Source organism: Pedobacter sp. GW821-FHT01D05, assembly GCF_059422505.1.
This window is the reverse complement of sequence record NZ_JBWKXA010000001.1, coordinates 1,724,118-1,954,803: the sequence shown is the minus strand read 5'-3', so window position 1 is coordinate 1,954,803 and position 230,686 is coordinate 1,724,118. Positions and strand designations below refer to the sequence as shown.

Here is a 230,686-nt window from a genome sequence, read left to right as displayed (position 1 = left end):
ATATCGGGAAGTAACTTTACCAAAACTACTCATGTATCTATAGCGGGTGTGTCTGCGGTGTCGTTTATGGTTAAGTCTGATACACAGATCGCAGCAACCTTTTTGGGAATAAGCGGAATGTTATCGGTAACTAATATAGCAGGTACTTCAACCTTTACTGAACGGGTTACCGTTTTGCCTATGCCAATCATCACGGCTTCAGGACCGCTTGAATTTTATCCAGGGGGTAGTGTATTGTTATCGGCAAATTCGGAAGCAGGCTATACCTACCAATGGATGAAGGATGGGGTTAACATTGTAGGGGCAACTTCGGGTACTTATACAGCTAGCCAAAGCGGAGCATACACTGTTACTATAACGTTGGCCGGAGTGAGTAAAACATCGGCGGCTACGGTAGTTACCTCAACATTTGCATTGCCCGCTTCTAACTTTACGATAACGGCTAATAGTGCTACTTGTCACGGATCAGCCAATGGTACAATTATGATTAATGCTGCGCAAAGTTTGAATTATACTGCCACAATAACTGGAGGAAGTGTAAATGCTACCTATCCTTTTACCAGCACAACCAGTATTAACAATCTGGCATCGGGCACTTATAATGTTTGCTTTACCATTGGCGGCCAAAGCAGTTACCGGCAGTGTTTTAATGTAGTAATAACCGAACCTAAAAGTTTGGCTGTATACGCCGCTGTTAATAATACTGCACAGAGCTTAAACCTTACCTTAAATGGTAGCAGTACTTATTATGTTACGCTGAATGGGGTAACCACTACAACTACAGCAAGTAATATCACACTTAGCCTGAGAAATGGTGCAAACGATGTAACCGTTGCTACAGATAAATCTTGTCAGGGCATTTATCAAAAACGTTTCGATCTGTCAACCGGAATTCTGGCCTATCCAAATCCGTTTACATCAATATTTAATGTAAATCTGGGCAATGAAGAGGTTCCTTTGGCAACCATTGAATTATTTAAAATTACCGGTGGAAAGGTTTATAGCAAACAATTTACCAATACTTCTGGGACGGTGCCAATCGAACCTCAGAATCTTACTCCTGGAGTTTATCTGCTTAAGGTGAAAACCGGTAAAAGTGAAAAAACACTTAAAGTTGTGAAATTATGAGAAAGTACATCGCCATTATATTAATAACTGCTGCCTTATTTACTAGTTGTAGCAAAAAAGACACTACAGATATTAAACCTGACCCCCAACCTGCAGTACTTACCTATCCTGCTCAAAACTCAGTATGTACGTCCGGAACTGTTATATCAACCACTCAAAGCACCATAACCTTTACCTGGAACAGCGCAAGCAATACTGATAATTATGAGATAAACATCAAAAACCTGCTGACAAATGTTGTTACTACAGTAACGACTTCTACCAATCAGTTATCGGTAAACCTTGATCGGGATATGCCTTATTCTTGGTATGTTTTGTCAAAAGCTAGTGCATTATCAACAACGGCTAAGAGTGAGGTGTGGAAGTTTTATAATGCAGGTACAGGTATTGTATCTCATCCTCCATTTCCCGCCGACAATCTTTCTAATATTTTCGGGCAAGGCACTGCATCTGGCACGGTTAACCTAACTTGGACAGCAAGCGATCCGGATAATGACATTTCGGGCTACGATGTATATTTTGGTACAAGCAGTACACCGCCATTCTATAAAACCAGTATTACCGATAAATTTTTGAACAGTATAGCAGTAACTTCAGGTACAACTTACTATTGGAAGGTGATCACGAAAGATGTAGCAGGTAATACCTCAGATTCTGGAATATTCCAGTTTAAGGCAAATTAGGAGCAGTAAAGAAGTAACAAATGCCGGATGTTTATCCAGGGTCATATCCAACAAACAACAAGGGAAGAGAAAAAGCTGGAGTAAGCACTAGCTTCTGAATTTCACTGGGAATTAAACGGCACTTAAGGTATTTTAATAAGACAGCAAGCCCCTGCAAGCTTAGATTGACAGGGGCTTTCAATTTTGAAGATCCTAACTTTGAACATCGGCAATATGAAACTTTATTGGGCTACGGAAAATCGAAAACGGCCAATAACCTTTTTGCAGTCGAACTCGATGCCCGAGGTGCGAAATCTGGTATAAGGGCTTATGCCGTACATCCTAGCTCGGTTAACCATACCGATTTAGGAAGAGAAGCACCTATGGAACTTTACCAGCAAATGGGTACTCATGATGCTGATGGTCATATTTTTCCGGATGTAGAAAAGAAACTGAAACAACTTACACAAGGTGCTGCTACAACGGTTTGGTGCGCTACAAGCCCGTTACTTAATGAGATTGGGGGTGTATATTGTGAGGATGCTGATGTAGCGGAACTGGATTTGGGTCATATTGAACACTTAATGTCTGAACCATTAACCTTGCGTGGCGTAAGGCCTTATTCGGTTGATGAAATAAATGCAAAACGGTTATGGCGTTTGAGTGAGGAAATGCTTAATATAACCTTCAACGCCGATTAATTAAAATCAATTATTTGTATTTTAGCAACAATGGAGTTTCAAACAAAATATATCACTTCAGAGATTAAACTCTCTTGTTATGAAGACAAGTTGTTTAAAACTGAAGTGGTTTTCGACAACCACATGCTGATATGGTTTATTTCAGGAGAAACTAAAATTATTGAGGCCAATAAAGAACATGTGTTTAATGCGGGAGATATTTTTTTGATCCCCCGAAATCAACTGGCCACAATCATCAATTACCCAAAAGATGGGCTGCCGCATAAAACAGTGGTAATGCACTTATCGGCAAAAAGGTTAAGAGATTTTTACGCAGATATAGAGGTGAAGCATAAAGTACAGGTATCACAGCAAATATTGAGTTTTAGCCATCATCCATTACTAAAAAGCTGCCTGGCATCTTTGATCCCTTATTTTGATCTTCAGGAAACTTTTCCAGAACATATTGCTGCATTAAAAATAAATGAAGCCATTAATATTCTTCGGTTTATCGATCCTGAAATTGATAACGTGCTGTCTGACTTTCGGGAGCCTGGTAAAATTGATCTGGTAGACTTTATGGAAAAAAACTATATGTTTAATATGCCTCTAGAGAAATTTGGATACCTCATGGGCCGGAGTTTGTCGACTTTTAACCGGGATTTTAGAAAAGCATTTAACCGTTCTCCACAAAGATGGCTAACTCAAAAAAGATTAGAATTGGCCCATTATCAACTTGTAGAAAAGCATAAAAAACCTGTTGAGGTATATATGGAGTCGGGTTTTGAAGATTTGTCGCATTTCTCTTTCGCCTTTAAAAAAGAATTTGGATATGCACCTTCTACCTTAGTAAAGTGAAATATAGATCATCAGACAACATGAAAATGTTATCTGATTTTGTTGAAATTGCCGGAAGGGATGAACAGATAACCTTAATCTTCCTTTTTAAGCCAGGCAACCTGTTGATGGCTTTCATGCGGCTGACCCAGTATATCTTTGTACAGATCAGGTTTCCTCGCCTGGATATATCGGTATCCTCCAGCATTGGTAAGTCGGTTGGGGTTTAGTTCTGCTATAACAAATTCATTATCCAAAGACCTGCATTCGGCCACTATATCACCAAAAGGATCGATAATCATCGAACATCCATTTTTAAGCTGATCGTCATCCATTCCAATCGGATTGGCAAAAACGGCATATATTCCATTGTCATAAGCTCGGGCAGGTAACCATTTCATTAGCCATTCTCGGCCCTTTAATCCATCAAATTCAATACGTAATAAATCGCTATTCTGCTCTTTGTTCTCCCAAAGTTTAGCTTCTACAAAACCCGCTCCAGGTCGGGTAGAGGGTGTACACATGGTTACATGTGGCATAAAGATGATTTGTGCACCTAGCAGTGTAGTTGCCCGTACATTTTCGATAATGTTATTATCGTAACAAATCAATATGCCGCATTTCCATCCATATAAATCAAATACTGTAAAGGCATTGCCAGGTAAAAGATGAGGGTTTATAAACGGATGCAGCTTTCGGTGTTTGGCAATCAGGCCTGTTCCATCAACACAAACATAAACTTTAAACAGATTGTCGTTTTCATCTTTTTCAAATAATCCGGCAAGAATAGCGATGTTAAATTCTTTGGCGAATTCAATTAACTGCGTAACGCTTGGGCCTTGGGGTACAAATTCTGCGAGCTCAAGCATCTGTGGTTTAGAAAGGTGCCGGGCAAAGGTGTAACCTGTTATTGAGCATTCGTGGAAAGCAATTGCTTGTGCACCCTGGCTTGCGGCTTCCATGGTTAACTGTCTAATCACCGAAAGGTTATACGCTTTATCGCCGCTTTTATTTTCGAACTGTGCTGTGGCTATTTTAAAATTTTTCATTTTTAAGGTGTTTTTGCTAACTGTTCAAAGCTAACGAGTGCGATTCTGAAAAATTTGTATAAAACCGACAAAGATATTAGTGAAGGGGCATGAGGTTTATCGCCAGCATCTGGGTAGTATCTTTATAATGGCTAGGCGTAAATCCGGTCATTTTTCTGAAATTGCGGTTAAGGTGGGCATGATCATAATAGCCAGATTCGTAAATTAACGCTGCTATTTTCTTTTTATGGGGCTGTTTTTGAAGCAACTTAAGGAAGTGCTGAAACTTAATGGTATTTGCAAACCTTTTAGGGGAGGTACCGATATGTTCACGGAATTTACGTTCTAACTGTCTTTCGGTTGTAGGAAGTGCTTTAAGTAAATCTTCTATACTAATCATACCTTGATGCTGATAGATTAGCTTCATTGCCATCATAAAATCGGCGGTCAAGTGCCTTTGCGAAGGCATGTGCTTTAATAAGAAATTTTCAATAATGCCAATAGCGGTATCTGTTGTTAAAGCTGAAAGAATTTGTTCTTGTAAATTGCGGGCTTCCTGTCCAAACAAATCTTCAAGCGGTATGGCATGATCATTTAATTCATAAGCCGCGGTACGAAAATGGGTAAATAAGGCATAAGGTTCTAAAACCACAACGATCATATTTAAATTGCCAGTAGCAACTATGGTATTGTGGTGAGTGAGTTGCCCATAAATAAAACTTTGCGGCTGAAGTTGCGCAGTTAGATTTTTTTCATTCCATTGCAAAAATGGATCTTTTAAATGAAAAACTATGCCTGGATTACCATCCGAAAACATCCGGTAATACTGCTGTGAACTGGTTTTTTGATCTATAATTAAATAGTGTTTCACCAATCCCTGAAGTAAAGGCTGAGGAGGTAATTGCATATTAACAAATGTAGCAGAATCGTAGCAATTTGTCCAGTTCTACCCGATATAATGTCCGCTACACATCCTATCAATTATTTGTCAGTATGTTAACTTTGATATATAATATTATTCTCATTTTTTTAAAACAGGCAGAACCATGGGAAAGCAAGATTTTACAGCTACCATTCTGGTAGATCAAAGTCAGAATGAAGTATTTAATGCAATCACCAATGTTAGGGGATGGTGGTCGGAAGCTATTGAAGGCGCTACCGATATTATTAATGCCGAATCCGTTTATCATTATAGAGATATTCATTACTGTAAAATGAAACTGGTAGAACTGATTCCAGATCAAAAAGTAGTTTGGCTGATACTGGATAACTACTTTAAGTTTACAACCGATAAAAGCGAATGGATTGGTACAAAGTTGGTTTTCGATATTACTAAAAAAGGAGAACAAACCGCTGTAACATTTACCCATGAGGGCTTGGTACCGCAGTACGAATGTTATGAAATTTGCAGGGAAGCCTGGACTAACTATATTAAAGAAAGCTTGTATAAGTTGATTACCACAGGAAAAGGGGAGCCAAATCCGAAAGAAAACGATGGATTTAATACCGAATTGGCAAAAAAGTAGAAACTGGAAGCCTGATCATAACTGCAGAGGCCGATTAAAAAGTTAAATTCGATCCGCATTGTCATTGTCCAAAGGACTCCTACGGAGAGCTTGTCGAAACGCTCTGTTAAGGCTATTTAACCTAGTCCTTCGACAGGCTCAGGATGACAGTCTATATTATGGGGTGGCCACTGCAGTTAATATATACATTAAATTTATTGTTAGTGTTTCCGAAGATTTTCCAGTGTGCCAATAATCTTCTTTTGGCTTTTAATGGTTTCTTCGTAAAGTTCGAGCAATTTATTTTTTTCTTTGATTAAATTTTTAAGCTCATTAAGCTCCTCATCACTTTGGGCAAGGATATCGATCTCAAATTGAGCCAGGTCTTCATCTTTACGGTAGTATTCGAAAAAATTAATACCAAGTACTATAGAGATTTTTGTTAATAAATTGGTATCTACCGAGGCCGATTTAAGTAAAGTATCTACCCGGTGTTTGCTAACGCTTATTTTCTCGGCAAGTTGATTCCTACTCATCGATTTTGCCTTCATCTCTTTCCAGATCAGTAACCCGATATTTATGCTCATGGTTAAATTTATTAGGGTTTCTTTTTAGACTCAAAACCATACAAACCATTTTGGTAGAGGTACGATGCCATCTGGTAATTGGATATAGCCTCATTAATCAATTTCTGATCTGCTGGTATGGCTACAGCATTTCCGTTAGTAAAATCAGGTTTGTAAGTGCTTGCTTTTTTATTCGGATCGAGAATAACCAGCTTATTGTTTTTAATATAGCCTAAGCTCTGGTAGGTGCTGATAAATGCCCTTTCTTCGTTATCTTTCATTTTAAATACATCCTGACCGAAAAACTTACTGTCGTAACTGAAATTCAGGTAACCTAAAATGGTGGGACCGATATCAATCTGTGCGGTAAGTTTCCCGAATTTGCCTGGTGCAATATGCCTCGGACTATAAAAAATCATGGGAATATGATATTTATCTACCGGTAACTGTACTTTACCCGCACTCGAAGCACAATGATCAGCAACAATAACGAATAAGGTATTTGAAAACCAGGGTTTTTGTTTTGCTTCGCGTATAAATTTACCAATAGCGTAATCGGTGTACTTAACCGCCCCCTCTCTGCCGGTATGTGATGGAATATCAATCCTTCCTTCGGGATAGGTATATGGACGGTGGTTCGAAACCGTCATAATCTGTGCGAAGAAGGGTTTCCTATCTTTATAATCTTTATCCAGTTCGCGTAACGAAAGCGTAAATAAATCTTCATCGGCAACACCCCAGATATTAGAATAATGGATTTCTGAATCCTGAAGCGCACTTCTATCTGTTACCTGATAGCCATTGTTCGAAAAGAACTCGTTCATGTTATCGAAATAGCCATAACCACCATAAATAAATCTGCTGTTGTAGCCTTTCGAACGGAATATGCTACCTAAAGTGAACAGGTTTTTATTATCAGGCCGTTTTACGATCGATTGCCCTGGGGTAGGTGGGATGCAAAGTGAAAGTGCTTCCAAACCACGCACCGTACGCGTACCCGAAGCGTATAAATTATTAAATAGCAAACCTTCTTTTGCCAGCGAATCGAGCTGTGGGGTTATGTGCTGTGTATTGCCAAATGCCGATAAAAATTCAGCGCTTAAACTCTCTACGCTAATCAGCACCACATTCATTTTGTTTTCGATGCCGGTGTTATTGATGGTTCTGGAGGTATTTTTAAATGCTCCGTTTTTAGCAGTAGAATCTTGTTGAAGCAAATTGCTCAGAATAGATTCGGCATTTTTAATCGGGAGGATTTTGTAAAAAGTATTGTAATCGAGCTGATTGTTCCAAAAGGCAAATCCAAAATCGTACATGCCATTGCCCGAAAGCTCGTTCACATATTGATTTTTACTATGGTATTTCCATCTATGGCTTATCCCAAAATAAGTAAGCACAGGCAGGCATAAAAGAATCAGGGCAATAATGGTTCGTTTGCCGAAACTGGTTTTATTGGTGGTAGATATCGTGATAGATTTTCTTAAAAGATAAACGATTAGTGTCGTAATGATCACCAAACCTATCATAATGCTGTTGATCGGGTACGATTGACGGATATTCCCAATAACCTCTGTGGTATATACCAGGTAATCGACAGCTATAAAGTTATAACGGACCGAAAATTCTTCCCAGAAGAACCATTCTGAAATGGCATTGAAAATGAGCGTGAAAACAACGAAGAAAAAATAAATGAACAACAATATCTTGTTGAATTTGCTGGTGTACCATTTAGAAGGGACCAACCATAGGTAAATTACAATCGGGATCACTGCAAAAGATGCCGCTGCAAGGTCATAAAACAGACCAATAACCAGGATCTTAAGTAGATTAAATATCGACCAATCAACTGATGATGCACTATAAATTAATAAAGAGAGCCTCGTAAGCAGCGATATGGCAGATAATAGTACTGTAACTAAAAAAACTGGTCCAAATCTATGGTGGAGCAACTTATTTGTTTTTTCTTTAATGCTCATAGTTAATGATGAATCCAAAGCTTGAATTTTACTTGCCAATTGTTTAATAATTGGCGAAGGTAATTTTCAATTCTGAAGGAATCCTGAAGGTTTGGTTAGGGTTTAAAGGTATCATTAAAGTATTGTACTTAACAATTTATTAATATTCGATTTGTTATTGCTTCGAAAAGCTAACACTTAATGTTGAGGTAAATCTGGCAATGAGTTTGTCGTATAAGGCTTTGTTTATCGTGTTCGAAATTATAATTGTGTTATTTGTGCCTGTACGTGTGGTTTGACCGAAATCGCTTGCTGTTAACCCAGTTACCAATGCGTTAAGTTGAATGGTTACTTTCGCTAAGTATGCTCCTGAAGTAACCTCTACTCTGGGAGCTTCTAATTTGATCAATTGAGTTTGGTTCATTTCAAATCTTACCGGGATTTTAGTTCCTGAAGCTTCAATATAATTTCCTGTTAATAATAATGGCGGGTTGGTAAGCGAGCTGCTCATGGTTAAGTTAAACTGGTTGTGCTCATAAACACCAGCCGCTAATGAAACTGTTCCGGATAATGAATCGAGTTTTAATGCATTAACGAGATATAGATTTTTGGATTCTAAAGATATGGGTGCACCTGCTTTTGTAGCGCTGAATTCTATTTTCGCGATATTAATACTCGCCGTAGTCCAGTTTATACTTCCGTTAGTGCCTGGCGCAACAACTGCTCCACTTGCCGTTGCATTGCTACTTAGCGATGCGCTTAAATTACCTGCACTAAAGCTGTAACTTAATTTGGTATCAGCTGCTACCTCTTTTTTTGTACAGTAGGTAAAAAGCATGACTAATAGTGCAGCAAAAGTAATGTTGTAAAGTTTTTTCATCATATTTGGTTTAGGGGTAAAAGGATTAGTTATACGGTATTAAATATATATCCGAATTCTGTAGTAATTCTGAAGATGTACGAGCCAACCCACTTTTTATCTCCTTAACCCATATTTAAAGCTTATAGGTATAATTAAAGCTGAAAGAAATTCTGCATAGAATATGAATTTGTTTGAAAAGCGATCTATGGTCCGACAACTGCCCATAAGTATCATTGCTACAGTTTTTCTTCAGAATTGGCAGATACTATTGTATTGTTTATTGGTAGATAAATGGAAAAAGAGCAGGAAATATTGCTAAAAAAGGTTGAAACATTCGTTAAAGAGCTTTTAGAAAAGGAACTGCCAAAAAGTATGTACTTTCATAGTTTTGAGCATACCTTGTTAGTTGTAGAGGGCGTTAAAATTATTGGTAAGCAAAATAGTGTGAGTGAAAATGAGTTGCTGACGCTTACTTTGGCAGCCTTTTTACATGATGTGGGCTATACTAAACAATATATCGGTCATGAGCTGGCCAGTGTCAAAATTGCATATGAGTTTTTACTGGAAAGTGGTCTTGAACGCGATCAGATAGAAGTGGTGAGCAACTGCATTCTTGCTACAAAATACCCTCAATTGCCAAGTACCGATTTAGAAAAAATAATATGTGATGCCGATTTTTATCATTTCTCACTTCAAAGTTATACTGATTTTGCCACGAGGCTGAAAAGAGAATGGGAAGAAAACCTTCGTTTGGTATACACAGATTGGGAATGGGATGCCATCAACATCAAAATGCTTACGGGGCACGAATATTTTACCACCTTTGGTAAACAAATATTGCAGAAAAAAAAGAACCTGAATATCGAAAAATTGATACAGCGATTTACCTAAAGGTTTTACATAACAGTTTTAATTTTCTGGTTTTAATGACTACTTTATATCCAATTAAATAACAAAATGATTAAGCAATGAAAATTTTAGTCATTGAAGATGAACAGGCTTTATTAGAGAGTATACTTGCCTATTTTACCGGAGAAGGCAATATTTGCGAGCACGCTTCAGATTTTGCCGCTGCTTATGAGAAAATATCGCTTTATAGTTACGATTGTATTCTATTAGATTTGGGCTTGCCTGGTGGGGAAGGACTGGAATTATTAACCAAACTTAAACAACTGAAAAAAAGAGATGGTGTACTCATTATTTCTGCCCGCCATTCGCTGGATGATAAACTTGCCGGACTTGATCTTGGTGCCGATGATTATTTGGTTAAACCGTTCCATTTATCAGAACTTAAAGCAAGAGTGAGCGCCATTGTCCGCAGAAAGAACTTTGATGGTGATAATGTTATTCTTTTCAATGAGATCACTGTAGATGTTTCAGCAATGAAAATTAATGTTAAAGGTAATCAGGTAATACTCACCAAAAAAGAGTTCGATCTGTTGGTGTATTTCCTTTCTAACCGTAATAAAGTAGTCACTAAAAATGCCATGGCCGAGCATCTTTGGGGCGATGAAATGGACCTGTCGGATGATTTCGACTTTATTTATACCCATGTTAAAAATCTCCGTAAAAAATTGCTCGAAGCCGGAGCAGCAGATTATCTTCGTTCTGTTTATGGGATAGGCTATAAATTTGGCGATATATGAAACTCTCCAACCGTTATAACAAAGCAAATATTTTAACCTCTATCGTTGTATTAATCATTACAGGGATTATTTACTATGTTGTAATCCATTTTATTTTAACCGAAAAATTAGATCGTGATTTAGCCGTTGAAGAAAATGAAATTAACCAGTATGTAAACACTTTTCATAAACTTCCGCTTCCTGCAAGTTATCTCGATCAACAGATATCTTATAAAACCCTAAATGGGACTGTTTCTGAAAGAGAATTTCTAAATACAATTTATTTTAACCCAAAAGAACGTGAAAACGAACCTGGGAGAAGTCTGATTACGGTTGTAAACTTAGATGGTAAAACCATTGAGGTAACCATAACCAAATCGAGGGTAGAATCAGAAGATCTTATTAGAATCATTCTTTTAATAACACTCGGAATTACGGTTGTTTTGCTTTTATCCTTATTGCTGATTAACCGATTTGTACTGAACAGGCTTTGGCGGCCCTTTTATTCTACTTTGAACCGGATGAAAGCTTTCGAAGTAACCCGAATGGATACTATTGAACAAGAGCCAACTAAAATTGATGAGTTTAACGAGCTTAATAAGTCTGTAAATGCCATGGCCGAAAGGGTACGGCAAGACTATAAAGAACTTAAAAGTTTTACCGATAATGCCTCGCACGAAATGATGACTCCATTAGCCGTAATTAATTCTAAATTAGATTCTTTACTGCAAACAGAGTCGTTTACCGAGCAGCAGGGCGCATTATTGGAAGATATTTATCATGCTACAGGCAGATTATCAAGACTTCATCAATCTTTATTGTTGCTGGCCAAAATTGAAAATAACCTGATCCCCGATTTTCAGAATATCGAACTTAAAGAAATGGTAGAAGCAAAAAGCCGCCAGTTTCAGGAGTTATTGGAAAAAGACAGACTGATCCTGACAGAAGACCTTGCTCCGGTTGAGGTTAAAATGAGCCGTTACCTGGCAGATATTCTGTTGAACAATCTTTTTAGCAATGCGGTACGGCACAATGTAAGTGGTGGGTACATTCATATTAAACTCGATCAGCAGCGTTTAACCATTTCCAATTCAGGAAACCCCGGTCATCTGCAAACTAAAATATTCGATCGTTTTTCAAAATCTGTAGATTCAGATGGTATGGGACTAGGTTTAGCCATAACCAAACAAATCTGTAATCTTTATGGCTTTCGCATCGATTACCGTGAAGAAAATGGTGAACATGTTTTTACAGTTTATTTTGGTGATTAATGATACGTCATTGCGAACAGAAGCAAAGATTTTAGCATGGGTGTGAAGCCATCTTTATTTACGTGGTGATAGGTGTTACCACCTGTCACTATCAATTACTCATACAGTACGTCAATGCAAAGGAAGGGTATAAGATAGAAAAGACGAAACAACTCCTAGAGAGATGAATATTTTCTGCGTAGATCAGCGCTGTCTGTGGAAGGCTTAAGAGAAGAATTTTGTCATATTTTTTTATTGCCCGCAGATTTAAGAAGATTTCCGCAGATTTTTAGTGGTGATGGATGTTACCACCTGTCACAAGCGATTACTCATTCCCAAACACCCAATTTATAAAATAACTGTACCAACCGATAACTTCAGAATTTCTCCATAATTCGATTATAGTTTTGATTAAAATTTAAGCTATGAAAAGGTTTTTAGGGGTGCTGTTGATTATGAGCAGTTACAGAAGTCAAACTTATGCTGCTGCCGTTATTGGGTACACTCAAAATATAGATTCGGTTAAAAATGTTCCTGCAGATTCTCTAGGGAGATGGTACACTGGTCATCCGATTCCAAAAAGAAAGTTTCAGGCAACGGCATTTATTGCACCCGTTTTACTTGCCGGTTATGGTTTTGCCGCCGTTTACGATCATGGTGCATTAAAACAATTGGATCTAAGTACCAGGACAGAATTACAGGAAGATCATCCTTTATTTGCGGCTCATGTTGATGACTATATCCAATTTGCACCTGCTGCTGCGGTGTATGCATTGAATTTATCCGGCATAAAAGGTAAGCACAATTTGTTTGATGCTTCGATGTTATATGTTACATCAGCTGCAATTATGGGGGTTTCTACCCATTTTGTGAAACAGGGCGTTGGTAGAGAACGACCAAATGGAAATGGAGAAAACTCTTTTCCCTCCGGGCATACTGCATCTGCATTTATGGCGGCAGAATTTCTGCACCAGGAGTATAAAGATGTTAGCCCATGGATTGGTTATGCAGGTTATTTTGTTGCCACTGCCACCGGAACACTGCGGATGTATAACAACAAACACTGGTTTAGCGATGTTGTGGCCGGCGCTGGATTCGGAATTGCTTCTACAAAGATATCTTATCTTGTTTATCCATATATCAAAAGCCTTTTTACCACAAAAAAAGATGGAAATTTTACGTTTATGCCCTTCCATCAACAAGGTAGCACAGGTTTAATGCTTTCGGGCAGATTTTAATATTGTTCAATTTTTTGAGTTGAAATCATCCAAAAATGAATATAAAGTTGAAATACCTGATTTTATGCGTGGTTACTTTTTGGGTGACAAGGGCAGTGGCTCAAATCCCGTCAAAAAATCTCGATTATTATTTAAAACAGGCTGAATTTACAAGTGCGGTGCTTAAAGATTTTCAGAACCAACAACGTTCGGCAGGGATAGATAGTTTGATTGTTCAGGCTACCGGAGGCCCACAGGTTACGGCCAGTGCTGCAGGCATGTATGCGCCAATTGTGCGTGGCTATGGTTACGATGAAGTGCTTACCAATGGGCAGGCGCTAGAAGCACTACTTAATGTGAATTATGATCTGCTGAACAAGAAACGCATCAATAACCAGCTCGAGGGCATTAAAATCCAAAGCGATTCCATTAAATATGCCGGGCAACTGTCACTATATGATTTGCAAAGATCTATTGCCGATCAATATATTCTAGCTTATGCCAGTCAGGAACAGGTAGATTTTAATCGGGAAGTGGTTATGCTGCTCGAACAAGAAGAAGCACTGCTTAAAAAATTAACCAGAAGCAATGTTTACAAGCAATCAGAGTATTTAACTTTTCTGGTTACGCTACAACAACAGCAGTTGGTAGTAAAACAGGCCGAACTGCAGTTTAAAAATGACTATGCCACGTTAAGCTATTTGGCCGGTATTTCTGATACCACACAGGTTAAGTTAGCCGATCCCCAATTGCAGCTCGCTGGCACCTCAATCGATCAAGGCTTTTTTAACAAACGTTTTGATATCGACAGTTTAAAAAACAGCAATCAAAAAAACGCGATCGATTTTAACTATAAACCCAAACTGGGGGTGTATGCAAATGGGGGCTATAATTCTTCATTTGTTTTGCAGCCCTATAAAAATTTTGGGGCAAGTATTGGTTTTACTATTTCCGTTCCGATTTACGATGGTCATCAGAAAAAAATGCAGTACAATAAACTCAGTCTTTCCGCTAAAACCATATCCGGTTACCGCAATTTTTTTGTCCGCCAGCAACAACAACAGCTAAACCTGATCCGTCAGCAGATTAACCAGACCGATGCGCTCTTTCCAAAAATTAACGAGCAGATCCGTTTTAGCAAGGGTTTGATCGAGGTAGACAGTAAATTGATGCATACTGGCGATTTAAAAGTGGCCGATTTTGTTATTGCGATCAACAATTATATGGCCGCTCAAAATTTGTTGCGCCAAACCCATATTAACCGTTTAAAACTGATCAACCAATTTAACTACTGGAACCGATAACCATGAATAGCTATCTAAAATTAATGTGTGGTGGTATTGCCACGCTGTTTATTTTTTCGGGATGTAATCATTCTGCCCCGGCAGAAACCGTAGATGAGCCCTCGCCAATTACGCCTGTTCAGGTAACTACTGTTCGGGATAGTGCGCTTTCAGAATTTGTGGAGCTTTCGGCAGTTTCGGCCTATCTGGAGAAAAGTTTTGTGAAGGCAAATATCAACGGTTATGTAGAAAGTGCCCAGGCCGTAATGGGCAAGCAGGTGGACACCCATCAATTGTTGTTTAGTTTAATCACCAAAGAAGCAAAATCGATTGGTAATAGCGTAAATAAGCTCGATGCCGGGTTTAAATTTTCTGGTATTTCCAATATCAGAGCCGATCAAGCCGGGACGATTATCCAGGTCAATCATCAAAAAGGAGATTATGTGCAGGATGGAGAAGCTTTGGCCACCATCAGCAACCGCAATAGTCTGGTTTTTCTGCTCGATCTGCCTTACGAATATAATCAGCTGATCACTCAGAATAAAAGCTTGGTTATTCTCTTACCGGACGGAACCAAAATGACCGGAACGGTTTCAGGCACAATGCCTGCTGTTGATTCATCAGCACAGACCCAACGTTATATTCTTAAAGTGGGAACAGGCAAAGATATTCCCGAAGGTTTGATTGCGAAAGTGAGGTTAACGAAAGTAAACCATGCACAGGCCCAGGTATTGCCAAAATCGGCGGTATTGGCCAACGAAACCGAAGATGAGTTTTGGGTAATGAAACTGATTAACGATTCAACGGCGATAAGGGTAAACGTAAAAAAAGGCATCGAAAACCAAAATACAATTGAAGTGCTCGACCCTAAATTTTCGAAAACCGACCGGATCATTACAACTGGAAATTATGGAATAGCCGATACCGCCAAAGTTAAAATCCAGAAGTAGCCATGAACAAGTTTTTCATTTCCCATAAAAACCCAATTCTGGCAGTATTGCTTATCATACTAATAGGTGGAGTCTATGCTTTCAGTCAGTTAAAAACAGGGCTTTTTCCAGAAATTACCTTTCCAAAGATCAAGATTATTGCTGATGCAGAACTCCAGCCGGTTGATAAGATGGTAGTTACCGTAACCAGGCCTTTAGAAAATGCGGTAAAACAGGTGCCCGATCTTCAATTGGTTAGGAGTACCACTAGTAGGGGCAGTTGCGAGCTTTCTGCGTTTATGAACCCCGGGGCCGATATCGATCTGAGCCAGCAACGGATAGAATCGCAGATTGCCAAAATTAGTGCTTCGTTGCCAGCGGGGGTTAATATTTCGGTAGAGAAGATGAATCCGTCTATCCTTCCGGTAAGTGGATACAGCTTAGAAAGTCATAATTATTCGTCCGCTGAGCTTAAAAAAATCGCTACCTATACGGTAAAACCCTTTCTTTCGCAGGTTGATGGCGTTTCTGAGATCCGTGTAATTGGCGGTAAGCGCAAAGAATACTGGCTGGAGCTTGATGTGCAGAAAATGCAGGCGCTTGGAATTGCTCCAGATCAGATCAACAATGCACTCAGCCAAACTAATTTTATAAAATCTAATGGCTACCTCACCGATCACAATTACCTATATCTGTCTGTAACCGATGCTACTGTAAAAAACAAAAGCGATCTGGAAAATCTGGTGTTGAGCAGAAAGGGTAACCGGATTATCAAGGTAATGGATGTTGCCAAGGTAAATATTCAGCAGAGTGTAGAATATACCCGCATCAATGCCAACGGGAAAGATGGAATCCTGATTGCCGTAATCAAACAACCTAATGCCAACCTGGTCGATCTTTCTAACGAGATGTTTACCAAAGTGGAACAATTGAAACACATCCTGCCAGCGGGAGTAAGTATTAAACCTTATTACGTACAGGCCGATTTTGTAAACGAATCGGTAAAAAGTGTACGCGACAGTTTATTAATTGGTTTGGCATTGGCCATTTTGGTGGCTATTATTTTTCTGAGATCGTTCAAGGCAAGTATTACCATTTTAATCACCATCCCGGTTACGCTTTGTTTAACCATAATAGTGCTTTATTTTATTGGGTATTCGCTCAATATCATGACCCTTGGTGCCATTGCAGCGGCCATAGGTTTAATTATAGATGATGCTATAGTGGTGGTAGAGCAGATTCATCGCACACATGAAGAACACCCCGAAGAGCTTACCATGAGGTTATTGAGCAAGGCGGTGACTTATCTTTTCCCGGCCATGTTAGGGTCTTCCATCAGTACGATCGTGATATTTGTTCCTTTTGTACTGATGACGGGTGTTGCAGGTTCTTATTTTCTGGTGATGACCAATACCATGATCATTACCCTGGTTTGTTCCTTCTTTGTTACCTGGATTGGTTTACCCGTGATTTATCTTTTGCTTACCCGTAAAGGGGGGAGTTACGCAGCAACTGACAAAAAAGTAGTGGTACATGAGGTTAAATCGCAAAACTGGGTGCGTTATTTTATACAACGACCTTATATCTCGATCATATTTATGCTCGGACTGATCGCATCGATTTTGCTCGTTTTCCCACATTTAAAAACCGGATTTCTCCCCGAAATGGATGAGGGTAGTATTGTATTGGATTATGCTTCACCTCCAGGTACTTCGCTAGAAGAAACCGACAGGATGCTTAAACAGGTAGAAAAGGAAATTATTAAAATTCCTGATGTTCAGGCGTATTCGCGGAGAACAGGAACACAGATGGGTTTTTTTATTACCGAACCCAATACTGGCGATTACCTGATCCAGCTGAAACATAACAGGACAAAAAGCACTGACGAGGTGATCTCGGAGATACGCACGCATGTCGAAAATACACAACCTGCATTGGTAATCGATTTCGGGCAGGTAATTGGCGATATGCTGGGCGATTTAATGAGTTCTACCCAGCCCATCGAGGTGAAGATTTTTGGCAATGATCAGGAAAAACTGCAGGTTTTATCTAAAAAGGTAGCCGATCTGGTTTCACATGTAGATGGTACAGCCGATGTATTTGATGGCATTGTACGCTCCGGGCCAACGGTAAATATTCAGCCCAATTTTAATATGCTGGTGCAGTATGGTATTAGTCCGGTATCCTTTCAATCGCAGCTCCAAACCGCAATGCAGGGAACTTTAATTGGCGATTTATACGATAAACAACAGCTTTCGCCTATCCGCATGGTTTACCCTGGAAGCAGAACTTTTAGCGTGGCTGATATCAGTAAGCTTAAAATTTTCTTGCCCGATGGGACAACAGTACCCATTCAGCAAATGGCAAAGGTTGATCTTAAAGCAGGAATTGCAGAAGTAGCAAGAGAAAACCTGCAAACCATTGGGGTAGTTACGGCAAGGCTCGATAACCGCGATCTTGGTAGTGTAATGAAAGATCTCCAGAAAGCCGTAAATGCCAATGTAAACCTGCCATCGGGTTACCACATCGAATATGGTGGTGCATATAAAGAACAGCAACAATCGTTCTCCGAACTGCTCACCATTCTTATCGCATCGAGTTTGTTGGTGTTTAGCGTAATCTTATTTCTATTTAAAGATTTTAAAATTGCTTTTCTCATTTTATTAATCTCGGTGCTGGGCCTTTCTGGGAGTTATTTAGCCTTGTTTTTAACCCATACCCCCCTAAATGTAGGCAGTTACACCGGGTTAATCATGATTGTGGGTATTATCGGTGAGAATGCTGTATTTACCTTTTTACAGTTTAAAGAATCCCTTGCCAAACAAAGTGTTGATGATGCCATAACCTTTGCCATCTCTACCCGGTTACGGCCAAAATTAATGACTGCACTTGGGGCAATTATCGCCTTAATGCCTTTGGCTTTAGGTATTGGAGCTGGTGCGCAATTGCATCAACCCTTGGCTATAGCCGTAATTGGCGGTTTTATTGTAGCAATGCCTTTATTGCTCATTGCTTTACCAAGCTTAATCAGGGGAATTTATAAATAGTAGAGCGGAATATAGGGCTATTGGGTTAAGCTTTTTAACAGTTAATGTTTACTATGTATCTATATAAAACAAATGAATTTTATTAATCTATAAATTCTATAGGATTTATAGAATTAAATATTATATTTGCCTGCCACCTGCAAATAACGATATGAATACATTTTACTTTCTTTCATTTTCTACCTACGCTATCCACTGTTCGAATTACCACGAATCAATGCGAATGTGTTGTTGTTACGCGTAAACTTATTGTAAAATGGCTTTCTAAATGGCCAGGCGCTCAACAATAATGCTTTGACTTACCAGTCATAAACTAAAATATATCCTTATTATGAACTTTGCCTTATTTTACAGGACATCTCTTGTAATCATTCCTTTGTCTGGTTTTTTCAAGCCAGATCCGATATTACTTAACAGATATGCAGAACAAAGTTTCATTTGGTAATAAATGAGCAGGTATGGTATTGATACAGAAAAAACAACTCATTAAACAATAGGAGGATAGCATATAAGAATTTTACAAACTATATAAAAACGGGGAAACACAGCTGTATCTCCCCTGGATTAAATCATCGAAACAGGTCTTCAATTGGCGTTGGTACCTGAATCAATTTACCACTTAACCTTAAACAAAAGTATGCAAAAATTTGAAGAAGTCAGGTGGCCCTATGGGTCGGCTTCGCAAGTCTCGTTACCAGTTTTCGGACAGGAAAAGCCTGTTCGATCCAGATTATCAGTTCGTTCCTTACGCACCTTGCGCCATTTAGGAATGTTAATTATCGCTCAATTTATTTTTTCGATTGCGGTTAAAGCACAAACCGTACCGCTCATTAACTCTACCCTCAGCGGTTTGGTTACCGATTCGAAAACCAAAGAGCCCATCCCGGGTGTTGTGGTCCGCATCAATGGAACTACCCACTCTGCAGCAACCGATAATGAAGGTAAATTTAGGTTCGTAACCGGGCAGAAGTTTCCTTATACCTTAACCGTAAGTTACATTGGTTATAAAACCATCGAAATTATTGCAAATGGAAGTCCGATTGAAATTAAACTAGAAGAAGCTGCCAACCAGCTCGATAATGTGGTGGTAGTGGGTTATGGAACGCAAAAGCGGAGTGATATTACAGGTTCCGTTTCCTCCATTTCTAAATCGGCATTAAAACAACCATTAAGTTCGGTAGATCAATTGTTAAAAGGGGCTGCGGCAGGTGTGCAGGTTACCCAAACATCTGGTCAGCCGGGTGGTGGTGTAAGCATCCGTGTAAGGGGTGGGAGTTCTGTACAAGGTGGAAATGAACCTTTATATGTGCTTGATGGATTTCCTTTGTACAACAGTTCGGCTTCGGCAGGCACGCTGAGTGGTACGCCACTTAACCCATTGGCCAGTATTAATCCTTCTGACATTGAAACGGTTGATATTCTAAAAGATGCTTCAGCAACGGCGATTTACGGTTCGAGAGGAGCCAATGGTGTCGTGATCATCACTACCAAAAAAGGGAAAGCAGATCGTAGCGCAGTTACCTACGAAGGAAGTTACGGTACGCAATCGTTAAGAAAGAAGTTAGACCTCTTAAATGCCCACGATTTTGCTTTGCTCCGAAACGATGCTTTGTACGATACCGATCCAACCAAAGGCCGTTTCCAGTATTTGAGCCAGGCGCAGATTGACCAGCTGGGTACAGGAACAGACTGGCAGGCTGAAGCATTCGAGCGTGCACCAACCCAGAACCATCAACTCACCATAAGTGGCGGTAACCCAAAAACACGTTACCTCATTTCAGGGAACTACTTTGATCAGGATGGTATTTTAAAGAATACCGATTATTCGAGAATCAGTATCAGGGCCAATGTAGATGCCCAACCCTTTGAGAAATTTAAAGTAAGTGCAAGTATTACCGGAAGTAAGGCCGATGCCAATGTATCTCCTTCGGGGATCATCAATGGCCTGTTGATTATGCCTGCTACCGCTTCTATTTATGATGCTTCGGGTGCTTATACGCTTCGTAATCCTTTCGAAAATATATTTGCCAACCCAATTGCTTCATTAAAAGAGCAGATCAATAAATCAACCACCAATAAATTTTTAGGGACAGCATTTGGAGAATATACCATTATTGAAGGACTGAATTTAAAAGTATTGCTCGGTGCTGATGTAAACAGCGTAAATGAAAAGAATTATATCCCATCAACCATTTATGAAGGAAGTACCATTGGTGGTTCTGCCGGAAAGGGAACTTATAATTCTTATTCCTGGTTAAATGAAAATACCCTTTCGTACAATAAAGCTTTTGGTAAACATGCTTTAGATGCGGTAATCGGTTTTACGCAACAGGAATTTTCGAGTGAAACCACCAGGGCAAATGCCCAGAAGTTTGTAACCGACGATTTAACCTATAACAGCCTGCAAAGCGGTGCAACTTTGGTAGCGCCTTACTCTGATGCCACAAGATGGGTATTACATTCTTACCTGGCCAGGGTAAATTACAGTTTTGATAACCGTTATTTCTTAACATCAAGTATCCGTACCGATGGTTCTTCCCGCTTTGGCAAAGGAAACAAATGGGGTTATTTCCCTTCAGCAGCGGCTTCGTGGAAAATCAGTAACGAGAAATTTTTCGAGTCCTTACAAAAAACAATTAGTGAGCTTAAGGTACGTGCCAGTTTCGGTACAACAGGAAACCTGGAGATTGGTCAATACCAGTCTTTGGCAACCTTATATAGTCTCAACTATGTTTTTGGCGGCACCACTGCCACGGGTTTTGCACCTAACCGCATTGCGAACGATAAACTGGGCTGGGAAACTACCCATCAATACGATGCTGGCCTGGATATCGGCTTTTTTAACAACCGCATCCAATTAACGTTAGATGGTTATTACAAGAAAACCAAAGATTTATTGTTAAACGTAGAGATCCCCTGGACAACAGGTTATGGTACATCGCTACAGAATTATGGATCGGTATTAAATAAAGGATTCGAAATTGGCCTGAATACCCGCAACCTTACCGGCGCATTTATCTGGAATACCAATTTAAACTTTTCTGTTAACCGGAATGAAGTGCTGAGTATTGGCAATGGTGCACAGTCGTACATCAGCGGAAACTACATTGTAAAAGTTGGCGAACCTTTAGGCAGCTTTTATGGTAATGTAACCGATGGAATCCTGCAAACAGGGGAAGAAGCTACTAAAGGTAAATATACGGGTAGCGCCGTGCCAAAACCGGGCGATAGGTTGTACAAAGATATTAATGGCGATGGTTTGTTTACCACTGCTGCAGATAAAGCCATTATTGGCAATGCACAACCCGATTTCATTTTTGGCTTAACCAATAATTTCGAGTACAAAGGGTTCGATCTGTTAATATTTGTACAAGGCTCATATGGTAACAGTATTTTGAACTCGAATATGCAAACCCTGGAGCTGTTTACCGGGCAACAAAATGCCTCGGCCACCGCTCTAAACCGCTGGACACCAAGTAATCCAAGCCAAACCATTCCAAGAGCCAAATTAGATCCTGCACCTGTATTTTCCGATCGTTTTATCGAAAGCGGTTCTTTTTTGAGGTTAAAAGATGTATCACTGGGTTATACCTTGCCAAAAAAGATCGCTGCTAAGGCCAAATTATCAAATGTATATTTCTATGTAGCCGGGCAGAACCTCCTTACCTGGACAAACTATTCAGGCTTCGATCCCGAAATTACCTCTGGAAGTAATGTATCGCCAGGAACCGATGCCGGTATTTACCCCATCGCCAGATCGGTTAGGGCTGGTTTAAGGTTAACATTTTAATCTATATCGCAATGAAAAAGATAAACTTAATATATGCATCCATTTTAGCAGTAGCACTCTCGGCCTGCTCCAAGCTAGAAGAAGATCCCGATGCTGTGCTTGTTACGGCACAGTTTTATCAAAATGAAAGTCAGGCGGTTTCTGCTGTTACGGCCAATTACCGTAAACTTTACGAAAGTGGCCAGTCGCTCTACAACAGTTTAATGCAGATTGGCGTAGAAATGGCTACCGACGATTACGAAGCAGGGCCAAGGGCCAGAAATGCACACGTTAGGGCCATATCTGGCCTAACCCACGATTCATCGAACGATAGGATGGAGCAGCTGTGGAAACAAAGTTACGATGCCATTAACGCTTCAAATATCGCCATCGATAAAATTGCTTTGATTGACGAGGGCAAGATCGGGTCGGTCATTAGAAAACGTTTAATTAACGAATCGAAGTTTTTAAGGGCCTTACATTACTTTAACCTGGTACGCTGGTTTGGCGATGTACCCATTGTATTGCATGAAAATACTTCTTTAGCGCCCGAAGATTTATATGTGCCCAATGCGCCCGAGGCTGCGGTATATGCACAGATCATTCAGGATTTAAAAGATGCAGAATCACTACCTGCACCGGCAGAATACAGCAGTAAAGATTTAGGAAGGGCAACTTCAGGCGCGGCCAAAAGTTTGTTGGCAAAAGTATACCTTACCCATAAAGAGTGGGCTAATGCAGCACAAAAAAGTAAAGAGGTAATCGACAGTAAATACTATTCGCTGTTTGCAAATTTTGCTGATGTATTTAATGTAGCCACCAAAAATGGTAAAGAGCATATCTTCTCGGCACAGTTTGTAGGTAACGCTGGCTTTCAGGGCAATAGTTTGGCCAGCCGTTCGGCCCCGGCAGATGTACCCGGTATTAATGGCGATTATGCCGATGCCCTGCATACCGCTGGCGGTTTGTATACCAGTTTTGCCGATAACGATACCCGAAAGGCCATCACCTTTGTTACGCAGATGGTGAGCCCTACAAATGGCCAGTTATATACCTTTTCGCCACAGTTTAATAAATATTACGATCCGGCTGTGGTGGGCAATCAATCGCAGTCTTCTAAAAATTTACCCATTATCCGCTATGCAGAAGTGCTTTTAATTTATGCTGAAGCCTTAAATGAAGTAAATAACGGGCCAAATGCAGCAGCCTATGCCGCAATAGATGAAGTACGCCAGCGCGCAGGTATTGCCAAACTAGCCGATGTTTCTCCGGCATTAACTGTAGATCAGTTTAGGGATGCTGTTTTTCAGGAGCGCAGAAAGGAATTGGTTTTCGAATATCAGCGCTGGTTCGATCTGGCCAGAAGAGGAGCCGATTATTATGTGGCCACACTCAAAGCAGCCGGAAAAACTTTAGCGGCCAGGCGCCACATTCATTTCCCTATTCCGCAACGCGAGCTTAACCTCAACCCTAAATTAAAACAAAACCCAGATTGGGTAAACTATTAACCGTTTTACACTAAAATTTAATCGCATGAATTTTAAACAAAAACATTCCGCTTTGCCCATAGCAAAAGCATGCCTGCTGGCCTTTGGCTTATTGGTGGTGCAGGGGGCATATGCCCAGAAAAAGCAAAAACCAAATATTGTACTGGTACTGGTTGATGATCTTGGCTTTTCAGATATTGGCCCTTTTGGCGCAACTGAAATAGAAACACCCAATTTGGATAAACTCGCTGCAGGTGGTTTAAAACTGAAAGAATTTTACAACAATTCGATCTGTGCACCTACCAGGGCATCGTTGCTTACCGGGCAGTACCAGCACAAAGCCGGTGTTGGCTTTTTTAACAATAACCTTGGGCTGGCGGCTTATCAGGGTTTTTTGAACCGCGAATCGTTAACCTTGGCCGAGGTACTTAAATCAGGTGGTTACACCACGCTCATGGCAGGTAAATGGCACGTGGGCGACGATCGGAACCAATGGCCGAACCAACGCGGTTTCGATCATTTCTTTGGTTTTATTGGTGGTGCCAGCAACTATTACGAAATCGGAGAAAAAGGCTCTGAAACCGTGCCATTGGTTAAAGATAATGAACCGTATTTTCTGGAACCAGGAAAATATTTAACTGAAGAAATTACCAATAATGCATTAGGTTTCTTAGACGATCAGCAAAAAGATAAAAAGCCTTTCTTTTTATACCTGGCTTATAATGCACCGCATTGGCCACTTCAGGCATTGCCTGCCGATATTGCCAAATACAAGGGCAAATATAAATTAGGCTGGGATTCGCTTCGCGTACAACGCTACCGCAATGCCATTAAAAAAGGACTTATCGGTAGTGATCAGAAAATTGCCGCACACGATGACCAGGTAAAACCCTGGAACAAGTTAACGTATGATGAACAGGAATATTGGCAAACCCGCCAGGAAGTTTATGCCGCCATGATCGATCATGTAGACCAGGGTGTTGGCCGTTTGCTGGCTAAACTAAAAGAACTGAAGCAGGACGAAAATACCTTGATCATTTTTATTTCAGATAATGGCGCTCAGGGTGGCAATGGTACCAGGCCTTACACCCAACGCACCACTGGCCCTGTAGGTACAGCCGGATCTTACGAAACACAGAACAGCAATTGGTCGCAAACGGGCAATTCGCCACTTCGCAATTATAAAGGCGCGCCGTACGAAGGCGGCATTAGTGCACCCTTTATCGCCTGGTTTCCGAATAAAATCAAAGCCGGAACAATTGCCAAAGGCACCGGGCATTTAATCGATCTTGCCCCAACTTTTTACGAATTGGCGGGTATCAGTTATCCAAAACAGTTAAACGGCATAACCAGTAATGCCCTCGCTGGTAAAAGTTTGCTGCCATTGCTCAGCGGATCAACCGATACCGTTCAGCGCGCTGCACCTTTGTTTTGGGAACGTGGAGGCAACAAAGCCGTACGCTGGGGCAAATGGAAACTTGTTTCTCCGGCAGGTTTAACCGAGAAATACGAACTTTTCGATATCGAAAAAGATAGGGCCGAAAATGCCGATGTGGCTGCTCAGCACCCCGAAATAGTAGCACAGTTAAAAGCCGCTTATATAAAGTGGGCTGCAGAAAATGGAGTAGTAGATTACGAATTGCTTAAAACTGCACCCGCCCGGCCTGCACAGGGAAATAATAGGGGCAATCAGAATTTTTAGTATTAAATAAAGAAAAAGATGAACAAAGTAATATTAACATGCATAGGTGCATTAATGGCCATTCAGGGTTTTTCGCAAAATGCCAGGCCGGCAAAGCCTAATATTATCCTTATCCTGGCCGATGATCTGGGTTATTCAGATCTTGGCGCCTATGGCTCAGAAATTAAAACACCCAATTTAGATCGCCTCGCCAATGAGGGCCTCCGGCTAAAAGAATTTTACAACAATTCCATTTGTGCGCCAACACGTGCTTCCTTATTAACAGGGCAGTACCAGCATAAAGCAGGTGTGGGGTATTTCGCCAACGATCTGGGGCTTCCGGCCTATCAGGGGTATCTCAATAAAGAATCGCTTACCCTGGCCGAGGTTTTAAAAACCCAGGGTTACAATACTTTAATGTCGGGCAAATGGCACGTGGCGGGTAAAGATGTAAGTTTTCCCTGGCAGCGTGGCTTCGATCACGTAATGATGTCGGAAAATGGAAGTTATTTCGATCAGGGCGATTACGAAGGGGGTAAAAAACGCGCATATACCATTGATGGCAAACCTTACCCATTAGAAGCGGGTAAATTTTACCAAACCGATGTAATTACCGAGAATGCCGTAAACTTTTTAGATCAAAGCGCTAAAGACAAACCCTTTTTCCTGTATTTAGCCTATACCGCGCCGCACTGGCCCCTGCATGCACTGCCTGAGGATATTGCCAAATACAAAGGCCGCTACGATAAAGGTTGGGATGTGCTCCGTGCCGAAAGAATTAAAAAACAAAAAGAACTGGGTATTATTGATGGTAATTCTACCATCTCAGAAAAAGATGCCGATATCTATAGCTGGAACAAACTATCGTTCGATCAGCGCAGTCAGTGGGCCAAAAAGATGGAGATTTTTGCCGCCATGGTCGATCGTTTAGATCAGGGCATTGGCCAGGTATTAAATAAGTTAAAGGCAACCGGAGCCGATAAAAATACCATCATACTGTTTATTTCCGATAACGGTGCCCCTGCAGAAGATCTGGTAAAGTGGTATAAAGGTGCTGTGCGCAATTCGGGCCCGGTGGGTACCATTGGTTCGTACGAATCGCAAAGCAAAAACTGGTCGTACGCTTCAAATTCGCCATTAAAAGCCTTTAAAGATTATATGTACGAAGGTGGCATCAGTTCACCATTTATTGCCTGGTACCCGGCTAAAATTAAACCGGGTACCCTAAAAAAAGGTACAGGCCATATTATCGATATCGCCCCAACTTTTTACGATCTGGCTGGCGCTAACTATCCAAAAAGCTACCAGGGCATTACGCCGAATGCATTGGCCGGTAAAAGCTTGTTACCAGTACTGTTCGGCAACGATAACGAACTGAAACGCGATGAACCGTTATTTTGGGAACGTGCAGGCAATCGTGCAGTACGCGCTGGTAAATGGAAACTGGTATCTACCTGGCCAGGCTACAATTGGGAACTGTACAATTTAGAAACCGACCGTGGCGAAACCACCAATGTAGCCAGGCAAAATCACGATGTGGTAAGCAGGTTATCGGTAGCTTATTTCGACTGGGCAAAAAGAACAGGTGTGGTAGATTTTGCCACGCTAGAGGCTAAAGAACCACCATCAATGAAAGAGTTCAGAAAAAGTAAGGTACAGGAAGTTGTATCAGAGGGTTTCGGCTTTTAATCGTTTTTTTTAAAATGTCAGTCTGCGCCTGTCGAAGACCTTATTTGTAGCCTCCAATTCTGCTCCTAATTTTGGAGGGGTTGGGGGCTGCAATTAGAAGAAACAAAAAACATTGTCATCCTGAGCCAGCCTGCACTGAGCGAAGCCGAAGTGAAGGACAAATGTTTTTTGTTTCGACTATTAAAAAATACCTTTTATTACATGTTGCCATTTTCATCGGTTGGGCCAGAAGAACCAATTCTTCTCCTTTATTTATAGTTTATACCAATTTCATCAGCAGGTTGAGGTAGTCTGCAATTAGTTTGCGCATTTTCATTTGAAAACGAACATGCATACCTCCGTGGGTGCTGCAGCCCCGTTATTCACTCCAATCTTTTTATTGCAAATTTTGTGCTACCAGCAGCAAGAATAGGAGAGATTACATTTATGCAATAAAAAGGATTTCCGTTGCTACCGGGTTTAAGACTAAAGGGGCGGTGCTTCTTGGCTCAGTAACCCGCCTTGTTAATAAAATTATCTGCAGCCAGAGTACACTTATAGCATACATTTTTGGCTGTTGATAAATAAATATTGGCAGCCAAAATAATGTATTTACTATGTGTTTTGGCCGCGGATAAATGTGGTTTTTGTCTCAGTAAATTTCCTCGATCCATAAATCATGTGTTAGATAATTTGCTGGTATACACCATTAGCGGAATTAAAGAAGCTTTAAAGAGTAAACTCATAAACATGCATATGGATTTATTCTCGTTAATAATCTACCTATTCAGGGTCTGCACCAATAGGCGGTGCTTCTTCCTGTAGTTTTGCAATAATCTCTTTCATTTTAGGTAAACCAAAATAATTGTGCGCTTCTATTATTTTAATCACTTCAGGATGCGAAACAGAAAGATTGTATAATGAAGAACCATGAAAGGTTCTATTCATCGCGGGTGCGGTAATATAAAACGCGGGTGCGGTAATATAAAATGCGGGTGCGGTAATATAAAATGCGGGTGCGGTAATATAAAATGCGGGTGCGGTAATATAAAATGCGGGTGTGGTAATATAATAATTGGGTCTATTTAATAAACTGGGGCATTGATCCAGTCTTTTCTTGGTCATTACACTTAATAGGAGTGTTGAAAATAAGCGTTTGGTTTGCTAATATTTTTAGTATTTTTGTTGGTGTCTAAAAAGTTGTTCTGGAAAACTTAAGACTATGCTAATACAGTAAAAAATATAATGGTAAATGATATGAAAGAGTTAATTGAACTTATAAAACGTTATTTATTGAAAGAGGCTGCAACTTTAAATCAAATTACTGACAAACCTAAGGAACGTAAGAAGAAGTAAGAATCTATATTTAAACTAGCAAAATGAATTCAAAAGAACTTATAAGAAAAAGCGAGTTGGAACAGAAGTGGGAGAGCTACAAGTATGAAGAGCCAATTAAACCATTAGTGACGTGTTTTACGATATACCAGGCCGCAAAAGCTGCTAAACATTGGATATACGACCCTGAAATTAAACGTTGGCAAACACCAGAAGAGTTTTTGGAGCTTGAAAAGCGAATTAGTGGCGGTGAACCTAAGCGATTGGAGCGTTTGCAGATTAAAGACCCTTTAGAGGGCATTAACGCAGCTTATGAACAATTACAGTCGTTAAAGGATAGGATGGAAGTATTTATGAAAAAGGTAATTGATTATTATAGACATAATTTTTAATTACAGTGCGCTATGGTAAAGAAAATGCATAGCTAAATTTGAGTATTTATTTATTCTATTTTGAAAAACTAGAGACTGATCTATAATTTGGCTATATTTAGAATGAATTCTGCTTGCTTAATGTAAATGTCTATGTAAGCTTATTAGGTAACCTTTTAAAAAATAATACTTCAACAATTGGAAGAAAAATTACTTGAAACAATCGTCACAAGCTTTACTAAGACCTTAATAGAGCAAGGCAAATTACTATTTGATGATATATATGAGACATCTTATGATGAAATTAAACAGTTTATTGGTAAGGATCTTAAAAATTATTTGACAAAGCAAAAAGAGAGATATTCGTTTATTAAAACTTTACTCAGAGGAAACACACCGGTTTATTTGTACGATGTTTATTTTCCTTCGAAATTGTTGAGCGATAATGAAGAAATATTAAATACAAATTCATCTACAGAATTATTTAGGAAGATGAATTATATAACTATTATCGGAGATGCTGGAAGTGGAAAAAGTACTCTAGTTAAACACTTATTTTTGAATTCTATTTTTGAACAAAATAAGATCCCCATTCTAATCGAATTACGATATCTAAATGAATCTTCTGGTGAGCTGGAAATCTTTATCAAAAATATTATAACGCAAAACAAGCTCGTAGTTAATAGTGAGATTCTGGAAAAATTACTTGATAAAGGAAAGTTTACTTTTTTTCTAGATGGTTTTGATGAAGTTGATGAAAAAACGAAGAAAAGGTTGGTCAAGCAAATTAATGATTTTGTTAATAAGTATAATGTGAATTATTATCTATTAACCTCAAGACCATATTCAAATATCGAAAATTTACCAATTTTCACCAATTTAAAAATGAAGGACTTGAGTCTTGATAATGGTGAAATCAGAGGTTTTGTCTATAAGCAATTAGGTGAGGAAAAAGAAATTGCCGAAAAAGCTATAGAGTCAATTGAACAAGGGGAATCAAAATATATCCATAGCTTTTTGAAAAACCCCCTTCTACTTTCTTTATATCTGTTAACTTTCCAAAACTACGCAGCAATACCCGATAAAAAATTTATCTTTTACAGAAGAGTTATTAATGCATTATTCTCAGAACATGATAGTAGAACAAAATTAGGTTACGTTAGAGAGAAATTATGTGGCTTAGATCAAGAGGGGTTTGAAATGATTTTAAAATCTTTTAGTTTTCTTTCTTATTTCGAAAATGAATTTTCTTTTAATCGCGATTATATAAATTTAAAGCTAAAATTGATAAAGGAGAAAAAAGAGATCAGTTTCGATAATAATAAGTTTTTAAACGATTTAAAATCAGCGATTTCGCTATTGGTTGATGATGAAGGAATGTATTCATTTGCTCATAGGTCATTACAAGAATATTTCACAGCACTTTTTATAACTGAATTAAAGGAAGAGGAAAATGAAAGAGTTTATAAGAAACTAACTCAAAAATATGCTAGATCAAAAGACGGTCCAGTGCAGGAAATTGAAAACCTTCTGTACTTGTTAAAGGAAATGGATGAGTATAATTACACAAGACACCTATATTATCCTCTTCTTGCTGAACTAAAAACAACCATATCTTCAGGAAAACATTCTAATTTATATATTAATTATATAGACTTCTTTGTTAGTGGCGTGATTGAAGTGACAACAAAATTTACGACAGATGAAAAACCATTATGGAGATATCGGCTCATTCTTAATGATAAAATACATAACACAATTTTTGTTCACCTCCCTTATACCATTAAGTTACACGAGTATCTGTCGAAGGTTTTACGTTCAGATTTATTTTTGCAGGAATTTGAAACCGAATTTGTTCTGCACAAAAACACAAGAAACCGGCGTTTAATTTTTACTGAAAATCAGTTTGATAAATTTTACAATTTACTAGATGTTAATATTCTTAAAAGCCTCACGGAAGAGTTAATGGCATTTATTGATAGAGAATCTGAAGCATGTAAAGCTTTTATATCTAAAACAGATTCTACTGAAAGAGATTTAGTTGATTTAATTTAACCGTTCTTGATGTGATTGACGTTTCTAATCACATATTTTAAATAAAAAACACGGATGCCCTAATCGATAGGCATCCGTGTTTTTTATTTACTGTTATCATAATTATTTTGTCACATTGTTTTTATAATATGTAGTATAATGCGATGATATAAGTGACTTTTAAACTTTTCATCTTCTGGATAGAGTATTAGAGTTAAGATTTTTTATTGACTTTTATTTGGTTTGAAAGATTTGTGCTTAGTCGTATCCTTAATTTTATTTTTTAAATCTAAATACCATTGATCTCTTTCAAAACCATAATATGCTTTACGGCCACCAAAATCGGTTTCAGCCTTTAAAATTTCCCATTTATTCTTAAATAGTTTTAAACTATAATCAAAATATATTTGATCGCCATGGCTTAATAATAAGACTCTTAATGTGTCTTTATTCATATCAAATTTCAAAACACTTATTCTTTTTCTACTATCATAGGGTGAATTAGGGCCAAAATTTACCATTGTAGCTTGTGGCGTATTTTTTATAAAAACAATATTAAAGTAGTTACTCTTTTGCGGCCAACTTTTGTTAAAATATTTAGTTTTTAAAAAATAAAGTGTATCAGGAAGTTTGCGTTTATTTTCTTTAACGAACACTTTATTATTAAGTATTTGCTGGAATATTGCTGTTGTATCTGCGCTACTTAAAGATTTTTTTTCTGCAATTCTACAGGAAAGAAAGCTCATACATAACATAAAGCAGAGTAATTTTAATTTTGTCATCACTCTAATTTTTAGGTTTAATTTTGTAATATTTCATCCATTCAAAAGCATTTTCGGGTATTAGCCTACCTACTCCCGTAGGTGTAATTGTATCTTCAAAATACCATCCTGGCTCATAACCCGGATCTTTAATTCTATTTGTAATCACTGGTAATAAAGCATTTTCATTGGTGCCAAAATGGGCAAATTCATGGAGTGTTGATATCACCAATATTAGACCTATCCCTTGATATCGTGCAGGAGAATTAACAATACTTAATCCATTAACATAGCCATCATCAATTTGTAGAGTTTTAGTGGCTTTATCATAGTGTCCTAAAATGTCATAACCATTTTTATCTTTTAAATTTTTAATAACAATAACCTTTGGGCCTTTGCCCGGTTGCATTAATTGCATAATTTTTTTTTCAGAAAATCCAGTTGTATAACTCATCGCTTTCAATACATTTGGATATTTGGTTAGAAAATTAGGCAAATCTGCTACTAAGCTTTTGAACTCTGGGTAATTACTTAATTCTGACACATCTAAATTCGGTAAAGTGATACTTGAATTCGGGATGTTATTCAAATATAATAAGTCTCGTGCTGAACTGCTTTTATTTTGCATTAAATACCCAACTGCCCAATTAACAAATTCTTTATTCTCCGGCGTATCTCCATTTAAGAGTAAGTAATCTTTAAATGCTTGATAAATTTCATTATTTGCAATCAGGAAATTCTGCTTATCAAGATCGGTCATACCCATAAAGTTAAGGCGGTAAACTATTGGCGTAATGCCATCACCAGGTCTGTAAGGTGTTATAAAATCAATTATTTGCCCGCCAATACCATAATAACTAATACCCGAATTATTGGTTGTTGTAGTGCCATCCGGTTTGCCATTTCCTAAGTTATATTGATTACCTACAGTAAATTTATCAGAACTTACATCAGGTTTAAAATATCCGGCCACTAAATTGCCATCAGTATTGCGGATGGTTGTCAATGTTCCTTCATATGTTTTACCATCGGCAGTTGTGATAGTGGTTTTATATGGAACATCAATAACAAGGCCTGCGGTTTTGGCCTCTGCTAAAAAGCTGTCAAAATCTGCAGTTCTAATCTGGCAGTTATGGCAATTAGGGTCGACGCCATAGTTTTTTCCTCTACCACCAGTACTACCGCCACTAGGGTTTGTAATGGGGGCACTAGGAAAAGAAATTGGCAAAACTGGAAAAATAATTGGTGGAAATTGAGGCATTGGTGGTGGTACAGTAATAGTTACCCCGCCTAAACTTCCTCCATGAACAGTCTCGTCATTGTCAACACCATTATCATTATTGTTAGATCCGCCTCCGCTCCCGGTTGACTCTCCGGTTCCACAGTCATTACAGCCTAAAATAAGTCTTTTTATACTAAGTATGTCGGCACTTTTAGTAACCACAAATTTATTGTCATGAGTAAGAAATCCAGTTTTGATTAGGTTGCCACTTAAAGAATAAACTTTTAGGCTTGTTTCTTTTGCTTTGTGAAAGATGTATTCTTTAATTAAACCGAAGTATTTCCCATTTACCCGATCAATATTAAGTTCTCTAAAGATACTGTCTTTATGGTATAATGGTGCCGAGTAAAGTATACTATTTCCTTCTTGAATTAAGCTGTCCGTATTAATCCAATCAGCATGATTCTGCATGATAAAATCTTTGTTGTTAGATCCTTTAGTTTCATCATCATACCATTTGGCAATTCTTGCTACATTAGGATCCAGTTTGTTATAATTATTGCTAGAAGATTCGAAAAGATCTTTTTTACAGCTTTGCACCAAGAATAGGCAAATCAGAATTAAGCAAGCAATTGCTCTGCCTTTGTTGTGTGTTAATTTAGTCATTGTTAATTTAAATTTTTAGAATGTGAGAGGGATGATGCGGCAAACTTACAGCAACATCATTGTTACTTAAAGCTCAATCGTTAAATTTTACATGAAACTATATGGGCGTGGTATAATGATGCGATAATCACCTATAATTTTAGTTTTTTTTACATGTAATGTGTTTTTTATACAAAAGATTAAGGGAATTAATCTGAATGGGGGATGACTAATTAATTCAGTAATAAAAAAAGGCTATCTTTTTTAAGATAGCCTTGATCAAATTATTATAGGGAGGTATTAAAAATATTCTTACAATTTCATTCTTGTAAAAGTTAGGGCTAAAATATGTTTACGCTGAGGGTGATCAATATTTAATGATGCTTTAATATAACTTTTAACGCCTAATACAGTATCGACCAAGCCGATTTGTTCTGTATGAAAGATATTAAACCGGTTCTTACGTGCATCATCAACAGGTGTCTTAGCAATCGCAACAGCTGTTATATTGCTCTCCATACTCGCTAGTAGGGTTTGGAAAGAGGCAATACTGATATCCTCTTGAGTAGGTTCGTAAACTTTACTCGTGGTTAGCACATCAATGTATTGTTTAAGATTCTCCACTCTATTGTCGTATGATACCCGGGACTTTGACGGGCCAGTGGCACCATCCGCAGGTATGCTATTTTTCCCAATTCCTCTTAAACGATCAGCAAGTGTTTTAGCAGTTTGTAGCTCGGCAGGATTATCAATAGCTGCCTTTAAATAATTATAACTTCTGGTAATTAATGCATTTAAAGATTTGAAAATGAGCTCTTGTCCATCAACAGCTTTACTATAAACTGGCAAAACCAAACTTAGGGCACGATTGGCATCGTCTGCATTTTTAGACAAGATTTCTAAGGCTTCTACTGAGAGTTTGGGTTTGGGAGGATTATAATCATCCCCAAGGGTTTTTAAACGGATAATTAAATCTTTTAAATTGGCGGCTTTTTTTGCGTAGCCGCTTTCTGAATTCGCCATAAGCTTTTCTAATTTAGGTAGGTTTTTAGTTAATTGTAAGAGAATATTAAATTTAAAATCATCCTCTTCAAATGTAGTAGACAAAACTTTGCCTAAATTTTCTCATTTGGTAATCTTAACTAGGCGAGCAAGTATGCCTACCATCAAATTTTAGATTGAAACCCTTTCAAATGATTCGAAAACCCAGATTTAATCTTTAATGCGTAGGTGAAAAAATAACTTCTGCGCATTTTATGTGTGCGAATAAAACTGTAGAGGTTTTTGCCATGTTTCCCCATTTTGCGCTGCCTTTGTGGAAATACTTCCCCATATTTTTATTATTTCTACAGTATGCCTTTGTTAAAATGTAAAGCCTTTAAAATAGTGGTAAAAGGGTTAGGACGAAAAGCTTTAACTACCATTTGCCTGGCAATAGGCGTATGTAGCAAAGGCATTGCAGCGCAGCTTAAATAAGCACAGTAAATAGATCATTTGCTTTGGGCTTAAATAAATGGGTTACGTAAAAATTAGTCAATCGTTTGCGCTGATATTTATGTTGTAATGCTCGTTTGCTTGTTCTACTTTTAAAAAATACAAATCAACAAAACCGATAAAAGCCAGCACAATGCGTACCCATTTGCTTACAAAAACACTTGTTTTAGGGCTATTAATAAGTTTATCTATTAATAGCCGGGCCCAAAAAGAAAACACCTTTGCAATAGGTGCCGAATCTTTTGAGCTTAATGGCAAGCCATATGTAATACGCTGTGGTGAAATGCATTTTGCCCGTATCCCAAAAGCCGAATGGAAACAGCGTTTGCAAATGGCCAAAGCCATGGGGTTAAATACAGTATGTGCCTATTTGTTTTGGAATATGCACGAAAAACAGCCCGATCAGTTTACCATGGTCAAAAACTTTTTAAAAACCTTTAACGCATTAACGTGCTGTAAGTGAATGGGTTTTGGTGTGTACAAGTGCGAAAGAATAGCAGGTAAAACGTTTGTTCAGTATTAACCGGATCAATTAAAAAACTAAACAATAAATATTAAATAACACAAATGGAACGTAGAGATTTTATCAAAAATGGTGCATTTACGGCTGCTGGTTTAACCATCCTGCCAACCGGAAGTTTATTTGCATCATCAGACAGTGGAAAAGTAAGAGTAGGTTATATCGGTGTGGGTGCACGTGGTATGAGCCATATTTCTGAAGGTGCCTTAAGAGACGATGTAGAAATTGTTGCAATTTGTGATACCCAGGAAAGTTCACTTAAAATCTGCCGTAATTTTATTGCCAAAAAAGGCAGACCTGCAGCAACAGAGTATACCGGTGGCTTAGATGCTTATAAAAAACTTTTAGACCGTAAAGATATTGATGCCGTAATTATTGCAACACCATGGCAGTTTCACCGCGACCAGGCAGTTGATGCCATGAAAGCTGGTAAATATGTAGGTTGCGAGGTAATTGCAGGTTTAAGTGTTCAAGATCACTGGGATATTGTAAACACTTCTGAAAAAACAGGCATGCCTTACATGACCTTAGAAAACGTTTGTTACCGTAGAGATGTAATGGCGGCGTTAAATATGGTTAGACAAGGTCTTTTTGGCGAATTGGTGCACCTTGAAGGTGGTTACCAGCATAACTTAAGAAACGTACTTTTTAATAACGGTAAAGATTATTATGGCGGTGGGGTAGAGTACGGGCCAAAAGCATTGAGCGAGGCACAATGGCGTACACAGTTCAACATCGATCAGGATGGCGATTTATATCCAACCCATGGTGTTGGCCCTTTAATGCAATACGCTAACATTAACAGGGGAAACAGCTTTACCAGCCTGGTATCGTTCAGTTCTAAAGCAAGAGGTTTGGCTGCTTACGTAGAAGAAATGTCGCCGGGCCACCCTAACGCTAAAATTAACTATAAAAATGGTGATGTTACCACTACGCTGATCAACTGTGCAAACGGTGAAACCGTAATGTTAAGTCACGATACCCACTTGCCCAGACCATATTCTATCGGTTTCAGGGTACAGGGAACAAAAGGTCTATGGATGGATGTAAACAAATCAGTGCACATCGAACATAAATCGAAAGATCATGCCTGGGATAAAGCTGATGAATGGTTTGCTAAATACGACCACCCGCTTTGGAAAAAATATGAGGCAGAAGCTGTAGGCGCCGGTCACGGTGGTATGGATTGGTTTGTATTTAATGGATTTATCCAGGCGGTAAAACAGAAAAAACAAACGCCTATTGATGTATATGATTCAGTTACAATGAGTGTAATTATGCCACTTTCTACCAAATCGTTAAAAGAAGGAAATATGCCACAAAAATTCCCTGATTTTACAAAAGGAAAATGGAAAGATCGAAAAAATACTTTCGCTTTAGACGATAGCGGCTTTTAGTCTCGATTGCGGGTATTGCTTATGGCTTGCCCGCATATTTTAATACGCAACTTTATTCAGGTTGAACAAATGGTTTGCCTGAAACTATTTTTATTCAAATATATATTAACATCTTATGTTTCAAGCAGTTTTAGGTGCTTATGGACTTAACGCAGAAAAATTTAAAATTGAACCTTTCGGCTCGGGCTTAATTAACCATACCTGGAAAGTTTACGATGAGGGATTAGCCTATATCTTGCAAGAGGTAAATACGGAGGTTTTTCGACAGCCTCAAAATATTGCTCAGAATATTGAGACAATAAAAAAATATCTTGATCAAACAGCCCCTAAATATTTATTTGTTGCCCCAATTGCGGCTACAAATGGAGATGATTTTGTGGTAATCGACGATCATTTTTACAGGATTTTTCCATTTGTGGAAAATTCTTGCGCTATTGATTTTGTACATGAGCCTGAGCAGGCTTACCACGCTGCTAAGCAGTTTGGTAAATTTACCAGGATGCTTTGTGCCTTCAATGTACAAAAATTAAAACCCACTATTGAAGATTTTCATAACCTGCCTTTACGTGTAGAGCAGTTTAAAAAAGCTTTAGAACAAGCTGGCGATGAAAGGATTAACGAGGCAAAGTTTGCTATAGAAGAGATAATCAGACATTACAATATAGAAGAGCAGTATGTACACATGGTAGATAGTGGTGCACTTAATTTACGTGTTGTACACCACGATACCAAAATTAGCAATGTACTGTTACAGGCCGAAACTGGGGTAGGCTTATGTGTAATCGATTTAGATACCGTAATGCCCGGATACTTTATCAGCGATGTGGGCGATATGATGCGTACCTATCTCTCAGAGGCCAATGAAGAGGAAAAAGATTTTAGTAAAATAGCCATTAGAGAAGATGTTTTTGCCGCAATACATAAAGGTTATATGGAAGAAATGGACCAGGTTTTGGCCTTTACCGAAAAACAGTTCTTTATTTATTCGGGTAAATTTATGATTTACATGCAAGCAGTAAGGTTTATAGCCGATTTCTTAAACGGCGATATTTATTATAAAACAAATTATCCTGAGCACAACCTGGTGAGGGGCTTAAATCAGATCGATTTATTAAATAAGTACGTCGCCAAAGAATCGAAATTTGAAGAGATTATCAAGAAAATTAATGAAAATAGAGTAAACGACGCTAAAATAATATTAAACTAATAAGGTAAAGGCAAGGTGTTCAGTTTTTATGCTTCATCGTTTGGGCTGGACATTCCTCTTACCTTTTTTATGGTCGTTTCTTATTCCCCGTTACCCTTAGGGTGGATACTCCTGTTAGCTAGCGCGCAAACGTTTGATAAAGGCAATAATAGCATTATTTGCTTTTTGCTGTTAAGAAAAGGATTTACTTTATTCAGATGGCCTGTTCCTTGCCCAGGGTTTCAAAGCAATCGCTTGTTTCTTCAGCGCAAACAGCCTCCACAGTATTGATTTTAAATACCCAATATTTCATTAGCGGATAGTTAAAGCCATAAGAAACAATACTATCAATTAAAAGCCTGCCGAGTTTATAATCGAGATTTAAACTTCGGTGCAATAAGTAGGTGCCAGCTGATTTTAGTGAAATACTCCCCAAAACCACAGTAAAAAACCGGATTAGCTGTCCGCTTGTCGAACTGCAATAACCATCGTTGCTTTTAAATGCCCAAAAACGGTTAATGCAAAAGTTAACCATCCCACCCATGGTGCCAGAAATCAAGATCGAAATGGTAAAGTGGATATGAAGCCATTCGGTTAGTAGGATCATTAATCCATAATCGGTAACGCCACCAGAAAAAGCCGATACCTGTGCTTTGAGGAAAAGTTTAACAGATGCCCAGGTCATTATAGCTTCTCCTCCTCATCTTTAGCGTCGCCCGCTTTCAAAAGTTTAAACGTATCGATAATATTGATCACCAACAGCAGCGATACCATAGCAATTGCGAAATAAGTAATGGCACCGGTAAATAAGGTTTCGGCAATTAAGATAAGCGAAATAATTACGCGTAATTCTGTGGGGCCTAAATGGCCGGAATCAATTTGGTAAAAGCCTGTAATTTTATAACGCAGTTGAGAAATAATCATCGACCAACCGTACAATACCACAAAAAGAAATGCGAAAATCTGTGTGTTACCATCAGCGTAATAATAATAGCCCAAACCGATCAGGATAATGCTGAGCCAATCCATCACAATATCAAGCGCAAAGCCATACCATTTCCGTGGGATTTTACGAAAGTACGCCAACCGGCCATCGAGCGAATCGCCAAGCCAGTTGATCATAAAACCAAAAATTCCGATCAGCAAATAACTTTTCGCATAAAAACCAGCCAAAATAAAGCTTAAAAACACAATCAGCGATCCGAACATGCCAATCCCTGTCATCATATTGGGCGTAATCCACTTAGGAACCCTTTGAAGCAAAAATAAGATCAATCCCTGTTCGCCTTTTCTTAAAATATTTGTCCTTTCGCGGTCTGCAAATACCCTTTTGCCATCTAAATGGTCTTCTTTTAGTTTAATAATAGCCTCCAATTTAAGTGCCGATCAAAATTGCGCCAAAGAGAATAGCTGTTTCTGCTCGGTAAAATTTTAAACTGATCTTCTTCGGAATACCTTTAGAATAATCAGCCATTCGCTTTAGCTTCCCCGATCTGACCAGGTAAGTAAACAATAGGGCAAATAACATAAATTTATTTTACAATTCCGGCGAAGCGCTGATAAAATACTGTTGGACTATTCTCATTTTTTGGGGCATATTTACCTGCGATGATGGGTACGTAAATTACACGCCTTCTGCTTTCCTCGCCTCGAATGGCCGATTCTGCCACCCTGTGCCACAGTCTTCCATCATGGATGGTTAAATCTCCTGCTTCTGGCAATATCGATACCTCTTCAGCATCAGGTTTATTATCCAGGAAATATTTTTTGCGAAAGAGCATTTGGTAAATACTTTGTTTATGGGTGCCAGGGATAATTTTTAATCCACCATTTTCAGGCTTTAAGGTACTTAGGTGAATGCCTACATTTAGCATCGGGTTAAGTTTAGTGCCGTAGAAAATATCTCTTAAACCATCCGTATGCCAGCCCATTTTACTGAATTTGCTTTCTGGTCCGTTAATGTAATGGTTAAACACCATACCATCTTTTTCTTCAGTACCTAAACGTGCGCCATCGCCAGCCAATTGAAGCAATGCGTTAAAGCGTGGATCCAATAAGAGGCCACTTAGCGTTTGATGCTGTTGATTAATAAAAGCAAACCGTTGCACAATTGCTGAACCATCAAGATCTTTTCCGTATTTAATTGGTACGCCGTTTATTTTTTTAATATCTTCCTGTATCCATTTTTGTTCTACTTGTTTAGAAGCGTCGATAATGGAAGAAACTGTTTCGGGTTTGATGAAATTCTTGAAATGGATAAACCCATTTGTATTAAAAAAATCAAGCTGTTCTTGTGTTAATTTTTCAGATAAGGTAAAGGTTGGATACGATGTGGCCATGTGTAAAAATTTAAAAGATTTAGGAAAAAGATAAATTGGAGGTAGAGTTATGCGCAGCAACAGCACATTCGCATGGGCGAGTGGTTCGGTACTGGAGGAAAATAAAACGTGTTTGTTTTATTCGACATAGTCTATAGAATTAGTAGTATTTAATACAAACCTAACATATTTTTAATATTCCAAAGAATTTTATTTGAAATTTTTTAAAATATTTTTTTTTGGAGGGAGTTGCGGTAGGGTAGAGCTGTGCAAATAAAGGCTATTGGATTTTTTTATCCGTGGTGTTGGATGTTCCCATCCGACACTTATACATCGACAAGAATAATTCATGGAAATGAGGGTATACGATCAGTCAGATGGTAACATCTGACTGCACAACCCTCGAGGTGTTAAATATCCGTAGTTTTGGATGTTCCCATCCGACACTTAGCTTTATTTTAAATGAAATAGATCTTCTGTATTTGGAGCGCAATTGCAGTAGTAATAGGTTATTTTGTTCCCGTTTTCCGCTTATACGCTTCGCTTCGTCGTGCCTCCTTGCTGCAGGGTAGCACTGCACCCGGGGCTAGATGGCAAAAGTTACGGCTATTTTTAAGGTTTTATGGTGCACTAACCTCTGTTCCTAAACCTGATTGACGGGAAAAGCTCCCGATTTTTCATCGGGACTTGTACCAAAAGCAGGACTGCAAACCGCCAAGAATAACTGCCCTTTCCTTTCCAAACAACCAATAGTATTATATCCGTGGTGTTGGATGTTACCATCCCACACTCATGCATCAACTATGATAATTCATAGAAACATCTGACTACACATAGAACTAAGTCTTATAAATCCCCGCGGCCATTTTTTCGATAAATCCCTTTGGCAGGATCCTGTTGGCATAAACACTGATGATATTGGTAAAACCAGGAATAATTTCAGATTTTTTGGCAAACATTCCTTTTAACGCGATTTCAGCCACCTCATCAGGCCTCATGTTAAACTTTTCAGCCATTTTATTAAAGGCATCTAGTCCGGCCCGGTGGGCAAAACCAGTATCAACAGGGCCTGGACTCAAGCAACTTACAGAAACCGGGCCATCTTTAAGCTCGAACCTCAAAGCCCTCGTAAAAGATAAAATAAAAGCTTTAGTTGCCGAATAAATGGCCAAGGTTGGCACCGCCTGGTAGGCTGCAGTGCTGCAAACGTTAAGTATATAAGCTTTTTTTTCTGTTGAAAGGATTGGAAGCAATAAATGGCACAATGAAGTTACCGTAGTCATGTTCAACTGACACATTTCTAACTGGGCACCTAAATCCAGTTCTTCAAATTTCCCCCATAATCCATAACCTGCATTATTAATCAGGATATTAATGGCGTAATTCTTTTCTGTTATCCAATTGTATACTGCTTTTGGAGCTTGAGCCTGACTAAGGTCGATTGACAAGATATCTACTTCAACACTATATTGGTTTTTGATCTCCGTTTGTAAAGCGCTTAATTCACCACCTGAACGGGCAATAAGCAACAAGTTGATTTTTCTCCTGGCCAGCGCAATGGCCATAGATTTTCCAATACCTTTACTGGCTCCGGTTATCAGTGCGTACTTCATCTTTGTTTCCAACATTTTTTTTACTACAAACGGTTTAACGCAAATATCAGATAAATTAAATCTTATGACTTATTTATTTTAAAATCATGAATGATTAAACACCATGTAGGTATCTTTTTTGAGTTATTATTTTTAACAAGTCTAAATAATGCTAGCTTTGCCGAAATTTAAAAATTGCATGAAACTCCAATACATAAAATTTTTCGCCGCTGCGCTTATTCTGTTATCCACAATTCCCCTCTTTGCGCAAACAGGAAAGGGCACACTTACTGGACAAGTTGTCGATTCGTTAGGGAACAGCATACCGTTTGCCAACATACAGGTTAAAAAACAAAATCTTAAAACCACATCAGGTAAAAACGGTGCATTTAAGTTAACGGATGTTCCGGCAGGAAACCAACAGATCAGGATTTCGATAACTGGTTACGATCAATTGGAACAGGCTGTATCGGTTACTGCAAACGATACAGTTCAGGTAATTTTTGTTTTAAAAGAGCAGCGCTCAGAACTTAACGATGTAATTGTTTCGGCAAGTAGACGACCTGAATCTTTGTCGCAAACACCATCTTCTGTAACGGTGCTTACAGCAAAGGAATTAAATACACAATCTACAATTAGTCCGAATTTAGCCAATATACTATCTTACAGCGTACCTGGATTGGGTTTTTCTACCAACCAAACGGGTAACTCTGGTCAAACTTTGCGCGGTAGAAATGTTTTGGTATTAATTGACGGTATTCCGCAATCTACTCCATTAAGGGCAGGAGGAAGGGATATCCGCAGTATCGATCCTTCGGTTATAGAACGTGTTGAAGTTATTAAAGGTGCTACTGCCATTTATGGTAATGGTGCAGAAGGAGGTTTGATTAATTACATTACTAAAAAAGCAGATAAAGGAAAATCATTCGGAGGTTATTCTCAAGCCGGAATTACAGGAAACTTAAAAGGCGATAGCACCATAGGCTACCGCTTTTCGCAACAGCTTTACGGCAAAACAGGTAAGTTCGATTATCTGGTAAGTGGTATGTTCGAAAAAACTGGTGTTTTTCGCGATGCTGAAGGCCTGGTGATTTCTCCTGAGTATGGTTTAGGTGAGACTAAATCTTACAATGGTTTTGTAAAACTGGGATATAACTTTACTCCAAAACAGCGTTTACAGGTGATGTATAATTATTTCAGCTCCAGGCAGCATTCTAAATACCTAACCAAAGATGGGGTTTACGGTCAATCGCCGGCCATTGGTATTTATGGAAAAAGACTGGGTGAAGATGAAGGAACAAGATTTAACCATAATGCTAATTTACAATACACCAATCAGCAGATTTTCGGTAAAACAGATTTAACGGCCAATATATATTACCAGGATTTTTATACCATTTATTCCAACTCAGCATCATTTTTCGGCAGTGGCCAATCGGCTATTACCTCAACCAAAAAAGGCGCAAGGGTAAACCTGAACACACCTTTTAATATTACAGATCAGGTACCAATGCAATTGAACTATGGTTTGGATTTAATGAACGATAAAACTGCTCAAAGCTTAACAGATGGCCGTTTGTGGGTGCCTAATATGAATATGGTGAACTTTGCACCTTACTTACAGGCTTCTGCAACTTTCATTAATGATTTAACCATAAAGGGAGGCTTAAGGGTAGAAAATATAAACATTGATGTTGACGACTTTAATACCCTGGCTACCGGTGCAAACGGTGCAGGAAGTATAGCGGTGCAGGGCGGTAAATTAAATTATAATGCTTTAGTATTTAATGCTGGCGCACGTTATTCGAAATTCAAGTTTTTTAACCCTTTTATCAGTTATGCGCAGTCGTTCTCTGTGTTCGAGCTAGGTAGGGTACTAAGGGCCGCAAAAAGCAATACTTTATCGCAGTTAGAAACTAAACCAATTATTGTAAACAATTACGAAGCTGGTTTTAGCAGTACCGTAGGTAAACTGAATTTTAGTGCTGCTTATTATTACAGTACGTCTAAACTGGGTGCCAATCTTTTAGAAGTTAATGGAACTTACATCTCTCAGCGTATTCCAGAGCGTGTATATGGATTTGAAATCCAGGCAGATTATCAGGTTCTACTCGATTTGAGCATCGGTGGTAACTATGCACAGGTAGAAGGGAAAGGCGATGTAGATAATGATGGCAATTTTAACGGAGAGAAAGATGTATATTTAAACACAACCCGTATCCCACCATCAAAAACCACTGTTTACCTTAAATATTCAGGTATTAAAAACTTAAGTTTAGATGTAAACTGGATGCGTGTTGGAAATCGCGACCGCTTCAAAACCAATGCGGCAGGTAAATATTTAATTGGCGAAGGTCCGGTAAAAGCCTTCAACTTATTTAATGTTGCAGCTGTATATCAGGTTACACAGCCTTTAAAACTATCGGTAGGTCTAGAGAATTTATTGAATAAAGTTTATTATCCTGCCATTTCTCAGTTTTATGGCAGCAATGTAAATTATGTAAGAGGGAATGGACGCAGATTTAACCTATCGCTAGGTTACGCTTTTTAGGCAATGAAGAACAGGAATTTTAAAAATACCATCAGGAACATTCATCTCTGGCTCGGCCTGGTTACTGGCCTGGTCGTATTTATTATTAGTGTAACTGGTGCGCTGTATATTTTTGAAGAAGAAATCAGAGATTTTACACAAAAAGATTTCCGTTACGTAGAACTTCAACAGAAGCCTTTTGTAGGTTTGGATCATATCATTTCAAATTTCGAAAAGTTATCATCCAAAGATCAGTTAAGGCTAATCAGAATTGAAGATGGATTTTCAAATGCAACAGTAGAAATTACCACTAAAAAGGGGATTGTTTACTATTTTAATCCTTACAATGCCGCCTTGGTAAAAAAAGGTGGCGAAGATTGGCTTCAGGTTGTAGAGCACATCCATACCTCCCTGTTGCTAGGAAAAACAGGAAAGTTCATCATGCAATGGTCGGTGGTTATTTTCGTGATCATGCTGATTACGGGACTGGTACTCTGGTTTCCTGGTCAAATGCGGTTATTAAAACAATCTTTAACGATTAAAAGAAAAGCCTCGTTTAAACGATTAAATTACGATCTACACAACGTATTGGGCTTTTATGCATCAGTTGTGCTATTGGTTACTGCTTTGAGTGGTTTGTACTTTGCTTTTAAAGAGGTGAAAAATGCGGCTAGCTTTTTTACCGGGAGCAAATTGGGGCAAGGCAAAGCCATCGTTTTAACCAAACCCACACACATCGATCCCGTACCTGTACGTTACAATAAAATTTATACTGAAGCTAAAATTAAATACCCTGGTGCTATTTCCACTAGTTTTTCGCTGCGTGGTAAAGGTGAACTGCGATTAAGGATGATTTATCCCTATCGTTGGGCACGCAACCAGAATACCTTTTTTTATGAGGAAGCTACCGGCACAATGACCAGGGCTAAACTGTATAAAGATTTTAACGGGGCTGATTTAATAGAAGCCACCAATTACGATCTGCACACAGGCAGGCTTTTAGGATTGCCGAATAAAATTCTTTCTTTTTTAGCGGCTTTGGTTGCAGCGAGTTTGCCGGTTACAGGTTTTATCATCTGGTGGAAGAAAAGGAAAAAGCCCAGGAAAGCTAAACCTATTCTTACCTCAAATTAAATCGAAATCGCAGTGAAACCAGTTCTGTATTAAAACCTGAAGTCATTTATTAAGCTGCTCTGCATATGCTTTAAGCTGGTTCAGCCCCGATTGACAGAATTCCTGTTGCATGGTTAAATCAAGGTTTGGAACGGGTTCAAAGATTTCGGTAAGCGTAACCGGGTTATTTCCTGTAAAAGTGATCAGGCTTTTCCGCTTGTCGTCTAGTGTATAAGCAATTCGCTCATGCTCAATAATTTCGGTGTAAGTTCCGCGAAAATCAAAATTTTCGGTTCCGTCTTTTTTGGCCATAACGTATAAAAAACCACTTCCTACTTCCAGGTTATTTTCAATTTTCTCATTGATCCATTCGTCTGATGGAGCATTCCATTTAATGATGTGCTCGGGTTCATTCCAGATTTTCCAAACCAGGCTAATTGGCTGGTTTATTTCAACGCTGGCAGTTAAAACATTCTTGTTCATATAGGCTAAATTATGTCTAAATTAACTGTTCTAGGCCTACTTTTAGGTGGCCATTGAAGACAAATTCAGAGGTGATTTGGGTAATTTATTGATGTGCAATATTTTTCGATTAAGCCTTAACATAAAATAACATTCCGCTGGGTTGTAAGAGCAGTAATATTTTTATTGTTTTTCTTTCAATAAAGTCCTTAATCTATATTTTAGTTGCATGATGCACTTGATGGTCCAATTTGAGGAAATTAAACCTAAATGAGGATTTAATTGGCCTTATAATTGTTAAGAATGAAATCTTTTGCTTTTCCTAAGCATTATGTTTTTCCAAAAATAAATAGTCAGAAATGTCAGATAAACCAAACTATGATGCAGAATTCTGCGGAAATTTACCAATTCACCACATTAATTCCATTCAAGATTATGGATATTTAATCGTATTGGATAATAAAACCTTGGATATTATACAAATCAGCGAAAACTTAAGTACAATTACCAATGAGGCACCAGCACAGATGATAAATAAACATTTATCATTATGGTTTAGCCAACAAGACATAGATAATATTATTAAACTGATTAAAGGAGATGCGAAAGACAGAATTCCAGTTAATCTGACATTTAAAAATGATGATGAAAAAATGCAATTCAATGGTTTGGTCCACATTAAGAATGACTATACCTTATTGGAAATAGAAACTGCTTTAACGGATGGCCAGAAAAGTTTTTCAGACGTTTTTCAGGAAGTACGGCAGTTTATTTCGGCCATGGAGAGTGCCTCAACACTGGAGGAAGTGTGTAATGTTGCCATTAAGCAACTACGTCAGATTTCAGGTTTCGATGGAGTAAGGATGTATCAGTTCGATTCTGCCTGGAACGGGACAGTAATTGCCGAGGAAATTTCAGGGGCATTGGAAAGTTATCTTGGGCAAACTTTTCCGGCTTCTGACGTACCTAAACAAGCAAGGGCACTTTACCTTAAAAATCCTTTCAGGCTTATTTCTAACCGTGCATATAAACCTGTTAGATTGTATCCGGTTATCAATCCTTTAACCAACGCCTTTATCGATCTATCTGATTGTAATTTACGCGGTGTTGCAGCGGTACACCTGGAATACATGCAGAATATGAACGTCAGTGCATCAATGTCTATCAGGGTATTGCATCACGACAAACTCTGGGGGCTAATTTCATGTCATCATATTGAACCAAAACATCCGAATGTAGATATGCGCTATCTTTTCGAATGGCTTTCGGTAGAAATTTCCAATCGCATCACGGCCATATTAAGCCAGGAAGATTATCAGCAGTCTGCTTTTAGACTTGAAAAACGAACTATAATAACCGATCTTATTTATTCGAAAGATGATATTGTCGAAGGCTTGCTTGAAGATGAAAACTTAAATATTCTTTCTTTGTTTAATGCAGGCGGAGTGGTAGTGAAGATGGGTAACAGAATCGAATCACGTGGAGATGTACCTGATAAAAGTGAAGTATATAACCTGATGTTATGGCTTGAGGGAAAAGAAACTGAAAAGGTGTATGCCAGCGATCATTTGAGTGGGGGGTATGAGGAAGCGAAAGCATATGAAAAATTTGGAAGCGGGATTTTGGTTATCCCGATTGATGGTAGGAACGGCGATTATATCATCTGTTTCAGGCCTGAAGTAATACAGCAGATCAAATGGGGCGGCGATCCTGAGCAGGTGATCAAATTTGATAAAGATGGTAAAAACTATCACCCGAGAAATTCGTTTAAGCTTTGGCTACAAACCGTTTATGGACAGTCGTTGCCTTGGAGCAATAATGAACTGGAAATAGCCGAATCTTTAAGGAATTTTATATTTGAATTTAGAACAAAGCAACTTTACAATTAGCTTAATGGAAAAAAAGCAGGAATCGGTATTGAATAAGCGTTACGATAAATACATTGTTGCCATTGGTGCGTCTGCAGGTGGCTTGGAAGCCATTCATGAGTTCTTTGACCACATGCCGGCAAACTCGAGTTTTTCTTTTGTTGTGATCCAGCATCTTTCTTCCGATTATAAAAGTTTATTGGTAGAGCTTGTAGGAAAGCACACCCATATGAAGGTGTTCGAAGCAGCCAATGATATGGCCATCCAACAAGATTGTGTATATATCATTCCTAATAATAAACTCATGACCTTGGTTAGGGGGCGACTTAAGCTCGCTGATAAATCGCAGATTAAGGCACCTAATACCGCAATCGATCATTTTTTACATACCCTGGCGAAAGACAAAAAAGAGAAAGCAATTGCGATTATCCTTTCAGGAACCGGTACAGATGGTACCAAAGGCATACAAAGCATAAAAGAAAACGGTGGAATGGTTATCGTTCAGGATCCGGGGTCTGCTAAATTTGATGGTATGCCCAATTCGGCCATTGCATCTGGCAATGCAGACCATATAATGGTTCCTTCTAAGATGCAGGAAGAACTTTTTAGCTATGTAAATGAAGAACCTGTTAAAGTGCTCGAAAATGGTAAAGTTAACGAAGAACTGCTCGACGAGGTTTTTAAACTGGTACACAACATTAGTGGAAATGATTTTAACCTGTATAAAACCCCTACTATTATCAGGCGTATTGGCAGGAGGATGAACGAAAGAGGTATAAAAAAACTCGACCGTTATGTTGATTTTTTGTATAACAATACAGATGAAGTAAAGATTTTAGCGCAGGATTTCCTGATTGGGGTAACTAAATTTTTTAGAGATGAGCAGGCTTTCGTAGAACTTAATGAGTTCGCCATCAAGGATATCGTTAACCGGAAAGAAAACGGCGATGTGATCAAAATTTGGGTTTGTGCCTGTAGTACCGGGCAAGAGGCATACTCCATTGCAGCACTTGCGGATGATTGCGTAGAACGATCGGGCAAAAAGATCGAGATAAAAATATTCGCTTCTGATATTGATGAAAAAAGTATTGAGATTGCCTCTCGTGGCGAATACCCGGTGTCGGTAAAAAAAGAAATACCCACTAAACTTTTTAAGAAGTATTTTGTACAGGAAGGGAAGCACATTAAAGTTGTTGCAAGCCTACGTAAACAGGTTGTTTTTGCCAAACATGATGTAATTAAATCGCCTCCTTTTATTAAAAACGACCTGGTTACCTGTAGAAACATGCTCATTTATGTCAATAGCATCCTTCAGGAAAAAATTCTTTCCATATTTCACTTCTCCCTGCTGCCAAATGGATATCTGTTTCTGGGATCAAGCGAAACCGCTTCTTCCATGAAGGCTGGTTTAACAGAAGTTTCGGGTAAATCGAAAATCTATAAGAAGACTGGAAAAATCAATTATTCCAGTTACAATACCTACAATACTGGTGCGAAGGCCGCAATTGGCCAGGAACGTAAAAAAGGAGGTAACACCGCGGTGCTACAAAACCCGTTAGAAAAACGTTTGGCCGATTTTCTTTCGTCAGATCTGGGCTATGTTGCGGTATTTATTGATAAAGCGTACATCATGCAGGATGCGGTTGGCGATTACCGTCAATATTTATCGCTTCCTGAGCAAAGTATCGAACTCAATATTTTAAAGATGGTACCGCGGGAGGTATCTATCGTGCTCAATACCGGGTTACGGAAAGCCTGGAAAGAAAATAAAAAGATTGAATTAAAGAAGATCCGTTTTACACAGATTACTAAAGATATTTTTGTAGACATTTCCATTGTACCGGCATCCCCGGTTCATACCAATGGTTTTACCATGGTAGTTTTTGTAGAACATGTTTCAGAAGTTGTTGCCGATAAGGATGAATTTGTTCTTTCTGGCTTTCATGATGCTAACCAATCCGAATATGTATTTGAACTGGAGGCCGAACTGAACGAAACACGCTCGAACCTGCAGCTGGCTGTAGAAGAAATGGAAACCACTAATGAGGAACTCCAATCAAGCAACGAAGAACTACTTTCAGCCAACGAAGAGCTCCAATCCAGCAATGAGGAGCTTCAATCATTAAACGAAGAGTTGCATACCCTAAATACCGAACACCAGTTAAAAATCAAAGAACTGATCGAATTAAATGATGATTTGGATAATTATTTCAGGAGTACCGATATTGGTCAGATTTTTCTCGACGCCGGAATGTTTATCCGTAAATTTAATCCTGCGGCAGTAAGTATGGTGAATCTTATCGAATCAGATATTGGCAGGTCTATAGAACACATTTCGAACAATATTAAGGCAGAAAATCTAATCAGCGATATTAAGAAGGTACTGCTGAATGGGCATGTAATCGAAAAAGAAGTACAACTGAAAAATAATACCCGATGCCTGATGCGTGTAATGCCTTATTTAAGGAAAGATAAGCGGGCAGATGGTGTGGTGATCTCTTTTGTAGATATTTCCAGAATTACAGAATTGAACAATATCATAAGCGGTGTTTTTAATGCAAGCCTTAATGGGATTTTGGCATTTAAAGCAGTGAGAGATGCTAAACATTTTATTGTGGATTTTGAGTGCAGCACCTATAACGATTCGGCACTAAGTATTTTAAAGAAGAACAAATCGGAGCTCACTGGAGCCAGGTTGATGAAAATGATTCCTGAACTTACGGTAAGTAATCTTTTTAATAAATATGTTGGCGTCGTAGAAAACGGAAAGGTGCTCGAAACAGAGCTCCAGTTTTCTAAAGAACAGTGGTTACAGCTAATTGCGGTAAAAATGTCTGATGGTTTTGTAGCTACATTAACCGATATCAGTCAGCAAAAATTGGCTGAACACAAGTTGAAAAAGAATTATAACGAACTTTTAGGCACGCGCGAGAACCTGCGTCAACTCAATACCGATCTCGAACTAAAAGTGAAAGAGCGTACCATGAAACTTTCAGAAAGTGAAGAACGTTTCAACCTGGTGTCGCATGCCACAAACGATACCATTTGGGACTGGAACCTGGCCAATAACACCATGTGGCGGAGCGACAATTTTACTTCTATGTTCGGTTATCAGAAAGATGCACACACCGAAAATATTGCATTTTGGTTCGATAAAATTCATCCTGATGACCGTGAGCGTGTTAAAGCAAGTGTTTATGAAGCCATTAACCACAACAAAACCCAGTGGACGGCCCAGTATCGTTTAGAAAAAGCAGATGGCAGCTATGCTACATTGCTCGATCGCGGAAGTATCCTGTTAGATAATCTGCACACTCCTTATCGTATGGTTGGTTCTATGGTCGATATATCGAAACTGGTAGATACTGAGGTGAGATTGAACTCAACAGAACGTAAGTTTAGAAAGATTTTCGAATCGAATGTGATCGGAATTTTGTTTAGCGATATTGAAACCGGGCGGATAGAAGATGCTAACGATATCTTTTTAAAACTTTTAGGTTATTCGCGATCTGATTTCGAAAATGGAAATATTAACTGGATGCAGATTACACCGGAAGCTTTTTTGCCGATCAGCAAAATATCGCATAAATTATTAAAAGAAAAAGGCTTCTGCCCACCATTCGAAAAACAATACCTTAACAAAGCGGGCGTTCCGGTAGATGTTTTGGTTGGTTCGGCGTTGTTAGACGAAGATGTTCAGAACGGGGCAATTACTTATGTTATCGATATTAGCAAACAGAAACATACCGAGAAAAAACGTAACGAACTTCAAAAGCTGATCAAGAAACAGCAAGATGAGTTTTATAGCATTTTTAAAAATGCACCTGCTTTAATCACCATCCGTAGGGGGAAAGCCCTCAAATATGAATTTGTTAACGAAGCTTTTAAAACTTTCGATGGCGGAACCGATTATATAGGCCGATCAAGGATTGGAAATGGTTCTAAGTTCGAATCACCTGAATTGCTCGAAATAGAGAGAAATGTGATGAAAACTGGCGAAACTTATGTAGCCAGCGCCTATAAGATCGAGCAGTTAAACCGCGCTACAGGAAAATCGGTTGAAAAGTGGTTCGATATTATCCTAAATCCAGTTTTTTCTGATCAGGGGCAAATTGATGGCATTGCTTTTTTTGGTTTCGAAGTAACCGATTTAATGAAAGCTCAACAGGCTACTAAAGAGCTTATGCACCGAAAAGATGAGTTTATGAGTATTGCCAGTCACGAGTTAAAAACACCGATTACCAGTATTAAAGGCTTTTTACAGTTTGCATTGAGGATGGCCGAACAGCGGAAGTTTGAGAAGATTTATGAATTTGTAGATAAGGCGAACCGTCAGATTGGAAAATTGACTGCTCTTGTTGAAGATTTATTGGATGTAACCAAGATACAAGCTGGTAAAATGACTTTCAATTTCTCTGAATTCAATATTGCCGGCGTTATTGAAGATGCTATTGATGGTTTACAGGAAAGCATGAATGAACACCGGGTTGTACAGGATATTACTAATGTTCAGGTGTATGCCGATCGTAACCGGATTGAACAGGTTTTAAGCAACTTTATTTCCAACGCCATCAAATATTCTCCTAATGCGGATAAAATTATAGTACAGTCTAAAGCAGAGGGCGATTACCTGTTGGTTTCTGTACAGGATTTCGGAATTGGAATTCCTAACGATAAAGCGCAATTTGTTTTCGACAGGTTTTTCCGTGTAGAAGCTTCTTCCTACAGCTTTTCGGGGCTTGGGCTTGGCTTATATATTTCGGCCGAAATCGTTGAACGCCATGGAGGCGAAATCGGTGTAAACAGTAAAGAAGGCGAAGGTTCGGTATTCTGGTTTAAAATTCCGTTAAAAGATAAACCGTAGAACCAGTACGTGTTTTAATACTGGCGTTGTATGATTATCCAGATGAAGCAAACAAAAATTGCTTCATTGTTGTAATTATAGTTCCTCTAACACGGGAGTAATTTGAAACGGGTAGACATGGATGTGGCTACCCTTTTCTCTTTTTGACAACATTTTAAGCAACTAACTTGTTTAGTTCATTTTATTCATTGTTGTTTAGCTGAATCCGAAATTACAACAAAGTATTCTACAGCAAGAACAAAAGTGAAGACGCATCTGCAGATGCTTAATAGGTTTCAACACCCATTTAAAATCTCCATTTTCCATCCCTCCATATTTTTTGTACCCTTGTAAAAAAAATAAAAATGGAGAAACCACTTGTTAATATCACCTATTGCCCTAAATGTGGTTGGATGCTGCGTTCGGCTTACATGGCGCAAGAAATTTTGACCACTTTTGTAGAAGAGGTAAAGGGGGTAACTTTAATGCCGAGTGAAACATCGGGCGTTTTTACTATTCAAATTGGTGAGAAACTAATTTTTGATAGAAAACAGATGCAACGCTTTCCTGAAATTAAAGAACTAAAACAGCTTATTCGTGATGAAGTGAATCCAACCATGAGCCTTGGGCACTCTGATGTTAAGTAAATTTCTTGATGAGGATATCGTTAGCATAAACACCTGGCTGTTTATATTTTACAATTGTTTTATCCCCTTAAAAACAAAAAAAACTTTCCAAAATCGGAAAAGGATCTATGTTATAGGTGATTACCTTAAAGCCAGTATCAGTTTGCCTGATTTGATTCTGAAATAATAGGTTAAAGAAGTTCTGCCTTTCAAAACCTCGGGTTTTGATCTGTAAATGTGTAGGTATTGTAGGTTGAATGTTGAAATATCGGTGAGAGATCATCAAGATAGGACAGGATAGGGCTGTTTTGATGTAGGAGAAGTTTTACAATTTTTACTATTTAATCCTAAACAATTCCGATAGCTGAGTTTTAGGAAAATATGTATATTCGTTTCCTGCCATGCATACCACGGTACGGTTTCTCTATGTTTCTTATTCAGAAAAAAACGGCTTGCTTCATATTTTTTTTATGGATGGGCGCAGGTATTTGTTTTGCCCAGTCTGCAACTGTACGCCTTAAATATTTAGGTGTAGAAAGTGGCCTATCTAATAATGTAGTAAACTCCTTATATCTAGATCATTTTGGATTTATGTGGATGGGTACCTACGATGGATTAAACCGTTACGATGGCTATCATTTTAAGGTTTTTAGAAATGGATGGGGAGAAGAACATTCATTAGTGAATAACCACATTACGGTACTGAATGGAGATGCTAAAAACAAGGTCTGGGTAGGTACGCAAAAAGGCATTTCTTATTATGATTATGCCGATTCCAAGTTTCATCAGTTGATTTATCTAGACAAGGGAAGAAAAAAAGAAGTAAGTTATTCTATTAATTCCATTGCAATAAGTAAAGCATTAGCTGTTTATGTAGCTACTGAAGAAAAAGGCCTGTTTATGCTCGAAAAGAATAGCAGCATAGCAGAACGGATTCCATATGGCAAAAATTTCGATTTCACTGTAAAGGCTTTATATGTTGATGAACAAGAAACCCTATGGCTTTTTATAAAAGATATAGGGCTTTGCAGATATGATAATGAAAAACATAGACTTCGTTTAGTAACCGCTGCTATACGCTCAGTAACTTGCATTGCAAAAGGCACTAACCAAACACTCTGGATTGGAACAGAACACGGACTTTTTCAATTTGATAAAGCCAATAGTAGCCTCATTAAGTTTAATCAGCATTTAAGCAATGAGAATATTATGAGTTTGTTGTTTGATAGGCAACAAAAACTTTGGATTTCGACTGATGGGGGAGGAATTGCTGTTTACAATACAAAAAATCAAAAAACAAATTACCTATCTGCAGGAAAAGAAAAAGGCTTATTAAGCAGTAATTCTGTTGCCCAGGTTTACGAAGACCACGAATCTAGAAAGTGGATCGCAACATTGCGTGGTGGGGTTAATATCATCGATCCAGAAAACGAGCAGTTTACCACCATTAAGCATGATCCATTAAAAAGTAACTCCTTAATTAACAATTTTGTACTTTCCTTTAGCGAAGATGAAAACAATAATATTTGGATTGGGACTGATGGAGGTGGTTTAAGTGTTTGGAACCGAAAGCAAAATACTTTTGCCAATTATGCCAAAACCAGCGATCCAAACGCGTTAACCAGTAATTTTGTTACCAGTATTTTAAGCGATGCAGATCACAACGTTTGGGTGGCCAGTTTTAGCGGCGGGATAGATCGATTTAATAAAACAACCGGTAAATTTGTTCATTATAGCTGTTACAATACCTATAAAGGCGTTGATGACATTAACATTTGGAAGCTTTATCAAGACAAACAACAAAATATCTGGGTAGGTACCACAAAAGGTGGTGCATTGTACCGTTACAATAAAATTGCAGATAAATTTGAGCTTTTTGACCATAATCTAAAGGATATCCACAGCTTGTTCCAGGATTCTAAAGGCAGACTTTGGGCAGGGAACTATACGGAACTGATCGAAATCGATCCAATAAACAAAAAGCATAAATATACGAAGATCAATTTTGCCATCAGAGCTATTCAGGAAGATTTTAATCATCAGATATGGATCGGCACCGAAGGTGGAGGTTTATTGCTTTTTGATCCTGAAACTAAAAAAATAAAGCGGTATATCCAGAGCGATGGATTACCAAGTAATTCGGTGCTCAATATCCTTCAGGATACCCAAGGTAATTTATGGTGTAGCACATACAATGGCTTATCAAAATTTGATGTTAAACACCATAGCTTTAAAAACTATTATGCTACCGATGGCTTACAAAGCAATCAGTTTAATTATAACGCGGCATTAAAACTTACAAATGGTGACTTTTTATTTGGTGGAATTGGTGGCTTCAATTTGTTTTCGCCCGATAGCATTAAGAAAAATAAACGGATACCAAAAATGGTGCTGACCGATTTTAGGATCAATAATATCCCGCTCGATCAGGATTCAGGTTATAATGATATCTCTGTTGTTAATTTAGCACGCATAGAAATTCCATTTAGTGCTGCGGTAATTTCTATCGATTATGCTGCAATAGAATTCTCTTTTCAGGATCAGATTTCTTACGCCTATTACCTGGAAGGTTGGGATAGAGACTGGAATTATGTAAATAAATTAAGCACAGCCTATTATTCCAGGTTAAATGAAGGGGAGTATAAACTACATATTAAAAGTACCGATACCGAAGGTGCCTGGAGCAACAATGAAAAGATTGTAATAATTAAGATTTTACCCCCTTGGTACCGCACCTGGTGGGCCTATACCATTTACCTTATTATTGGATCTTCTCTATTTTATCTTTTTCAAACCTATCGTAACCGCCAGAGAAGATTAAAACACGAGGTAGAAATTACCAACCTTAAAATGGAGCGTGAAAAAGATCTGAATGAGAAAAAACTCAATTTCTTTACCAATATTTCGCATGAGCTGAGAACGCCGTTAACCTTAATTGTTAATCCGATTAAAGATATTATCCATAAGAAAGACCCAGGGCAAGAGAAGAACGATTTAAATATTGTTTACCGTAATTCGAGGCGTTTGTTAAGCCTGGTAGATCAGTTATTACTGTTTAGAAAAACGGAAAGTGAGAACGACGCTTTGAAAATTGTAAGGATCAACCTCTACAAATTTACAAACGAGATTTTCCTTTGCTTTAATTATTTGGCAAAGCAGAACCATATCGAATATACTTTTGAGTGCGAGGAAGAGGAATTGGATATTTATGCAGATAAAGACAAACTCGAAATCGTTTTCTTTAACCTGCTCTCTAATGCACTTAAATTCACCCCGAAAGGCGGTTTTGTGAAATTTAGTGTTAAAACCCTTGGTATGCGGGTTCAGATTGAGGTGAGCGATAGTGGTCCGGGCATACCAGCACACGTGGGTGAAAAGTTATTCGATAAGTTTTATAAGGTAATGTCGAACGAATCGCTGAAGATGGGTTTCGGTATAGGTCTTTACCTGGCTAAAAACTTTGTAGAATTGCATAAAGGGAAAATTTCGTTCCGCTCCAACCAGGGGATGGGTACCATATTTTTGATCGATATTCCGGTAGGAGAACCAAACTTGCAACAGCAAAGCGGTGTTTTTCAAAACGAATTAACCTATGTAAACGAACTCATAGCGCAAGAGGAAGAGGCCGAAAATAACGATGCCGAGCATGTAGGCAACCTCGAATTGCTCATTTCAGATTTGCACTCGATTTTGGTTATTGATGACAACCCCGAAATTATAGATTACATCAAGCATATTTTTCAGGATAATTTCAAAATTTACCGGGCAGAAAACGGTACAGATGGGCTGAAACGCTGTAAAGAATACTTGCCTGATATCGTAATATCTGATGTAAACATGGATGGCCTTAACGGTATCGAACTCTGTAAGGCAATTAAAGAGGATTCTGCCTTGAGCCATATTCCGGTAATTCTGTTAACCGGCGACCCTAGTCCGGAGGTAAAACTTAAGGGAATCGAAGTTGGTGCCTACGATTTTATCAGTAAACCCTTCGATAAAGAGCTTTTTACAGCCAAAATTAATAGCATTATTAAAAACAGAACCAATCTTCAGTCTTATTTCTACAATGAAATAACCTTGAAGAGTGATGCCCACAAAGTATCTCAGGAAGATAAGGGCTTTCTTCAAAAGTGTATTACCATTATAGAAGAAAACTTGATGGAAGACAACTTTAACGTAAAAATACTGGCATCTGATCTTGGAATGAGCCATTCTAATCTCTACAAAAGGATCAAGGCCACTTCAGGCCAGTCTATCAATGGTTTTATCCGTTTTATCAGACTGAGAAAGGCTGCCGAACTGTTAATCAATACCAATTTAAATATTAACGAAGCTGCCTTTAGGGTAGGTATAAATGACAGTAAATACTTTAGAGAGCAGTTTCAAAAGCTGTTTAAGTTAACGCCGTCAGAATTTATTAAGAAACACCGAAAAAGTTTTCATAAATACTATAATATTAATGCCACAACATAAAAGTTACGCTATTTTGAGCTTTTAAAGGCGTTTATCTTAAAACGCCCCCTGCAAAGTATGATTTAGCCCCCTGTTTAAAGCTTAAAAATTTCGGTACTTCGGCTTTACCAAATGTAAGAAACCGAGCAGCCCTAAACCGTATAATGTATCAATTCCTAAATAAAAGTATATTTCTAATCTGCGCATTCATCGGCATCAACCTGATGAGTGTTGCACAAGAAACACAACTGAGTACCATCGCCAGCAACGGCTGGGCGAACAACTCGGTAAATACTGTTATTTTCCGAAAAAATTCTTTAATCAGCTATAAAGATAGCCAGTATGCTGCTTATTATGATCACGAACAAAATGTGGTATTGGCCAAACGCAAAATTGGCTCAACCGATTGGATATTAGTTACCACACCATATAAAGGCGATGCCACCGACGCTCATAAATCAATTAGTATCATGGTAGATGGTGATGGTTTCCTTCATATTGCCTGGGGCCAGCATAATAACAATCTAAACTATGCCAAATCAGTTTCAGCAGGTTCATTAACCTTAGGGAATAAAGAAGTGATGCTTTCTGCAAAGGAAAATAAAGTCAGTTATCCTGAGTTTTATAAGCTGGCCAATGGCGATCTCTTATTTTTTTACCGCGATGGTGGCTCGGGAAACGGAAACCTGATGATAAATCGTTATCATCTGAAGACAAGAAAATGGGTACGTGTACAGGATGGGATGATTGATGGCGAAGGACAGCGAAATGCATATTGGCAGGTAGCCGTAGATCAGGTTGGCACCATTCATTTATCGTGGGTGTGGCGCGAAAGCCCTGATGTAGCCAGTAACCATGATTTATGTTATGCCAAATCAACTGATGGAGGTTTAACCTGGTTAAAATCTACCAATAAAAAATATAGTCTTCCCATTACTGCCGCCAATGCAGAATATGCATTTAAAATTCCGCAAAAAAGCGAGCTGATTAACCAGACATCGATGTTTGCCGATGCCAAAGGAAAAGTATTTATTGCTGGTTATTGGCGCGATGCTAACGAAACCATCCCGCAATATCACCTGGTTTTTAAAACAGACGACCATTGGAAAGTAAGCAAGCTTAATTTTAGAAAAACAGCTTTTAGTTTAAGCGGAGGAGGTACCAAACAGATTCCGATTTCGCGGCCACAGATTATCGTTTGGCCGAATGGAAAACATTACGCTGCAGGATTGTTGTTTAGGGATGCTGAACGAGGTAATAAGGTTTCAATTGCTTTGAACAATGCGCTCGGATCAGGGAATTGGAAGGTTGAAGATCTTACCCAAAAAAGTCTGGGCGATTGGGAACCCAGCTACGATACCGAACTTTGGAAAAGCAAAGGGATTTTGAGCCTGTTTCTTCAGCATGTTACCCAGATAGATGGAGAAGGAAAGGCAAACCAGCCACCAACAATAGTGCAGACCCTAGATTGGAAACCAAAAAATAAATAGCGAATTAACCTTAAAATGAGACATCCCATTATAAAATATAACCTTTCACTACTTGCTGTTTTGTTGTTGTTATCAATAAACCTGGTACAGGCACAAAGCAAAAAAACAACTAAGGTATCTCAAGAAAATACGGCTTATTTATTTACCTATTTTACCGGAAACACTAAAGCCGAAGAAGCGATACGCTTTGCGGTGAGTACCGATGGTTATCACTATAAAGCTTTAAACAACAATAATCCAGTTATTTCTTCCGAAAAAATCAGTAGTACTGGCGGTATACGCGATCCACATATTTTGCGTGGCGAAGATGGCAAAACCTTTTACATGGTGGCCACCGATATGGTTTCGGCCAATGGCTGGAACTCGAACAGGGCAATGGTATTGCTTAAATCAAATGATCTGATCCACTGGACATCGGCAGTTGTTAATATTCAAAGACGTTTTTCTAATAACGAAAATCTGCTACGTGTTTGGGCTCCACAGACCATTTACGATAAAAAAGCCAAAAAATATATGGTTTATTGGTCGATGAAACATGGCGATGACCCTGATAAAATTTATTACGCTTATGCCAACGCTGACTTTACTGACCTGGAAACCGCCCCGAAGCAACTCTTCTTTAGTCCAAGCAATGGCTCATGTATTGATGGAGACATTATTTACGACAAAGGAAAATACAACCTGTTCTTTAAAACTGAAGGGAATGGCAATGGCATCAAAAAAGCAGTTTCTAACCAACTAACGGAAGGTTATGTGTTACAGGATAAATACCTGCAACAAACTAAAGAAGCTGTAGAGGGTGCAGGTGTTTTTAAGCTGAACCACGGTGATGATTATATCCTGATGTATGATGTATATATGAAAGGCCGTTACCAGTTTACCAAAAGTAATGATTTGGCAAATTTCAGTGTAGTTGATCAAGATATTACAATGGATTTTCATCCAAGGCACGGAACTATTTTGCCTATTAATCAACAAGAGCTAAGCAGGTTGCTCAATCAGTGGTACACTATCGAATCTGTTTTGCAAAGTGCACAGAATAAGGCAATCAACCAAAATAATGTTGTTTTAGACAGCGTGAACCAAAAACTTTATCTGCCAGTAAATTACGGCACAGATATAAAGGCTTTCGATCCGCAGTTTAATACTTTTAACCAAATCAGCATCACACCAAAGGGAAAACTAGATTTTTCTAAAGGTCCTGTAAACATTAAGATAAGTATTGCCAATCAACAACCTAAAACTTATTCGGTAAGTGTTGATATAGCCAATAACCCTGTTTTAAAAGGTTATTACGCGGATCCGGAAATTTTATATTCCAATAAAACGGGTAGATATTACCTCTATCCAACCAGCGATGGTTTTACCAATTGGAGTGGAACCTATTTTAAAAGTTTTTCATCAACTGATCTCGTTAACTGGACAGATGAAGGTAAAATATTAGATCTTGAAAAAGATGTTTCATGGGCGAAAAAGAATGCCTGGGCACCTACTATTATCGAAAAGAAAGTAAACGGCGCTTATCAATATTTCTATTATTTCACCGCAGCACAGAAAATTGGAGTTGCCGTTGCTGATCATCCGGCCGGTCCGTTTAAAGATAGTGGAAAAGCTTTAATTTCTAGCAAACCAAACGGAATTAAAGGCGGTCAGGAGATCGATCCCGATGTATTTAACGATCCTAAAACCAATAAAAGTTATCTTTACTGGGGAAATGGGTATATGGCTGTTGCACCATTAAATGCAGACATGGTTTCGATTGATACCAATAACATTAAAATTATTACACCAAACAACGGTTTTAGAGAAGGTACCGAAGTTTTCTATCGTAATGGAAAGTATTACTTCTTATGGTCTGAAGATGATACCCGGAGCGAAAATTATAGGGTACGTTATGGCTTTTCTGATTCACCTACAGGAAAAATAACCATTCCGGAAAATAACCTGATTCTGGCAAAAGATGTAACACAAGGTATTTACGGAACAGGGCACAACAGTGTAATCAAAGTTAACGGAAATGACGAATGGTACATGGTTTATCATCGTTTTACAAGACCAAAAGGAATTTCGATGGGAAGGGCTGCAGGTTACAACCGCGAAGTTTGCATCGATAAAATGGAATTTAATACTGATGGAACTATTAAACCTGTAATACCAACCGTAAACGGCATTAAACCAATACACTAATGAATTTAAAATTGTATCAGGCGCTTTTCTTATTGTTGTTTTTTAGCAGCACTGCTGTAAATGCACAAACTTCAACTTCAAAAGAGGAAGTGCTCGAAATGATCGACCGTGCAAATACCTACTGGCAAAGCACTAATAAACCGGAGGTACGCGCTTTTTGGGATCATGCTGCTTACCATACCGGAAATATGGAAGTTTATGGAATCACCAAGAACGAAAATTACCGTAAATATTCAGAAGATTGGGCCGTTTATAACCAATGGATGGGCGCTAAATCAACTGATAAATCTAACTGGAAATATAAATATGGCGAAACAGATGAGCATGTACTGTTTGGCGATTGGCAGATCTGTTTTCAAACCTACATCGATTTATACCATTTAAAACCCGAAGAATATAAAATTGCAAGGGCAAAAGAGGTAATGGAATATGAAATGAGCACACCCAATAACGATTATTGGTGGTGGGCCGATGGTTTGTATATGGTAATGCCTGTTATGACCAAACTTTATAAAGTAACCGGAGACCCAAAATATCTCGATAAGCTGTACGAATATTTTACGTATGCGAATAGCATTATGTACGATAAAAAGGAAAAACTTTATTACCGGGATGCCAAATATGTTTATCCGAAGCATAAAAGTGTAAACGGGAAGAAAGATTTTTGGGCAAGGGGTGATGGTTGGGTATTTGCAGGTTTAGCGAAAGTGTTAAAAGATCTTCCCCTTAACGATCCACATCGGAACGAATACCTGAGTAAGTACCAGAATATGGCCAAAGCAATTGTTAAAAGCCAGCAAGCAGAAGGCTATTGGACCAGAAGTATCCTAGATCCGCAACATGCCCCTGGACCAGAAACCAGTGGAACAGCCTTTTTTACTTATGGTTTATTATGGGGGATAAACAACGGTTATTTAAAAGAAAAAAACTATTTACCTGCAGCACAAAAAGCATGGACATATTTAACCAAAATGGCATTGCAACCTAACGGTAAACTAGGGTATGTACAGCCGATAGGAGAGAAGGCCATTCCGGGGCAGGTAGTTGATGCAAATTCTACCGCGAATTTTGGTGTAGGCGCATTTTTGTTGGCTGGATGTGAGATGTATCGCCATTTATCAAACAAAAACTAAATTTTATAGGAAAAAATGAGACTTAAAAATATTTTAATTACGGGTTTATTACTCATCTTGGTTGCTGGTTCTGCATTTGCGCAAAAGAAAACCAAGAATACCAAAAATGCGGTTTTGACCGATCGGCAGTTGTGGTTGCAGCAGATGGATAAAATGGTGAAACCCGTTTTGTATAACCTGGCTAAAGACAGCCTTCGTATTGCAATGCCAAAAGTTACTTCTATTCATATTGATAATAAAGAACATCGCATTAAAGTACAATATGTAGAAGTTTTGGGTAGGGTTTTAAGTGGTATTGCGCCATGGTTACAGTTAGAAGGAGGTTCTACAGAAGAAGTAGCTTTAAGGAAACAGTACCGGGAGTGGGCCATCCAGGGACTAAAAAATGCATTGGATTCTAATGCTAAAGATTTTATGAATTTCGATATCGGTGGGCAACAATTGGTAGATGCTTCTTATGTAGCATTGGCTTTGGTGCGTGCACCTTGGTTGTGGGAAAATCTGGATAAGAAGAACCAGGAATTGATGATGAAATCGATCGTTACCACCAGAAGATTCAAGCCTGTTTTTTCTAACTGGTTACTGTTTTCTGCCATGAACGAGGCTTTTCTGGCTAAGTTCGGTTACAGTTGGGATCCTATGCGGGTTGATTATGCCCTACAGCAAATGGAACAATGGTACACAGGCGATGGAATGTACACCGATGGAACATCCTTCGCCTTCGATTATTATAATAGTTATGTTATTCACCCTTATCTGGCCACTTTGGCTAATATCATTGGTGCTAAAACGAACAGTTATAAAGAGATGTTCGAGAAGATTAAAAAACGCAATGAACGGTATGCTGTCATTCAGGAAAGATTAATTAACGCCGACGGCACTTACCCGGCAACTGGTCGCTCCATCATTTATCGCGGTGCAGCATTTCATCATTTGGCCGATATGGCCTGGAGAAAAGCATTACCAAAACAGTTAAGTCCAGCTCAGGTACGTTGCGCTTTAACCGCCGTAATCAAAAAAACTTTAGAGAGCCCAAGCACCTATAAAAATGGTTGGTTAACGATAGGTTTATATGGCGATCAGCCCAACCTGGGCGATTTCTATAACAACCAGGGCAGCCCATATATTGCTTCAAACATATTTTTGCCACTAGGTTTGCCAGAAGCAGATCCTTTTTGGGCCAACCCGGCAGAGAAATGGAGTGCACAAAAAATCTGGAGTGGCGAGAATTTTGAAAACGATCATAGTGCCAGTTTAAAATAAATAGCGGATTAGCTATACAATTGAAGAAGATGTGAGTAAATTACCGTCTTTGTAACGTTAAAAATTATTTAATTAAAATGATGAATAAGAGAATCAGTTTTGTTTTAGGATTTATCGCCTTCAGTTTAGGGCTAAATAGTTATGTTTCAGCACAACAAACATATACTTCTTTTACTCCCGGTAAACTTTGGAAGGATGATAAAGGCGTTCATATTAATGCGCATGGTGGAGGTATTGTTGAATATAAAGGCGTTTATTATTGGTTTGGAGAGCATAAAATTGAAGGCGAAAAAGGAAATACGGCACAGGTAGGCGTGCATTGCTACTCATCAAAAGATTTATACAACTGGAAAGATGAAGGAATCGCGCTTCCCGTTTCCGAAGATTTGAAAAGTGATATTGCTAGAGGCGCTATACTGGAACGACCAAAGGTGGTGTACAACAAGAAAACCAAAAAGTTTGTGATGTGGTTTCACTTAGAACTTTTAGGCAAAGGTTATGAAGCAGCAAGATCAGGTGTTGCGGTGGCTGACCGTCCAACCGGGCCATATACTTTTATCAAGAGTTATCGCCCAAATCCAGAGAAAATGCCTTTTTATGCAGCAGGAACAGCAGAAAAAGATATGGTAAACTGCCAGCAACCAGCCAATAAAAGTGATGGCTTTTTCTGCAGGGATTTACCCGGCGGGCAAATGGCGAGAGATATGACCGTTTTCGTAGACGATGATGGGAAGGCCTATCATGTATTCTCTTCTGAAGAAAATTTTACACTGCATTTAGCTGAGTTAACCCCAGATTATTTAGGGCATACTGGAAAATTTATCAGAATTTATGTGGGGCAGCAAACAGAAGCACCAGCTTTGTTTAAGAAAAATGGAACCTACTATATGGTTGGTTCGGGCTGTACAGGTTGGGCGCCAAATCCGGCAAGATGGTTCAAAGCAAGCTCCATCTGGGGTCCTTGGACTTATATGGGAAATCCATGCCAGGGCGAAGGGGCTAAGTTAACTTATGGTGGGCAGAGTACACATGTATTACCAGCACCAGGCAAAAAAGGAGAATTTATTTTTATGGCCGATAAATGGGAACCGAAAAACGCCATTGATGGCCGTTACTTATGGTTGCCAATCAAATTTGAGAACGATAAAATTTCGATAAGCTGGGCAGATGAATGGGATCTGAGCGTGTTTAAAAAGTAGAAAAAACAAAATTTTTATATAAATCTGGATGATGAATTGCGTAAAAATGCGCGAATTGGAATCTTTTTGCCCAAAATTCGGGTCATCTTAAAAACAACTTTAAAAAAAATGAAAGCAAAATTATTATGGTTGGTGGCGATATGTTTCTCCTTATCAGCTTTTGGCCAGCAAGCTAAACATACGTTTAAGCTAGGAGAAACAGCCTTTCTATTAGATGAAAAACCCTTTCAGATAATTTCTGGTGAGTTACATTATCCCCGTGTACCAAAAGAAGCCTGGCGTGCCCGTATGAAAATGGCCAAAGCAATGGGACTAAATACGATCGGTACCTACGTATTCTGGAATCTGCACGAACCGCAAAAAGGAAAATTCGATTTTTCGGGCAATAATAACATTGCTGAATTTGTGAAGATCGCCCAAGAGGAAGGACTATGGGTTATCTTAAGACCAAGTCCATATGTTTGTGCAGAATGGGAGTTTGGTGGTTATCCTTACTGGTTACAGAACGAAAAAGGTCTTGTGGTGAGAAGTACCGAAAAACAATATTTAGATGAGTATAAGAAGTATATTATAGAAGTAGGGAAACAGCTGGCACCATTGCAGATTAATCATGGAGGTAACATTATTATGGTACAGGTAGAGAACGAGTATGGTTCTTACGCTGCTGACAAAAATTATTTAGATATCAACAGAAAAATGTTTATTGAAGCAGGTTTCGATGGATTGCTTTATACCTGCGATCCGGCTGCAGATGTAAAAGATGGACATTTAGATGGATTACTGCCAGCCGTAAACGGAATTGATAATCCGACAAAAATCAGGCAGTTGGTAAACGAGAACCATAATGGAAAAGGCCCGTATTTTATAGCTGAGTGGTACCCTGCATGGTTCGATTGGTGGGGAACGCCTCATCACACTGTTCCGGCAGCGCAATACACCAAAAAGTTAGATTCTGTTTTAGCGGCAGGTATTTCGATTAACATGTACATGTTTCATGGCGGTACAACCCGCGATTTTATGAATGGGGCAAACTATAAAGATATTTCTCCTTACGAGCCACAAACCAGCAGCTATGATTACGATGCGCCTTTAAATGAGGCTGGGAACGTAACGGACAAATTTAAAGCGTTTAGAAGCGTGATCGAAAAACATCTTCCGGGAGGACAAACTTTACCGCCGATCCCAGCTGCTAAACCAAGTATCGCTATTGCACCTTTTAAACTGGAGAGTAAAGTAGCTTTGTTTAATGCACTGCCAAAAGCGGTGAAAAATACGACCCCTTTAACTTTCGAAGATCTTAAACAGGATTATGGCTATGTATTGTACCGCACCACTATTGAAGGAGGTAAAAAAGGCGAATTGCAAATTAAACAGTTGCGCGATTATGCCCTCATTTTTATCAATCAAAAAAGGGTAGGTATTTTAGACCGTAGGTTAAACCAAAATACGCTGGCATTAACACTCCCGAAAGGTGAAGTACAACTCGATATTTTTATCGAAAATATGGGGCGGGTAAACTTTGGCAAGTATTTGTTAGAGAACAAAAAAGGAATTACTGAACAGGTAACTTTTGCCGGGACTGAAGTTAAAAACTGGTCGATGTATGGCTTCCCTTTTAGCAACATCAATAGCTATACTACTAAAGCTACTCCATCAACAGGCACCGGAAATGGCCCAACATTGCAGAAAGGATCCTTCCAAATTTCAACCATTGCAGATACCTATTTAGATATGACCGATTGGGGAAAAGGAGTAGTTTGGGTTAACGGGCACAACTTAGGAAAGTATTGGGCAATTGGGCCACAACAAACGCTTTATATCCCTCAAGAATGGTTAAAAAAAGGCAAGAATGATATTGCTGTTCTAGAACTGATCAAACCCGATCAAAATATTTTAAAGGCAATAGATCAGCCCATTTTAAATACGCTTAAAAAATTAAACGTAGATTAAACGTTTAAAAATCTTAATAATAGGGGTTAAATGCCAAATTTTAACAAAAAGTAACGATTTAACCCCTACTTATTACCGTATTACCCCTCACTCCATCGGGGTTATAAGTGGTTACTTTGTTGTAATCAATCCATCCCTATTCATGCACGGTTTCTACATCAGGTCAGATTAATGTTTAACAAATATTTTTTTGCTAAGCTACCCTTGAATCACGTTAGCGGTTCAATTATATAACTAACCAAATAATCATAAAAAATGAAAAGAAAACTACTAGACACATCTAAGTGCGCGGTAATATTTTTGTTTGCTTTGATCCTATCCTTAGGTAAATCAAACAAGTCCATTGCACAAACCACTACTCAAATCTCAATTTCAGGAAAAGTAAAAGATAATCAGGGTAACCCCATTCCAGGTGCCTCCATTAGTGTTAAAGGAACTAATAGGGTTGTTGCCAGCGATGCCAATGGAAATTTTAAAATAACAGCCCAAAAAGGAGAAAATTTAGTCATCACTTTTGTGGGTTATGTAACCAATACAATATTGGTTGCCAATGAAACACAACTCAGCATTACCCTAGCAGAAGATAAGGGTAAGAACTTAGAAGACGTAGTGGTGGTAGGTTATGGTACCCAAAAGCGTTCAGACATTACCGGTGCAGTGGCTTCAGTTCCGAAAGAACGTTTATCACAACTTCCGGTTACCAATGTTTTGCAGGCTATCCAGGGAGCTGTAGCTGGGGTAAATATCACCAGTGGCTCATCTGTTCCAGGGAGCCAACCAGCAGCCTCTATCCGTGGTCAAAATTCCATTACAGCCGGTACAGGGCCATTTGTGGTTGTAGACGGGGTACCATTGAGCAAAACCGGGGGTTCCTTAAACGATATCAATCCTAACGATATTGCCTCAGTAGAGATATTAAAAGATGCTTCATCAACCGCAATTTATGGTACTAATGGTTCTAATGGGGTTATCCTTGTTACTACTAAAAGAGGTAATACGGGCAAACCTACCATTAGGTACAATGCTTACGCGGGGGTAGAAAATATTGCCCATATTTTAAAGCCGAGAACTGGTGCAGAATACCTTCAAAAATATGCTGATTATTTAAAGCAAATAAATCAGCCACAAACCAGCCCGGTTCCTAATTTTGGAGAACTTGCTTATTATAATTCAGGTACAACTACCGATTGGGTAAAAGAAGTTACACAAACCGGAGTAATGCAAGATCATAATTTAAGCATTTCTGGTGGTAGTCAAGATGTAAAATATTTTATATCAGGAGGTTATCTGGATCAAAAAGGCCCGGTAAAAGGTTATCAATATAACAGAACAAGCTTAAGATCTAATTTAGATGTTAATATTACCGATTATTTAACTGTTGGTACGTCCCTGTTTTTCACTGGAAATAATTACGATGGAGGGAGAGCAAATTTACTTTTTGCTACCGCAATGAGTCCATATTCGCCAATTTACAACGATAAAGGCGAATATAAAATCTATCCGATGGATCCAGAACAGCTTTATACCAATCCTTTGCTTGGTTTAGTTACCGATCGGATCAGCAGAAGTACCAACTTAAATGGAAATGGTTATGCCGAGGTTAAGTTCTCTGGCATTTTAAAAGGTTTGAAATATCGTTTAAATGGTGGCTATACTTTCTTTCCAGAAAATACAGCAAGTTACACTGGTAGAAAAGCAAATGATATGCTCGGTACTGCCAGAACGTTTTATGCCCAAACCAACAGCTACACATTAGAAAATATACTTACCTATACAAAAGATATTCAAAAACACCATTTCGATTTTACTGGTTTATATAGTGCCCAACAAAGAAAATATACCAATACAACAGCTGGTGCGGTAGGATTTGTGAATGATGAGCTTTCATATAATAGATTAAGTGCAGGAGCAACGCAAACCAGTGATTCTTATGCCGATCAGTATCGTTTAAACTCGCAGATGATCAGGGTTAATTACTCTTATGATAGCCGTTACTTATTTACAGCAACAGCACGGAGAGATGGTTCATCAGTATTTGGGGCCAATACCACAAAATATGGTGTTTTTCCTTCAGTAGCGGCAGGTTGGAACATTGGCAGAGAGGATTTTATGAAAAATGCTTCGTTTGTAAATAACCTTAAACTAAGAGGCTCTTATGGTAAAACAGGTAACGAGGCGGTTGGTGTTTACCAAACCATTACTACAGAAGGTGCATTGCGTTCACCTTTTAACGGTTTAAGTACTATTGGTGTTGCTCCTAATAATTTAGGGAATGCCAACCTGCACTGGGAAAGTACTACAACTGCTAATATAGGTTTAGATTTTTCTTTATTTAAAGATCGTGTGAGTGGAACATTGGATGTTTATAGTGGCAAAACAAAAGATTTATTGTTAAATAGAAGTCTGCCGATTATAACGGGTTATTCGAGAATTCTTGATAACCTGGGTAAAGTAGAAAATAGAGGTATTGAACTAAGCATAAATACTAAGAACATTACCAACGGAGATTTTAAATGGGAAACTTCAGCAAATTTTACTGCAAACAAAAATAAAATCGTTGATCTCTATGGAGATGGAAAAGATGATTTAGGTAACAGATGGTTTATCGGCAAACCAATAAGTGTTGTTTATGATTATAGAATGACAGGTATTTGGCAAACAGGAGAAGATGCATCAAAGCAAGATCCTGGTGCTAAGCCGGGCGACTTAAAATTTGCAGATCTTAATGGTGATGGTGTAATTACTGCAGATAAAGACCGCGAAATAATTGGTCAGCGTGCTCCCAAATGGACAGGTGGCTTAACCAATACTTTCCACTACAAAAACTGGAACTTAAGTGTGTTTATTCAAACAGCACAAGGTATCACCAGAAACAATACCGATTTAAATTATGGCGATGAAACAGGTAGAAGAAATACACCTGCCGAAATTGGCTATTGGACGGCTAGTAATCCAAGTACAACACGTCCAGCGCTATCTTATAATAACACCAGAGGCTACGGCTATGCTTCAGACGCTAGCTATACCCGTATAAAAGATGTAACGGTGAGTTATGTTTTTTCTCCTAAAATTATGGAAAAACTCCATCTTGGTAGTTTAACGCTCTATGCCAGTGGTAGAAACCTGTACACCTTTACCGATTGGATCGGGTGGGATCCTGAAAACGATTATGCAACCCGTGGATCGGGAGATTGGACTAATAATTATCCGTTAACACGCTCTTTTGTGTTTGGAGCAAATATTTCTTTAAAATAATTTACCTCTAAAAAAAGATCATGAAAAAATTAAAATATATACTGTTTTCTTGTCTTGCAGTTGCATTAATGTTTTATTCTTCCTGCAAGAAAGCCTTTTTAGATGAAAAACCATATTCGAGTTATACTCCAATTACCCTGAACGATTCGTTAGGTTTTGAAGCCTCTTTAATTGGTTTATACAACCATGTAAGTACAATTTATTCGTACTCAGATCAGCAGGGTTGGCCAAGTGTTTGGCAGGTAGGTACTGATGTGGCCAATGCTACAACAAACCAGCAGGGTGTTGAGGTTCCTTATTACGATTATACACAGTTAACACCTACCGATGGGGCTGCTGCATATATGTGGAACAGGAATTATATCCTGATTAACCTTTCTAACGTAATTATTGATGGTATAGAAAATCCATCTGTAGGTGCAATTAGTGCAAAGGGTAAAGCGGCAATAAATGCAGAGGCTAAGTTTTTTCGGGCCTATGCCTATAATACGCTGGCTACACTTTATGGCAGAGTTCCTTTAATTAAAAATGCGCTTACCGCACCTAAAACTGACTTTGTTCGAGCTCCTTTAAATGAGGTTAACGATTTTATTATAAATGATCTGCAGTTTGCAGTTGCAAATTTGCCAGATATTGAAGCAGTTAAGTCGAATACAAAAGGCAAAATGTATGGCCGTGCAAATAAATTTATGGCAATGCAGCTACTTGCTGAAGTATATCTTAGGACAGGTAAAAATGATTTGGCCGAGCAACAGGCACTAGGTATTATAAACAGTGGCAAGTTTAGTTTAAACAAAGCCAGATTTGGAGTTAAAGCAAGCCTTCCCGGAGATTATTATTCAGATTTATTCGTTTATGGCAACCAGCGCCGATCTCAAAATAATAGAGAGGTTATCTGGACATTGGAGCAAGAAAATCCATCGAGCGTTGTAGGAGGAATTACCAATAGTCCTCAGCAAAGAAGGGTATGGGGAACTGGATATTATGCCATTCAAGGAATGATACTAGCCGATTCTTTAGGTGGCAGAGGATTATCTAGGTTAAGATTGAGCAATTGGTTTCTGTATAGCTTATATAAACCTGGTGATATTCGTAACTCGCAATACAATGTGAAAAGAAGATTTTATTACAATGATCCTGCTAATGCCAAATTTGGCCAGATTATCCCTTACACCGGACCTGATACTTTATTTAAGATTAATCCTTCTATCACCAAATGGAATCAATTCGATCCTAACGATACCTTTGGCTTTGCAATGATTAAGGATTTTATCCTGATGCGCCTCGGAGAAACCTATTTACTGCTTGCAGAGGCCCAGTTTAAACAAGGAAAACTGAGTGATGCTGCAGCTTCAATAAATGAATTAAGGAAAAGAGCATTTGCCGATTATCCTACCAGAGGACAGGTACAATCTTCTGATATTAATCTTAATTTTATACTGGATGAACGTGCACGCGAGCTTATTGGCGAAGAAAACCGGAGAATGACTTTAATGCGTACAGGTACTTTGGTTGACCGTGCCATCACATTAAATAGTAACGATGCTGCAAAACCTTTAAAAGGCTTAACTGCAAAAAACTTATTGTTACCTATCCCATTAACCGAAATTCAGTTAAATAAAGATGCGCTTTTAGAGCAAAATCCAGGTTATTAGTAACGTTTAGTTAGCTGATTAATACTGCTCTTCAGGTCCTTTTGAAAAGAAGGATCTGAGGAGCTTTTTTGTTCCTAGCCTTTTTAACCAAAGTCAAATAACACAATTCTTTATATTCATTTCTGTTTAAAAAACGAATTATCCTATACCGAAGCGTTACCTAAAACCAGCATCAAAAGAAGCCATATTTAACCTGTTTCTTTAACCTTTATTTTTTGCAATTAAACGTTGTATTGACGTTTAATTGTTGACTAAAAAGTGTTAAAACCGTTAAAATGGCCAAAAAATAACAATTTAACCCCTACTTATTACCGTATTACCCCTCACTACGACCGCTTTTTTTATAGTTAATTTGTTTCAACCAAGTATAAGAATATTAGATCGATCCAGATTATTCCAGATTAACTACCTGGAATAAATAATGGATGCAGCAAATTTAGAGCGGCTGTATCCTGTTTTTAGAAGCAAAACCTAAACCTTTAACCGATCATGAAAAGATTAAAACAACCAAACAAATACCCCCATTACTGTCTAACAAATTGCTGATTGAAGGTTTGCTTGAAATCAGTATTACCCTTAACAAATTATTCATCCTTAATCCCAAAATTATGAAGAAAGCTAAATCTACTCAACATTCCGTTTTTTTAAACCTCTGGCAAAATAAAATAACATTAGTGCTTTTTATAAAAGCACACTAACCAAAACCAATTGCCAGGGATAAGGGCATTGTGCTATTTCCCAAACCATACTGACGAATATTTCGATTGGATAACTACCTAATGCCTCTACGAGTGCAATATGATGGTAATCTATCTGGCCTGATATTGATGTGCTAACCAATTTAAACCATTTTTATGAAGAAAAAATTACCGAAGAAAATCCCGCTCCATCAGCAGGGTATTGCTTTTAGATCAATCTTGCAGCTTTTGATCTATTTCGTGATTACAGTTTCCTGCCTAACCGCATCTGCACAAACAGATGTAACGGTAAGAGGCGTAGTAAAAGATACCGTTGGCGGTTTGCCAGGTGTAAATGTTAAAGTTTCGGGTACCAATCGTGGAATATCAACCGATGAATTTGGACGTTATACCATAAAATTACCAAGAACAGGTAAATTATTGTTCTCGTTAGTGGGTTACAAACCCAAAAATGTTGCCATTGCCAATTATGATAAAAATGCCGAAGGTGTTTATGTAATTAATATAACACTGCAGTCTGATGCCAACTCTTTGGATGAGGTAGCGGTTGTAGGCTTTGGTACACAGAAAAAAACAAGTGTAATCAGTTCTATTACGGCCATTAATCCGAAAGAGCTTAAAGGCCCAACCAGTAACTTAACCACCATGATGGCAGGAAGGGTTGCCGGTATGATTGCTTACCAGCGGAGTGGCGAGCCAGGCGCAGATAATGCACAGTTTTTTATCCGTGGTTTAGGTACTTTCGGTGCTGGTAAACAAGATCCATTAATCCTGATCGATGGTATCGAATCAAGCCAGAACGATATGGCACGTTTGCAGCCTGATGATATTTCTTCCTTTAACGTACTTAAAGATGCTACAGCATCGGCCGTGTACGGTGCCAGGGGAGCTAACGGAGTAGTACTCATTTTAACTAAATCTGGTGTTGCAGGACAAACAAAATTTGGGTTCAGGGCCGAATCTTCATTATCGTCAAATACAAAAAACTTTCAGTTTGCCGATAACGTTACCTACATGAAACTGGCCAACGAAGCGGCATTAACGCGGAACAGGCTGGCCATATTGCCATATCTGCAAACCAAAATAGACGCTACAGCAGCAGGCGAAAACGAATTACTTTACCCTAACAACAACTGGATAGAGCAATTGATTAAAGATTATACCATCAACCAAAGGTATAACCTCAACATTTCGGGCGGTGGTACCAAAGCAAGCTATTATATCGCTGGTACTTATAATATTGATAACGGGGTATTAAAAGTTGCCGATCTAAATAATTTTAATAGTAATATCAAGTTAAAGAATTATTCCGTCCGTTCTAACGTAAACATTAACCTTACCAATACTACTGAAGCTATTATCCGTGTTTATGGTCAGTTTGATGATTATACGGGGCCAGTAGGTGGCGGCGGTGCAACCTTTAACAGGGCAATTTGGTCTAACCCGGTAATGTTCCCTGCAGTTTATCCGGCAAGTTTGTCGCCTTTTAGCAACCACCCTTTATTTGGTAATGCCATTTCGCCAAGGGGCGGGCTATATATGAATCCTTATGCCGAAATGGTAAAAGGTTATCAGGATAAAAATGCTTCGACGCTGCAAACGCAGATTGAAATTAAGCAGGATTTAAAATTCATTACACCTGGTTTAACCGCTAGAATGATGAGTTATGCCCGTAGATATTCGTATTTTGATATTTCACGTGCTTATAATCCTTTCTATTATTCTGCTACTGAACAGCCAGATAAATCAATCGGACTTAGCCTCATCAACGGTGGGGGTGCACTATCTATTGGTCCGGTAGGTACCGAATATTTAGGTTATTCAGAAGGAACAAAAGATTTAAATTCTACATTTTATGCAGAGTTTTCAGCCAACTACAACCGTACTTTTAAGGAGAAACATGCGGTAGGGGCTATGTTGATTACCACCATGAGGAATTATCTGGCCGCAAACCCAGGTAGTCTACAGCTTTCTTTGCCATCGCGTAACCAAGGGGTATCAGGAAGAGCTACTTACGGTTACGATAACCGTTACCTGGCCGAATTCAACTTTGGATATAACGGATCAGAACGATTTGCAGAAAATAACCGTTTTGGTTTCTTCCCGTCGTTCGGTTTAGGTTATATCATTTCGAACGAAAGTTACTTTAAGCCTTTAACCAGTGTAATTAACAGTTTAAAACTGAGGGCTACTTATGGTTTGGTAGGTAACGATCAGATTGGTAATGCTGCCGACCGCTTCTTTTATCTTTCGGAAGTAAACATGAACAACGGCACATTTGGTGCAAGGTTTGGAGAAGACGGATTGTACTACCGTGATGGTATTTCGATATCGCGCTATTCAAATCCTTTAATTACATGGGAGCGATCGAAACAAACCAATATTGGTTTAGACATGACCTTGTTCAATAGTTTAAACCTAACCTTCGATATTTATAAAAACGAACGTTCGAACATTTTAACCGACAGGACATTTATACCAAGCACCATGGGCTTACAGGCTTCTGTAAGGGCCAACACCAACAAGGCGGAAAGTAAAGGTGTCGATTTTTCTGCCAGTTATAACAAGTCTTTCAGCAACAACATGTTCTTGCAGCTGCGCGGTAACTTTACCTACGCTACCAATAAAATCTTAATTTATGATGAACCTTCATTTAACGCCAATGAAACTTACCGTTACCACATTGGTTTGCCTACTACCCAGGCATTCGGTTACATTGCAGAGCGTTTGTTTATTGATGATGCAGAAGCTAAAAACTCGCCGGTTCAGTTTTCGGGCGTACCAGGCTTAGATTATGGTGGAGGTGATATCAAGTACAGAGATGTAAATGGTGATGGTATTATCAGTGATGTAGATCAGGTGCCAATTGGCTTACCTACCAGTCCAGAAATTGTTTATGGTTTTGGCGGTACGTTTGGTTTTAAAGGTTTCGATATATCGGCATTTTTTCAAGGCTCGGCAAGGTCCTCATTTTTCATCAATCCAGGTAATATTTCTCCTTTTGTACTTAATAACGAATCTGGCAATCCTAATGTTACGCAGAACGGATTACTGGAAGTTATTGCCGATAGTCACTGGTCTGAGCAGAATCGCGATAGTTATGCATTCTGGCCACGTTTAAGCCCTAATTTTGTAAACAACAATACCCGTACCTCAACCTGGTGGATGCGCAATGGAGCATTTTTAAGGTTGAAAAGTGTGGAGTTGGGCTACAATCTGCAAACCAAACTGCAGAAAAGACTGGGTTTAAGCAGTGCGCGTATTTACGCTAACGCTACGAACCTTGGGGCCATAAGTGCCTTCAAACTATGGGATCCTGAAATGGGTGGAAACGGCTTGGGCTATCCTGTTCAAACCGTATACAATTTAGGTTTAAATGTTTCATTCTAACCATTGAGCTTAAAAATAACAATATGAAAATCAATAATATTTTATTTCGAAAATACACGGCAAAGGCAGGTTTAGCCAAATTAACACTGGCAGCACTGGTTATCGTTTTATCGGTGAGCTCTTGCAAAAAATACCTCGATATCGTTCCCGATAATGTGGCTACGATCGATAATGCCTTTACTTTAAGGAACGAAGCAGAAAAATACCTGTTTACCTGTTATTCTTTCTTACCCAAAGATGGAGACCCCTTGTTAAATGCCGGTTTTATGGCAGGTGATGAAATCTGGACTTCGCTGGATGAAAGGGAATTTATTTCTTATGGCTGGAGAATGGCCAGAGGTGGACAGGGAGCAGAAAACCCATATTTAGATGCATGGAATGGCCGCTATCAGGGTGGTGGTCACGTTTACAACTACAATGATAATCCTGGCGGAGATTATGGTTTATTTAAAGCCATCAGAAACTGCAATATCTTTTTGGAAAATGTACAGGACCAGAGTAAAATTCCTGATCTGAGTTTAAACGAACGCCAGCGTTGGATTGCTGAGGTGAAATTTTTAAAAGCGTATTATAATTTCTACCTGCTACGGATGTATGGTCCGATTCCGATTATCGATACAAACTTAGGCATCAGTGCCAGCGAAGATGAAGTACGGGTAAAGCGGATGCCTTTTGATGAATGTGTAAACTATGTATCGGGTTTGCTGGATGAGGCTATTCCGGGTTTGCCGCAAATTATTACCGATAAAAGTACCGAACTGGGGCGCATTACCAAACCCATTGCATTGGCCATTAAAGCCAAGCTTTTATTAACAGCCGCAAGTCCTTTGTTTAACGGTAATACCGACTACAGTAACTTTAGGGATAAAGACGGGGTAATGCTGTTCAATACCGCTTACGATGCCAATAAATGGAAAAAAGCTGCCGATGCGGCCAAAGCAGCTATTGATGCTTCAGAAGCTGCCGGCTTTAAGCTGTACCAGTTTCCGGGTACTACTTTCAAACTATCGGATACTACACTTAGGCAACTTACCATTAAGGGAGCAGTAACGGAGCGTTTCAATGCCAACCTGGAGCATGTTTGGGCAAACCCAAACAGCAGAACTTTCAATATGCAGCGGGTAGCAATGCCGCGTTTGGCTTTAACGGTTGTAGTAGGTAGCGCAAGGCAGCAACTGGCCCCGCCTTTAAAAATTGCTGAAATGTTTTACAGCAAAAACGGAGTGCCCATTAACGAAGATAAAACCCTCGATTTTACCAATAAATATACGCTGCGTACCGCAGTTAAAAGCGAACGCTTTTACGTAAAAGAAGGTTATACCACTGCAAGGATCAATTTCGACAGGGAGCCAAGGTTTTATGCCGATTTAGGTTTTGATGGCGGAATCTGGTATAAATACGATAGCCCGACCAATTCGGATGAAGGTACTTTCGTATTAGAAGGTAAATCTAACCAGGTGGCAGGTGCAAACAACTTCGGCTGGTACAACGAAACAGGTTATTTTATCAAAAAACTGGTCGATTGGAACATGATTAACGGTACAAATGGTGCCAGTTACCGCGATTATCCATGGCCACAGGTAAGATTGGCCGATCTTTATCTGATGTATGCCGAAGCATTAAACGAAAGCCTGGCAGCACCATCGGCTGATGTTTACGAATACATTAACCGCATCAGAACAAGGGCTGGTTTACCAACCGTACAAAACGCATGGACCAACTTTTCAAACAACCCGGGTAAATACACCACAAAAGATGGCATGCGCGAAATTATCCAGCAGGAGCGATTGATTGAAATGGCATTTGAGGGAAGCCGTTACTGGGATATTAAACGATGGAAACGTGCTGCAGAAATGTTTAATCAATCTATTACCGGATGGAGCGTTTACCAGCCAACTGCCGCTGAATATTACCGTGTTAGAACCATTTTTAACCAGAATTTTGTGGCCCCGCGCGATTATTTATGGCCCTTAAGAACTTATGATTTAACTGTAAACCCAAAACTGGTTCAAAACCCAGGTTGGTAGTATTAACTGATGATTAAAAATATTCGATATGAAAAGAATAAATAAAAACCTCCTGTTATTCCTGTTAAGTTTAACCATAGCCTTTTCAGGCTGTAAGGAGGATGAGTTAGGCCCGTTGGAAAATAATACCACGCCGCCGGGTAAAGTAGCCAATGTTTCGGTTACCAATGGTCCGGGCAATGCCAGCATTACTTTCAGCTTACCCGCCGATAAAGATTTGCTGTATGTTAAAGCGGTTTATTACCTGGCAAACGGGCAGGAAATGGAAGTAAAAACATCTTATTATGGCAATACTTTATTGGTGGAAGGCTTTGGCGATACCAACGAACACGAAGTGAAAATTTATGCGGTAAACAGGAGTGAGACTTCTTCCGAACCAACTATTGTTAAGGTTAAACCGCTCGAAAATCCCATTTGGGGTGTTTACCGGAGCCTTAAGGCAGTAGCTGATTTTGGTGGTTTAAATTTTAAAGGAAGTAATCCATCCAAAGCCGACCTGGCCATAGAGGTTTTGATTTTATCGAAGGGCAAGTATGTGCCTACAGCTAAAAACATTTACACCTCGGCAATAGATATCGATCAATCGGTAAGAGGATTGGATACCCTGAGCCAGAAATTTGCCATTACCATACGCGATAGGTGGTTAAATTATAGCGATACCCTTTTTACTACCTTGAAGCCGCTTTATGAAACAGCGCTTCCAAAATCAGGCTACAAAGAAGTTATTTTGCCAACCGATACCCCACAGGAATATAGCGGTACTGGTGTAGCTAAAATGTGGGATGGCAACATTATCGACTGGCCGAGCGTATGTTTAACCAAACCATCGGTACTTACCCCGCAATGGGTAACCTTCGATTTAGGTAAAGTGGCAACCATGAGCCGTATTGTAGTATGGAATTATCCAGAATACTTAAATGCCGGCCGTACCTATTATTATGGTGGTAATTTAAAAGATTTCGAAATCTGGGGAACCGATAATCCACCGGCCGATGGCAGTTTCAACAACTGGGTAATGTTAGGTAAATACAGCTCTACAAAACCTTCTAAAAGTGCTTATGGTGTGCAAACCAGCGAAGATTATGCTTTCGCAAATGCTGGTATCAGCTACAATTTTGCTGTGGGCCTGAAAAAGGTGAGGTACATCCGCATTAAATCCATTAACAATTGGCAGGGTAATACATTCATGAGCGTATCAGAAGTACAGCTTTATGGCGATCCGAGATAATTACTAAACAGCATTTAGAAATGAATAATCAAAAAACATATATCAGAACCCTAAAACTAGCTTTTATGTTCGCATGGGCAGGTACTTTTATGGCCTGTACCAAATCTGATGATTACAAAAAGTTTACCGAAAAAGGCGAGATTTCTTATACCGGAAAGTTAGATTCGGTAAAAATAATGTCGGGGAATAACAGGGTATACATCAGGGGCTTATTTCTTTCCGATCCGAAAGTAACCCAATGCAAAATATTCTGGAACAACAGGGCCGATTCGGTAGTAATACCTGTAAAGAAAAAATACGCTACCGATACGCTGAAATATTTTGTAGAGAACGTACAGGAAGGCGTGCAGAACTTCCAGATTTATACTTACGATGCAGCAGGAAATAAATCTATTCCGGTATATAAAACCGGAAGATCTTATGGCGCAAGGTATCAGTCATCGTTGTTTAACCGGCCTATCGAATCGGCATTTACCAACGCCAGTGGTGCAACAACCATTACCTGGCAGGGCATGGATCGTTTAACCGGGGTATTTGCAACAGAAGTAGAGTACACCAGCTTAAGTAATGTAATTAAAAAAATCAGGACCAAAATCGATGAAACCACAACGGCCATACCGGATATTAAACCCGGTACAAGTTTAAGGTACCGTACCCTGTTCCTGCCCGATACCGTTTCTATTGATACCTTTTCTACCGCTTTTCAAACACAGCGTGTAGGTGCTGATATTACGGCAACCTATTTTAAGAACAAGGGAAATCCCTTTATTGCTGCTGCAAGCGGTGGCAGGTGGCGTAATATCGCTGACTGGACGGTTACTGCAAATGTTAAAAACCACGGTGGTTTAGGAGGATGGTGTTCTGATCAGGGAGGCTGCCTTGCCATGGAAATGGGCTGGGACGGCACTGCACAAATTACCAATGGTAAAATATACCAAACTTTTACGCTTCCGGCGGGCAGTTACAGTTTCGAAATTACCATGGCCAAAAATGAAGCAAAGGATCCGGTTTACATCGTAGCAGCAGCTGGAAATACCCTGCCCGATGTAGCCGATGTGTCCACATCATTAGGCTATACCAATTTTGCGAATAACAAGTTTCAGTTTACTTTAACCCAATCAACAACAGTTTCACTAGGCTTTCTCGCCACAATGACGACAGCATCGGGTAATCAGTTTTGGATTGTAAAAGAAGTAATGCTTAAATCACTTTAGCAGTTTTTTTTAAGTTAATTTCTTATTCTCTGGGGCTTTCTGAAAAGAAAACCCAGAGAATTTTTTATTTAAGAATAATATCAAATTAGTTGATCAAAAAAACGATGTCATACAGAATCCCATTCTTCCTTATTGTAGCGATAATTATTTTAATACAATCCTGCGCAGTAAAAAAGGAACAGAATTTTTCCAATATCTACTCATCCGAAGGTTATAAGCTAATTTGGAATGATGAATTTAACAAAGATGGCGCTCCCGATCCAGCCAATTGGAACTATGAGAAAGGGTTTGTACGTAATGAAGAGCTGCAATGGTATCAGCCCGAAAATGCTTTCTGCAAAGATGGTAAGTTGATTATCGAAGCACGTAAAGAAGTAAAACCTAATCCGTTATATGTAGAAGGAAGTAACGAATGGCGTAAAAAACCAAAAGATATAGCATATACTTCAGCCTGTATCATTACCAAAGGTTTACAGAGCTGGCAGTATGGTCGATTCGAAATGAGAGGAAAAATTGATATCTCGGATGGGCTCTGGCCTGCATTCTGGACATTGGGCGTAAAAGGCCGCTGGCCTGCGAACGGTGAAATCGATATTATGGAATACTATCAGGGAAAATTATTAGCCAATATTGCAAGTTTAGGACCTGATAAAAAGGCGAAATGGTTTAGCAATACCAAGCCCATTACCGAATTGGGTGGAAAAAAATGGGCAGCAGAATTTCATATATGGCGCATGGACTGGGATAGCGAAGCCATCAGCTTATTTGTAGATGGCATGCTCCTCAATAAAACCAATTTAAGCGATCTTAAAAATGATGATGGCTTAGATTTTCATCCTTTTAAACAACAACATTACATCTTGTTCGATCTGGCCATGGGCGGTATGAACGGTGGCCCGTTAAATGATACTAAATTTCCCAATAGGATGGAAGTCGATTATGTTAGGGTGTATCAGAAATAGATGCCTTTCCTATTGACACCCTGAATGCAGTCGAAGGGCTGAAACAAGTCCGGTAGGACGACCGGGCTGTAAATAAGAAAGCGCCATGGAAATTAAACCATGGCGCTTTCTATTATATTTTAAAGATTAATTTTGAACTTTTATTTCAGTTCTTCTGTTCACCATTCTACCTTCTTCACTATCATTCGAGCTGATTGGTTCTTTTTCTCCATGACCAACAACAGTGAAATTATTTCCATTTAAACCTGCGTTTATAAAGTACGATTTTACTGCATTTGCACGGTCGATAGAGAGTTGCATATTGTGATCGGGTGTACCCTCAGCAGATGAATGTCCATTAAGTACAAATTTGGTGGTAGGCGATTTTTTCATTTCTGCAACTGCTTTATCCAGTATAGCGAATGATGATGTTTTAAGTACAAACGAATTAAACTCAAACTGGATATTGTCTAAGTTGAAGTTGGGTTTTTCAGCGGGTGCCGGAGCTTCTTCTTTCTCTGGGGCAGGCGTAGGTTTTTTCTCCTCTACCGGTGGTGCTGGCTTTTCAACAGGTGCTGGAGCAGGTTTTGCTACCAGTTTTTTTGTTTTACAAGAGTACATTGTAAGGGTAAACAAAGCTAGGAGCGTAGTAAATAAAAGGTTTTTGGTAATGTTCATGTTTTAAGATTAATTTAAGTTTACTGTGTGTTTGTTGCCCAAACATACTAATAAATGATTACAGCTATAACGGTGTTTTTTTGAAGAAGTTATATTTAATGCGTTAATCCGTCTAATTTAACTTCAATTTTACTCAAACATATTCATACCAATTTCCTTTATGTATTATAACAATTTACTATGAACCGTTTTGAAAACAAAATTGCTTTAATTACCGGAAGCAGTCAGGGAATTGGTGCTGCGTGTGCCTTAAGGTTGGCCAAAGATGGCTGCGATATTATTTTAAATGGTCATAAATTTGATGAAAGGGGCGAAAAACTTATCGCAGAAATACAGAACATGGGTAGAAAAGTAACTTTTTTGGAAGCCGATTTAAGTAAAGCCAAAGAAGCCACTAAATTGATAACCGATGCCGTAGCCGTATTTGGCCATTTAGATATTTTGGTAAATAATGCGGGCGTAGAAAAAAAAGCCAACTTTTGGGAAGTTACGGAAGAAGATTACGACCTGATCATGAATACAAATTTAAAAGGTGTTTTTTTTAGCATCCAGTCGTTTGTAAATTACTGTAGAAAAAGTAAGGTTGCCGGAACTGTAATCAATATGAGTTCCGTACACGAAGAAATCGCATTTCCACATTTTACCGCATACTGTGCAAGTAAAGGCGGTTTAAAAATGTTAACCAGAAATCTCGCTTCAGAATTAGCCCAGTTTAACATCAGGATCAACAACGTAGCGCCCGGAGCTGTTTCAACACCGATTAATCAAGATTTATTGAACAATAAAGAACAGCTGGAAAAAGTACTTCAAAATATTCCCCTAAAACGAATGGGTAAGGTAGAAGAAGTGGCAGCAGTAGTGGCTTTCCTTGCTTCTGATGATGCCGCTTATGTAACAGGATCAACTTATTTTGTAGATGGAGGATTAACCTATCATTATGAAGAACAATAGGCTAATCATATAATGAAATTTAATTTAAACCTTTAAATTAGGCATTAAGTTTAAGAAAGCCTGCGCATTGGCACTGTATTTTTTTTTATCTAGTTTAAAATAAAATGCACCTTTTTTTGAACCCGATTTATCTTTTTCGGCCAGTTTAATCAATAATCCAGTCGAGGTAATTTTACGGCTGAAATTTCTGGTATCGATTTTAGTATCGTTTACTTCCTCAAAAAGAATATGCAATTGTGGGATGGTGAATTTTTTAGGGAGCATTTCAAATAAAATAGGATGGAGGGCAGCCTTGTACCTTAATTTTTTTCGGGCATCGGCAACCATTTGGTTATGGTCAAAAATAAGTTTTGGCCTATCGTTGATCAAAAACCATTCTGCTTCGTAATCATCATTTAACTGTGCCTCATATTTATGGATATCAATAAGGGCAAAATATCCAACAGAAAGTGTTCTTTCAATTGGGTCACGGCCAGGTTCTCCATAAATCTGCATCTGTTCGAGGTAAACACCTTCCAAACCCGTCATTTTTTTGAGTACCCTGTTCGCTGCATCATCCGGACTTTCATTTGCACCCACAAAACCACCCATTAAACTCCATTTGTTTATTTCGGGCTCTAAACCCCGCTTAACCAACAGAATTTTAAGGTGTTCACCATCAAACCCAAACACGATACAATCAACAGCAACCAGATAATGGGGCTGCCCAGAATATTCAATCATTTTTTATCCGAGATTTTAAAGGGCTTAATATGTTCAAATTTTCACGAAAATAAAAATTATTATTAATTGTCTTTTTGACAATTAATAATAATTTTATAATTTGGCAGCTTAGATAGATTAAGCTAAATGCTTTCTTTTCTCTAACCAATTGAAAATATAAAATGAACCAAACATTCGAACTCGATAGTAATCCACACACCAGGTTAAATATATTAACTGGCGAATGGGTTTTAGTTTCTCCGCACCGTACTAAAAGGCCTTGGCAGGGTAAGGTTGAAGATGTAACGCCAGATAACCGTCCGGAATATGACCCTAAATGTTATTTATGTCCTGGTAATGGCAGGGCAGATGGCGATAGCAATCCAGAATATACCGAAAGCTTTGTTTTTAACAATGATTTTGCTGCATTGCTTGAAGATACGCCTGCAGGTAATATGAATGAAGATGATTTATTGGTAGCCAATAATCAGAGAGGACTTTGCAGGGTGATCAGTTTTAGTCCGAAACACAACCTCACACTTCCCGAAATGAGCGTCGAAGCCATAACTGCTGTAGTAAATGTTTGGCAAAATGAATTTAATAACCTTGCCGAAAATGATTGGATCAAATACATTCAGATTTTCGAAAACAAAGGCGAAATAATGGGCTGTAGTAATCCACACCCACATGGCCAGATCTGGTCGCAGAGCGATATTCCATTAGAAATTGCTAAAGAAACCGAACGTCAGAAAACGTTCTACGCTATTCACAGAAGAAGTTTGCTTGGCGATTACTTAAAACTGGAGCAAAAGAAAAAAGAGCGTATTGTATTCGAAAACGATCATTTTGTCGTACTAGTACCTTTTTGGGCAGTTTGGCCTTACGAAACCATGATTATCAGTAAACGCCATGTGAATAGTATTAAATTGTTCACAGAAGCGGAGAAGAAGTCGTTAGCTGAAGCCATTAAGGTGTTAACAACTAAATATGATAACCTGTTCGAAACCTCTTTTCCGTATTCTGCCGGCATGCACCAGGCACCAGTAAACAACAGCTATTACCCTGAATGGCACTGGCATATGCATTTTTACCCACCCTTGTTGCGCTCGGCATCAGTTAAAAAATTTATGGTCGGTTACGAAATGTTGGCTAACCCTCAACGCGATATTACCCCTGAATTTGCCGCTAACCGTTTAAAAGAGATGTCTGCAATCCACTATAAAATCAACAAAACTGAAGATTAAATATTAAGTAATGAATGCACAGGATTTAAAAAATACATTTAAAAAACTTTTCAACGCTGAGCCTATTTTAGTGCGTTCGCCTGGAAGAATCAATATTATTGGCGAGCATACCGATTATAACGGCGGTTTTGTAATGCCTGCTGCCATTGATAAAGCCATTTATGTAGCCATATCAAAAAGAGAAGATGATGAAATACATTTATTTTCAGAAAGTTATCAGCAATTTGATATTTCATCGATCAAAAGCCTGAAAAAATCAGAGAATAGTTGGGCCAATTACATTTTAGGCGTTGCCGATCAGTTAAAAGAAAGGGGTCATCGGTTGGGCGGCTTTAACTTTTATATCGATGGTGATGTGCCTTTGGGCGCTGGTCTATCGTCATCTGCTGCTGTAGAATGTGCAACCGGCTTTGCGCTTGATCAACTTTTTTCGCTTTCTGTTCCGAAAATGGATATCGCATTGATTGCACAAAAGGCAGAACAGACTTTTGCCGGTGTTAACTGTGGAATCATGGATCAGTTTGCCTCTGTATTTGGTAAGAAAGATCAGGCCATTATGCTCGATTGCAGATCCATGAAACACATTTACATTCCTTTAAAGCTGGATGGCTATAAACTTTTGCTTTTAAATACGAATGTAAAACACGCACTTGCCGATTCTGCCTACAATAAAAGAAGATCACAGTGCGAACAAGGTGTTGCCTGGGTAAAGGAACATTATCCAAATGTAAATACCCTTCGCGATGTGGATTTAGCTATGTTAGAAACCCATGTTAAACCAAAAGATCTGGAAGTTTACACCAAATGTAGTTTTGTAGTGAAAGAAATCGGCCGTTTATTAACCGCTGCGGAGCAACTGGAAAATGGTAATCTGCAAGGTTTGGGCAAACTGATGTTCGAAACCCATGAGGGCTTAAGCAAAGATTACGAAGTAAGCTGTAAAGAATTAGATTTCCTGGTTGATGCGGTTAAACCTCTTGATTATGTGTTAGGTGCGAGGATGATGGGCGGTGGTTTTGGTGGTTGTACCATCAATATTGTTAAAGAAGAAAAAATTGCTGATTTAATTGAAGAGCTATCTTCAAAATATTCATTGCAGTTCGGACTCAAGCTTGATGCCTATACCGTTCAAACTGATAATGGAACCAGCTTATACAGCTAAAATTTAAATAACCCAAGGTATACTAACCAAAATAAATCAATGAAAAATAACTTATTAGACACGAAGGATTACATTGTATTTGCAATTTACTTCGTTATTGTGGCCGCTTATGGGCTCTACATTTACAACAAGAAAAAGTCAGAATCTACGGGTTCTAAAGATTATTTTCTTGCTGAAGGCTCTTTAACCTGGTGGGCAATCGGCGCATCGTTAATTGCATCTAATATTTCTGCAGAGCAGTTTATCGGTATGAGCGGATCAGGTTTTAAAATGGGATTGGCCATTGCAACCTACGAATGGATGGGCGCATTAACCTTAGTGGTTGTGGCAGTGTTCTTTATTCCGGTTTACCTGAAAAACAAAATTGCTACAATGCCACAATTCCTACATCAGCGTTATAACGGAACGGTAGCCATGATTATGGCTGTTTTCTGGTTATTGCTTTATGTTGTAGTTAACTTAACCTCAATTCTTTATCTGGGTGCTTTAGCAGTAAGCAGTATTTCTGGTTTCGATTTAAGCTTCTGTATGTATGCCATTGCAGGTTTTGCTATTATTATTACACTAGGTGGAATGAAAGTTATTGGATATACCGACGTTATTCAGGTGTTTTTCTTAATTCTGGGTGGTTTGGCCACTACTTATTTGGCTTTAAACTTAGTTTCTACACACTATGGAACAACAGGTATTTTTGAAGGTTATAGCTTAATGACTTCAAAAGCTTCTGAACATTTCCACATGATCTTAAAACCAGATAACGAAAATTATATCGATTTGCCTGGCTTAAGTGTGCTTGTAGGCGGTATGTGGATTGTGAACTTAAATTATTGGGGCTGTAACCAATACATTACTCAACGTGCTTTGGGTGCTAATCTCGAGACTGCCCGCGGAGGTATTCTTTTTGCGGCATTCTTAAAATTATTAATGCCAATTATTGTCGTGTTACCAGGTATTGCAGCTTATGTTTTATATAAAGATGGTGCCTTTCAAGCAGAAATGCTGCAAGATGGATCAGTAAATCCAGATCGTGCATATCCGGTATTGCTAAATTTGCTTCCTGCCGGATTAAAAGGACTTTCGTTCGCCGCATTAACCGCGGCAGTAGTAGCTTCTTTGGCTGGTAAAGCAAACAGTATTGCAACTATTTTTACGCTGGATATTTACAAGAAAGTATTAAAGACCGATGCTACCGAGAAAAATTTGGTAACAACGGGTAAGATTTCGATTATTGTGGCGATGATTCTAGGTGTATTAATTGCACCACATTTAGGAATCGATAAAAAAGGAGGGTTCCAATATATCCAGGAGTATACAGGTTTTGTTTCTCCAGGTATTTTTGCCATGTTTATTTTAGGTTTCTTTTGGAAAAGAACAACTTCAAGTGCAGCACTATTTGCTACAATTGGCGGTTTCGGTTTATCGATTTTACTTAAATTCTTGCCTACACTTACCGATCTTTCGTGGTTATCAGGAATGGGTTTCTCTGTTAAAAATGCAGCGGGTGTTTACGAAATTCCATTTTTAGATCGGATGGGCTTTGTATTTGTATTCTGTATCCTTGGTATGGTGATCATCAGTTTAGCAAGCAACAAAGTTAAGGCAGAAGCTAAAGGACTGGCTATCGATGCTAAAATGTTTAAAACCTCTACCAGTTTTGCAGTAGGGGCATTAATCATCATCGGATTATTGGTAGCACTTTATAGTGTATATTGGTAAACGATAGTGTATAAAATGGGAAAGGGATAAAGTCATTAGATTTTATCCCTTTTTTGGATAATGCCAAAGTTAAGTCGGAAAGAAACCTTTCAATCATGTTAAAAGATCTCTCCTCCAAAGGAGTTCCTTTGGAACACTACGCTACGAGATGACGATACCCCGCGGAAACTCGTCGTCACTACTTTTCTAAGCTGAACCTTCAGGAAGACCATTGATATTGGATTTAAGATAGAAAAACTTAATGTCCTTCATTTCTTAATGTTAATGGTCACCTGGAATGATTAGAGTCTGCCCTTTATCTTCTTCAGTAGCCAATTTCTTCACCAACCATGGCAAGGTAAGTCCTTGTCCGATTAAAGTAAACAGTACCACTACAACAGATATAAATATAATAGCATTACGCTGCGGAAATGCACTTCCGTCCGATAAAGTAGCTGGTAACCCAATTGCAATGGCCAATGAAACAATACCTCTCATGCCCGACCAACTGATAATCAAACTGTTCTTGAAATCAAGCAATGCATCCGCTGTAATGCGGTGTTTCCCTTTCTGAAAGGCTTTTTGAAGATTGAATTTTTGTAGGAAAACACGGGCTATTCTTAATAACAGCGCAACAATGGTAATCACCAGCGAATAACCTATGTAAAGTAAAATATCGGCATTGTTAATGTTTTTGTACACATAAGGGAATTGTAACCCAATTAAAATGAAAATCAGCCCATTCAATAAAAAGATAATGATGTCCCAGATGTTTTTTGATTGGTTTTTAAGTTGCTCAGGAAATACATTATTGCTAAACCTCGAAATGCCCAATCCTAAAATAACAACTGCAATAACACCAGAAACATGTACTTGTTCCGCAATTAAATAGGTAACAAAAGGCATCAATAACATCAAGCTGATGGTAGCCAAACGGTTACTATGTATTCTGTTGATGATGAAGGCGAGAATTTTCGATATTACCATGCCGATTAAGAATCCACCAACCATTAAAATGGCAAATTCAAGCGATGCTTTCCAAAATACAAAGGCTGTTCCGGTTACCGCGGCAACCGCAAAACGATACGCTACCAGTGCAGAAGCATCGTTAACTAAACTTTCGCCCTCCAATATGGTATTTGTTTTGTGAGATAAACCTAATCCTTTAGTAATACTCATGGCAGCAACAGCATCAGTAGCAGAAAGAATTGCACCTAATACAAAAGACACCGGCCAGCTCATCCCCGGAATCATATAGTGTGCAACCACAGCAATACCAATAGCAGTGATAAAAACCAGCGTAATGGCCAATGTAAATATGGTGTTGATATTGGTTTTAAATTCCTTGAATGAGATATTAAAAGCGGCATCGTAAAGCAATGGCGGCAGGAATATCAAAAATATAATTTCAGGATTAATATCAATTGGTGGTAAAGATGGAATAAAACCCACTGCTATTCCAGCTATAATCAATAAAATAGGATAGGGGATTTTAATTCGATCGGCAATAGCAGAAAGGCCAATCATCACAGCTAAAATAAATATTACAATGGCATAATTTTCCATATCTGCAAAACGCGTTTTTTTAATAGAGATCGAAGCACTCACTTGCAAAATATAGGTTTAGAACTGAATTAAAAAGTTTCCGACCGAAATATTTATCGATGAAACGAGGGGAATGCCTAGAATGCTAACTGCGATTAATACATTTAAATTTAATGGAGAAATCCTTAATGTTCTTCAATTCTTAATGGTCAACAAAAAGGAAACGCCAATTAAATTGTTGAAACGGGACAATACCTTTTAAGATACCGGAAAATTATAGCAAAGCTGGCGAGAAAAAGCCTTACTAAGAAACTAACGTTGTAGCCTAGGCCTTTTACTTTTAAAAGGTTGGTTGGTTTTTGGCTTTGCCGCCGGAACACCACTTTCCTCTTCCGATATTTTAACTGTAATGACATTGCCTTTAAAAGTTTCTCCATTTAAGGTAGATACAATATTTTTAGCATCCGGTAAACTGTATATTTCTAAAAAAGCATAGCCTTTACACTTGCCAGTAGCTCTATCGCGAACAATTTTAATCGTTTCTACCCTACCATGAAGGCTAACCAATATTGCCAAATCCATCTCTTGGATATTGTCAGGAAGGCCACCTATAAAAATCTTAACCATTAATTCAGTAATTTGAGAGAACATCCGGTTAAATCAAACTTAAATCCAGAATTGTTCTTTTAGACCTGCAAAATAAGCAAAATGATATTCTTACCCAAACTAATTGATTGAATTTTGCCTCATTTTTATCATAAATTTGTGCAGAGCAGACATATATATTGATGTTGACAGACATAAAATGTACATTCGCTTTCTAATCATCAAAAAATAGGTTAAAATATGAGCATCTCTAAGTTAAAGTCTATACTCATTATCGCATTATTCCTCTTCAGTTCGCTACTCGTACAGTCAAAAATTTTATTGCCGTCGGTATTTAGCGACAATATGGTTTTGCAGCAAAAAACAAATGCAGCCATTTGGGGTAAGGCCACAGCCGGTAAAGCGGTTAAGGTAACGGTTTCGTGGAATAAAGTTAATTATGGGGCTATTGCCGATGCCAGTGGCAATTGGAAAATTAAAGTGGCAACACCAGGTTATGGCGGTCCATATTCCATTACCATTTCCGATGGAGAACTATTTGTGCTAAACAATGTATTAATAGGCGATGTTTGGATTTGCTCAGGCCAATCGAATATGGAAATGCCACTTGCAGGTTGGGGAAAAATCCTCAATAGCGAAAAAGAAATTGCTGATGCTAAATATCCAAACATCCGTTTATTGCAAGCAGAACATGTTACCAGTAGTTTTCCGCTTAACGACGCCAAAGTGACCAATGGTGGCTGGCAGGAATGTAGTCCAAAATATATTGCTGAGTTTTCTTCTACCGCATATTTCTTCGCCCGCGAAGTGTATGAAAAAACTAAAATCCCTATTGGCCTAATCCATACCTCGTGGGGAGGAACAATTGCTGAAGCCTGGACAAGTGCCGAATCGCTTAAAAAAATGACCGATTTTTCTGCTGCAGTTGATAAGATACAAAAATTAGCTAAAAATCCTTCAACAGTTTCTTACGAAGAAAAATTACAGAATTGGATTAAAATGACAACAGAGAAAGATTCGGGTTATCAGGCTGGCGAAACAAAATGGGCTTTGGCAGAAACCACAAACTGGAAAAGCATGGCTTTGCCGACCTTGTGGGAAGATGCAGCACTTAAAAATTTTGATGGTATAGTATGGTTTACAAAAAAGGTTAATATCCCCGAAAACTGGAAAACAAATGGTGCTAAACTTAATTTAGGTACAATTGATGATAACGACATTACCTTCGTAAACGGAGTAAAAGTAGGTGAAACAGTGGGATATAATGTGGGTAGAACATACACAATACCTGCAAGCCTGCTCAAAATAGGTGAAAATACCATTACCGTTAGGGTTTTTGATAGTGGCGGTGGCGGCGGTATATATGGCAATGCCAAAGATTTGAGTTTAACAAACAACACGACAGAGAAAATTTCTTTAGCTGGCGACTGGAAGTACAAAGTGGGGGTAGATTTTAAAAATGTTGAAGCTAAACCTTACGAAGAAAATGGCCCTAACAGACCAACCGTTTTGTACAATGCAATGATTCATCCTTACCTGCAGTTTTCAATTAAAGGTGCAATTTGGTATCAGGGAGAAAGTAATGCCGATAGAGCTTACCAATACCGCGAATTATTTCCAACGATGATTAAAGATTGGCGCCAGAAATGGGGGCAGGGAGATTTTCCATTCTATTTCGTTCAACTGGCTAATTTTATGCAGATTGATCATGCGCCTGTAGAATCTGCCTGGGCAGAGCTTAGAGAAGCCCAACAAAAAACACTTGCACTGCCAAATACCGGCATGGCTACCATTATTGATATCGGTGATGCAAAAGATATTCATCCTAAAAACAAACAAGAGGTGGGTAGAAGGTTAGCCTTAATTGCCCTGGCTAAAACGTATGGTCAGAAAATAAACTATTCTGGCCCCGTTTATCAATCCAATAAAGTAGAAGGGAAACAGATCCGTTTAACTTTTGGCAATACAGAAAATGGATTAAAAGCCGCAGATGGCGCAGCACTAACCGGTTTTGCCATTGCTGGAGCAGACAAGAAATTTTATTGGGCCAAAGCAAACATCCAGGGGAATCAGATCATAGTAAGTAGCGATCAGGTGGCAAATCCTGTTGCGGTTCGTTATGCGTGGGGAAATAATCCTGTGTGTAACCTGGTTAGTAATGATGGCTTGCCAGCATCACCATTCAGAACAGATACCTGGCAGGGCCTTACCTTTGCAAAGAGATAATTGATAAAATTGTGCAATCTGTGTGGCTAAAACCGTGTAATGCAGGCAATATTTAAAGTTACGCCATTCTTTGTGGCTTACTTTATATTTTTACCTGCTAACCGGAAATTATGCCAAATATTTTATCAGACCAGGAAACCATTCTCCTGATTGCCGACCTAGAAGAAAAATTATTAGATGGGTTTAAAAGAACAGACCTGAACACACTCGATTTATTGTTTGCCGATGGAATGCTTTTTCATGATCAGTATGGAAATGTGTTGGATAAAGAGATGGATCTGGATGCCTACCGGAGTGGCATGATCAAAATTACCAAAATCAAAGTATCCAAACGGGAAATGCGTGTTTTTGAATCAATTGTTATTGTTTCTGCAAGTCTTTTTATTAAGGGAAGTTATTCAAATATTTTGCTTAACGGCAAATATCAATGGTTAAGGGTTTGGGCTAAAGTGAGTGAAGATTGGAAAGTAATTTCTGCCAGTTGTACAAGTATTTCAGTATAAAAATAGCTGCTTAAAAATAAGAACGGGGAATAACCAATGGCTATCCCCCGATTCTAAATTAACGCTCTCTGGATCTAATATAGAACTAATCTCCGTTTCAACCAAAAGCTTGGTGGGCGAACAATCCTGGTCCTTACCCTGGCGAGTTAAAAATAGGTATATATCACAATCTGGTGTAAACCTCAGGCTTTGCAAACTGTATAATTATTTATCTTTCAGTTTTCATGCTCAGCGTTTAAGTTTGCTTTAACCAACTTAATAGTGTTTTTTTAATTGTTTGAATATAAGGTTACTAAAACGTTTTAATATTCACTCATATTTATTAGTTTTATAAAATATTATCTAACCAATAGTCCTTTTATGAAAAAAATATTTACCTCAATCTATTTTCTGGTCTCCTGTCTATCTATTCATACTTTAAATGCTCAGAATTTAACTGAATTCAACAAAGCACCCTTAAAACAGCATGTTTATGTGCAATTGCCCATTGGAAGTATTAAAGCCAAAGGATGGTTGTTAAAGCAACTAGAACAGCAAAGAGATGGTGCAACGGGAATGGCAGAAGAGTTATATCCAGAAAAAGATAATCTGGGCAAAAACTCCGATTGGCTGGGAGGCGATGGAAATGGATGGGAGCGGGTGCCATATTATGTTAAAGGTTTAGTAGCATTGGCCTATACCTTAGATGATCCAATGCTAAAAGCAAAAGCACAAAAGTATATCGAGTGGACTTTAAACAATCAGCAAGCCAACGGATTATTCGGCCCGCCTAAAATGAAAGATTGGTGGCCACGTATGCCAATGATGTATGCTTTGCAAAGCTATTACGAGGCTACAAATGATAAAAGGGTAATTCCTTTTCTGTCAAAATATTTTAAATATGAACTGGCTAATCTTGATGGCGATCCACTAAAGGAATGGGGTAAATCGAGAGCAGGCGATAATATGGAAATAGTCATGTGGCTTTACAATAAAACCGGTGATCAGGATTTATTACGACTCGTAGAAAAGTTAAAACAACAGGCATACCCTTGGATCGATATTTATAGCAACAACGGGTTTTACTTTTTTGGTGATGATTTTCAGCCAAAACATATGGTTAATGTAGCTCAAGCCTTAAAATTTCCAGTGCTGTATGCTCAACTTCAAGATAGCTCATCTAATCTTGAAGCATTTTCCAAAGGTATAATGCACATTATGCACGACCATGGTCAGCCAGAAGGTTTAGGCTCAGGAACTGAATTCCTGGCAGGTACAAGCAGCATAGAAGGCGTAGAAACCTGTACTGTGGTAGAGTGGATGCAGAGTTTAGAAACTGCGGCAAAGGTTATTCATGATGCAAGAATTGGCGATCAATTGGAAAAAATAGCTTTTAATGCTTTGCCAGCCCAGTTTAGCCGCGATTTTAAAAACCATTCATATTACACATTACCCAATCAGGTTCAAAGCATTCATGGTGAGCATGGCTTTAATCAAGATTATAGCTCTGGTATTGTTTCCAGTCCTTATTCTGGTTATGGCTGCTGCCGCTATAATATGCACATGGGCTGGCCTTATTTTGTGAAAAGTAGTGTTGTGGCTACTCCAGAGAAAGGCCTGGCAGTAATTACCTATGGCCCAATGGAGATAGAAACTGTGGTAGCCGAAAACAAAAAAATAAAAATTACTGAAGAAACCAATTACCCCTTCGAAGAAAAGATCAGGTTAAAAATAGGGCTTAGCACTTCTACATCCTTTCCATTGATTTTAAGAATCCCAGCCTGGAGTGTAAAACCAGGTATTACATTAAATGGAACGCTATTAAAAGGCGTAAAAGCTGGTGAAATGTTTACCATATCCCGCGAGTGGAAAGATCAGGATCAATTAGAACTGAATTTTCCGATGCAAATTACTACTCAAGCCCAAGTTAATAATTCTGTTAGTGTAGAACGTGGACCTATTGTATATGCATTAGAAATTAAGGCAGCAAATAAGGTAACCAAAACGCATCCGGTTGCTGGCTTTACAGATTACGAAATTCGTCCTGAATCGGCATGGAATTATGGTTTAGTGTTAGATAAGGGTAATTTAAGCAACGTTAGTGTGGTGAGCGGTACAATGCCCGAAAATCCTTTTATTGCAGTGAATACACCAGTTAAATTAAAGGTTCAGGCAAAAAAGATTCCGTCATGGACCCTAGGATACAACAAAGTAGCTGCTTTTGATGTGCCTTTTAGTCCAATTTCCTCAACCGAAAAGCCGGAAGAAGTTATTTTGGTGCCATATGGATCTGAAAATATACGCCTAAGTTGTTTTCCTGTAATCGGCCAGTCAAAAAAAATAAATAAGGCTTTGGTCGAAAATTTTGATCGGGGAATGGCCAGCAATTGGGTTTTTTATGGCGGTGGCTGGTTTTGGAAAGATGGAGAGGTTAATTCTGCATCAAATGCAGGCTCTGGTGGTTATGGCATAAATGGATCTAAATATGTAGCTAATGGAACAGATTTTAAAGATTTTACTTATCAGGCAAATGTTAAAATCAATACTGCCGGCGATGCAGGTTTAATGTTCAGGGTTGCTAATCCGGCAATAGGCGCCGATGCTTACCAAGGGTATTATGTGGGTTTAGACCAGGTCAATGGAACAGTACTGCTAGGGAAAGCTAACGGGCAAAAATGGACCGTTATAAGTTCAGGAAAATATCCTGTTGAAATGAACAAAATGTATACTATAAAAATAGTGGCGAAGGGAGATGAATTTGATATTTTTATAAACGGGTCTGCAAAACCTATTCTTTCTGCAACAGATAGTCAATATCAATCAGGTAGTATAGGATTAAGAGCGTATAAAGCTCTGGCTAGCTTCGATTCGGTAAAGATTAACGCTTTTTAACATCGGTTCAGGCCGGTATTAAACTTTGCGGCAAGGAATTTGTTAACCTATTATCAATAAATAAAAATAAGATTATGAAATTATACAAATCAATTCCAATAATGCTCTTTACCCTTGCGCTTGCAGCTGGTTGTGTAAGCAATAAGAAATATGCAGAACTTCAGGATACCTATTCCAAGTTGAGAGAGAGAAACCAGGAGTTAAGTAATAAATACCAGGATAGCCAACGCGAGCTTAGCGGAAGCACCAGCAGGGTTAAAAGTTTAGAAGAACAGATTGCCTCAGAAAAAGCCAATGTAACTGCATTGCAGGATGCATTGAACAAATGTTTAAATTCTAGTAGCCAGGGCAATGTTAACATTTCGAAACTGGTTGATGAAATTAACAGTTCGAATAAATACATCAAGCAATTGGTAAATGCCAAAAACAAAAGCGATTCGCTTAATATGGTGTTGACTAATAATTTGACGCGATCATTAAGTAAAGAAGAGTTGGGAGATGTTGATGTACAGGTGCTTAAAGGCGTAGTATATATCTCTTTGGCTGATAATATGTTGTATAAATCAGGTAGTTACGAAGTTTCTGATAAAGCCGGAGAAACTTTAAACAAAATTGCTAAAATCATTAAAGATTACGATACTTATGATGTGCTGATTGAGGGTAATACCGATAATGTGCCTATCGCGCAGACCAATATCCGAAACAACTGGGATTTAAGTGCCTTGCGTGCTTCGTCAGTAGTTCAGGTATTGCAAACCAAATATGCTGTAGACCCTAAGCGATTAACAGCAGGCGGACGCGGTGAATTCAATCCAATTGCTGATAATACAACAGCAGGAGGGAAAGCGAAAAACAGGCGTACACAGATCATTATTACGCCTAAGTTAGATCAGTTTATGGATCTGATCGGAAAAGCGCCTGAACAGTCTCAAAAATAAACTAGAATAATAATCATTTTAAAGGGTTGAAATTAATTTTCAGCCCTTTTTTATTTCTAAAGCTTTCTCTTTTCCCTTTAATATTTTGCTAATTTTGCACGCGCTCCAGTACAGGTTATGAGAAAACGCATAAGAAGACACCTTCGCACAGCAAAATACATCGTATACAAAGAAACTTTAATCGATTTTAAAGAACATGTTTGGACATTTATTGGAGCGTTTTTAGGCATTGGCATTATTGGCTTACTCCATTCTAAATACTTTACCGCCAACGATAATCTGTTTCTCATCGGTTCATTTGGAGCCTCATCGGTACTTATTTATGGGATTATAAATAGCCCGCTGGCACAGCCTAGGAATTTAATTGGAGGGCATGTTTTATGTGCTATAGTAGGTGTTACCATTCATAAACTTATTCCTGGCGAAGTGTGGTTGTCATCTGCCTTGTCTGTTTCTTTATCTATTGTATTGATGCAGATCACCAAAACACTGCATCCTCCTGGCGGAGCTACAGCACTTATCGCCAATATTGGTTCGGCTAAAATACAATCGCTAGGTTATTTTTATGTACTGTGCCCGGTCTTATCTGGTGCTAGCATTTTACTCTTGGTTGCTATTCTTGTAAATAACCGAACCTCACATCGCAGTTATCCCAACAATAAAAAATGGTATAGGGTTTGGCACCGTTACCGCAGGTAAAATATATCTCGATAACGATATTGATATGACGATGTTAACCTATTATAAATGTATATTTGATTATATCAGTAATCTTATTACAACAATTTTCTCTCACTGATGTACCATTACGGTATTCTCTAATCTTAAATTTTAGATGAGTATTTTTTATTCCAATCACCGAATTGTTTATGCAATGATGATTGGTCGTATCACACTGTAATCATTTAAAGATGAGTAGAGGCAAAAAAAAAGAGGCAAGTGTAAATAAGAAAGCACCCTCAGATTATCAATCCGGAAAAGGTAAGTCGGCAAAGGTTGAGACAGATCTATTTGCAAAAAAGCCAGGTAAAAATGGCAAGTAACGATCCGAAAGTTCAGGCAAAAGTCTTTTTGTACGAACTTAATAATACACGGCACGAATATGGTTTTTCAGCAACTGAAGAATGGACCTTAGATTTGGCGACAAATAATCAGAAAAAGGACCTGGAGAATAAATATTATCCTTTATTATCCTTAACCATAGCACCCGAAAATATAATTGGAATACTCAATCTTTTGCAAGAGAAGCTTGGAACCGCAGTTGCCAACATCAAAGATAACCTTAATCCCAAGAAAATTTCAAAAGAATCAGTTAATCTATTGGCTTATTGTACAGGAAGGTTAAAGTATTAATTGTAAAATAGAAGAAGGTGATCATTACAATGAATCGTCATCTCGACTGTAGTGTTCCAAAGAAACTCCTTTGGAGGAGAGATCTTTTTAATATAGTCCACAGATTTCTCCACTACGCGTTGCTCCGGTCGAGATGACGCCGATTTTTAGAATCTGTCATTGTAGCCTGTCGAAGACATTTCTAAGCGTTGAATAAGCTCAGCGCAATAAATTCGAATATGGAAAATTATCTAATATTTAAATCAGGAAATGCTGATTTTTTTCTTTTGCTGGTTTAAATAAGCTGTGATCTGATTTAACATGATGCTTCTTGTTGCCCTCACCGCAGATTTCAAAACTTCAGAACTTACACCTAAACGGTTAGCCCAGTAATTTCGATCTGTTTCTTCGGATAATAAGATGATTTCTTCTTTAATGCTTGGAGTTTGGATGAGATTTTTCATGATTGGGATGATTAATTCAGTTAATAACATGCACAAGCTCGATTTGGTTCCATAAAAATAGATTTTTTTATTTGGAATAACAATTTGTAAAACAGCTATTTAAAAAATAAAGAACATTTTAATAATAACTAAAATAGCGGCGAAATCGCCCATCTTCTTCTATTAATTCATTTTAGTAATAACAAAAGGTATATATAATAATTAATAATTGACAAAAAAATAACTATATGTATTTTTAATTATACATAAAATGACTATAATTGTCTATTATTTATAAAAAAATATTCTGTAATGGGCGATATGAGGAAGGGAGACGTTACTCAGATTGACTTTGAATATGGACATGGAATCATTATTGACGAAAATGGCCAGGATATTCACTTTCAATTAGATAGTATATCTGATCAAATTACTATAAATTCGAAAATAATTTTTGAAATAGAATTGCGCGAACAGGGTTTGGTAGCGGTTAACGTTAAATTAGAAATGGAAGAAGTAAGAGGTTAGTTTTACATACCCAAAGCAAATTAATGTTATACATTTTATTATAGGTCATTTGCAGCAGGTAAGCTGAAAAAAAATGTAGAACCTTTACCCAATTTGCTTTCTGCCCAAATTTTTCCCTGATGCCTTTCAATTACTTCGGCACAAATATACAGGCCAACTCCAAATCCTGCAATGGTTTTAGTGTCGGGGCTCTCTACGCGGTAAAAGCGGTCGAACAGTTTGGGTATGTCATCTTCACTGATGCCTATGCCTTCATCTTCTACACTTACAATCACGTAACCTTTCAGTATTTCACACTTAATTGCAATTAAAGAGTCTTTTTTTGAGTATTTCGCCGCGTTGCCAATCAGGTTATTGATTACATTGCCTATTTTCTCTATATCTGCATTTACAATCATTTCTTCCGCACCGATTACCTGGATAAAATGGCTTGGTAGAACAATTCTGTTTTCCTCAGCTATGGTTTTAATCAAATCAACAAGGTTAAAATTTGTTTTGTTCAATAAAATTTTACCCGATTCCAATAAGGACACATTTAAAAAGCCGTCAATCATTAACGACATTCTTTTTAACTGAACATTTACTTTATCAAGTATCTGAATAGTAAAGTCGTTATCTGTTTCTTTAAATTTATATTGCAAAAGTTGTACATAGGCACTTAAGGATGTTAAAGGAGTTTTAAGTTCATGGCTTACCATACCGATAAAATCATTTTTTCTAATTTCATCCTGTTTATGTTCAGTAATATCCAAAACAGCGCCAGCAATATAAACAGCTTTTCCTTCTTCGTTATAATAGGCTTTTCCTGCTGTTCTTAACCACTTGCTTTTAGCGCTTATACCATTCAGATTAATCTGGTATTCAATATTGAAAGCACTGCGGTGATGTAATGCACGTTTGATACCGTTAGTAAGATGTTCGATATCTTCCATGCTTATCAATGATTTAGCTTCTTCTATACCCAACCTGTTATTTTCCAGTTCGTAAATTTGTTGTGCCCGTTCTGACAAAAGAACCTGTTTGCTTTCCAAGTCGATGTTCCATGAACCCATTTCAGATGCATCCATGGCTATTTTTAAGATATCTTTAGCTTTAAGTAATTCTTTTTTAAAGTTTACCTGCTCTGTAATATCTTTAATAATCACTAAAATTCTGGTTACTTCATTTTTATCATTTTTTAGGGGCTCGTAGAAAGCGATGAAATAACCGTCTGAAATAGCTGACGAAATTTTTAATTCATTGATTGTTAACGGTTGACCGTTTTTAAAAATATCTTTTACATGTGCTACAAGTGCTTGCTGTTTTTCGAGTTCTGGTCGTGCCTTTTCTTGTGGAATCCCGATTACTTCTTTCCTGGTTTTACCCCAAAGTTTTAATATGTTATCGTTTGCATATTCCGTAATGAGTTCTGGACCTTTTAGTACGCACATGCCCAAAGGGGCCTGCTCAAAAAATCCTCTAAAACGTGCCTCACTTTCTGAAAGTTCAAATAAAATATGCTCAAGGTCATTTTCATCTAGCGGAATTTCCCTTAATGAACAGATGATATATTCAACCGGGCGATCGTTTTGTAATACTGGAGAAAACTCCAATTCCCATCTTACGTTTGGCGAGGTAGAATAAATGGGATGGATAACCAACGTGCCTTTTGCCTTAAGCTCGCTTACTTGCTGAACTGCTTTAATCAGAAGCACTTTTTCGGCAGCAGACAGAAGATTTGGGATAGCGTTAATATCATAGAATTTCAATTTTCCTCCTACCCGTTCTATTAAAGCTTGGTAAGCATCGTTATGTTCTACCACCACCAATATCGGTTTTACTTTAAAAATGATTATGGGGTTCTTAGAATGTTTTAACAGTGCTTTTAAGAATGGAGAGGCTAAATCTATCATAAATTTAAGTTGACACTTTCCCAAATATAATCGTTAAGTAGTTAATCACCAACCGATTTATAAGGATGATATAATATTTATCATACGGAATGGTATAATTTGTAAGTGTGTTGTTTGTAAGTTGTTGTAGTTCAGTATTTAGTGCGCTTATTTGGTGCCTTACCCGTTATGGTTAAATATTTCATCTATATAGTGAGACTATAGAAAGTGGTAAATCATATTTCGCTTGCTATCCACTTACGAAAGGGCACTCATTCAAGACTATAAATGATAAAAATCACCTTAATATTTTTATGCAATCGAATTTATTTTGTATTATATCAATATCAACAAATTGTAAAGGCAAATGTGTAAAAATTGATAGCCTAACTGTAAAGTAGGTTCTTACTTGGTAATTATGACTGATTTGTAAGACATTATTAAGCGATATTTTGTTAAAAAAGATGTCTTTTTAAGCAGAAAAAAAGTTTTTTCGTGTTTTTTTATAAAATTATTTATTTGATAATCAGTATGTTATGTTTTGTTTTTAAATTAAATATTTGATTTAAGCGATTTAACATTTCTCGCTTACATTTTTTTAAAAATTTATATATATTTGTTCTTACCCTTTCGAGGGTATGTTTTTCATAGGTAGATGTAGGGTCAGAACAATGTTCTGGCCCTTTTTTGTGGTAATGGATTTAGAAAAACTATTTTTGTAATATGATTAAAAAGAAAGTGATTGTTGCGGTTACAGGAGCCAGCGGTTCTATTTATGCTAAAGTTTTATTTGACCGGTTATTAACATTAAAAGATCAGATTGAGGCGGTTGGTGTAGTGATGAGCGACAATGCAAAAGCGGTTTGGCAATTCGAACTGGGAAACCAGGATTATAACCATTTTAAAGACTTTACCTTTTATAACAAAAACGATTTTAATGCTCCTTTTGCCTCAGGGTCGGCAAAATACGATACCATGATTATCGTTCCTTGTTCTATGGGAACTTTGGGTAGGGTAGCACATGGAATATCGAACGATTTGATTTCGAGGGCAGCAGACGTTGTGTTAAAAGAACGCAGGAAATTAATAGCTGTAGTAAGAGATACCCCGTTCAGTTTAATCCATATCAATAATATGAAAACTGTAACTGAAGCGGGTGGAATCATCTGTCCGGCCAACCCATCTTTTTACAGTTTGCCTCAAACCATAGAGGAAGTTGCCGGCACCGTAATTAGCAGGGTGTTAGATCTGGCAGGTTTTGAACAGGAAAGTTATCGGTGGCAGGAGCAGTAATTTTTATTTTGCCAAAGTTTAGATATTTTTGGTTAATTTAAAATAATCTCATGAAACTATATTTACGCCCTATCTTATGTTGTGCAGTGTTATGTGCTTTTTTTTCTCAGGTTAACGCTCAGCAGGATTTTCTGATTAATTCAAAGAACGACACTTTAAAAGGTGAAATAAAAAAACAATTTATTGGTTTTTATCGGTTCAAGCCAGATGGAGGTGCCAGTTTCAATAAGATCCCAATCCGCGAAACAAAAGAATTTTATAAAGTAGAAAAAGAGATAAATTATCTTGTTAAGGTACGTCCTGGCAAAAGAAGTCCTGATTTTTTACAAAGATTGGTTAAAGGCAAAATTGATTTGTTCGAATATTACAGACAGAGTGGTAATAATCAGGTTGATATTGTTTGGTATGCCAGTAAAGAAAATGGGGAACTGTTTGAGGTAAAAAGCAACCATATCTTCGGTTCTCGCAATGATCGCAAAGATAGGTTATACAGCTTAATAAGTGATAAACCAGAACTGTTAGAGAAATTTAAGAAAGATGATAGTTATAGCTTTGAAGCTGTAAAGGAATGCATTAAATTATATAACTCAAATTAAATAGCCGATACTCATGCTAAAATTAAGCTTTATTGTAATTGTTTTGTTCGTTTCAGGTATATGTTTGTCTGGCTGTGAAAAAAAAGCTTGCCCCGAAGGTATGCACGAACAACGTTTAAAGGACGGTACTACTATTTGCGTTCCAAACAATTTATAGTCTGTAATTTGTCAGTTCTCAAAACTCAGAACCGACAACTCCGAACAAATTTCCTATCTTTGCAGCCTCAATGAAAAAGGTCGCATTTTATACATTAGGTTGTAAACTCAATTTCTCCGAAACATCAACCATCGGTCGTTTATTTACCGATGCGGGTTATGCCGTAGTAGAATTTCAGGATCAGGCAGATGTTTATGTGATCAATACCTGCTCTGTTACGGAGCATGCCGATAAAAAATGCCGTAAAGTTGTTAAAGAAGCTTTAAAATATTCTCCTAATGCCTTTGTAACCATTGTAGGTTGCTATGCGCAGTTAAAACCACAGGAAATTGCCGAAATAGAAGGTGTTGATATGGTTTTAGGCGCTGCCGAAAAATTCAGAATAGTAGAATATATTACCGATTTAACGAAGCAACCAAAAACCCTTATTCATCAGCAGAATATAGAGAAAGTAAACCATAATTTTATTGCCTCTTATTCGATTGGCGATAGAACACGTACTTTTTTGAAAGTACAGGATGGTTGCGATTATCCTTGTACATACTGCACCATTCCTTTAGCACGTGGTGCAAGTCGTAGCGATACCATTGAAAATGTGGTAAATCGTGCAAAAATGATTGCAGAAAGCGGTGTAAAGGAAATTGTTTTGACCGGTGTAAACCTTGGCGATTTTGGAATTAGAAATGGCCAGCGTGAAGATAAATTTTTTGACCTTGTTAAAGCTTTAGATGAGGTAGAAGGAATTGAAAGAATCCGTATTTCGTCTATTGAACCAAATCTTTTGAGTAATGAGATTATTGAGTTCGTATCCACTTCGAAAAGGTTTGTTCCGCATTTTCATATTCCCTTACAATCGGGTTCTGATAAAATTTTAGGTTTAATGCGCCGTCGTTACCGAAGCGATTTGTATGTTGAGCGTGTTGCTAAAATTAAGGAGGTAATGCCACACTGTTGTATTGGTGTTGATGTGATTGCTGGTTTTCCCGGCGAAACGAAAGAAGATTTTTTGGATACCTATCAGTTCTTAAACCAACTTGATATTTCTTATCTACACGTATTTACCTACTCTGAGCGCGAATTAACAGCTGCAGCTGAAATGAAAGGTGTTGTGGCAGGCAGTGAGCGTAATGAGCGCAGTAAAATGCTCCATATTTTATCTGATAAAAAACGTAGGGCTTTCTACGAATCTCAGATTGGTACTGAAGCTGAAGTGCTTTTTGAGGCAGATCAGAAATCGGGTTACATGCATGGTTTTACCAAAAACTATGTAAAAGTACGTGCAAAATACGATCCGGTTATGGTAAATGAATTGAAAGCGGTTAAGCTTTTAGAAATTACTGCCGATGGAGAAGTAGAAGTAGCTGAACTGGAAACTATTCACGCGCATCATTAATTTAGTCCGGAGTCATTGCTCGGAAGTCCTGAGTCAAAATTTATATTTTCGCATCCACTCGATTAGTCATCCTGAGCGTAGTCGAAGGACCTTAAATATGGAAAACTATAAGATGGATGATAGAATTGATATCGCTCGATCAGAATACCCCTAAGAACTACTGCAATCAGTTAACTAAACCTGATCGGAGCGAACACGCAGTAAAGCGCAGAGCAGGACTGTACTAACCGATGAAATACAAAACCTTTCCTTTCCAAAATAAAAAAAGATTTTTACCTGTTTTTCCCAGCTTTAACCGCTGGTCTTTAGTCTTTCCGCTTTAGTCTTTTAGCTTTCCGCTTTAATCTTTCAGCTTTGGTCTTTCTTTCCTATCTTCGCAACAAATTATTTGTATGTTTCCTACCGTTTCACATTTTTTAGAATATTTATTCGGCATTAATTTACCGCTTCCATTTAATACTTTTGGCGTTTTTGTCGCACTGGCGTTTGTTGCTGGTTACTGGGCTTTTACCAAAGAGCTTAAGCGTAAGGAAGCATTAGGCATACTCCACCCCATTAAAAAGACAATTGTGGTTGGCAAAGCTGCCACTACATCAGAGCTGGTCATGAATGGCCTTTTTGGTTTTGTTATTGGCTATAAACTGGTTTATGCGTTGTTAAACTACAAACTTTTTGTAAATGATGCACAGGCGATTTTAATGTCGACCAAAGGAAATATAATCGGCGGGTTGTTTTTTGCAGGGCTGTTTGCTTATTGGGATTATACCGAAAAGAATAAACATAAGCTTGATAAACCGAAAGAAACGCAGGTAACCATCCATCCATACCAAACCATGAGTAACCTAATTGTTTGGGCGGCCATCTGGGGGTTTTTAGGGGCAAAGTTTTTCGATAACCTTGAGTATTGGGATGATTTTGTTCAACACCCTGTTGAGCGGTTATTATCGTTTAGTGGTTTAACTTTTTATGGTGGTTTAATTTGTGGTGGTGCAGCGGTATTGATAATTGCTAAAAGAAATGGTATTAAACCGCTCCATATGCTTGATGTTGGTGGGCCGGGAATGATGCTGGCTTATGCTGTAGGCCGTATTGGTTGTCACTTAGCCGGCGATGGCGACTGGGGGATCGTAAACAATAATCCAAAGCCATTTTCCTGGCTTCCAGATTGGTTGTGGTCTTACAAATATCCGAATAATGTAGTTGGCGAAGGCATTCCAATTCCAGGCTGTACAGGTAAGTTTTGCAATGAATTGGCTCAAGGGGTGTACCCAACCCCGATTTACGAAGTAATTATCTGTTTAATCCTTTTTGCCTTTTTATGGAAGATCAGAGATAAAATAAAGGCACCTGGTTTAATGTTTGGTATCTACATGATCTTGAACGGTATAGAGCGTTTCTGCATCGAGTTAATCCGTGTAAACTCAAAATACCATGTTTTTGGTTTGTCTTTTACCCAGGCAGAAATGATTTCTACTTTTCTTGTTATAGGCGGTATTGCATTAAGTGTTTATGCGTTAAGGAACAAAAATCAACTGGCTTAAGTTTATTTCTCACCCAATAAACGCCTCGTTTTACTGTTAAATAATTATGAATTACGAATTACTGTGCACAAAAGTAATATCGATTGTAAGACTCACCGGAAACTTTATCCGTAAAGAAGCACTGCAGTTCGATGTTCAAAAAATAGAATACAAAGGATTGAATGATATGGTTTCTTATGTTGATAAAACAGCAGAACAGAAACTGGTTCAAAACCTCGAGAAATTAATTCCAGACGCCGGTTTTATTACGGAAGAGAAAACAATCAATAGAACCGGTAAAACTTATTCCTGGATAATTGATCCTTTAGACGGTACAACTAATTTTATCCATGGCATTCCGACTTATGGTATAAGTGTGGCGCTTTATGAAGATGGATTACCTGTGATTGGTGTAGTTTACGAATTAAACAGGGGAGAAATGTTTTATTCGTATAAAGGCGGACCCGCCCTTATGAATAAAAAAGAAATCAGGGTTTCTACTAATCCTGATCTAGGATCGAGTTTGCTGGCTACAGGTTTCCCGTATTATCAGTTTGATAAACAGCCTCAATATTTAAAATTATTGACCGAAATGATGCAGAAAAGCCATGGTGTACGTAGAATAGGTGCGGCAGCAATAGACCTGGTATATACAGCCTGTGGGCGTTTCGATGCTTTTTTTGAATACAACCTGCAACAATGGGATTTTGCCGCCGGATGCTTTATTGTGCAGCAGGCGGGAGGAGAGGTCTACGATTTCGCTGGTGGAAATGATTATTTTACCAAAAGAGAAATTTTGGCTACCAACGGTAAACTTACTGCTGAGATGTTGACTGCAATTAAGCAGTATTTTTAATAAGAGCTACCCTCGTAGATCGTCATTTCGACCGTAGTGGAGAAATCTGTAAGCTTTTATATTTAAACCTAAAGGTAGATCGCTCTCCCGAAAATTCGGGGTTGTACTTCAGTCAGGAAATGACACAATAAAAAAAGGTCCCGATTCTCATCGGGACCTTTTCACTATATGTACTATGAAAAATGCACAATTTTAAAGCGCTTCAGAAACAACTTCTGTAACTTCCGGTACCATTCTCTGCAATAAGTTTTGGATACCAGATTTAAGCGTAATGGTAGAAGATGGACAACCGCTGCAAGAACCACGTAATTCTACCGTAACCACACCTTCATCGAAAGATTTGTATGTGATAGCACCACCATCCTGTTCAACAGCTGGGCGTACATAATCGTGCAGGATCTGCTGGATTTTAATTTCCGTTTCAGTACCTTCAAAAGCAGGCGCTTCTTCGGCAGTTGCTTCTTTAATTTTTAATTCAGATTCTACAGCTCCCTTAACAAATTCTTTTAAAATGGCTTCAATATCAGCCCATTCTGCATCATCTGTTTTGGTAATGGTAACAAAATTACTGGCGAAAAAAACGCCAGAAACAAAGTTGAACTTAAATAACTCTTTAGCAAAAGGCGAATGTTCTGCACTCTCTTTAGTCGCAAAATCCTCACTGCCGTTTATTAACAGTTTATTTACCATGAATTTCATGGTAGCTGGATTTGGAGTCTGTTCTGTATATACGTTAATCGTCATGTCTTAATCAATTTGAATAAACAAAATTAACAATTACTCACTAATAAAACCTTTGTTAGCTGTCTGCTTAACGTCAATTTAATTTAACTAGAAAACGCCAGTGTAATTAAAAGGCGTAATGGTTCTCAATTGTACTTTAATAGCTTCCGAAACTGCCAAACCTTCAATAAATTCGGCAATACTTGCAGCATTGATTTTTGAATTTGTTCTGGTTAATTCTTTTAAGGCTTCATAAGGATTAGGATAGTTCTCTCTTCTTAATACCGTTTGAATAGCCTCTGCAACAACTGCCCAGTTTTCGTCTAAATCAGCGTGTAAGGCAGCTTCATTTAACAAAATCTTGTTTAATCCGCGTAAAGTAGAATTAATGGCAATTAAGGTATGTCCAAAAGGAACGCCTACGTTTCTTAAAACAGTAGAGTCTGTTAAGTCTCTCTGTAAGCGTGAGATTGGTAATTTGGCAGCAAAAAATTCAAATAAGGCATTTGCAATGCCTGCATTTCCTTCAGCGTTTTCGAAATCGATTGGGTTAACCTTATGTGGCATAGCCGACGAACCGATTTCTCCGGCTTTGATTTTCTGTTTGAAATAGTTTTTTGAAATATACGTCCAGATATCTCTGTCCAAATCTATAATAATGTTGTTTATGCGTTTTAAAGCATCACATTGAGCTGCAAATTGATCATAATGTTCAATTTGTGTAGTATGTTGAGCACGCGTTAAGCCCAATGTCCCGTTCACAAACTGGTTAGAAAAATCAACCCAGTTTACTGTAGGGTAAGCGATATGGTGTGCATTGAAGTTTCCGGTAGCGCCGCCAAATTTTGCACTATTAGGGATATTTTTTAAACTTTCTACCTGAATAGCCAAACGCTCGGCGAAAACCAAAAATTCTTTGCCTAATTTGGTAGGAGAGGCAGGCTGTCCATGTGTATGTGCTAACATTGGAATGTCCTTCCATTCTGTTGCCAATGCATTTATCTTTTCAATTAAGGTATTGATTGCCGGATAATAGCTATCATTTAATGCCAGTTTTATAGAATATGGAATGGCGGTATTGTTAATATCCTGAGAAGTTAAGCCAAAGTGAATAAACTCTTTATAGTTTTGAAGTGATAAGGCGTCGAATTTACTTTTGATAAAATATTCAACAGCTTTAACATCGTGGTTGGTTACTTTTTCAGTTTCCTTGATTTCTAAGGCATCAACTTCTGAGAAGTTTTCGTGGATTTTCCGTAATTGGGCATAAAGATTTTTATCAAAATTTTCTAAGCCAGGCAAGTTGATTTCGCAAAGTGCGATAAAATATTCGATTTCTACAAAAACACGGTATTTGATTAAGGCTTCTTCAGAAAAGTAAGCAGCTAAACTTTCGGTTGTTTTTCTGTAACGGCCATCAACTGGTGAAATAGCTTGTAGTGATGTTAAATTCATTATGCGGATTATATTTTTGCCGCAAATTTACTACAATTGATGGATTTTAAGGTCTTGATCTCTAGAAATTAATACAAAATAAAAAAGGCCTTAGAATTTCCAAGGCCTTTTCGCAGTAATAGCTAAAACTATTTTTTAGTTGTGTCTTTTACTGTAGTGTCTTTAACGGTTGTATCTTTAACTGTAGTATCTTTTACAGTAGTATCTACAACTGTAGAATCAACTTTAGATGAATCAGTTGCACCATCTTTTTTTTCTGATTTACAAGCAACAACGGATAGGGATAAAGCTAGAGCTAAAAAGCCCATTTTGAATGCATTTTTCATTTTTTTTTTAATTTGTTTGGTTCTAAAAATTAATTAATTACTAATTTATACAAAAAAGCCAAGAAAGTAACCCTGTTTTCTTAAATAAAAAAGGTCGCGATATAAAAACGCGACCTTTTTTATGTGTTATTTAGTAAAATAACTAGTGTTTTACTTCTTCTGTTGTAGTAGTAGCTTTAACTGTAGTATCTTTTACAGTAGAATCTTTAACGGTAGTATCAACAGCAGTTGTATCAGTAATAATAGTTGATGAATCTGTAACTGTTGTATCAGCACCATCAGCTTTTTTACCTGATTCGCCGCAAGCAGCAACTGTTAAAGATAGAGCTAGGGCTAAAAAGCCTAATTTGAATGCATTTTTCATTTTGATATCTGTTTTAGGGTTAAATCTACTGTTAATGCCCAAAATATTAAAAGGTAACCCGTTTTTTCTGATAAAATAAAAAAGCCTTTGAAAAATGAATTCCAAAGGCTTTTCTTATGAGTAAGTTAGACTAGTGTTTAACTTCAGTTTTTTCTGTAGTAGTTTTTACAGTAGTATCTTTTACTGTAGAATCTTTAACTGTAGTATCTTTTGCAGTAGTATCAGTAACGATAGTTGAAGAATCTGTAGCTGTTGTATCAGTACCTTCTGCTTTTTTTTCTGAGTTACAAGCAACAACTGATAAAGATAAAGCTAAAGCTAAAAAGCCTAATTTGAATGCATTTTTCATTTTTGAGTATTTTTTAAGTAATTAATTAATTTACATGTTAATACCGCTTATTTAAAAAGGTAACCCAAAAAAATAAAAAAAAATAAAAAAGGCTCCCAATGCTAAATCAGGAGCCTTTTTTTATGAGTAAAGTTAGACTAGTGTTTAACTTCTTCTGTAGTTGTAGTAGTTTTTACAGTAGTATCTTTTACTGTAGAATCTTTAACTGTAGTATCTTTTGCAGTAGTATCAGTAACGATAGTAGAAGAATCAGTTAAAGTTGTATCAGCACCTTCAGCTTTTTTTTCTGAGTTACAAGCAACAACTGATAAAGATAAAGCTAAAGCTAAAAAGCCTAATTTGAATGCATTTTTCATTTTTGAATTTTTTTAAGTAATTAATTTCTTATTAATGCCGCAAAGGTAAAAAGGTAACCCGATAATTTATAAAAAAGTTAAAATATTTTTTTGAGGGTTTGGGTTACCGTTTGCATTAAGTTTGTATTAAGCAATTATAGTAGCTATAAATATTTTTTTGTCTAATATTGGGTTACTATTTATAGAAAAATGTATTAACTAGTGAATAACAGTTTAAAGAGTTCAGTTCCAACAGATAGAGAGGTTATTTTAGGTATTCTAAATAACTCAGAAGATGCACTTAACAAGTTATACAAGGCTTATTATGCAATGGTTTTGCAATTTATCCTGAATAATAATGGGGATGAGGATGATGCAAAAGATGTTTATCAAGAAGCCATAATAATTTTATATAACAAAATTAAGGAAGGCAATTTTGAGCTGAGCAGCAAACTGAAAACCTATATTTATTCGGTTTGCCGGCGCATTTGGCTAAAGAAACTTAGCCTAAACAGTAAAAAAGCCGGTAATATTACCGATTATGAAGATGTATTTGCTGTTGAAGAAGATGTAGAGCACCACGAGGAAAAAGATGCTGCTTTTGTAAAAATGCAATCGGCACTCGATCATCTGGGTGAACCTTGTAAAACCATTATTCAGGATTTTTATATCCACAATTTATCCATGCAGGATATCTGCGAAAAGTTCGGCTATACCAATACCGATAATGCAAAAACGCAGAAATATAAATGCCTGCAGCGGTTAAAGAAAATATTTTTTCAACCATAATTTGAAATGAGAAACGATTTGGAGTTAGATGCAATTATTGAAGATTATCTTTTAGGTAAACTTAATGCACAGGAAACTGAAGCTTTTGAACAGTTACGTCGTAATGATGCCACAGTAGATCATAAAGTAGTTTCGCATAAGTTCTTTTTAGAATCTATGGGAACATTTGCTGAGCAGTTGCGCTTAAAAGAACAATTAAATCATATTCATTCGGAAATTGATGTGGAAGGTTTGGCTGATACACTTAGACCTCATCCATCAAAAATTGTTCAGCTTTGGAGAAAAAATAAATCAGTTGTTGCGGTTGCAGCCTCTTTTATTGTATTATCATTGGTTTCAATTTATTCTATTCAGCATAATAGTAAGCAAGAAGCTAACTACGAAAAAATGAGTAGAGAGTTATCGCGGGTAAAACAGTCTCAGAATAATCTTGTACTTGATATTAAAGCTAGTACACAGCATAATTCTCCTAAAAAAACTAATCCTGGTAATTTTGGAGGAACTGGATTTGCTGTTTCTACAAATGGATACATATTAACCAATCTTCACGTTGTAAACGGTGCCGATTCTTTGTATGTGCAAAACAGTAAAGGAGAATCTTTCAAAGTAAAATCAGTGTACACTGATCCGCAAAACGATATCGCTATTCTTAAAATAAGTGATAAACATTTTAATGGCTTATCTACCATTCCTTATACAATTAAAAAGAGCATAAGTAACATTGGCGAAAACGTATATACTTTGGGCTATCCTAAAGATGACATTGTGCTGGGAGAAGGTTCTGTAAGCTCGAGGAGTGGATTTATTGGTGATACTACCCAATATCAGGTTTCGATTCTGGTTAACCCCGGAAATAGTGGAGGGCCGCTTTTAGATAATAATGGCAATTTGGTTGGTATTATCAGCGGTAAACAAGATCAGACAGAAGGCGCAGCTTTTGCCATTAAATCAAAATATATTTTAGAAGCCATGAGGGCAATTCCTCAAGATTCGTTGGGTGTAAATAGATTAGGTATAAATAAGAAAAGTTTATTGGCTGGTTTAAAACGGACCAAACAGATCGAAAAACTAGAAGATTATGTTTTCATGATCAAAGTTTATTAAAAGGCAACACCCCAAACAAATTAATATTCTTAAACCCTGAAGATTGATTCTTCAGGGTTTTTTATTGGAATTGTAATTTAGAGGTCTTAAATTAATATTAAATCTATGTATTTAGTATAGTATTGTTTAGATTTGTTTTAGTCAAATTTAAATTAATAATATCATGAGTATAAGATTAGGCGATACCGCACCGAATTTCAAGGCAAACACTTCCATTGGCGAAATAGATTTTTACGATTATTTAGGCGATAGCTGGGGTGTATTATTTTCTCATCCTGCAGATTATACACCTGTTTGTACAACAGAACTGGGTAGAACTGCAGCTCTAAAAGGCGAATTTGAAAAAAGAAACGTTAAGGTTTTGGCCTTAAGTGTTGATTCTGCCGAGTCTCACAAAGGATGGATTAAGGATATTAACGAAACTCAAAATACTGCTGTCGAATTTCCGATTATTGCAGATCCAGACAGAACAGTGGCCAATCTCTATGATATGATCCACCCTAATGCTTCAGAAACGTTAACCGTTCGCTCGTTGTTCGTAATTAGTCCCGATAAGAAAGTGAAATTAATCATTACTTATCCAGCATCAACAGGAAGAAACTTTAATGAAGTGTTACGCGTAATTGATTCTTTACAGCTTACAGCAAATTATAGCGTAGCTACACCTGCCGACTGGAAAGATGGAGAAGATGTAATCGTGGTAAACAGTATTAAAACGGAAGATATTCCAGCTAAATTTCCTAAGGGACACCAGGTAATTAAACCATATTTACGTACAACTCCTCAGCCAAATAAATAATCAGAAAATTCTATTTAATAACGCAACATTCTTGTTGAATGTACAGAAATGGCTTGCATTATATTCGTAATTTATTATATTTGGTAGTTTTGTTTCAATATTAGCGCTTAAACTGGTTGTTTTATTCATATTTATACTCAATTGGTTGAATGAAATGCTGATCAAGGCGTAAAAGGTTTATTTATTTTATACAATTTTTTATTTTTTTATGGCAACCGGAAAAGTTAAATGGTTTAATACTCAAAAAGGCTTTGGATTTATTGTGCAAGAAGACAATAAAGACTTATTTGTACATTTTAAAGATGTTTTAGGTGGGATCGAAAGCTTGAAAGAAAACGACACAGTAGAATTTGAAGTAGCTGAAGGCAGAAAAGGTTTACAGGCAGTAAATGTTAAGAAAGTTTAAGCGATAATATAAAGATTATTTCTTCATCACTACAAAAAGCCTTTCTATTGAGAGGCTTTTTGTATTAAACGGTACGTCACCCTGAACGAAATCGTCATCTCGACTGAAGCATAGCGGAACGGAGAGATCTATAAATTCGTTACTCTGTTATAGATTTCTCCTCCAAAGGAGTTCCTTTAGAACACTGCGTTCGAAATGACAATCTCACGATAGGGGGTATATCGTGTAAGTGAGAAGTAGTAATTCATAGGTTGCAAATTCTTCTCTACGCTCAGAATGACAATCTAATAATATTGAATAATTGACGCTTTAACAACGATGTTTTCTCCGTTGCTCACCTTGGTAAAAATTAAAAACTGATTTTGATCTGCTTTTATTTTATATTTCTTAACCAAATCTTCAGGCTTTGCCGGATAGTTCCTGACAATCACATTCCCTTTTAAATTTCCTTGTTTCTTAAGCGCTGTGGTAGTGAGTACAGCTTCAATTTTAAATATCCGGCCCGGAAAATCTTTATTTGCCATAGTCGAACTAAATAGCTGTGTTTGAGGATGTAGTTTTAAAAGATTGTAAGTTGTGCCAATTAAATTAAAAGCACCCGATTTAAGTAAAGCAGCATCTGGTTCGTACAAGTAATCACCAGTGTTTAAACCATCAATAAACTGAATTGAACCATTTGAAGACGATCTGTAAAAGGAAAATTCTTTTTCAATTCCGTTATTTAAAGTCACAGCTATAATTTTCGTGTCTCCGATGTAAGCTTTATCAATGATCCATAAAAGTTCTTTACACTCATTTTTTACACTCACAATATGGATCTCGCTAACATGTTTCAATTCTGATAATCCCGCTGAAATATCGAGTAAAGGAGCTGTTTTGACGATTATTCTCGAAGATTTTTCTAATAAGGCATCCAGGTTGCTTGCAATGTCTGGAGTACAGTCTTTTAGCATAAAAACTTTGCCCTTTTCGGCCCGGCGGGCAGGATCTACATAAATCGTATCAAATGATGTATTATCACTGGCGATGACGGAAGCAATGCCATCCTCGGCTGTAAATTCAATATTTGTTGCTTGTAAAGCCTGCGCATTATGTTTAGCTATTACAGATAGCTCGGGGTTTATTTCGCAATGCTTAACCGCTTTTACCTTTTTGGAAAAGTAATAACTGTCAATACCGAAGCCTCCGGTAATATCAATTAAAGTATTGCCTTTGGCTAGTTTAGATTTGTATTTAGCCGTAATTTCAGAAGAAGTTTGTTCGATGGATAGTACAGGGGGATAATAAATGTCCTGGGTATTAAACCAGGTGGGTAATTTCTTTTCTGATTTTTTTTTTGCGGTAATCTGTGTGGATAATTCGGCTGCAGTAATACCCTCGAACGGACTTTTTGCCAAAGCAATCTGATTTACATCTGCATTTAAATTTGCGTTGATATACTCCTGTACGGCTTTGGCTAAAAGTTTATTGTTCATGTGTTAATCTGTTATTTCAAAAGAGATCTTCATTTCGACTGTAGTGCAACGAAATGGAGAAATCTATTCAGATAGGTTTCTCTACTGCGGTCGAAATGACGAACACATTTAGTGCTCACAGTGACCAAATTCTATACGGTTTTATTCTTCATCACCATCTGGCAGGTATGACGGCTCTTAACCTCCAATAAAATATCCTTATCAACAGTTACACGATCAATAGTTTGTTGGTTATAATAACGGATGGTTACCAGCTCCAGGCCCTTATTGTATTTTACGGTAAATTCTTGCGACAGATCCCTGATCAGTTTTTCAATTTGAGTAGGATGGTCATCAACGCTTACCGAAAAGCTGATTGCAGAGTTGAGCATGGTGTTGATTTTGATCCGGTGTGTATGGAAAAGCTCAAAAATATTGCTCAGGTTTTCTTCGATAATAAAAGAATAATCTTTTGGGAAAATTGAGATCAATGCCTGGTTAATCTTAAAAATAAAAGACGGAATAGGCAATGGGTTATTTTCTTTGGTAATTGCTGTTCCTGAGCCTTCTGGTTGGATAAATGACCTTACAAAAAGCGGAATTCCTTTATTTTGAAGTGGTTTTATTGTTTTTGGATGTATTACCGTTGCACCATAATAAGTAAGTTCTATTGCATCGTGATAAGACAGCTGGGCAATTTTTTCTGTTTCATCAAACCATTTCGGATCTGCATTTAACACCCCGGGAACATCCTTCCAGATGGTTAATGCAGCAGCATCTAAACAGGAAGCAAATATGGCGGCTGAATAATCAGAACCTTCCCGGCCCAAAGTTGTGGTGTAGTTTTCGCTTGTACCGCCAATAAATCCCTGCGTTACAATAATGTTGTCGGTTAAGAGCGGTAATAAGTCTTTTTGTATAATCTGATTGGTTTTTGCCCAATCTACTTTTCCTTCGCGGTAGGTATTGTCAGTCTGGATATAATTCCGTGCATCGGCCCAAAGGGTTTTATTACCGGTTTCATTTAACCAGGCTGCCACAATTTTGGTCGAGACTACTTCACCGATTGATACAATCTGATCGTAAATGTAATCAGGGTTGTTATCTGGTTCATCTTCAATCAGCCAGTCAATTTCAACAAATGTGTTAGCCACATCATCATAAACCGGATTAGCTTTACCTTGAAACAGCTCATCTATAATGTTGAAATGGAAATGTTTGATCTCATCAAAAATCGCGTGCGCTTCATCACTTTGTGTTAAGAATGCCTGCGTTAATTTTTCCAATTTATCGGTAATCTTCCCCATTGCAGAGATCACAATCAGTAAATTTCCTTTTTTGTAATCTCTGACAATATTAGCCAGATTTTTTACTCCATCTGCATCTTTTACCGAGGCACCACCAAACTTAAAAATATCCATGTTAAAATGCCTTGATTTGTTCTTTAGAGAAAGCTGCGTTTAACCAACCACTTTCTAAATGTGCTTTATATTTATTGTAGAAGTTTATTGCTGGTTCGTTCCAGTCTAATACTTGCCAAACCATGCCACTATAATTGCCATTTTTAGCCTCTTCTATCACTTTTTCGAATAACACTTTACCCAGGCCTTTTCCTCGAAATTCTTCTGTTACAATAAAATCTTCGAGATACAACCTACATCCTTTCCAAGTAGAATAACGTGTATAATATAATGCAAAACCCACAATAGTATTATTTACTTCAGCTACGAAGGCTTTCCATACTGGGTTTTTGCCAAAACCAGCATCAATAAAGTGATCTAAAGTAACCGTTACTTCTTCAGGGGCACGTTCATAAACAGCCAGCTCATTAATTAATTCCAATATTCTTGGACAATCTTCTGCGGTTGCAAATCTGATGTTAAAATCCATATTAATTGGTTGTAATATCGTTTTTGAAATGTTTGATTACCCTTTTTCCGAAAATACTGCTACCAATGCGTACCATTGTACTTCCTTCTTCAATTGCGATTTTATAATCTGCGCTCATTCCCGTCGATATTTCTTTAAAAGCATCATCTTTGCGGAAAAAGCTCACTTTAATGCCATCAAAAAACACTTTTAGTTCGTTAAACTCGGTTGTAATCTGCTTTTCGTTCTTGGTATTAGTGGCAATGCCCATTAAACCTACAATACGAATGTTTTTCAATTCGGCTAACGCTTCAGCACGCAACAATTCGATCACTTCATCAAAACCAAGTCCGAATTTAGTGTCTTCATCTGCAATGTAAACCTGTAATAAACAATCAATTACGCGTTTGTTTTTTGCCGCTTGTTTATTTATTTCCTGTAGCAGTTTCAAACTGTCTACCCCATGGATAAGTTTAACAAAAGGGGCAATGTATTTTACCTTATTGCTTTGTAGATGGCCAATAAGATGCCATTCGATATCGTTTGGAAGTTGCGCTTGTTTGTCTACCATTTCCTGTACATGGTTTTCTCCAAAAATACGCTGCCCGGCGTTGTAGGCTTCTAAAATTGATTCTACTGGTTGTGTTTTTGAAACTGCAATTAGTTTGACCCCGCCTGATTCAACTTCGCTTTTATATTGTTTAAGATTATCAGCTATGCTCATTTATAACTATTTTTGGTAAAATTAATAACCTTGCCGCAATTTGGGCAAAAAATAATATTTAAATTAAGCATGAAGAGATTAATATGGGTTTTAATGACAGCTATATTATGGTTTGGCTGTAAGCCTGGTATACCTGATGGCATTATTAAACCCGATAAAATGGAAAAGATTTTATATGATATGCATATTGTTGATGGTTATATTTCCAGCATTTACATAGTAGATTCGGCAAAGAAGGTGGCTGCAGCATACTATAAGGGCATTTATAAAAAATTTGGAACGGATTCTGCCGAATATAACAGGAGTTTAATTTGGTATAATACCAACCCTAAAGAGCTAGAGACGATGTACAAAAACATACAAAAATCTTTAGCCAAGCAGAAAAAAGGAACAGCGTTAGCCGATTTAATGATCAGGAAAAAGGCATTTAAAGTCGACTCGCTGGTGATCGCAAAGAAATTTAAGGCCGATTCTCTTGCGATAAGAAAAAAAATGAAACCAGATTCTTTATCGAAGGTTAAAGCAGTTGCTGAAATTGCAAAGAAGAAAAAACAGGCCGATTCATTAATTAATATAAAGAAAGCTGGAGTAATGGAAGCAGTTCCAAGTCCAGCCCCGGTACAATAATATGTTATATCCCGAAAACTGTTTAGAACGTTTAGGTTTTGTTGAGATCAGGCAGCTGATTAGCAAACATTGTTTAAGCCCGATGGGGCAGGCAATGGTAGAAAAGATGCAGGTGATGAACCGTTTTGATCAGATTGATAAGTTTTTACGACAAACAAACGAATTTAAAAGCATCCTGCAAAATCAGGAACCGCTACAGATTAATACCTTTTTTGATATTAAATCGCTGGTTGAAAAAATCAGGGTTGAAGGCACTTATCTGTTAGAGGATGAGTGGTTTCAGGTATATACTTCGTTGCATACTGTTTTCTCTGTACTCCGTTTTTTCGAAGAACGCGCCGAGGTATATCCCACACTGGAAGCTTTGTTTGAGCATCTGCCGATCGAAAAAACGATCCTTCGTAAGATTGAAGCCGTTATAGATGCCAAAGGAAAGATCAAACCCAATGCATCAAAAGAACTACAGGAGATTACCTCTGCCATTTCGAAAGCCGAACAAGATGTGCGTAAGCGCATGGATTCGATCTACAAGCAGGCCATAGCCAATAATTGGGTTGCTGATGGGAGTTTAACCATTCGTGATGGCAGGATGTGTATCCCGGTTTTAGCTGAGAACAAGCGTAAACTCAAAGGCTTTGTACACGATGAATCGGCAACTGGGCAGACAGTTTATATTGAACCTGAAGAAGTATTTACCTTAAATAATAAGCTGCGCGACTTAGAATTTGATAAACGCCGTGAAATTATTAAGATTTTAATTGCCTTAACGGACGATCTGCGGCCATATTCGCCATTATTGCTTTCTTACCATGGTTTCCTGACCAAACTGGATTTTGTTCGTGCAAAGGCTTTATTTGCAATGGATATTGAAGCTGAAATGCCAGGTTTGTTAAAAGAGCCTAAAACCAAACTGATTAACGCAAGGCATCCTTTGTTATCGATCTCATTTGCGGCCGAAAAGAAAACCGTTACACCTTTAAATATCCATATAGATGCCGAAACCCGGGTGGTATTAGTATCAGGGCCAAATGCAGGCGGTAAATCGGTTTGTATGAAAACCGTTGGCCTTCTGCAGATTATGTTGCAAACAGGTTTGTTAATTCCGGTTGATGCGAATAGTGAAATAGGTATTTTTGAAAACATTTTTGCTGATATTGGTGATGATCAATCGATAGAAAGTGATTTAAGTACTTACAGTGCACACCTAAAGAAGATGCGCTATTTTGTAGAGCATGCTTCGCCAAAAACGATGGTGCTGATTGATGAATTTGGTACAGGTACCGATCCGCAGTTTGGGGGACCAATGGCTGAAGCTGTTTTAGAAGTATTGAACAATAAAAAGGTGAGGGGGGTAATTACGACCCACTACTCTAATTTGAAGCTTTTTGCAGGTAATACACCAGGTTTGGAAAATGCATCAATGCTTTTTGATAATGCTAAAATGAAACCGCTCTACATTTTAGAAATGGGTAAACCCGGCAGTTCTTATGCGTTCGAAATTGCTCAGAATATTGGTTTACCAAAAGAGGTAATCCAATTGGCTAAAGAAAAAACAGGATCTAACCAGAACCGCGTAGATACCATGCTTATTGATCTGGAGCGCGAAAAGAAAAATGTTTACGATGCCAAAGTAAGTTTAGCCAATCAGCAGAATAAAGCTAAAAACCTGGTTGCCGAAAATGAGAAGTTAAAAAGCTTTTTAGAGGAGAATAGAAAGGTACTGATTAAAGAGGCGAAACAAGAGGCGCAGAATATTATTAAAAATGCCAATAAATTGGTTGAAAACACTATTGCCGAGATTAAGGAAAAGCAAGCCGATAAGGAAATAACTAAAGAACTTCGCCAGAATTTGCAAAAAGAGCTGGTTAAAAATACTGTACCAAAAGAGCGCCCTAAACCAGTACAGATAGTTGTTGGTGGTGAAATTGAAATTGGCGATTTAGTGAAATTTACGGATAGCGAAACCATTGGTCAGGTTTTAGAAATTAACCGCAATGAACTGGTTTTGGCTATTGGCGATTTACGTTCGACTGTTAAAAAGAACCGCGTTCAAAAGGTGAGTAACCGTGAAGCTAAAAAAGTAATTCAAAGCAGTGCAAATTCTTTTGCTGGGCGGATGAATGATGCCGTATCTGGCTTCAGGGCCGAACTTGATCTTCGTGGAAAACGTACTGAAGACGCCCTGTTTGAAGTAGAGAAATATTTGGATAAAGCCATTATGCTCGGCTTTCCCTCCATTAAACTGATCCACGGTAAAGGTGACGGCATTTTGCGTAAAATGATTAGAGAATACCTGCGTAAATATAGTCAGGTAAATAGGATGGAAGATGAACATGCTGATAGAGGCGGGGATGGGATTACTTACGTGTATTTGAATTAATCGTGGTGTCAGATGTTGCCATCTGGCACTGTAAATAATATTCTGCGATCAAATCGCAATGCTATTTATGCATTAGTTAAAAACGAGCGCAGGCATAAGTATAGTTGTGGTGTCGGATGTTAGCATCCGACACCAAATCATTTTTTTAAAAATCTGTCAGATGGTAACATCTGACAGCACATCAACATTGAATAGCATGCTGAAAAAGCAAAACTTTATAACCGTAACGTTGTTATTTCTAAAACGTTACGGTTATGAGGACAATACTACTCTGCTTATTTGTAATGCTATTCGTTACAAATTGCAAAAAGAACGGTGGTGATGATAATGAAGATCCGGGTACCTTACCTGATGTGGAATTAAAATCAAAAGTAGTTGTATCCGGATTGAACCTTCCCTGGGAAATGGTGTATGGACCTGATAATTTTATTTGGTTTACCGAAAAAGCAGGTAAAATTAGTCGTTTAAATCCCGCCAACGGGCAAGTAACAGCTCTACTTACCATAACCGAAGTGCGTACCAATGGAGAGGGTGGCTTGCTTGGAATGACATTACATCCCGATTTCAGCACTAATCCTTACGTTTATATAGTGTATGGCTATGGTAGTACATATAAAGCCAAAGTGGTACGTTATACTTATAGCGGAGGAAGTTTAACAAGTCCACAGGTTTTATTGGATCAGATTCCTGCTGCTTCAATCCATAACGGCTCGCGTTTGCTGATCAGTGGCGGTAAACTTTTTATCAGTACCGGCGATGCTGCTGATACTGGCAATCCCCAAAATGTTAATTCTTTAGCAGGGAAAATTTTAAGGATAAATTTAGATGGATCTATTCCTGCTGATAATCCTTATCCAAATAACCCCGTTTGGTCTTTAGGGCATCGAAATGCACAAGGATTAACCCAGGTGGGCAACAAAATTTTCTCATCAGAGCATGGCCCGGATTCTGATGATGAGATTAATATTATCGAAAAGGGAAGAAACTACGGATGGCCAAATATTAAAGGTTTTTGTAATGAAAGTGGAGAGCAATCATTTTGCAGTTCCAATAATGTGGTAGAGCCATTAATCAATTGGACACCAACTATTGCGCCTAGTGGTTTAACTTATTACAACTCCGATTATATTCCGCAATTTAAAAATTCGTTGTTGCTGGCTGTATTAAAAGGAACTAAATTGATGCAGCTTAAGTTAGACGATGCTCAAACAAAAATTACTGGAACGAAAGATTTTTATGTAAGCACTTTTGGCAGGATAAGGGCTGTTTGCCAGTCGCCGGAAGGAAAAATTTATATCTGTACCAGTAATGGAAGTGATGATAAAATTGTAGAAATTGCGAAGTAGATTAATTATTTTTTCCGCCCCGGGCACTTTTTACAGCGTTTACCTTTCTTAAATTTCTCACAACATTTTTTGTGCTCAGCCGTACAGCTGAAAATAAAACCCATTCCTTTTTGGAATTCAGGGTCAGTAGGTAATATGAATAGACTTTCTTCTCTCTCGTAAATCATTGCAGTACAAAGGTAACAGTTATTTAGATTAATTCCAATTAATTAATATTCCGCAAAGATTTAAAAATTATAAATGCTACATTTTTGAAGGCAATTTGTAATTTAGCGAACTAACCAAAAAATTCATAAAATGATAAATAAAGTGGTATCTGGAGCTGAGGAGGCTATCAAAGATATATCAGATGGTGCAACCATCATGCTCGGTGGTTTCGGACTTTGCGGTATTCCAGAAAATTGCATTAATGCTTTGGTAAACAGGCAGGTGAAAAATTTAACCTGTATCTCTAATAATGCTGGTGTTGATGATTTTGGTATTGGTTTAATGCTGAAACAACGTCAGGTTAAAAAAATGATTTCTTCGTATGTAGGTGAAAATGCCGAATTTGAAAGGCAATTGCTGAGTGGCGAACTCGAAGTAGACCTTATTCCACAAGGTACTTTGGCTACACGTTGTCTGGCTGCCGGATACGGTATGCCTGCAATTTTTACGCCTGCAGGTGTGGGCACTGAAGTGGCAGAAGGTAAAGAAGTGCGCAATTTTGATGGCAAGGATTATTTAATGGAATATGCTTTTGATGCCGATTTTGCTATCGTTAAAGCTTGGAAAGGTGATACCGCTGGAAATTTAATCTTCAGGTCCACCAGCCGGAATTTTAATCCGGTTATGGCTATGGCAGGTAAAATAACCATTGCGGAGGTAGAAGAGTTGGTAGAGGCCGGCGAACTTGATCCAGATTATATTCATACCCCGGGCATTTACGTCCACCGCATTTTTCAAGGGAAAGATTACGAGAAAAGAATTGAGCAGCGAACGGTGAGGAATGTTCAATAGTTCATTGGTGAATCATTCACTCATTCTAAATTCTTTCAATTAATCATTTAAAAAATTATGTTTTCAAAAGAAGAAATCGCACAGCGCATTGCTAAAGAAATAAAAGACGGATACTATGTTAACCTGGGTATTGGCATACCTACTTTGGTCGCCAATTATATTCCCAAGGGAATTAACGTCGTATTACAATCAGAAAACGGTTTATTGGGTATGGGGCCATTTCCTTTCGAAGGAGAGGAAGATGCCGATTTAATTAACGCAGGGAAACAAACCATCACCACTTTGCCAGGATCGTCTATTTTTGATTCGGCCATGAGTTTTGGGATGATCCGAGCACAAAAGGTAGATCTGACTATTCTGGGAGCCATGGAGGTGTCAGAAAATGGTGATATTGCCAACTGGAAAATCCCAGGTAAAATGGTAAAAGGAATGGGAGGGGCTATGGATTTAGTAGCATCAGCCAAAAATATTATTGTGGCGATGCAACACATTAATAAAGCGGGAGAGAGTAAATTATTGCCGAAATGTACGTTGCCTTTAACCGGTGTAAAATGCATCAAAAAAATTGTAACTGAACTGGCTGTTCTGGATATTTTGCCTGAAGGTGGTTTTAAACTTTTGGAGCGCGCACCAGGGGTAAGTATCGAATTTATACAACAATCTACAGCTGGAAGACTGGTGGTGGAAGGAGAGATTCCTGAAATGAGACTGGATTAAACCGGTAGTTTGCGGGGACATGAGCCATGGGGGTAGTCGTCATCTCGACTGGAGCGCAGCGAAATGGAGAGATCTATGAATCAAATTATTTAAATGAGATTTCAAAGATTTCTCCACTGCGGTCGAAATGAAGATCTATCGCGGCCGTCATCGCTGCTTTAATGTTATTCAAAAAAAGTTAAGCTATATCTACCAAAATGCTGTTCCTTAAATCGTTGGAGATATCTTCTGTGATACCGATAATTTCTTCAGGCTCGTTAGTATTATTCATTATTACCTTATTACATTGTTCGCGATACGGCAATAAATATTCTTTATAGGCAGGAACCACATGGTTGTGCCATTTGTATAATACATCATCTTCTGGGTAACCACGTTCTAAACCATCACGTTTTATACGGCGATCTAAAGCCACCTGTTCATCTGCATCAACAAAAATGGTATGATCCAACAGTGCGGCAATTTCTTTAAAGTGGAGAATGAAAAGACCTTCTACAATAATGATTGGTGCCGATTTAATTTCCAGAATTTTAACAACAGCCAATGGATTATTGAAATTGTATTCTTTTTTATAAACAACTTCACCACTCATTAACTGCTTAATATCCCTTAAAAACTGCTCGCTGTCAATGGTAGAAGGAAGGTCGAAGTTGTATAACTTGTTTTCTTCCTGTGTCATCTCACCTGCAGGGATATAATAATCATCTTGCGATACGAGTGTTACTTCATCCTGTTTAAAATGGTGAAGAAAGCAGTTTAAGAAAAATGTTTTACCCGATCCGCTACCACCGGCAATACCAATTATAAATGGTTTTTTGTTTAAACTCATTGAGCACTATATGTTAAATTGCAGAAAAAACGTTTGTCTAAAGCACCCAATGAATCGGCTACAGCTTTAGTCATTACAATTATAACATCTTTTGTGGATTCGTTCTCCGTAAATTTACCAACAACTTTGGCGAAAGTAGTGCGGTTGGTCATTGGGTTGGTAATCTTAATTACCCTGCCCACAGGTGCAGTACGGTGTAAAACCAACATTTTTGTTCCATCCAGATCCTGGTCTGCAATCCAAACTGCGGTTCCTTTTTCTTCGATCTGACTTAAACCATATACGCTAGGGTCGCGGCGAAGTTTAGGGTCTTTAACCATGGTACTATCTGGCTCGTTTTCCTGCTCTTCTTTCGATAAATCATTTACCGATTTAGGTTGCGGTGGTTTAGGGATAATCAGCTTCTGATCAACTTTAATCGCGTTATCATCCAGTTTGTTTGCCGTCCTGATTTGATATGCCGTTAAATTGTATTTTTTAGCAATGGTAAAAATGTTTTCTCCAGTCGCTACGGTGTGAATAAAGCTTTCTTCTTTTGCTGCAGGGGCTTCTTTAACTTTTGCTTCTACTTCTTTAACTTTAGCTTCTGCCTGCTTTTCTTTTGGAACCTGAACATCAGTAATAATACCTCCGGGTACTTTTAAAACCTGACCAATGGTAATGGCATTATCTGGTAAATCGTTCAGTTTTCTAATCTGGTAAGCCGTAATGCCATATTGCTTGGCGATGGTGAAGATGGTTTCGTTTCTTAAAACCGTATGTGTACCGGCAGCATCTGCAGATTTGTTCTCCTGTAAAGTTTTTTCTTCAGCAGCAACTACCTTATTTTCATCTATGTTTTTAGTTGCCGGAATTTTAAGTTTCTGACCGATACGCAAGTTATTTCCGGAAAGGTTGTTGGCTTTTTTTACTTCCTCAACAGTAGTGCCGTATTTCTCGGCTATTTTGCCTAAAAACTCCTTAGGCGCAACAGTATGCTCGATCATGGTTTGATCAGCAGATGATGTATTGGCTTGAGGTGTTTCTGTATTATTTTTCGCTGGGGGTGTTACCGGTGCTGTTGCACTGGTTTGCTCAGTATTTTTAGCAGGGATTTTTAAAACCTGACCGATGCTTAAATTACTGCTGCTCAGGTTGTTTAAAGCTTTAATTTCATTAATGGTTGTGCCGTATTTTTCGGCGAGCATGTTTAAGTTTTCTTTTGGCTTGATGGTATGCTCTATTATACTGCCAGTAGAAGCGCTTTGGTTTTGCGTGCTGTTAACTGATCCTGTTGAAGTAAAAGGAATATTTGTTGGTACTTTAATGATTACCCCAACCTGAAGGTATTTATTGTCATTAAAGGTCATAATTTCTTTTGGCGAAATGTTATATCTTCTTCCTATTGAATAATAAGTGTCTTTTGCTACAGTTTGGTGAACAATTAGTTTTTTGCCTTTATTATTTTCTACACCGATAGAGTCTCTTGCTGTGTTGGCTTTAGCATTTGCAATGTTTAAGGCAAATAACACGACAGCAGATAAATATATTTTATGCATTTATTTTTATGTAAATTTCTAAGTCAAAGGGAGCAATTATACGAATAATATTGTTAATCGGCCTATGTTCATCTATTCGTTTTTAAGTAAAAATAAGATGACTTTAATACCTTAATACTGATATGCTATTCATTAACAAATGTTTATAAAATTGTTGTTCCCTGTAATATTGAATATTAAACGATCTAATAAATAACGTATTGTTCAAAAGACAAAATTGAGCAAAACTTTTATAAATTTGGGTTGTTACGTAGACATCAAAAACATCATAAATAATTTAAAAAAATGGACGCTAAAGAAATAAGCTTAAACGAAAAAGAAGTTAAACCAGTTGTAGATCTTTTAAACGATTATTTGGCTAATTATCATATCCACTATCAAAAATTAAGAGGCTGCCACTGGAATATAAAAGGTCAGAACTTTTTTACTTTACACGTTAAGTTTGAAGAATTATATACCAATGCACAATTAACTATTGATGAGATAGCCGAGCGTGTATTAACATTGGGTAAAGCACCGCATAGCCGTTTTGCTGATTATATAAAAGAATCTCAAATTAAAGAAATTGATACTATTGGCCTTAAAGATCTTGACATGGTTGATGCCATTTTAGGTGATATGGCTGCATTGATCGAATTGGAAAGAGAACTTTTAGAAGCTACAGATACGGCCGGAGACGATGGTTCTAACGATATGGTTAACCGTTTTATGCAGTTTAAAGAGAAAAACACCTGGATGTTGCGCTCTTTCGCAGGAAAGAAATAATATATTTAGGTAGGTTAAAAGCCTCATGTAAGTAGCTTTATTGTAAAATCTGCTTATATGAGGCTTTTTTGTTTTGGAGAAAATCTAATTATTTATCTTTGGGCATGGCATACAAAAGTTTAGCAGAATGTGTATCCGATCTTGAAAAGCACGGTCATTTAATCAGAATAAAAGAAGAAGTAGATCCTTATTTAGAAATGGCGGCCATCCATTTAAGGGTTTACGAAAATAAAGGACCAGCTATTTTATTTGAAAAAGTTAAAGGAAGCCCTTTCCCTGCAGTTTCGAATTTATTTGGAACCTTAGAAAGATCAAAGTTTATTTTTAGAGACACTTTACCAAAAGTACAACAGTTGGTATCGTTAAGGAATGATCCTATAAAAGCATTAAAAAATCCATTTAAATATGCGGGTTCTGCAATGTCGGCTTTATCGGCCTTGCCGCTTAAAACACCTTCGGCAAAAAGCAAATTTTTAAAAACAAGTATCAGTCAGTTGCCGCAAATTGTAAACTGGCCTATGGATGGTGGTCCTTTTGTTACCATGCCGCAGGTTTATACGGAAGATATAGATAAACCAGGTGTTTTAAATGCAAATCTGGGCATGTATCGTATCCAATTGGGTGGGAACGATTATATCCAGGATCAGGAGATCGGCTTGCACTATCAGATCCATAGAGGGATAGGCGTACACCAATCTAAAGCCAATGCATTAGGCCAGCCCTTAAAGGTGAGTATTTTTGTCGGCGGACCTCCGTCACATCCTTTAGCAGCAGTGATGCCTTTACCGGAAGGGCTGTCTGAAATGACATTTGCAGGTGCGTTGGGCGATAGGCGTTTCCGTTATTTTTATGATGATGAAGGTTTTTGCATCTCTGCAGATGCCGATTTTATTATTACGGGAACGGTTTATCCGAACGAAAATAAACCAGAAGGGCCTTTTGGCGATCACCTGGGTTATTACAGTTTAACGCATCCTTTTCCTTTGATGAAGGTGCACAATGTATATCATAAAAAGGATGCCATTTGGTCATTTACGGTGGTTGGCCGTCCGCCACAGGAGGATACCAGTTTTGGTGCTTTGATTCATGAAATTACAGGCTCGGCCATACCTCAGGAAATTCATGGTTTAAAAGAAGTTCATGCGGTTGATGCGGCTGGCGTTCATCCTTTGCTTTTTGCGATCGGCAGTGAGCGTTATACGCCTTATTTAAAAGCGCGCAGACCTCAGGAAATTTTAACCATAGCTAACCACATCTTAGGGAAAAACCAATTGAGTCTGGCTAAATACCTGTTTATTGCAGCCAAAGAGGATGACCAACATTTAAGCACACACCATATTGAAGCATTTCTTTCACATATTTTAGAACGGATCGATTTAACAAGGGATGTTCATTTTTATACCAATACTACAATTGACACGCTTGATTACAGCGGTGATGGATTAAACAGCGGATCGAAGGTCGTAATTGCGGCAGCAGGGGAGAAGCAGCGTGAACTTTGGGATAAGATTCCTGCTGGACTAAAACTGAGCGATGGATTTTACCAACCCAAAATAGCCATTTCTGGGGTTTTGGTTTTAGGAAGTGAAAAATATTTAAATCCTGAAAAAACAGCCGCAGAAATTGCTTTATTGAATATGTCTTTGATGGACCAGGATTTATCGGGCTTACCTTTAATTATATTGGCTGATGATGCAGAATTTACGGCGGCCAATATTGATAATCTGGTTTGGGTAGCTTTTACAAGAAGCAATCCGGCAGCTGATATATATGGCATCAACGATTTTACCATCAATAAACATTGGGGCTGTAAAGGTTCGTTAATTATTGATGCAAGGAAAAAGCCTCACCATGCACCAGAGTTGATCAAAGATCCTGAAGTTGAAAAGAGACTTGATACTTTAGCCCAAGTGGGTAGTAGCCTGCATGGAATATTTAGTTAAACCATCAAAACAAAAAGCCGATTTTTAAGCATGCATACGCTATGCTTTCAACATCCCGGTTACTACTTTTTTATTAGTATTGCTTTGTGCATCTGCAAATCGCTTGATTTTTAACCAACCGAGCCAGTGCGAAAATCTGGTTGGTGAAAACAACAATCAGTTGGCCGAAAGCTGAAACACCCAACAAATTACGCTAACATCGGCTCGGTGTCCAAAATTTTGTTTGATCAGGTTAGCAAAACATACTTTATTAACGTATCTAAGACTATTGTAACATTTGTGTTAATTTCTGGTCAATACGTGTTAAAATCATCGTTCTATCTGGCTTTTTATAAGCCTAATTTTGGTCATACTACTAACTAAACTGAATACAATGACCAGATTAAAGATTACTTTGTTCATTTTGACTATGCTCTGTTGCATGCAGATTTATGGTCAAACGTCGCCGATTAGCGGCAAAATTACCGATGCATCAGGGCAGCCAATCCCAGGCATATCGGTAAAAGTTAAAGGAACTGCTATTGGCACTTCTTCCGATGCGAACGGAATTTTTTCAATTAAAATTGCAAATCCGGCTACACTGGTTTTTAGTGGCATTGGTTATACAACCAAAGAATTTGCTTATAATGGGCAAAGCAACATCACCATCACATTAAATGAAGACCAGCAAAGCCTGAATGAGATTGTAGTAACTGCACTAGGCGTAAAGCGGGAAAAACGTAACCTCACCTATAGTTCTCAAGAGGTAAAAGGTGAGCAATTGACCCAGACCAAAGAGCCTAATTTGGTAAATGCTCTGGCTGGTAAGGTTTCGGGTGTTCAGATTACAAGTTCTTCGGGCACTCCAGGCAGTTCATCGCGCATTGTAATTAGGGGAGCCAATTCCCTTTATGGAAACAACGAAGCTTTGATGGTAATTGATGGTATTCCGGTTAATAATGATGAAACCGGCAACCTTAATTCTGGTCCCGGCACCAATCGTATTGCTGATCTCGACCCTAATATCATTGAAAGCATCAATGTACTCAAAGGTGGTGCAGCAACGGCGCTATATGGATCTGATGGTGCAAAAGGAGTAATTATCATCACTACAAAAGCAGGTAGCCTGAATAAAAAGCCTGGTATTAGCTTTTCTTCATCTTTTTCAATGGAGAAACCGCTGTTACCAGAAATTCAGAATAAATATTCTCTTGGCTCAAATGGCGTATACTTTGATGGTGTGAACCAGAAAACAAGTACTTCGTGGGGGGCAAGAATGGATACCTTAAAAATTAACGGCCAGCCTGCACAGGTATATGATCAGTCTGATTTATTCTTTAAAACCGGAAAAACATATACTAACACGGTAGCCGTAAATGGGGGCGGGGCTTACAACTCTTATTTTTTATCATATACCAATTTTGCGCAGGATGGAACGGTACCTGGCACTTCTTTCGACCGGAATACCGTTTTTGGGAAATTCACCACGCAAATTATTAAAGATCTGAATGTTACTTTCTCCTTAAATTATGCCAATACCAAAAACAACAGGCTGCCTGAAGGATATGCCCTTGAAAGCCCTGTATGGACTATTTTTACAGCGCCAGTTTCCTATAATTTACAGCCTGCCGTCAACCCAGATGGCACGCAGAGGCTGTTCCGTTTTTCCAGGAACAACCCATATTGGGTATTGGATAACATCAGCAATACCTCGGTAGTAAACCGGTTTTTACCAACTTTTAATGCTGATTACAAAGTATTGAGCTGGCTAACCATTACTGAACGTTTTGGAGCCGATGTTTATGTTGAACAGGGTAAATACATTGAATCGTTAGGTTCAATTTCAAATCCAAATGGACGGATTATAAACAGAAACAGCAATTTTAGGCAATATAATAATGACCTGATTATCAGTGCAAACAAAAGTTTTGGCGATTTCACCATCGATGCGCTATTGGGCAACAATATATTATCAACCTATAGTGAAATTATGAATGCCAACGGCCTGGGGATAACCGTTCCGGGATTTGAGAACATTGGATCTACATCAAATATAAATTTTACGGAAACAAGTTTTCTGACCAGAAAAGTAGGATTCTATTTACAGTCCAATATCGATTATAAAAAGTTCTTAATCCTCTCCCTTACCGGAAGGTACGACGGTACTTCGGTACTGGCCAAAAGCAACAGTTTTTATCCTTATGGTTCTGCTGCTACAAGTTTTATCTTTTCCAATTTCTTTTCGAAAGAACTTTCGGATATCATGAGCTTTGGAAAATTAAGATTATCTTATAGTACAGTGGGGAATGCCAGCATTGGGCCATATAACCTGCTTACGCCGTACGAATCACAAGCGGTAAGAAATATTGCCTTTCCGTACCAGCAACAGTCGGGCTTTTTGATCAGTCCGACCCTAGGCAATCCGAACTTAAAAAATGAGCGGATCAACGAATTTGAGATCGGTTTAGAAACAGGTTTCTTTAAAAACCGTTTAAGCTTGGAAGTTACCTATTTCGATAAAAAGACAAAAAACGGGATCATTCCCAATGTAGCACTGGCACCGTCAACCGGGTTTAACGCTACGAGTGTAAATACAGCCGTAATGCGCAACAGGGGCATCGAGCTGCTTTTAAATGCAAAACCTATAAAAACTGAGGATTTTAGCTGGGATCTGACCTTGAATTATAGCAGGATCAGAAATAAGGTCCTTGCAATCTTTGGTAATCAGGAATACATCGGCAATGGCTTTACCGTTATTTTTCGAAACCAGCCATATGGGGTAATCTATGGTACCCGTTATGCCAGAAACAGTGAAGGAAAACTGTTAATAGGTAATGATGGGCTGCCATTTGCTGCAGATGAACAAGGCATAATCGGTGATATTAATCCAGATTGGATGGGCGGTATTGTTAATAATTTCAAGTATAAACAGTTTACGCTTAGTTTCTCTTTTGACATGAAAAAGGGAGGTGATATCCAGAACAATGTGGATGGTTACGGCTATTTCTATGGCACACCAAAAGTTACCGAAGACCGTGGTCCACGTGTTGTTGAGGGGGTAAATGCGACTACAGGTTTGCCGAATACAGTATCTGTATCAGGACAGGCCTATTACCAGCGGGCCAATGGCGTACTAGAATCGGTTATCCAGGATGGTACTTATGTAAAATTGAGAAATGTTAGCATAGGTTATAACCTAAAACCAACATGGCTGCAAAAAACACCTTTCAAAACCATTGGCTTGCAGGTTACGGGTAGAAATTTGTGGATATATGCACCACACTTTACAGGTGGGGACCCGGAAGTAAGTTCTTTTGGTTCTTCAAACGGATCTCAGGGGATCTATTCCTTCTCAACCCCAACATCCCGCTCGGTAGATTTTAGTTTAAAATTAACATTATAGGCCCAACACATAAAAAGAATCAACATGAAAAAGATATATTTCATTTTAAGTTTTGCATTTATGATAGCTTTTGCCGGGTGCAAAAAATACATTGATGTTAACTATGACCCCAACAGACCGATAGATGTTAAGGAATCGCTCATGCTGCCACCAGTACAGATGCTGATCTCCCAGAACATCAATGCATCCGGTGATGGGAATTTAAGTGTAGTGCTTCAGCAATACCTGCAGGTAATGGCTCTGAACCAGGTAGCCCCAAATTTTGGCACTTATCAGATGTACAATATTGATATGGATGGCGACTGGAATAATGTATACGTGCGCACACTGAACAACTTAAGCCTCCTAAATGTTAAAGCAGCTGCAAACGGCAATTTTAATTATACTGCGATTTCTAAAATACTCACTGCGTATACTTTGGGCTACGCAACCGATGCATGGGGAGATATTCCCTACAGTCAGGCTTTCAAGGGAGTGGATGTAGCCAATCCTACTTACGATACCCAGCAACAAATATATACCCAGCTACAGCGCTTGTTAGATGATGGGATTGCAGATATCGGTCGCAATGCTGGCTTAGCTCCTGGCAGTGACGATCTGATGTACGCTGGCGATATGGCAAAGTGGAAAAAATTGGCTTATACTTTAAAGGCACGCTATTACATGCACCTGAGTAAAGCACCAGGAAATACAGCTGCTGCGCAGGCAGAGTTGGCTTTGACTGCACTAACAAATGGCATGCAGAGCAATAATGATGATGCAAAAATTGCTTTCGGTGGTGCAGCAGGAGCAGAAAATCCATGGCAGCAGAATTTTTTACCAGGTACTACTTTTGTGCTTGCCAATACCTTTGTTGATGCTTTTACTACCAGAAACGATCCAAGATTAAGCAAAATGGTTAAACCCGCCAAACAAACCGGTTTATATACGGGCCGGCAGATTGGTTTAGACGAAATTGGGAGTCTGGAGGCTTACTCAATCCCTGCCGATTTTTACGCGGGTGCCAATGCCAATAATTACCTGGTAAATTACACCGAGGCATTATTTATAAAAGCCGAAGCCACGCTTGTGGTATCGGGTTTTGCAGCTGCACAACCTGTTTATCAGGATGGTATTAAACAGCACATGACTAAGGTAGGGGTGAGCACAACTGATATGGATACCTACATTGCTTCGCGGGGGACACTCAGCAGTACAAATGCACTCCGTTTAATTATGGAAGAAAAGTCGGTTGCAAACTTTCTTAATGCTGAAAATTATACAGATTGGCGCCGTACCGGATTCCCGGCTTTAACCAAAGTTAAAAATGCACTCTCTGAAATTCCGAGAAGGGTACTTTACCCAAATAGCGAAATTACAGCAAACCCACAGCCGCAACAAAAGGCCAAAATTACCGATAGGTTATGGTGGGATGTTAATTAAACAGGTACTAGTTAATTGATAATGTTGAGGATACCCAACCGGGTATCCTTTTTGTTGTAAAAAAGCGCCAGTTCTCTAGTTGAAAACTGACGCTTCTTAATTATCTAAGACGTTTATTATTAGAATCTTACACCAAAAGTTAAGAATACATTGTTTCTATTGCTTTTAACATCTGCAACAGGTTCACTGTAATCATCCAATAAATACGGACTTGAACTGAAATTTGTTTTGTAGTTCTGATACGCTACATCCAAATAATAGTTATCTACGCGGTATCCAATTCCACCAGTATAATATTGACCTTGATAAAATTTATTGTCGCCGCCTTTAACACCATTTCCGTTTACACCGTAACCCGCACGTAAGCTAAATTCGTTAGTAACTTTTACTTCCGCACCAACTCTGTAGTTAATCGCCTCTTTATAAGATTCTTTAATGAAAGCATTATTGTCGTTTATTGTATTGCGGTCATATCCATCAACATCAGAAAAACGCATAGAAGCGTAATCTACATAATCAACATCTGCTGATATTAATGCTGTACCACCTATTACGTAGCTAATACCAGCCGAAGCTTTTAACGGAGTACGTAAGTTATAACTGAAAGTATAATATTTTGTCGAGTTATTTGAGTTAGAAGGTGCATTTGTTGCATTTCCAGCTAAATTTGCTTGTAAAGTCTCGCTTGTATTATCATCAATGTTCATCCAGGTGGGGGTCTGGAAATTTATACCAATTCTTAATTCATTAACCGGTCTGAAAATCATACCTAGTTTCAGGTTAAATCCACCACCTTTGGTTTCCTGGTTTCTGAAATGCGTTAAGTTGTAATTTTCGTTGCCGGTATAGGCAGGTATTGGTAAGCCATCATCAAAAGAATTCACAATACCCGACTCGGTAAAAGTAGCATCGCTAGTGTATTTTACATTAACAAAACTCGCTGTTGCACCAATGTATACCTTATTGCCAAAATTAAGGGCACCTGCTACGTTAAATTCAGAAGTTGAGCCTAAACGTGCTTCATCCCAGTTTTGTTTGAAACTTGCATTGTTATAAGGCTCTGCAGAATACCTGTTTGGGTAATTAGGTGCATTTTTATTAATTAAATAGCTGCTGTATGCATCGCCGGCTATCGAATTTTCAATTCCACCGCTATTGGCCTGGTCTACATACGAATCTCTTATTGAGCTATTGCTATTTGTTCCGTTATAGTTGATGTTATTTAAGAAATCGTTGTTACGGGTATAACTTAAACCAAATACAGTACTTACCAATCCTTTATTTACGTCAGCACCTTTTATTCTTGCTGCTGGGCTGTAAAATACAGCACCGATGTTATTTAGGTTAATCTGACTTTTACTTGCTTTGGTATTATTGCCTAAGTATGCACTATTGTTCGATACAGAATTAAATTCAGGAGTTAAACTAAACTCAGATTTGGTAAATAAGCCTAGTCCGGCAGGGTTTGCGTTAATTGAACCAATATCACCTCCAACGCCGATTTGTGCACCTCCCATTCCCTTAAATCGGGCAGAACTACCATAATTGGTTTGAGAAAAGCGGAATGCATCAGGGGCGTAACTTTGGGCGTACGTTGTTCCCATAGTAGCTACTGTAGCTACTAGTGAAGCTAAAATATATTTTTTCATGTTGTGTGTTTAAATTTAAATTAACCTCTTCCTGCTCTTGATGGTCTTGAACCGCCACCACCGCCGCCGCCGGTAGAACCACCACCACTATTTCCGCCGCCATTTGATGGTGGAGGTGAATAACTCGGTCTGCTCTCAGTTCTGGTAGGTGGAGAATAGCTTTCGTTTCTGGTAGGTCTGCTACTTTGCGTACCTTGAGGACTATAATTATCATTCCTGGTAGGTCTGCCAGCTTGTGAGCCCTGAGGTTGTGTATAGCTGCCATTACCTTGGTTTCTGCTTGGTCTTCCGGCATTAATATTTGGAGCATAACCTACACCATTTGGATTTGTAACACCAGATCTGCTAGGTCTGCCAGCGTTTCCGGCAGTTGTGCTGCCACCATATCTTGGTACCCCTCTATCATTGCTTCCCGGTCTTGGCCTGTAAGAACCACCTCTATTGGCGTAACCACCACCATAATATCCGCCGCCAATACCCCAGCCTCCGCCGTAGTATCCACCGCCCCAACCAAAACGGTCATAATAAGAGTAAGGTCCCCAAGCGTTCCATCCATAAGGGTTGTTCCATCCGTAGCCAAAATTACCGTAATAAAAGGGATTGCTCCAGATGCTGCCATAACCAAAGCTACCACCCCAGCCACCTAAACCGTATCCGCTGTTCCAACCCAGGCCATAACCCAAGTAGTTTGAAGGGCCATAACTGCTTCCGTAATAATAATTATCAAAGTAAGGGTCGTAATAGCCTTGAAAGCTGTAACCATTATAAAAACGGTTTATCCTAGAGGAGTAATCCATATCGTAATAAGGATTACTGGTTCCGTAATATTCATCATATTCTTCTTGCCCTTGAGTCTGATATTGCTGGCCCTGTCGGTTTTGAGGCTGAGGAGCTATTTCAATCTCCCTGGCTTTCGCCACAGAATTATAAACATCATCAGCTGGCTTAGTTTGAGCCAGTTTTGATGTAGCGCATGATGCCACCAACCCTGCAGCAGCAATCATAACAATGGGTAAAAATTTAATTGGTTTCATTGTGTTTATATTTAGTTGTGTGTGTTCACGAATTTAATAAACAAGTTTCAAAACTAAAAATTATTAACTATTTATTTAGTCAAAAAATGATATAAAATAATTGATATTATTTTGTTAATCGTTTGTAGGCATAAATTTATAAATTTGCCGTCGGATTTTACACTTTTTAACGTACAAATTACGTTCCAAATACATAAGATGAGCAAAGAAATTACAAGTAGAGAAGCAGATTATTCCCAGTGGTATAATGATATCGTGTTAAAAGCAGATTTAGCAGAGCACTCTGCTGTGCGTGGTTGTATGGTTATAAAGCCAAATGGCTATGCCATATGGGAAAAGATGCAGGCTGTTTTAGATAAAATGTTTAAGGATACAGGTCATCAAAATGCCTATTTTCCATTATTCATTCCAAAGTCATTTTTCTCTAAGGAAGCTTCTCATGTTGAGGGTTTTGCGACAGAATGTGCAGTGGTAACGCATTACCGTTTAAAAAATGACGGAAACGGAAATATTGTTGTAGATGAGACAGCCAAGTTAGAGGAGGAATTAATTGTCCGCCCGACTTCAGAAACCATTATCTGGAATACCTATAAAGGATGGATCCAATCGTACCGTGATTTACCAATATTGATCAATCAGTGGGCGAATGTAGTACGATGGGAAATGCGTACCAGGTTGTTTTTACGTACAGCCGAATTTTTATGGCAGGAGGGCCATACCGCACATGCTACAGCAGAAGAGGCTATTGAGGAAACAGAACGTATGTTGCATATCTATGCCGATTTTGCCGAAAATTGGTTGGCTGTTCCGGTAATCAGAGGCCGTAAATCTCCGAATGAGCGCTTTGCGGGTGCCTTAGATACCTATTGTATTGAGGCCTTAATGCAGGATGGTAAAGCTTTACAGGCCGGTACATCTCACTTTTTAGGTCAGAATTTTGCTAAAGCTTTTGATGTAAAGTTTACCGGAAAAGATGGAAAATTAGACCATGTATGGGCTACTTCATGGGGTGTTTCTACACGTTTAATGGGGGCTTTGATTATGGCGCACAGTGATGATTCCGGATTGATTATTCCACCAAAATTAGCACCAATACAAGTGGTAATTGTTCCGATTTATAAAGGTGAAGAGGATCTGGCGAGAATTTCTTCATACGTTAATGAATTAACCATGCGTTTAAAAGGTTTAGGCATTTCGGTGAAATATGATGACAGGGATACACAGCGCCCTGGATTTAAGTTCGCTGATTATGAGTTAAAAGGTGTGCCAATCCGTATCGCTATCGGTGGTCGCGATTTAGAAAATAAAACAGTAGAAGTTGCCCGTAGAGATACCAAGGTGAAACAAACTGTACCTCAGGAAGGATTGGATATTTACATCATCAAACTGTTGGAAGATATTCAGCAAAGCATGTTCAACAAAGCTTTGGCTTATCGCGATGCGCATATTACAGAAGCGAATAGTTACCAAGAGTTTCAGGAATTGTTAGATACCAAAGCTGGTTTTATTTCAGCGCATTGGGATGGAACCCCAGAAACAGAGCAAAAGATAAAAGAAGAAACAAAAGCAACCATTCGTTGTATTCCTTTAGATAATAAATTAGAAGATGGCGTTTGTATTTATTCAGGAAAACCATCTATCCAAAGGGTACTGTTTGCAAGAGCGTATTAATTAGATGTGAGACATGAGATTTGAGCCGTGAGATCTGAGGGAAATGCAAATCTCAAATCTCACGTCTCAAATCTCGTGTCTTGTATCTCAAAACTAAAAAAAAATGAAATTCGCAACTAAAGCCATACATGCAGGTCAAGAGCCTGATCCAACCACAGGTGCTGTAATGACACCGATATATCAAACCTCTACTTATTGGCAGAAATCTCCTGGTGACAATAAAGGGTATGAATATTCAAGAGGAACAAATCCAACGCGTAAAGCTTTGGAAGATTGTTTAGCTGCTTTAGAAAATGCCAAATATGGTCTGGCTTTTTCGAGCGGAATGGGGGCAACAGATGCCGTATTGAAATTATTGCAGCCTGGTGATGAAGTGATTACCGGAAATGATCTGTATGGTGGTTCATACCGGATTTTTACCAAAATATACACTAAATACGGAATCAAATTTCATTTTCTGGATCTATCCAAGCCAGAGAATATATTGCCCTACATTAATGATAAAACCAAATTGGTTTGGATAGAAACACCTACTAATCCTACCATGCAGATTATCGATATTGAAGGGGTGGCAAAAATCACGAAGGAGAAAAATTTAATCCTTACAGTTGATAATACATTTGCATCGCCTTATTTACAAAACCCGATTGATCTGGGCGCTGATATTGTGATGCACTCGGTAACCAAATACATTGGTGGCCACTCTGATGTGGTAATGGGTGCGTTGGTAACAAATGACGAGCAATTGTATAAAGACCTTTGGTTTATTTACAATGCCTGTGGTGCAACACCAGGCCCGCAAGATGCTTTTTTAGTGTTGAGGGGAATTAAAACGCTTCACCTTCGGATGAAAGCACATTGCGAAAATGGAGCGCTTATTGCACATTATTTAAAAACACATCCAAAGGTTGATAAAATTTATTGGCCTGGTTTTGAAGATCACCCTAACCATGATGTAGCTAAGAAACAGATGCGTGGATTTGGCGGTATGATTTCGATTACCTTAAAAGGTGCTGATCTGCAAGAAACTTTTAGAATCTCGTCTAATTTTAAAGTATTCACATTAGCTGAATCATTGGGAGGAGTAGAGTCACTAATTAATCACCCTGCAACGATGACACATGGTTCTATCCCGAAAGAAGAAAGAGAGAAAGTAGGTGTTACCGATAATCTACTTCGTTTAAGTGTTGGAGTAGAGGATATCGACGATCTTTTAGAAGATCTGGCAAACGCACTAGCATAATATTTCGAGCGGGCAGATAAAATATTTGCCCGTTTTTTTTTGTAAAGCAGGTCCTATTCTAAAATTAATGGTAGCCCGGCTTTACACTAAATCTTTTTTGTTTAGGTATCTGCTTTATCAAAATCAGCGAAACAAAAAAGGATACCGTTTCAATCCGGTTTAAATGGCAACAATTGTGCTGCTATTTACGTCTAAAAAAGCTAACGATGCAATTTCTTGAGTTAAAGAATTTTCTGGATAGTAAGGTTGAACAATACAATCAGCCAAATTTTATAGCAAACGACCCCGTTTGTATTCCCCATCTTTTCGAAAAAAAACAGGATATAGAAATCGCGGGCTTTTTTGCTGCGGTTTTAGCCTGGGGCCAGCGGAAAACGATTATCAATAAATGCAGGGAACTGCTTGGCCGGATGGATAATGCACCTTACGATTTTGTTGTTAACCATACCGATAACGATTTGAAGCGCCTGTTGAATTTTAAACACCGCACGTTTAACGATACGGATTTACTTTATTTTATTTCATTTTTTAAACAACATTATCAAAACTTCGACAGTTTAGAGCAGGCATTTCTACCAAGACAAAATGTCTTTAGGTCGGAGTATTTAGAAGTATCATCAATAAAAGAAGAAATAAGCTACGCTTCTGGGGTATGTTATGCTGCTGAGCTTAACTTCTCAATTGAACAGGCCTTGAACCATTTCAGGGAATACTTTTTCTCCTTAGAAGATTTTCCTCACCGCACGAAGAAACATATTTCTTCGCCAAAGCAAAAATCTACCTGTAAACGTTTAAATATGTTTTTGCGGTGGATGGTTAGGGTAGATCAAAAAGGCGTCGATTTTGGCATCTGGAATACGCTTCAGCCAAAAAATCTGATCTGTCCTTGCGATGTGCATGTTGATCGGGTAGGGCGGTTGCTTGGACTGATTAATAGAAAGCAGACCGATTGGCTAACTGCAATTGAATTAACCGACAATTTGAAGCAGTTTGATCCCTCAGATCCGGTGAAGTATGATTTTGCATTATTTGGATTAGGTGTAGAAAAATTGCTTTAAAGGTTGTGAAATTGAGAAAAGTCAAAAAAAAAGTTCTTTTTTCAATTCAATCTTCCTATACTTACGTAGTGATCCTGCTTCTGTTTAGCAGGGTTGTGTCTATCCAATGTTTCGCTATGATTGCAGTTAATTTATCTGATGAAGATAGGTGGAAGAAATATAATAATTTTTCTCCTCTAGTCTCAATTTTCAAGAAATTCCACCCACTTAATGATGAAATAGAAAAGCGTATTAACCAGCATACCTTTCCGATCAGCTATAAAAAAAACAAATACCTTGTTTCGCCTGTAGACCGTAACAAATTCCTTTTTTTAATTATTAAAGGTGTAGTTAGGGGTTTTATTAAGGATGGGAATAATGAGATTACCACATGGATTGCCAAAGAAAATGAAGTTGTAGGTACCATACGTAATTTGTGGATAGATGGAGATTCGGATGAGTATTTACAGGCATTAGAAGATGTAGATTTAGTTGCTATCCCACATGTATTGTCCGAATACCTTTACGAAAATTTTCCGGAAGCCAATATTGTTGGCAGAAAGATGATGGAGTTATATTACCGTTCGGCAGAAGAACGTGCTTACCTGTGCCGGATTTCGTCGGCCGAAAAAAGATACAAACGGTTTTTGCTTTCATTCCCTGATTTAATTAACCGTGTTTCTTTAAAATACATTGCTTCTTTTTTAGCCATCAGGCTCGAAACATTAAGTAGAATTAGGGCTAAAATTTAATTCTATATTATTTTCTTGTTTTTTTAAATAAGGGTTTAGCATTTAAAGGGGCTTAATCCTTTAGTTAAATGGGGTATAATATCGCTGAACAACAGCTTTCTAAGGCCAAAACCGCATAATTACCTTACCGGTGGCCCTTGTTTCCGTTTTGGGAAGATTTTCAGGTTAAACCCACTTTCCTGCTAAAAGGCGACAAGGAGGCCGACGGTTTTGGATTTAAATGCATTTTTGACGATCAAAGATTTTATCTGGGCTAGTGGTTCGCACCGTACAGGTGTAAGGCTGTATGATAAAAGCTATTTGAAGCATGAGCCTATACCCAGGAACGCTGCCGTAGCAGCAATACAGATTTTTCCGTTTAGAGAAAACTCGGGCCTGGCCGTGTTACGAATTCTCAATCGTTCCACTACAGGCTATAGCTGCGGTACACTTGGTATTTTCTTGCCATATTTTTTCACTAAGCAAAATGTGAGATTGGCAACTCCAATACTGTTTTAAACAAAACTGTAAAGTTGTGTATTATAATATTTACACATTTAAACGAAAAATTAACTACAATTGCGTACAAGAAAATAACTTTTTATTAACTTGCACTATATTCTTAAAATAATGAAAACAAAAAATGCCGTAAGTACTTTTACTGTGCTCATCGCTGATGATCATGAGATCATTCGTCGTGGATTAAAAGGTTTAATATCAGACTTTTGGCCTGGTGTCGAAATCATTCATGCATCTACATTAGAGCAGGCGCTTGTCGAAACAGAAAAATCGCCAAGTTTAATCATCATTGATGTAAACTTGCCAGGAGGTAACAACCTTAAGGTAATCGATCAGATTAAATTGGTTCAGCCAAATGCAAAAATCTTGGTATTTTCATCTTTGAATGAGAATATTTATGCTGTTCCGTATTTAAAATCGGGTGCATCGGGTTACTTAACCAAAAATGCAGAAGAATCAGAAATTGTAACCGCTATTACGACCATTTTGGCAGGCAGTCGCTATTCGAGCAGAAATGTTAAGGAAAACATGTTTAACAGTATATTAGGTAATGATGCCGATAATCCTTTTACCAAACTTTCGGGTAGAGAATTAGAAGTAGCAGAATTACTAACAAAAGGGATTGGGGTATTAGAAATTTCTAATCAGCTAAATCTTCAGATGGGTACAGTAAGTACTTATAAGTTGAGACTTTTTCAAAAGCTGAAAATAAAAAGCATTATAGAACTTGCTGAAAAGATGAGCATCTACGAAAGATAAAAAGAGTATTTTACTCTTTTTATCTTTTCTAAATCTTTTTGTTTTTATCTACAGTACCAGGCCCACTCTCTCCTGATTCGTTAGGTGTGGAACCAGATTGACCAAATTTATCTGAAGAACCCTTTCCGTTTTGATCAAAGGAGGCCTTTTCCTTTGAGCTTCCTTCATTTTTACGCTCTTTTTCTACTGCGTTTTTATTGTCTTTAGTTTTCATAGTATAAATGTTGATTACTATCTAAACACTTTAAAACATGCAAAGTTTTATTAATTCTTTTCAGCTCGTGCAGAAATTCTATGTGAAAAAATTTCTGATTTTTAAAATGAACAGTTCGTATAAAGTTCTTTTTGATATTGCAGCGCATAACATCAACCTGATATGGCTTTAAGTTGTAGTTGATTTGAATCAATATACCTGAACTATAGCAGCTGATAAAGCCTGTTTAATTAATATCAAATCGATGTTTACAGTTATAATTAATTATGATGTATTTTGTGTTTATTGTAAAAATATTGATACTAAAGAATATATTTTTGTGCAAATAATGAATAGCTAAATTAATTGTTTTCACTTTTTAAAAATGACTTAAATAGTTAAAAACACCTGCGTTACGGCACACGAAATTCGCCTATGGCTGGTGTCCTTACCAAGCATTAATCTTCCAATTCTGTGTCATCCCTGCCAAGCAAGTTCTTATGGAACAATCCGATTGGGAGTCTAATCTGTGTTTCGGTGGCAAATCCTTCGACTACGCTCAGGATAACAAAGCGTAGCATGTCTCAAAACAAACAAAACGTTTCCATAGCTGGGTGGTACCGACTACATACTTTACCATATAAAATATAAAGATCCTATTAACTATATTTTCTTCAATAACTTATATGACGGCGCACGCAATAGTTGGTGTCCTCACCGATTATCAATCTCCCAATTCCTCCATTCCGTCAACCATGCCGCGGAAGTTCCTGTAATCAATCTGTATATTAAAGCTAAAATTGTTAGTATTTTGTTTAAAATTAATCGATTTTAATTTTCTTTAAAACTAAAAATATTAGTATTTTTGATCTCAATCATCCTTATAATACGAGAATGGATAAAGAAAGGCAGATTATTCATATGGATCAGGATGCATTTTTTGTGTCGGTAGAAATCAGAAAAAATCCCAGGTTATTGGGCAAACCCGTAATTATTGGTGGTGGCGGCGATAGGGGTGTGGTAGCCTCTTGCAGCTACGAAGCACGCCAGTACGGCATACATGCTGCAATGCCCGGCAGGACGGCAAAATTGCTGTGCCCTCAGGCTATATTTTTAAAAGGCGATATGGAAGAATATTCCAAAGCCTCGCACGAGATTACTGAAATTATTGCCGATAAAGTTCCTCTTTTTGAAAAGGCCAGTATTGACGAGCACTATATCGATATGACGGGTATGGACCGCTTTTTTGGTTGCATGAAATTCGCGTCGGAACTTAGGCAAAACATTATCAAAGAAATGGGCTTGCCGATCTCCTTTGGTCTGTCGATCAATAAAACCGTAGCCAAAATAGCCACCAACGAATCTAAGCCTGATGGCGAACGGCAGGTTACATTTCCCGAATTGCGGCCCTTTCTCGATCCTTTGGCTATCCACAAAATTCCGGGTATCGGCCACGCTACTTATAAAAAGTTAAGCGAAATGGGTGTTCGCGAAATCCTTACGCTTACCCAGATCCCACAACAGCTCATTTTTAAAATTTTGGGTCAACATGGTTTAAGTTTATGGCAAAAAGCAAACGGGATCGATCTCTCGCCAGTTATACCTTACCGCGAAAGGAAATCAATCGGTACACAGGCTACCTTCGAAAGCGATACCATGGATATGGCTAAACTAAAGGCCATTATAACCGGAATGGTTACCGGTTTAACTTTTCAGCTGCGTAACCAGAAAAAATTAACTGCCTGTATTACCGTAACCGTGCGTTATACTAATTTCGAAACGGTTACCCAGCAAGAACGTATTCCGTATACCTCGCTCGATTCTTTTTTAATCAGCAAGGCACATAGCCTGTTCGAAAAAGTGTACGCCAAACGGATGTTGCTGCGGTTGGTAGGCGTAAAACTTTCGCATCTGGTGAGCGGTTACGAACAGATTGGTTTATATAATATTGCCGAAGAAGAGTATAGTCTTTACCAGGCTATGGATAAGGTACGTAACCACTATGGTGCCGAAGCAGTGGTAAAAGCCTGTATTGTTACCCAGCCACCCCGCGATGAAACGGGGAAAATAATCAAGTACAATCCGCGCAAAAAGAAAATATTGATCGAAAACCAAACAGAGGAAGCACAGGAGGAAGTAAGGAAACGGTCGAAAATTAGAAGTTTTATGAGTGAAAAAGGAACAATAGGTACTAAATCTTATGATTAGCGATGTTTTTAAATGTGCATTCTTCTTATAGCCTAAAGTATGGTACGCAGCGCATCGACCAGTTAATTGCTACTGCCCGGCGTTTGGGTATCCATCAAATGGTACTTACTGATATCAATAACTCAACTGGGGCGGTAGAGTTTATTCGCGAGTGTTACAAGCAAGGCATTGCCAAAGAAGCCGACGAAATACACAAAGGCAATATTCCGTATCAGATTAAACCGGTAGCGGGTATCGAATTCCGGATCGATAACAGGTTGTTGTATGTGGGCATTGCGAAGAATAGAGAGGGGATGCGCGAGCTGAATGAATTTTTAAGCCACCACAACATCAACCATATTCCGTTACCCAATATTCCACCCAAAATGGAGAATGTTTACATCATTTATCCTTTTCAAAAATCTTTTAACCCAGCACTAAAAGCAAATGAATTTGTAGGTGTCCGGGCCAAACAGCTAAATCTGTTGTACAAACACCCACTTTTAAAACAGCGAGAAAAATTGGTGGTGTGGCATCCTGTTACCGTTAGCGATAAGATCACCTACCGCCTACACGAATATTTTAGGGCGATCGAGCTCAATACACTTTTAAGTAAAGTGAAGGATGACCAAAAATGTGATCCGGATGAGTTCCTGATTCCAGAAGTAGAACTAACCCAGCAATTTGAACAATACCCATTTATTGTTCAGAACACCCAGAAGCTGATAAACAGCTGCGATTTAAGTGTTTATTTTGAGAATGGCCCTACACCTGCTTCTAAAAACAAGTTTTTTTTTACCGGAGATTTCGAAGGGGATAAAAAAATGCTTCGAGAGTTGGCCGAAGAAGGACTTAAATACCGTTATGGCAAAAATAATACAGAAGCCATTGAGCGTTTAGAGAAAGAACTCCGGATCATCGAACTTAAAAACTTCTGCGCCTATTTTCTCATCACCTTCGATATTGTAAGATACGCCATGAACACATGCGGTTTTTACCACGTTGGCCGTGGCTCGGGTGCCAACAGCATTGTAGCTTATTGTTTGCGCATTACCGATGTAGATCCAATTGATCTCGACCTGTATTTCGAACGCTTCCTGCATGAAAAACGGACAAGTCCACCAGATTTTGACATCGATTTCTCCTGGGACGAAAGGGAGGTGATACAACGTTATATCTTTGAACGCTATCCCAAATGGCATGTTGCTTTTTTAGGTACGATGAGCACTTTTAAAGACCGTGCAATTATCAGGGAGATCGGTAAGGTACTGGGTTTACCCAAAGGCGAAATAGATAGTTTTACCGATCCCACCAAAGAACGCGAAAATTTGGAAAATACAACTTACCAGAAATTATTGGCTGTGCATGCCTATATGAAAAGTATGCCCAACCAGCGTTCTATCCATGCCGGAGGGATTTTAATCTCTGAAGAGCCTATTACGTATTATACCGCATTGGATATGCCACCAAAAGGTTTTCCGACTGTGCAATGGGATATGTACGAAGCCGAAGCCATCGGTTATGAGAAATTCGATATTTTAAGTCAGCGGGGTATCGGTCATATCCGCGAAGCCGTGCAGCTCATTAAAAAAAATAAGGGAAAGGATATCGACATTCATGATTTTAAAACTTTTAAAGAAGACCAGAAATTAAACGGTATCCTTAAAGAAGGGCAGCCCATCGGGTGTTTCTATATCGAATCGCCAGCCATGCGGCAACTGCTCAAAAAACTGAAGTGCGATAATTACCTTACCCTGGTGGCAGCCAGTTCCATTATCCGTCCGGGCGTGGCCAGCTCGGGTATGATGAAATCCTATATCGAGCGTTACCATGCGCCCGATAAAGTAGTATACCTCTGCGAAGTGATGAAAGAGCGGCTTAGCGAAACCTATGGGGTAATGGTTTATCAGGAAGATGTGATCAAAGTATGTCATTATTTTGCAGGTCTTGATCTTGCCGATGCTGATATCCTGCGCAAAGCGATGAGTGGTAAATACCGGTCTAAACTGGCTTTTGATGAACTGGTGAATAAGTTTTTTGTTTCAGCCAGAAAAGAAGGGCATTCAGAAGAACTCATTACCGAAGTTTGGCGACAGATTTCATCTTTTGCCGGTTACAGTTTTTCGAAAGCGCATTCAGCATCTTTTGCGGTAGAAAGTTACCAGAGTTTATTTTTGAAGACATATTACCCCATGGAATTTATGGTAGCGGTACTGAATAATTATGGTGGTTTTTACAGTCGCTGGGTTTATGTGCACGAATTGCAAAAAACAGGAGCAAGGGTGCATTTACCATGTGTTAACCATAGTGATGATGTGGTGAATATAAAAGGTAAAGATGCTTATCTGGGCTTCATTGCCGTTCAGGGTTTAGAAGAAAAAATCATCAAAATTATTCCACAAGAGCGTGCTGCAAATGGTTTGTATATCGACCTAGAAGATTTTGTAACGCGGACCTGCATCTCATTAGAACAAGCTATTATTTTAATCCGTTTGGGCGCCTTGCGCTTTACCGGAAAAGATCGGAAAACACTGCTTTGGGATGTGCACAACTACCTTGGGTTTAAACAGAAGAAAGTGAATCATGCCGAGCTTTTTAAGCTGAGTTACAAAACCTATCAACTCCCCGCATTGGCCGATTCGGAACTCGAAAATGCTTACACAGAATTGGAGTTATTGGGTTATCCACTTAATTATAAAATGTTCGATTTTCTGAAAACACCTTATCGTGGCGATGTTATGGCGGTAGATCTGCACAAACATTTAGGTGAAACGGTAAGGATGGTAGGGAACTATGTTTGCGAAAAAACGGTGCACACCATTAAAAATACCAAAATGTGGTTCGGTACTTTTTTAGATGCCAACGGCAATTTTTTTGATACGACCCATTTTCCCAATAGTACACCGATGTATCCTTTTAAAGGAAAGGGCTGTTACCTTATTTTAGGTAAAGTGGTAGAAGATTTCGGCTTTCAGAGCATCGAAGTTTTAAAGTTCGCTAAATTGGATATCCAGATGAATCCGGTGGCAGTTTAAGAGCGACGAATCGTCATTTCGGGCGCAGCCGAGAAATCTGCTTCACTGAATATAAGCTAGAGATCTCTCCATTTCGCGACGCTTCAATCGAGATGACGACTTTCTATTAAAGATTGCGCTCGTTTCTAACGTGCACAAATAGCCTAACGATTTAATCGTTTACTTGTATTAAACATAATTTTTATATTTAAACCATGATCCACTTTAAAGCAGAAATAGAGCGTTTCGAAACCATGGGCGAAAAAACCGGCTGGAGTTATGTGTTTATTCCGGCAGCTTTAGCTAATGAAATTAAGCCAGATTGTAAAAAGAGTTTCAGGGTAAAAGGAAAGATAGATCAGTTGGAGATTAGCGGTATGGCAACCATTCCGATGGGAGAGGGCGATTTTATTATTGCTTTGAAAGGCGAGGTCCGTAAAAAATTAAGAAAGGAAGCCGGAGCAGGTATCGAACTCTATTTAGAAGAAGATAAAGATTTTAAAATCGAAATGCCCGAAGACCTCGAAATCTGCTTATCAGAAGAAGAACATTTAATCCGAAATTTTTTAAAACAGCCTAAATCGCACCAAAACTATTACATCAACTGGATCAATCAGGCTAAAACCGAACCTACACGTATCAAAAGAATCGTTATGACTGTTAAAGCGATGGATAAGGGACAGGATTTTGGCGCAATGATCAGGGAATCGCAAGGTAAGGCTTAAGTCTGTAGTCTTCAGTCCTCAGTCATGAGTCGGGGAGATTGGTTAATACAAAATAGCCCGGTCTATAAGCTGATAAGATTTGTTAATCAGAAATATATAGGATCAAACTATAACAATGGACTAAAGACTCTAGACTCCCGACTTCGGACTTCCGACTTCGGACTTCCGACTATAACTCCTAAACCAACTCCAAATCTTCATCTGGATTACACCTAAAAAAGCCTCCCTAAAGATACGGGTGCTCATTTTTGATGTTCCTTCGGTACGGTCGGTAAAGATGATTGGAACTTCGACCACTTTAAAGCCAAATTTAATGGCGGTGAATTTCATTTCGATCTGAAACGCGTAGCCAACAAACTTAATTTTATTTAGTGGAATGGTTTCCAACACAATTTTGCGGTAACATTTAAAGCCGGCAGTAGCATCCTGAATATTGATCCGGGTAATCATACGCACATACATTGAAGCAAAATACGACATTAAAACCCTGCCCATTGGCCAGTTTACTACATTTACACCTTTAACATACCTGGAGCCAATGGCTACATCAGCACCATTTACACAGGCTTCGCGTAAGCGGGATAGATCATCGGGGTTGTGCGAGAAATCGGCATCCATTTCAAAAATGTAAGCATAATCATGTTGTAGTGCCCAATTAAAGCCATAGATGTATGCTGTACCCAATCCTTGTTTACCAGCACGCTCCTCAATAAATAAGTGTCCTTCGTATTCGTCTTGTAACGATTTTACAATTTCAGCAGTTCCATCAGGCGAACCATCATCAATAATTAAAACATGAAAAGGCTGTGTTAAAGAAAAAACCTTTCTAATGATCTTTTCGATATTTTCCTTCTCGTTGTAGGTGGGAATGATGACTAAACTATCTGACACGTTTGTTGTGGTTTTTATAATGTAAGCTTCTAGTATTTATATTTAAACGATACAATTGCTTTTAAACTGCGAAAGTAAATATTTAATGTGAAACCTTTATGAATTTTCATTAATAACCCACGATTCGTCTTCCTGAATTTATTTTATTAATAGGTTTTTATTATTTTAAAGCATGGTCAGTCTGAGCGTAGTCGAAGACTTTACCCCAATATTTCCCGCTGATTTCGCAGATAAGCGCAGATAACTTTCAAGGTACAAAAACCATTGTTCCTAAACCCGATCGGCGTGTAAAGCCCGCAGGCCCGAAGCATGAGGGCGAGGACTTGGAACAAAGAGCGGGACGGCAGGCCCCAAGAACTACTATCCTTTCATTTTCAAATCTTATTGAATATGCCCATTTCTTCTTCAATATCAGTCTGAGGAGTAATTTATTTTATAAAAATTAATATAAATGACAGGAAATATTAATGGAGATAAATCGCCTCAAAGTATCGTCATTGCGAGAAGGCTTTTTCAGCCGACGAAGCAATCTTTCTAGCAAGGATGGCTAGTAGGAAAGATTGCTTCGTCGTTCCTTCTCGCAATGACGACCGCTCTACTGGAAGCTGTTAATGGTAGCGTAGTCGAAGACCCTGGTAAATGATTGTCCTTGGACAATACTTACGATGATATCTTTTTATTTAACGCTTACCTTACTTCCTGCATTAACTTTTTAACCAGTTGTGAGAAAATAATCAGCGCCAAACCCGCAATTAAAGAATATAATGCCAATGCTTTATAACCTTCGGTGTAGGCCATTAATTTAGTTGGCAACGACGCATTATCAATGCTCGACATTTCTGCACCTAATTTTCCGGCAGCCAACTGCCCGAAAGCACTTGATAAAAACCAAAGCCCCATCATCATCCCAAACATTTTCTTTGGCGAAAGTTTAGTAATGATCGACATACCTATCGGGCCCAAACAAAGTTCGCCAAGGGTTAATAATAAATAGGCTAACGTAAATACATTTAACGAGCTAATGCCCTGCGCATTGGCGAAGAACCTGGTGGCGTAAAAAACATAAAAACTCAAAGCCAGTAAAAGGAAGCCGATTCCGAATTTTACCACAGTATTCGGTTCAATTTTGCGTTTGTATAAGCCTAACCACAAAATGCCAACAATCGGACTAAAAACAATAACAAAGAACGAGTTAACGCTATTGTTTACTACATTCGGATCGATATTGAAAAAGAGGATTTTATGATCAAGATTGTCCTTCGCAAATAATGATAGCGAACCACCGCTCTGCTCAGATATGGCCATGAAAATGAAATAACAGAAGATAAAAACGAAAGCAGCAAGTAGTTTATATTGTGCTTTTTTATCTTTTATTTTAAACGTTTCGTACAGGAAATAAACCAGGGCAATAATGCCTATGGTGTACATGAAATAATCGGTAAAGGCCGTGTTTTTTACCATGATATAAATCAGTGGAATACAAAGTATCGACCCTGCGTAAACGGCTATTTCCCATAGCTGCTGTTTTGATTTTTTAAGATGCAGTAAAGGCGAATTCCCGATCGGACCTAAGTGTTTTTTTGTGAAAATAAATGTGCCCAAACCGAACATCATTACCAGTGCAGCAGACAAGAAACATAAATGCCAGTTATAATATTTGCCGAGATAAATACACATGGCACCACCCAATAATCCACCAACATTAATACCGGCGTAAAAAAGCCCATAGCCCGCATCTCTGCGGTTGTCTTTCTCGTGGTATAATTCGCCAACCATTGATGAAACATTGGGCTTGAAGAAACCTGTTCCAATAATGGATAGGGTAATTCCAACATAAAACAGATCATGAGGAGAGAAGGCTAGGATTAAATTCCCGATAATCATCAATGATCCGCCCCAAAAAAGAGATTTTCTGAAGCCTAAAATCTTATCGGCAAAAATGCCACCTATAAAAGTAAAGGCATAAACAAAGGCTTGTATAGCACCATACTGTAAGTTCGATTTTTGGTCGCTTAAACCCAGTTGCTCAACCATAAAGAAAGCCAATACCCCGCGCATTCCGTAAAAACAGAAACGCTCCCACATTTCTACCAACGATAAATGCCAGAGCTGTTTCGGGTATTTTCCCTCAAAATTTTGAATATCTTCTATTGAAACTGTTTTTTCCATTAAATAGGTTTAAAAATTAAAAGCCCGATGGAGATCGGGCTTCTTGTTAAAAGTATTTTTTTGATTAGTGAACGCCGTGCATCCATTTACGCAATATCGGACTTATAGCAAACATAATTAAGCCTGCAACAATAGGAATAATGGTAAATATTAAGAAGAAAATCGAAATGGAGTATTCTGAACTTATTTTGTCAATTAGACCACCGGTAGTACCTGCTAACCAGTTACCAATCGCTGTACAGGTAAACCATACACCGAACATTAAACCGACCACTTTGGCAGGAGCTAATTTACTAACGTAAGATAATCCAACAGGTGAAACACATAATTCGCCAACGGTATGGAAGAAGTAAGCGAAAATTAACCAAAACATACTTACCTGTGCAGATGTAGCACCTTTTGCAATATCCATACCTCCATAAGCCAATCCTGCAAAACCTATACCCACAAAAATTAACCCCAGTCCAAATTTTACGGGCCCACTTGGGTTAAATTTAGTTTCCCATATTTTAGACACAAACGGTGCAAGGGAAACAATAAAGAATGAATTTAGAATCCCAAACCATGAAGCGGGGACTTCTGTATTTAAAGCAGTAAATTCTTTTTCTACCTTCCAAATGGCTAATCCCCAGATAATAATAAAGCTTATTGCAGTGAAAATTATTGTAGCAGGATATTTTTTTGCGATTTTTGCCGCCAGGCTTAATAAAACAACAGTTACCGCAATGAGTGGGAAAATAGTAAGTATTGCATCAACCCATTTAAAAATTGTACTGGCATTTCCTGTTAAATTTCTAAGTGTATAATCTTTAGCAAAAATAGTCATTGAGCCGCCTGCCTGCTCAAATACCATCCAAAAGAAAATGGTGAATATTGAAAATACAGCCACTACAGCTAAACGTTGGTTGCTTACTTTTTTTGGTAAAATTTCATCAGTTGGATCAATTACTTTTTCTGTTTTATTTACAGCAGCACCTAAAACACCAAATATTTTTTGACCGAAGTAAAACTGAAGCATTCCAAAAAACATAAATACCCCCGCTAATCCAAAACCCCAATGCCAGCCTACTTTTTCACCGATATAACCGCACATTAACATACCTAAAAAGGCTCCAGAGTTAATGCCCATGTAAAAAATAGTGTAAGCAGCATCTTTTTTATCACTTGTAGATGGATAAAGTTTTCCTACGATAGAAGAAATATTTGGTTTAAATAGTCCGTTTCCAGTAATTAATAAAAATAAGCCCAGATAGAAGAAATTGGTATTTGCTCCTTCTAAGGCCATTGATATATGGCCAATGGTCATAATTAAAGCGCCTATAATAACGGCCTTTCTGTATCCGGTCAATCGATCTGCAATTAAACCGCCAATTATTGGCGTTAAATATACTAAACCTGTGTACCAGGCATAGAGTTGTAAAGCCTCTGGTCTTGTCCATTGCCAACCGCCTTTACCTATTTCGCTTACTAAGAATAAAACAAGTAATGATCTCATTCCATAGTAACTAAATCTTTCCCACATTTCTGTGAAAAATAGCACAAAGAGGCCTACCGGGTGGCTAAATAATTTTTCTTTGGATACATTGTTACTGTCTAAGTGGAGATCTAGTTCCTTGCTATGGTCAATACTAATGGTTTCATTAGATGTTTGCATAAAACATTTGTTGGTTTTAGTTTATGAATTCAGAATTTGTGTGTTGTTTAAGCCAGTTAAGCAGGGCGCAATATAGTCAGCGAATGCCAAACTCACAAATTTTTAAATGATGTGTTAGGTAAATGATTTGTTAGGATTTAAAACTTTCTGATGGGTTTCACATTTTTCTTGGGGTCGGCATAGAGCTCGTCGCTCGAATTTGGATCGTTGTTAAGCGTTAAATCTTCTTGCAGTTTCAGCCTTCCGCCAATGATTTTAAAGCCATCAAAAGTACCATCTGATCCGTAATATTCAAATTTGTCTTTTATTTCAGGATCAAATGAGGCAAGGTGGTCGAAAACAATCATTCCTGCTTTCAGATCGGTTTTTAAAGTCATGGCATTCGATTTGGCATACTCGAATATGATCCTGTTTTTGCCTTTCAGCTCTTTTCCATCGAAAACGGGAGCACCAAAAGCGAGGTTATCTTTATCGAAAGAAAGGATGTCGATTACCTTTTTTGTGGTAAATGGTGTATTGCCTTTCCAGCCTAAAAGTACATAATAGGGAAGGCGGTTTCCACTGGTTACCGAAACAATTTCATAATACCTGGCTCCAAACCACTTCTGATTATTGGTAATGCTATTAGGGTCGGCTAAATTTTCGGTCTGATCGATTAAGGGATAGAGTTTCAATGGACCACTTTTGGTATTCATTTGGATGGCGCCATAATAGCGGTATGTACCATTTTCGAGTAGTACATACCAACTTAAAATCCTAAAAGCCTGATCGGATGATTTAATTACCGATACATTTTTAAGCGAATCGAATGAATAAGAAAAAGAGTTGGGGGCTTTTAAAGCCTCTACCAAAGTTTTTACAAAATTTCCGTTTATTTCTAATTTTTGTGCATCGCTTTGAGCAGCAATAACTCTCGCTGATATTTTTATCAGTGTATCCTGAAAAACATTTAATTGGTTTGGCGCCTGTTGCGCTTTTAGGCTAAAGCTTAGCGTTCCAAAGATTAAAAGGATATAAAATCTGATAAGTTTCATATAATTAAATGCACAAAGATCCTTCAAAACCAAAAATTATAATTTCTCGATAACAAGGGCACTTGCGCCACCACCTCCGTTACAGATTCCGGCAACACCGATTTTTCCGTCGTTTTGTGCCAATACGGAGAGTAGGGTAACTACAATCCTTGCGCCCGATGCACCAAGGGGGTGACCTAATGAAACGGCACCACCATTAACGTTAACCCGGTCGGTATTTAGTTCTAAAAGTTGGTTATTCGCAATGGAAACGACAGAAAAAGCTTCGTTAATTTCGAAAAAATCAACATGCTTAATGTCGATATTGGCCTTGTGTAAAGCCAGTGGAATTGCTTTTGAAGGTGCAGTGGTAAACCATTCCGGTGCCTGTTGCGCATCAGCATAGCCTAATATTTTGGCCAAAGGTGTTAAACCCAGTTCTTTTGCCTTATCAGCACTCATTAAAACCAATGCTGCTGCGCCATCATTTAAGGTAGATGCATTTGCTGCAGTTACTGTCCCATCTTTTTTGAAAACAGGTTTTAATGAAGGTATTTTATCAAATTTAACCGCCGTTGGTTCATCATCGGTATCAACCAAGGTAATTTCGCCCTTACGGTCTTTCACTTCTACAGCTACAATTTCGCCGGCAAATTTGCCCGAAGTTTGTGCTGCCTGTGCTCTTTTGTACGATTCTATTGCAAAATCATCCTGCGCTTCGCGGCTGATGTTACATGCTGTAGCGCAAAGCTCGGCGGCAGACCCCATATGATAGTCGTTATAAACATCCCATAGCCCGTCTTTTACCAGGCCATCTGTAATTTGTCCATGGCCTAAGCGGTAACCGTTTCTTGCCTTATCCAGGTAATAGGGAACATTGCTCATGCTTTCCATGCCACCGGCTACAATAATTTCATTATCGCCATTTGCAATACTCTGTGCGGCAAGCATAATTGCTTTTGTGCCCGAAGCACATACTTTATTTATTGTAGTGGCAGGTAAATCTGGTAAACCGGCAAATTTTGCGGCTTGCGTAGCTGGTGCTTGCCCCAGGTTTGCAGATAAAACATTACCCATGTATACTTCCTGGATCTGTTCTGGTTTTAAACCAGCTTTTTCAATAGCAGCCTTAATGGCAATGCCACCAAGTTGAGTAGCAGAAAATTGAGCTAATGAGCCTCCAAAACTGCCAATAGGCGTTCGCACAGCTGATACAATTACAACTTCTTTCATGTAAACTAAATTTTATGAATTTTTTGGTTAGGCCGCTAAGTTAGTTAAACCTCGCAGGTTTCCAAAACCTGCGAGGTTTAAAAATAACGTATAGAAAATGATTTTAGCCTATTTGAAAATAATAAGTTTTTAATAGATTTTTGGAAAGGTGCTGCAGTGATACTTCGGGGAGTTCAGTCCTGCTGTTCGCTGTAGCCCTCATACTTCGGGGCTGTCGCTGCCATCAGGTTTAAATTGTCTAGGCTAGTAGTGCTTGGGGCTGGTTGTTAGGTGCAGGAAATTTTGTTTATTGATTACTTCGGTGGGTTTTGCGTTAGGGATTGTAAGGGTTCAGTACCGATTCTATCGGTACCGGAGCAAAGCGCAGCCCCCAGCCCGACCCTTGCGTAGCTTGGGTAATGCCCATATTATTTTCAGTTTGCAATTCACAATTTGCAGTTGGCTATGCGCTGGGCTTTGAAAGTTCAGAAATCCCGTTCCTACTCCTCTTTCGCTTTTCCCTTTTTTCTCGATTTTATAGCCTGTGTAAGTAAAAACTCGATCTGCCCGTTCGTACTTCTAAACTCATCGGCAGCCCAGGTTTCTACTTCTTTTAATAAAGCAGGACTAATTCTTAATACAAAAGCTTTTTTATCTTTCTCCGCCATTCTTATTGTATTGCTTGTATATTATACCTCGTTTTTAAATTAATAAGGAACATTTGCAGTTCTTCTATCTTATTTGAGCTGAAAAGGAGCTTTTTGCCATTTTTAAATTCAATCTGTAAACCTTTATCTTTATCGTTTAGGATATAGGCCTTGTCATTAAATTTAAACCAAAGTCTGCTGCGAACACCAAATCCGCCATAATCTCCTAAAGCATTATACTTGTTGATGTAAACTTTCTCCATGTTGCCCCAACTCAATAGCTTCAGCTTGGTTTGAAATGGAAAATACTTGTAAGAAATGCCTTCAGTGCCGATCTGCAAAGTCATTTTGTTTTTTTGAAGCAGGTAAATAATCGCAAAAGGAAGAAGTACTGCCCAAAATGGGGCAAAATAATTGGCTTTTAAAGTCTCAAAGCTCATTCCTCCTTTATCAAAAAGCACAATACTCAGCACCATAACGGCATCAATAGCCAATAAAATATAAAGCCACCAAAGTTTTAAGCTTTGTTTTTCCTCAAATTCCATTGCACCTAATTATATAAGGTTCCGGTGTTTACCACAGGCTGTACATGGCGGTCGCCACAAAGCACAACCAGTAAATTGCTTACCATAGCCGCTTTGCGTTCTTCATCCAGCTCAACAATTCCTTTTTGCGATAATTTCTCTAATGCCATTTCTACCATGCCTACAGCACCTTCTACTATTAATTTACGTGCTGCAATAACTGCAGTAGCCTGTTGACGCTGTAACATGGCACTGGCAATTTCTGGTGCATAAGCCAAATGAGAAATCCTGGCTTCTAAAACTTCAATGCCCGCGCGTGATAAACGTTCGTTCAGTTCGTTTTCTAAAAGTTCGCTCACCTTATCAGCACCATCTTTTAAAGTAATGCTGGTTTCTTCGCCTTCTGCATGGTCATAAGGGAAAATGTTAGCCAGGTGCCTTACAGCAGCTTCACTTTGTATGTTTACGTATTGCATGTAATTTTCAACAGAAAAAACGGCTTTGGCTGTTTCGTTTACTTTCCAAACCACTACAGCCGCAATTTCGATCGGGTTGCCTAGTTTGTCGTTAACCTTTAACTGCTGTCCGTTTAAATTGTTTGCTTTTAACGATAAACGTCTTTTAGCGGTTAGGGGATTTACCCAGAAAAATCCATCGGCTTTTACTGTTCCGATATATTTTCCGAAAAGGGTGAGTACCATTGATTGATTAGGGTTGATGATTAAAAAGCCCGGGAATATTAAAAATATATCTATGGCCAGCAAAATCCCTCCCCAGAGAAAAATTTCTGAAACAAAACAGAAGATAGAAGCGCCCAGCAATGCAATGCACAGTGCGAATGTTAGGTAGCCCGATGGCGGATTAATAATTTTTTCTTGATACATAATTGATATTAATTTGATATCATAAAGTAAAATATAAAATCTGGTAATTGCAAACAAAACCTGTAAAATGTATATTAGATAAAAATGCTATTTTTGACAATACAATAATTACATCGTTTTGGCCAAAATCAAGAGAAATTCCCACAAGATCCTTTACCGGAAGTATTCATCAAACCTAAAATATGTGATGATGATATTTACCGTTTTCATTATTACGTTATTCCTGCCCAAACAGCCCCGGTTTAGATATGAGTTTGAAAAAAATGCAGTATGGAAAAACAAGGACCTGATTTCGCCCTTCAGTTTTGCCATTTTAAAAACCAACCCGCAGGTTAGTGCCGATAAAAAGAATGCACTAAAAGATATTTTACCTGTTTACCAATTCGATAGGAGCATTACGGCAAATGCTTTGGAAGAGTTTGCCAACGAATTTGATGTGAAATGGAAATCTAAGCAACTTAACGAAAAAGATAAGGACGTATATAAAAGTGCTTCTTATAAATTGCTGCAAAATATTTACGAAAAAGGGATTATTGGTTTAAATGTGAAACATCAGGCGGGAGGGAAGAACTATGATTTTTCTTTACTTGAAAACAATGTAGCCCAGGAAAAGAATACACAGGATGTTTTTACCGCAGAATCGGCCCTGAAGTTTTTTAAAGCTAATTTTAAAGCCCCCAACCAGGTAATGGGCGATCTGGTTGCAAACCTTGCCATTGATCATATTACCCCGAACATTGTATTTGATGAGCGGTTAACCCAAACCATACAGGATAATACGGTTAACAATATCTCTACTACCAAGGGGATGGTACAAAAGGGAGAGCTTATTGTGGCGAAGAATGATGTTATTGATGAAGAAATTTATCAGAAACTAGAATCTTATAAAGCAACTTACGATGCACAAAGCAAAACAATAGGGAGCAGGGCATTGGTTTATTTGGGGCAGGTAATATTGGTTGGCTTTATACTTGCCATTCTAATGTCGTTCCTTTTTCTTTTCCGGAAGGATATTTTTGCCGATAACCGTCAGCTTTCCTTAATCCTGATCGTTACCACGGGGATGTTACTGGCATTAACCTGGGCCATTAAAATGGAAATCCCCAGTTTGTACTACATTCCGTTCTGTGTAGTGCCCATTATTATTAGGATCCTGTTTGATACCCGTTTGGCACTTTACCTCCATATGCTGGTCATTTTAATTGCTGGTTTTTTTGTGGCCAATAGTTTCGAATTTGTGTTTTATCAGGTTACTGCGGGCATGGTTGCCATATTTAGTATAAAAAACTTTGTTAAGCGCGAAAGATTCCTGGTTTCGGCTTTATTTATTCTTTTGGCTTATTTGGTTTCTTTTATAGGTATTGCCCTGCTTCGTGAAGGATCTTTCCGCGAAATAGAATGGATGAATTTTATTCCTTTCGTTTTTAGTGTACTCTTGTCTCTTTTAGCTTACCCTTTAATTTATCTGTTCGAACGTATTTTTGGTATTACATCAGATGTAGCCTTAATTGAGCTCACCAATACCAATAATAAATTGTTAAGGGAGCTTGCCTTTAAAGCGCCTGGAACGTTTCAGCACTCTTTACAGGTGGCAAACCTTGCAGAGGCCGCGATATTTAAAATAGGGGGCAATTCGGTGCTGGTAAGGGCAGGTGCTTTATATCACGACATTGGTAAGGTAGATAATCCGCAATATTTTATCGAGAACCAGAATACCGCTGTTAGTCCGCACGATAAACTGCCATATGAACAAAGTGCGCAGATTATTATTCAGCATGTGCATAAAGGAATTGAGATTTTAAGGAAGAACCAGATCCCTGAAGCGATTATTGATTTTATCAGAACACACCATGGAAATACCCGGGTTGATTATTTTTATCAGTCTTTTTTGAAAAATACACCTGAAAAATTTGTCGACGAAAACATTTTCCGCTACCCCGGACCAATACCTTTTAGCAAAGAAACTGGTGTATTAATGCTCGCCGATTCTGTCGAAGCGGCTTCAAGAAGTCTGAAAAATCCCGATGCGCAGAACATAAATGACATCGTTGAGCGGATAATTAACTACAAATTGGAACAAAATCAATTAGATGACTGCGATTTAACATTAAAAGATATTGAGACTATCAAATTGATATTCAAGACGATGCTTATGAGCATCTATCATGTGCGTATAGATTATCAACAAATTTTGTAATTTTTTTTTGTTGGATAACTTGTTTTACTATATTTGCAGACCTCAAAACAACGCCGGTAGGGCAGAAAATAGAGGATAAAAGGAGAGGTGCCTGAGTGGCCGAAAGGAACAGTTTGCTAAACTGTCGTACTGGTAACGGTACCGCGGGTTCGAATCCCGCCCTCTCCGCAAAGAATAAAAAATTTGCAAATAAAAATGGAATTATCAATTTAAAACCGTTTCTTTGCAATCCCTTCGAAAAAGGGAAATAAAAAAAGAAGATACCAAGTTCGGGATGTAGCGTAGCCCGGTATCGCGCCTGCTTTGGGAGCAGGAGGTCGTAGGTTCGAATCCTGCCATCCCGACAAAAAGTTGATCCACTTTTAAAACAGGATTAAAAGATCGATACCAAGTTCGGGATGTAGCGTAGCCCGGTATCGCGCCTGCTTTGGGAGCAGGAGGTCGTAGGTTCGAATCCTGCCATCCCGACTTAAAAGGACAAAGTGAATTCGTTTTCATTTTGTCCTTTTTTTATTTTTCCGTAACTCATTGTCTGTCTGTTAGATAAGATTTAACTTTGCTAGCCGGCTGTTCAGTTTGTCAATTTAAGCGAAGCACTCAATCCAACTTATGAATTATCCGGATAGCTTTTATATCGTGGAAAATAGAATAACAGCATGTAGTTTAAAAAAAGATATCTGTTTTTACGAAAAGAAGATTCTATTTAATTAGATTTGATGTGTATCCAAAGAAATACTTCCCTTTAACAGGGAGCTTTTAATGCCTTAATAAATGACTCGGATTGCCCTAATTTTTATTTTTCTTCTCGCTTTTTTAAATGTCGCTCACGCTCAGGAGAGTTTTATTGGAGATATTAACTACCAACTGCTGGAAAAGTATGTTGATCTTGCCCTGAAAAATTACCCAAAGCGCAAAATGTATAAAGCCAGCGAACTCAGCGCGAAAGCAAAAGTGGGCGTTGCAAAGGCAACCTATCTCGATGCCTTTACCGCATCTTATAATTATAGCCCAAACAACGCTGCCAGGTATAATACAACAAATCCCTATACGCTGAACGGAATACAGTTCGGGATCTATTTTAATTTGGGGATTTTATTCCGTACACCAGCCCTGGTGCGCCAGGCCAAAGAGGAACATAATGAGAAGTTCTATCAGGCCCAGGAGTATGATATCTTGCTGAAATCCGAAGTTAAAAAAACATATTTTGAATATCTTCGCGAGGCTGCCGATTTAAGGGTTAAGGCGCAGACCTATATAGACAACAAAGCGGCGAGCGACGGTCTTCGTTACAAATTTGAGAAAGGTGAATCAACTTTAGACGATTACACCAAAGCCAAAACCTTAACCTCATACGCTAATTCCGAAAGATTGCTTGCAGAGCTAAATCTCTTAAAAGCGAAAGAATCCCTTGAAGCATTGATTGGCGAAGTTTTGGAAAATGTGAAATAAGACAGAATGAACATAAAGAAATCCTTAGAAACAGTTAACAGATACAGGTGGATTATCATCTTGATTTTTATTTTTACAATGATTGCAGGTTTTTTCTTTCTGAGAAATCTGCCAAAAGACTATAAATCCGAAGCCAAACTCTCAACAGGTCTGCTTGATCCATCGAGGCAGCTGGCGCCTGATAATGCCAGCTATACAGGGCCTGATATCATTATAAAACTTAACCAGCAGTTTTCTACAATCATGGACATCATGAGGATGCCCAAAAATATCAGCCTGCTTTCTTATAGATTAATATTGCACGACCTGAAGGATGAAAAAGGTTCATTCAAGCCATGGAGCGAAGAAATTAAGACATTAACCGGTGCGCAAAGACAGGAGGCTATTGCCATTTATGAAGACCGCCTGAACAAGCGGCAGGTACTCACACCCCTCGATAATGGGAACATTAAGCTTTATCAGATCGTAACTTCGATGGGTTATGATGAGAAGAGCCTCAACAAAAAACTGGATATAAACCACGAACAGAACAGCGATTTTATCTCAGTAGCTTTTACCTCCAACAATACCCTGCTTTCGGTTTTTGTTGTAAATACCCTCTCTAAAGATTTTATCAATAATTACAGCCTGGAGCAAATCGGGAATAAAAATACAGCTATTGTTGTGCTGGATTCTTTGCTGAAGAAAAAAGAGGCTGTTATGAACGATAGGATAAGGCAGCTGAAAGACTACAAGATCCGTAACGGCGTGCTAAACCTGGATAAACAATCTCAGATCGTTTATCAGCAGATTACGGACAATGAGATTAAGAAAAACCAGGCCCTGATTGATAAACAGGCCGCGCAAGCTGCATTAAAAAGCGTTAATGAAAAATTGGCGAGCCGAACCATCGATAAGTACCTGGGCGCTGAAGTGATGGAGGATAACCGAGCCATTATCAGTATAAAAAATAAAATCCTGGCAGCAGAAGATCACTATTTGCGTAATGGATATAAACCGGCAGATAAAAAAACGGTAGATTCATTACAACTCTTGCTCAGTTCAAAATTAGTCCAGTCGAATGACCAGTATGTAAGCGATCCGCTTATTGCCAAACAAAGCCTTGTTCAGCGTCGTATTTCTCTGGGGGTGGAGATTGAAAGAGCGACAGCGGGCATAAGCGATATCGATAGGGAACTGGCCAAGCTTAATGCAAAATTTACGGGTATGGTCCCTTTTGATGCGGGTGTGCAAAATTATGAACAAAAAGCCGATGTAGCAACAAAGGAATATCTGGAAATACTGGCGCGTTATAACCAAACGAGCCTGGATAAGAATATCGGCTTGCGCCTGCAATTGATACAAGAGGGGATACCAACACTCCCTGAATCATCAAAAAAACTGATATACCTGGCCATGAGCGCTATTGCCTGTATCGCAATCTGTTTTTGCACGCTGTTTTTAATATCTGTTTTAGATCGTTCGGTTAATAATGGTGCAGAGCTAAAGTCGGCTTTAAATACAAAGGTTATTGGCGAGCTAGCTTATATCAGGCCCGATAACGATAGTATGGCTAAAATATGGGGAGAGCAACATCCCGAAACTGAACATGTGGCTTTTAAGAATCAGTTGAGGGCCCTGCGTTTTGAGCTCGATAGTAAGCTTTTTAGCGGTAACCAAAAAGTATTGGGCATTACAGGCTTTGGCTCAACCTCGGCCCAGGCATTTACAATGTTAAATTTAACGTATGCCTTTGTGCAAATGAATAAAAAGGTATTGTTGATTGGGAATCAGGAGCTGGCACCAGCGCTACAGCGGTTTAAAGTACCTGTAGATCAATCAATAACAGGAGTATTGCAGGGAGCAAATGTTATTGAAAGCAAACCTTTTTCGTTTATAAAAAATGATCTCGACGGTCAATCATTACTTGAAATAAGAGACCGGGAAGCACTTTCTGGAATTTTTGGTTTGATAAGGGACCGCTTCGATTTAACCATTGTAGCACTTGATCCACTGAGTGATGGTGCAGCGAACCACGAATGGATGTCATTTATAGAACTATACGCTGCAGTATTTGTAGCCGGATCAAACTTGCATGATAAAGAGAAAGCAACACTTGCCGCATTAAATGAGGATGAAAAATTTGCTGGCTGGGTAATTACCGGAATAAAATAAAAATAGGTAGTCCCTATGCTCAAAAATTTAAACGCATATATTGTAGACCATAAAAAAAAGATCATATTTTTTATAGTCTCCCTGTGTCTTTCAGTTCTGGTGGCAGCCTCTACCTATTCATTTGGAATTTTAGGGCCTTTGGCTGTATTGGCCATTGCAGCGCTGGGCATTTTTATAGTCAGCCTTTTCCGCGATCCCCGCACGGGTGTTTGGGTATATCTGGGCTACTGTTTTATCCTGGGCTTTTTGGTGAAATATTTTCTGAATATTCCGGTTGGTCTTGCCCTCGACGGGGTGTTGATCCTCACCTGGGCAAGTATACTGGTTCATGTAAAAAGATTCGATTGGGACCGGCTGAAAAATGAGCATGTTTTGTTTTCATTGGTGTGGTTTGTTATCAGCTTTTTACAGCTTCTAAACCCATCCGGAGCCAGCTTTACCGGCTGGTTTAATGAGCTTAGGTTTGCGGCCCTTAGCTGGTTACTGGTTGCACCATTTGTATTTTTGTTATTTAACAGGAAGGCCGATCTGAACCGGTTTATTATAATGGTGTTGCTGTTTTCTCTTGTTGCTACGCTATATGGTATGAAACAGCTTTATCTGGGCGTATCGGAAGGAGAGCAATTGTGGTTAAATGCAGGCAATGCAGGTACGCATATTATTAATGGAAAGCTCAGGGTATTTTCCATGTATTCGGATGCGGGTCAGTTCGGCGCCTCGCAGGCAATTATGGCCGTTATTGCGCTAACGCTTGCTGCAGGGCCCTTCAGTTTTGTGAAAAAAATAATTTTTGCGCTCTTTGCACTGGTTTTTCTATATGGTATGGCTATATCAGGTACCAGGGGTGCTTTGTTCGCATTGGCGGCCGGACTATTTTCTGCTCTTTTTTTAAGCAGGAATTTCAAGGTGTTAATTTTAGGCGTGGCATGTTGTGCGGCAGGTTTTGGCGTGTTAAAGTATACCACTATTGGCGATCATATTTTCCAGGTTAACCGCTTAAGGAGCGCACTTAATCCGAAGGATGCTTCATTGGCCGTTAGGCTGGATAACCAGCATAAATTAAAAATCCTGCTCGAAGATTTACCCTTTGGCGCAGGTCTTGGCATGAGTGGGATGAATGGTACCACCTACAATGCCGGTAAGCCCATAGCCAGTATACCACCCGATAGTTATTGGGTGAAAGTGTGGGTAATGTACGGTGTAGTGGGACTGGTTATCTGGTTTGCCCTTACCAGTTATATTATCGGCAAGTGTGGCGGGATTGCCTGGAAAATCCGCGATCCGAGGCTAAGGGTAAAAATGATTGCCCTTACCGCTGGTACTGTGGCCTGTTTTATCTGCAGCTATGGCAACGAGGTAATGAACGGGATGCCTTCATCTGTAATTATGTTTATGTCCTGGTCTTTCATCTTCATTGCACCAGAGTTTGATGAACAGCAAATGCGACTAAAATCGGATGGAACTGATATATAAAATTATACACTTGCTATTGTGGGTTTTGGCTGTTTACCTGTCATTTAATTGCCTGTACCTGATAATTTTTGCACTTGCCGGGGTTTTCCCTTTGAAGGGTGTACAAAAATATGCTGCCAGCTATAAAAAGATAGCAGTGCTGTTTCCTACCTATCATGCAGATGAGGTGATAGTCGAAAGTGTACGTGCTGCACTTGTACACGATTATAAAGGGGAGTTCGAAACTGTTGTAATTGCCGATGGATTAATGCCTGATACAATTGAGCAGCTCAAAGTAATGGGAGCGGAGGTAATTGAAGTGGTTTTTGAGAAAAGCACTAAAGGTAAAGCCCTTTTATATGCAATTGAAAAGCTTAAAAATCGTGGCTTTGATATTGCTCTAGTGCTTGATGTTGATAATTTAATGGGGCCACATTGCCTGGAGGCGGTTAATAGTTCATTTCAGCAGGGGCATAAGGTTATTCAGTTGCACCGTACAGCGAAAAACCTGGATACCAGTTTTGCTTTTCTGGATGCCTGCAACGAAGAGGTGAACAATCAAATATACCGCAAGGGGCAGGCAGTACTTGGGCTTTCACCTGCGCTTATCGGCTCAGGAATGGCCTTCGATTATAGCTATCTTCACTCGCTATTAATGAATGTAGGTGATACCGTTGGCGAAGATAAAAAAATGGATTTCCTTATTGCCGGCGACAGGATAAAGGTTATCTATTTGAACGATATTTTTGTTTACGACGAGAAAGTGAGCAGCGCCAGTGTATTTACCACGCAAAGAACACGGTGGATTGCATCACAAATTGAGTTTCTGCGTACATATTCTATATCAGGCATAAAGGAATTATTTAAAGGCAATGTAGAATTTTTTAATAAAACGGTGCAAACCATGTTAATGCCGCGCATACTATTGCTGGGATTATTGTTTATTATGGCCCTTCAATCTTTTTTTAACGCTTTGGGGCCGGGAAAAGGATTATGGCTAACTTTATTCATGAGTATTTGCCTAACCTTGCTGATTTCGGTGCCGGGACGTTTTTACAGGGATAAAAGGCTGTATCTTGCCATCTGGCAAATACCAAGGGCAATGATTGGAATGGTTATCGCGCTGTTTAGCATTGGTAAGCTTAAAAAGTCCAACTTAGCAACGCCTCATCAAAATACAAATACACGAGAAAATAAAACTTAAGCTATGCCGATATTAATATTGATCGTTACCGGTACAATTGCCGGCATCTTTGGGTTTATTAAAGGAACAAAAACACCAAAACAAAAAACATAATCCAATGGCTATTTTAAATAACAGGGACATTATCATTGTGGGGCAACAGCCCTGGGATATTCCCATTGGTAGCAATTGTAAGGATTTGGCGCTGGAGTTTAGTAAAAACAACCGCGTATTGTATGTTAATGCGCCATTAGATCGAAAAACGAGTGTATTGCAGCGCGATACAGCAGGCGTAAAAAAAAGATTGCGCGTTATTGCTGGTAAAGAAGAAGCTTTGACAGAAGTATCAGCAAACCTTTGGGTGTATAATCCACAGGTTATCATAGAATCTGTAAACTGGATCAGATTCAAAGCTCTGTTCAGGTGGTTAAATAAAATCAACAATGCCCGGTTCGCCGGATCGATCCGCGATGCGGTTGCTCAGCTTGGCCTTAAAAATTTCATCCTGTTTAACGATAACGATATTTTTCGGAGCTTTCACCTAAAAGAGCTTTTAAAACCTGCTTTAAGTGTTTATTACTCGAGAGATAATGTTGTAGCTACGCCGTACTGGATGCGGCATGGTACTTATATGGAGCCCGAGCTGATTGCAAAAAGTGACCTTTGCGTAGCCAATTCGGTTTATCTGGCAGGCTATTGCAGAAAATATAATCCGAATTCCTTTTACGTTGGGCAGGGCTGTGATTTAGCGCTTTTCAGTAACGGCGAGGCTCTCGAAATACCCTCCGATCTTTCCACTATCAAAAAGCCGGTTTTGGGCTATGTTGGAGCATTGTTATCGATGAGGCTCGACGAAAAGATCCTGCTCTATCTGGCAAAAGAAAGGCCAGACTGGAGTGTGGTACTTGTAGGGCCACAGGATGAAGATTTTAGTAGAAGCGAGCTCCATAAGCTAAGCAATGTGTTTTTTCTGGGCCCAAAAAAGCCAGAAATGCTGGCTGCATACATTAAGGGTTTCGATGTTTGCCTCAATCCCCAGGTGATCAATCCGCTAACCATCGGTAATTATCCCCGTAAAATTGATGAGTATCTGGCCATGGGGAAACCTACACTGGCTACCAGAACCGAAGCGATGGATATCTTTGCTGATCATGTTTACCTGGCATCGACGAAGGAAGAATACCTCCAGTTGGCTGAAAAAGCACTTGCTGAAGATAACCCGGCACTGGCGCGCGAGCGGATTAACTTTGCCGGCATGCATACCTGGGAGGCCAATACCAGGGATATTTATAAAGCCATAAATGCTGTAGAAGGTGGTTTGGTAGCAGCTGCAGATGTATTAAGATCGAATCCCTAATATTGTTCATTAAAATTGAAAATACTTAAGTTGGATATGCCATTGACCTCAATTATCACCGTTAATTTCCATCAAATGGCCGTAACTATAGCCTTGCTGGAATCTATCAGCAGGTCGTACCATGCAGCAGATGTTGAAGTTATACTGGTAGATAATGGCGCAGCTCAAGACCAGGCGCATCTATTTTTACCTTACTTTGGTAATATCCACTATATCCGTTCGGTAGAAAATCTTGGTTTTGCAGGTGGAAACAATCTGGGAATCAGGCAGGCCAAAGGCGATTACATTCTACTACTGAACAACGATACCGAAATACCGGCTGGTTGTCTGGAAACCATGCACACCGAACTTGATGCTAATCAGAAAATAGGACTGCTATCGCCCTTATTGCTTTATTTCGACCAGCAGGATTTGGTTCAGTATGCTGGTTTTACGCCCTTAAATTATGTCACTGGCAGAAATGCCTATATTGGCCAGTTTGAACGTAACCATGGGCAGTTCCTGAAGAGCTATAGCACCGCTTTCTGTCATGGAGCGGCGGTGATGTGCCGCAGGCAGGATCTGTTGAATGCCGGACTAATGGATGAAAATTATTTTCTCTATTATGAAGAACTCGACTGGTGTGAAAAATTCAAACGGATTGGCAAAGAGATCTGGTTTACCGGAAAAACCCATGTTTACCATAAGGAATCTGTTAGTGTGGGAAAGGAAAGTCCGCTGAAGGTATATTTTATGACCAGAAACAGGATGCTTTTTATCCGGAAAAATACGGGCTGGATTACTACTTTGCTGTTCTCACTGTATTTTTGTTTTGTCGCCTGTCCAAAAGCGGTATTGAGTTATCTAACCCGGGGAAGGCGGGATTTGGCTAAACAGGTGCTCAACGGACTTTGGTGGAACTTTACACACACAAAACATAGCAAAAACCTGGGAATGGTATTACCCGCTAAAGGCTCATCTTAATCTCTTAAGGCTGGCAGAAACAGCATATCTCCCAAGTAAAATTGCCGATCTGAGAAAACCTATGCCCTCGCTTTCCCTGAATATTTTCCAGGTATAAGCAATTGCTTTGAGTTTGTTCGACGAAACTGAATTTTGTCTTACCCGATAATAGGCGAGAGGCTGGTTAATGCCATAACCCTGGCCGCACTGTTTGAGCAGTTTAAGTAAAAAGATCCAGTCTTCATGACCTGCCCGGCTAAACTTTAAGTCGCCAATGGCACTTTTTAACATCATAGAAGTCGAAAATATAACCACGTTATGGGCAAGGAGCGCATTATAATTTACGGTATATGGGACCGGAACCTGACCTGAAATTACTTTCCCTTGTTCATTAATGCGCTTATAGGCACAGAATGTAAGAGGTAGGAGTTCTTTTTCCATGTAATTTACCTGTCGGCTAAGCTTATCATTAAGCCAGATATCATCACTATCCAGAAACGCGATGTATTTGCCTTTCGCTTCTGCCAAACCGATATTTCGGGCATTCGATACGCCTCCATTCTCCTTTAGCGCTATCAGCCGGATACCATTGTGCCGGCTGGCAAAGGCTTCAACGATCTGGCAGGTATTATCAGTTGAGTGGTCATCTACAACAATCAGTTCCCAGTTTGTATAGTGCTGGGCAAGTACAGCATTAAGGGTTTCTGTTATAAAAGCAGCTGAATTATAGCATGGGGTAACAATTGATACAAGTGGCTCCAATCTTTTTTAGTTATGTCTTTTCGTTTGACCAAAATAGCTAAAATTTTATGATAATGTATTCGGGCACCGATGATATTCAAATAAAACCATTACTTTAGGGCAGCTATTGATATGGATAGAAGACGTTTTGTTGTTAACCTGGTTTCCAACTTTTTTAGTGCACTTTCTGGTGTAGGGATTTCTTTCTTTCTTACCCCTTATATTGTGACGCACCTGGGTAAAGAGGCTTATGGTTTCTTCCCCCTTTCCAATAACTTTGTGATGTATGCAGGGATTATTACAACTGCACTAAACTCCATGTCGAGCCGGTATATCACCATCAGCCTCGAAAAAAAAGACGTCAAAGAAGTGAATGTTTATTTCAACTCCATCTTGTTTGGCAATATGCTAATATCGCTTGGTTTCATTGTATTGAGTGCGTTATTCTGTCTGTTCATTAATAATATACTCGATATTCCGCCGGGCCTTTTTGATGATGTACGGTTACTGTTTGTATTCATTTTCTTCAGTCTGGTGATCAATGTTTCTTCAGCGGTTTTTTCGGTCGCAGCATTTGCCGTCAACAGATTCGATAAGCTCGCTTATATCAATATTATATCCAATGTGGTGAAACTTTGTGCCGTGGCATTCCTGTTTTATCTTTTTAAGCCTAAAATTTATTTTCTGGGGCTGGTAACGGTATTAACAGCAATTTACATATGTTTTGCAAATTACAGGCTTACCAAAAGACTCCTCCCTGAAGTGGTGATTGACAGGACGCTTTTTTCCTGGAGTGCGCTTTCGCTGATTGCGGGTTTCGGTATGTGGAATTCTATCATTGCCCTGTCGAATGTAATCAATACCCAACTGGATTTATTAATTGCAAACCACTTTTTTGGTGCCTCAGGCATGGGTTTTCTTTCATTAACCAAGTTCATACCCAATGCAATTTACATCCTGCTGGGAATTGTGGTACCCATATTTCTACCCGAAATGCTAAAAGCCTATGCCCAGGAAGATATGGGGAAACTTAAAAGTACCCTTAACTTGTCGTTTAAGGCTATTTTTATAGTTGTACTGTTGCCCCTGGCTGTATTTTTTGTTTATGGTGGCGATTTTTTCAGGCTATGGCTGCCAACCCAGGATTCCAGCGCGCTCCACCTGCTTTCGGTGATAACCTTATTGCCTTTCATCGTTCATGGCACAGTAGAAACGGTGCATCATGTTTTTATCATCACCAATAAACTGAGGATTGCCTCCATCTGGGGCATTTTTATAGCCGTACTGAATTTTGTACTGGTGATATTACTTTGCCTGTACAGCAGCCTGGGGATATATGCCATCCCGTTTGCAGCAGCAATAAGCGGCGTATTTAGCCACCTTACTTTCACACCTATTTACGCGGCACATTGCCTGAAAGAGAAAAGGAGCTATTTCTTTTTTAAGATTGTGAGGGGATTAGCCGGTTTTACTTTGCTGATTGCGGTAACTTATGGCTGGAGAAGTATCGGTTTGATTACAGTTACATCCTGGTTTACCTTTATCCTGAATTGTATGCTAATTGGGCTGATTTTGCTTGTGATTACGCTATTTATGCAGTTTGATCGGGTTACGCTTGCTGAAGGTTATAGAAAGGTCTTAAATAAAGTGAAGCTATGATACCTAAAATAATCCACTATTGCTGGTTTGGTAAAGGAGAAAAACCTGAGCTGGTACTCAACTGCCTGGCTTCCTGGGAAAAATACCTTCCCGATTATCGCATTGTAGAATGGAATGAGGAGAATTTTGATGTAAACAGTTACCAATATAGTGCAGAGGCTTACCGCGAGCGTAAATTTGCTTTTGTTTCTGATGTTTGCCGCTTATATGCTTTGAAAAATATGGGAGGCATTTATTTCGACACAGATGTGGAGCTTTTAAAACCACTGGATGAGGCAATGCTTGGCAATTTAGCCTTTACAGGTTTTGAAGATAATCTTTTGCTTTCATCAGCAATTATGGGAAGCAAGAGGGATGGCAGCTGGATAAATGACTTACTGACTTATTACGACAACAGGAGTTTTTACCTGGCAAACGGAAAGCCAGATACTATGCCGAATACCGAAAGCATCACCGCGTTTATGAAAGCAGAAAAAGGACTGCAGTTAAATAATTCCTTTCAGCAGCTTGATGGCTATTGCACGATTTATCCCAGTGAGTTTTTTAGCCCGAAAAGCTGGAAAACGCTGAAGCTAAAAATTACAGCGAATACCTATTGCATTCATCATTTCGCAGCTTCGTGGATTTCAGATGCTGATTATAGCCTGATGGGGAAACTATCCAACCAGCTGTTAGGGAAAAGCGTATCCGATTCTTTGTCTAGGATATATAGAAAGCTCCTGGGGCGCTGAAATCCCCACGGAGAATTGTTTGAATTGCCAACCTGTTCTTGTCAGAATTGGTTTACTGACTATTTCTGATCACAATTTCTTCCCTGAGTTCGGCCATTACCCGGTTAAGCACATCGTTCACCTCTGCAATCATTTCTGTTAGTTTAGGAGCAGGGATAATTCCCTCATCCACTGCTTCAATTTCTCTTATGATACGCTGAAGCGGTAAAATGGCCAAATGATCAATAGTGGATTTGAGTTTGTGGGCCAGTTTAGATAACTGTTCAAGGTCACCATCGGCGCTAGCTTGATTGAGTTGTTTTAAAGCGTCGGGTATTTGTCCGCAAAACATTTCGATCATTTTGGTTACAAAATCTTCGCGTCCCTTGCTGATAACACGTAGCCCGTCAAGGTTATACAATGGTAAATCAATATCAGGAGCAATAACCGGACTTGCCGTTTTTTGAATCCAGTTATCAATCACACCAATCAACAGCTCTTCGTTTATTGGCTTGGTAATGTAGTCGTCCATTCCGGCGGCCAAACATTTCTCTCTTTCACCTTCAATGGCCGAGGCAGTGAGTGCAATGATTACGCCCGTATATCCACCTGACCTAAGGGCTTTGGTGGTATCATAGCCGTTAAGAACAGGCATCTGTATATCCATCAGAATGATATCATAAGCCTCTTCTTTCAACATTTCTAGGGCTATTTCGCCATTTTCGGCAATCATTATCTGCGGGCCATAGCCCAGTAAAATCGTACTGGCCACCAGTCTGTTCATCTCGTTGTCGTCCACAATCAGAATTTTGCGTCCTGCAAATAAATCTTCGTTGTGGGTAATCTTTGTTTCGGCAGGTACATCGGCTGTTTTTCCTTTTTCGAGTTTAATAACAAAGGAAATTTCTGAGCCCCGGCCTTTCTCGCTTTTTACATTAAAATAACCGCCCATTTGTGCGACCAGTTTTTGTGAAATACTCATGCCTAAACCTGTGCCACCATATTTGCGTGTTACAGATTCATACTCCTGGCTAAAATTATCGAACAGGCGGCTTAAAAATTCAGGATCCATTCCAATACCGGTATCTTTCACCAAAACTTCAATTTCCTGGTAAGTCTCGCTGTCCGCTCTTACAATAGCTGTTAACAGCACTGAACCTTTTTCGGTAAATTTAATGGCATTGGTCAATAAATTAAGTACAACCTGGGTTATCCGGTAAGGGTCGCCAATCAGTACCGACGATATTTCGATATCCGCTGGCGGAAGGTAACTGATCTCCAGTCCGCGTTTTATAGCCTTGTGCGTAACCACCTGCATTACTTCACTAAATACCATTGGTAAGCTAAAGCCAATTTGTTCCAGATTGAGCTTTCCTGCATCAATTTTAGAGAGGTCTAAAATGTCATCAATAATGACTAGGAGACTTTTTGAAGCTGTTTGCGCAGTTTGAATATAGTAATCCTGTTCTTCGGTAAGCGTGGTTTTGGAAAGCAGGTTAGTCATGCTGATAATGGCATTCATGGGGGTTCTGATTTCATGGCTCATATTGGCCAAAAACATCGCTTTGATGGTGGCAGCCTGTTCAGCATCTTTCCTGGCCGTAATCAGTTCCTGTTCAAAGCTTTTATGATCGCTTACATCAAAACAGATGCTTGTCCAGCCTGTATTTTCGTTTCTTTCATTGTAGTTTACCGCACGGCCGGCCAACCATAGTCTTTGATTGCCTTGGGCATCAGTAAATACAATCTCATGCAATGCTGCATCTGTTTCTCCCGGATCCTCATCTTTATAATCTGCTGTGAAAAAATCGTTGCCAAAAAGCACATCAGGCATTTGCTGGTACATATTATCCAGAGCATAGCCGGACATGGCACAGAAACGTTTATTGGCATACTGTATTCTGCCTGCAGTATCCATCTCTATAAAGCCAAAGCCCATATTTCCGAGGATTCTGTCGAAATGGTGGGTGTTGGGCAAAGGAAGTGTATCTGCAGTAGCGCTGTTTTTTCCATTTATCTCACCAGGCCCATTTTGTTCGATATAGTCTGCCCCGGCAAAAAATAACAGTTCCTGTTCGGCAGATCTTTCCCAGCGCCCTTTTATTTTTCCACCTGTACGCCTCGGGCTGATGAGAAGCGGTTCGCCCAACGGAAATTGCCCTTTACCGTTTAATTCATGAAGTTCAAAATAATCAAACAAGTTTCCGTTCTGACAATCGGCATAAATATTTTTCAGTTTATCGCCAATATGCAGTATCTTCATATTGCTATCCAGCAGGATAAAATAAGGGAAAAGCCTGTTCAATTGTGCGGGATCAAGGGATAAGGAAAAGCTGTTCATCAGGAAAGATTTAATAACACGCTAAATTTATAAAAAAATAATCCGCTAATACAGAACCTGAACGAATTTAGTATCCAAAAGTCCGATTGTTGTTGTCGACCCGGCGGTTACGGGGTAGTAGGGCTATACGGACAGGTATTAACTGCTTTCTTATACAGTAGATTTGTCGCCTTTTTTATAACATATGGCTCGTTTACAGTATTTTATTTATTCTTTCAGCGTTTAGGAAAATAATAGGGATTAATCTGATTTTTTTTTATAATTGTACAACGACATTAAGATAATCAAATTCAGAATACTGTTATTTAAATTTCGGTTCTATTTTTGATTGTAAAACTGACAATAGTGATAGTAGAGAAAACCGTTTTCTTCTAGAATTGTTTAAACTATTATCTTTTCTAAACCGGTTTTATAAAAAATCAATGCGTTGCAATTAGTCCCTATCATGACCCAAACCAACAACCCCAAAACTCGTTTACTCTTGGTTGAGGATGATGAGTTTATGCAAGCAATACTCGAAGAGATCCTCACAGCGAACTACCAGATTGATATACGGCCTGACGGCCTAAGTGCATTAACTTTCCTGCAAAGTGGCAACATTCCTGACCTTATTATTTCTGATTTGAATACGCCGAACATGAACGGCCTCGAATTAATTGAACAGTTAAAAATGAGCGACTTTTTCCATTCCTTGCCGATTATGATCTTATCAGGCGAGGAGAGTTCGGATAAACGGATTAAATGCATGGATGCAGGGGCAGATGACTTTGTGATTAAACCTTTTAACCCAGCAGAACTCGAGGCAAGGATTAAAATGGTACTAAGGCGAGCAGGTAAAAAACTTTCGTAATGGAGCATGCGGTGAAGCCCGACCAAATGAATAACCCGGTAATTGCCCTTGTAGGTTTTGAAAGGGATTTTCAGCATATTGATTTTGACGCGTGCTATTTTGACGATATGCAAATCGTTCGTTTTGAAAATGGATTAAGGCTTATACAGGAATGGATAGAGCAACAGTTAAATGTTACAGCTGTTATTTCTAATAGCGAAATCCTGTCGAACGGTGGGCTTTCCCTGCTCGAAACACTAAAAAAAAGGCAGATGCCTTCAGTTCCCTTTTTTCTGGTTGTAAGGTATTTTAATTCGAACTTAAGGATATTGGCCTTAACGGCTGGCGTTTCTGATGTTTTTAGGCTGCCTGTAGAAAAAGAACGCCTCGAAAAACGGCTTGTGTTCCTCGTTAATAACTGGGATGCACTCAACCGTGAGGTGAAAATAACCAGCAGACCGGTATATCATATCGGTTTTGCCAAGCGCTTATTTGACGTGTTTTTTGCAGGATTAGCCCTGATCTTGCTGTTTCCCTTATTATTAGTGGTCGCAATATCGATATGGGTAGAATCCAAAGGTCCGGTATTTTACTATTCGTTAAGGAGCGGCACGGGCTTCAAAGTTTTTCGTTTTTATAAATTCAGGTCAATGTACGTGAATGCAGATCAAAAGATTAAAGACCTTAAACATTTGAACCAATACGATGTTGATCAGGAAAAAAAAGAAGCCCGCAAAACAGATTTTAAACTCTGTAGCTCCTGCATGTCACAGGGGAAATGCCAGTATCCTGTTTATGCTGACGGAGCCCAGTGGTGTGAAAAGGACGATGTGTATTTGAGTACGCAAAAAAGCGGATCAGCGTTTTTTAAAATCGCCAATGATCCGAGGGTAACCCGTGTTGGTAATTTTATCCGGAATACCAGCATAGATGAATTGCCGCAGCTTTGGAATGTAATAAAGGGCGATATGAGTATTGTTGGCAACAGGCCATTGCCCATATATGAAGCCGAAAAACTAACTACAGATAAATATGTGCTAAGGTTTGCCGCACCTGCTGGGATAACAGGTTTATGGCAGGTAGAAAAACGCGGAAGGGGTGAAATGAGCGAAGAAGAACGGCTAATACTCGATAACACATATGCATTGAAGCAGAGTTTCTGGAACGATATCAGGCTTATTTTAAAAACTATACCAGCACTTTTCCAGAAAGAAAACGTATAGCGGCAAACAACTGCCTGATGGGAATAGGCAATGGGCTAATTTGCCCGGTCGTGAATAAAATAAACGCATAAAAGAAAACCAGATGTGCTATACCTGCTATTTTTTTCTGATATTTAAGGACTAACCCCATTAATAAACCCTGTGGGCACTAGCTCCACAGAGGCATTGTTACGGGTTACCCGCTGAGAGAAAAAGATTGATTGGCTGAGCTAATCTGTGCCCGTTGAAACAAATAAAATATTGGAATGCAAAAAAATCTAACCGCACGTTTAAGGAAATCCTACAGTTATGAAGTAATAGGGAAGGGCCGGGAAAGTGATTTTGACAGAATTACCGAGATGGCCGCCTTAATCTGTGAAAGCAAGATTTCCTTAATTTCCTTTTCAGATGGCAACAAACTGTGGTGTAAAGCCGTTAAGGGCCTCAAGGCCAAGGCGGTTAAGACTGTTTTGCCCTTGTGCAACTATCCTTTGGCTTTAACCCAAGCACTGATCATTGCAGACGTGCTCGATGATGAGCGTTTTAATGGGCATCTGGAGATAATTAATGGAGAAAAAATAAGGTTTTATGCAGCATACCCGATAAGGGATAATAATGGCATTGTGCTGGGATCCTTAACGGTGATGGATATGGTGCCAAAAAAAATCACAACAAACCAGCAAAAATTGCTTTCGCTGCTGGAAGAAGAAATCAGTGCACTCATTCACGAACGTGTAAAAAAGACTGAAGACAAGAATATAGGCCTGCTTTTCGAGCATTCCGACGATCTTATCTGTATCCTGGATAAGGATTTGAAATTTAAGCGGATGAATGCCAGTTTCGATATCAAAATGGGATGGATAGAACAGGAGCTCAGGCATAAAACACTGCTCGATATTGTTCCGGCAGCTGAACTCGAACAAGCCAGCAAAATCTGGAAAAATCTGATAAGCCGTAAGCAGGAAGGGGATCCTACCCATCAGGTGGCCATAAAGGATGGTGGATTCAGGATGATTGAATGGACAGCTACAGTTGAGGAAAGAGATGGTGATGTATTCGCAATTGGTAGGGATGTAACCGTCGAAATGGAAAAAAACCATGCCTTAAAAGTTAGTGAACAAAAATTAAAGGCATTTTTTGAAAGCTCTCAGGGCTTGATGTGTACGCATGATATTCATGGAAACCTGATTTCGCTGAATCCTTCCGGGGCCAGGTCGCTCGGTTACAGAAGGTCAGAATTGATTAAAAAAAGTCTTTTTGATATCATTCCTGCAGAAAGGCATACTAATCTGCGCCAGTATTTGGTCGATGTAGTTGAAAAGGGGCACTCGACGGGTTATATGATCATTAAGCGTAAATCGGGCGAGGAGCGCTTATGGTTGTATTCAAATACTTTGCAAAAAGATCTTCAGGGCGAACCTTATGTAGTTGGGAATGCGGTAGATATTACAGACCAGAAAAAACTGGAGGCCGATCTTATACATATAAAGGATCTGCTAGAAGAAACCAGCGGTTTGGCAAGAATTGGGGGTTGGGAGCTGAATCTCAAAGATCAGCAGTTACACTGGTCAAAAATAACGCGCGAAATCCATAGCGTACCCGACGGATTTATCCCGACGGTAGATAATGCCGTTGCTTTTTACGAGCCAGGCCCAAATAGAAACCGGATCTTGCAAGCTATTGATGAATGCCTGAACAGCGGGAAGGAATGGGATGAGGAACTTCAGATCGTCGATTTTAATGGCCGTAATATCTGGGTGAGGGCTATTGGTAAAGCAGAAATGGCAAATGGAGTTCCGGTAAGGATATATGGTACCATGCAGGATATAGATGAGCAGAAACGTGCTCAGCTTGCGGTTGTCGAATCTAAAAAACTGCTTGATGAGGTACTTTCGGCAGCTACTGGGGTCAGTATTATTGCCACAGACCTTGATGGAACAATTACCGTATTTAATGAAGGCTCTGAACGCATGCTGGGATATACAGCCGAAGAAATGGTCGGAAAACAAACGCCCATCATGTTTCATGACGAGCGGGAAGTTTCGGAGATTTGTGCTGATTTCAGCGCTGCTACAAAAGATGAAGTAACTGGATTCGGTTTTTATGCACAGTGTGCAGATAGCCCGGAAAGGGAAAGAATTTTTACTTTTATTACGAAGGATGCTAAAAGGATGAGGGTATCATTATCTATTACCTCAATCAAAAGCAGTAATGGCAATACGATTGGATATTTAGGGATATCAATCGATATTACCCAGAAAGAAGCGATCCAGCAGGAACTTGCCCAGGAAAAAGCATTGTTGATTGCTTTTATCGAGAATGCACCTGCATCGGTAGCCATGGTTGATAATAACATGCAGTTTTTAATGGCGAGCCGCACATGGATAAAAGCTTATACCCAGATTGAAGGCGATATAAAAGGTTATTCCTATTACGAGGTATTTCCCGAGCTTTCTCAGGAACGTAAAGATGTGCATCAGGAAGTTCTAAGAGGCAGAACAATCAAAAAAGATGAAGATATTTATGTAAATCCGATAACTAAAGGCTTAAAGCATATTGCTTGGGAGATGACTCCTTGGTACAAAGCCGATAAAACTATCGGTGGAATGATGATCTTTACGCACGACATTTCAGCAGCAGTGCAGCATCGGCAGGAACTGACCACGGCACGGTTGCGGGCCGATATTGCCAACTTTGCAAAATCCGAATTCCTGGCCAATATGAGCCATGAGATCAGAACGCCACTCAACGGTGTAATCGGCTTTACCGATCTGGTCTTGAAAACCCAGCTGAACAGCACGCAGGAGCAGTATCTTAAAATAGTACACCAGTCGGCCAATTCCTTATTGGGAATCATTAACGATATCCTTGATTTCTCCAAAATCGAGTCCGGCAAGTTTGAACTTGATATAGATCGGTGCGATTTGTACGAACTTGCCTGGCAGGCCAGCGATATCACCAACTATCAGATCCATACCAAAAACCTGGAGATGCTGCTGAATCTTCAGCCGGATCTGCCAAGGTTTATATGGGCTGATGCGCTGCGGTTGAAACAGGTATTAATTAATTTGCTGGGCAATGCGGCAAAATTTACAACAGAAGGTGAAATAGAGCTTAAAATTGAATCACTGCAAAGCGAGGGCGATAATCATTTGTTGAGGTTCTCTGTCAGAGATACCGGTATCGGAATTGCCAAAAGCAAACAAGTGAAGATTTTTGAGGCATTCTCGCAAGAAGATTCCTCAACAACAAAAAAATATGGCGGAACAGGACTGGGGCTCACCATTTCCAATAAACTGCTGAACATGATGGATAGCCAGCTTCAGTTGGAGAGCGAACCAGGCTTAGGAAGTACCTTCTATTTCGATGTAAACCTGCGGTATGAACAAGGCGACCTGATTGAATGGATTGAAATGGAAAGTATCAGCAGGGTACTCATTGTAGATGATAACAATAATAACAGGCAGATATTGTCTGATATGCTTGTGCTGAAAAATATTGTCTCTGACCAGGCAAAAAATGGTTTTGAGGCACTGCAATTACTGGCTGCAGGGCAAACATATGATGCCATTTTACTGGATTATCATATGCAGTATATGGATGGCCTTGAAACTGCTGCCAAAATCAGGGAAAATTTCCCTTCCGCAGATGGAGGCGAGATCCCGTTAATCCTTTTACACAGCTCGTCTGATGATGGAAAGATAATCAAAGCCTGTAACGATCTTCATATTGATAACAGGTTACTTAAGCCGATTAAAATGAATGATCTTTATCTTGCCCTGACAAGAATAAGGACACGGGAAGCATCTTATCAAAACAGGCAGGATACTACAATCATAGACTCAATAGAAAGTCATGAGTACCGGTTTTTAATCGTTGAGGATAATGAGGTTAACAGATTTTTGACCCGATCGCTGCTGGAAAAACTGTACCCGAAAAGTGTTGTAACGGAGGCAGAAAATGGCTTATTGGGCATTAGCCTTTTTCAGCACGAAACTTTTGATCTTATTTTCATGGATATTCAGATGCCTGAAATGAACGGATATGAATCTGCCAGGAAAATAAGATCATTGGAAGAGCATACCAGGATTCCTATTATTGCCCTTACAGCTGCAAACGTGAAGGGTGAGCGTGAAAAAAGTATTGCTGCAGGAATGGATGATTTTATTACTAAACCGGTTTTAGAAGAACATATAGCGGCCGTACTCAATAAGTGGCTAGTGCGGCCAGTAAATTCGCTTAACAGCAAATTAGAGGATGGCGGTGCAAAAAAAAAACATTTTAATATTGCCAAGCTGAACCGTTACTTTAACGGCGATCGTGTAAAACTCGCAAAGATCATTGGCATAACCATCGGACAACTTCATGCCGCGGCAGGCCAGCTGGATAAAGACATCCAACCAGAAGATTATGATATGCTCATTTCCCTAGCACATAAACTTTATGGGATGTCCACTTCTGCGGGACTTGAAAACCTGGCCGATATAAGCGGAAGACTTCAGGCTATTTCAATTTATGAATTTTCTGCTGTCCTGGATTTGGTAGAAGAGCTAAAAGTAGGCATTAACGAGCTTTTTCCAGTATTGGAAGCGCATGTTCAATAAGCAAGTTGTATTACTGCCTGTAAGACAATATTATATCAAAATATTAGATTTGGTATATCTATTTCAGGTAAAATGGAAGTTCGTTCCCTTTTCAAACTGACGAACAACTTGCCTTACTTTTATCGGTCTCTTTGGCGACCCAAGACCTGGGGCCACGATAAATTTTTTGACGTTTTGGGTAGCTTGTTTACGGCACAAATATTTCCATATGCTTTTTCGTAAATATATTTCAAATATATTTGTGACATGTTCAATAGTGGTATCTTTTTGCCTATCATCATTATTTCTGGCATAGTTTACAGCATCTTGGCAAAAAAACTGACGGTTTTGGCCGCTTTTACGGGCGGGATATTGGCATACCTTATTTTTATTGCTGCGGGTTATCCAGGGCTAGCAATGATGACCACGTTTTTTATCCTCGGTTCTGCTGCCACCTCCTTGTACCGGTACAAAAAACAGGCTTTTGCTTCCAGCGAGGAGGAAAAAAAAGGCCGTAATGCCATGCAGGTGCTGGCCAATGCCGGGGCCGCGGCCATTGCAGGTGTAGTAACGCTATTTTATCCCCAGCTGACTTATTTGATGCTTCCGGCAATGGCGGCAGCCTTTGCCTCGGCTACAGCGGATACCCTGTCTTCCGAGCTGGGAATGGTGTATGGAAAACGGTTCTTTAATGTTATTTCCTTTAAGCCCGACCGCTGCGGAATGGATGGGGCGATCAGCTTCGAAGGGACGCTGATCGGTATAGCGGGTAGCTGTATTATTGCTGGCATTTATGCGATTGGATGGGGATGGAACATCAGTTTTTTCTTTATTGTTCTTGCAGGTACGCTGGGTAACCTTGCTGATTCCATACTTGGGGCTGTGCTGGAGCGGAAAGGGATGATCGGGAATGATGCGGTCAATTTTTTGAATACATTGACAGCAGCGGTTGTGGTTGTGTTGTTGGAGGTTTTTCTTTAGGCAGCGATAGGCCAGGAGGCTCCAGAGTTCGTTTATATTGGAACTGCTTTTTGTATAAGCTTACTTCCTCGAAATAAATATAGTTTTCTTGTTTTCGCCTTATTGAACAGGTAAATTTAGGCTGCTTAAAACCAAGCCGGCATTAAGGTTGTTTAATTTCAAATCATAATGGAAAGAAAAATAAGATGGGAAGGCTTGGAATACAAGTCTCTGGAAAACTGTACGTTAACGGAAACAGATAATGGTGTCGCAATCACATCGATTATTACATGCCAAGTTAACAAGCAGGCGATTAAAATGTTGTATAAAATTCTCAGTGATACGTTGTGGGCAACCTATTTCGCAGAAATAAATGTTATATCGGGCAGAAATGAAAAAACACTGCTTCTAGAGAAGAAAGGTGCTTATTGGCAGGTCAACAATACGGTTGATCATCGATTTGATGGTTGTGTGGATATTGACATTTCATTAACACCTTTTACCAATACATTGCCGATAAGAAGGTTGGTTTTTAATGGGCAATTGAGCAATAGGATCGAGGTGATATACATAGATATTATTGCTGATGTTATAATGCCTGTAAGACAGTATTACACCAAAATATCAGATTCTGTATACCTGTACGAAAACGAAAAATCGACATTCAAGGCCGAGCTAAAAACTGATCCCTATGGATTGGTAACCGAATACCCGAAACTATTCCGAAAAAAATAGCAAGCATCTGTTTCTGGTTGTTTAAATTCATTTTAGGCTCTCCTTGATTTCAATCTCTGTATGGATAATTAACGGTAAGATTGCATATTTCAGGGAAAATGGCCACTTCGTTCCCTTTTCAAACTGACGATCAACTAACCTTTACTTTTATCGATCTCTTTGGTGACCGTAATACGCCGCCAACAGGAGGGTAAAAGACGGCACATTAAAGCCCGTAAACTACCTGGTGACGATCATTTTACCTGAAAAATTTAGTGGCTGCCTAGCTGGAAAGGCCATCGAAAAGGCCATATCTGATTACCCCTTGTTTACCTGTTGTTTACCCTTTCTTGCTACCAAGTTAACCCCAGGGTTACCCCAAGCTTACCCCGGCTTTACCTTTTGGTTACCTAAAAGGTAAAGCCAACGCCTGTTTTGGCCGAACCGGCACACTGCTTATGGTCAGGCTGCCCTTAAGCAGGCTGCCACAAGTGGCCCGGCTGTGGTAGCGGAGGCCAGCCCTAGCGGTCCATTTTAGCTCATTATTCGTGTTAATTGGTCCAATTTAGCTCACTTTAGCTCAAAATGAGGTGTCAATGCCGCAAAGCCGCTAGGTTTGGAACATGGATTTAAACATATCGGTATAAACAGCAATCCATTTTTAAAATTAATCGTTCAGGTAGCCCATAGGCATTGAACAAATCAAAAAATGCAAATAGCTTAAAGGTATCGGGTAATCTTAGCTATATAGGAGACATGCTGTTGAAGAAATTTATCGGTTTACAAATTGTATTTTGACAGGAAAAACCTTACTTTGGAGATATATGAAAAACGCTTGTCTGCTCTTGCTTCTCGGGATATTTATTAATACTAAATCTCATGCGCAACAATATTTGATCAGTGCTCAAATTACTGGTTTTGAGGATGGTACAAGATTTTATTTAAACGATGTTATCCTTGATACTAATATTGATAGCGCAGTAATCGAGAACAATTTTTTAAGTTTTAAAGGAAAATTCAGGGCAGAACCACAATCTTTATGGGTTACCACAAATGCCGGGCAAAAGTTTTATTATTTCACATTGTTGATGGGAAACGAAAGGATCGATGTGAAAGGGGATATCAAGGATTTTCCTTTTGATCTGAAAATAACGGGTTCAAAAACTCAGGACATGCACAACAAAATGATCGACCTGACTAAAGAAGGTTATAAGAAACGCAGCAAATTGGTAGAAGAATACCAGGCCTTAACAGGTGATAGCGCGAAATCAAAAGGTAAGGCAATATGGAAGGTTATTGCCAGCCTTGATAGTTTGGATATGCTCACTAGAATGAATTTTGTGAAACAGAATCTGAATAGTTATGAAGCACTCGATGCCCTGTTCTACCTTAAAAGAGATTTTCCAAAAGACACCATCAGTAAATTTTATAACGCACTGAATTCAACGTTCAAAAACACCTCTTATGCAAAGCGCATCAAAACTTTTTTGACCGTGGGCGATGTTCTTGAAGTAGGGGATATTTATGCTGATTTCAATGGTTTTGATAGGGACGGAAAGCGCCATACTTTATCGGAAATAAAAGGCAAATATGTATTGCTTGATTTTTCATCCACATACTGCGGCCCTTGTATAGAATCAATTCCCGAATTAAAGAAAACCTCACAGGCATACCGTCAGGAGCTGGCCATAGTTTCATTTTCAGGCGACGCCGGTAAAGAAACCTGGTTAAAGGGTGTAAATAGAGACCAGCCGCAATGGTTAAGTCTTTGGGATGGGAAAGGATTTTATGGGGAAACGACCATCAAGTATGGCATTACTGGCTATCCAACATTTGTACTTATTGATCCCAAAGGAAAAATTGTATCCAAATGGTCGGGATATTATGATGGCGCCGTGCTGAAGGAAGTTCAGAATCAACTCGCCAAAAAACAATAAGAAACATCAAATCTGTTTATGGTAAGTAACTTTCCATATTGCAAAGGAAGAGATGTTCTAGCGATGAATTAGATCGAAAAGGGCGCATTTTTCTTTTCTACAGTCCAACTGTGGTTGAATAATAATCGTTACTTTAACGTTTGTTTTTTTATATTTGATAACACCAAATATATAGGCCATGTCTTTTTTCAAATCTTTGATCCTTTTAATATTATTCATAGCAGTTGGGCCTTTGGCTTTAGTTGCGCAACGGGCAGTACAGCGTAAACAGCTCTTTGATCAGGATTGGAAATTTAACCTGGGAGATGTTAAGGGAGGAAGCAGTTTTGAATTTGATGATCAGAATTGGAGAATCCTCGATCTTCCACACGATTGGAGCATTGAAGGGAAGATTAGTCCGAAAAATCCAACTGGTGGGGAAGGCGGTTTTTTCCCATCGGGAACAGGTTGGTACAGAAAGAAATTTGTGGTGCCGTCTGATTGGAAGGGAAAGCTTATTTCCATAAACTTTGAGGGCGTTTACATGAATTCGGAAGTTTTTATCAATGGAAAATCACTGGGTACCTATCCTTATGGGTATTCGCCATTTACTTATGATCTTAGTCCATACCTTAATTTTGGGAAACAAAATGTAATTGCGGTTAGGGTAGATAATTCAAAACAGAAAAACAGCCGTTGGTATAGCGGCTCCGGTATCTACCGTCATGTGTGGCTGGTGTTAACGGGGCAAGTGTACATTCCCAGTTGGGGGGTAGGGATTTCTACGCCAGAAGTTAGCGAAAAAAAAGCCATTGTACAGGTTAAAACAAGGGTTAAGAACGAAACCGCATTGCCCAAGATGGTTATGGTTCAGACCAATCTCCTTAACCCAGAGCTAAAAAAGTCTGGTGCAATGCAAAGCCAGATCAGGTTAGACGCGCATAGTGAAAAGGAGGTAATACAGGATATACAAGTAGAAAAACCACTTTTATGGTCGCCAAAAAATCCTAACCTATACCTGGCCCAAATTAGTATTATCGCCGATAAAAAAGTGATCGACGGCAACCAGACAGATTTTGGGATCCGTTCATTAAGATTTACAACAGAGAATGGTTTTCAGCTAAATGGACAGACACTAAAACTCAATGGCGGCTGTGTACACCATGATAACGGCTGTTTAGGCGCCGCTGCCTTTGACCGAGCCGAGCAACGACGGGTTGAACTGCTGAAAAAAGCAGGGTTTAATGCCATAAGAACTGCCCATAATCTTCCTTCCGAAGCCTTTTTAAACGCATGCGACCGCTTAGGGATGCTCGTTATCGACGAAGCATTCGATGGTTGGAAAACCGCCAAGAATAAATATGACTATGCCATGTATTTTGACGATTGGTGGAAAAAAGACATAAATGCAATGGTACTAAGGGACAGAAATCATCCCTCGGTAATCATGTGGAGCATAGGGAATGAAATCATAGAACGGAAGGAGCAACAGGCGGTACATACGGCAAAAATGTTGGTAAACGCTGTTCATGAAATTGATTCTACCCGTCCTGTAACCTCAGCAATGACTACCTGGGATAAGGATTGGGAAATATTCGATCCATTAATGCTGCAGCATGATGTTGCTGGCTATAATTACCAGTTGCATAGGGCTACTGCAGATCATGAAAGGGTACCTTCCAGGGTCATTGTTCAAACAGAATCCTATCCCAGAGATGCTTTTGCCAATTGGAAACTTGTAAATAACAATAGCTATATCATCGGAGACTTTGTTTGGACTGCACTCGATTACCTTGGCGAATCGGGCATAGGCCGTTATTATTATTCGGATGAGTTACCTGGTGAGCATTGGGAGAATAGTTTTTTTCCATGGCATGGTGCTTACTGCGGAGATATCGACCTGACCGGATGGCGGAAACCCATTTCCCACTACCGGAGCATGCTGTATAACGATAACGAAAAACTCTATATGGCCGTCCGTGAACCAGACCCTAAACCTTTAGAAATCAAAGAAACACTGTGGTCGGTATGGCCTACCTGGGAAAGCTGGACCTGGCCGGGATATGAGGGTAAACAGCTTCAGGTTGAGGTTTATTCCAAATATCCTATGGTTCGTTTATACCTTAATAAAAAACTGATAGGAGAGAAGGAAACCAGCATAGCCCAAGAGTTTAAGGCAGTTTTTACCGTTCCCTACGCTGCCGGAGAATTGCTTGCTGTTGGCGTTCAGGATAGTAAAGAAGTAGAAAAAGTAATACTCAAAACCTCGGCAAATACGGCCAGGGTAAAGCTGACCGCAGATCGTAGTGAAATAACCGCAAATGGACAAGACCTGGTATTTGTAACTGTTGAACTGACCGATAAAAACGGAGTGTTGCAGCCAAATTCTGAAAACCGGATACGTTTTGACATTGAGGGGCCAGGGAAGATTATTGGACTAGACAATGCGAACCTGAAAGATGTAGATCCCTATATTTCCAACTCACGCAGGGCATGGAAAGGGCGGGCGTTGGTGGTGATCAAAAGTACCAAAAGCACTGGAACGATAAAGTTGAAGGCAAGTGCTCCCGGTTTAACGGCGGCTGTGGTTGTTGTCCGCTCATCTCCGGAAGCAATTCAGCGCACACTTCGTTATTAGCTATTATTTAATTGCTAATCAGCTTATTATATTGATTTGCCGAAGCAAGGTGTTATGGTGAGGATAAAGTGCTTCGCTACTTATTACTCTTTTGGTTTTATAAAGCTTTTATTGCCTGCACATTAGATGCTTTTTAATCATGGACCGGGCACAGGGCATTTACTGGATTAAGGTAATTATCCGGTTTGTTTCTTCGTCCACTTTCCATGTCGCCTAAGGGAACTATCACTATTTCATAGCAGATCGGATCTGTTAGCGGTTTCCCGGCATAATGGGGTATGGAGTGGAATAATCCCCACCCATGAGCCATTCGTTAGTTATCAGTACAACAGTACGTTATTTTAATGTGACATCCAGGTAAACAGAATGACGCCCGTATGTTTCGTAAAATGGTTTGAAAACCACATCACCAATGGTGAACTGTAAAGATTGTGGATCACCCTTGATTGATTTGCCAATATCTTTGGCATCAAAGGTTACCTTACGCCATTCTTTTCTGGCTTCTGGTTCCTGCGCTGCCAGCAATATTGGTCCGTAAAACAGACTCGCTATATTCTGCTGATCCATAACCGGATCCAGGTGGAATTGGAATGGCATCTTTAAATCTACAATGTCGCCATTTTTCCAGCTACGGCTTATCTTTAGGTAACTACCTGGCTCGGCTTGAAACTTTTGTTCTTTTCCGTTGATCTTTACAAAAAATCCTTTAGTAGCCCAACCCGGTACACGCACATTGAGATCAAATTTTCCGCTGCCCTTAATCGTAAGGCGGGTGTGGTCTTCTTTCGGGAAGTTTGTTGCTTGTTCTACCGTTATCTGGCGTTCCGTCCATTTTAGTGTTGAGGGAATGTACAGGTTCACATAAAGCGCCTGGTTATCTTTACTTTTGAAGTAGATTGAATTTTGTAGTTTGGTGCTGCTTTCAATTGCAGTGCCGTTACAGCACGTAAAACCTGTCATATCTGCATTTCCAAATTGTTTAACAGACCCTGGTCTGAGTGGCACATGATAGGTATTGGCAGGGCTGTTCTGGGCAACAGATGCCAGGATATGATTGTACAATCCGCGTTCATAATAATCCATCAACTCTCCCCGCTGATCAAATAGAAACAGGTCTCCGGTCAGTTTTAGCATGTTGTAGGTGGCACAGGTTTCATTCTGCCCTCCTTCAGAGAAACCGTTTTCGTACAAGGTAGCTGGTTGGGCAATAAAACACTCCGCATTGGCAGGGTTACGGGCACCTGCAACACCTCCGATACTGTACATGTAATCATCTACCATTTTATGCCAGAAGTTATCCGCTATACTGTAATATTCGGGCTTATTAGATACCTGGTACATTTCGATACTCCCTACAATTTGGGGTATGTGCTGGTTGGCATGCAGTCCACGAAAAATGTCTACGTTTTTGGCTAGTCCATGCGAATGTGTTGTATCACCAAAGAAAACTTTTATATTATCAAACAATTGTGCCGTTTTCAGGTATTTCGGATCATTTGTAATCTGGTATAAACGGGCCATTACATCATTCATGCCACCGTATTCGCCGGCAATATAAGTATTCCACATCTTAATAAGCGTTTCCTGGGGCAGCTGGCTTAAGCGGGTATATACCCAGTCACTCATATCAGTAGCTATTTTAAGCGATTTTTTATTGCCACTTACTTCATATACATCTATTAAGCCAGCCAAAATTTTATGCAATGTATAATATGGCGCCCAAACCTGGTTCTTCTGTCCTCCATATTTCGCTCCTTTTTCTAACATGATAAACTGATCGGGAGGGTAGGCACTGATGAATCCTTTTCCCCAGTTCCAATAATCGGTGCGGATACCCGATGCACTAAGATCAGAATCATAATCTGATTTGCCGGGGCCATGCGGCACAGCAGTCGGATCAGATACAGCGGGATCTGAATTTTTAGGTTTCCCTGATAATTGTGATAGTTCATAGAGCGTATTGATCATATACTCCATTTTTTTTGAAAAATTGGCCTGAAGTGCCTTGTCATATCCGGTGCCTGCATAAGCCTGGGCAATTGCCGAAAGATAGTGGCCTGTGGCATGCCCCCTTAATTTGGTGTCTTCGCTGTCCCATACGCCCAAAGGTTTTGCTCCTTCAGGCTGTTTCTGGCCAAAAGCTTGTCGGAACATGTAGAGGAAGGAGTTTGGATCGGTTTTAGCTAATGTTTTAATAAATTTATCGCGGTTTTCAATAAATTTGGTTGCATGGCCATGAGCATCCGTCTGCAGAGAGACCCTGTTTAAAGCAAATGGCGCTAGCTTTAATGTTGGCGCGGCTGATTTTTTAAGCGCTTTTACGGTTACAAATGCCTTAGGTTGAAAAGACGTTCCCGCAACACGCCCGGTAACGGTGTAACTTCCAGGTTTCAAAACCGTGCTATTATCAGTTGGAGCAGGCCACAGCACACGTACTTTTGGACCTTTCATCTTATTCCGGTAGGTGCCTGCTACATAACTGGGTAATCGCGGTAAATTCCCTACTTCTGTTTCCACCTGAATATCGGATACATGAGTTAAGTAAGCATTGTAAAGCTGTGGGGTGCCTGGAGAAAACTTTGGAAGATCATCTTCACGCTTACCTACATTTACCACGCTTTCCTGAGTACCTCCCATGGCATTGCGATAGATTCCGGCAATCTGCCCCGCACTTAACGGAACCCGATAAATACGGAAATCATGTATCATGGCATTCAGATAGGGATCTCCAGGTACAAGCGATTTTCCGATATACAATAGGTTTTTTGCCACTGATTGCTGATCGAATACTGTTGTTAACTCTAGTGGGATGTTCTTAACTTCGGCCACTGGCTTACTATTTACATAAGTCACCATAGATTTTGATGGAATATCTATCACAATGGTGATGTAGACCCATTTATTCAGTTCTAAAGCAGGAGAAACTGCTCCGTTTTTATTGTTTTCCTTTGCCGTGATCAATGTCTGGAAACCTTCCTGAGCTTTTGTTCCAACAGGGGCCGCAAAAAAATGTTTGGTTACGTCCTTCCCGAAATCAAAAAAAAGCTGGCCCGGCTGCTTCGAACGGAGGTATATCCATCCCGATATGCTGAGCGATTCTATATCCGTTAATGCTTCTCCCGGAATGGTAACAAACGAATTGTTATCTCCAGAGAGCGATAAAACTTTTCCAAACCGGCTGTTATCGACGAATTTGACCCCGTCGCCCTGAAATTTGGCATGAAAATTATTTCGGGACCAGTCTTTGGCATCACCATTAAAGATATAACGCGCACTCATTCCCGTTTCACCGATTCCGTCTAATATCTGGTCTCCGCTTTGTGCATTGGCAGTACTAATACCAATGGTTAAAACGGCAAGGAATAGGATGGTACGCAAGAATACGTTGTATATTTTCATGTTTAAATCGTTTTTATCAATAAGCACTTCTTAGATCTTTTTGTATCAGGATATTTTGTACCCAGTTCTTACTAAGTGTAAATAAATTTAAAGAATATGGAATAAAAATAACCCTTAAAATTCATCGATAAAACTATGAAGAAGCCCTGTGTTTTTATGCTTCTTTTTTATCTGATAGCTACTAGATTTTAACAAGTACCCTGCACGTATAACAAAATAAATTAAGTATTGCCCTGATTGGGATTGATTTTAACCTCAATTTACTGAATTTTAAATAACAACATGTTGAGTCTGTTTTTAAGTTCGTCGTTATAATTCCCGAATCATCGTGATTAGCATCTTTTTAGCGTGAAAGCCCCTGACCTGTAGCGAAGCGGAAAGCTACGCAGTAAAATAAATTCAGGGAGACGGCCGCCTTAACGGAAAACTTGATTAAAACGTTACAAAATGAGATTTGATAATCGAAATCAGGTTCTAGTTTTCCAATCTGCTACATCAGAAGTGCATATTTAGGGTGCTTGGTTAAAATACGAATGTTATGCATCAATATATAACGGCAATCCAGGTTACGTTTCGGTTATATTTACATCCTGATGCATCAACTCTGGTTTTATTAGCCGGGATATCAACATTAATTATGAAAAACATTTATCTAAACCTCTTCATTCTTTTTCTCCTAGGCTGCTCTTTTCAACCTGCAATAGCACAATCTCAGCATTTGACCAAGGGGCAGGGCAATCCTGTTTTACCAGGTTATTTTGCAGATCCAACTGTGAAAAAATTTGGAGATACTTATTATATTTATGCCACAACCGATGGCAATGGGGGTGGGTTCGGACCATCGCAGGTATGGACGTCAAAAGATTTTGTGAACTGGGCCTTGCAGGATATGAACTGGCCAACAACTCATCATTACTGGGCACCTGACGCAACACTGGGCCCCGATGGAAAGTATTATCTATACTACTGTCAGCCCGTTGAAATATTCGGTGCATCTTCTACAACGCCGGTTGGTCCATGGACATCGCTTTTAGCACCCGGAAAACCAATAGTTTCAAATTTTATGGTACCCAAGGTGATTACACTTGATGGGCAGACTTTTAAAGATGATGATGGTAAGTATTATATGTACTGGGGCACTTGGGGCATTTATCCGGGCCATGGTTGCGGTGTTGGCTTATTGAATAACGATATGAAGTCGTTTTCAAAACTTGCGCAGATCCCGAATACCGATGCAAAAGACTTTTTCGAGGCGCCATTTGTATTTAAACGAAAGGGAATCTATTATCTTACCTATTCATCCGGCTATTGCGAAGACGGAACTTACCGGGTACAGTATGCCACTGCAAGTAATCCGATGGGACCGTTTAAATATGCCCAGGATAATCCTATCCTCGCCACAAATGGCGATGGAACAGTGCATGGGCCAGGGCATCAGTCTGTTCTGCAGCAGGGAGACGATTTTTACCTGGTTTATCACCGGCATAATAACCCACACAATGACGGTGGCTATCACAGGCAGGTGGCGGCAGATAAAATGATCTTCGATGAGAAAGGAAACATACTGAAGCTGGTACCAACACATTCCGGAATCGGCTATTTGGCAAAAAATGAGAACCCGCATCCAAATCTGGCGCTGGGTAAAACTGCTGTAGCCTCTTCAGCTTATGATCAGGATTTTAAACCAGAATTTGCATTCGATGATAATAACGGAACTTTATGGAAAGCCAAAAACAATATCGGCCCCTCATGGCTCCAGGTAGATTTAGGTAGTGCTTATGATGTCAAAAGTGTGCACACTCAATTTGAATATGCTACCTGGTACTATCAATACAAAATCGAATATTCGCTCGATGGCAAAACATGGAAATTGTATGCCGATAAAAGTAAAAACACTCAACATGGAAGTCCGATGATCGATTTTGGGAATGTTAAGGCCAGATATCTGCGTACAACAATTTTACGGACAGAATATCCGGGCTTAAATAAGGCGATATGGAATATTAAGGTTTTCGACAATGCCGAATATAATCCGGTGATGAATACCAGTACCAAAAAATGGGAATCTTTGCAACGTTTTGAACCGAAGGGACTGTTGGTGGATTTAAACTTTGATAACCTTCGCGTAGGATCAATAGCAGCTGATGTTCAAAATAATGGAAAATTGGCCGGTGTGTTTTCTGCTAACGGAACAAATAAGCCGGTTACTTCAATGATAGGAGGAAAGAAAGCTTTGGTTTTCTCTGGTACCGAGCGCCTATTATCATCCTTTCGTGCGCCTTTATCTATGCTGGGGAATAGCAGTTATAGCGTGAGTATGTGGGTGCTGAACCCAGAGATCGGTAAAGAAGAAACAATCGTTTTGTGGACAGGAAGGGGTGGTGTTGATTTAAGTAATGCTGCGTTAGGCTACGGGAATAGTAGAGGTTTGGGCGCTGCCAGGCATCTGGGCTGGGCAGATTTAGGATACAGGAATTTACCCAAAGCAAATGAGTGGCATATGATTACCATGGTTTTTGATGGAACAATGGAACGTATATATGTTGATGGGAAATTAGATAGGGCAGAAAGAAGAATGCTTTTCGTGAATAATCTTACCAGGTTTCTTGTTGGCGGCAATGACGATGGAACTTCAGGATTTTCTGGTGCGCTGGCCTCCCTAAAAATTTATGATGTTCCATTAACCGATACAGAGATTAACAAAGCTTATGCAAAAGGCTTAGACAATAGTACTGCGGTATATGTAGATGCGAAAAATCTTGAATATGGAAATTTAGCAAATTGGGCCAACAATGGGGCAGCTTTGGGAGAACTAGCGTGTAAAGGGAATGTGGAAGTTGCCGATGTTAATGGGAAAATAGCTGCTGTATTGGCAAATGGTAGTAAAGTTATCATGGGAGATAGAATTGCAAAAGAGGTCGATTTTTCAAAACCATTTAGTGCTGTTTTTTCTCTTTTGCCTGCTGTTGGTTCAAAAACAGATCTGTTTTTTGGTAAAGGAAATAAAGCCGTAAGGATAGTGGGCAACGGAAAATGGCAACAGTTAATCTGTTCTTTTTCTAAGGGCAAGTTGCAGGTATTTATCAATGGTAAACCGGCCAGTTATGCACTGGTCCGTAATAATCAAAGAGACCAGCGTATTTTGATAGAATCTTCTGGCGGAGCACCAGGTGCCACAACAGCAATATCATCAATTTCAATATACAGTTATGGTCTTGATCATAGTGCTTGCTTAAAAGAATTTAATTTTTGGCAACAAACCTTGGGCATAGGCAACTTAAAAGCGACATTTATTTCAAAACCATCAGCAGTTACGCCAAATATGGTTTATATGTTTGCAGATAAACCTGAACTGCCAGGCAGTGATCTTGAATATCTTTTTAAAAATGATAAAGATAAAGGGGATGCAAAATGGTTGCGGTCATCAGCTTATATGGATTTTTCGGTCCTTCCGCAAAGCAGTTATAATTATACCGTGAAAATTAGGGATAATTTTGGAAATGTTACCCAAACTTCTCTTCCCTTTGCTGTTAGAACAGATTCTTCACAATTTGTGTTCATAAAACAGCGTGGAGCAGCCCGGTCAGTTCCGGCAACAAAAGATGGTCTGTCGGGAACTTCCTGGGACGGTTTATTGGGAAATGCAGATACCGTTACACAACAATCTGGTATTCTAAAGATGGTTTCGCACAACACATTTTGGGATGGATCGGAGACAACGGGGCCTTTTGCCTACAACAATGTGGAGGGTGATTTTATCGCCGAGGTAACGCTTTCGGATATGCTGGGGCTCAAGGAGAAGAAAGCCTATGGTGCAAATGAGGCAGGTATAATGGTTAAAGCTTCAACAAATGGAAGAATGCTTTTACAAAACGGCATTATGCCGGGCTGGGGTGTTGGAAATATTGTTACCGACCTTGGAAATGGTGGCAGAAGGCAGACAAACAACCTCTCTGGATGGGCTTTTTACAGGCACCTGCAGATACAGCGGGCAGGAAATACATTTTTTATGCGTGGTAGCAGTGATGGAAAGGCTTGGGTAGATCTTCCTGGCAGTCCGGTAAAAAGAGATGATTTGGGGAGTAGCGGCTTACAGGTTGGTGTTTATCATGCTACTTATGGTGATGCCTCTGGTGATGCCTCGTTTAGTGGTTTTAAGATTATCCAAAAGAAATAAAGCAAACATCGATGCGTTGCTATAACGCATTGTTATACCAACATTCTGCCTGGGATATCGGTTATTAACGGATTAGAATACGTAGAGGGAAATAAGATGTCGGAAAAAACAAATCAATATTGCTCTGGGGCAATGAGGCTATAATTTCGGGTAATTATGAGGGATTCCTTGAACTATGTACGGAGGATACGAGATGAGAATTTGTGGGCGAACAGACTATTAATGGTAAGGCGGCTCTCCGGAGGTATCTGGATGAAACCTATATTGAGCCGCCGAAATTCAATGTAAAGGATCTGGTTGCTGAGGATGAGTTCGTTATTGCCGTGGGAGAGATTGAATTAAAGGAAAGGGATGGGAAATGGGTAAAATATGATGATTGCGATGTCTGGCGGTTCAGGGACGGCACGATGGTAAAACTACTTGGCTTTGTTATTGCAAAAGGTTGAATTTCCGCTTTTTTATTAATTTCATCAATAAAAACAGCATTTCAGGTTCGAAATAACGGTATTTATCGTTAAATCTGGTGCGAAAAGCAATAAGAAAATAGCTTACACAAATCGGAACCATAATAAAACGGATTTTTTTTGAATATTTGGTATATAGGTGATTGAATTCGAATCCTGCCATCCCGACACAAACAGAGCCGCCTTTAAATCGTTAGATTTAAAGGCGCTCTTGCATTCGGTTTATATAGTATTTACTAAAAATAGGTTTTAACAGCGAATTCAAATTGATTCTTGAAAATTTCCTTAAAAGGATTGATGTTATTTTGCTCATAAAATATTAACATTGCCTTTTTGTATTCAATTGAATCTACTGTTCTAAATGATAAAGGGCAATGTTCGTGAGCAATTAATAAGGCATTGCTTACTATTCGGGCAGTACGTTTATTGCCATCATTAAAAGCCTGTATATAAGAAAGCAATACTAAAGCCAGTAACGCTTTTTCAAAGATGCTTTTTTTCTCATTAATCAACGTGCACATATCAATGAGGGCGTCACGTATTTGATGCTCATTGTCCAATGGCTTATAATTGGTTCCGGAGATACCTACACGCCTGTGGCGGATATTTCTGTCCACACCCAGATCTTTGATTAGCAGGCTATGTATATCTTCAATACTACTGATGGTTAAAGGTACGACATAGTCAGGGTATGCAACAATAAAATTGATTGCTTCCTTGTGATTCAGCAACATCGTCGCGTCGTCTTTCGGTTTACCTTCAGCAGTTTCCTGTTCCTTCAGCAAACGTTCTGTTTCCAGAAGCGAGTAGGTATTACCTTCGATTTGTGACGATTTCCAGCTTAGATCAATGGCCAGTCGTTCCAGTTCTTTACTATAGGCTGCTGGAGTTAATGTAGCAATATTTTCCCTGAATTGCCGATGAAGTCCTTTTAGATATTGATCTTCGTCATCATTGAAAAGCTTAACATTCTTAAGCACTTCTGTAATCAGCTCCAGGTTAAAGCTATCCTTGATCTGACGTTCATCTACCTCTTGCTTAAAATATTCTTCAACATTAAGGGGTTGTAGTAATTCATAAGAAGCACTTACCGAGTATTTTGTAGCCTTAGACTTTCCTTCAGAAACAACGACGCCCTGAGCGGAAAGGTTCGATAAAATGCGTTTTACCGTTGCATAGGCAACTTTTTCGCTCAGTGCATTATGAATTGATTTGGACGAACTTAATGAATGATCCTTTAAGTAATCAAGAATCAGGTTAGCATTTTTTCCTTGCATATATTAAAATGATAAAATGTAGCTCACTACCTATACAAATGTAGCTCATTTTTAATTATAAATGAGCTACAAATAGAATTCTATTGAGCTGCAAAATTATAATCATACAAAATGAAGCTCATTTTAATAAAAAATGTAGCTCAATACAGCCACAAAATGAGCTATAAACAAAAGTAACATGAGCCATAAATTAGAAAACTAGGCTTCAAAACTCAGTATTTCTTTATTGTCATTCTAGAAGCATTAAACTCACCAAGGACATAGAATTATGCAGAAAAAGGTTCGACATAACTGCAGGGAGGACTAAAAAACATTAAAATCCTTTAAATTTAAGGGCTTTTTTTGTTTTAACGTTGATATTTTAGGGATCAAGCGGAAAGGTTGGGGGGAGTTAAACTCTAGGCATATATTTTCGATAATCTGAATAAGAAAAACTTAATATCCCTAACATCTCTCGATATTTGCTCTAAAGGCTTTGATCTTAGCATTGAAAGATTCTGCAGAAGCATTTGTAGTCCTGTTAATAAAGAAGTTAATGACATACAGGTAATGAGATTGAACTGATCTGGCGACAGTCATGAAGGAATCAATTCCGCATGATTCGACCTCATTATACCATTCTGCCAATCTTAATCACCAATAATAAAATTCATTTGATGACAATACCGATCGATCCAATTGAGGAGTCCGTGACTATCTATTAAATCTAATAGATGGCTTACTTCATGTTTTCTTTTCCACGCATCTGCTGAAAAATGAGAAGTAGTGACTAAAATGCCTTTGTTTGCCCGCTCTCGTAGTAACACATCATTAAAACCTCTAACAACATTTATTCCTAAAGGATTTTTTTTCAAGTTGCGTTTACATTCAACAACTATCTTGATGTCGAACCCAGAAATATTTTTTGTGGCTTCAATATCATAACCATTGTCTCTAGTTTGCTGAGTTAGCTTGATTTCAAAATTTTCAGCAAGAAGCATTTCGGCAATAATATGTTCGAACAGTCTTGGCGATATTTCGAATAGCAGGTCATTATTATAATGAATATCTTTGATAATAGTACGTATATATTCTTGCTTTTCAGTAGTAAATTCCTCTAGTTTTACAAATATAAAATCTGGAATTTCAACCCAAGATTTCTTTATGGTATTAAGGATTTCATTGTAATAAGACAAACTTCTTACAGCTTTAATTTGACGAACAATAGATGCATATCCTGTAGCAGGCCATATACTTATACATCCGAGTTCATCGAGCGCTTGTACATAATCCAGCAGTCGATGATTGTTTTTAGCGTGTTGTTCATCAACGAATCTCGAAAACTCACAATCTCCAAAAAACGTGATTCCCGCCTCTTCGTCAATAAATTCCGCTGATGCTTCTTTATCTAAATTTGAATATTGCGGTTTAAACTTCCTGTTATACATATACTAAATAATGTTACCAATATATAACTATATTAAGAATCTATAAAGTCCTGCGGACACCCCTCTGAAAGTGGAATTACATATCGCACAAGACCGATAATTAAATGTCATTTATATTGATTTTTATACAATAAATTATCCTTCAGACTGACAATATTTATGTTTAACTTAATGATACTGCCATAACCGGATTTATTTAATTTTACAGACCAATACCAGATCCATAATGGTTAAGCAGCCTTTAATGTTTTCATACCTTTAGCAAGATTTAAACAATAAAATTAAATAGTGCACAGGCTAGTTTTTTGTTTTTTTGTTTTCTCCTGATCGGACCCTGCTCAGCGTTTCCAGTCGTAGTCCAAGGAACGAAGCAACATATCGGAGCGGCACACGGTTAATCATCCAGGGGAAGGCCTGGAGCAGGTGCTTGTAGCGGCCCGTAGCAGATGGAATCTGGCAGATAAAGCCCCTGTCATTCGCTCCTCTATAATGAAGCTCCATAATCTTTCTACCAATAACGTTTGCTTCTGCAAAATTTTTATAAAGCATAGTTGTGAGCTCATGAGGTATGGCAATCAGCTCTACATCCTCTATTGCCTGGAGGTATTCGTCTGATTCTTCAGCAGTCCATAGATTGCGGATGGTCCCTACAATTTCATTTTCCTGACAGATCCAGGAAGTGATCTCCGTTCCCGAATCCTTGTAGAATCCCCTTACTACCCCTTTTAAAATCAGGTAAAGATATCTATTACGGTCTATCGGAGAAATAATATATCTGTTCTTGCGGAAACTCACCGGAAAGGTGAGCCTATCGATAAGTGCCTCCATTTCAGTAGTTAAGGGGTGAAAGCTATTGTATAGAGCAATAAGTGGAGAAGCACCGTTATAGGAGTCCCACTTTCTGTTTTCCTGCGCACCGGCCATGATTCTTTAGTTTAGCTTTTCAGATAAGATAAAAGTAATTAAAAGACCAAACTTTTCAAAGTTTCCTTGTTCTGGATTAATTGGATCATCTTTTGATCTCAAGTAACCGTTAGCGGGTAAAATCGGTTGATCATAATAGTCCTGATCAAATACGGAGCCGATAAGTTATATCCTAGTTCAGCAGAGTAATTTAGAAGATTAATTGGCCTGTTTTTGCAGTAACATTATTTGTTTTTGGTACTTAGCGATGTGCGTAAAGGGCCCGATAGGGCAAGCATTTCACAGACTTTATCATTCCAGTCTATCAGTGCATCTTCAGGAGAGGTTCCAAGACCTGAAACATCATGCTCCTCTTCAAAAGACAATACAGCGTAATAGCAATCACCATCTTGATAAACGGAGGGCTTAAACTGCATTACAAAGGCTGGTAGCCTATATCCGTAATAATTAAAATCTACGAGTTTTCCTGGGATCGTTCTAACCTGTTGTTTCATAGCTTGCTATTTATTGAAAATTTTTATTTACCTATTTTCTGCTTAGGGTAAGCCAATGCATTTGTAAATTAGTCAATCAATGTTTCCTTAAAGTTAGCGGGCTATTGTCTGTTTGTTAAGTGTTTGATGGAACTATTGTTTTGGTGAAAAAACACCTGGTATGCTTTTGCTAAGATTAGGCGTTCGCCATTTGCCCACAATTATTTTTTTAGGAAAAAGCTGCTGCTGAGCTTTTAAACGCAGAGCAGGGGAAAGATGGTAAGCAGGTGCTTTAATATTGATGTTTTGAATGATATAGTTAATGAATGAAGATATTTTTTTTGCGCTTAATCTTTTTGACTCAAAAACAGTCAAACCCATTCTATCTATACTAATCTAAGCATGAAGGTTGAAAAGAAAACTTTAAAAACATCAGATAAAACCGTGAATGAGGTGCATGAAAGTGTCTTTCCCAAAAGCATGATACTTTTTATCCTTACGTTAAGTGCAATCCTCATGATCTTGATTTTGTTTAAAGATTAACCTGGATTGAATCCGTTCTTTCAGAGAGGTGTCCGGAGGCCGAGTATTTTTATTAGTCCTAGCCGGACTGGCATCTTTCTTTTTGATGTCAAAAAGAAACAAAAAACACCGGCTGAAAATTTTTCTTTCGAAGTTAGTAGGTTGGCTTGGGCATTGCAGCCCGAAAAATTTGTTAGGCCGGATTTAAGTAGAACGGGGATACGGTGCTATGGCCTAGTTGGAAGGAAATACAAAATCGTCATAAACTGTTATAATGATTACAAAATAACTTTAATAGAGGTGCAGTTATTAATTAAAGTTTTATTTATGCGTAGATTGGTTTTTCAGGATTTAAAGTATGGCCGGTTGATCTTGCAGATAGAAAATTAATTTTCCGCCCTGAACCAGCAGTTGGTGTTTAATTTGGTTTTTGGTAAAAGGCTTTCCATTTAAACTGATTTTTGAGATATAAATAGAATTTTTATTCTTCTTAATGGCTGTTATGGCTAATTTTTTGCCATTTTTAAAAGATATTATAGCCTGTTTAAACAAAGGGCTGGTGAGTTGATAGTTTCCTGAAACAGGATCTACCGGATAAAAGCCAAGTGCTGCAAATACATACCATGCCGACATTTGTCCAGCATCGTCATTGCCACTTAAACCACCAGCGCCTTCCCCGTACTCTTCTGCCAAGATACGTGATACTTGCATCTGGGTTTTCCATGGAGAAGCGGTGTAGTTGTATAAAAATGGAATTTGATGACCAGGTTCATTCCCATGCCAATATTCCTTTTTGATAAAGAGTGAATCCAGTTCGTTTTCGAGATTTTTACGCCCACCCATTAACTTGATCAGTCCGGGCATATCATGCGGAACATAAAAAGTATATTGTCGTGGGGTTCCTTCTGTAATATAAGGTTCTCGGTGATCAGGATAAAAAGGCTTGTACCAGTTGCCGTTGGCAAAACGTCCTCTAACCATTCCAACATTGGGATCAAAAACATGCTGGTAATTAAGCGATCGTTTTGATAGCTCCCGGTAATCGGTTTCTTTGCCCAAATCTTTCGCGATACTTGCGAGTGCATAATCATCGTATGCATACTCTAAAGTTCTACTTACCTGTTCTTTTTTATGAAAGGCGTTTGGAACACTGTCTTCTAACGGGATATAGCCATACTTTAAATAACTGTTAATGCCACGTCGGCCTTTTCCATTCAGGTAATCGACAGAATCGGGCATTTGAAAGGCATTTTGCCTCATCAATCGGTAAGCTTCATTAATATCATAATTGCGGATCCCTTTATTATAGGCGGAAGCGATGAAAGCAGTAGCATGATCGCCGATCATGGCGGCAGTATAACTGTTCCAGCAAGGGAAAATAGGCATCCAACCACCCTGCTGACCTTTTAATATCATCGAATTAACAAGGCTATTGGCTAAGTTGGGATTCAATAGCTCAATTAAAGGTAATTGGGCACGGTAAATATCCCACATCGAAAAATCATCGTAATAATTGGCCTTATTTATTGTTTGGTTCTGATATTTTCCATCAAACTGTGGGTATTTCCCATCTACATCATTATATAGCCTGGGATGTTGCATGGCATGATAGAGGGCTGTGTAAAAGATTTTTTTCCCTTTTTCATTTGTGTCTGAAATATAGACCTGCGATAGGGATTTTTCCCAAGCCTGATTGGTACGTGCTAAAACAGTATCGAAGTCATTATTTTTAATTTCACTTTCCAAGTTGGCCTTGGCAGCTGCGATACTTGTAAAAGAGGAGCCAGAATAAATCACTAACTGTTCTCCTTTTTGTAGTTTAAAGCCTGCATAAGCACCAATATCCTTTTTATTGCTGATGTTTTGTAGATCGAAAATATGACCTTCGCTATAAACCCCTGCAGCGGTAAAGGATTTTTTGAACCGTATGAAAAAATAACCACTAAAGCCTGCAGGTTCTCCCCATCCCTGATAAATCCGGTGAACAGGATTATACCCGGAAATTTCCCCTTTTTCTGCGTCAACTTGAATAAAACCTTTGTTTTGATCGCTATTGGGTGTAACTAAAATGTAAACGCTATCTGTTTTTAGCGCAGTGATCCGCATTACACCGCTTCTAAGGCTAGCTGTAATTTCTGTTAACAGTTGATGTTGAGGTAATTTTAATTTGTAATAAGATGGGGTAGAAACTTCGTTTTCATGGGCATAATTTTCTGCATATTGAGCTGCATTGGTTTTAAGTTGGCCTGAAATGGGCATAATGGTGAAGCTTCCGTAATCTTGGGTACAAGAGCCACTGATCCAATGGCTTGCCCTAAATCCGTAAAATTTTTTGTTGTTGTAATAATAAGGTGCCAGGCATTTTTTTTCGGTGAGCTGGGTCTGCGGCGTCCACTGCGTCATGCTAAAAGGCGGTGCTACAGCCGGAATCGTATTGGCCAAGCGTTCGGTTTTATCTTCAATATGCTGGCTGGCCAATGTGGTGCTGGCCGAAGTACCCGAAAATGGCTGAACATAAGGGATTAAATACTTTTGCTGCGCATATACCGTATTGGTATAAATGGCTGCTATTGCCAAAAAGAACAATAAGAACCGACTAATCCTAAGTCTGGTATTGTGTTTAAAAACTATATTTTGTAAGTCGGTTAACAGCATATTAAATGTGGTGTTGGATAATCTTAGTGGAGCTAATTTATGTTTCTTTAATGGCAGTTTGGTGTTTTTATGAGAAATTTCTGTTCTTCAAGATGATTGGGTAAGGTTTATGTCAATAATGTAAAAAAGGAAAACATATTATTAAAATGTTGTGTTAAATTTTTAAAAACCATTTTCTATCATAAAGAAATTTTAATATCCCAAGCTGTACGAGTAGAACACCCAGCCATAAGCCTGCCTGCTGCCAGACTAAAGGTATTTTAGTTATTACGCCACCAAATAGGAATTGTGAAGTAGATTCGAAATTGAAAAGCCCATGGGCACAAACGTAAATTAAAATAGAATTTGTACCAATCCAGATGAAGGGTAAGCTCCATTTTTGATAAGTTTTAACATCAATAATGTAATAGAAGAAGGAGAACAGCACCAGACTGAATCCACCGGCAACCAACACAAAAGAACTTGTCCACATATTTTTGTTGACCGGAAAAAGCATGCCCCATACTAATCCAAGCGAAACCAATATTACGCCTGCTACAAGGAGGTAGAAAGCTCTTAGAACCAGGCTGAAACGCTTGTTTTTAGTGTTTAGAAATGTTCCCGTAAATACCCCTAAAAGTGCTGTTGCAATGGCAGGAATAGTACTCAGTAAACCTTCTGGATCGTAAACCGCACGATGTAGTTTGCCAGGCAGCAATAAGCGGTCTACATAAGCTGCCAGGTTACCTTCGGGTGTTAAAATGCCATTTCCAAAACCTGGAACAGGTATGGCTATCATGATGATGTAGTAGCCCAGTAAAATGCCGAGCAGCCAAACAAGCTGTTTACGTAATGAAAAATTGAGGTAAATTAAAGCAGCAAAAAAAGTGGATAGGCCAATACGACCAAGTACGCTTGCGAAACGTGTATTTTCGTAGCCTTCCCATTTGAGTAAACCGTTTACCACCATTCCAAGAAAGATTAAAATTAGTGTTCTCCTGATCAGGGCATAATAAACACCTTTTGCCGATTTTTTTTTATCATTTCCGCCATTTAAATGTTTTTCGTAAGAAAATGGCATCGAAACACCAGAGATAAAAATAAAAAGCGGGAAAATCAGGTCGTAAAAAGTAAAACCGTTCCAAAGGGAATGATGAAGTTGATTGCTGAGGCCAACCAAAAACCTTTCGAAAAATGATAAATGGTCATTAATGGCAATGGTCCAATCATTGGGATTTCTGATCAAGTGGTGTTCTTTCATTATACCGTTGGCCAGTCCGTGGAAAATACCTTCTCCGCTAATAATCCAGAACATGTCAAAACCGCGTAAGGCATCTAAAGATAGTAGTCTTTTCTTTTTCGGTAAAAGCAAATCCTGTGGTGCAGATTCGGTAATGGCCATAGTATTTTTAAAGCTAATGATGGGCGGTTTTGTTTTCTAAAAATAAGCGCTGTTTGGATAAATGCAGCATTTATTTTTTGATAATGGTATTGTAAATAATTTCTCCTTCATCGTTAATGGTTTGTACGCGGATTAAATCTTTGCCGACCGAAAAAAACATGAAACCATAAACAGAAGCCACCATCTGGGCCCCATCAATGAGCTTTACAGGTGTTTTTTCCGATGCTGCGCCTGAAATGAAGTGATGCGTTTTGCCTTCGGGTTTAATGTACTGCAGACTGTGCTCGTGCCCGGTGAGGTATACATCAACGCCATAACGATCAAGAACTGCTTTAAGAGAACTGCGGATTGCTTTGGTATCATATCCATCTGTCCGGCTTCCTCCAGTATACATGGGATGATGACCCACAACAATTTTCCATCTGATACTTGGATCTTGATCACTTAATACTTTGGCCAGCCATCGTTTTTGTTGGGTAGTATCCTGGCCTTTTACATTTGGGCCGTATTCTGAATTTTTGTAAAATTCTGGAATTAAAGGGTTGGTATCGATAAAAGCAATCAATACCTGATTATTCTGGTCTCCATTAATAGGAAATTTCTTTGCATAATAACGGGCCGGCATTTTCCATCTTCTGCTGATTTTTGAATAGGCTACCTGGGCATCTGGATTGGATTTATAATCATGGTTGCCCAGTACCGGATACCAATCCCACTGCAAAGAAAATGCAGTATAAATATCTTCAAATGAATATTTAAAAAGTGGATCGTACTCACTGATTACACCGCTAGGGTAGAAGTTATCGCCTGTAGAAATGATAAACTGTGCTTTCACATCGGCTGCGGTTATTCCCATTTGCCGGGCCACCTGTTTCTGATGGTCGGCGCCGTTACGGCCCCAATCGCCCATGGCAATGAAATTAAGCGATGAGGCATCTTTAGTTAAAGTTTTGGTTGGAGGGGTGGCTTCAGCTTGTGTTTTTAGTAAAACCTGAGCTTGCAATGAGCAACAGGTGAATAGAAAAATCAGTAAAAGTAAGTGTTTCCTCATGGAGATAGGTTTAATGTTTGGGTACTCCATCGACTTGAAAGGACGGAGAAAAAAGAAATTTCTCTGGCTTTTACCCCAGAGAAATTTTTGTATTGTTTACTGATGGTTAATTATAACCGGGGTTTTGAACCAATGTATTGTTTGTTGCTATTGCCGTACTTGGAATTGGGAATATACGGCGATAAGTGTCGGTATTGGTTTTAGATAAACCATAAGTGTTCTCAAATTTACCGAACCTGATCATATCATTACGGTGCCAGCATTCCCATGCAAATTCTTTCGAACGCTCATTGTAAAGCACATCCAATGTCAATGCGCCTAAAGCTGCAGAAGTGGTGCGGCTGCTTCTTACATTGTTTACCAGACCCAAAGCAGTAGCGCCAAGTGTTGGGGTTCCACCTCTAAATATAGCCTCTGCTTTCATCAGGATAATGTCTGAATAGCGGAATAATGGCATATCGTTATTTTGGTTACGGTTAGTTGGATTGGTGTAATCAGCGATAAATTTAATGTTACGGTAGCCCGTATTCCAGGCAATTTCATCCTTCCCTAAATCGTAAGCATTTGCGCCTAAACGTGAGCTGCTCAATGGAGTTAAATTTAGGGCATAAGTTAGTGCTCCAGCCGGAGTACCACCAGTATAAAACTGATCGTAACCTAAATTAGTGGTACTCACCATAATTGGACTTCCATCTGGCCAGTATTGTGGACCAGTAAGCCATTGTTTATTTCTGATGTCGTTTGCATCGTTAAAATTTGCATAAAACTCGGTAGTGGTCATTCTCGGGCCGCTCGGTTTATTGTTTGATAGGCCTCCGCCACTACTTTGGTTCATAACCGGGTTAGTAAATGTGCCTGACGTGGAGCCAGAGTATTGATAACGTATTCCAAGGTTACGGTTCAGATCGTAACGGGCCATAAACATATTACCGGTAGAGGTAGACGCATCAAATGGAATTGCAAAAATAAACTCTTTTTGCGTTGGCCCATTGGTGGGATAAAACATCTGTAGATAGCTCGACATAGGTTCTATGCTATACAAACCTGAACTGATTATCTGGTCGCAGGCCGCAATACAATCATCATAACGTGCAGTTCCGGTGTACACTGCTGCATTTAGGTACATTTTTGCCAATATAGAATAAGCCAGGTATTTTGTTGGTAAGCCATAGGTTGCCATACCGCTCGTCGATTTTAAATAGGGGATAGCAGCCTTAAGCTCGCTTTCTACATAGTTGAATACCTCTGCACGTTTCGAATTTGTTTTTAATGCTGTGCTGCCATACAATGTATCTAACGGAACGTTGCCATATAAATCCATCATCATAAAGTAGGATAGGGCCCGCATGGTTTTTAACTCTGCAATGTTGGTGTTTTTTGCAGCACCTGCTGGCGCTGATTGGCCAATGATGGAAATTGTCTGATTGGCGGTACCGATAATATTGGTTAAATATGCCCAGCCTGCTGCAACCCATGCATTGTCTTTTGTCCAGGTATGGCGATGCAATTCAAGGTACTTATTCCCATCAATCCAATCGGAAGCAAAAATTGGCAGTACCGATTCGTCTGTTGAGCTGCTTTGTAAAAAGAAATAAGTGGTAGCATAATCGCTCCTTAAATTGATGTATACCGCTCCAGATGCCGATGTTAACTGTGCGGCTGTTTGAGGATAGGTTTCTGGAGTAAGTTCAGATGTAACGGGTACCTCGAGTTTTTGACAGGAGGTGAATATTAGTGCTCCGGTCAGCGCAAATAATATTCCAAATAATATCTTTTTCATGTCTTTAGAATTTGAGTTTTAAAATGATGCGTTAAGACCTAGTAAAAAAGTACGTGTTTTAGGATAGAAGTTATTATAATCTATACCTGGGGCAGCACCTCCCTGATTAATCTCAGGATCAATCCCTTTATATCCAGTGATGGTAAATAAATTATTGGTTGATAAATAAACCCTAACATTACTTACATACTTAATTAGGCTTTTAAAATTATAGCCTAAAGTTGCGTTATCCAAACGTACATAAGAGCCACTTTCAATATACCGGTCTGAGTAGAATGAGTTTCTTGTGTCCGTTACCTTATCGTCTGCAGCACTGTTTAATATGTTATTAACTGTTGCGCCAGCGGTGTAAGATAAATCAGCTTTGGTAGCGTTAAATATTTTATTGCCAAAAGTTCCTCTTAAAAAGATGTTCAACTCTAGTTCTTTATATTTGAAGGTATTGCTCCAGCCGATTATTACTTTTGGTTGCGCATTGCCCAGGTAGAAATAATCGGTTCCAATGCTAGGTGTAGTGGTTGTAGAACCATCACGTTTGTAAAACAGTGAGTTGCCACTCGCATCTTTACCCGCATATTTTAGGGTAAAAAACTGGCCAAGCGGGTAACCAACTTTCAGAATTTGTAAAGTTGCATTGGTTTGTCCCGGTCCTTCAGGATCTGAGTAACGAAGAGAATCTGCGTTAGAGATAGGGCCCTGTAAGCTCGTAATTTTGTTTTTATTGTAAGCCATGTTAATGGTGCTCAACCATGAAAAACTTTTGGAAGCAACTGGCGATACATTTAAACTTACTTCGATACCTTTATTGCTGATGCTACCACCGTTTGCCCATAATTGCCCGCCCGGAACAAGCGCTTGTGGTACACTATATTTGAAAAGCATACCATTTGTGTTTTTATCATATACATCTACACTACCTGTAATTTTATTGTTTAGGATGCCGAAATCAACCCCGAGGTTTTTGGTTGATGTTCTTTCCCACTTTAAATCAGGGTTTGCACCTTGTGTTGGCGCATATGCCGCCGCCTGAACGCCATTATTATAGTAAGTACCACTAATGCCATAAATTAACTGACCATTATATGCACCTATACCTGATGAGTTTCCGGTAACGCCGTAACTCGCACGGATTTTTAAATCACTCACAAACGATTGGCCCTTCATAAAATCTTCTTCGCTTACTCTCCAGGCTAAACCAACAGACGGGAAATATCCCCATTGGTTATTTTTTCCAAATGCGGAGCTTCCATCACGTCTGACTGAGCCCTGCAAAAAGTATTTACTCTTATAATTATAATTTAACCTAAAAAAGTCAGAGATCATCAGAATTCTTTGATAGGTAAGATCGTTTCCTAAATTAATGCGGTAAGAAGGAACGGCATAGGGGTTGCCTAATGTAAGGTTCTGAAAACCAATATAATCTGTTGGGAAATTTGTGCTTGAGGTTTGAAAACCATCGCCAACAATATTATCCTGGTAACTGTAACCCAGTACCGCATTTAAGGTATGGTCGCCAATTTTCTTGTCCCAGGTTAAGAATGTTTCTAATATTTTATTGGTGTTTTCAAAATTGCTTCTTAAAGCCGAGCCATTAGTGCCAAACACGCCCCCAATCAGGGTATGTGCTATGCCAATACCTGGGTCGGGATTGTTGTAAAAGTTCGATGTTGGGTATTTTCCAAAATAACTGCTGTAAAATTCACCATGGGCGGCGGTAGTTTTCTGGTAAGATAAATTAATGTTATAGGTAAAGCCAAATGGCAATTTTACTTCCGTATTAAAACCGCCAATTAAAACATTGTACTTTGTTTCATCCTGTGCATTATCGGCAATGGCTACCGGATTAAAATAACCTGTATTGTTCAGGTTTTCGAAATAAGTTCCATCTGCATTATAAATTGGCGAAACAGGTAGGCGCTTTGCAGCCTGTAACAACACAATATTCTGTAGTGGCTCATTAATAGATTTGCTACTCGAATTTGATAGGTTTAAGCTGAATTTTACTTTATCATTGAATGCGTACTGATCAATGTTTAATCGACCAATAATACGATTTAATGAACTTTTACTTAAAATACCCTCTTTGTTAAAGTAGTTTAAGCTGGCGCTATAGTTGCTGTGATCGTTACCACCGCTAAATGACAGGTTATGGTTTTGTGAATATGCAGTAGAACGCTCAATGGCTTTCATCCAATTTACATTTTCGCCTTTATCATCATTTGGTGAAAATGCAACCTTGTTGGCAGTAAGGTAAGTTCTTAATTGATCGGCATCCATTAAATCGAGCTGATTACTTACTTTTTCGGCAGCTATATAGCCACTGTAGCTTAACTGGGGCATGCCCGATTTACCACGTTTAGTGGTTACTATAATTACACCACTAGCTGCACGGTTACCATAAATAGCAGTTGCTGCAGCATCTTTTAATACATCAATTGATGCAATATCGGCTGGTGCTATCGCCGCAATATCTGCTCCAGGGATACCATCTATAACGTAAAAGGGTGCACCAGGGCTATTAACGGTAGATGCACCGCGTAAGATTACTGCCGCAGGTTTGTTTGGGTCGCCACTGGCGCTAATATTCAGCCCCGGAACTTTACCCTGTAGCAACTGCCCAACATCTGCAATAGCGCCTTTATTTAATTCTTCGGGTTTTACCGAGGTAATCGCACTTGATAAGCCCTTGCGAGAACCCTTACCGTAACCCACCACAACTACATCGGTTAATGATGCTGTAGCTTCTTTTATGGTTACTTTATAGCTCGAAGCCGTGCCAATGGTAATTTCTTTGGGTTCATAACCCATAAAGGTAAATACCAGTTTGTCGCCGTTTTTAGCGGTGATGCTAAAAGCACCATTATCCCCGGTAACCGTTACTTTGGTAGTGCCCTTTACCGAAACCGAAGCCCCGACAATAGGCAGTTTCGCATCATCCATTAAATTTCCGGTAATTTTTCGTTCAGTTTGTGCAAAAGCAGTGTTGAACGACTGGCTGATCAGTAAAAGTAGCAAAAAGATGCTTGCATACTTTAAGCTCGTACATTTAAATCTCATGATTTTTGTAGATTTAGGTTCATAAATTGGTTGTTTTATTTGGTTATTGTTTTGAGATAGAATGTTAAAATTTTATAGTAGCCGGTAGGTATTTTGCCACAAGCGCCTTGTAATAAGGCGCTAGTTCTGCCCAGCTTTTCTGATTGGGATTTTTAGAGTACAGGTCGTAAGGATTAAACAGGTTAACCCATTTAAACATTTCATGATCTTTTTCATTCATCAGGTGATCGTAAGCATTTTCCCTGTGCTGCGCGTAAAAGGAATGGTAACGGAGCATGTATAAACCTGGCTCTGGAATGTAGGGCTTCATCATATGGTATACATACTCGTCATGGCCCCACGACATGTCTACATTGTCTAGACCGCAATTCTGAGTATACACGCCCAATTTGGTCTGATAGGTTTCGTTTTTGAAATCGGGGTTCTGACTGAAAAACTCCGGATAAACAATTTTATCTGAATAGGCGCAACCTACCGGAAAAGTATCGCCCACTACGGCCCATTGCGGTTCCCCAAATAAACAAAGCACTTTACCCATATCATGAATCAACCCCACCAATACCATCCAATCGGGGTGGCCATCGTTTCTAATCGCTTCTGATGTTTGCAACAAATGCTGCATCTGGTCCAGATCGGTATCAGGATCAGAATCATCCACCAACTTATTCAGAAAATCGAATGCACTCCAGATCGGCATTTCCTGTTTGTCGAATTTTAAATAATCTGCTTTTTTCTGTTTTACGAAATCATATGTTTGATAAGTATGGTTAAGCCTGTAAAATTCTTTTACGCTGTCTTTTTCCGTTTCATCATAATTTCTGAACTGTTCTTCTTTTTTTTCAGCATTGATGTTTTTTGGATCAGGATAGCGGATTAATATATCCTCTTCCCATTGATCAAGATTTTGCAATGGATTTTGATTATCCTTTGAAGCATCGCTTTGGTTTCTCATAAGGCTAGAAATGGATTGGTTAAAGATTTTCTTTGGTTTGATAAGTTAAAGTTGAGTTTTTAGAAACTTAAACTTTTATATTTTACCGATTTTATTTACGTAAACGATTAAGTAAATTTTAATTCTATATGGTATAATCAACTTTAATTTGTTTATATTTAGTATGTTACGGATTGAGTTGCACTAATGGTCGTCCTTTTCTGCCTGAATGCCGATTAGTGAAATGCATAAAAGAAAATAAATAAACGTTGTTATTACGATTATTTCATATTTTCGTTTGTAGCAGATACTTTTTCTTAGTCAAAAGAAGTATCTTATTGCTGTAACCAACAAATATGATGAACATAATTTGGCAAACCCGCTCTAAAATTGGGGGCAAGCTGAATTGTTTTCGATGAATATGCTGGTGAAAAGGAGCTTTTGACCTATTGTATGCCACTAAGGTGTTATATGGGCATTTTCTTCTGAAAAAACTAACTAAACAAATTTTTAAGACATGGCGGAAGTAGTGAACATTAAGCGGTTGGCTCAGGAATTAAATATTTCCATCGCAACCGTTTCTAAGGCCCTCAATGACAGTTATGAGATCAGTTTAAAAACTAAAAACAGGGTGTGGACCTTGGCCAAAGAATTAAATTATACGCCTAATCCTGCTGCCAGTAACCTTCGGAGCCATAAAACTAAAACAGTAGCGGTGATTATTCCCTGTGTGGCCAATAATTTTTTCTCACTATCCATCAAAGGAATCGAAGAAATTGCAAGGCAATACGGTTATCATGTGCTTATTTATCAAACTCACGAGAATATAGAATCGGAGGTGGCTTTCACCAATAGTTTATTAAATGGGCGGGTAGATGGTATCCTTACATCTGTGTCTAGCAGTGAGTATAACAGTGAATATTACACTAACCTGGTTAAGAAAATTCCATTGGTATTTTTTGACCGTGTTTATGAAAATCTGGATGCAGTTAAAGTAACTACCGATGATTACGAAATTGCTTTTCAGGCGACTGAGCATTTAATTGAATGCGGTTGTATCAAAATTGCGTATTTATACGGACTGGAAAATCTTCCTGCTGGTAAGGCCAGGTTTGCAGGTTATCGTGATGCCCTTAAAGCACATGATATTGATTTTGCCGAACAGCTTATTATTAAATATCAGGATGACGAAGAACTTAATCTGCAACATATAAAGTGGCTGCTTAGGGAGTATAAGCCCGATGCACTTTTTTCTTCTATTGAAGAATTTATTATTCCTGCTTATTGCGCCTGCAGAGAAATGGGCCAAAAGATTCCGGATGATGTGAAAATACTGAGCTTTTCGAACCTGAGTACCGCAAAACTGTTGAGCCCCTCACTTACAACAATCTCACAGCCAGCTTTCGAAATCGGGCGTGAAGCAGCAAAATGCCTGTTCAAAATTCTCAATAATAAACAACTGGACGATGAACAGAATATAATACTGAAATCGGTGTTGATCAGGCGAGAATCGACAGGCTGTTAACAAAGGTAAATCTATGTTATTGTAACAGGTTAGGCGAAAACGTTTACGTAATTAAATAATCTAATTTAGCACCCAACATTGGGATTTTTTCTGATTTTTAAAAAAAACCAAATATAAAAAATCCATATGAACCACCTGTCTGCATTCGATTATGCTGTTTTTTTGATGTATTTTATTATTGTTTCGGCATACGGATATTGGGTTTATCGGAGCAAAAAAAAGAAACGTACAGATACTAAGGATTATTTTTTGGCAGAAGGCTCGCTTACCTGGTGGGCAATTGGTGCATCTATCATTGCTTCTAATATTTCTGCCGAGCATTTTATTGGCATGTCGGGTTCGGGTTTTGCTATGGGACTTGCCATTGCAAGTTACGAATGGATGGCAGCCGCCACATTAATTATTGTAGCCATATTCTTTTTACCCATTTATATCAAGAACAAAATTTACACCATGCCACAGTTCCTGTCTAACCGCTACAATAATACGGTTAGTACACTGATGGCCGTTTTTTGGTTACTTGTTTATGTGTTTGTAAACTTAACGTCTATTTTCTTTCTTGGTGCTATTGCTATTGAAACGATTACAGGCGTTCCTTTTAATATATGCATCATTTTTCTGGCCATTTTTTCCGCTATCATTACGTTAGGGGGGATGAAGGTAATTGGTTATACCGATGTAATACAGGTTTTTGTTCTAGTTGCAGGCGGGTTGATTACTTGTTATATGGCACTCAAACTCGTATCCGAAAAATTAGATGCACCAAGTGTTTTAGCCTCGCTTCCATTATTACGCAGTGAGGCCTCTGATCATTTTCATATGATATTTTCGAAAGGCGATAAATTCTACAGCGAACTGCCGGGTACTGCGGTGCTGGTAGGTGGTTTGTGGATCAATAATTTAAATTACTGGGGCTGTAACCAGTATATCGTTCAAAGGGCATTAGGAGCCGATTTAAAGACTGGACGCAACGGACTAATATTTGCTGCATTTTTAAAATTACTCATACCGGTAATTGTTGTTATTCCTGGTATTGCGGCTTATGTGCTTTATCAACGCGGTTATTTTCATTCCGAAATGCTCGATGCAGCAGGTACAGTTAAACCTGATCATGCCTACCCGGTATTGATGAATTTATTGCCCGCAGGAATTAAAGGCCTTGCTTTTGCCGCACTTACTGCTGCTATTGTGGCCTCTCTGGCTGGTAAATGTAACAGTATAGCCACCATTTTTACGCTTGATATTTACAAAAAGTTTATCAGACCCGAAGCCTCAGAAACACGTTTGGTTTCAGTTGGGCGATGGTCGGTGGTTATTGCATCTCTGATTGCTATCGTTATTGCGCCTGCATTACGTAGTTTCGATCAGGTTTATCAGTTCATTCAAGAATATGTCGGTTTTATTTCGCCAGGTGTTTTTGCGATCTTTTTACTGGGCTTTTTTTGGAAGAAAACCACGTCGCGTGCAGCGCTTACCGCTGCATTATTAACCATCCCCTTATCTACTTTATTTAAATTCCTGCCTACAGTTACCAACGGAGCTATTGCACCGATTCCTTTCTTAAACAGAATGTCGTGGGTGTTTATGATTATAATAGGATTAATGATTATGGTAACACTAACCGATCCGAAAAGTAAAGATAATCCGCAAGGACTTGAAATTGATAGCAGTATGTTTAAGGTTACGCCGGCCTTTACCATTGCCTCGGTTATTATCTGTGGAATCCTGGCAGCACTTTATACTGTTTTTTGGTAAGTAAAGCTTTATGTAAAATAGCCAATGTATTTATTTATAACATGTTAAAAATGAAGTTTAAAACCTTGTTCTTTTTTGCCCTGCTGATTTCTTTCGGCGCAGTGGCTCAAAATAAATTATACAATATTAAAAACTACGGTGCGGTAGGCGATGGTAAAACCAATGATGCAGCTGCTATCCAGAAAACCATCGATGTCTGTGCAGCAGCAGGCGGGGGACAGGTAGTTGTACCCGCTGGTCATGTGTTTTTAACTGGTCCTTTTAACTTAAAATCGTTCATCGATTTAAGAGTGGAAGGTGGGGCTAAGCTTTTGGCCAGCCCAGATGAAAAACTGTACACCCAAAGTGCCTTTCGTGAAAATAAGGGCGAGGGTACCATCTGGATTGGAGGAGAAAAACTAGAACAGGTTAGCATCAGCGGAACAGGTGTAATTGATGGAAATGGCATTTCGTTTATGGGCGAGGAGCTTAGTGACTCATATGTATTAAAACCCTTTAATGTTGTAGACCCTAGGCCCCATTTGCTTACTTTAATCGGTTGTAATAAACTGAATATAGATGGGGTAACTTTTCAGAATTCAGCCTATTGGACGGTTCATTTAGTGGGTTGTAATGATGTATCGATATCGAATATTACACTCTTAAATAGTATTAAAATCCGTAACAGCGATGGTATTGATCTGGATCACAGTAAAAATGTGAGAATTACCAATTGTTTTATCGAATCAGGTGATGATTGTATCTGCTTAAAAAACAGACGGGAATTTGAAGAATATGGTGCCTGCGAAAATATTGTGATTAGCAACTGTACCATGACTTCCAGCTCATGCGCAATTAAAATAGGTTCTGAAAATATGGACCGGATTAGTAATGTGCTCATCAATAACTGTAATATCAGGAAAAGCAACCGCGGTATTGGTATTCAAAACCGTGATGAGGGTACAGTAAACAACGTAATTTTTTCCAACCTGTTTATCGAATCCAAACTTTTTTCGGATGTATGGTGGGGTAAAGCAGAGCCCATTTACATTACTGCTTACCCAAGAGCAACCAGCAACAACAAAGATGCGGGCTGGCGTTTACCAAAAGGACAAACCAAGGGAAAGGTAGGAGCGGTTAAGAATATTTATTTCAGCAATATTCGATGTACTGGAGAAAGTGGTGTGTACATCAGCGGCGAAAGTCCCGATAAAATTTCAGATATCTATTTTGATCAGGTTAGTGTTTATCTCGATAAAACAACAAAAGAAGAAGGCGGCGTGTACGACCGTAGACCAAGCAATGTTGAGGGATTGGTTAAAAGTGCGATTGCAGGCTTTTATTTTGAAAATACCGGATACATCAGCCTACTTAACAGTAATGTGGTATGGGGTATAAATAAGCCTGGTTATGCCGGAAAAGCACTTGAACAAAAGAATGTAAGTAAGCTCAAAACCGTGAACTTTAACGAAACTACAGCAGATAAATAATTAAGGGCTGCCCCAGGAATTAACCTTTCGGCTGTACTTCGGTTAGTCAGGCGCTGCCACGCCCTAACTTGTCGGTTTAAGCGTTTTTCTACTTAAACGTTTACGCAAATAAATACTTCTAAATCCAATTAAAGGCCTTCTTTTTTTAACAACTTCGTTATAGCATAACCAATACCTCAGGTAATACCAGGTAAATAATAGCTTTTGTGAGAAAAAAAATATATGTTAAAAACAATAAACGTATTGGTTGATCTGCCCGATTTTGGCATTATAGAGTTGCCCTTAGTTTATGAAATGAGCATAGAAGGGGGCGAAACAGGCGTTTGTTTGGTGAACTGTAAGATAATGTTGAGTGCTGAAAATCTACCTGAATGGCTATTAACAACCGCCTTTAGCATTGTTTATGCCCAGGCTGAGACTGAAGAGGCAAACATTGTTTCAGTGAACACCGATAACGGAACTAAAAACCGCTATCATGAAATCATGCTGAGCATTGTATCGTCATATATTAAGCTCAGAGAAGATCGTATTGGTTTAAATCAGCGCTTAATAACGACTTGAAGTGTAATTTGTTAAGTTATTGAAAATCAGCTAGCTGTTCTCTTTTTGTAATTTCGCCCATTGCAATAACGATTTCGTTAATAGTTTTCATACTAAAGACATGTCTGCCGGTTAACCATCGTTTAATTTCATCAGGGTTAATGTCCAGTATGGAAGCAAGATCGTTTTCTGTTGCGCCCTTTTCTGCAAGCACTTCTGTAGTTTTATTGGCAACATCAAGATTTAGTTGTGCCAGTTTCTCAATTGCAGGATTTCCAGTTTCTTCCAGCCAGATAGAAACAAAATCGTTTTCTTCCATTTTATTCTTTTTTACCATTTAGAACAATCTTACTCCTTCTATCAATTGTTCATTTGGGCGGCAAATTTAGTGATTAAGCCCATTATTGCAAACCAGAATCAAAAAGAAAAGCAATGAGCCAATGATTAGTCTGCGTTTAGGTTTAATTTAATGGTTGATTGTGCTTATCTTAGTACAATTGGCGAAATTTTATCTTAAACACAGTTAAAACTGCTTATCGATTATTCATTTAGCCTTACTCGTATTCCAATTAGATCAATTTACAAATGGCCTCAGACCAAAAATTCGTAGACTTTATAATAGATCAGATAGATTATTCTGAACAGGTTAGCTATAAAAAAATGTTTGGCGAATACGGCTTGTATTTTGATGATAAGTTGTTTGCACTGGTGTGCGACAATAAGCTGTTTATTAAGCCTACTTTATCTGGAAGGGCGTATATAAAAGATGTTGTGGAAGCACCTCCTTATCCCGGTGCAAAAAATCAATTTCTAATCGAAGCACAATTGGAAGATCGCGATTGGCTAAAAAAACTCGTCGGCATAACGGTTGCAGAACTGCCTGAACCGAAACCCAAGAAAAAGAAATAAGAATAGAATCCTGCATTCTTCTAGTTGGATGAATTTAGAAAAAGCTAACAATGTGCACTGCGGAAAGCTGCTTGGGTACTGTTTAAATTTGTAACAAGCTTGTTTTATTCCCCGAATTAAGGGTTGTTGTGCAGACGCCGGACTGCTATAGTACATATTTTAGTTATATTGGAACTATGAAAAATTTAGCCCTGTTCCTGTTATTATCACTCTCTCTTCGCCCTTTATTTGCGCAGCAAACACAAAAGCCAATGCTTTATGGCAACAGCTGGATGGCCATCACCGGAAAGCCTATGGCAGCAACAGCAGGCTCGATAATCTTTCAGCAGGGTGGAAATGCAGTTGATGCGGCATGTGCCATGTTGGCTGCTACTTGCACCATGTGGGATACTTTAAGCTGGGGGGGAGAAACACAGGCGCTAATTTACAATCCGAATACAAAAAAGGTGATCGCGATTAATGCAATGGGTGTTGCCCCAACTGGAGCAACTGTTGCCTTTTTTAAAGCTAAAGGTTATAGTTTTCCGCCAGAATACGGCCCTTTGGCCGCAACCACGCCAGGTACACCCGGCGGACTGATTTATATGCTGAGTAAATATGGTAGCATGAGCCTGGGGCAGGTTCTGGCACCTGCCATGCACATGGCTGCGGGTTATGCCATAGAAGCACAGGCGGCAAACAGTATGGAGCGCGATAAAGAATTGATTAAAACCTGGCCTTACAGTAAAAAAGTGCTGTTGCCACATTTGGGCGAAAAACGTGAGGCGCCAGAAGCAGGTGAGATTTTTATTCAAAAAGACCTGTTGGCCACCCTAACCAAAATGGTTGAAGCAGAGCAAGCTGCACTAAAAAAAGGTAGTTCGAGGCAAGAAGCATTAATGGCCGCTTACGACCGTTTCTATAAAGGAGACATTGCGAAGGAATTTGTACGTGGGAGTAAGGAACAAGGTGGATTGATTACCATGGATGATCTTGCTAAATGGAAACCAGTTGAAGAAGAAGCACTAAGCACTGATTATAAAGGCATTAAAGTATACAAATTAAAACAGTGGACTCAAGGCCCTGTTTTACTGCAAGCTTTGAATATATTAGAAAATTTCGACCTGAAAGCGATGGGCTACAATAGCTCAAAATACATCCATACTGTTTATCAGGCGATGAACCTTTCTTTTGCCGACCGCGATTTTTATTATGGCGATCCTAATCAAAGTCCTGCTGAACCGATAAAAGGTCTGTTAAGTAAAGATTATGCAAAACAAAGGGCCTCGCTTATTCAGCCTGATAAAAATGATGCGAACACTGGCCCTGGCGATCCTTACCCATACGAAGGCAAGAAAAACCCTTATTTAAATCTGTTAAAAAGCAGAGGCTTTAACCCCGATACAACCAAGCGTAACTTTGCGCCGAAGCACGACCTAGGTAACAATATGCCAAAAGAAATTTATGAAGACCGTTTATGGCGGGGAACGACATCGATAGAAGCCGCAGATAAAGCTGGTTGGGTGGTATCAGTTACCCCAAGTGGCGGATGGCTTCCAGCCTGTATTGCCGGTAATACCGGTATTGGGATGAGCCAGCGGATGCAAAGTTTTGTGCTCGATTCTACTTTAAACCCCTTCAATGTTGTTGCACCGGGAAAACGCCCAAGGGTAACCCTGTCGCCTTCATTATTTATCAAAGATGGTAAACCATTTGTATCCGCTGCAGTTCAGGGCGGAGATACCCAGGATCAGAATCTGCTGCAGTTCTTTTTAAACATGGCTGAGTTTGGTATGAACGTGCAAAGGGCAACTGAAGCCGCTAACTTTAATACCAATCAGCTTTGGCTTTCGCTGGGTGGTACTAAAACAAGCGACAGAGCACCAAAACCTGGTCAGATTTTATTAAACACCAATACAAAAGAGGAGGTGCGCAATGAACTAAAAAAAATGGGTTATACACTCAGTTTTTCAGAACGGACCAGTGGCCCAATAAATGCCATTTATTTTGATTGGAAGCACAATAGTTTGCAAGGTGGCTCAAGTAACCATGGTGAAGATTATGGTATTGCATGGTAATACATTGATTCGATGAATGACCAGTATTGCATTTTTTGATTAACACCTAAAAATAACACTTTGGCCTTCGGCTCTTTTTGGTTTCGATATAATAGCCAACTGAAATTTCATGCGAGCCATAATCATAATTGCTCAGTTTATTGAGGCTGTAATCATAACCATAACCAATACGCAGGTTAGATCTTATAAACAATTCGCTGATGAAACCAACTGCCGCTCTACTGGTTAATCCGCGCTGCAGGTTCTCTTTAGGATAAATTTTCACCGAAGTGCGATACACCGTACCAATCCAGAAACGCTCTTTTACCAGTAAAAAGGCATTTAAATCTAATGAAGTTGGCCCGTGTAAATCGTCTTTAATTAAAAAGGTTGGTTTAAAAACGAAATCATCATTTATTGGTAAGGCGACCCCTGCACTCAAGTAAAAATGAGGCTGAATTTTTACGTTTAAAGAATTGTAATCGTCAAATACAGATAAGGTTTTTGACAAGAGGTTATTTGCCGAAAAACCGATAAAAAACTTTTCATTTGAATAATGGATACCTGCGCGTATATCGGGCATGGTCTGGCTTATTGATCCATTGGGGATGCGGATATCGCCCATTTCGATAGGATCTAACAAATTGCCGTTTAAGGAGGTCTGAATTACACCTACGCCTAAACCAAAAGCAAGGATGTTTGTTTCGGTGCGATCGAGTTTTATCCTATAAGCGAAGTTTGCCGATGCATTTAACGTATTTTGTGCACCTATTTTATCCTTGGTTACAATCATACCCAGGCCTAAACTTTCGTCGTTTATCGCTTCGTCGGCAGATATAGAAAGCGTTTGTGGTGCTCCCCGAACACCAGTCCATTGGGCTCTCGCAAAAGCCTGTAGGTAAAGCTCTTCCTTATAACCCGCATATGCAGGATTGATGTACATATTATTAAAAACATATTGCCCAAACTGGGCATCTTGCTGCGCAAATACCTTAAAGGATGGTATCGTAATGATCAAAACAAGAAGTATCCTCTTCAAAATGTTCATGTCTGTATTTTGTTTTATTTACCTAATTACGGTTACATAACCTTTGTAATCTTGCCAGTTTGCTGATCCGTTTCTAACTTTAACCACATAAAAGTAAGTTCCATCTGCTAGTCCCGGAGCAGTCCAGTCGTTCTGATAATGATTGGATTGATAAACCGTGCTTCCCCAGCGATTAATGATCGTTACCTCGTTCGATTCAAAAGATTCCAGGCGTTCAATATAAAAAGTGTCGTTCTTGCCATCCCCATTAGGCGTGAAAACATTTGGTATTCTTAAACCTGAAATCTCTTTTTTATCAGTTGATGTATTATTGGCCAGGTTAGGATCAAATTCTGTTGCGGTTACAGTAGCGGTATTGGTCACCATTCCCGATTGTTTAGATCTTACTTTAATTACCAATTCTGCAAACTTGCCATTGGCCAGTAAGGGAATATTCCAGTTAATGGTTCGGTTTAGCTGATCGTAGCTCGCTACTCCATCTGTTGGTTGGGCCAGGTTTTCTAAAGAGAGGTTGTCAGGCAGCGCATCTTTAATCATGAGCTGGGTGGCATCATCTGTACCATTATTTCTAACATTTAAATAATAGTCAAAAACCTGGTCGCCCACTACAATCTTTGATTCTGATCGCTTGGTTATGGCTACATCCGCCATGAGCTGCGGCAATACCAGAACCTCTATTTCATCAGAGATATCGGATGTACAACCAAATTGATTTACTGTAGCTACTTTATAAATGCCGGCCGTGGCGGTGATAAGTGTTGCTTTGTTCTGGCCGTTTACCAATACATCATCCTTGTACCATATGTACATAGCAGCCCCTGCCGAATTTGCACGCAAAACCACCGACGACCCTTGTCTGATCGTAATGGTCTGCCGCCCATAGGGAGCAATATGGCCCATCGCTGTTTGAATAAAAAACAAGAGCAAAGCCAAAGCCAGAAAGGAGGATATCCTTAGCTTCATTTATACAACAATCATCAGAAAAACTAAATCAGCCTAGAAAGTAACTGCTGTTGCCGTTCCGGTGATGGTTCCTGGAGTAATGGTTGGTTTTACAGGTTTAGCGGTTACCGTAACATCATGATCTGCCCACTGTGGACAATATTTATTGCCATTAATTACATAACCCACTTTTAACCGATGTGTTTTTGTTCCAACAGTTGCTGGAGCCGATGGTGTATAATCTTTTGCTGTAGCACCTGAAATAGCCGTTTCTACTCCTCCGGTTACCGTATACCACTGATATGCCAATGATGTAATTGTTGGATCTTCAGGATTAGTCACAGCACCAACCTGGGCCAATGGACTTTCTAGACAAAAGTTAGCTGGTGTAAAATCAACAACCAAAGGTTTAAGCACATATACCGGAATTTCCTGTAATTCAGATTCGCAGGAGCCAGGCGTGGTTGATTTAGAACTTAAATAATAATAGCCTGTGTTTAAATCGGCCGCTGCGATTTTGTTTCCCGAAGCTAAAGTAACACCTGTGCTTGGCGTAGTAGTTTGCGTTGCACTGTATTTAACAATCCAGTCTTCTCCAGCTGGGGCAGCAGGTAAAGTAAGATCCGATCCTTTGCAAAAAAGACTAACGCCGCTTGTAGTTGGTAGTACCTGAGCTGATACTGTTGAAAATGTGCAGATTAACAGGAATGTAATTGCTAAAATTGCTTTTGTAATTGAATTGTTCATGGGGACGATTTTTTTTTGTTTGATTAATATTGTGAATTAGTTTGCACCAACACATGCGGTGCTGATGGCTTTGGATTTATTTTAATGTTGAAATTAATTTGAGTACTGCAACCTGCCGAATTTTTAATGGTCAATACACCGGAATGGATACCCAATGCAGCATTGACTGGAACGTTAAGCGGAATATTTCCCGCTGGCAAAGTTTGATTGCTAACTGGATCAAAACCTGGCGTATTCCAGGTAATACTATACGTTGTTGGACTGTTTAAAGCGTTGGTATAAGGGAGTGATGATGTGGTAAAACCCTGACAGATTTCAGGTTCGGCACCCAATGTTAAATTTGGAAGCCCGTTTACGATTACAATAAAATCGGCTGTTTTCTCCGCGCAGCCCTTTGCTGTAGCTGTTATAGTTGCTGTTCCTGCGAATGTATTATCCCAGGTTACTTTTCCACTGTTTGCATCAATAATACCTGCCGATAATGGTAAAATGGAATAAACTATGCTTGTGGCATTTGTTGCCGCCGCAACATAGGTATCAGTTCCGGTACCAGCACAGCGTTTATCGGTTAATCCAGTGTTAAAAGCAGGAGTACTTACATTTCCATTTACCGTTATTGAGCCTGTTGTAGTGAATGGAGTTCCAGTAGTATTAGAAACGGTATAAGTTTTTGGTGGGCCTGCGGTAGTTGGCGTGCCTGAAATGGTAACTTTTTTAGGAGATGAACTATTGGTGTAAGTTATCCCGGCTGGTAAACCTGTAACTTGAATACCGTTTGAGCCTGATGGGATATTGATAATAATATTGTTCATAGCTGTTCCTACACATACTTCTCTATCATTAGAGCCAGTTATGGTACTGGCCGAGCTCTGATCGTTAGTGCTTACCTGATCAGGCTGTGAGCCAGTAATCGTTGCGGTGTTAATATTAGTTCCTGTTGCTACAACTTTTGCGGTGATGCTTAGGGAGATACCGGCATTACTGGCCATATCGCCAATAGTCCATATACCCGAAATAGGATCGTAACTTGTGCCCGATGGCGCTATGCTCGATACATAAGTATAACCGCTGGGAAGCAGATCTGTAACCGATATACCAACTGCATTGCCATCGCCTAAATTTTCAGCCTTAAGCGTAAATACTACATTGCTGTTTAACTCCGGATAAGCGATATCAACTGTTTTGGTAATGGCGCGGTCGATATTACAAAGTGAAACCTTTATTGGGAGAGAAGGTGCACTCAGCCCACAATCTAAACTATAACTAACCGAATAATTGCCGGAGCTACTAGCCACATAAGTATTGGTATTTGCACCACTTATCGGAACTTCGTTAAGGTACCATTGATAATTGGAAGCATTTGGGGTTGCTGTAAGTGTTGCCGATGCACAGTTGGTTTGTGATACTACAGGCTGAGCGCCCTTTTCGGGAAAACGTGAAATGAAGTTAGACATCGAAAAAGCATTACTTTGCTGTACCATAGAAACAGTAAGCCTGCTGGAACTTGTTATTATAATTGTACTTGGCGATCCAATATTAGCACGTGTAAAACTAATTAGAGATAAGCCCGTACTACCTAAGGATTTACGAGTACCTATACCTGCTATAGTTTCTATATCTGTATTATTGTAAAGCGGAGTGCCATTTGCATTAAGATAAATTCTATCGGCGCTACTGGTAATGATATAGCCAAAGTAATCGAGGTTAGTAGTTTGAACATAAGCAGTAAACTTTGAGGTTTCAACTCGCTTTGATCCTGAGCAACTGGATATTGGGACTAAGGTAGCCACATCTACTTCACAACCTGCGCCACCAGAAGCACCGGCTGTGCCTGAAAAAACTTCAATATTTTTTGTTGCTGAAATCCAGGTCGAAGAGTATCTTCCCGTATTAGTTGCGGGGTCATATGGGCTACTCAGATAGCCATGATTAAAGGTTTGCTTATCTCCCGCTTGTGCCAAGTTGTAGGTTGTGGTGCCTTTTTGAACACCATTTTGATCAAAATGTATTACTGTAAAGCTGGTGTTTGCCTCTGTTGCAATTACAGTAGTTTGCTCTGCAGTTGTATTACCCTCACCTCTAACCACTACATATTCTCTACCTAAGGAGGCAATTGGCGGAATTGGATTATAAGCTCCGTCTCCACAGCCTCCGGGAGCATCCAGATCTGCAGCGGTATTCATTACCGCCGATCCCGACGATTCTACCAAGGTTCCCATTGGGGCATTGAATAAATAACTTTGTCCGGCATTTAATGTTGCCTTTGCTACACCAGCTATTTTAACAATCGTATTATTTTCGATGGCCATAATGCTGTAGATCGGTGGATGAGCATTACCCGCAAGATCACCGTCCCGATAATAACCTACGCGAAAGGACGTTCCAATTGCCGCATCACCAAAGCTAAAAAGAGAGGCGTTACCCTTAATATCTGTATCCGTGCCATCAGTTCCCAAATTATCTGATGCTACATTTCTTAAATTCACAGAAATAGATCCGGTAGCCTCTACTATTAATCCGGCCCCGCTCAGTACCTTATTTAATTCATGCTCGGGTGCATCTTTAGGTAGTCCGGTAAAGCGATAAACAAAAGGCGTTCCTTGAACGCAGCTAAAAGTTGTAACAACAGTACCATCGCTTTTATATATTGTTCCGGTAACAGTTCCAATATCTGATGTAATAACAATTTCATTGGCCTTACTCCAATATTGCCATGGGGCAGGAGCAATATAATGTTTAGAGTAACTGCTTGCAGGTATTTTTTTTATGGTTATTGCGCTGGCTTTTAAAGGAACAGCGATTGGTAAATTGTTAAAGCTTGCGTTTATTACGGTTTTAATTTCATGGCGTGCAAATGCAATATTTGCTGAGCAGAGCAATATTAATCCCAGTAACCCGTTAAATAAAAACAGCAGAAAAGCCTTAATCATAAATAACTTGTTGGAACCATATGTAGCTTAACATGGATCTAACAATTCATTAAAAGCTGAGCACTTTTAATAAATTTTAGCATAACAAATCACTTACCTATGTAGAGTAGGTTTGATTTATTGTGTAGTTCGAATGTGTCAGTTTGTTTGGTTCTTTTGGTCGAAAGTAATTAAAAAAATGCACTAAAAAATGCCCCTAATATTAATTTTTAATGCAGTCTAAAGCCGTTTAAATGCATCTTTTGCATAAATTTAATCAGCTGTATTTCTACTTATACGGCTTAGGTTGAAAATTGATTATTTTCTTTCTGGTCATTTAATTTTTTTATTAGACAACTTATTTTAACTCAATTAATTATGCTGTTTTTTGAGTCTAAAGTATAATAAACAGCATTCAGATAAGAAAAAATGATTTTTTTTATAAAATAATTTGATCGGCATGGAAATATCGACCTTATGACTTAAAAGCTATAAGTCTATTGATCCCCATTTTAAAACTACCGTTGAACAGTAGAAGGTACCTTATGGTGTTTTGATTTTCATTTCAGTCATCCATGCCATGCACTGTTCAAGCCATTTATCGGTTCTCGTTGCGTTTTTTAAATCAAAACCATTGCCTCCGGCAGCGTAGATATGCATTTCGGCCTTTACCCCGTTTTTTTTAAGTGCCTGATAGTCGTTTAGCGTATTAGCAACAGGTACAACTTTATCATGACTACAATAATCAGATCATTGGGCAATCGGTATTTCGATGTATGCATAAATAATCACGAAAACCTTTATATACCCCAATGGAATTCAGGAAAATCCTTTCCGCTTTTTATTGGAGTGTATACACTAAGAGGCTAATTTATTATTTACTTGACCGTGCAATACAAGCTAAAAAACCTTTTATCAAATTGAAGGTTTTTGAGCATGATATTATATTCAGCATTAAATTGGCATCTCGAATAAGCTAACTGGCTTATGATGATAGTGTGCAGGAAGCTGATCGGTGTTGCTGAGTTCATATAGTCCCAAAAAATCGAATCCAAATTTTTGGTAATGTTGAATCAGTCCCTTGTTTTCACCAACAGTATCTAATCTAACAAAGCGTTTGCCGTTTTCTTTCGCATATTGTTTTGCCCAGTTTATGATTGCACCCACCAGGTTTTGCCCCCTGAAATCGGGATTTGTAGCAATGCGGTGAATGTAAATAGCTGGGTCGAGGTTCTTTTCTTCCCATATCTGAGGATCGCTAAAAGTAGTTGCCCATATACAGGCTATCTGTCCGTTAATAATTATTTTCCATTGCCTTTTTTCCCTAATCTCTGTTTCGATTAACGAAAGTTCAAACTTGGGCCAATGAACGTTATATTTCGTTTTCTGGAAATCCGTTGCGATTTCATATAAGCGGAAGATTTCTGCTATATCATGTATTGTGCTATTTTCTATCTGCATGGTTATGGCTTAGGTTTTTAATGAATGGTGCGAGCTCCCTTTCAACAGCATTGTTGCTGTTTTCTAGATGCGTTACAATATTTTTACGTTCCTGCTCCGATTTGTTCTGGCTTAATTTTTTCGTTCCCCGTAAATTGCTTACTTCCAGTTCGAAAGCTACAATTCCGCGCATCATACCCTGTTTAAATTTTTCTGAAAGACTATCCCATTGTATAAGATATTCCTTTTCGTAATAGAGAATCATTTCTTTCAATGCTTGTTCTTTAGCTTTTTCATCGCTAATAATAGTGGCCTTACCATAAGCATGTATGCTAATATAATCCCATGTGGGTACACTTTCGTGTTTTTCGTAATGGCTGGGAGAGATATAAGCATGTGGCTCAGTGAATATAATAAGTGATGTATACTGCTCAATGTATTTTACCTGCTCATTGGCTTGCGCAAAGTGACCGCTAATTAAGACCTTTCCATTTACCTCGTTTACAACAAAAGGTAACTGAGTGGCTATGGGTAAATTATTGTAGCTGGTAATAATCGTGGCAAAGCTATATCGCTTCATAAAGGCAATTTGCTCACTTTGGTCATCAAACTTAAAACTATTGGATGTTAACATTTTATTAGATTTTGAAGGGTCAAATATGGTTATTTAGCGAATTTTTTTGAGCCTGCAACGCAAAGGATTACGCCCATTGTAATGGCTAGCATACCCATAGTTACTTTTTCATGGAGTAGGATCGTTGCAAGGGCCAATCCAAAAAAGGGCTGTAGAAGCTGGAGTTGTCCAACTGCTGCAGTTCCACCTTGTGCAAGCCCTCTATACCAGAAAATAAATCCGATGAACATGCTAAAGAGCGAGATATAGGCCAGACTCAGCCAGGCAGCCGTACCCACCTCAGCAAATGAAGCTGGTTGGTAAATGAACATTAAGGGTAACATGAGTGGGAGCGAGAGTACAAGTGCCCAGGAGATTACCTGCCAACCACCCAATGTTTTAGATAATTTTGCACCTTCTGCATAACCAAGCCCACATAGTACAATTGCCAGTAACATTAAAATATCACCGGTTGGTTCGGCATTAACTCCCTGATAAATGGCGTAGCCAATTACCAGAAGGCTGCCTGTAATTGAGAAAAACCAGAATACGGGTTTAGGACGTTCGCCTCCACGTAAAACTGCGAAAGCGGCTGTAACCATGGGCAAAAGGCCTAAAAATACCAAAGAATGTGCCGAGGTAATGTGTTGCAAAGCAAGCGCACTTAACAATGGAAAGCCGATTACCACACCCAGCGCTACAATGACCAGCGAGATTAAATGTTTGCTTGATGGTCGTTTCTCTCTAAATGTAATTAATACTCCCATTGCGAGCACTGCAGCAATAGTGGCACGGGCAACGGTTACAAAAATAGGGCTCATATCCATAACCGCTAACCTTGTGGCTGGCATAGAGCCGCTAAAGATCAGTACGGCGATAAACCCATTAAGCCAGCCACTCGAAATATGCGCTTTGTTTAGTTCAGTTCCTGTTTCTTTCATGTCTTTTCATTTCTTAAATCAAAGGTGCAAAGCTCAAAGCGATAAATACAGTATCAGTTTTGTATATTTGTATGGATACAGTTTGTTGATTATGGAGAAAGTTTACAGGTACAATGAAATAGCAAGCGGAATTGCCACACAAATTAGGGATGGTATTCTGCGATCGGGAGATAAACTTCCCTCTGTTCGAATGCTCTGCAAAGAATATGCAGTAGGCATGAATACGGCAAAACGTGTGTTTTTGGAACTGGAAGCACAATCGTTGGTTGAAGCTAAGCCACAATCGGGTTTCTTTGTAAGCAACAGCAGGGTAGACCGGCTTCCGCTGCCTGCAGTTAGTAAACCCTCACTAATTGCAAATCATCATGAGCCGAGCGAACTGAGTACGCAGGTGTATTCTAGCATTGGCCGGGATGATTTAACCCTTTTTTCAATTGGTGTCCCATCAGGAAGCCTGTTACCATTGGCAAAACTCAAAAAGGAGATACTTTATGCTACACGGGCCCTTAAAGAAGGGGGAGCGGCGTATGAACCACTTCAGGGCAATGTTAAATTACGCAGAATGGTTGCAGTACGATCGCTGGGCTGGGGAGGAAACCTTCATGAAGATGATCTGATTACTACTGCCGGGGGAGTGAATGCATTGTCTTTTTGCCTGATGGCTTTGGGCAAACCAGGCGATACTGTGGCCATAGAAAGTCCCTGTTATCCCGGAATTCTTCAACTGGTAATCAGTTTAGGCTTAAAAGTACTCGAATTGCCCACGCATCCTGTTACGGGCATTGAGATAGATGCACTTAGGAAAGTGGTATCGAAAATTGATATTTGCCTGTTGATTCCCAATTTTAATACGCCGTTAGGTAGTTGCATGCCCGATGCGCATAAAAAAGAAGTTGTTCAGCTTTTGGCAGCAAATAATATTCCGCTTATTGAAGATGATATTTATGGCGATCTCTATTTCGGTACGCAACGACCAAGATGCTGTAAATCATTTGATACAGAAGGTAATGTACTGTGGTGTAGTGCAGTTTCGAAAACCTTGGCGCCAGGATACCGTGTAGGTTGGGTAGCTCCCGGAAAGTATAAAGAAAAGCTACTTAAGCTAAAGCTGGTACATGCCCTTGCTTCAACTTCTCTTATTCATGAGGCCGTCGGCAATTTTCTAAAAACCGGTCGGTATGATCGCCATTTGCATCAACTCCGTCGCACCTTACAGTACAACTATCAGCATTATATCGATGCGGTTACAGAATATTTTCCTGAAGGTACTAAAACAACCCGGCCGCAAGGTGGACTGGCTATATGGATAGAATTTAGCAAAGAAGTTGATGCCATAAAACTGTATGAACTGGCCATGAAACAAAAAATCAGCATTGCCCCAGGCCCGATGTTTACGCTGCAAGATCAATATCAGAACTGTATCCGCCTCTGTATCGGCCTTCCATGGTCTAATGAGCTTAAATTTAAACTGAAACAATTGGGTAATCTGGCAAAAATGATGTAACCGAATAATGGTCTCGGCTGAAGTTATGGGCAGTTATAGCTTAATGCCGATATACTGCGCTTGATTAAAGGTTTACATTGTCTGACTCAGGAGTGCTTGGCGTTTCGCCTAAAGGCACTATTCCGCAAGCTGCCCATATAAATTTAAAAATATTCAGGAACTCGCACTGGATATCCCTGTCAGACTGTATTTCGTTCTCCATGTTGTACCGCTTTAATCTATTTATTGAAACATAGAAAGGCTGGTTTTGTGTGAGCGAAGGTAATCCTTTAATGTAAGTTTACTGTTGCCTAAATGTTAAGGAAGATATTTTAAACCTTAACCTATTCGGTGCAATATTTATTTTTAACTACACTTAGTAAGTATATCCAATAATCGGTATTGGAATCCCTATGGCGTTATGTTATATTTACATATTTACAACAGTTACCTAATTAGTTTCCAATGGAATACAGTGTTTTCTGATTGATTAACTATTATATCAGTATGTCTCTTGCTAAACATATATTTTAATAAAAAGAAAATGATATACACCGATCGAAAAGTAATGGATCCTGCTATAAAGAAATGTCTGATTGGCAAACTGCTCAATAACAATATCTCGGTTAGCGAACTTATTGAACTGAGGCCTGAAATTAATGAGTTTGATCTTTCTGAAATTATTCAGCATATCTACGATCTTAATCTGGAGCAAGTACGAAAAATAGCTGCATTAGCGCCTGTTATGGCTAAAGTAGATGCATTAAAAAACAGTCAGCGCAATAGCCGTTTTATAAAAAAGGTAAAAAATAATTTCCGGAAACATATGGCCAAACACAACGGTCTTAAAAACAGGGTAGTGGTAGTTGAGGGCGATTCGTGGTTTAACTATCCGATTCTTTTAAGTGATGTGATCGACTGGGTTTCTATGGAAGAGAATATGGCCGTTTATAGTCTGGCTTCTGGTGGTGATTGGCTGATGAATATGCTTAGTGCCAAAAAATATGTTGAGCAGCTTTCTATACTGCAGCCTGATGTATTTATCATTAGCGGGGGCGGAAACGATCTGGTTGGAAACCGGAGAATAGCAGCTATGGTTACACATAAAGGAGACTCTAACGAATTTGAAAATAGTGCATTTGCGAAATACCTCTATCAAAACGCTGCTAATCCACCCGATAAACCAGAAGATTTTAAACGTGGTACCCAGTTCATATCCAAAGATTTTTATGCTTTGCTGGCCTTTTTTCAGCTCCAATATTATTTCATTATAAATGGGATTCTCACTGGAGGTGAGGGCGAAAATGGTAAGTTCCCCGGCATACAGATTATTACCCAAGGTTACGATTACGCCATACCAAGCGATAAAAAGATAGCAGGATATAATCCACTCAAATGGTATCGGCTGTTTGCCAGAACCTTTCTCGGCCACGGAGGATGGTTAAAAACGCCCTTGCAGCTGAGGGGTATTTACGATCCCGAAGATCAGCGCAAAATTGTTTATGCCATGATATACCTCTTTAACGAAATGATGATTGATATCGGTCGCATTTTTAGTGAAATGTTAGGTGAGAATCGGGTATTCCATATCGATTCAAGAGGATCTGTTGGCAAAAATGGTTGGACCGATGAATTGCATCCATTGCCCAAACATTTCAAAAAAACAGCAGCAGCCTTTATTCATTGTATTAACAACCCAAATAAACAAGGAAGTGCAGTTGTAGAAGTTGTAAAACAACAGTAAGGAGGCCAGAAATGAAAAAGATATTGATTTTAGTATTTATCATCGTTTGTGGTGTGATGGCCTTTCAAGGAAATATCCTGCAGCGCTTCAGTGGAAAAGGAATGATCAACTTAGAGCTCGCCAATAAAGATACAGGAGTAGAAATTGTTGCACTTTGGAGTGATACGCTTTATGGCGACCAAACCCTTTTAAACGTAGCCCAAAAGAATACACACCTCGATTTTATGTTTATTTTGATCTACGTAGTGCTTATTATGACGTTATCCAACGCGCAAATGCAAAGAGAAAAAACAAATTGGCTAAATGAATTGCTGCGGCTTAATTTATTGCTGGCATTCTTGATTGGATTGCTGGATATTATTGAGAATATAAGGCTATTACACAGTTTCCATCACCCAGGAAATCTGGCCGAATTTTGGCGAACAGATTTTATTGCATGGCCAAAATTTGTAATAGCAGGCTGGGTAATTTTGATTTATGTTTTCTCGGTAATTAAGGGCTACTTTAATAAGTGATTTTCGTTAGCGTCTTGCAGATCATTAAGATATCAAGGCTAATTGTGGTGTCAGTTGTTTCCAACTGACACTAAAAACTATTCTAGCTATTCCCTTTTTTAATGGTCGACAGTCAGATGGTAACATCTGACTGCACATGGATTGATTGATCCCAAAATCGATCGTCATTTCGACTGGAACGCAGTGAAATGGAGAAATCTCTTAGATTGTTTTTAATTGTGGTGTCAGTTGTTCCCAACTGACACTAAAAACATATATTCTAGCTATTCCCTTTTTTAATGGTCGATAGTCAGATGGTAACATCTGACTGCACACGGATAAATCTTTCCTCCCTTCCTCTCTACTACAATTGATTGATTCCAAAATCGATCGTCATTTCGACTGGAACGCAGTGAAATGGAGAAATCTCTTAGATTGTTTTTAATTGTGGTGTCAG

General features: G+C 38.9%; 172 protein-coding genes, 3 tRNA genes and 1 pseudogene (1 of these 176 running past the window's edge). 108 read left to right on the top strand and 68 right to left on the bottom strand.

Features of this window, described 5'->3' with window-relative positions; all coding sequences use genetic code 11:
* From AC07VK_RS07905 to AC07VK_RS07890, 4 genes are all read left to right on the top strand, one after another.
* A protein-coding gene (locus AC07VK_RS07905; protein ID WP_492959537.1) for an IPT/TIG domain-containing protein crosses the window boundary here: on the top strand, positions 1–1,128 show its 3' portion. The gene continues 5,484 nt to the left of window position 1, outside the view; the window shows 1,128 of its 6,612 coding nt (coding positions 5,485–6,612); its start codon lies off the left edge, out of view; its stop codon occupies positions 1,126–1,128.
* On the top strand, positions 1,125–1,811 hold the full coding sequence (locus AC07VK_RS07900) for a hypothetical protein (RefSeq protein WP_492959535.1): 687 nt from the start codon (positions 1,125–1,127) through the stop codon (positions 1,809–1,811). Before AC07VK_RS07905 ends, AC07VK_RS07900 begins: the two co-directional genes overlap by 4 nt.
* Positions 1,812–1,975: 164 nt before the next feature.
* The gene (locus AC07VK_RS07895) at positions 1,976–2,491 is read left to right on the top strand and encodes an SDR family NAD(P)-dependent oxidoreductase (RefSeq protein WP_492959533.1); all 516 of its coding nucleotides are present in this window, start codon (positions 1,976–1,978) and stop codon (positions 2,489–2,491) included.
* Between the two features lie 30 nt (positions 2,492–2,521).
* A complete protein-coding gene (locus AC07VK_RS07890; protein WP_057934714.1) occupies positions 2,522–3,328 on the top strand; it encodes an AraC family transcriptional regulator in 807 nt (268 codons plus the stop codon).
* A gap of 74 nt (positions 3,329–3,402) precedes the next feature.
* On the opposite strand, the gene AC07VK_RS07885 is transcribed toward AC07VK_RS07890, so the two are convergent.
* Together AC07VK_RS07885 and AC07VK_RS07880 are read right to left on the bottom strand one after the other, a co-directional pair.
* Complete coding sequence (locus tag AC07VK_RS07885) at positions 3,403–4,356, bottom strand: nitrilase family protein (RefSeq protein ID WP_492959530.1); 954 nt, start codon at positions 4,354–4,356, stop codon at positions 3,403–3,405.
* 76 nt (positions 4,357–4,432) lie between these two features.
* Positions 4,433–5,242 (bottom strand): AraC family transcriptional regulator, encoded by an 810-nt coding sequence (locus AC07VK_RS07880; protein WP_492959528.1) that lies wholly within the window; start codon positions 5,240–5,242, stop codon positions 4,433–4,435.
* 139 nt (positions 5,243–5,381) lie between these two features.
* Between AC07VK_RS07880 and AC07VK_RS07875 the strand changes: the two genes are divergently transcribed.
* Positions 5,382–5,861 carry an SRPBCC family protein gene (locus tag AC07VK_RS07875; RefSeq protein WP_492959526.1) on the top strand — a complete coding sequence of 160 codons (480 nt, stop codon included), beginning with the start codon at positions 5,382–5,384 and terminating at the stop codon, positions 5,859–5,861.
* Positions 5,862–6,061: 200 nt separating this feature from the next.
* On the opposite strand, the gene AC07VK_RS07870 is transcribed toward AC07VK_RS07875, so the two are convergent.
* The 3 genes from AC07VK_RS07870 to AC07VK_RS07860 form a co-directional block, all read right to left on the bottom strand.
* Complete coding sequence (locus AC07VK_RS07870; protein ID WP_215126174.1) at positions 6,062–6,427, bottom strand: helix-turn-helix domain-containing protein; 366 nt, start codon at positions 6,425–6,427, stop codon at positions 6,062–6,064.
* 11 nt (positions 6,428–6,438) lie between these two features.
* A complete protein-coding gene (locus AC07VK_RS07865; RefSeq protein ID WP_492959524.1) occupies positions 6,439–8,382 on the bottom strand; it encodes an LTA synthase family protein in 1,944 nt (647 codons plus the stop codon).
* 154 nt (positions 8,383–8,536) lie between these two features.
* Positions 8,537–9,244, bottom strand: coding sequence for a hypothetical protein (locus AC07VK_RS07860; protein WP_492959522.1), 708 nt, complete (start codon positions 9,242–9,244; stop codon positions 8,537–8,539).
* Positions 9,245–9,514: 270 nt separating this feature from the next.
* Here AC07VK_RS07860 and AC07VK_RS07855 point away from each other — a divergent pair, with 270 nt between their 5' ends.
* The 11 genes from AC07VK_RS07855 to AC07VK_RS07805 all read left to right on the top strand — a co-directional run bounded on the left by AC07VK_RS07855 (position 9,515) and on the right by AC07VK_RS07805 (position 27,200).
* Positions 9,515–10,114, top strand: a complete 600-nt coding sequence (locus AC07VK_RS07855) for an HD domain-containing protein (protein ID WP_492959520.1) — start codon at positions 9,515–9,517, stop codon at positions 10,112–10,114.
* A gap of 77 nt (positions 10,115–10,191) precedes the next feature.
* Complete coding sequence (locus AC07VK_RS07850) at positions 10,192–10,869, top strand: response regulator transcription factor (protein ID WP_492951955.1); 678 nt, start codon at positions 10,192–10,194, stop codon at positions 10,867–10,869.
* The gene (locus AC07VK_RS07845) at positions 10,866–12,119 is read left to right on the top strand and encodes a sensor histidine kinase (protein ID WP_492959518.1); all 1,254 of its coding nucleotides are present in this window, start codon (positions 10,866–10,868) and stop codon (positions 12,117–12,119) included. The genes AC07VK_RS07850 and AC07VK_RS07845 overlap by 4 nt, the downstream gene beginning before the upstream one ends.
* A gap of 404 nt (positions 12,120–12,523) precedes the next feature.
* A complete protein-coding gene (locus AC07VK_RS07840; RefSeq protein ID WP_492951957.1) occupies positions 12,524–13,336 on the top strand; it encodes a phosphatase PAP2 family protein in 813 nt (270 codons plus the stop codon).
* Between the two features lie 35 nt (positions 13,337–13,371).
* Complete coding sequence (locus AC07VK_RS07835; protein WP_492959516.1) at positions 13,372–14,619, top strand: TolC family protein; 1,248 nt, start codon at positions 13,372–13,374, stop codon at positions 14,617–14,619.
* A 2-nt stretch (positions 14,620–14,621) separates the two neighbouring features.
* Entirely contained in the window at positions 14,622–15,548 is a 927-nt protein-coding gene (locus tag AC07VK_RS07830; RefSeq protein WP_492959514.1) for an efflux RND transporter periplasmic adaptor subunit, read from the top strand.
* Between the two features lie 2 nt (positions 15,549–15,550).
* Positions 15,551–18,574 (top strand): efflux RND transporter permease subunit, encoded by a 3,024-nt coding sequence (locus AC07VK_RS07825; RefSeq protein ID WP_492959512.1) that lies wholly within the window; start codon positions 15,551–15,553, stop codon positions 18,572–18,574.
* A 637-nt stretch (positions 18,575–19,211) separates the two neighbouring features.
* Positions 19,212–22,364: a SusC/RagA family TonB-linked outer membrane protein gene (locus tag AC07VK_RS07820; RefSeq protein WP_492959510.1), complete on the top strand. Its 3,153-nt coding sequence runs from the start codon at positions 19,212–19,214 to the stop codon at positions 22,362–22,364.
* Between the two features lie 11 nt (positions 22,365–22,375).
* Positions 22,376–23,851, top strand: coding sequence for a RagB/SusD family nutrient uptake outer membrane protein (locus AC07VK_RS07815; RefSeq protein ID WP_492959508.1), 1,476 nt, complete (start codon positions 22,376–22,378; stop codon positions 23,849–23,851).
* A gap of 25 nt (positions 23,852–23,876) precedes the next feature.
* Positions 23,877–25,532: an arylsulfatase gene (locus AC07VK_RS07810; protein WP_492959506.1), complete on the top strand. Its 1,656-nt coding sequence runs from the start codon at positions 23,877–23,879 to the stop codon at positions 25,530–25,532.
* A gap of 18 nt (positions 25,533–25,550) precedes the next feature.
* Positions 25,551–27,200 carry an arylsulfatase gene (locus AC07VK_RS07805; RefSeq protein WP_492959504.1) on the top strand — a complete coding sequence of 550 codons (1,650 nt, stop codon included), beginning with the start codon at positions 25,551–25,553 and terminating at the stop codon, positions 27,198–27,200.
* Positions 27,201–27,962: 762 nt separating this feature from the next.
* Here the strand turns inward: AC07VK_RS07805 and AC07VK_RS07800 are convergent.
* The gene (locus tag AC07VK_RS07800) at positions 27,963–28,304 is read right to left on the bottom strand and encodes a hypothetical protein (RefSeq protein ID WP_492959502.1); all 342 of its coding nucleotides are present in this window, start codon (positions 28,302–28,304) and stop codon (positions 27,963–27,965) included.
* 254 nt (positions 28,305–28,558) lie between these two features.
* On the opposite strand from AC07VK_RS07800, the gene AC07VK_RS07795 reads away from it, so the two are divergent.
* Both AC07VK_RS07795 and AC07VK_RS07790 read left to right on the top strand, forming a co-directional pair.
* Entirely contained in the window at positions 28,559–28,906 is a 348-nt protein-coding gene (locus AC07VK_RS07795; protein WP_492959500.1) for a hypothetical protein, read from the top strand.
* Positions 28,907–29,083: 177 nt separating this feature from the next.
* On the top strand, positions 29,084–30,940 hold the full coding sequence (locus AC07VK_RS07790; RefSeq protein WP_492959498.1) for an NACHT domain-containing protein: 1,857 nt from the start codon (positions 29,084–29,086) through the stop codon (positions 30,938–30,940).
* Positions 30,941–31,143: 203 nt separating this feature from the next.
* On the opposite strand, the gene AC07VK_RS07785 is transcribed toward AC07VK_RS07790, so the two are convergent.
* From AC07VK_RS07785 to AC07VK_RS07775, 3 genes are all read right to left on the bottom strand, one after another.
* Positions 31,144–31,701, bottom strand: a complete 558-nt coding sequence (locus AC07VK_RS07785) for a hypothetical protein (RefSeq protein ID WP_492959496.1) — start codon at positions 31,699–31,701, stop codon at positions 31,144–31,146.
* Between the two features lie 4 nt (positions 31,702–31,705).
* Positions 31,706–33,568 carry a hypothetical protein gene (locus AC07VK_RS07780; RefSeq protein ID WP_492959494.1) on the bottom strand — a complete coding sequence of 621 codons (1,863 nt, stop codon included), beginning with the start codon at positions 33,566–33,568 and terminating at the stop codon, positions 31,706–31,708.
* A gap of 291 nt (positions 33,569–33,859) precedes the next feature.
* Positions 33,860–34,654: a hypothetical protein gene (locus tag AC07VK_RS07775; protein WP_492959492.1), complete on the bottom strand. Its 795-nt coding sequence runs from the start codon at positions 34,652–34,654 to the stop codon at positions 33,860–33,862.
* 520 nt (positions 34,655–35,174) lie between these two features.
* Here AC07VK_RS07775 and AC07VK_RS07770 point away from each other — a divergent pair.
* The 3 genes from AC07VK_RS07770 to AC07VK_RS07760 all read left to right on the top strand — a co-directional run bounded on the left by AC07VK_RS07770 (position 35,175) and on the right by AC07VK_RS07760 (position 38,165).
* Positions 35,175–35,504: a beta-galactosidase gene (locus tag AC07VK_RS07770; protein ID WP_492959490.1), complete on the top strand. Its 330-nt coding sequence runs from the start codon at positions 35,175–35,177 to the stop codon at positions 35,502–35,504.
* A gap of 104 nt (positions 35,505–35,608) precedes the next feature.
* Entirely contained in the window at positions 35,609–36,958 is a 1,350-nt protein-coding gene (locus AC07VK_RS07765) for a Gfo/Idh/MocA family protein (RefSeq protein WP_057934514.1), read from the top strand.
* A 115-nt stretch (positions 36,959–37,073) separates the two neighbouring features.
* A complete protein-coding gene (locus AC07VK_RS07760) occupies positions 37,074–38,165 on the top strand; it encodes a phosphotransferase enzyme family protein (RefSeq protein ID WP_492951973.1) in 1,092 nt (363 codons plus the stop codon).
* Between the two features lie 193 nt (positions 38,166–38,358).
* On the opposite strand, the gene AC07VK_RS07755 is transcribed toward AC07VK_RS07760, so the two are convergent.
* The 4 genes from AC07VK_RS07755 to AC07VK_RS07740 form a co-directional block, all read right to left on the bottom strand.
* Positions 38,359–38,829: a GtrA family protein gene (locus AC07VK_RS07755; protein ID WP_492959487.1), complete on the bottom strand. Its 471-nt coding sequence runs from the start codon at positions 38,827–38,829 to the stop codon at positions 38,359–38,361.
* Positions 38,829–39,518 (bottom strand): CDP-alcohol phosphatidyltransferase family protein, encoded by a 690-nt coding sequence (locus AC07VK_RS07750; protein WP_492951975.1) that lies wholly within the window; start codon positions 39,516–39,518, stop codon positions 38,829–38,831. Before AC07VK_RS07750 ends, AC07VK_RS07755 begins: the two co-directional genes overlap by 1 nt.
* A gap of 158 nt (positions 39,519–39,676) precedes the next feature.
* Positions 39,677–40,483: a phytanoyl-CoA dioxygenase family protein gene (locus AC07VK_RS07745; RefSeq protein ID WP_492959485.1), complete on the bottom strand. Its 807-nt coding sequence runs from the start codon at positions 40,481–40,483 to the stop codon at positions 39,677–39,679.
* A gap of 818 nt (positions 40,484–41,301) precedes the next feature.
* Complete coding sequence (locus tag AC07VK_RS07740) at positions 41,302–42,075, bottom strand: SDR family NAD(P)-dependent oxidoreductase (protein ID WP_492959483.1); 774 nt, start codon at positions 42,073–42,075, stop codon at positions 41,302–41,304.
* Positions 42,076–42,253: 178 nt separating this feature from the next.
* Here AC07VK_RS07740 and AC07VK_RS07735 point away from each other — a divergent pair, with 178 nt between their 5' ends.
* A complete protein-coding gene (locus AC07VK_RS07735) occupies positions 42,254–44,605 on the top strand; it encodes a TonB-dependent receptor (RefSeq protein WP_492959481.1) in 2,352 nt (783 codons plus the stop codon).
* A 3-nt stretch (positions 44,606–44,608) separates the two neighbouring features.
* Positions 44,609–45,718 (top strand): PepSY-associated TM helix domain-containing protein, encoded by a 1,110-nt coding sequence (locus tag AC07VK_RS07730; RefSeq protein WP_492959479.1) that lies wholly within the window; start codon positions 44,609–44,611, stop codon positions 45,716–45,718.
* Positions 45,719–45,760: 42 nt separating this feature from the next.
* Here AC07VK_RS07730 and AC07VK_RS07725 read toward each other — a convergent pair whose 3' ends face one another.
* A complete protein-coding gene (locus AC07VK_RS07725) occupies positions 45,761–46,180 on the bottom strand; it encodes an SRPBCC domain-containing protein (protein ID WP_492951980.1) in 420 nt (139 codons plus the stop codon).
* A gap of 338 nt (positions 46,181–46,518) precedes the next feature.
* Here AC07VK_RS07725 and AC07VK_RS07720 point away from each other — a divergent pair, with 338 nt between their 5' ends.
* From AC07VK_RS07720 to AC07VK_RS07640, 17 genes are all read left to right on the top strand, one after another.
* Entirely contained in the window at positions 46,519–48,048 is a 1,530-nt protein-coding gene (locus tag AC07VK_RS07720; RefSeq protein WP_492959477.1) for a GAF domain-containing protein, read from the top strand.
* 4 nt (positions 48,049–48,052) lie between these two features.
* Positions 48,053–52,891 carry a chemotaxis protein CheB gene (locus tag AC07VK_RS07715; RefSeq protein ID WP_492959475.1) on the top strand — a complete coding sequence of 1,613 codons (4,839 nt, stop codon included), beginning with the start codon at positions 48,053–48,055 and terminating at the stop codon, positions 52,889–52,891.
* A 344-nt stretch (positions 52,892–53,235) separates the two neighbouring features.
* Complete coding sequence (locus AC07VK_RS07710) at positions 53,236–53,517, top strand: Rdx family protein (protein ID WP_492951983.1); 282 nt, start codon at positions 53,236–53,238, stop codon at positions 53,515–53,517.
* Positions 53,518–53,970: 453 nt separating this feature from the next.
* The gene (locus AC07VK_RS07705) at positions 53,971–57,969 is read left to right on the top strand and encodes a two-component regulator propeller domain-containing protein (RefSeq protein ID WP_492959473.1); all 3,999 of its coding nucleotides are present in this window, start codon (positions 53,971–53,973) and stop codon (positions 57,967–57,969) included.
* A 143-nt stretch (positions 57,970–58,112) separates the two neighbouring features.
* Positions 58,113–59,438 carry a BNR repeat-containing protein gene (locus AC07VK_RS07700; protein ID WP_492959471.1) on the top strand — a complete coding sequence of 442 codons (1,326 nt, stop codon included), beginning with the start codon at positions 58,113–58,115 and terminating at the stop codon, positions 59,436–59,438.
* Positions 59,439–59,453: 15 nt separating this feature from the next.
* Positions 59,454–61,625, top strand: a complete 2,172-nt coding sequence (locus AC07VK_RS07695; RefSeq protein ID WP_492959469.1) for a glycoside hydrolase family 43 protein — start codon at positions 59,454–59,456, stop codon at positions 61,623–61,625.
* The gene (locus AC07VK_RS07690) at positions 61,625–62,758 is read left to right on the top strand and encodes a glycoside hydrolase family 88/105 protein (protein ID WP_492959467.1); all 1,134 of its coding nucleotides are present in this window, start codon (positions 61,625–61,627) and stop codon (positions 62,756–62,758) included. The genes AC07VK_RS07695 and AC07VK_RS07690 overlap by 1 nt, the downstream gene beginning before the upstream one ends.
* A gap of 15 nt (positions 62,759–62,773) precedes the next feature.
* Positions 62,774–64,021, top strand: coding sequence for a DUF2264 domain-containing protein (locus tag AC07VK_RS07685; protein ID WP_492951988.1), 1,248 nt, complete (start codon positions 62,774–62,776; stop codon positions 64,019–64,021).
* 77 nt (positions 64,022–64,098) lie between these two features.
* Positions 64,099–65,220 carry a glycoside hydrolase family 43 protein gene (locus AC07VK_RS07680; RefSeq protein WP_492959465.1) on the top strand — a complete coding sequence of 374 codons (1,122 nt, stop codon included), beginning with the start codon at positions 64,099–64,101 and terminating at the stop codon, positions 65,218–65,220.
* 108 nt (positions 65,221–65,328) lie between these two features.
* Complete coding sequence (locus AC07VK_RS07675; RefSeq protein ID WP_492959463.1) at positions 65,329–67,170, top strand: glycoside hydrolase family 35 protein; 1,842 nt, start codon at positions 65,329–65,331, stop codon at positions 67,168–67,170.
* A gap of 255 nt (positions 67,171–67,425) precedes the next feature.
* Positions 67,426–70,425: a SusC/RagA family TonB-linked outer membrane protein gene (locus tag AC07VK_RS07670; protein ID WP_492959461.1), complete on the top strand. Its 3,000-nt coding sequence runs from the start codon at positions 67,426–67,428 to the stop codon at positions 70,423–70,425.
* A gap of 20 nt (positions 70,426–70,445) precedes the next feature.
* Positions 70,446–72,080, top strand: coding sequence for a RagB/SusD family nutrient uptake outer membrane protein (locus AC07VK_RS07665; protein ID WP_492951992.1), 1,635 nt, complete (start codon positions 70,446–70,448; stop codon positions 72,078–72,080).
* A gap of 854 nt (positions 72,081–72,934) precedes the next feature.
* Positions 72,935–76,168 (top strand): SusC/RagA family TonB-linked outer membrane protein, encoded by a 3,234-nt coding sequence (locus tag AC07VK_RS07660; RefSeq protein ID WP_492951993.1) that lies wholly within the window; start codon positions 72,935–72,937, stop codon positions 76,166–76,168.
* Between the two features lie 23 nt (positions 76,169–76,191).
* Positions 76,192–78,195, top strand: a complete 2,004-nt coding sequence (locus AC07VK_RS07655; RefSeq protein WP_492951994.1) for a RagB/SusD family nutrient uptake outer membrane protein — start codon at positions 76,192–76,194, stop codon at positions 78,193–78,195.
* Between the two features lie 28 nt (positions 78,196–78,223).
* Complete coding sequence (locus AC07VK_RS07650; protein WP_492951995.1) at positions 78,224–79,423, top strand: DUF5000 domain-containing lipoprotein; 1,200 nt, start codon at positions 78,224–78,226, stop codon at positions 79,421–79,423.
* 20 nt (positions 79,424–79,443) lie between these two features.
* Positions 79,444–80,637 carry a DUF4998 domain-containing protein gene (locus AC07VK_RS07645; protein WP_492951996.1) on the top strand — a complete coding sequence of 398 codons (1,194 nt, stop codon included), beginning with the start codon at positions 79,444–79,446 and terminating at the stop codon, positions 80,635–80,637.
* Between the two features lie 104 nt (positions 80,638–80,741).
* Positions 80,742–81,599 (top strand): glycoside hydrolase family 16 protein, encoded by an 858-nt coding sequence (locus tag AC07VK_RS07640; protein ID WP_492959459.1) that lies wholly within the window; start codon positions 80,742–80,744, stop codon positions 81,597–81,599.
* A gap of 126 nt (positions 81,600–81,725) precedes the next feature.
* Here the strand turns inward: AC07VK_RS07640 and AC07VK_RS07635 are convergent, their stop codons facing one another.
* Entirely contained in the window at positions 81,726–82,256 is a 531-nt protein-coding gene (locus AC07VK_RS07635; protein WP_492951998.1) for an OmpA family protein, read from the bottom strand.
* 180 nt (positions 82,257–82,436) lie between these two features.
* Between AC07VK_RS07635 and AC07VK_RS07630 the strand changes: the two genes are divergently transcribed.
* Positions 82,437–83,207, top strand: a complete 771-nt coding sequence (locus tag AC07VK_RS07630) for an SDR family NAD(P)-dependent oxidoreductase (protein WP_492959457.1) — start codon at positions 82,437–82,439, stop codon at positions 83,205–83,207.
* A 24-nt stretch (positions 83,208–83,231) separates the two neighbouring features.
* On the opposite strand, the gene AC07VK_RS07625 is transcribed toward AC07VK_RS07630, so the two are convergent.
* Complete coding sequence (locus tag AC07VK_RS07625; RefSeq protein WP_440824219.1) at positions 83,232–83,930, bottom strand: NUDIX hydrolase; 699 nt, start codon at positions 83,928–83,930, stop codon at positions 83,232–83,234.
* A 161-nt stretch (positions 83,931–84,091) separates the two neighbouring features.
* Between AC07VK_RS07625 and AC07VK_RS07620 the strand changes: the two genes are divergently transcribed.
* The 3 genes from AC07VK_RS07620 to AC07VK_RS07610 are packed head-to-tail and all read left to right on the top strand — an operon-like array spanning position 84,092 to position 88,031.
* A complete protein-coding gene (locus AC07VK_RS07620; protein WP_492959454.1) occupies positions 84,092–85,153 on the top strand; it encodes a UDP-glucose--hexose-1-phosphate uridylyltransferase in 1,062 nt (353 codons plus the stop codon).
* A 10-nt stretch (positions 85,154–85,163) separates the two neighbouring features.
* Entirely contained in the window at positions 85,164–86,315 is a 1,152-nt protein-coding gene (locus AC07VK_RS07615; protein WP_492959452.1) for a galactokinase, read from the top strand.
* 39 nt (positions 86,316–86,354) lie between these two features.
* The gene (locus tag AC07VK_RS07610) at positions 86,355–88,031 is read left to right on the top strand and encodes a sodium/sugar symporter (RefSeq protein WP_492952003.1); all 1,677 of its coding nucleotides are present in this window, start codon (positions 86,355–86,357) and stop codon (positions 88,029–88,031) included.
* A gap of 261 nt (positions 88,032–88,292) precedes the next feature.
* Here AC07VK_RS07610 and AC07VK_RS07605 read toward each other — a convergent pair whose 3' ends face one another.
* Positions 88,293–89,576 carry a Na+/H+ antiporter gene (locus AC07VK_RS07605; protein ID WP_494939792.1) on the bottom strand — a complete coding sequence of 428 codons (1,284 nt, stop codon included), beginning with the start codon at positions 89,574–89,576 and terminating at the stop codon, positions 88,293–88,295.
* Positions 89,577–89,867: 291 nt separating this feature from the next.
* Positions 89,868–90,182 (bottom strand): RNA recognition motif domain-containing protein, encoded by a 315-nt coding sequence (locus AC07VK_RS07600; RefSeq protein ID WP_492952005.1) that lies wholly within the window; start codon positions 90,180–90,182, stop codon positions 89,868–89,870.
* A gap of 219 nt (positions 90,183–90,401) precedes the next feature.
* On the opposite strand from AC07VK_RS07600, the gene AC07VK_RS07595 reads away from it, so the two are divergent.
* From AC07VK_RS07595 to AC07VK_RS07565, 7 genes are all read left to right on the top strand, one after another.
* Positions 90,402–92,387 carry a sialate O-acetylesterase gene (locus AC07VK_RS07595; protein WP_492959448.1) on the top strand — a complete coding sequence of 662 codons (1,986 nt, stop codon included), beginning with the start codon at positions 90,402–90,404 and terminating at the stop codon, positions 92,385–92,387.
* A 110-nt stretch (positions 92,388–92,497) separates the two neighbouring features.
* Complete coding sequence (locus tag AC07VK_RS07590; protein WP_492959446.1) at positions 92,498–92,890, top strand: nuclear transport factor 2 family protein; 393 nt, start codon at positions 92,498–92,500, stop codon at positions 92,888–92,890.
* Between the two features lie 360 nt (positions 92,891–93,250).
* Positions 93,251–95,761, top strand: coding sequence for a beta-L-arabinofuranosidase domain-containing protein (locus AC07VK_RS07585; protein WP_492959444.1), 2,511 nt, complete (start codon positions 93,251–93,253; stop codon positions 95,759–95,761).
* A 74-nt stretch (positions 95,762–95,835) separates the two neighbouring features.
* A complete protein-coding gene (locus tag AC07VK_RS07580; RefSeq protein ID WP_057934262.1) occupies positions 95,836–96,699 on the top strand; it encodes an OmpA family protein in 864 nt (287 codons plus the stop codon).
* A 117-nt stretch (positions 96,700–96,816) separates the two neighbouring features.
* Entirely contained in the window at positions 96,817–97,398 is a 582-nt protein-coding gene (locus tag AC07VK_RS07575) for an HPP family protein (protein WP_492959442.1), read from the top strand.
* A gap of 212 nt (positions 97,399–97,610) precedes the next feature.
* The gene (locus tag AC07VK_RS07570) at positions 97,611–97,742 is read left to right on the top strand and encodes a hypothetical protein (protein WP_492959440.1); all 132 of its coding nucleotides are present in this window, start codon (positions 97,611–97,613) and stop codon (positions 97,740–97,742) included.
* A complete protein-coding gene (locus tag AC07VK_RS07565) occupies positions 97,732–98,052 on the top strand; it encodes a hypothetical protein (protein ID WP_492952010.1) in 321 nt (106 codons plus the stop codon). Before AC07VK_RS07570 ends, AC07VK_RS07565 begins: the two co-directional genes overlap by 11 nt.
* Before the next feature lie 242 nt (positions 98,053–98,294).
* On the opposite strand, the gene AC07VK_RS07560 is transcribed toward AC07VK_RS07565, so the two are convergent.
* Complete coding sequence (locus tag AC07VK_RS07560) at positions 98,295–98,495, bottom strand: DUF3606 domain-containing protein (protein WP_492959439.1); 201 nt, start codon at positions 98,493–98,495, stop codon at positions 98,295–98,297.
* A 300-nt stretch (positions 98,496–98,795) separates the two neighbouring features.
* Here AC07VK_RS07560 and AC07VK_RS07555 point away from each other — a divergent pair, with 300 nt between their 5' ends.
* Positions 98,796–99,002, top strand: a complete 207-nt coding sequence (locus AC07VK_RS07555) for a hypothetical protein (protein ID WP_492959438.1) — start codon at positions 98,796–98,798, stop codon at positions 99,000–99,002.
* A 38-nt stretch (positions 99,003–99,040) separates the two neighbouring features.
* On the opposite strand, the gene AC07VK_RS07550 is transcribed toward AC07VK_RS07555, so the two are convergent.
* Positions 99,041–100,894, bottom strand: coding sequence for a PAS domain-containing sensor histidine kinase (locus tag AC07VK_RS07550; protein ID WP_492959436.1), 1,854 nt, complete (start codon positions 100,892–100,894; stop codon positions 99,041–99,043).
* Positions 100,895–101,596: 702 nt separating this feature from the next.
* On the opposite strand from AC07VK_RS07550, the gene AC07VK_RS07545 reads away from it, so the two are divergent.
* From AC07VK_RS07545 to AC07VK_RS07525, 5 genes are all read left to right on the top strand, one after another.
* A complete protein-coding gene (locus tag AC07VK_RS07545) occupies positions 101,597–102,166 on the top strand; it encodes a UbiX family flavin prenyltransferase (protein WP_492959434.1) in 570 nt (189 codons plus the stop codon).
* Between the two features lie 50 nt (positions 102,167–102,216).
* Positions 102,217–102,762, top strand: coding sequence for a hypothetical protein (locus AC07VK_RS07540; protein WP_492952015.1), 546 nt, complete (start codon positions 102,217–102,219; stop codon positions 102,760–102,762).
* Between the two features lie 227 nt (positions 102,763–102,989).
* Complete coding sequence (gene mtaB, locus AC07VK_RS07535; protein WP_492959432.1) at positions 102,990–104,312, top strand: tRNA (N(6)-L-threonylcarbamoyladenosine(37)-C(2))-methylthiotransferase MtaB; 1,323 nt, start codon at positions 102,990–102,992, stop codon at positions 104,310–104,312.
* A gap of 392 nt (positions 104,313–104,704) precedes the next feature.
* A complete protein-coding gene (locus tag AC07VK_RS07530) occupies positions 104,705–105,853 on the top strand; it encodes a prolipoprotein diacylglyceryl transferase (RefSeq protein WP_492952017.1) in 1,149 nt (382 codons plus the stop codon).
* A gap of 46 nt (positions 105,854–105,899) precedes the next feature.
* Positions 105,900–106,688, top strand: a complete 789-nt coding sequence (locus tag AC07VK_RS07525) for an inositol monophosphatase family protein (protein WP_492952018.1) — start codon at positions 105,900–105,902, stop codon at positions 106,686–106,688.
* 192 nt (positions 106,689–106,880) lie between these two features.
* Here AC07VK_RS07525 and AC07VK_RS07520 read toward each other — a convergent pair whose 3' ends face one another.
* The 6 genes from AC07VK_RS07520 to AC07VK_RS07495 form a co-directional block, all read right to left on the bottom strand.
* A complete protein-coding gene (locus tag AC07VK_RS07520; protein WP_121283148.1) occupies positions 106,881–107,432 on the bottom strand; it encodes a NifU family protein in 552 nt (183 codons plus the stop codon).
* A gap of 87 nt (positions 107,433–107,519) precedes the next feature.
* Positions 107,520–108,866, bottom strand: a complete 1,347-nt coding sequence (purB, locus tag AC07VK_RS07515; protein ID WP_492959430.1) for an adenylosuccinate lyase — start codon at positions 108,864–108,866, stop codon at positions 107,520–107,522.
* 128 nt (positions 108,867–108,994) lie between these two features.
* The gene (locus tag AC07VK_RS07510; protein ID WP_116251791.1) at positions 108,995–109,192 is read right to left on the bottom strand and encodes a hypothetical protein; all 198 of its coding nucleotides are present in this window, start codon (positions 109,190–109,192) and stop codon (positions 108,995–108,997) included.
* Between the two features lie 142 nt (positions 109,193–109,334).
* On the bottom strand, positions 109,335–109,556 hold the full coding sequence (locus AC07VK_RS07505) for a hypothetical protein (protein WP_086545741.1): 222 nt from the start codon (positions 109,554–109,556) through the stop codon (positions 109,335–109,337).
* Positions 109,557–109,686: 130 nt separating this feature from the next.
* Positions 109,687–109,905, bottom strand: coding sequence for a hypothetical protein (locus tag AC07VK_RS07500; protein ID WP_057934271.1), 219 nt, complete (start codon positions 109,903–109,905; stop codon positions 109,687–109,689).
* A gap of 137 nt (positions 109,906–110,042) precedes the next feature.
* A complete protein-coding gene (locus tag AC07VK_RS07495) occupies positions 110,043–110,261 on the bottom strand; it encodes a hypothetical protein (RefSeq protein WP_057934272.1) in 219 nt (72 codons plus the stop codon).
* Between the two features lie 201 nt (positions 110,262–110,462).
* Between AC07VK_RS07495 and AC07VK_RS07490 the strand changes: the two genes are divergently transcribed.
* From AC07VK_RS07490 to AC07VK_RS07475, 4 genes are all read left to right on the top strand, one after another.
* Positions 110,463–111,029, top strand: coding sequence for an RNA polymerase sigma factor (locus AC07VK_RS07490; protein WP_116251787.1), 567 nt, complete (start codon positions 110,463–110,465; stop codon positions 111,027–111,029).
* A 6-nt stretch (positions 111,030–111,035) separates the two neighbouring features.
* Positions 111,036–112,133 (top strand): trypsin-like peptidase domain-containing protein, encoded by a 1,098-nt coding sequence (locus AC07VK_RS07485; protein ID WP_492959426.1) that lies wholly within the window; start codon positions 111,036–111,038, stop codon positions 112,131–112,133.
* A 163-nt stretch (positions 112,134–112,296) separates the two neighbouring features.
* Complete coding sequence (locus AC07VK_RS07480) at positions 112,297–112,932, top strand: peroxiredoxin (RefSeq protein WP_492959424.1); 636 nt, start codon at positions 112,297–112,299, stop codon at positions 112,930–112,932.
* 208 nt (positions 112,933–113,140) lie between these two features.
* The gene (locus tag AC07VK_RS07475) at positions 113,141–113,338 is read left to right on the top strand and encodes a cold-shock protein (protein WP_029276380.1); all 198 of its coding nucleotides are present in this window, start codon (positions 113,141–113,143) and stop codon (positions 113,336–113,338) included.
* Between the two features lie 284 nt (positions 113,339–113,622).
* On the opposite strand, the gene AC07VK_RS07470 is transcribed toward AC07VK_RS07475, so the two are convergent.
* From AC07VK_RS07470 to AC07VK_RS07455, 4 genes are all read right to left on the bottom strand, one after another.
* Entirely contained in the window at positions 113,623–114,813 is a 1,191-nt protein-coding gene (locus AC07VK_RS07470; protein WP_492959422.1) for a class I SAM-dependent methyltransferase, read from the bottom strand.
* 131 nt (positions 114,814–114,944) lie between these two features.
* On the bottom strand, positions 114,945–116,213 hold the full coding sequence (locus AC07VK_RS07465; protein ID WP_492959420.1) for an aspartate kinase: 1,269 nt from the start codon (positions 116,211–116,213) through the stop codon (positions 114,945–114,947).
* A gap of 1 nt (position 116,214) precedes the next feature.
* Positions 116,215–116,682 carry a GNAT family N-acetyltransferase gene (locus AC07VK_RS07460; protein ID WP_492959418.1) on the bottom strand — a complete coding sequence of 156 codons (468 nt, stop codon included), beginning with the start codon at positions 116,680–116,682 and terminating at the stop codon, positions 116,215–116,217.
* A gap of 1 nt (position 116,683) precedes the next feature.
* Positions 116,684–117,385 (bottom strand): YggS family pyridoxal phosphate-dependent enzyme, encoded by a 702-nt coding sequence (locus tag AC07VK_RS07455; RefSeq protein ID WP_492959416.1) that lies wholly within the window; start codon positions 117,383–117,385, stop codon positions 116,684–116,686.
* Positions 117,386–117,478: 93 nt separating this feature from the next.
* Between AC07VK_RS07455 and AC07VK_RS07450 the strand changes: the two genes are divergently transcribed.
* The 5 genes from AC07VK_RS07450 (at position 117,479) to AC07VK_RS07430 (ending at position 123,454) form a co-directional block, all read left to right on the top strand.
* On the top strand, positions 117,479–118,012 hold the full coding sequence (locus AC07VK_RS07450) for a DUF4296 domain-containing protein (RefSeq protein ID WP_494939791.1): 534 nt from the start codon (positions 117,479–117,481) through the stop codon (positions 118,010–118,012).
* Between the two features lies 1 nt (position 118,013).
* A complete protein-coding gene (locus AC07VK_RS07445; RefSeq protein ID WP_492959413.1) occupies positions 118,014–120,392 on the top strand; it encodes an endonuclease MutS2 in 2,379 nt (792 codons plus the stop codon).
* A 254-nt stretch (positions 120,393–120,646) separates the two neighbouring features.
* The gene (locus AC07VK_RS07440; RefSeq protein WP_492959411.1) at positions 120,647–121,738 is read left to right on the top strand and encodes a PQQ-dependent sugar dehydrogenase; all 1,092 of its coding nucleotides are present in this window, start codon (positions 120,647–120,649) and stop codon (positions 121,736–121,738) included.
* A 297-nt stretch (positions 121,739–122,035) separates the two neighbouring features.
* Positions 122,036–122,737: a CoA transferase subunit A gene (locus AC07VK_RS07435; RefSeq protein ID WP_492959409.1), complete on the top strand. Its 702-nt coding sequence runs from the start codon at positions 122,036–122,038 to the stop codon at positions 122,735–122,737.
* A gap of 57 nt (positions 122,738–122,794) precedes the next feature.
* Positions 122,795–123,454, top strand: a complete 660-nt coding sequence (locus AC07VK_RS07430; RefSeq protein WP_057934284.1) for a CoA transferase subunit B — start codon at positions 122,795–122,797, stop codon at positions 123,452–123,454.
* 178 nt (positions 123,455–123,632) lie between these two features.
* On the opposite strand, the gene AC07VK_RS07425 is transcribed toward AC07VK_RS07430, so the two are convergent.
* Positions 123,633–124,283: a uridine kinase family protein gene (locus AC07VK_RS07425; protein WP_492959407.1), complete on the bottom strand. Its 651-nt coding sequence runs from the start codon at positions 124,281–124,283 to the stop codon at positions 123,633–123,635.
* A complete protein-coding gene (locus AC07VK_RS07420; protein WP_492959405.1) occupies positions 124,280–125,821 on the bottom strand; it encodes a muramidase family protein in 1,542 nt (513 codons plus the stop codon). The genes AC07VK_RS07425 and AC07VK_RS07420 overlap by 4 nt, the downstream gene beginning before the upstream one ends.
* Before the next feature lie 285 nt (positions 125,822–126,106).
* Here AC07VK_RS07420 and AC07VK_RS07415 point away from each other — a divergent pair, with 285 nt between their 5' ends.
* The 4 genes from AC07VK_RS07415 (at position 126,107) to AC07VK_RS07400 (ending at position 133,333) form a co-directional block, all read left to right on the top strand.
* Positions 126,107–126,586: a Dps family protein gene (locus AC07VK_RS07415; protein WP_492952030.1), complete on the top strand. Its 480-nt coding sequence runs from the start codon at positions 126,107–126,109 to the stop codon at positions 126,584–126,586.
* 104 nt (positions 126,587–126,690) lie between these two features.
* Positions 126,691–128,529, top strand: coding sequence for a UbiD family decarboxylase (locus AC07VK_RS07410; protein WP_492959403.1), 1,839 nt, complete (start codon positions 126,691–126,693; stop codon positions 128,527–128,529).
* Between the two features lie 373 nt (positions 128,530–128,902).
* Positions 128,903–131,911 carry a SusC/RagA family TonB-linked outer membrane protein gene (locus AC07VK_RS07405; protein ID WP_492959401.1) on the top strand — a complete coding sequence of 1,003 codons (3,009 nt, stop codon included), beginning with the start codon at positions 128,903–128,905 and terminating at the stop codon, positions 131,909–131,911.
* Positions 131,912–131,935: 24 nt separating this feature from the next.
* Positions 131,936–133,333 (top strand): SusD/RagB family nutrient-binding outer membrane lipoprotein, encoded by a 1,398-nt coding sequence (locus AC07VK_RS07400; protein ID WP_492959399.1) that lies wholly within the window; start codon positions 131,936–131,938, stop codon positions 133,331–133,333.
* A gap of 119 nt (positions 133,334–133,452) precedes the next feature.
* Here AC07VK_RS07400 and AC07VK_RS07395 read toward each other — a convergent pair whose 3' ends face one another.
* Together AC07VK_RS07395 and AC07VK_RS07390 are read right to left on the bottom strand one after the other, a co-directional pair.
* Complete coding sequence (locus AC07VK_RS07395; protein WP_492959397.1) at positions 133,453–134,982, bottom strand: OmpP1/FadL family transporter; 1,530 nt, start codon at positions 134,980–134,982, stop codon at positions 133,453–133,455.
* 20 nt (positions 134,983–135,002) lie between these two features.
* The gene (locus AC07VK_RS07390; RefSeq protein ID WP_492959395.1) at positions 135,003–136,016 is read right to left on the bottom strand and encodes a hypothetical protein; all 1,014 of its coding nucleotides are present in this window, start codon (positions 136,014–136,016) and stop codon (positions 135,003–135,005) included.
* A 198-nt stretch (positions 136,017–136,214) separates the two neighbouring features.
* On the opposite strand from AC07VK_RS07390, the gene proS reads away from it, so the two are divergent.
* From proS to AC07VK_RS07365, 5 genes are all read left to right on the top strand, one after another.
* Positions 136,215–137,687 carry a proline--tRNA ligase gene (gene proS / locus AC07VK_RS07385; protein WP_492959393.1) on the top strand — a complete coding sequence of 491 codons (1,473 nt, stop codon included), beginning with the start codon at positions 136,215–136,217 and terminating at the stop codon, positions 137,685–137,687.
* A gap of 103 nt (positions 137,688–137,790) precedes the next feature.
* Positions 137,791–138,930 carry a cystathionine gamma-synthase gene (locus AC07VK_RS07380; protein WP_492959391.1) on the top strand — a complete coding sequence of 380 codons (1,140 nt, stop codon included), beginning with the start codon at positions 137,791–137,793 and terminating at the stop codon, positions 138,928–138,930.
* A 206-nt stretch (positions 138,931–139,136) separates the two neighbouring features.
* Positions 139,137–139,988, top strand: a complete 852-nt coding sequence (locus AC07VK_RS07375; RefSeq protein WP_492959389.1) for a TIGR02757 family protein — start codon at positions 139,137–139,139, stop codon at positions 139,986–139,988.
* A gap of 116 nt (positions 139,989–140,104) precedes the next feature.
* Positions 140,105–140,719 carry a Crp/Fnr family transcriptional regulator gene (locus tag AC07VK_RS07370; RefSeq protein ID WP_492952039.1) on the top strand — a complete coding sequence of 205 codons (615 nt, stop codon included), beginning with the start codon at positions 140,105–140,107 and terminating at the stop codon, positions 140,717–140,719.
* A 609-nt stretch (positions 140,720–141,328) separates the two neighbouring features.
* Complete coding sequence (locus tag AC07VK_RS07365; protein WP_057934807.1) at positions 141,329–141,976, top strand: response regulator; 648 nt, start codon at positions 141,329–141,331, stop codon at positions 141,974–141,976.
* Between the two features lie 28 nt (positions 141,977–142,004).
* Here the strand turns inward: AC07VK_RS07365 and AC07VK_RS07360 are convergent, their stop codons facing one another.
* A complete protein-coding gene (locus AC07VK_RS07360) occupies positions 142,005–142,190 on the bottom strand; it encodes a hypothetical protein (RefSeq protein ID WP_492959387.1) in 186 nt (61 codons plus the stop codon).
* An 873-nt stretch (positions 142,191–143,063) separates the two neighbouring features.
* Between AC07VK_RS07360 and dinB the strand changes: the two genes are divergently transcribed.
* From dinB to AC07VK_RS07345, 3 genes are all read left to right on the top strand, one after another.
* Complete coding sequence (gene dinB / locus AC07VK_RS07355) at positions 143,064–144,377, top strand: DNA polymerase IV (RefSeq protein ID WP_492959385.1); 1,314 nt, start codon at positions 143,064–143,066, stop codon at positions 144,375–144,377.
* A 2-nt stretch (positions 144,378–144,379) separates the two neighbouring features.
* A complete protein-coding gene (dnaE, locus tag AC07VK_RS07350; RefSeq protein WP_492959383.1) occupies positions 144,380–147,391 on the top strand; it encodes a DNA polymerase III subunit alpha in 3,012 nt (1,003 codons plus the stop codon).
* 194 nt (positions 147,392–147,585) lie between these two features.
* Positions 147,586–148,095: a YdeI/OmpD-associated family protein gene (locus AC07VK_RS07345; protein WP_492959381.1), complete on the top strand. Its 510-nt coding sequence runs from the start codon at positions 147,586–147,588 to the stop codon at positions 148,093–148,095.
* Between the two features lie 129 nt (positions 148,096–148,224).
* Here AC07VK_RS07345 and AC07VK_RS07340 read toward each other — a convergent pair whose 3' ends face one another.
* The 8 genes from AC07VK_RS07340 to AC07VK_RS07305 all read right to left on the bottom strand — a co-directional run bounded on the left by AC07VK_RS07340 (position 148,225) and on the right by AC07VK_RS07305 (position 157,089).
* Complete coding sequence (locus tag AC07VK_RS07340) at positions 148,225–148,986, bottom strand: polyprenol monophosphomannose synthase (protein ID WP_492952045.1); 762 nt, start codon at positions 148,984–148,986, stop codon at positions 148,225–148,227.
* Between the two features lie 687 nt (positions 148,987–149,673).
* Complete coding sequence (locus tag AC07VK_RS07335; protein ID WP_492952046.1) at positions 149,674–151,155, bottom strand: peptide MFS transporter; 1,482 nt, start codon at positions 151,153–151,155, stop codon at positions 149,674–149,676.
* A 64-nt stretch (positions 151,156–151,219) separates the two neighbouring features.
* Positions 151,220–152,809, bottom strand: a complete 1,590-nt coding sequence (locus tag AC07VK_RS07330) for a peptide MFS transporter (RefSeq protein ID WP_492959379.1) — start codon at positions 152,807–152,809, stop codon at positions 151,220–151,222.
* Positions 152,810–152,946: 137 nt separating this feature from the next.
* Positions 152,947–153,843 (bottom strand): hypothetical protein, encoded by an 897-nt coding sequence (locus tag AC07VK_RS07325; RefSeq protein ID WP_492959377.1) that lies wholly within the window; start codon positions 153,841–153,843, stop codon positions 152,947–152,949.
* 36 nt (positions 153,844–153,879) lie between these two features.
* On the bottom strand, positions 153,880–155,055 hold the full coding sequence (locus tag AC07VK_RS07320) for an acetyl-CoA C-acyltransferase (protein ID WP_492959375.1): 1,176 nt from the start codon (positions 155,053–155,055) through the stop codon (positions 153,880–153,882).
* Positions 155,056–155,534: 479 nt separating this feature from the next.
* Complete coding sequence (locus tag AC07VK_RS07315; protein WP_086545783.1) at positions 155,535–155,702, bottom strand: type II toxin-antitoxin system antitoxin; 168 nt, start codon at positions 155,700–155,702, stop codon at positions 155,535–155,537.
* A 2-nt stretch (positions 155,703–155,704) separates the two neighbouring features.
* Positions 155,705–156,226, bottom strand: coding sequence for a hypothetical protein (locus AC07VK_RS07310; RefSeq protein ID WP_492952049.1), 522 nt, complete (start codon positions 156,224–156,226; stop codon positions 155,705–155,707).
* A 5-nt stretch (positions 156,227–156,231) separates the two neighbouring features.
* Positions 156,232–157,089: an SPFH domain-containing protein gene (locus tag AC07VK_RS07305; protein WP_029276438.1), complete on the bottom strand. Its 858-nt coding sequence runs from the start codon at positions 157,087–157,089 to the stop codon at positions 156,232–156,234.
* A 190-nt stretch (positions 157,090–157,279) separates the two neighbouring features.
* Between AC07VK_RS07305 and AC07VK_RS07300 the strand changes: the two genes are divergently transcribed.
* From AC07VK_RS07300 to AC07VK_RS07255, 10 genes are all read left to right on the top strand, one after another.
* Positions 157,280–159,286 carry an HD family phosphohydrolase gene (locus tag AC07VK_RS07300; protein WP_492959853.1) on the top strand — a complete coding sequence of 669 codons (2,007 nt, stop codon included), beginning with the start codon at positions 157,280–157,282 and terminating at the stop codon, positions 159,284–159,286.
* Between the two features lie 81 nt (positions 159,287–159,367).
* A tRNA-Ser gene (locus tag AC07VK_RS07295) sits at positions 159,368–159,454 on the top strand.
* A 102-nt stretch (positions 159,455–159,556) separates the two neighbouring features.
* A tRNA-Pro gene (locus AC07VK_RS07290) sits at positions 159,557–159,630 on the top strand.
* Positions 159,631–159,680: 50 nt separating this feature from the next.
* A tRNA-Pro gene (locus AC07VK_RS07285) sits at positions 159,681–159,754 on the top strand.
* Between the two features lie 303 nt (positions 159,755–160,057).
* On the top strand, positions 160,058–160,735 hold the full coding sequence (locus tag AC07VK_RS07280) for a TolC family protein (RefSeq protein WP_492959373.1): 678 nt from the start codon (positions 160,058–160,060) through the stop codon (positions 160,733–160,735).
* A 6-nt stretch (positions 160,736–160,741) separates the two neighbouring features.
* Positions 160,742–162,889 (top strand): GumC family protein, encoded by a 2,148-nt coding sequence (locus tag AC07VK_RS07275; RefSeq protein WP_492959370.1) that lies wholly within the window; start codon positions 160,742–160,744, stop codon positions 162,887–162,889.
* Between the two features lie 15 nt (positions 162,890–162,904).
* On the top strand, positions 162,905–164,362 hold the full coding sequence (locus tag AC07VK_RS07270) for an O-antigen ligase family protein (protein ID WP_492959368.1): 1,458 nt from the start codon (positions 162,905–162,907) through the stop codon (positions 164,360–164,362).
* Positions 164,346–165,545 (top strand): glycosyltransferase family 2 protein, encoded by a 1,200-nt coding sequence (locus AC07VK_RS07265; protein ID WP_492959366.1) that lies wholly within the window; start codon positions 164,346–164,348, stop codon positions 165,543–165,545. The genes AC07VK_RS07270 and AC07VK_RS07265 overlap by 17 nt, the downstream gene beginning before the upstream one ends.
* A 97-nt stretch (positions 165,546–165,642) precedes the next feature.
* Positions 165,643–166,881 (top strand): glycosyltransferase, encoded by a 1,239-nt coding sequence (locus AC07VK_RS07260; protein WP_492959364.1) that lies wholly within the window; start codon positions 165,643–165,645, stop codon positions 166,879–166,881.
* 15 nt (positions 166,882–166,896) lie between these two features.
* Positions 166,897–167,844, top strand: coding sequence for a glycosyltransferase family 2 protein (locus tag AC07VK_RS07255; RefSeq protein WP_492959362.1), 948 nt, complete (start codon positions 166,897–166,899; stop codon positions 167,842–167,844).
* Here the strand turns inward: AC07VK_RS07255 and AC07VK_RS07250 are convergent.
* Positions 167,836–168,585: a glycosyltransferase family 2 protein gene (locus tag AC07VK_RS07250; protein ID WP_492959360.1), complete on the bottom strand. Its 750-nt coding sequence runs from the start codon at positions 168,583–168,585 to the stop codon at positions 167,836–167,838. The genes AC07VK_RS07255 and AC07VK_RS07250 overlap by 9 nt on opposite strands.
* Positions 168,586–168,696: 111 nt before the next feature.
* Between AC07VK_RS07250 and AC07VK_RS07245 the strand changes: the two genes are divergently transcribed.
* Both AC07VK_RS07245 and AC07VK_RS07240 read left to right on the top strand, forming a co-directional pair.
* Positions 168,697–170,223, top strand: a complete 1,527-nt coding sequence (locus AC07VK_RS07245; RefSeq protein ID WP_492959358.1) for a lipopolysaccharide biosynthesis protein — start codon at positions 168,697–168,699, stop codon at positions 170,221–170,223.
* Positions 170,220–170,954, top strand: coding sequence for a glycosyltransferase family 32 protein (locus AC07VK_RS07240; protein ID WP_492959356.1), 735 nt, complete (start codon positions 170,220–170,222; stop codon positions 170,952–170,954). The genes AC07VK_RS07245 and AC07VK_RS07240 overlap by 4 nt, the downstream gene beginning before the upstream one ends.
* 52 nt (positions 170,955–171,006) lie before the next feature.
* On the opposite strand, the gene AC07VK_RS07235 is transcribed toward AC07VK_RS07240, so the two are convergent.
* Positions 171,007–173,274 carry an ATP-binding protein gene (locus AC07VK_RS07235; RefSeq protein ID WP_492959354.1) on the bottom strand — a complete coding sequence of 756 codons (2,268 nt, stop codon included), beginning with the start codon at positions 173,272–173,274 and terminating at the stop codon, positions 171,007–171,009.
* Positions 173,275–173,719: 445 nt separating this feature from the next.
* Here AC07VK_RS07235 and AC07VK_RS07230 point away from each other — a divergent pair, with 445 nt between their 5' ends.
* From AC07VK_RS07230 to AC07VK_RS07200, 7 genes are all read left to right on the top strand, one after another.
* Positions 173,720–174,124, top strand: a complete 405-nt coding sequence (locus AC07VK_RS07230; RefSeq protein WP_492952060.1) for a response regulator — start codon at positions 173,720–173,722, stop codon at positions 174,122–174,124.
* Positions 174,124–175,326 (top strand): sugar transferase, encoded by a 1,203-nt coding sequence (locus tag AC07VK_RS07225; RefSeq protein WP_492959352.1) that lies wholly within the window; start codon positions 174,124–174,126, stop codon positions 175,324–175,326. The genes AC07VK_RS07230 and AC07VK_RS07225 overlap by 1 nt, the downstream gene beginning before the upstream one ends.
* Positions 175,327–175,571: 245 nt before the next feature.
* Positions 175,572–179,909, top strand: coding sequence for a PAS domain S-box protein (locus AC07VK_RS07220; protein WP_492959350.1), 4,338 nt, complete (start codon positions 175,572–175,574; stop codon positions 179,907–179,909).
* Positions 179,910–180,155: 246 nt separating this feature from the next.
* Entirely contained in the window at positions 180,156–180,869 is a 714-nt protein-coding gene (locus AC07VK_RS07215; protein ID WP_492959348.1) for a DUF92 domain-containing protein, read from the top strand.
* Positions 180,870–181,037: 168 nt separating this feature from the next.
* Positions 181,038–181,583, top strand: a complete 546-nt coding sequence (locus AC07VK_RS07210) for a putative glycolipid-binding domain-containing protein (protein WP_492959346.1) — start codon at positions 181,038–181,040, stop codon at positions 181,581–181,583.
* 803 nt (positions 181,584–182,386) lie between these two features.
* The gene (locus tag AC07VK_RS07205) at positions 182,387–183,499 is read left to right on the top strand and encodes a thioredoxin-like domain-containing protein (RefSeq protein ID WP_492959344.1); all 1,113 of its coding nucleotides are present in this window, start codon (positions 182,387–182,389) and stop codon (positions 183,497–183,499) included.
* A 178-nt stretch (positions 183,500–183,677) separates the two neighbouring features.
* Entirely contained in the window at positions 183,678–186,116 is a 2,439-nt protein-coding gene (locus tag AC07VK_RS07200; RefSeq protein ID WP_492959342.1) for a glycoside hydrolase family 2 TIM barrel-domain containing protein, read from the top strand.
* 336 nt (positions 186,117–186,452) lie between these two features.
* On the opposite strand, the gene AC07VK_RS07195 is transcribed toward AC07VK_RS07200, so the two are convergent.
* Positions 186,453–189,515 (bottom strand): beta-L-arabinofuranosidase domain-containing protein, encoded by a 3,063-nt coding sequence (locus AC07VK_RS07195; protein ID WP_492959340.1) that lies wholly within the window; start codon positions 189,513–189,515, stop codon positions 186,453–186,455.
* Between the two features lie 637 nt (positions 189,516–190,152).
* Between AC07VK_RS07195 and AC07VK_RS07190 the strand changes: the two genes are divergently transcribed.
* Both AC07VK_RS07190 and AC07VK_RS07185 read left to right on the top strand, forming a co-directional pair.
* Positions 190,153–193,692: a family 43 glycosylhydrolase gene (locus AC07VK_RS07190; protein WP_492959338.1), complete on the top strand. Its 3,540-nt coding sequence runs from the start codon at positions 190,153–190,155 to the stop codon at positions 193,690–193,692.
* Positions 193,693–193,895: 203 nt separating this feature from the next.
* Positions 193,896–194,138 (top strand): nuclear transport factor 2 family protein, encoded by a 243-nt coding sequence (locus tag AC07VK_RS07185; RefSeq protein WP_492959336.1) that lies wholly within the window; start codon positions 193,896–193,898, stop codon positions 194,136–194,138.
* 254 nt (positions 194,139–194,392) lie between these two features.
* On the opposite strand, the gene AC07VK_RS07180 is transcribed toward AC07VK_RS07185, so the two are convergent.
* The 12 genes from AC07VK_RS07180 to AC07VK_RS07125 all read right to left on the bottom strand — a co-directional run bounded on the left by AC07VK_RS07180 (position 194,393) and on the right by AC07VK_RS07125 (position 209,655).
* Positions 194,393–195,433, bottom strand: a complete 1,041-nt coding sequence (locus AC07VK_RS07180) for a Fic family protein (protein ID WP_492959334.1) — start codon at positions 195,431–195,433, stop codon at positions 194,393–194,395.
* A gap of 444 nt (positions 195,434–195,877) precedes the next feature.
* Positions 195,878–196,012 carry a transposase gene (locus AC07VK_RS07175; protein ID WP_492959332.1) on the bottom strand — a complete coding sequence of 45 codons (135 nt, stop codon included), beginning with the start codon at positions 196,010–196,012 and terminating at the stop codon, positions 195,878–195,880.
* Between the two features lie 50 nt (positions 196,013–196,062).
* Positions 196,063–196,860: a restriction endonuclease gene (locus AC07VK_RS07170; RefSeq protein ID WP_492959330.1), complete on the bottom strand. Its 798-nt coding sequence runs from the start codon at positions 196,858–196,860 to the stop codon at positions 196,063–196,065.
* A 297-nt stretch (positions 196,861–197,157) separates the two neighbouring features.
* Positions 197,158–197,784 carry a Crp/Fnr family transcriptional regulator gene (locus AC07VK_RS07165; RefSeq protein WP_492959328.1) on the bottom strand — a complete coding sequence of 209 codons (627 nt, stop codon included), beginning with the start codon at positions 197,782–197,784 and terminating at the stop codon, positions 197,158–197,160.
* A 224-nt stretch (positions 197,785–198,008) separates the two neighbouring features.
* A complete protein-coding gene (locus tag AC07VK_RS07160) occupies positions 198,009–198,278 on the bottom strand; it encodes a hypothetical protein (protein ID WP_492959326.1) in 270 nt (89 codons plus the stop codon).
* A gap of 132 nt (positions 198,279–198,410) precedes the next feature.
* Positions 198,411–198,638 (bottom strand): hypothetical protein, encoded by a 228-nt coding sequence (locus AC07VK_RS07155; RefSeq protein ID WP_492959324.1) that lies wholly within the window; start codon positions 198,636–198,638, stop codon positions 198,411–198,413.
* 492 nt (positions 198,639–199,130) lie between these two features.
* On the bottom strand, positions 199,131–201,434 hold the full coding sequence (locus AC07VK_RS07150; RefSeq protein WP_492959322.1) for a GH92 family glycosyl hydrolase: 2,304 nt from the start codon (positions 201,432–201,434) through the stop codon (positions 199,131–199,133).
* A gap of 154 nt (positions 201,435–201,588) precedes the next feature.
* Positions 201,589–202,815, bottom strand: coding sequence for an acyltransferase family protein (locus tag AC07VK_RS07145; RefSeq protein WP_492959320.1), 1,227 nt, complete (start codon positions 202,813–202,815; stop codon positions 201,589–201,591).
* Between the two features lie 70 nt (positions 202,816–202,885).
* Positions 202,886–203,866 (bottom strand): purple acid phosphatase family protein, encoded by a 981-nt coding sequence (locus tag AC07VK_RS07140; protein WP_492959318.1) that lies wholly within the window; start codon positions 203,864–203,866, stop codon positions 202,886–202,888.
* Positions 203,867–203,972: 106 nt separating this feature from the next.
* On the bottom strand, positions 203,973–205,646 hold the full coding sequence (locus AC07VK_RS07135; RefSeq protein ID WP_492952076.1) for a RagB/SusD family nutrient uptake outer membrane protein: 1,674 nt from the start codon (positions 205,644–205,646) through the stop codon (positions 203,973–203,975).
* An 18-nt stretch (positions 205,647–205,664) separates the two neighbouring features.
* Complete coding sequence (locus tag AC07VK_RS07130; RefSeq protein WP_492959316.1) at positions 205,665–208,703, bottom strand: SusC/RagA family TonB-linked outer membrane protein; 3,039 nt, start codon at positions 208,701–208,703, stop codon at positions 205,665–205,667.
* 64 nt (positions 208,704–208,767) lie between these two features.
* The gene (locus AC07VK_RS07125) at positions 208,768–209,655 is read right to left on the bottom strand and encodes an inositol oxygenase family protein (RefSeq protein WP_492959314.1); all 888 of its coding nucleotides are present in this window, start codon (positions 209,653–209,655) and stop codon (positions 208,768–208,770) included.
* A gap of 496 nt (positions 209,656–210,151) precedes the next feature.
* Between AC07VK_RS07125 and AC07VK_RS07120 the strand changes: the two genes are divergently transcribed.
* The 4 genes from AC07VK_RS07120 to AC07VK_RS07105 all read left to right on the top strand — a co-directional run bounded on the left by AC07VK_RS07120 (position 210,152) and on the right by AC07VK_RS07105 (position 214,944).
* Positions 210,152–211,159 (top strand): LacI family DNA-binding transcriptional regulator, encoded by a 1,008-nt coding sequence (locus tag AC07VK_RS07120; RefSeq protein ID WP_492959312.1) that lies wholly within the window; start codon positions 210,152–210,154, stop codon positions 211,157–211,159.
* A gap of 126 nt (positions 211,160–211,285) precedes the next feature.
* A complete protein-coding gene (locus tag AC07VK_RS07115; protein WP_492959310.1) occupies positions 211,286–212,914 on the top strand; it encodes a sodium/sugar symporter in 1,629 nt (542 codons plus the stop codon).
* A gap of 50 nt (positions 212,915–212,964) precedes the next feature.
* Positions 212,965–214,383: a glycoside hydrolase family 28 protein gene (locus AC07VK_RS07110; protein ID WP_492959308.1), complete on the top strand. Its 1,419-nt coding sequence runs from the start codon at positions 212,965–212,967 to the stop codon at positions 214,381–214,383.
* 222 nt (positions 214,384–214,605) lie between these two features.
* Entirely contained in the window at positions 214,606–214,944 is a 339-nt protein-coding gene (locus AC07VK_RS07105; RefSeq protein WP_492959306.1) for a hypothetical protein, read from the top strand.
* Positions 214,945–214,960: 16 nt separating this feature from the next.
* Here AC07VK_RS07105 and AC07VK_RS07100 read toward each other — a convergent pair whose 3' ends face one another.
* Positions 214,961–215,242, bottom strand: a complete 282-nt coding sequence (locus AC07VK_RS07100) for a hypothetical protein (protein WP_492959304.1) — start codon at positions 215,240–215,242, stop codon at positions 214,961–214,963.
* A gap of 266 nt (positions 215,243–215,508) precedes the next feature.
* On the opposite strand from AC07VK_RS07100, the gene AC07VK_RS07095 reads away from it, so the two are divergent.
* Both AC07VK_RS07095 and AC07VK_RS07090 read left to right on the top strand, forming a co-directional pair.
* Complete coding sequence (locus tag AC07VK_RS07095; RefSeq protein WP_492959302.1) at positions 215,509–215,832, top strand: TfoX/Sxy family protein; 324 nt, start codon at positions 215,509–215,511, stop codon at positions 215,830–215,832.
* 176 nt (positions 215,833–216,008) lie between these two features.
* The gene (locus AC07VK_RS07090; RefSeq protein WP_492959300.1) at positions 216,009–217,889 is read left to right on the top strand and encodes a gamma-glutamyltransferase family protein; all 1,881 of its coding nucleotides are present in this window, start codon (positions 216,009–216,011) and stop codon (positions 217,887–217,889) included.
* Positions 217,890–217,935: 46 nt separating this feature from the next.
* Here AC07VK_RS07090 and AC07VK_RS07085 read toward each other — a convergent pair whose 3' ends face one another.
* The 8 genes and pseudogenes from AC07VK_RS07085 to AC07VK_RS07050 all read right to left on the bottom strand — a co-directional run bounded on the left by AC07VK_RS07085 (position 217,936) and on the right by AC07VK_RS07050 (position 226,508).
* Positions 217,936–218,916, bottom strand: coding sequence for a PorP/SprF family type IX secretion system membrane protein (locus tag AC07VK_RS07085; RefSeq protein ID WP_492959298.1), 981 nt, complete (start codon positions 218,914–218,916; stop codon positions 217,936–217,938).
* An 18-nt stretch (positions 218,917–218,934) separates the two neighbouring features.
* Complete coding sequence (locus AC07VK_RS07080) at positions 218,935–219,879, bottom strand: T9SS type B sorting domain-containing protein (RefSeq protein ID WP_492959296.1); 945 nt, start codon at positions 219,877–219,879, stop codon at positions 218,935–218,937.
* A 33-nt stretch (positions 219,880–219,912) separates the two neighbouring features.
* On the bottom strand, positions 219,913–220,605 hold the full coding sequence (locus tag AC07VK_RS07075; RefSeq protein ID WP_492959295.1) for a hypothetical protein: 693 nt from the start codon (positions 220,603–220,605) through the stop codon (positions 219,913–219,915).
* A gap of 23 nt (positions 220,606–220,628) precedes the next feature.
* Complete coding sequence (locus tag AC07VK_RS07070) at positions 220,629–223,535, bottom strand: hypothetical protein (RefSeq protein WP_492959293.1); 2,907 nt, start codon at positions 223,533–223,535, stop codon at positions 220,629–220,631.
* Positions 223,536–224,057: 522 nt separating this feature from the next.
* Positions 224,058–224,240 (bottom strand): annotated as a pseudogene (locus tag AC07VK_RS07065) (alpha/beta hydrolase); the annotation flags it as partial.
* 228 nt (positions 224,241–224,468) lie between these two features.
* A complete protein-coding gene (locus tag AC07VK_RS07060) occupies positions 224,469–224,975 on the bottom strand; it encodes a GNAT family N-acetyltransferase (RefSeq protein ID WP_492959291.1) in 507 nt (168 codons plus the stop codon).
* On the bottom strand, positions 224,959–225,588 hold the full coding sequence (locus AC07VK_RS07055; protein WP_492959289.1) for an FMN-binding negative transcriptional regulator: 630 nt from the start codon (positions 225,586–225,588) through the stop codon (positions 224,959–224,961). Before AC07VK_RS07055 ends, AC07VK_RS07060 begins: the two co-directional genes overlap by 17 nt.
* A 29-nt stretch (positions 225,589–225,617) precedes the next feature.
* Positions 225,618–226,508, bottom strand: coding sequence for a DMT family transporter (locus AC07VK_RS07050; protein ID WP_492959287.1), 891 nt, complete (start codon positions 226,506–226,508; stop codon positions 225,618–225,620).
* Positions 226,509–226,599: 91 nt separating this feature from the next.
* On the opposite strand from AC07VK_RS07050, the gene AC07VK_RS07045 reads away from it, so the two are divergent.
* The gene (locus tag AC07VK_RS07045; protein WP_492959285.1) at positions 226,600–228,012 is read left to right on the top strand and encodes an aminotransferase-like domain-containing protein; all 1,413 of its coding nucleotides are present in this window, start codon (positions 226,600–226,602) and stop codon (positions 228,010–228,012) included.
* A 64-nt stretch (positions 228,013–228,076) separates the two neighbouring features.
* Here AC07VK_RS07045 and AC07VK_RS07040 read toward each other — a convergent pair whose 3' ends face one another.
* Positions 228,077–228,214: a hypothetical protein gene (locus tag AC07VK_RS07040; protein ID WP_492952094.1), complete on the bottom strand. Its 138-nt coding sequence runs from the start codon at positions 228,212–228,214 to the stop codon at positions 228,077–228,079.
* A 321-nt stretch (positions 228,215–228,535) separates the two neighbouring features.
* Here AC07VK_RS07040 and AC07VK_RS07035 point away from each other — a divergent pair, with 321 nt between their 5' ends.
* The gene (locus AC07VK_RS07035) at positions 228,536–229,735 is read left to right on the top strand and encodes a hypothetical protein (RefSeq protein WP_492959283.1); all 1,200 of its coding nucleotides are present in this window, start codon (positions 228,536–228,538) and stop codon (positions 229,733–229,735) included.
* 11 nt (positions 229,736–229,746) lie between these two features.
* On the top strand, positions 229,747–230,250 hold the full coding sequence (locus AC07VK_RS07030) for a hypothetical protein (protein WP_492952096.1): 504 nt from the start codon (positions 229,747–229,749) through the stop codon (positions 230,248–230,250).
* The last annotated feature ends 436 nt before the right edge of the window (positions 230,251–230,686 follow it).

Coding starts and splice junctions, on each gene's coding strand:
- AC07VK_RS07505 (WP_086545741.1), bottom strand. CDS start 109,556: ATGAAAAATGCATTCAAATTAGGCTTTTTAGCCCTAGCTCTATCTTTA.
- AC07VK_RS07415 (WP_492952030.1), top strand. CDS start 126,107: ATGGACGCTAAAGAAATAAGCTTAAACGAAAAAGAAGTTAAACCAGTT.
- AC07VK_RS07760 (WP_492951973.1), top strand. CDS start 37,074: ATGTTTCAAGCAGTTTTAGGTGCTTATGGACTTAACGCAGAAAAATTT.
- AC07VK_RS07815 (WP_492959508.1), top strand. CDS start 22,376: ATGAAAAAGATAAACTTAATATATGCATCCATTTTAGCAGTAGCACTC.
- AC07VK_RS07195 (WP_492959340.1), bottom strand. CDS start 189,515: ATGAAAATATACAACGTATTCTTGCGTACCATCCTATTCCTTGCCGTT.
- AC07VK_RS07500 (WP_057934271.1), bottom strand. CDS start 109,905: ATGAAAAATGCATTCAAATTAGGCTTTTTAGCTTTAGCTTTATCTTTA.
- AC07VK_RS07230 (WP_492952060.1), top strand. CDS start 173,720: ATGACCCAAACCAACAACCCCAAAACTCGTTTACTCTTGGTTGAGGAT.
- AC07VK_RS07590 (WP_492959446.1), top strand. CDS start 92,498: ATGCCAAATATTTTATCAGACCAGGAAACCATTCTCCTGATTGCCGAC.
- AC07VK_RS07310 (WP_492952049.1), bottom strand. CDS start 156,226: ATGGAATTTGAGGAAAAACAAAGCTTAAAACTTTGGTGGCTTTATATT.
- AC07VK_RS07305 (WP_029276438.1), bottom strand. CDS start 157,089: ATGTATCAAGAAAAAATTATTAATCCGCCATCGGGCTACCTAACATTC.
- AC07VK_RS07885 (WP_492959530.1), bottom strand. CDS start 4,356: ATGAAAAATTTTAAAATAGCCACAGCACAGTTCGAAAATAAAAGCGGC.
- AC07VK_RS07595 (WP_492959448.1), top strand. CDS start 90,402: ATGAGCATCTCTAAGTTAAAGTCTATACTCATTATCGCATTATTCCTC.
- AC07VK_RS07455 (WP_492959416.1), bottom strand. CDS start 117,385: ATGAGCATAGCTGATAATCTTAAACAATATAAAAGCGAAGTTGAATCA.
- AC07VK_RS07705 (WP_492959473.1), top strand. CDS start 53,971: ATGGGCGCAGGTATTTGTTTTGCCCAGTCTGCAACTGTACGCCTTAAA.
- AC07VK_RS07840 (WP_492951957.1), top strand. CDS start 12,524: ATGAAAAGGTTTTTAGGGGTGCTGTTGATTATGAGCAGTTACAGAAGT.
- AC07VK_RS07370 (WP_492952039.1), top strand. CDS start 140,105: ATGATTGCAGTTAATTTATCTGATGAAGATAGGTGGAAGAAATATAAT.
- AC07VK_RS07865 (WP_492959524.1), bottom strand. CDS start 8,382: ATGAGCATTAAAGAAAAAACAAATAAGTTGCTCCACCATAGATTTGGA.
- AC07VK_RS07405 (WP_492959401.1), top strand. CDS start 128,903: ATGACCAGATTAAAGATTACTTTGTTCATTTTGACTATGCTCTGTTGC.
- AC07VK_RS07845 (WP_492959518.1), top strand. CDS start 10,866: ATGAAACTCTCCAACCGTTATAACAAAGCAAATATTTTAACCTCTATC.
- AC07VK_RS07425 (WP_492959407.1), bottom strand. CDS start 124,283: ATGAGTTTAAACAAAAAACCATTTATAATTGGTATTGCCGGTGGTAGC.
- AC07VK_RS07655 (WP_492951994.1), top strand. CDS start 76,192: ATGAAAATCAATAATATTTTATTTCGAAAATACACGGCAAAGGCAGGT.
- AC07VK_RS07555 (WP_492959438.1), top strand. CDS start 98,796: ATGAGGAAGGGAGACGTTACTCAGATTGACTTTGAATATGGACATGGA.
- AC07VK_RS07645 (WP_492951996.1), top strand. CDS start 79,444: ATGAATAATCAAAAAACATATATCAGAACCCTAAAACTAGCTTTTATG.
- AC07VK_RS07145 (WP_492959320.1), bottom strand. CDS start 202,815: ATGGCCATTACCGAATCTGCACCACAGGATTTGCTTTTACCGAAAAAG.
- AC07VK_RS07040 (WP_492952094.1), bottom strand. CDS start 228,214: ATGGAGAACGAAATACAGTCTGACAGGGATATCCAGTGCGAGTTCCTG.
- AC07VK_RS07830 (WP_492959514.1), top strand. CDS start 14,622: ATGAATAGCTATCTAAAATTAATGTGTGGTGGTATTGCCACGCTGTTT.
- AC07VK_RS07365 (WP_057934807.1), top strand. CDS start 141,329: ATGAAAACAAAAAATGCCGTAAGTACTTTTACTGTGCTCATCGCTGAT.
- AC07VK_RS07275 (WP_492959370.1), top strand. CDS start 160,742: ATGAACATAAAGAAATCCTTAGAAACAGTTAACAGATACAGGTGGATT.
- AC07VK_RS07855 (WP_492959520.1), top strand. CDS start 9,515: ATGGAAAAAGAGCAGGAAATATTGCTAAAAAAGGTTGAAACATTCGTT.
- AC07VK_RS07720 (WP_492959477.1), top strand. CDS start 46,519: ATGTCAGATAAACCAAACTATGATGCAGAATTCTGCGGAAATTTACCA.
- AC07VK_RS07060 (WP_492959291.1), bottom strand. CDS start 224,975: ATGCAGATAGAAAATAGCACAATACATGATATAGCAGAAATCTTCCGC.
- AC07VK_RS07055 (WP_492959289.1), bottom strand. CDS start 225,588: ATGTTAACATCCAATAGTTTTAAGTTTGATGACCAAAGTGAGCAAATT.
- AC07VK_RS07820 (WP_492959510.1), top strand. CDS start 19,212: ATGCAAAAATTTGAAGAAGTCAGGTGGCCCTATGGGTCGGCTTCGCAA.
- AC07VK_RS07240 (WP_492959356.1), top strand. CDS start 170,220: ATGATACCTAAAATAATCCACTATTGCTGGTTTGGTAAAGGAGAAAAA.
- AC07VK_RS07100 (WP_492959304.1), bottom strand. CDS start 215,242: ATGGAAGAAAACGATTTTGTTTCTATCTGGCTGGAAGAAACTGGAAAT.
- AC07VK_RS07605 (WP_494939792.1), bottom strand. CDS start 89,576: ATGGAAAATTATGCCATTGTAATATTTATTTTAGCTGTGATGATTGGC.
- AC07VK_RS07620 (WP_492959454.1), top strand. CDS start 84,092: ATGAACCAAACATTCGAACTCGATAGTAATCCACACACCAGGTTAAAT.
- AC07VK_RS07675 (WP_492959463.1), top strand. CDS start 65,329: ATGAAAGCAAAATTATTATGGTTGGTGGCGATATGTTTCTCCTTATCA.
- AC07VK_RS07810 (WP_492959506.1), top strand. CDS start 23,877: ATGAATTTTAAACAAAAACATTCCGCTTTGCCCATAGCAAAAGCATGC.
- AC07VK_RS07155 (WP_492959324.1), bottom strand. CDS start 198,638: ATGGGTTTGACTGTTTTTGAGTCAAAAAGATTAAGCGCAAAAAAAATA.
- AC07VK_RS07630 (WP_492959457.1), top strand. CDS start 82,437: ATGAACCGTTTTGAAAACAAAATTGCTTTAATTACCGGAAGCAGTCAG.
- AC07VK_RS07215 (WP_492959348.1), top strand. CDS start 180,156: ATGTTCAATAGTGGTATCTTTTTGCCTATCATCATTATTTCTGGCATA.
- AC07VK_RS07375 (WP_492959389.1), top strand. CDS start 139,137: ATGCAATTTCTTGAGTTAAAGAATTTTCTGGATAGTAAGGTTGAACAA.
- AC07VK_RS07650 (WP_492951995.1), top strand. CDS start 78,224: ATGAAAAGAATAAATAAAAACCTCCTGTTATTCCTGTTAAGTTTAACC.
- AC07VK_RS07480 (WP_492959424.1), top strand. CDS start 112,297: ATGAGTATAAGATTAGGCGATACCGCACCGAATTTCAAGGCAAACACT.
- AC07VK_RS07035 (WP_492959283.1), top strand. CDS start 228,536: ATGATATACACCGATCGAAAAGTAATGGATCCTGCTATAAAGAAATGT.
- AC07VK_RS07445 (WP_492959413.1), top strand. CDS start 118,014: ATGTTATATCCCGAAAACTGTTTAGAACGTTTAGGTTTTGTTGAGATC.
- AC07VK_RS07200 (WP_492959342.1), top strand. CDS start 183,678: ATGTCTTTTTTCAAATCTTTGATCCTTTTAATATTATTCATAGCAGTT.
- AC07VK_RS07360 (WP_492959387.1), bottom strand. CDS start 142,190: ATGAAAACTAAAGACAATAAAAACGCAGTAGAAAAAGAGCGTAAAAAT.
- AC07VK_RS07410 (WP_492959403.1), top strand. CDS start 126,691: ATGGCATACAAAAGTTTAGCAGAATGTGTATCCGATCTTGAAAAGCAC.
- AC07VK_RS07525 (WP_492952018.1), top strand. CDS start 105,900: ATGAATTACGAATTACTGTGCACAAAAGTAATATCGATTGTAAGACTC.
- AC07VK_RS07110 (WP_492959308.1), top strand. CDS start 212,965: ATGAAGTTTAAAACCTTGTTCTTTTTTGCCCTGCTGATTTCTTTCGGC.
- AC07VK_RS07610 (WP_492952003.1), top strand. CDS start 86,355: ATGAAAAATAACTTATTAGACACGAAGGATTACATTGTATTTGCAATT.
- AC07VK_RS07685 (WP_492951988.1), top strand. CDS start 62,774: ATGAGACTTAAAAATATTTTAATTACGGGTTTATTACTCATCTTGGTT.
- AC07VK_RS07495 (WP_057934272.1), bottom strand. CDS start 110,261: ATGAAAAATGCATTCAAATTAGGCTTTTTAGCTTTAGCTTTATCTTTA.
- AC07VK_RS07670 (WP_492959461.1), top strand. CDS start 67,426: ATGAAAAGAAAACTACTAGACACATCTAAGTGCGCGGTAATATTTTTG.
- AC07VK_RS07730 (WP_492959479.1), top strand. CDS start 44,609: ATGAAGAACAGGAATTTTAAAAATACCATCAGGAACATTCATCTCTGG.
- AC07VK_RS07485 (WP_492959426.1), top strand. CDS start 111,036: ATGAGAAACGATTTGGAGTTAGATGCAATTATTGAAGATTATCTTTTA.
- AC07VK_RS07075 (WP_492959295.1), bottom strand. CDS start 220,605: ATGAACAATTCAATTACAAAAGCAATTTTAGCAATTACATTCCTGTTA.
- purB (WP_492959430.1), bottom strand. CDS start 108,866: ATGAATTTAACATCACTACAAGCTATTTCACCAGTTGATGGCCGTTAC.
- AC07VK_RS07680 (WP_492959465.1), top strand. CDS start 64,099: ATGATGAATAAGAGAATCAGTTTTGTTTTAGGATTTATCGCCTTCAGT.
- AC07VK_RS07165 (WP_492959328.1), bottom strand. CDS start 197,784: ATGGCCGGTGCGCAGGAAAACAGAAAGTGGGACTCCTATAACGGTGCT.
- AC07VK_RS07160 (WP_492959326.1), bottom strand. CDS start 198,278: ATGAAACAACAGGTTAGAACGATCCCAGGAAAACTCGTAGATTTTAAT.
- AC07VK_RS07175 (WP_492959332.1), bottom strand. CDS start 196,012: ATGACTGTCGCCAGATCAGTTCAATCTCATTACCTGTATGTCATTAAC.
- AC07VK_RS07265 (WP_492959366.1), top strand. CDS start 164,346: ATGGAACTGATATATAAAATTATACACTTGCTATTGTGGGTTTTGGCT.
- AC07VK_RS07580 (WP_057934262.1), top strand. CDS start 95,836: ATGAAATTATACAAATCAATTCCAATAATGCTCTTTACCCTTGCGCTT.
- AC07VK_RS07570 (WP_492959440.1), top strand. CDS start 97,611: ATGAGTAGAGGCAAAAAAAAAGAGGCAAGTGTAAATAAGAAAGCACCC.
- AC07VK_RS07795 (WP_492959500.1), top strand. CDS start 28,559: ATGAATTCAAAAGAACTTATAAGAAAAAGCGAGTTGGAACAGAAGTGG.
- AC07VK_RS07245 (WP_492959358.1), top strand. CDS start 168,697: ATGGATAGAAGACGTTTTGTTGTTAACCTGGTTTCCAACTTTTTTAGT.
- AC07VK_RS07850 (WP_492951955.1), top strand. CDS start 10,192: ATGAAAATTTTAGTCATTGAAGATGAACAGGCTTTATTAGAGAGTATA.
- AC07VK_RS07520 (WP_121283148.1), bottom strand. CDS start 107,432: ATGACGATTAACGTATATACAGAACAGACTCCAAATCCAGCTACCATG.
- AC07VK_RS07900 (WP_492959535.1), top strand. CDS start 1,125: ATGAGAAAGTACATCGCCATTATATTAATAACTGCTGCCTTATTTACT.
- AC07VK_RS07615 (WP_492959452.1), top strand. CDS start 85,164: ATGAATGCACAGGATTTAAAAAATACATTTAAAAAACTTTTCAACGCT.
- dnaE (WP_492959383.1), top strand. CDS start 144,380: ATGTTTTTAAATGTGCATTCTTCTTATAGCCTAAAGTATGGTACGCAG.
- AC07VK_RS07880 (WP_492959528.1), bottom strand. CDS start 5,242: ATGCAATTACCTCCTCAGCCTTTACTTCAGGGATTGGTGAAACACTAT.
- AC07VK_RS07080 (WP_492959296.1), bottom strand. CDS start 219,879: ATGAAGCTAAGGATATCCTCCTTTCTGGCTTTGGCTTTGCTCTTGTTT.
- AC07VK_RS07625 (WP_440824219.1), bottom strand. CDS start 83,930: ATGATTGAATATTCTGGGCAGCCCCATTATCTGGTTGCTGTTGATTGT.
- AC07VK_RS07450 (WP_494939791.1), top strand. CDS start 117,479: ATGACAGCTATATTATGGTTTGGCTGTAAGCCTGGTATACCTGATGGC.
- AC07VK_RS07270 (WP_492959368.1), top strand. CDS start 162,905: ATGCTCAAAAATTTAAACGCATATATTGTAGACCATAAAAAAAAGATC.
- AC07VK_RS07700 (WP_492959471.1), top strand. CDS start 58,113: ATGTATCAATTCCTAAATAAAAGTATATTTCTAATCTGCGCATTCATC.
- AC07VK_RS07380 (WP_492959391.1), top strand. CDS start 137,791: ATGAAATTCGCAACTAAAGCCATACATGCAGGTCAAGAGCCTGATCCA.
- AC07VK_RS07345 (WP_492959381.1), top strand. CDS start 147,586: ATGATCCACTTTAAAGCAGAAATAGAGCGTTTCGAAACCATGGGCGAA.
- AC07VK_RS07335 (WP_492952046.1), bottom strand. CDS start 151,155: ATGGAAAAAACAGTTTCAATAGAAGATATTCAAAATTTTGAGGGAAAA.
- AC07VK_RS07140 (WP_492959318.1), bottom strand. CDS start 203,866: ATGAGGAAACACTTACTTTTACTGATTTTTCTATTCACCTGTTGCTCA.
- AC07VK_RS07470 (WP_492959422.1), bottom strand. CDS start 114,813: ATGAACAATAAACTTTTAGCCAAAGCCGTACAGGAGTATATCAACGCA.
- AC07VK_RS07600 (WP_492952005.1), bottom strand. CDS start 90,182: ATGGTTAAGATTTTTATAGGTGGCCTTCCTGACAATATCCAAGAGATG.
- AC07VK_RS07135 (WP_492952076.1), bottom strand. CDS start 205,646: ATGAAAAAGATATTATTTGGAATATTATTTGCGCTGACCGGAGCACTA.
- AC07VK_RS07465 (WP_492959420.1), bottom strand. CDS start 116,213: ATGGATATTTTTAAGTTTGGTGGTGCCTCGGTAAAAGATGCAGATGGA.
- AC07VK_RS07435 (WP_492959409.1), top strand. CDS start 122,036: ATGATAAATAAAGTGGTATCTGGAGCTGAGGAGGCTATCAAAGATATA.
- AC07VK_RS07210 (WP_492959346.1), top strand. CDS start 181,038: ATGGAAAGAAAAATAAGATGGGAAGGCTTGGAATACAAGTCTCTGGAA.
- AC07VK_RS07805 (WP_492959504.1), top strand. CDS start 25,551: ATGAACAAAGTAATATTAACATGCATAGGTGCATTAATGGCCATTCAG.
- AC07VK_RS07225 (WP_492959352.1), top strand. CDS start 174,124: ATGGAGCATGCGGTGAAGCCCGACCAAATGAATAACCCGGTAATTGCC.
- AC07VK_RS07050 (WP_492959287.1), bottom strand. CDS start 226,508: ATGAAAGAAACAGGAACTGAACTAAACAAAGCGCATATTTCGAGTGGC.
- AC07VK_RS07260 (WP_492959364.1), top strand. CDS start 165,643: ATGGCTATTTTAAATAACAGGGACATTATCATTGTGGGGCAACAGCCC.
- AC07VK_RS07190 (WP_492959338.1), top strand. CDS start 190,153: ATGAAAAACATTTATCTAAACCTCTTCATTCTTTTTCTCCTAGGCTGC.
- AC07VK_RS07170 (WP_492959330.1), bottom strand. CDS start 196,860: ATGTATAACAGGAAGTTTAAACCGCAATATTCAAATTTAGATAAAGAA.
- AC07VK_RS07585 (WP_492959444.1), top strand. CDS start 93,251: ATGAAAAAAATATTTACCTCAATCTATTTTCTGGTCTCCTGTCTATCT.
- AC07VK_RS07095 (WP_492959302.1), top strand. CDS start 215,509: ATGGCCTCAGACCAAAAATTCGTAGACTTTATAATAGATCAGATAGAT.
- AC07VK_RS07045 (WP_492959285.1), top strand. CDS start 226,600: ATGGAGAAAGTTTACAGGTACAATGAAATAGCAAGCGGAATTGCCACA.
- proS (WP_492959393.1), top strand. CDS start 136,215: ATGAGCAAAGAAATTACAAGTAGAGAAGCAGATTATTCCCAGTGGTAT.
- AC07VK_RS07150 (WP_492959322.1), bottom strand. CDS start 201,434: ATGCTGTTAACCGACTTACAAAATATAGTTTTTAAACACAATACCAGA.
- AC07VK_RS07765 (WP_057934514.1), top strand. CDS start 35,609: ATGGAACGTAGAGATTTTATCAAAAATGGTGCATTTACGGCTGCTGGT.
- AC07VK_RS07745 (WP_492959485.1), bottom strand. CDS start 40,483: ATGGCCACATCGTATCCAACCTTTACCTTATCTGAAAAATTAACACAA.
- AC07VK_RS07540 (WP_492952015.1), top strand. CDS start 102,217: ATGAAACTATATTTACGCCCTATCTTATGTTGTGCAGTGTTATGTGCT.
- AC07VK_RS07870 (WP_215126174.1), bottom strand. CDS start 6,427: ATGAGCATAAATATCGGGTTACTGATCTGGAAAGAGATGAAGGCAAAA.
- AC07VK_RS07130 (WP_492959316.1), bottom strand. CDS start 208,703: ATGAGATTTAAATGTACGAGCTTAAAGTATGCAAGCATCTTTTTGCTA.
- AC07VK_RS07115 (WP_492959310.1), top strand. CDS start 211,286: ATGAACCACCTGTCTGCATTCGATTATGCTGTTTTTTTGATGTATTTT.
- AC07VK_RS07205 (WP_492959344.1), top strand. CDS start 182,387: ATGAAAAACGCTTGTCTGCTCTTGCTTCTCGGGATATTTATTAATACT.
- AC07VK_RS07665 (WP_492951992.1), top strand. CDS start 70,446: ATGAAAAAATTAAAATATATACTGTTTTCTTGTCTTGCAGTTGCATTA.
- AC07VK_RS07755 (WP_492959487.1), bottom strand. CDS start 38,829: ATGACCTGGGCATCTGTTAAACTTTTCCTCAAAGCACAGGTATCGGCT.
- AC07VK_RS07725 (WP_492951980.1), bottom strand. CDS start 46,180: ATGAACAAGAATGTTTTAACTGCCAGCGTTGAAATAAACCAGCCAATT.
- AC07VK_RS07395 (WP_492959397.1), bottom strand. CDS start 134,982: ATGAAAAAATATATTTTAGCTTCACTAGTAGCTACAGTAGCTACTATG.
- AC07VK_RS07835 (WP_492959516.1), top strand. CDS start 13,372: ATGAATATAAAGTTGAAATACCTGATTTTATGCGTGGTTACTTTTTGG.
- AC07VK_RS07390 (WP_492959395.1), bottom strand. CDS start 136,016: ATGAAACCAATTAAATTTTTACCCATTGTTATGATTGCTGCTGCAGGG.
- AC07VK_RS07635 (WP_492951998.1), bottom strand. CDS start 82,256: ATGAACATTACCAAAAACCTTTTATTTACTACGCTCCTAGCTTTGTTT.
- AC07VK_RS07475 (WP_029276380.1), top strand. CDS start 113,141: ATGGCAACCGGAAAAGTTAAATGGTTTAATACTCAAAAAGGCTTTGGA.
- AC07VK_RS07550 (WP_492959436.1), bottom strand. CDS start 100,894: ATGATAGATTTAGCCTCTCCATTCTTAAAAGCACTGTTAAAACATTCT.
- AC07VK_RS07420 (WP_492959405.1), bottom strand. CDS start 125,821: ATGCATAAAATATATTTATCTGCTGTCGTGTTATTTGCCTTAAACATT.
- AC07VK_RS07070 (WP_492959293.1), bottom strand. CDS start 223,535: ATGATTAAGGCTTTTCTGCTGTTTTTATTTAACGGGTTACTGGGATTA.
- AC07VK_RS07740 (WP_492959483.1), bottom strand. CDS start 42,075: ATGAAGTACGCACTGATAACCGGAGCCAGTAAAGGTATTGGAAAATCT.
- AC07VK_RS07785 (WP_492959496.1), bottom strand. CDS start 31,701: ATGACAAAATTAAAATTACTCTGCTTTATGTTATGTATGAGCTTTCTT.
- AC07VK_RS07825 (WP_492959512.1), top strand. CDS start 15,551: ATGAACAAGTTTTTCATTTCCCATAAAAACCCAATTCTGGCAGTATTG.
- AC07VK_RS07315 (WP_086545783.1), bottom strand. CDS start 155,702: ATGGCGGAGAAAGATAAAAAAGCTTTTGTATTAAGAATTAGTCCTGCT.
- AC07VK_RS07780 (WP_492959494.1), bottom strand. CDS start 33,568: ATGACTAAATTAACACACAACAAAGGCAGAGCAATTGCTTGCTTAATT.
- AC07VK_RS07640 (WP_492959459.1), top strand. CDS start 80,742: ATGTCATACAGAATCCCATTCTTCCTTATTGTAGCGATAATTATTTTA.
- AC07VK_RS07320 (WP_492959375.1), bottom strand. CDS start 155,055: ATGAAAGAAGTTGTAATTGTATCAGCTGTGCGAACGCCTATTGGCAGT.
- AC07VK_RS07510 (WP_116251791.1), bottom strand. CDS start 109,192: ATGAAAAATGCATTCAAAATGGGCTTTTTAGCTCTAGCTTTATCCCTA.
- AC07VK_RS07715 (WP_492959475.1), top strand. CDS start 48,053: ATGGAAAAAAAGCAGGAATCGGTATTGAATAAGCGTTACGATAAATAC.
- AC07VK_RS07860 (WP_492959522.1), bottom strand. CDS start 9,244: ATGATGAAAAAACTTTACAACATTACTTTTGCTGCACTATTAGTCATG.
- AC07VK_RS07660 (WP_492951993.1), top strand. CDS start 72,935: ATGAAGAAAAAATTACCGAAGAAAATCCCGCTCCATCAGCAGGGTATT.
- AC07VK_RS07890 (WP_057934714.1), top strand. CDS start 2,522: ATGGAGTTTCAAACAAAATATATCACTTCAGAGATTAAACTCTCTTGT.
- AC07VK_RS07735 (WP_492959481.1), top strand. CDS start 42,254: ATGAAACTCCAATACATAAAATTTTTCGCCGCTGCGCTTATTCTGTTA.
- AC07VK_RS07030 (WP_492952096.1), top strand. CDS start 229,747: ATGAAAAAGATATTGATTTTAGTATTTATCATCGTTTGTGGTGTGATG.
- AC07VK_RS07430 (WP_057934284.1), top strand. CDS start 122,795: ATGTTTTCAAAAGAAGAAATCGCACAGCGCATTGCTAAAGAAATAAAA.
- AC07VK_RS07565 (WP_492952010.1), top strand. CDS start 97,732: ATGGCAAGTAACGATCCGAAAGTTCAGGCAAAAGTCTTTTTGTACGAA.
- AC07VK_RS07330 (WP_492959379.1), bottom strand. CDS start 152,809: ATGCAAACATCTAATGAAACCATTAGTATTGACCATAGCAAGGAACTA.
- AC07VK_RS07695 (WP_492959469.1), top strand. CDS start 59,454: ATGAGACATCCCATTATAAAATATAACCTTTCACTACTTGCTGTTTTG.
- AC07VK_RS07460 (WP_492959418.1), bottom strand. CDS start 116,682: ATGGATTTTAACATCAGATTTGCAACCGCAGAAGATTGTCCAAGAATA.
- AC07VK_RS07280 (WP_492959373.1), top strand. CDS start 160,058: ATGACTCGGATTGCCCTAATTTTTATTTTTCTTCTCGCTTTTTTAAAT.
- AC07VK_RS07440 (WP_492959411.1), top strand. CDS start 120,647: ATGAGGACAATACTACTCTGCTTATTTGTAATGCTATTCGTTACAAAT.
- AC07VK_RS07560 (WP_492959439.1), bottom strand. CDS start 98,495: ATGAAAAATCTCATCCAAACTCCAAGCATTAAAGAAGAAATCATCTTA.
- mtaB (WP_492959432.1), top strand. CDS start 102,990: ATGAAAAAGGTCGCATTTTATACATTAGGTTGTAAACTCAATTTCTCC.
- dinB (WP_492959385.1), top strand. CDS start 143,064: ATGGATAAAGAAAGGCAGATTATTCATATGGATCAGGATGCATTTTTT.
- AC07VK_RS07220 (WP_492959350.1), top strand. CDS start 175,572: ATGCAAAAAAATCTAACCGCACGTTTAAGGAAATCCTACAGTTATGAA.
- AC07VK_RS07530 (WP_492952017.1), top strand. CDS start 104,705: ATGTTTCCTACCGTTTCACATTTTTTAGAATATTTATTCGGCATTAAT.
- AC07VK_RS07085 (WP_492959298.1), bottom strand. CDS start 218,916: ATGAACATTTTGAAGAGGATACTTCTTGTTTTGATCATTACGATACCA.
- AC07VK_RS07575 (WP_492959442.1), top strand. CDS start 96,817: ATGAGAAAACGCATAAGAAGACACCTTCGCACAGCAAAATACATCGTA.
- AC07VK_RS07180 (WP_492959334.1), bottom strand. CDS start 195,433: ATGCAAGGAAAAAATGCTAACCTGATTCTTGATTACTTAAAGGATCAT.
- AC07VK_RS07770 (WP_492959490.1), top strand. CDS start 35,175: ATGCGTACCCATTTGCTTACAAAAACACTTGTTTTAGGGCTATTAATA.
- AC07VK_RS07545 (WP_492959434.1), top strand. CDS start 101,597: ATGATTAAAAAGAAAGTGATTGTTGCGGTTACAGGAGCCAGCGGTTCT.
- AC07VK_RS07120 (WP_492959312.1), top strand. CDS start 210,152: ATGGCGGAAGTAGTGAACATTAAGCGGTTGGCTCAGGAATTAAATATT.
- AC07VK_RS07105 (WP_492959306.1), top strand. CDS start 214,606: ATGTTAAAAACAATAAACGTATTGGTTGATCTGCCCGATTTTGGCATT.
- AC07VK_RS07235 (WP_492959354.1), bottom strand. CDS start 173,274: ATGAACAGCTTTTCCTTATCCCTTGATCCCGCACAATTGAACAGGCTT.
- AC07VK_RS07800 (WP_492959502.1), bottom strand. CDS start 28,304: ATGACCAAGAAAAGACTGGATCAATGCCCCAGTTTATTAAATAGACCC.
- AC07VK_RS07300 (WP_492959853.1), top strand. CDS start 157,280: ATGATATTTACCGTTTTCATTATTACGTTATTCCTGCCCAAACAGCCC.
- AC07VK_RS07325 (WP_492959377.1), bottom strand. CDS start 153,843: ATGAAACTTATCAGATTTTATATCCTTTTAATCTTTGGAACGCTAAGC.
- AC07VK_RS07710 (WP_492951983.1), top strand. CDS start 53,236: ATGGAGAAACCACTTGTTAATATCACCTATTGCCCTAAATGTGGTTGG.
- AC07VK_RS07400 (WP_492959399.1), top strand. CDS start 131,936: ATGAAAAAGATATATTTCATTTTAAGTTTTGCATTTATGATAGCTTTT.
- AC07VK_RS07090 (WP_492959300.1), top strand. CDS start 216,009: ATGAAAAATTTAGCCCTGTTCCTGTTATTATCACTCTCTCTTCGCCCT.
- AC07VK_RS07875 (WP_492959526.1), top strand. CDS start 5,382: ATGGGAAAGCAAGATTTTACAGCTACCATTCTGGTAGATCAAAGTCAG.
- AC07VK_RS07690 (WP_492959467.1), top strand. CDS start 61,625: ATGAATTTAAAATTGTATCAGGCGCTTTTCTTATTGTTGTTTTTTAGC.
- AC07VK_RS07125 (WP_492959314.1), bottom strand. CDS start 209,655: ATGAGAAACCAAAGCGATGCTTCAAAGGATAATCAAAATCCATTGCAA.